Source organism: Shewanella sp. WE21 (assembly GCF_002966515.1).
GTDB classification, from domain to species: domain Bacteria; phylum Pseudomonadota; class Gammaproteobacteria; order Enterobacterales; family Shewanellaceae; genus Shewanella; species Shewanella oncorhynchi.
This window is the reverse complement of record NZ_CP023019.1, coordinates 57,672-288,357: the sequence shown is the minus strand read 5'-3', so window position 1 is coordinate 288,357 and position 230,686 is coordinate 57,672. Positions and strand designations below refer to the sequence as shown.

The window sequence follows — 230,686 nt, the reverse complement described above, 5'->3', positions numbered from 1 at the left end:
TTCTTTCCTATTTGGCCGCAGGGATTATTTTAGGCCCAGGTGGTATGGCGTTGGTTTCTGATCCTGCAGCCGTGTTGCATTTTGCCGAGTTAGGTGTGGTACTTATGCTGTTTGTACTTGGACTCGAATTGAATCCAAGTAAATTATGGGAACTTCGCAGTGCTATCTTTGGTTTAGGCAGTGGTCAGCTGTTGTTGTCATGGGCTGCGATTGGAGGTTTGGCTTGGGGCTTTGGTTTGTCTATTGAGGCGGCTTTAGTGGTTGGTGCCGCGCTATCTTTATCATCGACAGCCTTTGCCGTGCAGTTAATGAGTGAGCATAGGTTGCTCACAACCCCACTTGGACGTGATGCTTTTGGGGTCTTGTTAATGCAAGATCTTGCGGTTATCCCTATGTTGCTGCTGACAGCATATTTGGCGCCCAATTCTGCTCAGATTGAACATCATGCCGTGCCTTGGTACTGGACTTGTCTTGCGCTCGTTGGTTTTGTGTTAGTGGGGAAATATTTACTGCCTAAATTCCTTAAACTAGTGGCAAGCAGTGGGGTGCGTGAAGTGCTGACCGCTTTTGCATTATTACTGGTCATGGGTAGCGCTGAGTTAATGGAGTGGTTGGGACTTTCCGCGGGTATGGGGGCATTTTTGGCGGGTATTATGCTCGCTAACTCAAGTTATCGGCACCAGCTCGAAACTGACATAGAACCTTTTAAAGGCTTATTGCTTGGGCTGTTTTTCATGGCTGTCGGTATGAGTATGGATTTGAAATTATTGATATCTGATCCGTTACTTATTCTGGGTATTTTAATGGCTATGTTGCTGATTAAAACCTTTGTGCTTATGGTGTTGGGTCGCATTCGGCACCACAAATGGCGACCGAGTATTGCATTGGGGTTGATCCTTGCAGAAGGCGGTGAATTTGCCTTTGTGCTTTTATCTCAGGCGCAGCTATCTGGTATTGTCGGCGATAAAATTGCGCAAGTCCTTGTGCTTGCTATTGGTTTGTCTATGGCAGTAACGCCTCTATTGTTTACTTTGTTCCGAGCAACTAAAGCCAAAGTGGTGGATACTCGTCTGCCAGATACGATTAATGTCACCGAATCTGAAGTGGTGATTGCTGGATTTGGTCGAGTAGGCCAGATCACGGGTCGTATTTTGGCCTCATCAGGTATCCCTTTTGTCGCCTTGGATAAGGATGCGAGTCATGTGGATGTTATTCGTAAATACGGTGGTGAAGTGTATTTTGGTGATGCCAGACGCTTAGACATGTTGATGTCGGCGGGGATTGCTCGGTCTAGATTACTATTGCTTGCCGTGGACAGTGTTGAGGATTCCATTGAAATTGCTCAGCAAGTGAAAACACATTTTCCCCATATCAACATAGTCGCGCGGGCGAGGGACCGTAACCATGCTTATCGTTTGATGAGCCTTGGGGTGACGGATGTATTTCGTGAGACCTTTGGTTCGGCGCTATCGGCTAGTGAGAAGATTCTCCAAGGTCTAGGTTTATCGCAGGTACAAGCCAACGAGCGGGTAAAAATCTTTGCTGAGCATGATAAGAAACTGGTGATTGCGAGTGCGGCTCATCAAAATGATTTAGCGACGTTAATCAATCTATCGAATAAGGGTAAGGCAGAGTTGGAATCCCTTATGCGTGGAGATAGGGAGAATGTGAGCTAATGTTGTCACTCTGATTTGGATATAAAAAGAGAGCATAAATGCTCTCTTTTTTATTGGTTTACAACATCAAATTTAACGCTGATGTTTAAGTGTTAAAAGCTATAGCTGTATTGCAGTTTGACGTTGCGTTCTTCACCCGGCATACCACCGAGGAACATGGCTTTACTGTAATAGTCTTTATTGAAAAGGTTATTGATGTTTAACTGGATTTTCCAAGAATCCGCGTTGTAGCTCACCGCCGAGTCAACGACGGTATAGCTAGGCACGTAACCGTCTGGAATACCAAATGAGCTTGAGTGCGTACTGCGATCATCGACAAATTTTGCACCAAGGCTCAGCTCGATTGGGCTTGATAATCTAAACCAATCCGCGCCATAGGTAACCCAAGCACTGGCAGTGACATAAGGCACACCTTTTTGACGGCTGTCGTAATTTGCGACGTCATTCGGGTTTTGCTTATCCCTTGCATCTTGGTACATGCCATTAAGGTTAACGCGCCATTGATCATTCAGGTGGGCATTGAGATCGAGTTCGACCCCCTGAGTATCTTCGCTGCCATCGTAAAAATACACGGGAATATTAGGGGTTAATATGCCATTGGTATAATCAGGGTTGTTATAGGCGACATTAGTACGCGAGCTTTTAAAGAATACCAGTGAGCCAAGCAATTGATCCTCAAATGCTTTAAAGCGCATACCTAGATCATTGCTAATTGATTCTGAATCATCTCGGTCGGTAGCATTATCTTTTACTGCATCAAGTACACTGTAAGCGGTTCGCCCTTTAGAATGGTTGATGAAAAATGATAAATCCTCAATCGGCATGTAGGTTAACCCTAGGTTATAGGTCATACCGTTATCTGTTGTATCAGCTTCTGGTGTCGCTTGGGATTGGCTAGTGCTATAGCGTGGATCAACACCAAAGTGCTCATAGGCTTGTTTAATCTCATTAAAGGCAACACCAATACGCGTGGTAAAGCCGTATGGCAGATAACTGACATGTTGTAAACCTACGCCCCAAGCACTGACTTTTTTGTCATAGTTAGCGGTTTTGAGTGGGTCATAGTCCTCGAATTTACCTGTGCCCCAGTTAGGATTACGGATGTCGTATATATAAGGCAGAGATCCTTGGTAAATGATTTTGCCATCTTTGTTTTTATAGATTTGATCGGCATCGAAGATAGAATATTGCTGGAAACGAATATTACGGTCTTCATAGTTGGCATTGACCAATAATTCATTGTCTATATTGCCAATTTGGAAATCATAACGTAGATCGGCAAAGTACTGCCACGAAGTCTCGTCTGCATCCACTTTACGGTATTCCTGACGTCTTGCAGCAAAAGGATAGAGCACGCCGTTTTCAACTAAAGGCGCGCGGGGATCCGTGTTGATCGGGTTTTTGCCTTGTTTCCAGTAGACGTAGTTATAAGCACCTGTTTGGCGGGCGAAGCCTGAAGTGTAGTCGCGATACTGTAATTGCTGATTAAGAAACAGACTATCGTTGAAGTAAATATTATGGGTTAGTTTAAATCTTAACTCTTCGCCTTCATTGTCCTTCGCCATTGGTGAAATCAGCCCTGCATCACCAAACGAATAGGGCCTTAAGCCGTCAGCGCCCGACAACGAGGCCGCTAACTGCTGACGCTGTGCATCGGTCAGTTGTAGACCCTTACCACTTGGATCGTTGATTAAATCCTGCCAAGTGACCTCTCCCGCGCTCTTACCGCCGACTGAATCGGCATTGTAAATTCGAATCGGGTGGCCAATAGAGTCAACGGCAATAGCATCTTTGATATAAGCACCTGAAAGCATTACATCTTGGCTATCACTTAATACCCATTTTAAGGCGCCATAGATTTCGTCTCTGTCTGTACCTATATCGCGATAGCCATCACTGCGGCCGGATTTGGTCACTAAACGGTAGGCGACATCATCATTCAGGCCGCCCGTGCTATCCAGAGCAAGGGAGTAGGTATCCCATTGCCCAACTTCGGCGGTAAATTTGTTTTTTGACTCGAATTGCGGTTTTTTCTCAATTAAATTGATGACGCCGCCAGCACTCCCCATGCCATAGAGTCCAGTCGCTGGGCCTTTTAATACTTCTACGGATTCAACGTTGGTTAAAGAGCGCGTGGGGTTGAAAGTGTTACCAAGGCCAGCACCGCCATACATACCGTCATAGGTGTAATTTGCGCCTAAACCACGGATGACTATGTTGTCACCGATGCCATAGTTATTACCCGCTTGAGTCACACCACTGATGTTACGGATCAAGTCTTGCAGATTATCTGTACCTTGGGTTTCGATCAGTTCTTGGTCAACAATTACAACTGCAGCGGGTGTTTCCATGAGAGACATGTCGGATTTAGTCGCTAGCCCTGAATTTTTCACCACTGAGTTTTGTCTGCCATAAACCGTGATGCGCTCAACGTTGGCTTCAGTATTTGCTGATACCGAGTTAGCTTCGGCGGATGCAGTTTGCGATAAAACGGAAAGGCAGGCGAGTGCAGTTAGTGACAAACGAAATGATTTCATTAATGGTTCCCCCAAATAAATAGGTCGCGAATAGTAATGATTTGCATTTAAGTTGGCAACATATGTTTCAGATGTCGTGGTTGAAATGTGCAGTGCTGCGAATAAGTGTTACGAAAAGGCATGTATTTGAGGAAGTAAGGTATGGGTTCTCGCAGGATAAAAGCTTCATAAAAAGTCGCGTCTAAGCTCCATCCCGCTGTAATGTCAAATTTGTTTCATTTTTTTTATAAAAAAGTGATTTATTTTTTGAGTTAACCATCACATCCCACCTTGTTGATCGGGAAACGCAACCTGGTACTTAGTTTGAATCGCACACGATACTTGTTTCGTTTACGTAAACGTCAAAATGAAACGGTCGTTTTAATTTGTGGCAATAGCAACAGTCTTTATCATTATGATTTATATGAATTTATCTGACTTACCTCTAGGTTAGTTCAAAACATTGAGCATTTTCTACTTAGGTCTAATAGAGTAAAAATGATGTAATAATAAATTTACTATTGGTTATTTAATTACGTAATTAATTACTTTGCGTATTGATTGGTAAAGTTGTCTGACAAGTTTCATTTAACTGCAATTGCCATATGTGATTAAAATGTTTAATTGCATATTTATCAGTTGTTTGTTGTTTATTTTATTGCTTGGTCAGACCAATTTTAGCATGGCTTTTACTTAGGTTAATGCATGTTTTTGTCAATCTTGGACTGTTGCAAATACAAACGTTTGTCGGTAAGTTTTAGTTCGAAACAAACATTTGATGGTTTTTTGGTGAGTTTATAAGCAGTGGTGATTGGGGATGCTACTGCTTTATATGTCAGCGTTAAGCCTGTGATAGTGGAGCCTCTTGGGAGGGCATCAAGATGACGGAACACACTTTGAGTGAACAGCAATTGAATTCGACACTGGGTAAAGCTACAGCAAACGCCACGCTTAATATTGTGGGTCGTGACATTCCAGGCCAAGAAGTCATATTTACCGAAGGGGCTGTCGCCTTACTCGAATCCCTTTGTCGTGAATTTGCCGACGAAGTACCCGCCTTACTCGCTAAACGTAAAGATAAGCAAGCGCGTATCGATAAAGGGTCATTACCCGACTTTCTGCCTGAAACCCGAGCTATTCGTGATGGTGCATGGCAAATTCGCGGTATTCCCGATGACTTGCTTGACCGCCGCGTAGAAATCACAGGTCCCGTTGAACGTAAGATGGTGATTAACGCACTCAACGCCAATGCCAAAGTGTTTATGGCCGATTTCGAAGATTCTTTAGCACCAAGCTGGGAAAAAGTCGTCGAAGGCCAAATCAATCTACGTGATGCCGTGCGTGGTGATATTGAGTACACAGCACCGGACACGGGTAAGCACTATAAATTAGGACCAAATCCTGCAGTGCTTATTTGCCGCGTTCGTGGTCTGCACCTTAAAGAAAAACACGTGCAGTTTAATGGCAAAGCGATTCCTGGCTCACTGTTTGATTTCGCACTGTATTTCTACCACAACTATCGCCAACTTTTGGCCAAGGGCAGTGGTCCATATTTTTATATTCCTAAGTTAGAAAGTCATATTGAAGCGCGCTGGTGGGCAAAAGTGTTTGCTGTTGTTGAGGAAAGGTTTTGTCTGCAAGCGGGCACGATTAAATGTACTTGTTTGATTGAGACTTTGCCTGCCGTGTTTGAAATGGACGAAATTCTCTATGAACTACGTTCCAATATCGTCGCACTGAACTGTGGTCGTTGGGATTACATCTTCAGCTATATCAAAACATTAAAACGTCATAGCGACCGAGTCTTACCGGATCGCCAAGCCGTCACTATGGATACGCCTTTCTTAAGCGCTTATTCAAGACTCTTGATTAAGACCTGCCACAAACGCGGTGCCTTAGCGATGGGCGGCATGGCAGCCTTTATTCCTGCTAAAGATCCTGCTCAGAACGAAGCGGTATTGCAGCGGGTGCGTAAGGATAAAGAGCTTGAGGCGCGTAACGGTCACGATGGCACTTGGGTCGCGCACCCTGGCCTTGCCGACACCGCTATGGGGATTTTCAACGAATACATAGGCCAAGATCACTGTAATCAATTACATATTACCCGTGATGTAGACGCGCCAATTCTGGCTAGTGAGTTACTTAAAACCTGCGATGGTGAGCGCACTGAACAAGGGATGCGTCTGAACATTCGTATCGCCCTGCAGTATTTAGAGGCGTGGATCAGCGGCAACGGTTGTGTACCTATTTACGGCTTAATGGAAGATGCGGCTACGGCTGAGATTTCTAGAGCCTCAATTTGGCAATGGATCCAACACGGTAAGTCGCTGTCAAACGGCAAATTAGTGACCAAACAACTCTTTAAAGACATGTTGGTTGAAGAGCTGTCGAACGTGAAAAAAGAAGTGGGTAGCGACAGATTCACCCATGGCAAATTCACCCAAGCAGCGGTGTTGCTTGAAGACATTACCACCTCCGACGAGCTGGTCGATTTCTTAACCTTACCCGGTTACGAAATGCTGACAGCTTAGAATGAACTCATTTGCTTGAACCGTTTTAGGTAAACCAGATTTAGCTGTGGCGGGGCTACCGCCAACCAAACCATTTAGCAGAGTGAAACTGGGGGGCAGTTTCATGATAGCTACAACATCAAAGAGAAAGGAGCGACACTATGACTAAGGCAACGACTCAGACTTCACGTCAAGAACAGATTGATGCAATCAAGCGAGATTGGGCTGAAAACCCACGTTGGAAACACGTGCGTCGTCCTTATACCGCAGAAGAAGTGGTTGCACTTCGCGGTTCAATCGTGCCTGAGAATACTATCGCTAAGCGCGGTGCTGCTAAGTTATGGGAATTGGTTAACGGTGGCGCTAAAAAAGGCTATGTGAATTCACTGGGTGCGTTAACGGGTGGTCAAGCGGTACAACAGGCGAAAGCGGGTATCGAAGCGATTTACCTTTCAGGTTGGCAAGTGGCAGCCGATGCTAACTTAGCCGGCACTATGTACCCAGATCAATCTTTATATCCAGCTAACTCAGTGCCAGCTGTGGTGTCACGCATCAATAACTCATTCCGTCGCGCTGACCAAATTCAGTGGGGCAATGGCGTTAATCCAGAAGATGAAAAATTTGTTGATTACTTTCTGCCAATTATTGCTGACGCAGAAGCGGGCTTTGGCGGCGTATTAAATGCCTTCGAACTGATGAAGTCGATGATCGACGCGGGCGCTGCCGGTGTTCACTTTGAAGATCAGTTAGCTTCAGTGAAAAAATGTGGCCATATGGGTGGCAAAGTATTAGTGCCAACCCAAGAAGCGGTACAAAAGCTGGTTGCTGCACGTTTAGCAGCGGACGTGAGCGGTGTCGATACGCTGGTTATCGCCCGTACCGATGCTAACGCGGCCGATTTGTTAACTTCAGATTGCGACCCATACGATCGTGATTTTGTGACTGGCGAGCGTACCAATGAAGGTTTCTACCGTGTTAAAGCCGGTCTTGACCAAGCGATTTCTCGTGGTCTTGCTTATGCCCCTTATGCGGATTTGATTTGGTGTGAAACCGCTAAACCGGATCTTGAAGAAGCGCGTGTTTTTGCTGAAGCGATTCATGCTCAGTACCCAGATCAACTGCTTGCTTATAACTGTTCGCCTTCGTTCAACTGGAAGAAAAATCTGGATGACGCTACTATCGCGCGCTTCCAACAAGCATTGTCAGACATGGGCTACAAGTACCAGTTCATCACTTTAGCCGGCATCCACAACATGTGGTACAACATGTTCGACCTCGCTTACGACTATGCTCGTGGCGAAGGTATGAAGCATTATGTTGAAAAAGTTCAAGAAGTTGAGTTTGCAGCAGCGAAGAAAGGTTACACCTTCGTGGCGCATCAACAGGAAGTGGGCACAGGTTATTTCGACCAAGTGACTACGGTTATTCAAGGTGGCCATTCTTCAGTGACTGCACTGACTGGGTCTACCGAAGAAGAACAGTTTTAAGCAGTAGAAGCGCTTAGGATGATCCATTGTGATTGTGGATTAATCCTTAGCACGCCTTATGCTGATGTATCTGGTGAGGCGTGGTTAAAAACTCGAAATAGAGGTCAAGAGCGGACTGTGATGAGTTACCGAGCTTGCAGCTTAAATCTCGAGTTGAGTATGAAAGAGTGTTACCCGTAAGCCTGTGTTTAGCTGCTTTGCAGCTGTTGTCCCCGTACAGTTCGCCTACATGTGCTGCGCGGGTTTTTAAGTCAAACCTTGTGACTTAACTTCCTACCCTGTAAGTTTTTGCTTGCCTTAGCTTGGCGACTCTATGAGTCGCTATTTTTTTGCTTATTGGTTCACTATTGCGCTGATTAATATGGTGCAACTCTGATACGACTTGGTGCAATAATCGGATTATTTTACAGCAGCTTATTGCTATCTCATTGTTATTTAATGGCTATCAATAGTGGCCTGAAAAATGCTCTGAATAATGTGGAAAGTTATAGCGTATTAAAGCTGATTATTGGCATTCACATTGAGGTCACCGCCATGAAATATTACAGTCGCCGTTTAGTTAAACCTGAACATTTAAATCCAGCAAATACCCTGTTTGGCGGTCAGTTGCTCAGTTGGATAGATGAGGAGGCCGCCATCTTTGCAGCCTGTCAGATGAAGAGCACGAACCATGTGACTAAGCTGATTTCTGAAATCAACTTTATGACGCCAGCGCATCAAGGGGATGTGATTGAGTTTGGTCTGGAGCTCGTGAGTCTCGGCCACAGTTCTATTACCGTAAGCTGCCAAGTACGCAATAAGATGACGCAGGCGCCAGTGGTGAGCATAGATAAGATGGTGTTTGTGCATGTCAATGCCCAAGGATTGCCTGTGCCCCATGGTATTCGGGCGAATGCGGCTTAAGGGGCGTGGCGCTTAAAATGCGTGATGCTTAAATGTATAAGATGCTTAAAATGAGCAGTGACGCCTAGGCGTCACTGTCATTAGTCTTTGGTTAAATCCTCTTTTACCGATTTGACCGCATCCCGTGAAGCATGACCTATGGCTTTTGTCGTGTCTCGAGTCGCGTGGCCTATCTCAGTGGTGACTTCTTTAGTCGTTGTGCCGATGGCACGGCCTGCGTCCTTTAAATCCGCACAGGCGGATGTAGCGAGTAATAAAGGAATAATAATGAGCGTCGCTTTATTCATTGTGATGCCAATCCTCAATTTAAGTTCGTAACTCAATTTACTGGGCCTTGCCATTTTTACTGTGCTAAATGACATTCGGGACAATATAACAGATCTTGAGCTGAATCACGCTATGGTGACATTATCTGCTGAGCCGCTGTTGCAATGCTTCTGGGCGAGTATCAACCGAGTGAGTGAAACTAAGAGCATTAAATGACGTTGTGGATTGAGTTATTGAACTCGACAAATAAAAACGCCAGTGGCGTTTTGCGCACTGGCGTCTAAGGTCGCTAAATAATACTGCAAAGATTATTCGAGTTTGGCTAAGCGTTGTTGATAGTCTTCAATCAGGTGCTGCATGATTTCTTCTGGCGCCGCATCGTCACAGCAATCGTCTAAAAAGATTTTAAAGGTGACTAAGGCATGGCCGTCATTTTTGAGTCTGTCACTCTGCATTGAGAAGTAAGCGTCTTCATTTTCGGCTTTACGAACCACAAACTTATTCGTTTCGAAGGTTTTTTCCCCAGAAAGCTCGTGCCATTTAGTGATGCGATTTAACGCGATCTCACAGGACTGGTTCATTTCAATATGATTTAACCAAGTAACGGGATGTTCAGGATCTTTGTAATGTGGACATCTAACTGTGTAGTTATATACATGGGTGATTGCAGTCATAGCGTACCTACCTGTTCGAGGATATTGTTGCCATCATAGGCATCGTTTTTGAATTCGGTCAATCATTAATTAAGTCTATATAGCCTTGATGTTTTTTGACGGAGAAGGATAGTTACTGCATGAAAATTAACCATTTACTTAATCTGTCATGTCTCTATTTAGCATGAGTTTTATGCCAATAACTTTGTGCTAGATCTCAGTTTTGGGTGAAGTTTCGCTTTTGCTGAATTACTGATTAATAAAGCAACAACTTGGTCGTCAGTAAGTCTTATTGATAAAAAGAGTTAACAGCGGAGTAAATAGGTTATTAGGCTTTGGTGGGCGCAATACGATTAAGTGGCAGTATAAGTTGTTGCAGAGGAAACGCAGAAGGCAGAATGGACAGAGGCCCATTCGTTAGAACGGGCCTCTCAGCTGGCTTCATCTTTTGCAGGGAAAAAGCGAACTGGTGCCATCTTATCGGATCTGTAACAGTCTGTAACCCACAGAGATCACGTTTTTTATATCATTTTGCTATGAATATTTTAGGTTCAGATCCTTTCTTCTTGAATATGCTGATTTGTGAGTGTTTTGTCAGTGCAAAGGTGCATAGACACTGAGTTTTATGTTGGTTTTTGTTACTCAATTTTTAAGATAGTAACTTACCTCACCATCTTGTTGATACAGGTGTAAAAAAGGCCCCAATAGTGCAGCAATAATCTGTGCACTATTGGAGCCTAAAACGAATTCATTGGAGGATGAAGTCGTGTTTACGCACTAGCAGGACAATAAGTCGTTATCCAGCAAGTTAGCGCACGATTGCAGTGCGATAACTTGCGATTGGTAAGGTATGGCGATTACAGCGCACAATTACAACGCATTAGTGAAGATCTGACAGATCTCCGCATGGGTCGCTTGTTTTGGATTGGTGAATCCACAGGCATCTTTTAACGCGTTATCCGCAAGTGTTGGAATATCTTCCGCTTTCACGCCTAATAAGGTCAGGTTTTCAGGGATCTTAACCGCAACAGACAGTTTTTTGATTGCCGCTATCGCTGCACTAGCACCTTGCTCATCTGTCATCGCAGACACATCGACACCCATAGCCTTGGCAATGTCTTTTAAGCGAGCAGGGACGACCTGGGCGTTGTATTCCTGCACATGGGGCAGCAGCAGAGCGTTACACACGCCGTGGGGCAGATCGTAGAAACCGCCTAATTGGTGCGCCATCGCATGCACATAACCTAAGCTGGCATTGTTAAACGCCATACCTGCTAAGAACTGGGCGTAGGCCATTTGTTCACGGGCGTTGATGTCTTGACCGTTTTCAACTGCGTTGACTAAGTTAGCTTGAATCAATTCCATAGCCTTGATCGCACAGGCGTCGGTGATCGGGTTCGCTGCAATAGACACATAGGCTTCAACCGCGTGAGTCAGTGCATCCATACCAGTTGCGGCAGTTAGGCTCGCAGGCTTTTTCAGCATGAGCTCAGGGTCGTTGACCGACAGCAAAGGCGTGGTGTGTTTATCGACAATCGCCATTTTAATGTGGCGGGCTTCGTCGGTAATGATACAGAAGCGCGTCATTTCACTGGCAGTACCTGCCGTCGTATTAATGGCCACTAACGGCAATTGTGGTTTTGCGGATTGATCTAACCCTTCGTAATCCTTAATGCTGCCGCCATTGGTGGCAACAAGGGCGATACCTTTGGCACAATCATGGGGTGAACCGCCGCCGAGTGAAATCACAAAGTCACACTTGTTGGCTTTTAACAGGGCTAAACCCGCTTCGACGTTGGTCACGGTTGGGTTAGGTTGTACGCCATCATAGATGGTGGAGGTAATGCCATTTTGACCGAGTTTTTCGGCCACTTCACCCACTAAGCCAATCTTGACTAAGGGTTTATCTGTCACTATGAGTGCGTGTTTAAAGCCTAAGGTTTTGATGTCACCGATAGCATCATCCACTGCGCCTTGGCCTAATACGTTGACAGAAGGAATAAAAAATTTAGCAGCCATAAAATCCACCTATTTGCTTGTAAAGATTAAGTTGTGTTCTTTTCTGGTGATCAAGCTACCAATTTGGAGGTAGTGAAAGTGTGAGCTTGATCGAGTTCGGCGCTTATCTGAGGGTAATTTCCCACTAAAGTTGGAACTGGGTAACTAAATTTCGGACTTTTATGACGGGTATTAGTGTTGGCGTACGATATGGTTTTTTTAGCGTTGTTAGCGCCCCTGGTGATGCATCATTTCTGTGCATTTTTCGTTTACTTTTTATCCCACTTTCTTATCCAGAGTTTGACGGCTCAATTGTTAAATCTAACAGAGGTTAAACCTCATGAATACTCTCATTTGTAGCATTAACTCCAATTAATTAGTTTGATATCTAATATTAATTTATGCGTGCTGCTGTGGTTGTGGTAGGGCCGTAAGTCAAAGAAATCTATACATTTAAATTGTTTTTACACATTAATTCTTTTTTACACAACTAACTTGTGAGCTTTGTCACTGTGCTATTTTAGGTTGATAGTTACATCACTAATCATTATCATGATTGTTAATTGAACGTTCAATTAACGTCGTTCAGAGTATTGAGAGAGTGGTTATTCCTTGAGTATTTATGCCTAAAGCCGCAATGAAATTGATACGCAGACAGCAGCTTATCGATGCGACATTAGCATCGGTTGCCTTGCATGGATTGCAGCACACGACCATCAACAGCATTAGTCAGTTGGCGGGGATGTCGTCGGGGATCATCAGTCATTATTTCAGTGGTAAGCAGGGCTTAATCCAAGCGACGCTGCGCCACTTGCTCGAGCAGTTAAAGCAGGCGTTGCTCAATCGAATCCAAGGACAAGTGTTGGCGCCAACAGAGCGCTTAATGATGATAGTTGAAGCGAATTTTACCGAGTTACAGCGCTCACGAAATGTCACTCACACTTGGCTGAGTTTTTGGGCACAGGCCGTCCACGATCCCCAGTTAGCCCGTTTGCAGAATATCAATAGTCGCCGCTTATACAGCAACTTACATTTTTCCTTTCGGCACGTGTTGCCCAAAGAGTTTGCCCTGATGGCTGCTGAGCAAACGGCGGCGATGATCGATGGATTTTGGTTACGCAGCGCCTTAAGTGAAACCCCTGAGCAGGATTTTGTTCAGGCCGAAAAATTATGCAAAACCTTTATCCACAATGTGATAAAGCAGCATGGAGTCAATACATGTCAGTTGAAGAACAGTACAACTTTATTGCGGGTCAGTTGCTCGCAAACGATAGCGGCGAAACCTTCGACGTCGTCAATCCTGCCACAGGGCAATTGGCGTATCGAGTGCAAGTGGCCGATGAAAAAATTCAGCAAGCGGCCATCGAAAGCGCCAAAAAAGGCTTTGCGATTTGGTCTGCCATGAGTGCCACTGAACGCAGCCGAATTCTGTTAAAGGCGGTCGCATTATTGCGCGCCCGTAATGATGAACTCGCGGCAATCGAAGTGTGCGATACAGGTAAACCTTGGCAAGAAGCCTCAGTGGTTGATGTGGTCACAGGCGCAGATGCTATCGAGTTTTTCGCCCATATTGCCCCTGGGCTTGAAGGCGCGCAGCAGCAAGTCGGTGGGGATTTTTATTACACCCGCCGTGAGCCTTTAGGCATTTGTGCTGGCATTGGCGCGTGGAATTATCCATTGCAAATCGCCTGTTGGAAGGCCGCACCTGCCTTAGCTAGCGGCAATGTGATGATTTTTAAACCTTCGGAAGAAACGCCGCTTGGCGCACTGAAATTAGCGCAACTCTTAAGTGAGGCGGGTTTACCTGATGGCGTATTTAATGTCGTAATGGGCGATGGCAAGGTTGGCGCTTGGTTAACGGGGCATCCGGATATTGCCAAAGTGTCCTTCACGGGCGAAGTCGGTACTGGCAAGAAAGTCATGGCCGCGGCGGCAAGTTCATTAAAAGACGTCACTATGGAACTCGGCGGTAAATCACCGCTTATCGTATTTGACGATGCCGATATCGATAATGCCGTTTCAGGTGCCATGCTCGGTAACTTCTATACCCAAGGTGAAGTCTGTACCAATGGGACGCGGGTGTTTGTCCATGAGTCGGTTTATGCACGCTTTATCGAAAAACTGCTTATGCGTACTCAAACCAATATTGTGGTGGGCGATCCTATGGCGCCAGAGACTAACTTTGGCGCCTTGATCTCCAAAGATCACCAGCAAAAAGTACTCGATTATATTCAGCAAGGTATCGATGACGGCGCAACTCTGCTCACCGGTGGCACAGCATTAACGCCGGAAAATGCTCCCAATGGTTACTTTGTTGCCCCGACGATTTTCACCCATTGCACCGACGAGATGCGGATCTGTAAAGAGGAAATCTTTGGCCCTGTAATGTCCGTGCTTACCTTTAAAGATGAAGCCGAAGTGATTGCTCGGGCAAACAATACCGCCATGGGCTTAGCCGCTGGGGTGTTTACCCAAGATATCAGCCGTGCTCATAGGGTTATCCACCAGTTACAGGCGGGTATTTGCTGGATCAATGCTTATGGCGCCTCGCCAGCCGAAATGCCTGTGGGTGGCTATAAGTTGTCGGGTATTGGCCGTGAAAACGGTAGTGAGACACTCAAGCATTACACCCAAGTTAAAGCCGTTTATGTGGGTCTGCAGCCCTTAGAAAGCCCATTTTAAGGAGGCATTTTGACTCAGTCATTAGAGCAAAAATATTATAACTACATCATAGTTGGTGCAGGATCAGCGGGTTGTGTGCTTGCCAATCGTTTGTCAAAGGATCCTAAAAACGAAGTGCTGTTATTAGAAACCGGTGGTAGCGATAAGAGCATCTTTATTCAAATGCCGACTGCGTTATCGATTCCGATGAACAGCCCTAAATATGCTTGGCAGTTTGAAACTGAGCCTGAGCCGCATTTAGATAATCGCAAGATGCATTGTCCTCGGGGCAAGGTGCTTGGCGGTTCATCGTCGATCAACGGCATGGTGTATGTCCGTGGTCATGCTAGGGACTTTGATGAGTGGCAGGCGCAAGGGGCGACCGATTGGGATTATAGCCATTGTTTGCCGTACTTTAAAAAGGCGGAAACCTGGGCCTTTGGTGGTGATGAGTATCGCGGTGAGTCAGGGCCGTTAGGGGTGAATAACGGTAATCAGATGCAGAATCCTTTATATCAAGCCTTTGTGGATGCGGGCATTGCGGCGGGGTATTTATCGACCGCCGATTATAATGCGGCGCAGCAAGAAGGTTTTGGCCCTATGCATATGACGGTCAAAAAAGGCGTACGCTGGTCAACCGCCAATGCCTATTTACGCCCAGCGATGGCCAGACGTAACCTCACGGTTGTGACCCACGCTTTAGTGCATAAAGTGTTATTGGAAGGACAAACAGCCGTTGGCGTTCGCATCGAACACAAAGGTAAAGTTGAAGATATTCGTTGCAACAAAGATGTGATTTTAGCCGCGGGCTCAATAGGTTCGCCGCATTTGTTGCAATTATCTGGCATTGGCGATCCCCAAGTATTGGCTGATGCAGGGGTCGAGTTACAACATGAGTTGCCTGGTGTTGGTCAGAATTTACAGGATCATTTAGAGTTTTATTTCCAATTCAAATGCCTTAAACCGATTTCACTCAATGGCAAGCTAGATCCTTTCAGCAAGTTCTTAATCGGTGCTCGGTGGATTTTAGATAGATCCGGTTTAGGGGCTACGAATCACTTCGAGTCCTGTGGTTTTATTCGCTCAAAAGCGGGTCTGGAATGGCCAGATTTACAGTACCACTTTTTACCTGCGGCTATGCGTTACGATGGCAAAGAAGCCTTTGCGGGTCATGGGTTTCAGGTACATGTAGGCCATAACAAGCCTAAGAGTCGTGGTGCCGTGACCTTAGTGTCGGCAGATCCTAAAGCGCCGCCCAAAATTCAGTTCAATTACCTACAGCATCCCGATGATATTGAAGGCTTTAGGGCCTGCGTGCGCTTAACCCGTGAGATCATCAATCAAGCGCCATTCGATGAGTATCGCGGTGAGGAAATTCAACCCGGCATACAAGTGCAAACCGATGCGCAAATCGATGCCTTTGTGCGTCAATCTGTTGAGAGTGCTTATCATCCTTCTTGCTCGTGCAAGATGGGCACGGATGCGATGTCAGTGGTGGATCCCGAAACCCGAGTGCATGGATTGCAGAATTTACGGGTGGTAGATTCTTCTATTTTCCCGACTATCCCGAACGGCAATTTGAACGCGCCGACCATAATGTTGGCTGAGCGCGCCGCGGATCTGATCTTAGGCGCTGAGATGTTAGCGCCAGCAGATTCCGCCGTTGTGCTTGCCGACGCTTGGCAAACCACACAAAGAAGCACTGCAACAAGTTAAAGCCATAAGTTAACAACACGCCTGCTCAGTCCGTCGTATCGACGGACTGGCGGCTTCAATTTTGAAGTGACTCATTAATTGATGACTCAAAACTCATTAATTGATGACTCAAAAGGGTCATTATTCATTTTATCTAAAGGGTCGGTCAGCCCGCAGTGAGTGTGTAAATGACCGCTTTCACGACTGATCATCTATCAGGGTTTAACTATCGCGGAGTGTTTTAAGTAGCGATATTTAAGGCTTGAGGGCAGAGCGCTGCCTTTAAAAATGGTTCAGTTTTTATTATTAAATAAAAACATGGAGTTACATTTTATGGGTTTATATCCAGATGCCGACTTACACCCAGTATCGACTGGGACTGAGTGCTCATTATGACTTGGTTATTATCCGCAGGGATACTGTTCACTTTTACCGCGATTGCGTTTGTGATTTATCGCTGGGGCAATATTCGCTGTATCGGCGTGACGCCTGTGCGTACTTTTACCTTTATCGCGATTCTGTTTACCTCAGGACTTGATGTCGGCTTGATCATGTTTCCGCTCACCGAGTTTGCGGGTTACGCCAATGTGGCGGCGAGTCCTGAATACGGCTTTAGTAATCCACTGGCGATTGAGTTTGGCTTCTGGGCCTTCTTGATTTGGAGCTTCTACTTTTTAACCTGTTTCTATTTTTGTGTCATCGAGCCTAGGGTGAAGTTTTTTGATATTCCTTGGGTTAAGTTCATTAATAATATCGTAATTATTGGCACCTGCGCCTTTACCGCCTATTTGCTATTGAGCAATTTACCTTGGTATTTACCCGAATTAGGCGATGGCGAAACTATAGTCGGTAGCTTCTATTTAATCGTATTTATGGTGATCGCCGCGGCTGTGTATTCCAGCACTAGCATACGTTATGTGCGTATCTTGAGTCTGGCTAGCACTTGGTTGTTTTTAGGCTTGATTGCCATGATGTGGGCCAGTGCATTTTTATCGGCTGACTCGAGTGTGGGCGAGTTCTTTACGACCTTTGCCATGCTGGGTGACTACTTCGGCAATATTCAACATTTTGTGTTACCCATCAACGACTACCATGAGTTTTATCTATTCTGGTGGTTTGCATGGAGCATTATGATAGGCCAATTTACCTCGCGCTTTGTCGGTGGCATGAAAACCTATCAAGTGCTGTTGGCCATGATGGTGTTTCCGTCTATCCCCATCGCGATTTGGTTCACTGTACTTTATTACTACAGCGCCAATGGCTTAGATACTTCGGGTTTCTATAATCTGGCGATGGTGATTGTGGGAGTGACCTTTGTAATCAATTCCCTCGACTCACTGGTGCGCCTGTATACCGATAATCTTAATCTGACCATTGAGCGGTTAGGCAAGCTTAAATATGTCAGCTTTAACTTAGTCTTACTCTGCAGTCTGACATTACTGTTTCAATTAGACTTTCTTCAAATTCAATGGGTTGGTGCAATCGCACTGGGCCTGATCTTTAGCTGTTTTGGTTACATCATGATGACGCAATTGCAAACTGTTCGTGCCATTGAGCGCTCGCCAAAAGAGAACAAAATCGACTTTACTAAAATTGAGCTAGCTAACTAATGGAAAAATTAATAATGAAATCAAAATGTTTTTATCTTGTCGCTGGAGGGTTGTTATTGGTGTCAACAGCGGCCAATGCCGGATTATCGGCCACTGTGACGGCGACGTCGGATTACACTTTTAACGGTGTCAGCCAAACGGACAACGGCCCAGCACTGCAAGGCAATTTGGATTATGGTTTTGATTCGGGATGGTATGTGGGTGGCTTTACCTCGAACGTCGACTTTGGGGGAAACGACAGCACTTGGTTGGAACTCGATGCCTATGCGGGTAAGTTTTATCAGCTCAATGAGCAACTGAGTTTCGATGTCGGACTGGCTTATTACACTTACCACGGCGAGTCGTTTTCCGATGAGTACAACTATCCTGAGCTATATAGCAAGTTAGGATATGATAGTTCACTGGGTCACTCTGAAGCTAAGTTAACCTACACATGGGATTACTTTGGTTTGGGTGGTGAGCATTACACTATGTTGCTTGGCCATACTGTCAGTGTCGCTGAAGGACATGATATTCGCTTTAGTGTCGATCGCTCGACATCACTCGATGAAGATAAATGGTCATGGGATGGTGGCAAATCCTTTAATCATTTCCGTATCGCCTATCTGACCAGCTGGAGTGGCTTTGATTTCAGTCTTGCCGCCGAAGATACCAGCATGAACTTAGATACCAGTGACGAGCGTTTAGTGTTGTCGGTATCGCGTCAATTCATGTTGTAATCTAAGGGACTTTTACCATAAAAGTGCCTCCCGTGGGTGAGTTCAGTCGCGCTTTCTGGTAAGGTGCACTCGTTGCTTAGAATGGGGAGAATGAAAAGAACGATGGAAAAGTACGAACAACTGCTTATTTCGCTGCGCCGAGTGATACGCGCTATCGACATTCATTCTCGCCAGCTGAACAAACACTCAGGTTTAACTGGGCCGCAATTGATGGTGATGCAGAAAATCGCCCAATTGGATGCGCCATTGGCTAAAACCGTGGCGGAAGAAATTACGCTGAGCCCTGCAACTGTGACGACCATTATCGATCGACTCGAGGGCCGTGGTTTAGTGATCCGTCTGCGCAGTGAGACTGATAAACGTAAGGTGCATTTATACCTTAGCGATGCGGGCCGAGCGCTGTTACAGGACTCACCTAAACCGCTACAGGATCATTTTATTAAGCGTTATCAGAATCTTGAAGAATGGGAGCAGAGTCAATTGCTCTCAGCCGTTGAGCGTATTGCGACTATGATGGACGCCGATAAAATTGATGCGGCGCCTATGCTCTTGGTGGGGAAGATCCAAGGGGATGAGTAAGTTTCGTTTTTTCAACGACTAAAGTTATAAGATAAAAAAGCACTGAATTCTCAGTGCTTTTTTGCTTTTAGCCGATTAAGCGTTAGATCAGACAGCAGGGCAGCTTGTTTCTGTTACTGAATTGATGAGGATCTCTTGTACTGGTGTGTCTTGGAAGCCTTCGATATTTTTTGTTGGGACTATGCTGATTTGATCTACCACCTCTATGCCGTCAACCACTTTGCCAAATACTGCATAACCATAACTACTCGCTGACGCGTCTAGATGTGGATTATCTAATACATTGATAAAGAACTGAGAGGCAGCGGTATCAGGTGCATTTGCTCTTGCCATCGCAATAGTGCCACGTTTGTTGCTAATACCGACTGCGGCTTCATTCTTGATTGAGGCACTGGTCGGTTTGCTTTTGAGACCAGTGGTAAAACCGCCGCCTTGGATCATAAAGTTATTGATGGTTCTATGGAATAAGGTGCCGTTATAGAAAGACTTATCAACATACTGCTTAAAGTTTTTACCTGTGATTGGCATGTTAGTTAAGTCAATGGCAAGTGTGATATCGCCTTTCGTCGTTTTCATTAAATAACACACATCCGCAGCTAAGGCTGGCGGCGTGGGATCGGGCGTCGGTGGCGTCGGCGTTAAATCACCATCTGTACTTCCTTCACAACCCGTCAAGGCAATGCAGCCGACAAATAGTAATCCTGATAACTTCTTCATTTCATATCCTTATTCTCAATCATCATTGGGGTGTTTTTGCTTTAGCATTCCATGGGCTTGAGCCACTGGCGTATATGCGAGGGCATATCAGGTTCCATGAATTTAATGTTGTTATTATGTTTCTATGCTGTAGCGAGACGAGATGTTGACAGAGGAGAGATAGGCTGTTCAAGTTATAAAACGCAATTGATACAAAGTGTTGCACTGATATCTGTGGTTAATATGCCACCTGACGTATTTGTTAGTATTAGTCTGAACGCAATGACATAAAAATGACTTACGCTTGTCATGTTATTTCTATCCCTTTGCTCTTCACTTATTGCATGCTTTAGGAGCCATGCTTGCCCTCTTGCTGAACGCATGCCCCAATTTAGTGCATTCCACTCTTTATATCCTGATAGCTACTGAGTGCCAACTTAACTGAGTGCTTCTAGTAAGTTACTGATTTTTTGAAAAAGTTTTTTGTTATTTCTCTGAAATATTTATGTCATCTTCTTGTTACTTTTCGTTGGCATGGTTACTGTATATCTAAAGCTATGGATGAGCGGTCGCGGGGGCGACAAAATATGGGGCTGGAAAAGTTGCTGTATTTGCGGGGAGTTGGAGCAGAATTTACTGATTGTTTTGGCCAAAATATCCATATTTCCGAGGTAGACAGGCAAGGTATCTTGACCTGTATGTTACAGGAAAAAAACAGCGTGGCAGGGACTGCCATTGATGCTCCTGCTACAGAAGCGTTATCGAGTGATGCTGGGCTGACCTGTGTCGATGCGGTATTGACCGAAGCATTGATCGCGTCGCAAATTGACTTGCTGGATGCCCGTCCTTGGACTCAGGTGCTACCTGAATTCCATTGGTGTTTTGTGGATGAACCTTGGATAAGCCTTTGTTTACCAGAAACCTATACCTCAGATCTGAGTGTGGCGATTGAATGCGAACAGGGTGAGTCCATCGTATTCGATGTGCCTTTCTCGGCGCTTAAGTCCATTGGCGATTACCGCATTGAACAAACGCTTTATCTACACTATCGCCTTGATCTTACGCAACTGGGATTCGCACGCCTCGATTTAGCTGAGGCCAAGACCCAAGCTTTCCCTGACAACTTAATGCCCGCCGAGACTGAAGCGGTGAATTTAGCGTCCTATTTCCTGAGCAGCCAAGAGTTCACTAACAACCCTGCATTTACAAAAAACCAAGACTCATTTGCGCAAGTAGCAGACAAAAATGCGAGTGATTTCTCTGTGTTAGGTTTGGGCTTTCATCGCATAGCCTTAAGCTTAAAACATGCCCTATCGACAAGTGCACAAGCGGCAAGCTCTGCGCTAGAGGACTGTGTGACGGCAGAGGCTGATACTCGTACTTTGTTCTCTGGCACCTTAATGGTGGCGCCGCGGGCCGCTTATCAAGGCGTACTCACGGCTGTTGCCCAAGGTAAACGCCATAAACCTTGGGGGATCAGCGTCCAACTTTACAGTTTGCGCAGCGAGAGCCAATGGGGCATTGGCGACTTTGGTGATTTAGAACAACTGATCGGGCTGGTGGCGGCGCAGGGCGCGGATTTTATTCAACTCAATCCCTTGCATGCCCTCGATATCGCGGCGCCAGAGCATCCGAGTCCCTATAGTCCGTGCGATCGCCGCAGACTTAATCCTCTTTATATTCAATTACAAAGCGTTCCTGAATACCAAGCTCTTGCCACTGAATTTTCAAGCGCTTCTTGGGTAGAGGCTATCGCCTTACTGAATCGTGATAATTGGCTCGATTATCCTAAAGTGAGCGAGCTGAAATACCGTGCCTTTGAGCAGTTATATCGCGTTTTTTGTGATACGCATCTGGCGAACGACACGCCCAGAGCGCAAAGATTCCATGAGTTTGTGCGTGAGCAGGGCAGTGCGCTACAAGAGTTTGCTCAAGCGGAATATTTACGTAGTCCTAAAGCGTTTGTGCAAGAGGAAGGTTTCTATCTTTACCTGCAATTTGTGGCTGAAAAGCAGTTACACCTCTGTCAGCTAAAAGCTAAAGAGGTGGGTATGGGGCTGGGATTGATCCGTGATTTGGCCGTTGGTGCAGCGCTGCACGGCAGTGAAGTGCAGGCCAATGCCGAGCAGTTTTGTTTGAATGCCAGCATAGGTGCACCGCCCGATCCCTTTGCACCCCAAGGACAAAATTGGGGTTTAACGCCACTCGATCCGGTGAAGTTAAAACAACATAATTTCAGCCATTTTATCGCCTTGATCCGAGCCAATATGGAAAGCTGTGGTGCCTTGCGTATCGATCATGTGATGGGCTTACTGCGACTCTGGTGGTGGCCACTGGATAAACAACTCGGCCAAGGTGCCTATGTGTATTATCCGGTCGAAACCTTGCTCGCCATCGTTTGCCTTGAGAGCCAACGTGCTCGCTGTGTGGTGATTGGCGAAGATTTAGGACTGGTGCCACCTGACATTATTCATCGTCTCTACACTTCTGGCATTTATTCCAACGAGTTGTTCTATTTCTGCAAAGACCATCAAGGCTTTAAATCACCGGATCAATATAAGTCCCAAAGCTTAATGATGCTGGCGAACCACGATGTGCCGACTTTAGTGGCTTGGTGGTGTGGCAGCGATTTACACCTGCGTCGACAGTTATCCCTGTTTGAAACTGACGAGCAGCTAGGCGAGGCGCTCGCGGGGCGTGAACATGAAAAGCAGCAACTCATTTCACTGTTAGTCGCTCAAGGTCTGTTAGCCGATGTGACGATAGCCGAACTCGATATTCAAACCTTACTCACGGCTTGGATGACCTTAGGAGCTCGCGGCAATAGTGCGCTATACAGCGTGCAACTGTGCGATTTATTAGCCGATCGCCATGCGGTGAACATTCCCGGTACTTGGCTCGAATATCCAAATTGGCAGCGTCGCCTGCCGCTGAATTTAACGCAAGTGTCGACTTCGCCAGAGATACTGCAGCGATTACAAAATATCGCTGTGGCGAGACAGCTACCGAGCTAAATCTAGCACCAGCGAAAGGCTGCCTAAGTCGCACCACATTATGCCATCCCTAAAGATGAGATTATTAGGGGGGATGTGGGTAAAGAGTGCCAATTTGCAAGTTTAATTGACTGATAAACGGAAGAAAAATGATGACTCAAGCCAATGCCTATTTCTACGATGGTGCCGACGTCGCCCTACTTAATGGTCAATACACTGATGTTTTTTCGCTCTTGGGTATGCACAGTGACAACGAGGGTAAGGCATTAATTGTTCGTTGTTTTTTACGCAATGCCCTCAGTGTAGATGTGATCAGCATTAAAGATGGCCGCAAAGTAGCGAGTCTGGACAAAGTCAACGAGCAGGGACTGTTCGCCGGCACTCTGGGACGACGCGTCAAGCCGTTTCTCTACTTGCTACGGGTGGAATATCCCCTGTGTCAGTTAGATATAGTCGACCCTTATCAGTTTGATTCCCTGCTCAATAGTGACGATATTTACCTGTTTGGTGAAGGCAGCGCCGAGCGCGCCTATGAATTTTTGGGGGCCAACTGGCGTCAAACCCAAGGCGTCGAAGGTGTGCATTTTTGTGTGTGGGCACCCAATGCTAAGCGGGTTTCAGTGGTGGGAGATTTTAACCATTGGGACGATACTCGCCATGTGATGCGCCAACATATTGCCAATGGTTTATGGGAGCTATTTTTACCCAATGTGGCTGAAGGTGCACACTATAAGTTTGATTTGGTTTATCAAAATGGTGAGCGCCATACTAAATCCGATCCTATGGCAACCCAAATGGAATGCGCGCCCCACAATGCTTCTATCGTGCCCCAAAAAGCTCACCATAGCTGGAATGATACCGCTTGGATGAGTAAGCGAGCGGCGACTGCTTGGCATAAAGCGCCCATGTCGGCCTACGAAGTGCACTTAGGTTCGTGGCGTCGTAAGGGAGAGCAAGGCGAGCAATATCTTGATTATCAAGACTTGATTGAACAGCTTATTCCCTATGTGAAGGAGCAAGGCTTTACCCACATCGAACTGATGCCGATCAGCGAGTTTCCCTTTGATGGTTCGTGGGGATATCAGCCTGTGGGTCTCTATGCGCCGACCCACAGATTTGGCGATGCCAATGGGTTAAAGGCCTTTGTGGATGCCTGCCATCAGGCGGGGCTTGGTATTATCCTCGATTGGGTGTCGGCGCATTTCCCTAAGGATCCCCACGGCTTAGTGCGTTTCGATGGCACTTGTCTGTATGAGCATGAAGATCCTCGCAAGGGTACACATCCCGATTGGGATACCCTAATTTATAACTATGATCGCGGTGAAGTGCGCAGCTTCTTGTTGAGTAATGCTTGTTATTGGCTGCGGGAGTTTCATTTTGATGGCCTGCGTCTCGATGCCGTGTCTTCTATGTTGTATCTCGATTACAGCCGCGAGCCGGGCCAATGGCTGCCTAATGCCTATGGTGGACGGGAGAATCTCGAGGCCATCAGTTTCTTACAAATTTTGAATCAACGCTTGTACCAAGCTTTCCCCGGCATTTGCATGATTGCCGAAGAGTCCACCGCCTTTGCGGGGGTGACTAAGCCGACGGATCAGCAAGGTCTCGGCTTTGGCTTTAAATGGAATATGGGCTGGATGAACGACAGCTTAAGCTACTTAGGCCGTGATCCGCTTTACCGCCAATTCCACCATCATCAATTGACCTTCAGTTTGATGTACGCTTATACCGAGCAATTTATGTTGTCCGTGAGTCACGATGAAGTGGTCCACGGCAAGGGCTCGTTGCTGCATAAAATTCCCGGTGATGATTGGCAGAAATTTGCAACTCTGCGTGCTTATTATGGTTTTATGTGGGGGCATCCAGGTAAGAAATTACTCTTTATGGGCTGCGAGTTTGGTCAGCGAAATGAGTGGAACCATAACCAGAGTTTAGATTGGCACTTATTGGCTTACGAGCCGCACCAAGGCGTCCAGCGTTGGCTTAAAGATCTCAATCACTTATATCAAAAAATGCCAGCCTTATCGGTTCAGGATTACGAGGGCGCAGGATTTAGTTGGCTAGATTGTGAGAATAGCCGCGACAGCATCTTTACCTTTGTGCGTTACGGTTTAGCAGGTGATGCGCCGTTAGTGTTTGTCATCAACATGACGCCTCAATTGCACACTGGGTTCCGTATTGGTTTGCCTTTGGCGGGGGATTACCGCGAATATCTTAATAGCGATAGCCAGATTTATGGTGGCAGTAATCAAGGTAATGCGGGCACTGTGGTTGCTGAGCCGCTGTCGTGGCAAGGAATGGCGCAGAGCGCGCTGATCACTGTGCCACCCTTGGGTTGCCTAGTGATAGGGCCTGCGTTAACCGGATTGGCTGAGGCGAACTAGCATGCAAAAGCCCACGGCTGATGATATTAAGCTCAACCCTGACGCTAAAAAACACCCATTTCAAAGCGAAAAATGGGCGTTAGGGGTAGGTGAGCCTTTTCCGCTCGGTGCTAATGTTGAGGGCGATGGCGTCAATTTTGCGTTATTTTCAGCTAACGCCACAGCGGTTGAGTTATGTTTATTTGATGACAATGGCGAGCAAGAAGTCGCGCGTATTGCGTTAACTGAACAAACCCAGCAAATCTGGCATGTGTTTGTGCAAGGGCTTAAGGCGGGGCAACTCTACGGTTATCGCGTTTATGGCTCCTATGAGCCTCAGCTTGGTCACAGATTTAACCCCAATAAATTATTGCTCGACCCCTATGCGCGCCAGCTCGTCGGTGAATATCACGACCATGAGTCTAACTATGGTTACGAGCTGAATCACATGGATGAAGACTTATCTTTCAGCAAGTTAGATAACGCTGCCCATGTGCCAAAATGCAAGGTCGTGGACATTCGTCCATTAATCGAGATAGCTGCCAAGCAGTCGATTCAGCCCCTTGCGACGAGGTTTCAGCCCAAACCCCTAGAGCGCAGCATCATTTATGAGATGCACGTTAAAGGCTTTACTGCGGCGCATCCTGAGATTGAACCCCATAAACGTGCCACCTTTGCGGGTTTAGCGACTCAGCCGGCTATCGATTATTTGGCCGAACTTGGGGTGACGTGTGTCGAGTTACTTCCTGTACAGGCCTTTTTCACTGAGCCATTTTTGCTCGAGAAAAAGCTCACTAACTACTGGGGCTACAACAGTATCGGCTTTTTTGCCCCTGAGCCGAGTTATCTATCATCCGACAATATTGGTGAGTTTCGGGCCATGGTGGATGCACTTCACGGCGCAGGTATCGAAGTGATCCTCGATGTGGTCTATAACCACAGCGCCGAGGGGAGTCGACTTGGGCCGACCTTTAGTTTTCGTGGCATAGATAATCTCAGTTATTACCGTCTGCATCCGAATGATAAGCGTTTTTATATTAATGATACGGGTTGCGGAAACACCTTAAATATCAATCATCCACGCATGTTACAGCTCGTACTAGATTCGCTGCGTTATTGGGTAGAAATCATGGGCGTCGATGGGTTTCGCTTCGACTTGGCGGCTTGCTTAGGTCGCGAAGCCTATGGTTTTGATCCCGGCTCAGGTTTCTTCGATGCGCTGTTGCAAGACCCTGTTTTGTGCCGAGTGAAATTAATTGCTGAGCCTTGGGATATTGGCCCCGGTGGTTATCAATTGGGCAATTTCCCCGTGGCTTTTAGCGAATGGAACGACAGATATAGGGACACTATGCGCCGCTTTTGGCGCGGCGATCACAGCATGTTGCCCGAATTTGCTCGGCGTTTTCACGGCTCGGGGGATTTTTTTGAGCACAGTGGCCGTCCACCTGCGACTAGTCTTAATTTTTTAACCAGTCACGACGGTTTTACCCTTAAAGACTTAGTGAGTTATACCCAGCGCCATAACTTGGCAAATGGGGAGGATAACCGCGACGGTCACCAAGAAAACTTCAGCCATCATTATGGGATTGAAGGGGAAACCGAAGATAGCTCAATTCTGGCACTTCGCAGTCGTCAACAACGTAACTTATTGACTACGTTATTTTTATCTCAAGGTGTGCCTATGTTGTTGAGCGGTGATGAGACGGGCCGCACTCAGCAAGGCAACAATAATGCCTATTGCCAAGACAATGAACTGAACTGGTTTGATTGGTCGGCAAAGGGCATGGACACTGAGTTGTTGGCCTTTACTCAACAGCTTATTGCTCTGCGGAAACGTTTCCCGCTGTTATGTGCTAAGCGCTTCATTCACGAACAGTTATTGGCTGAATCCTTAGCCGATATTGGTACTCGATTAGATTGGTTTAGTCGCCAAGGTGAACAAATGACCAAGAGCTTGTGGACCGAATCTATGTGCCGCAGTTTGTCTGTGGTGCTTTCCGGTGATTTAGAAGATCAAGGCAAGCAGCAAGCTTTGCTGTTGATGGTTAATGCCGACGACAATCCTCTCGCTTTTACCCTGCCGACTTTCGAGCACTTGAGTCCGTGGCAATGCCTTATTCATACCCAAACTGAGCCGCTGGATGTTCAGATCTCTGCGACGCGATACTTACTGCAAGATCGTAGTCTCATGCTTTTTCATGCTGATTTGATTTTATAGGAATGAAGGAATTAACTATGAGTGACAAAAGCGAGCTGAGCCCCAATACCAGCGAAAAACCAGTAACACTAGCTCAGTCAAAAGCCGCGAGCAAGAAGGCGCCCGCTAAGCGTCAGACTAAGTCTAAAGCCACTGAGCCCTGCGAACCCTGCGATGCTTTGCCCGCTTCCTTTGAGCGCCATTTACGTTATGGACTCAGCCGTGGCGAAGGCGTGAGCTGCGAATTATTTCAAGCGTTAGCTTACAGCGTGAAAGAACAGATGCTAGATAATTGGCGTCAGACTCGAGTGGATGACAGCCATTTTAAGCGCAAGCAAGTGGCGTATTTATCCCTCGAATTTTTGATGGGCCGAGCACTAGGTAATGCACTACTGAGTTTAGATTTGCAACAAGATAGCCGTGATGCCTTGAGCAACTATGCCGTATCGCTAGAAGAGTTAGAAGAGGCCGAACATGATGCTGGTTTAGGCAACGGCGGCCTAGGTCGATTAGCCGCGTGTTTCCTCGATAGCTGCGCCAGCATGGACTTATCAGTCACAGGCTATGGCATACGTTACGAATATGGCATGTTCGCCCAGAAGATAGTCGACGGTTACCAAGTTGAACGCCCTGACCGTTGGTTGCGCGAAGGTAATCCGTGGGAAGTGCGTGTCCCTACCCACAACGTAATAGTGCCATTTTTTGGTCATACCGAATCCTATGTCGATAAACAAGGCCGTAGGCACATTATTTGGGTTGAAACCCAAGATGTGCTCGCCGTCGCCTATGACATGCCAGTTCCCGGTTATCGCAATGGGCGGGTAAATACCCTGAGATTGTGGAAGGCTGAAGCCACCGATGATTTTGATTTAGCTGAGTTTAACCAAGGCGACTACACGGAAGCGGTGGCCCGTAAAAACTTGGCCGAGCAGATCACTATGGTGCTCTATCCAAATGATGCGAGCGAGAACGGCAAAGAGCTGCGATTACGTCAGCAATACTTTTTATCCTCCGCTAGCTTGCAGGATTTACTCAAACGTTGGGTGAGTCGTCATGGTCATGATTTTACGCAGTTTGCCGCTAAAAATGTCATGCAGTTGAATGACACTCACCCTAGCATTGCCGTGCCTGAGTTGATGCGGTTATTGATCGACGAATACGGTTTGGAATGGGACAGTGCGTGGGCGATTACCAGTCAGACCATGGCTTACACTAACCATACCCTGTTGCCTGAAGCATTAGAGCGTTGGCCCGTGCGTATGATGGCGCAAATGTTGCCACGCATCTTAGAAATTATTTATGAAATCAACGCCCGTTACTTAGATATAGTCGCCCACCATTGGCCAGGAAATAGTGAGAAATTGGCGAGTATGTCAATTATTCAAGATGGTCCACATCCCCATGTGCGCATGGCGTATTTGGCGATTGTGGCGAGTTTCTCGGTCAACGGTGTTGCGGGTTTACACACGCAACTACTCAAATCTGGGTTGTTTAAGGATTTCTATGAGTTGTGGCCGCATAAGTTTAATAACCGCACTAATGGTGTGACGCCAAGGCGTTGGCTTGCCCATTGTAACCCTGCCTTAGCTAAGTTACTGACTGCCCATTTAGGTCAAGAATGGGTGACAGACTTAAGCCAGTTAACGGCGCTCAATGTTCTCACACAGGACAATGCGTTTATCCAAAAATGGCGTGATGTGAAGCAAGCCAACAAGGCTTTGCTGGCTAAGATGATTGTTAAGGAATGTGGGGTTGAGTTCGATCCGGCTATGCTGTTTGACGTGCAAGTGAAGCGTATTCACGAATATAAACGTCAGTTACTCAACATATTGCATGTGATTCATCTCTATCATCAGATCCAGCAAGGCCACACCGAAAACATGGTGCCACGTTGTGTATTGATCGGCGGTAAAGCGGCGCCCGGTTACTTTATGGCTAAGTTGATCATCAAGCTCGCCAGCAATGTTGCTCATATGGTCAATTCCGATCCTATGGTGACGCCTTACCTACGCTTTGCTTTCTTACCAAACTACAACGTCAGCGCCATGGAAAAAATCTGTCCGGGGACTGATTTGTCCGAGCAAATTTCAACCGCGGGCAAAGAGGCATCGGGCACGGGCAATATGAAGTTCATGATGAACGGCGCCCTGACAATCGGCACTATGGATGGCGCCAATATCGAGATGTTAGAGGAAGTGGGCTCTGAGAACTTCTTCCTGTTTGGACTCAATGCGGAGCAGGTCTCGCAGGTACGTAGTCACTATCATCCACGCAGTATTATTGATGATTCACCGGCGTTATCTGAGGTGATGAAGTTACTCAAAAGTGGTCACTTCAATCTGCTGGAGCCGGGGATTTTCGATCCCATTATTGCCGCCATCGAAAGTAGCGACGATCAATGGATGACGGCCGCCGACTTTGACAGTTATCGAGTCGTGCAAGAAGCCGTGGCGCGGGCCTATAAAGATCCGCAGGTGTGGACGCAGATGAGTATTCGCAATACCGCCGCCAGCGGACGTTTTTCGAGTGATGTGACGATCGCGGGTTATCGCGATGAAATTTGGAAACTGTAAGGGCTGGGCTCTTGGTTATAAGTCTCTTGTTATAGCTGACTAGTATAGAAGGTTAAGTGTTTGAAAGGAATGCAGTAATCAATGGAAGGAATGGGGAATGCAAGTGAGAAATACTCAGGGGAGTACGGCAGTGTCTGCCGTATCGATAAGCCATTTATGGGCAATCAGTTTGCCGATTTCGGAGTAAGAGCCTATGTCTAATGTTCGTTATATCAGTAATTTAACTCGTGAAACCTATGCGTTGATTTTAGCTGGTGGGCGCGGGTCTCGCTTGCATGAACTCACGGATTGGCGTGCTAAACCTGCACTGTATTTCGGTGGTAAGTTTCGTATTATCGATTTCCCGCTCTCAAATTGTATCAACTCGGGTATTCGTCGTGTCGGGGTTGTGACTCAGTACAAGTCGCATTCCTTGATCCGCCATGTGATGCGCGGTTGGGGCCATTTTAAGAAGGAGCTGGGCGAGTCGGTGGAGATTTTACCCGCTTCACAACGCTATTCGGAAAACTGGTACCAAGGCACGGCCGATGCGGTATTTCAAAATATCGATATCATTCGCCACGAGCTGCCTAAATACGTGATGGTGTTGTCTGGCGATCACGTGTATCGCATGGATTATGCTGGGTTATTAGCTGCCCATGCCGAGTCGGGTGCAGATATGACTGTCTCTTGCCTTGAAGTGCCGATTGCCGAAGCTGCGGGTTCGTTTGGGGTGATGGAAGTCGATGAAGAGATGCGCATTTTAGGCTTTGAAGAAAAGCCGCTGCAACCTAAGCATTCTCCGGGTAATCCTGAAATGTGTTTAGCATCTATGGGCAACTATGTGTTTAACACAGAGTTTTTGTTTGACCAGCTCAAGAAAGATGCCTTAAACGAAAGCTCAGATCGCGATTTTGGTAAGGATATTATTCCTGCGATCATCGAAAAACATAATGTGTTCGCCTATCCCTTTAAGAGTGCTTTCCCAAATGAGCAAGCCTATTGGCGCGATGTGGGTACGCTAGACTCTTTCTGGCAAGCGAATATGGAACTGTTATCGCCTACGCCAGCACTGAATTTGTACGATGCGAAATGGCCAATTTGGACTTTCCAAGAACAATTACCACCCGCTAAATTTGTGTTTGATGACGATGATAGACGCGGTATGGCGTTGGACTCGATTGTTTCGGGCGGTTGTATTATTTCGGGGGCGACAGTGCGCCGTAGTGTATTGTTTAACGAAGTGCGCGTTTGTTCTTATTCGTTAGTTGAAGATTCAGTAGTGCTACCCGATGTAGTCGTGCTGCGCCATTGCAAAATCAAGAATGCGATACTTGACCGTGGCTGCATTATTCCCGAAGGCATGGTGATAGGTTATAACCATGATCACGACAGAGCTAAAGGCTTTAGGGTGTCCGAAAAAGGCGTGACTTTAGTGACCCGTGACATGCTAGGTTTGCCTGTAGGCTATGAATAGTGCTTTGATCATTAAAGTAAATTGATCATTAAAGTAAAAATGGCTTAGGTATAGGCAGCTTAATAAAAGCTGCACAGTTGAAGTAGCGGGAGTATCCAATTAATTGAAACAACGCATTTTGATGGTCGCGGCTGAAAACGGTGCCCTTGCGGGCGCCAAGGTTGGCGGTATGGCGGATGTCATCCGTGATTTACCTGCCGCTCTGGCAGGTGTTGATTTGTGCGCCGATGTGATCATGCCAAGCTATGGCTTTTTAACTGCGGTAGCGAATCACCCCCAAGATCTGGGTGAGTTAACTGTGGCCTTTGGTGGTCGATTGGAGCGGGTGCATGTGTTTGCCATGCCCCATCCCCATGTGCCAGAGGCGATGATTTATCTGCTCGAACATGCATTATGGCAATCCGTACCTGGGCAGATTTATAGCCAAGGCAGTGCCGAGCGTCCTTTCGCCGACGATGCGACTAAGTTTGCTTTCCTTTGCGCGAGCGTCGCGACAGCATTAGTTACTGGTAGAGTGCCTATGCCGACTGTGCTGCATTTACATGACTGGCATGCGGGCTGCTTAGCCATGTTAAGAGCATTCGTGCCTGAGTTCAGTGTTCTCAAAGAAATTGAGTGTGTGTTCTCTATCCACAATCTTGCACTGCAGGGGATACGTCCCTTAAGCCAAGATTCATCCTCCTTTGCGGCTTGGTTTCCCGAGCTGTTTGCCACTTTGACGCAGGGGCAAAAACAGCTGATCACCGATCCCCGTTATCCCTACTGTGTTAACCCTATGCGCATGGGCATAGTGCTGAGCGACAAAGTGCATTTAGTCTCACCCAGTTATGCCAAGGAAGTGTTGCAGCCCTCCAAACCCGAAGCGGGATTTTTTGGTGGTGAAGGGTTAGAGCAAGACTTACAGGCCAAGGCCAATGACGGCAAAGTGGTGGGGATTTTAAATGGCTGTGTATATTCGTCAGTATCGGATTTACCCGCTAAGCCACCTGCGCGTATTCAAGTACCCGAGTTCAAGCAATTGCTCAGTGCGATTGAAACTGCGTTAGTGCAATGGCAGGGGCATCAAACGCAAGTGAGTGGCGTGGACATGATTGCTTTTGCCCGCACCCTAGCCTATTGGCGTCAAGCAATGGCGGAGCAAGTACCGAGTCTGTTATTGACTTCGGTGGGCCGTTTGACCGATCAAAAAGTATTATTGCTGCGCCATCAATTGCCCTCGGGTTTATCTGTGCTTGAAACCTTACTTAACGCGTTGAAGCATACAAAACCAACGGCACTGCTGATTTTACTCGGCAGTGGCGATGCATCCATTGCTAAGTCTTTCCAAGCGTTAGGGGCTAAATACGATAACCTATTATTTTTGCAAGGATACAACGAGGCGTTATCCGAAGCGCTGTATCAGCATGGCGATCTATTTTTGATGCCAAGCTCCTTTGAGCCCTGTGGCATCAGTCAAATGTTGGCCATGCGCGCGGGACAGCCATGCTTAGTGCATAGTGTAGGCGGTTTAAAGGATACCGTTGAGGATGGCGTTAATGGTTTTGCTTTTAACGGCAATAGCTTAAATGAGCAAGCCGAAGCGTTTTTGCAAAGGTTGACGCAAGCCATTGCTTGTTTCGAGGGGAAAACATGGCCACAAGTGCGTGCTGCGGCCATGGCACAGCGTTTTGACTGGCATTCTATTGCAGAGCAATATCGTCAACAACTCTATTGCAAAATGTAATGTGGTAAGTCCAAAGTGTGATGCGGCAAAAGGAATTAACGCATGATTTCTAAGTGATTCTGCTACACTTGTGGGGGAATGTTAAAATGGTATCAAGCCCCCTCATTTTTGGAGTCGCTCTCTGAGTTATGGATAAAGGTATTCTCTTTCCGTTAGTACAAAATGCGGCTTTATTGCTGGCGTTGGTATTTTTGTACGATGTGATCCCTAAAAAACACCAGCGGCAGTATTTTTTACTGTGGCGCATCATTATTGGGATGCTCATCGGTGGTATTGGTATCACTATTATGAGTACGCCTTGGGTATATTTGCCTGGCGTTTTCTTTGATACCCGTTCGGTTATTCTCTGTATTTCTGGTCTATTTTTCGGTGGTTTACCTACCTTAGTTGCTGTCGTGATGACGGCGCTGTATCGCATCAGTATCGGTGGCGCTGGTATATGGATTGGCGTCGGCGTGATAGTGTCATCCGGGTTAATCGGGGTGATCTGGCGTCAATATCGTAAGTCTCTGTTAGCCAATATTTCAGGTGGAGAAATTTTTCTCTTTGCCTATACAGTTCATATCGTGATGTTGTTGTGGTTCTTATTTTTACCCGATGGCATAGCAATGCCATTGCTCGCCAAAGTGACCCTCCCAGTATTGACCATTTTCCCGATAGCGACTTGGCTATTGAGCCGCTTGTTATCGCGACGTTTTGAATTAGAGCGTGATGAACAAATTCGTCTGCAGGATGATTTTCTTTTTCGGAGCCAATTCAACGCGGGCAATATTGGTATTGCAATAACGGGGATAGATCAAAAGTGGATAAAGGTGAATCCACGGTTATGTCAAATGCTCAAGTATTCAGAAGCTGAATTGTTACGGATGACGTGGGCACAAATTACTCATCCCGATGATTTAGAAGCGGATGCCCTGAAATTTGAGCTTATGCTGCGGGGGGATATCGATAATTACGAGATGGATAAACGTTTTATCGTTAAAGACGGTAGCGTGGTTTACACCCATATGACAGTCGCCTGTAAGCGCGGTGGTAATAATGCCGTGTTGCTTGTTATTGCTGGATATTTAGATATCACCTCACAGGCCATTGCTGACCAAGAGGTGCTCGCTAGCCGTGAGCAACTCGAACTGGTGTTAAGCAGTAGCGATCTTGGGGTGTGGGATTGGGATATTCGCAATGACCGCATTGAACGTAACGCCCGCAGTGCCGATATTCTTGGCTGCGATGTTGATATGCTCAACGCTAATAGTCGCCAATGGATGGATGCGATAGTCGCCGAAGACAGGCCTAAAGTGCTGCATTCGATTGAGGCCCATATTCGTGGCGAAACGGCGCAACATAAGATGGAGTACCGCTTAAATACCGTAAACCGTAAGGTGCGGTGGATCCTTGATACGGGTAAAGTCGTGAGCAGAGATGCAAACAACAATGCTCTGCGTATGTGCGGAACCTATACCGATATTACCGACGCAAAACTTATCGAAGAATCCTTAAAGTTGTCGGCACTGGTTTACGATAACAGTTCAGAAGCCATGAGTGTCCTCGATGAAAAGGGTGTGATTATTACCGTCAACGCCGCCTTTAGTGTGATGACGGGTTATCGCGAATTTGAAGTGCGGGACCAACATATTCGGCTGCTTTATTGTGACCTCAATGGCCGCGATTTTTACACCAAAATGAATAATGATATCCGCGAGAAAGGCCAATGGCAGGGGGAAATGTGGCAGCGGCGCAAAAATGGCGAGGAATATGTCATCTGGTTAACCATCAATACGATTAATGATAAAGAAGGCCATCCCTATCGACGTGTTGCCCTGTTCTCAGACATTACCGATAAGAAGCAAAATGAGCATCTGATTTGGAAACAAGCTAACTACGATACGCTGACGGGGTTGCCTAATCGGCGCATGTTGTTGGAGTATTTAAGCAGTGAAGTGAAAAATGCCGACCGCAATCGCAACCACTTTGCCTTATTGTTCTTGGACTTAGATTTCTTTAAAGAAGTGAATGACACCTTAGGCCATGCCATGGGCGATTTACTGTTGATAGAAACCGCGAGTCGATTGAAATCCTGTGTGCGTGATGCCGACGTCGTAGCGCGTCTTGGCGGCGATGAATTTACTGTGGTGTTAAGTTCGATGGAAGACCATAAGGGGATTGAGCGCGTCGCCGAGAATATTTTGCGAAGAATTGCCGAACCCTATGTGTTAGGGGAAGAAACCGCTTATATCAGCGTCAGTATCGGGATTACTTTATATCCCGATGATTCGACCAGTATTGAAGGGCTTCTCAAGCATGCGGATCAGGCTATGTATGCGGCGAAAGATCAAGGGCGTAATCGCTTCAACTATTTCACCCCATCGATGCAGGAATACGCCAAATACCGCATGCGCTTGATCCAAGACTTACGTCAAGCGGTCGTGAATAAAGAATTTGAACTGCATTATCAGCCGATTGTTGCCTTAGCAACGGGTGAAGTGACCAAGGCTGAAGCCTTGATCCGCTGGCATCATGCGGAGCGTGGTGCTGTGTCGCCTGCTGAGTTTATTCCTGTGGCAGAAGACACCGGCTTGATTGTTGAAATCGGCAATTGGGTGTTCGAGCAAGCCGCTCGCCAGAGTGCGGCGTGGCGTCATGAATTAGGGGTTGAAATCCAAATCAGCGTCAATAAATCCCCAATCCAATTTCGTGATGAAGGCACGCTGCTCAATGATTGGTTGAAGTTATTGCAAGATCTTAATATTACAGGCGCGGGCGTGTGCGTTGAAATTACCGAAGGCCTGTTATTGGATGCCAGTATGGGCGTGACCGAAAAACTACTGGCCTACCGCGATGCGGGTGTGCAAGTGTCGCTGGACGATTTTGGTACGGGCTATTCGTCACTTGCCTATTTGAAAAAGTTTGATATCGATTATCTTAAAATTGATCAATCTTTTACCCGCCATATTGATACCGATTCAAACGATCAAATTCTCTGCGAGGCGATTATCGTGATGGCCCACAAGTTGGGAATGAAGGTGATTGCCGAAGGTGTCGAAACCGATGCGCAGTGCCAAGTGTTGTTGGCTGCTGGTTGTGACTACGGCCAAGGTTACTTGTTCTCAAGACCTGTGCCTGCGGGTGAATTTAGCCGAAAATACTTACAGGATCCGCTTTTAGTCTCCCATGTCTGAGGAGATATTAACTTAGTGGCGATAATTGCCTATAAAAACGCCGCGGATTTTGCTAGACTCCGCGGCCCCGCGTTGGGGCATTGAGTATCACCTCGCATCAAAGTTTTACTACTTAGCTAAAGAGTCCCTATGAAATTTGAAACACTCGGTTTATCTTCTCCTATTTTGAATGCGATAACTGAGTGTGGCTATCAGCAACTCACTCAAGTGCAAGAGAAAGTGATCCCGCTTGCCTTTGAAGGCAAAGACATTATGGCCTGCGCCCAAACGGGGACAGGTAAGACGGCTTCCTTTGCTCTGCCTGTACTTGAAAAGTTGGCGGCTGAGTCTTTAACAAGCGATAGCAATGATAAACCGATTTTACGCGCGTTGGTGATGACGCCAACCCGCGAACTTGCGATTCAAGTCTGCGAAAATATCCAAAAATACAGCCAGTTCCTACCACTGAAAACCTTAGCGGTTTACGGTGGCGCCAACATGAATCCCCAGCGTAAAGGGGTAGAGCAGGGCGTTGATATTTTGGTGGCAACTCCTGGTCGTTTATTCGACATTATTGGCCAATTCCAGTTAGATTTGTCGAGCGTTACCACATTAGTGATCGACGAAGCCGACCGTATGTTAGACATGGGTTTTGTGCGCGACATTGAAAAAGTGAAACGCTTAATTGCGCCGCAGCATCAAACCATGTTGTTTTCAGCCACATATAGCGATGCAGTCAAACAACTCGCCGAGAAAATGCTGAATGAACCTCAGTGGGTGAATGTTGCTGACACGACTACCGCATCCACAGTTGTGCAGGAAGTCTATCGAGTTGATAAACGTCGCAAAGCCGAGCTGTTGTCAGAACTCGTTGGCCGCAACAATTGGCGCCAAGTGCTGGTGTTTGCCAGCACGAAAGAAAGCGCCGAGCATTTATTACAAGAATTAAAGCTGGATGGCATAGCCGCAGGTGTATTCCACGGCGATAAAACACAAGGCGCCCGTAATCGGGTGTTGGAAGAGTTTAAAGCCGGTAAATTGCGGGTGCTGGTGGCGACCGATGTGGCCGCTCGTGGTTTAGACATTCATGCCTTGCCTATGGTGATCAACCTTGAATTACCTTTCCTCGCCGAAGACTATATCCATCGTATTGGTCGTACTGGCCGTGCGGGATTAACGGGTCGCGCGATTTCGTTTGTTTCACCTTCTGACGATGAAATGCTCGCTGAAATTGAAGCTTTGATTGAGCAGAAACTGCCCGTGTCGGTACAACCGGGTTATGAAGAAGGCACGCCTTTGCCTGCCCGTTACCGTGATGCGCCCGCGGCACCGATTAAGCCTATTGGAAAGTGGAGCCATAAGGCGCCGCAGGATCGTACTATTGGTCAGTCTCGTCAGGGCAAGTACGCGAAAGGTAAAGCGCAGGACAGCAAGGCTGGTGGTGAGAAATCCTCTAGCCGTGCTAAGCCAGCTTCTGGCTCAGGTAAGCCGTTTAATGCAACTAAACCTAAGTCGAATTTGGTGAGCAATAAGTCAGGTTTTGGCTCTCGCACAAATAAGTCAAAATAGGCTAAGTCAAAATAAGCTAAGCCCAACAATCAAGGCTAATAAGTGCAAAGTGCCTATTAGCTTAGCCGTTTAACGGTTACCTAGTTTGTTGATTTGACTGTTGATTAGGCTGTTGAATAGTCAGTTGCATATTTTGCTACATAGCCTGTCGCTATTCTAAAAGCGCATCCTCACCGATGCGCTTTTTGTTGAGCTTCGAAGCCAATACTTCTACACTCGAGCGCCAAGCTTTCTATTCGAGCGAGTTTCCTTATGATTATCAAAGCGATTCCCACCAATATCATTACAGGTTTTTTAGGTGTAGGTAAAACCTCTTTGATTAAACAATTGCTGGCGACTAAACCCGCGGATGAAACTTGGGCTGTGCTGGTCAATGAGTTTGGTGAGGTCGGCATTGATGCGGGGTTACTGAATTCCTCCGATAACGGTATACAAATTCGTGAGGTTGCGGGTGGCTGTATGTGCTGCGCCGCGGGCGTACCGACACAAGTGGCCATCAATCAGTTGATTGCGAAAGCGAAACCTGACCGCTTATTGATTGAACCGACTGGGCTTGGGCATCCTAATGAAATCATTAAAGTACTGAGTGCGCACCATTATCAGAATGTGATTTCACTGCGTAGCACCCTATGTTTGGTGGACGCGCGTAAGATCCACGATCCTCGCTATCGTGAACATGCAAATTTTATTCAACAGTTGCAAGTGGCCGATGTGATCATCGCAACTAAGTCTGACTTGTATGATGCTGAAAATACTAAGTTACTCTATGAATTGCAGACTTATTTAAGCCATATTGAACGTACTGATATTCCTGTAGTGAGCCACTCAAATCAACAGCCTTTACCTAGCGCTTTGCTGGACTATCTTAACCAACCAAGGCGCGTGTCACTCAATATAAATGGGCATGCTAGCGCGGGCCTAAAGCTGGGCAGCCTACCGACGACTGCCCCAAGCTTGTTTCGTGCTGGTGGTTCGCGCTTGAGTGAGTTGAGCCTCTTTGCCGAAGGTGCAATCGAAGTCGCACTTGATTTTGATGATCGCGGTATAGTGCGAAAGCAGAATCAAGGTGAAGGTTGTTTTAGCTGCGGCTGGGTGTTTGAACCGAGTCAAGAATTTGATTTTGATAAATTAATGGATTTTATTCAGCGGCAAGCTCAGTCATCCAACGTTGGGCAAGTGTTGCTTAGATTAAAGGCCGTGATGATCACTACTGATGGAATTGCAGGATTTAACTGGATTGACCATGAGTTTACTGTGGTTGAACTCGATGACACCTTAGATTCCAGACTAGAAATGATTACCATGGACGACGTCAATTGGAACGAGATTGAGCAGCAGTTGATTGCTTGTCTTAGCTAACAGAGTTCCCCATCACTCTTTATTACAGGTGTGAGCAAAAATAAGAGGGGCGGATTTGGTGGGAACAGTAAGGCCGGATCAGTAAGGCAAGGTCACGCGGTATTTTTGGCCGAGTGTCGTGAGTGTGCCATTTTGGATCATCTCCTCGAAGAAGCTGTCAAAACGAGTTCTTAGCGGATCAAATTTAGCTTGTTTCGGAAAAGCCATAAAGCCGTCTCGCACATCGATTATCGGCATGATTGGCGTAATTGCTTTAGGGATTTTGATTTGGGCGAGTACTGCATTGGTATTGCGACTATTGGTGGCGAGTAAATCTAAATCACCCCGCGAAAGCCGTTCTATGCCACTTTTAATATCGACAAATTCATTGATATTTAATGATTTAGTTTGTTCAGTAAACCGTGTGCCATAACTCCAGCCCTGCATTTTTCCAATCCGTTGCGTTTTAATACTGGCATAGTCGCCATTCCACACTATTTCATTGTCTGCCCGAGCATAAAACACCATATCATCGCGGTAAAATGCCTTCGCCGCAAAAACCAAGTTGACATTACGCTCTGGGGTATCGTAGGGACCAATAAGAATATCCGCTTGGCCACGTTCAACCATAGAGATAGCGCGGCGCCATGGGGTAATTTGATAGTGAATGTTCACACTTTGCTGCTGGGCGAAGCGATTCAAAATATCGACACCTAAGCCGGTATATTCGCCATTGGCTTGTAGTTCAAAAATTTGACTGAAACTCGAACCCACTGCGAGCAGGTCTTTAGCCTGTGCAGTCAAGCAAAGGCTGCTGAGCGCCAAAAGGACGACTTGTGCAAAGCCTTTGCTGAGTATCATGGCATTCCTTGTGTGGTTTGAATGCGGGAGGTTAGAACACTGTCTCTCGTAAAAGCGGTGATATCGTTATGCAATTCACTAGGGTTAAGGTTAGCAAATTTTACCCAGATTTGATTGCACGTTAACATTTTAATGTTTTGAAATAAATGGAAGATTAATCGTAAGGACATTAAGCCGTTGATCTTTAATCGATACATCATCCTATCCCTCAGCCTGCTTAGTTACGCTTAAAGGTTTCAGTTTGTATCATTCACTGATGGGGTGGAGAAATGTATTTTCGTTATGCGTTTAAATCAGTTAAGGCCGAATAAAGGGGATTGGGGTATGCTCTGCCATTCATTGATTTATACCCCAATGCTGGGCGGTTTATTTGAGCGGGATGTTATGAAGCTGCAGGAAATAGATAAAACCTTGTATCGTAAAAACATGAATTTATTCATTGTTATTCTAGTTGTTAGCTTAGTCGTGTTATCACTGATTTTTGGTACTGGACTCATTGCGCTGTTTGGGGCGACGCCAGTGCCAGGTGAGCCAACAGGTAATTTTCACTTGAATCTCTTAGGCGTGATTTTCAGTTTGAGTCTGTGTAGCGCCGTGATTTACAACTTAAAAGACCGACCTTTTTTCAGTGAAATTTATTATGTGTGGCAATTGAAGCAGCTCCATAATCGTATTTATCGTAAGTTGATAAAGATTAAAGCCGCTGCGGCGCAAAATGATGTGAATGCTTTGATTATACTGCTGTTTTATTACACGAGTTTAAGGCAAGTGTATGAACTCGATGATAATACGCTGACCTTGCCAGCGCTGACTCAAGATCTCAATCGTTTGAATGCACAAATCGAGAGCTTAGGTTTATTGCTGTCGCCCGAACAATTTACGCCTGAGTTGCTGACGCGTCCTTTCTGATACTGATGAGGCAAGATGAGGATCGCTCTTCACCTTGCCATCATCTAGCCCTTGTCTTTTCTTTGTCGTCCTTGCCCAGAATGAGGTCAGCGAGTTTCACTTAGGCGGCTTGCTGGGCTCTTTGTAGTGTGAGTAACCACTTACCATAGATGTAAATTCCTACCGCTGAGATAGTCCCTATGGCGGCGATGATGTACCACGCCATGCCAATGTTATGACTGTGGTATAGCAGTTGGGTGAGATCGTGTGCGTTTTCACCTGTGTAACTCACCAAAGTGGTAAAGGCTTCACCTTGGGGAATGGCGCTGACCTCAGTGCTGTTCATGCCGCGCTCTAGCAATAAATCCCGCGAAAACAATTCCTTTGATGCATAAATCTCGTAGAGTTTAGGGCCAAAGTAGCCTTCTAATCCCCAGCCGATCCCTTGGGGCAACATCACAAATCCCAAGTACATGGCTTTTTTGCCTTCGGGAGCAATATTACCCATAAACTCGTTTTTCTTCGGGCTAATCATCATTTCGCCAATGGAGAACATGGCAATCGCGAATACGATAAACCATGCCGCATGGAAAGCACCGATAAACACAAAAGCTAAAATACTCAGCAAACAACCAATAAACATGGCGGTAGTGATACGGTATTTAGCCGTCAGTGCCGCGACGATAAAACAGCAGGTCATGATCAGGCCCGCATTAAGGTTGAGCATGCCTTCGGGCATCACCTTAGTGCCTTCGTTATTGAGGCCAAGCCAAAATTGCAGAATGCCGTTACTGGTGCCTTCGCTGCCAAAGAGGGAGGTGACGATTACGCTGGTATCGACCCATTCGGAAATATGGATAGGCAGCACATCGAATAGGGCATTGAACAAGAACCAAAATCCTGAAAAAACGAGCATATAGTAGATTACAATCGGCTTTTTCAACTCGCGCCAAGCATCACGCCACAGGGATTCTTGTTCGACTTCACCCGATTTTATTTGCTTATTGCGTTCCAGTCGCTCAGCTTTACCAGGCTCGGTATAGGTGAGTAAGAATAAGAAGTTGAGTGAGATAATTGCGGCGCAGGCGAAAAATACATTGTCCCACGACAATTGGCGCATATGCACGGCAACTAAGGGTCCGAGGAAACCGCCAATGTTTACAACTTGGTAAAAAATGCCCCAAGCCATTGAAGTGTTATTGCGATTAGTGGACAGCACTAAGGTGCCTTGAATGCCCGGTTTAAATATCCCTGTGCCTATGGCAAGGAGTAATGCACCGACAAGGAAGCCCCAAAAGCTGGGGAAGAATGCCATGACGAGATAGCCAAAGATTTTAATGATGGTGGAGCCGAAGATGGTTTCTTTGTAGCCCACTCGGTCAGACATGCCACCGGTGAAAACGGGCACAAAGGTTTGCATGATCGCCCAGAGGGAAATAATAATGCCGTAGTCACTCAGGCTGATCCCAAGGCCGCCCGCAGACTCTGGCGCCTTAGCATACAGTCCTGCACTGGCTTTAACACCGTAGTAGGCGATACGCTCGACTAACTCCATACCGCCAACTAACCAAAACACATAACCTAAGCTAGTAATGGAGGCCCACATGCCGAGCTGTTTGACTTCTCGCAGATCGTTGCCTGCATTTGGACTATTCTGACTCATGTCCTTCCCTTATTATTGTTATTGAATTTATTTCTGTTTAACCCATTAATTATCAAAAACTTAAATTTATAAAGTTAATGATTTCATCTTGCTTAAATACGTTAATGGGCTTGCTTGAACGGATACTTTACCTAATTCGGCCTTAAACACCAAAAAAGTAGCAGAAAATGATGAATTAACCCACATCTGTTATTGAACTGTACTGAGTTTGTCATTTGGCTGAAATTGGACTGTTTATTCTTAAGTCATTGTGATGATTAATCTTTATTGTTAATTATTCACAATGAACATGCTTTGAGTTCTCGCTATTTTTAGGTACAATCCATTGTCGCATTTTTGTTCACCCGATCATTTTTCTAGATAGATACGACTCTAGCCCCCCTTTTTGTGAGAAACGCTAATGACAGCAACAACATCTAATCATGCTCCTGCGGATATGAGCTTGCTCGAGGAGCCGATTGCGAAGCTTTTTTGGCGCTATACCATACCCACCATAGCCTCTATGTTGGTCACGGGCGTATATGTGACAATTGATGGCATCTTTGTTGGCCACTATTTAGGTGAAACAGGGCTTGCGGGGATGATGCTAGCTTACCCTGTAGGCGCGATTTTATACGCTATTGGCGCCATGATAGGTATGGGTAGCGCGGCATTAGTGTCAATCAATCTTGGCCAAGGTAATGTAGTCAAGGCCCGTAAACTACTGGGTAATGCCTTTACGTTATGTTTATTAACGGGATGCTTTTTTGCCCTTGTTGGTGGGATATTCTCGCGAGATATTTTGGTTGCCCTCGGGGCGCAAGGGGAGATGCTCGAAAATGCTAATGAATACTTATTCTGGTATTTTGCACTGTGTCATTTCCCCATAATTTCAATGACCTTCACCACACTGCTGCGTAATGATGGCAGGCCATCCATGGTGACTTGGGTGCTGATTTTGGGTGGTGTATTAAACACTTTCTTAGACTGGCTGTTTATTGTGGTTTTCCCCTTTGGTTTAGCGGGCGCAGCGATTGCGACTATGTTGTCGCAGGCGGTAACGGGGCTTTTGTGTTTGCAGCATTTTTTCAGTCCGCACACTCAGCTTAAAATCACTTTTGAGCAGATGAAGCTCAAGCTCGATAATTGCCTTAATATAGCCCGCGTTGGTTTCCCCAGCTTTTTGATGAATCTCTATTTGTCGATAGTGTTAACCCTGCATAATACGGCTTTTTTGTGGGTTGGCGGCCCATTACATGTGGCCGCCTATGGTGTGGTGAGTTACACCGAAGCATTTTTCTATCTGATTTTTGAGGGCATTGCGCTTGGAACTCAACCTATTTATAGCTTCAACGCGGGAGCTGGGCGTTTCGATAGGGTTAAACAAGCGCGCAATATTGCCTTTGGTATGACGTTACTCACCGCAGCTTTAGGTTTAGCGCTGATTTATTCTCGCCCTGAATGGTTAGTGTATTTGTTTGCCGGTGATAATCCGAATTTAACACCAGTGGCGATTGAAGGTATGCGCTGGTATTTTTGGGGCTTGCCTATGGAAGGCTTAATCTTAGTCGGTGCGAGTTTCTTCCAAGCTATTAACTGTTCGAAACAAGCTTCTATGCTGACGGGCGCTAAGCTTATTCTTATCGCTGCGATCATCTACTGCTTTGCATGGGCGTTCGGCGTGATTGGTGTGTGGGTGTCGCTCGCGACCTGTAGCACTATCTTGACGATATGGATGTTTTACGCCATGAAGCGAGTCGAGGCACGTCTGCATTAATCCTTGCTTTGGTTTGTATTGGTTTCGCCTGATTTATTGACAAGACAAGGGGCGAGGCAAGTAACCTTTAGCCGGGGCATAAGTGTTTAGTTTTACGTAAATTTTACAATTGGGGTGATTAATGGCCCCGATTGTAATTGCCTACATATCTTTCGTCGTTAAACATGACTTAGGGCTAGCGTGGGATGATGGCCTCTGGTACATTTCGCTGGTTTAATCTGCAATCAAAAATGACTTATCCAAGCGTGCTGTTGAGCCGAGGCTATAGCCCTCAATTAACAGACTGAGTTCGCTTAGGCTTTTGGGTCGATTGATTGTTGATATGACTGGGTATTGAGCCGAATGACTCGCTCGTTGATTTTAGTAATTTATGTTTTATGAGGCCCTTATGCGCACCACTGCAGTCATTTCTATGCTGTTGCTTGGCGTGTTAACGACAGTTAATGCCTGTGCCAAAGAGAATGAGTTAGTGTTTGCCAGCGACTTCGAAGGCAATCGTTTATCTCAACCTTGGTCGTGGATCATGGGTTGTCAATTTGAAGGCGCTGAACCTCACACAGGTGAAAGTGCGCTGCTTTGCGTCGAAGGCAATAGCAGTATCGTCAGTAAGTACCCTATTTCTGAAGCGGGTCTATTAGAGTTTTGGGTCAAAACCCAGAATACTCAAACCCAATATCGAATCAATGTATTGACCTCTCCGGTATTAAAGCTCGATGCCCAGTGGCAGCATGTTGCTTTAATCGATATCACCCCTGGGGCTAACGAATATTTAGCACACCGAGTGTCTATTGATGATCCGAGTCGCCAATATATCCGTCTCGATATTGAGGCCATTAATGGCCCTATCAGTTTGGACGATTTGAGCTTAGGCAAAATTCGCCTTGATATGGCCCTGCAAAAAAATGAGCAGAAAATTATCGGCGGGATTTTAGATAAGCTGAAAGCTGATAAGAATTACGAAGTGCAGTCTGAGTCATTTCGTACTTTAGGTAAAAATTATGCCGCCCAGCTCGAGAGCCAAAGACAATACCTCGAGTACTCGAATGCTATTTATTCAAGTATCACCTTTGTGTTGGCGACGTCTGAGCGCAATAAAATGTCTAACCCTATGGGATATAACACCTTTAGGTCGGTTTTAACTGACGCTAAACGTGTGGCATCGCCTCTCCAACAGGCGCGTTTAGGCTCTATGGTGAAACCCTTTGGTGACTTAGCTACTGCCACCTTAAACGTGGTCAGTGCCGGTGCGTATTCCGCCTTTGCCGAACCCTTTAAGTCATTCTTAGCTGCGACTTTTGATCGCTCTAATTATGACAACAGTGACTTAAGCCGTAGTGATAAAAAGTTTGCTGAAGAAAATGGCCTGAAAATTTATCAGCAGGCCGAACGGTTTATGTCTGAAATCGAAAAAGAACTGCAACAAGTCACTGCACTCGACAATGATTTAGTCAGTATGCAGAAGAACTTAGATAATTTCCGTAAGGACCTCGACAAGCATCTGCGCAGTTACTTACAGCATGCCAGTATTGCCCGCACACCTGAAAATTACAGCCGAGTGATGAGTAAAGACGAGCAGGCACGAGCGTTGGTGATTGCCGAGGCGAGTGCCAATATCAGTGCTAAAGCTGAGGCGCTATTGGCTTCGAACAGCAATGCAGAGTTAGTGCAGTACATGATTAAAACCACTGAGAAGATTGATGAATTTCAAGAGTTCAAGGAACGTTTTAATCAGATCACTTCGGCCATGCTGACCTTCTACGACAAATTTGAGCGCTCAATTGCCGCCGAGCAAAACCCCTTTACCGATCCTAGCGATCGCGCCGTGTGGGAGCAGCACGCCAAAAGCGCCCGTAACTACATTCGCCAGTCGAAGGAAGCGTTCACTAAAGCCTTTATGTAAAGGATTGTTGTAAGTAAGTGGTAGTAACGGCCTAAAATTATGGCGATTTTTCTATTTTAGGTTTGGAGTTATCAAGGATAAAACAGGTAGTCAGAATCATTTCTGTTAGTGGGCAAGGATGATGAGTAAACCCTATACAACAACTCGGTTTGACACAGATACCGCCACAATGGCGATATTTGATCCCGCGGCATTAACTCATCGCTGTGAAGATACGGCTGATTGGTGGTCTGTGCCGAGTGACGAAATTTTGGAAATCAATCAAGGTCATGTGCTATTCGTAGGACTTGGCGCCGATGGCTGTTATGAGGTTGAAATTTTCCGTAAGCTAGGTGAGGCTGGGCTCAATTCGAATTATCTCTCTGCAAACTTAACAGTATTGTCAGGGTGCCTGTATATTGGCGCCGCCGAGCAAGTTCCAGCAGGAGATCTTGGGCCTGAAACAACCTATGGCGGCGCTTTAATTTATGCTGTGCGAGGGAATATTGAGGTGAGAGTGTATCGGCTTACACCCCATAAACTGGTGGTTGAATATGAGTCAACCTCAGAAGATGTACTAAACGAGTTTACGTCTAGCCCATTACTTTAAGCGGCTTACTTTATTCGCTACCATTTTTAATCCCTATACGGGCTGTTAAACACCAAAGGTAACTTGTTAATCATCAGGGGTAAAAAAGCAATTTAACATTATGAGTTCTATGATGAATAATACTAAATGGCGCGAATGTATGACGCTGTTAGCTTCTCGTCCTGTGTATTTGCAACTACAGTTGGTCGGTGAAGAGGACTTTCCTCTCGATTATGAAGCCTCAAATCAAGTGTTATCCGAGATCATGGCTATTGATTGTCTTTTTGTGCAAAGGTGTATTCGCTATAAATCCATTAACGCGATTAGAATTGCGAAAACCGTTTTTCCCGCCGGTTTGGCGGATGACAATGTATTTCTGCTTGCTGAATTAAAAATCAGATTACAGCAACTCGGCCAGTTACCACTAATTGAAGACGATCAGTTTATTGTTATTCATGGCTATCATGACCTCATGGTTTGTTGAATCCAGAGCATCTACACTGGCTTACAACACACTCCATATCTTAAGTTCGCTCTGCGATGGAGTTCATAGACTTCACAACCTAACAATGGCTCAGTTCTATTAAGAACTGCGCCAAAACGCTCAAAGTAGTCTTCATTAACTTGTTTTGCACTGATAAGTGGTACTTCAATACTGACATCTACACGACCTTTACGTATCAACGCTGGGTCAAGATTATCAGGATGATTTGTGGTCATTATTACAAGGCAGTCATCAAGAGGAATGATTCCGTCTAACGCGTTTAGAACGCCACCTAAAGTGAGTGGTGGGTTATCTACATTGCTTTCAGCAGTACGTGATACCGTAGCCTTTACACAGTCACAGTCCTCTATTAACAACATAGCTCCGGGTGGTACCTTTCTAATCGCCTTATGAATAGTGGCATCATTTACAGTCGATAGATTCAATATGTATAGATCGCGATGATACTCAACAGCTAAGGCTCTCGCTATACCCGTCTTACCAGTACCCGTTTTTCCATGTAACAGTATGGTTAGCTTACTTACAACCGATTTTCCCCTACTTGCGAAGTTATCAACTTCCCCCATCAACTTCTGCTTAAACCCTTCATCTAGCACTAATTCACTAAAACCCGATGATTTCAATGTGCCATAGCGACACCATTCGGTTTCTTCGAAAATATTCACTTTTGGCTCTGTAGAGATGTCTCCACGAGTATCTTCTAAAAAACTGTATAGTTTATCTTTTGCCCACCATGGTGCACTTACAGTAATAGTATCGTATGCCATCGTACTATCGACCTTAGAGCGGGTAGCCAACATGAAACAACCACCGTATTTAAACAGGTGCATACCGTAGCCGATAGACTTAACACTGACACGCCCGTCGTAACTCACACTATAGTCATAGTACACAGCCTCAGAGATAGAGCGTGAAAAAAACGGAATGGTAGTATTACTGATCAAAAAGGACAGTTTATTGAATACCTCTGTGCGCGCCTGATGGCTATCGTCTATAGTGAGCCGCACAAACAGCAGACTACTGAGCCAACTTAACAGCTTCGCGGGGACATCTTTTAGCATGTAGCCTACGAGTCCAATTAACGTTAATGTTAATACTCCAACAATGACAGCCGTCAATAAAGGATCACCATTGGTGAGCGCCTTTATTTGTAGTAATACCTCGTTCATTTACTCACCTTTACTATAAATGCCTAATGGACATAGTCGAGAATACTATCAACCGAGTCGAGGATACTATCAAGGTATCCTCAGTATGTGCACTATCGCACGCGGTTAAAGCGACTTGATAAAGATCCCCTGCTTATTACTAACGATTACCTTAGGTCGTAGCAATATCACACTGTAAATCAATGTCTTAATATTTAATTGATATTTAAGCGTTCACTAACGTACGCAGATAAATATCAGTGATGGCGCCGTTCATCAAAGAGCAGGACGGGGCGACCCTGCATCCACGGAACAACATCCGTGTTTAACTGCCAGTTCGCCATCTGATAGGCAGGACGCCTGAATGTCGTGCAATGCAGGGATGCATGAGAACGACCATGGCTCTCGTTCATAAGCTTAGAGGCCCTAGGTTTCTATTCACCAAGTCGGCGAACGAATGCCATGGCAAGCCTGTAAACTGCTTGTCAATAAACGTTAATTAGTAAGCTGTGTTAGTGGTTTATCAGCCTACAAATCAAATATCATTCAGCGAAGTCTCAATAAGAAAGCCGCTAATGAAGGCGGCTTTTGTGTTTCGATGATTCCATAACCCTTGAATTTTCTTGGTTACATTAAATCTCGAGGCATTAGAGCAAATACACGTTCAAGCTGCAGGCGCCGTGGGCGCCGACGACGAGGGCTTGTTCGATATCGGCAGTTTTTGATGGACCCGCGATAAACACCCCGAACTCACCTGAGGCTAACGTGATTTCTTTAGCTGCCTGATGTAGGGTCGGCACAATCTTATTCGTTGGCAGGGCTAAGATCAGGTTTTCACAGATAAAAGGTGTCACTCTGTGGCCTAGATTTTTATTGTTAACCCAAATGGCACCGTTTTCGGCAACGCCAATGTCACCTGGGATCACTGCATAATCTATGTTTTTGAGCTCGTGGGCAGTGGGTGGCATTTCACGGTTTGCCGTGACCCCCTCTACAAGTGAGATGACCTGTAACCCTTGGGCGATAAGTTCATCGACTTTGGCTTGCAGGGCTTTGATGCCACCTTCTTTATGCAGCGTACCCGCGACAGTATTGAGGTTGGTCTCGAACTGGCCGACGAGATTTTCGACTCTTGGCGTCACATCTATGCTTGGCATAGGATGATTTGTTAAGGCCGACAGTTTGAGCGCATTGAGAATTTCAAGTTTACTAGACATCTTATAGGCTCCTGTGTTTCTTAAACCAAGCTTCGAAGCTGGAGTTCGGGGCAACGGGCAGTTCACGGTATTTACCCCATGCACCGCTAAAGGGTTTTAACAGACTACCCGGTAGAATGCGCAGCGCAGTTCTCGCCACACTCATAGAGCAGTTAAGCATGGTTTCGCTTGCCATAAATTTACCCACTAATGGCATGTAACTGTTTTTGCCATAGGGGAGTTTTCCGGCTTCAGCCTTAAGGCGTCTGTGGTGGAAAATAATCTTATCGAGCGGTACTTTAGTCGGGCAGATATAGGTACAGCTGCCACACAAGGTACAGGCCCAGGCAATCGAGTTAGTGTCATCAATCTTAGCGCCCACTGCGATACCAATTGGGCCAGGGATAGTGTAGTTGTAGCTGTAACCGCCGGAGCGACGATACACAGGACAGGTATTGAGGCAACCACCACAACGAATACATTTCAATGATTCTGCGAGGATTTTATCCTTGAGCATCTCAGTGCGGCCATTGTCGACGATAATAATGTGCATCTCACCTTCGGGCTGTGGGCCACGGTAAAAGGCGCTATAAGTCGTGACAGGTTGGCCCGTGGCGTTGCGCGCCAGTGTTCGCAGTAAAACGGCGGCGCTATCGATATCGGGCACCACTTTGTCGATGCCCATTGAATGCAACTGCAACTTAGGCAGGTTAGCACCCATGTCGGCGTTGCCTTCGTTCGTGCAGACCACCACGGCGCCTTTATCGGCAATCGCCATGTTCACGCCTGTCATCGCGGCATCGGCGCTAAGGAACTGTTCACGCAAGTGGGCACGGGCGGCGCGGGTTAAATACAAGGGATCGGATCCCCCCGCTTTAGTGCCGAGTTTTTCATGGAAGAGTTCGCCGACTTCTTCCTTTTTCATATGGATAGCAGGCACGACTATGTGTGATGGTGGCATTTTGGCGAGCTGAATAATCCGCTCACCTAAGTCGGTGTCTATGACCTCAATGCCACGTTGTTCTAAGTACGGATTGAGGTGACATTCCTCGGTCAGCATAGACTTAGACTTCACCAACTTTTTGACTTTTTGGCGGGATAAAATGTCATGCACGATACGATTGTGCTCTGCGCCATCTTTCGCCCAATGGACTTGTATGCCGTTGGCGATACAGTTTTGTTCAAAGGTTTCAAGATATTGAGCAAGATGGGTTAGCGTGTGGAGCTTAATTTCTGAGCCAAGCTGGCGCAGTTGTTCCCATTCTGGGATGCTACCCGCGGCGCGGTCGCGTTTTTCTCTGAGCATCCATAGCGCTTTTGAATGCCAGTCGACACGGGTTTCGTCGCGGCAAAAAATATCGGCTTTATGGGCATGGACTTGGGAGCCATTAGCTCCGTGATTATGATTGTAAGCCATGGTGAGTCTCCTAGAGCGCGGCGTTTAGCACTTGCGCTATGTGGCGAATTTCAATCGGCAATTGCTGTCTGCGGATCATGCCATCGAGGTGCAACAGGCATGAAGGATCAAAACCCACCACATACTCAGCACCCGTTGCGGCGTGGGCTTGGGCCTTGTCTTTGCCCATTTTGGCTGACACTGCGCCTTCATCGACGGCGAAGGTGCCACCAAAGCCGCAGCATTCGTCACGGCGGTCTGGATACACTATGTCTATGCCGGCAATATTGGCCAATACAGCTTCGACTTTGTTGAATCTTGGCCCCATTTGCTCACTTGGGGTGGCAAGGCTTAACATGCGAATGCCATGGCAACTCAGTTGCAAGCTTACCTTGTGCGCGAAGGGCTTGGTAAAGGCTGGGATCGGCGCGATATCGTGTAAAAACTCTGTGAGTTCATAGAGTTTGTTGATCACAGCTTGTGCTTCTGGGCTGCTATCAAACTCGTGGAAGTTTTCTTTGGCGGCCACTAAACAAGAGGCGGCAGGGCAAACAATAGCGTCGCATTCCACTCCTTTAAAGGCGTTGAGCAATTTAAGGGTGGTACTGCGTGCTGCATCGAAGCAACCCGAGTTTGTCATCGGCTGGCCACAGCATGTTTGACCCGCGGGTAGAATCACTTGGTGCCCGAGTTTCTCTAATAATTCCAAGGTGGCAATCGCGACCTCTGGCATCATTTGATTGACTAGACACGGGATGAAAAGGGCGATTTTCATTGTGTTTTCTCTTTCTTGTTAGTGAACGACATTGCCTTGCAGTGTGACCCAATATCCACACTAATGCTAAGGTAGTTGATCAAATATAGGCCTATCTTAGCGGAATAAGTAGCCCTAATTTAGTAAATGATCTTGTAGATTTTTTCAAAAATGAGAATATTTTAACTTGATGATTACATTGGTTTTAAAATGTATTTATTCAGGTTTGAAATTCTCAAAAAATACTTAATGATAAATAAATGAGAATAGTTCGCTTATATAAACAAACGGGGCTAAAAATAGCCCCGTTTGTTTACTACTGTCATACCAGATTAGCGGCTGCACTCTTCGAGCAGATAAGCTAAGTGGCGGTAGGAAATGCCGCTGTGTTGGGTCAAACCGACTTCGCACATACGGTTGGCGTAATAGCCTTCCTTAATCTCGACAGGAATGAGCTTTTTAATATTACGCAGTGCGCTGGCGTTGATTTCAGGCTTATACAAGCCTTTTTCACCCGCGTAACCGCAGCAGTCAATTCCCGCAGGTTTGAGCACTTGTGTAGAGCAGGCATCGGCGATTGCTTGCATCTTAGGTTCAAGTTTCATCTTGCGTGCGCTACAACCTAAGTGCAATGCCACATTGACTTTTTTGCTGATGTTGAGCTTAGTCAGTAGCTTGTCGTGCATAAACTCAACTAAGTCGATAATTTGTACTTTTGGATTACCTGACAAAGTGCGGTAGGTGCAAGACAGGGCATCGACGATCACTGGCAGCTTACCACCATTGGTCATCTTGCTCACTGCATCGATAAGTTCTTGGCGTTTGGCATCGGCGTTTTTAAAGTCGCCCTTAGATTCCCACATCTGGCCGCAACATAAATCGCGGGTTTTTTCTGGCGTGATGACGTTATAGCCAGCACGTTCCAGCAGCGTGACGACCACCTCAGGCAAAGTGCGGTTATCGGGATCTTTTGGCGTCGGACCAAAGGTTCTGCCGCCGCAGGCTGGGAAGTAAACCACTGTTTCTTGGCCAACTTTAGCGGGGGATGGTTTTGGCAATTTGCCGCCTTTCGGGAAATCGGGGTTCCAATAAGGCACTTCTTTTGAAATCAAACGGCCGGTTTTCATTAGGGCACTGGTAATGTTATCGCCAGTGATCTTGTGGATCACGCCAAGCATGTCAAAACCTGAACTGATAACTTGGTTAACTGCGCCAAAGTGTTTGGCTTGGAAATCTAAGACTTTTTGTTCAGTAGTGCTGATGTACGGCGTGCGCAGTTTACGCACCAGTTGGCCCATGCTGTTATCCACTGGGCAAGCAATAGTACAAAGCTGGCAGGCGGCACAGGTATCAACTACATCGTATTTAGCTGCGGCGCGCATTTCTGCTGCTGCGGCTTTATCACCGGATTGTTCTAAACGTTCTATTTCACGCAGAGTCGCAATACGTTGACGAGGTGAGAAGTTGAGTGCCGATGTTGGGCAGGTTTTTTCACAGAAACCACATTCGATACATTTATCAACAAAATCATCGACCACAGGGCAGGGCTTGATGTTTTTAACGTGGACATTGCTATCGTCGTTAAGAATAACGCCTGGGTTTAGAATGCCCTGTGGATCAAATACTTGTTTGATGCTCTTCATCAAAGTGTAAGCATCTTGTCCCCATTCTTTTTCGACGAACGGCGCGACAGCACGGCCAGTACCATGCTCGGCTTTCATTGAACCGTCGTACTTGTTAATCACCATGTCGGCAATATCATCCATAAAGGCATGGAAACGATCGATATCGGCTTGAGTCGAGAAGGTGGGGGTAATGATAAAGTGGAAGTTCCCCGCAAGAGCATGGCCATAAATACAGCCTTCAGGGTAACCATGTTTATGGAAAAGCTCAGTGATATCGTGCGCCGCCGCAGCAAGGTGCTCTAGTTCAAAGGCCACGTCTTCGATGATAACTGAGGTTCCCTTTGGACGCTCACCACCTACAATCGGGAACAAGCCTTTGCGCATTGCCCAGTATTTGTCATAAACCGCTGGATTAGTACTAAATTCCATTGGGCGGATAAAGTCAAAGCCGGCGAGTTTCGCGGTGACATCTTGAGTATAATTTTCTAAGGTTTTGTCGTCATCAGCACGGGATTCTATCAGTAGAATAGCGGATAGGGCCGGTAATTCTGATAACCAATCTGGCATGCCAGGCTTGCCCGTTACTGCTTTGATTGATGGCCAATCAAGGAGTTCAGCAGCAGAAACGCTTTCACCGTTTATCAGTGGTATGGCTCGTGCGGCATCTTCCATATTATGGAATACGGCCATAGCTGAGGCTTTAAATTTAGCTTCATTCACTGTGTGATAAGTGACTTCATTAATAAAGGCTAAGGTGCCTTCCATCCCCACCATTAAGTGGTTGATGATGTCAAATGGGTCGGTAAAATCGAGTAACGAATTGATGCCGTAGCCGGTGGTATTTTTAATGGAATACTTTTTACGAATTCTGTCCGCTAACACTGTGTTATGGCGAGTCATGTGCGACAGTTCTGTCAGCGCATCCAGTATTTTTCCATGGGATTTAACAAAGGCAGCTTTTGATTTTTCACAGCCTGTATCGAGTTCAGTACCATCTGCAAAAAGAAGTTTCGCGGAAGCGATAGTTTGGTAACTGTTTTGCGCAGTACCACAGCACATTCCCGAAGCATTGTTTGCCACAATACCACCAATTTTGGCGGAACCTATGGTGGCGGGATCGGGACCAATTTTGCGGTTAAGCGGCGCGAGTACGGCGTTAGCGTCGGAACCAATGACAGCAGCACCTAAGGTGATCTGTTTGGCATCGCTACTGACTTCAATCTTTCTAAAACCATCATGGCCAAGGATCAACAAAATACCTTCACCGATAGCTTGGCCAGATAAACTGGTTCCAGCGGCCCTAAACGTGACGGGTGCATCATGCTTACGGGCAACGGCTAATGTGAGCTTTACCTGTTCTAGGGTTTCTGCATGGACAACCACTTCTGGGACTATCCTGAAGTAGCTTGCATCGGTGGACCAGGCAAAACGGCGAACGGGATCATCCGTCACGGGATGATCACCTAATTGCGTTCTTAGATCATCGATGACCAGTTTATAGTTAATCGACATAGCATCACTCTCTTTATTAATAGATTAAAGCCGAAGTCACTGGGAGTGACTTCGGGCATTCAATAAAATAAAACGGCTTAGAATCCACCCCACAGGGTAGCTATAGTGCCCGCCAGTAAGGCATAACCAATGGCAACAGGCATTGTTTTACGGATAATTTCTGACTCTCTACCTGCCATACCCACTACCGTTGCAGCGGCAACCACGTTCATTACGCACATCATGTTACCGGCGTTTGCACCGATACCTTGTAGTGCCAATACCAGTGTGTGGTTCATGCCAATATTGTCGGCAACGCTGTATTGTAGGCTGGAGAACATCATGTTTGAGAAGGTGGCTGAACCGGATAAGAAGGCACCAAAAATCCCCACGATAGGCGCCATCCAAGCCCACACTGCGCCCATGGAACCTGCCAACATATCCGCTAAAGCGACAGGCATTGAGGCAAGACCTGCACCATTAGCGCCTGAGTTTAAGAAGATTTTCACCATAGGCACTGATGCACCTAATGAAATAATTGTTGGCAACATGGACTTACATGAAACACCGACCGTTTGCTGAATCGCAGGGCTTTTCATTTTGAACAGGAAGAAACCTAGAATACACACGGCAACAAAGAAGGCACCTGGTGCATATAAGGTTGCGAAGCTGGCTTTAAGCTCAGTGCCCATTAGGCCTGTCCAGCTGATGTTAAAGCTTGATAACCATGCTTTTAACGGTGCCACTGTACGCGACAATACCAAAAGCGCAGCCATGATGATGTAAGGTGTCCAAGCGGCAATTTGGGAAAACTTAGCCGTTGTTTCGACTTTTCCGCTTTCTTGACTGTCATTCTCTGCGAAATCATTCCATGGCGTTTTAGGCAGTAAGTAGCCTTTACGCGCAACCGGGATCACTAAGGCCATACCGATCAATGAACCGATAACCGAAGGGAATTCTGGGCCTGCAAGGTAGTTGATGATCCATGCGGGGACGGTAAAGGCAAGACCTGAGAAAATCGCAAATTTCCAAATTGCTAAGCCTTCCTTAAAGGATTTATTGCGACCAAAGAATCCAGTTAGCATGGTCACCATTACGAGAGGAATTAATGAACCTGTGATTAAGTCGATAGTGATCATATGCATGACGATATATCGAGCATAACCAGCATAGTTACCACCATGGGCAGCAAATTGCTCCGCCGCCATGCTCACGCCACCTTGGATCAGACCCTGTTCCATCCCAAAAAGTACGGGTAGACCAATCGCACCGAAGGATACACAGGCCGAGTCAGCAATTAAAGCCACGACAGCTGCGGCAACGGGTGGTACACCAAGCAATACCAGTAGTGGTGCGCCAATGGCTGCGGGAGTTCCAAAACCAGCACTACCTTCAATAAAGGCACCGAATAACCAACAGATGATGATGACTTGTACACGGGCATCGGCACTGATGTTAGTAAACCCAGCACGGATAGTGTCCATGGCACCTGAGTATTTCAGGGTATTGAGTAGGAATACGGCACCAAAAATGATGGTTAACGGTGTGATGGCTGAGAGCAGTCCTTCGAGGACCGATGCCGCCAGTAATGTGGTATCCATTTGCCAAATAAACACGGCGGCGAGCGCTGTGATTATCATGGAGATAGGCATAGCCTTAGATGCAGGCATTCTGAGTAACACTAGAAATAGCATTACACTGAGCACTGGCGTCAAGCTAGCGAGGAGTTGAAGTATTGTCATGCTTGCCTCTTCATAAAGTGGTCTGTCTTATTATTGATATTAGGATTTTTCATCTGCCTTCATGTCGACTTCCCAGACCAATAAATCAGCAGTTAATACTGCAAGTACTTACGGTCTCGACATTCTGTGTTGTGTACTAGACGCTATTGTGAGCTTGACTAATATGATCTAGATCATCTTGGCTGTTATATGAAATGCTAATTTACAGTGCTGCGGGGTGCTTCTCTCGGGGGATTTTCTTATATGTGACAATGATCACTTAGACTGTTGGGTGCATATCTACTTTGGTTATATTAAATTAAATTTTTTGTTTTTCTGGTTATTAAAAGTAGAGCTATCACTCATATTCATCGTCATTATTGCAATTAACTGATCCATTTATTTCATTAATAGTCTGTTATTGGTTTTTTCAGTCATTTTTAAGGTGTGATTAAGGTCGCATAGATTGTTGTGGCTGGATTAACTCATTTACTTCTATTTTCATCAAGCTATTGTAATGTTTGCCTAATATGTCCATTTTGGAATGTTTTTTTATAGTGATCTAGAGCACCTTTTAAAATGGTGCGATTTTATTGTGATGGATATCACTTAATGAATTTTACTTTAATATGAAATTTTATAACCATTATTTAATTTAATTTCAGTTTATTTGAGCGAACAGCCAGCCAAAATATTCAAGTATATTGAGAGAACAGCATAAAAGTTGAAATAAAAAGTGACCGCTTCTAATGGGTTAAGAGGAGAAATTGAGAGAACAGGGTGAAATTGAAGCAGAAATTTTAAGTAACAAAACTAAAAAATACTGTTTGAACTTTTATCAAACTGGTTAGTGTCATTAATGCTTAAACGTCATTAATGCGAATATCAGCCGTTTGTGTGTGGTGCTAAAAAGTTCACCAAAGACTGTGCAGGGGAAAAGATAAGGCTTTAATGGCAATCTATTAGGTTAAATTTACAAAATAAAAAAGAGACGTGATATGTCTCTTTTCTTGGTGATTTAGCCCAAAGATACAGACTTAAAACAATTTGCTGCCCCAGCCTAATTTGGTCCGCAGAACGTGGAAATAGTTGTGTCCTTTAGGATGAATAAGCCGTAAACGTTCAGAGCTGCGGCGCACTATGATTTCATCGCCGGGTAACACTGCTAAATGCACGTGGCCATCACAGCTGACTTCGAGGTTTTCGCCATTTTCAGGTGACACAACCATTTTTATGGTGCTGCACGCATCGACAACAATCGGGCGACACGACAGAGTGTGCGGGAACATAGGTACTAAGATTAGTGCCTGTAAATTAGGCGTCAGGATAGCGCCGCCAGCGGAGAGGGCGTAGGCCGTTGAACCGGTCGGTGTTGACACTATCATGCCGTCGGCACGTTGGCTGTACATGAACTGATCGTCAATATAGACCTCAAACTCAATCATGTGGGCAATTTTACCCGGATGGAGTACGGCTTCGTTGACGGCGGTGTTGCTCGCCTTGAGCATACCGTGGCGATAGACTTCGGCTTCGAGTAAGAATCTATGCTCGGTATCGAACTCTCCATCGAGTACCTTGGCGAGCGCCTCTTCGAAGGCATCGGGCGGCAGATCGGTTAAAAAGCCTAAATTGCCGCGGTTAACCCCAATCACGCCTAAATCAAAGCGGGCTAATACCCTTGCCGCGCCGAGCATGTTACCGTCACCACCGACGACTATGGCTAAGTCGCAACGCGCGCCAATTTCTAGTAAATCGACCGCTATGATATTGGGTCCTAATTCGGTAGCAACACGCTCTTCCACTAAGACTTCAAAGCCCTGCATTGTCAGCCAATAATGCAGACGCTTTAAGGTTTGGTTGGTCCCTTGGTGGTGAGGTTTGCCGATAAGGCCGATAGTATGAAACTTTGTGGTCATATTTATGCTAGATCTGGCCTTAGGCCTTGAAACGTCAAAATTGATCCCCATAATATGCCCAGAGTATTTCAGAAACAAAGCATTTTTAGCTGGAGTGAAAATGAGCAACGAATCGATTAAAGCAGAACAGGATCTGATCCAAGAGGGTGTAGAGTCTGAAGTATCTACCGCAGAAGCAAGTCTGATCGATGAGCTTACCCAGGCCAATTTCCGTATTGAAGAGCTGGAACAGTTACTCGCTGAAGCTTTGGCGAAAGTTGAAGAGCAGAAGGATTCAGTCATCCGCGCCGCAGCCGAGGTCGATAACATTCGTCGTCGTGCCGCAATGGATGTGGAAAAGGCGAACAAGTTTGCCTTGGAAAAGTTCGCCAATGAGCTTTTGCCTGTGCTTGATAACATGGAGCGCGCGCTAATGGGTACAAACCCAGAAGATGAAGCGACGAAAGCGATTTATCAAGGTGTTGAGTTAACTCAAAAAAGCTTACTCACTGCGGTGGCTAAATTTGGTGTTAAGCAAATTGATCCACAAGGTCAGTCATTTAACCCTGATCAACATCAAGCGATTGGCATGCAGCCAAGTGCCGAGTTCCCTGCGAACACTGTGATGTTGGTGATGCAAAAGGGTTATGAGCTGAACAGTCGCTTGCTGCGCCCTGCTATGGTGATGGTGTCACAGGGTGGCCCTAACCAAGAAAGCGCAACGATAGATATCGAAGCTTAAGCTTTATTGGATCAGCCGCTGTTATAAAAGACAGCAACAAAAAAGGACTGCAATTGCAGTCCTTTTTTATGGGCGGAATTTTTTATTGATAACATTTAGCGTCTTAACGAGATAAGCAAGTTCAGCCTATTGCGCTAGATAAGCATTGATTTGCGCCAGTATGCCTTCGGCATCCAGTTGCAAGTCGTGGATGACTTCTTCTGGCGAGCCATGTTTAATGAACTCGTCTGGCAAACCAATTTGGAGTACGGCTTTAGGCATTTTTAGCTTTTGAAGCTGTTCAAGCACTCCGGCACCCGCACCGCCTATAATGGCATTTTCCTCCACAGTGACTAACACTTCATGGGTTAGTGCCATTTCTTTTACCAGATCAACATCAAGTGGTTTCACAAAGCGCATATCGACAACCGTCGCATCTAAGCTTTCGGCAGCGGTTAATGCCGATGCGAGCAAGGTACCAAAGTTAAGTATGGCAATACGCTTACCGATGCGCTTAATGACACCTTTACCAATTGGCAACGCAGTCATGGACTCGACTTGCATCGCTCCCGTGGCACTACCCCTTGGGTAACGCACCGCACTTGGGCCCGCATCATAGCAATAGCCAGTGTAGAGCATTTGACGACATTCGTTTTCATCGGACGGCGCCATGATCACCATATTAGGGATACAACGCATAAAACTTAAATCGAATGCACCTTGGTGGGTTGGACCATCGGCACCGACGATACCGCCACGGTCAATGGCAAATAACACGGGCAATTGTTGTAGTGCGACATCGTGAATAAGCTGATCATAGGCGCGTTGCAGGAAAGTCGAGTAAATCGCGACTACAGGCTTGAAACCTTCGCAGGCAAAACCCGCCGCTAAGGTGACTGCATGCTGCTCGGCAATCGCTGCATCGAAATATTGTTTCGGGAAGCGCTGGGAAAACTCCACCATGCCCGACCCCTCACGCATCGCAGGAGTAATCGCTAACACTTTCTCATCTTGTTCGGCAATGTCGCACAACCATTTACCGAAGACTTGAGAAAAGGTCGGTAAACCGGGTTTGGTGGCCGGTTTTTTAAAGAGTGATGGGTCAAACTTAGGCACAGCATGCCAACCGATAGGATCTTTTTCAGCAGGTTCATAACCACGACCTTTCTTGGTCATGATGTGCAGCACCTGTGGACCTTTCAGATTACGCATATTGCGCATGGTCTCGACCAGAGCGTCTACGTCGTGGCCATCGATAGGACCTATGTAGTTGAAACCTAACTCTTCAAATAGAGTGCCAGGAACGACCATACCTTTGAGGTGTTCCTCAGTGCGCTTGGCCATTTCTTTGATGACTGGCATACCTTTCAACACTTTTTTGCCGCCTTCGCGCAGTGTGGTGTAGAAACGGCCTGACATCAGTTGTGCTAAATGATTGTTGAGGGCGCCGACATTTTCTGAAATCGACATTTCGTTGTCGTTCAGTACCACGAGCATGTCATTGTGCAAGTCGCCCGCGTGGTTCATGGCTTCAAACACCATGCCGCCGGTCATAGCGCCATCGCCGATGACAGCGACCACTTTACGACCTGCTTGTTCTTTTTCTGCAGCTATCGCCATCGCCAGCGCGGCGCTAATCGACGTGCCTGAATGGCCAACACTGAAAGTGTCGTATTCACTTTCTTCACGCCATGGGAAAGGATGTAAGCCATCTTTTTGCCGAATGGTGTGCATCTTGTCACGTCGACCCGTGAGAATTTTATGGGGATAGGCTTGATGGCCTACGTCCCAGATCAGTCGATCAAAAGGGGTATTGTAGACATAGTGCAGTGCCACAGTGAGTTCTACTGTGCCGAGCCCAGAGGCAAAATGTCCGCTGGACATGCCAACAGACTTAAGAAGGAACTCGCGCAGTTCATCGGCTACTTGTGGTAAAAGTGCCTGAGGAAGCTGGCGGAGCTCATTGGGGGTGTTGGCCTGCGCCAACACGGGAAACTGAGAAATGTCCAAACTCATAGCGAGATACTTCGACTCTTATTATATTCTTCGCTCAATGATATAGCGGGCGAAGTCTGCAATTAACTGGCTATTGTATGGCAATTTAGCCAGCGCTGATAGTGCCTCTTGGATCAGTTGTTTGGCGGTGTCTTGTGCACCTTGTAGTCCAAGTAGTTGTGGAAACGTACTCTTATTCGATTCAGTATCAGAGCCTTGCGGTTTACCTAGCTCTTCGGTGGTGGCTACGATGTCAAGAATATCGTCTTGTACTTGGAAGGCGAGTCCGACCGCACGAGCAAAATCCATCATAGCAGCATACTGATCTTTTGGCGCGTTTGCGGCGATCAAAGCTAACTCAACGGCGCAGCTGATAAGGGCGCCGGTTTTCATATTATGTAGCTGAGTTAACGCTTTAAGATCAATATGTTTATCGGTCGATGCTAAGTCTATCGCTTGGCCTCCACACATACCACGATAACCTGAGGCTTTGGCCAATACTCTTACCATAGCAATATGTTGTTCACTGCTGATCCCTGGTACGGCTTCGGTGACAATTTCAAAGGCTAAGGTTTGCAGAGCATCCCCCGCTAAAATGGCCGTCGCTTCATCAAAGGCGATATGCACTGTCGGCTGGCCACGGCGGAGCTCGTCATCGTCCATGGCGGGTAAATCGTCGTGGATTAATGAATAAGCATGGATACATTCAATAGCTGCGGCGCAAGCATCTAACTTTTCAAGTTCGACCCCAAACATGCGCCCTACACTGTATACGAGGAACGGTCGAATGCGTTTCCCTCCCAATAAGGCACCGTAAGTCATAGCGGCTTTTAATTGGGGAGCTGTATCTTCAAGCGTACTAAAACGCTGTTTTAATTGATCATCAACTCGTTGTTGATATTCTTGAATGGTACTGACTAACACGCTTATTCGCCCTCAACGGCATAGGGGGATAGGGGCGCATTTTCGTCTTGTTTCAGTAAAATGGCCACTTTTTGTTGGGCTTGTTCGAGTTTTGCTTGGCTATTTCGAACGAGATTGATGCCACGTTCAAATTGTTTTAACGCGTCATCGAGGGAGATATCGCCTTGTTCTAGATCGGCAACGATGCGTTCAAGTTCGCCAAGGGATTCTTCAAAACTAAGATTTTCGGGTTTCTTCGCCACGTTCAGGTTTCCTTTGATTTAGCGGACACAAGGTATATCAGGGCGGCGTAAGGGTCAAATTCAGACTAAAGATATTTGCTCAATAGCACGCTTTGTTACTGAAATTTTCCAGAAAATATAAATTGTCGCTAAACTTGCTTAGTGTGTGTCCGATAACTGACAATAGTATCATCATTTGTATGGTAATTTTTATCTGGATAAACAAGGCTCGTATGTGTGTCGGTAGGATTATCTTATTCGGTAGAATAACTGAGTGTTCTTGCTTACCCAGAGTAAGTATTATGTCGTTTATTACGAAAATTGAGGAGCCGTTGTGGATTTAGCAACAATAATCGGATTAGTCGGGAGCTTTGGTTTTATCATTTGGTCGATGGTGATCAGTGGTGGCGTAATGATGTTCTACGACTTAGCCTCGGTTGTGATTGTATTCGGCGGGTCTTTCTTCGTCGTAATGATGAAATTCAATCTAAAACAGTTTTTAAATGCGGCTAAAATAGCTGCAAAAGCTTTTGTGTTCAAAATTGATAAACCTGAAGACTTGATTGAACAGTCAGTGACTATGGCGGATGCTGCCCGTAAAGGGGGGTTTTTGGCATTAGAAGAAGCGCAAATTAGCAATACTTTTATGCAAAAAGCTGTTGATATGTTGGTCGATGGTCATGATGGCGAAGTGGTCCGTAACGCCTTAGAGAAGGATATTACGCTGACAGAGGAACGTCATCGCACCGGGATAGCAATTTTTAGAGCTTTTGCTGACGTGGGACCAGCTATGGGGATGATAGGTACACTCGTTGGTCTCGTGGCCATGTTAGCGAATATGTCGGATCCTAAATCTATTGGTCCCTCGATGGCCGTTGCACTTTTAACAACCCTTTATGGGGCGGTGCTGGCTAACATGGTTTGTATTCCTATCGCTGATAAGTTAACGATTAGGATGGGAGAGGAAATGCTTAACCGTAACCTTATTATGGATGCGGTATTGGCGATTCAAGATGGACAAAACCCACGGGTGATTGAAGGCTTTTTGAAAAATTATCTGGCTGAGAAAAATCGTAAAATCGATACAACGGACGGAGAGTAGCCGATGGCTAAGGCTAAGTGCAATTGTCCGCCGCCCGGAGCACCGATGTGGTTGGCAACATTTGCCGACTTGATGTCGCTGTTGATGTGTTTTTTTGTATTATTATTGTCATTTTCTGAAATGGATGTGATGAAGTATAAACAGATTGCGGGCTCAATGAAGTATGCCTTTGGTGTGCAAAATAAGGTGGAAGTTAAAGATATCCCGAAGGGGACTTCTGTCATTGCCTTAGAGTTTAGACCTGGTCGCCCTGAGCCGACTCCGATTGAAATCATTAACCAGCAAACGAATGAAATGACTGAACCTGTATTGGATTTCCAAGCGGGTGAAGACGATAGTGCGGGCGGCGTGCAGCAGCAAAATGGTTCTCAGCGGGGGGCGAAGCGAGTGCTACGGCTCAAGAAGTTGCCGATGCCGTTAAAGCGGAAGCGGCAGCGGCGCAAGAAAAGATCAATCAGCAAGTGAAGAAGATGGCGCAGGAGCTGAATAAAGAGATAACCGATGGATCGATTGAAATTGAGTCATTAGGTCAGCAGATTATTATTCGTATACGTGAGAAGGGGGCATTTGCTTCTGGCTCAGGTTTCCTGCAGCCTCGATTTAAACCTGTGGTACGCTCAGTCGGCGAATTGTTAAAAGATGTGCCAGGTGTCATCACAGTGTCAGGTTACACGGATGATATGCAAATAAGCGATGAGCTCTATAGTTCTAATTGGGATTTATCCAGCAAACGTGCCGTGGCAGTGGCCCATGAGTTAGTACAGGTCAGCGGCTTTGATTCTAATCGAATGAAAGTGGTTGGTATGGCGTCTAACAATCCGATTGTGCCTAACGATTCTCCGGAAAATCGTGCCCGTAACCGCAGGGTTGAAATTGCTATTGAGCAAGGTAAAGCGAAGGAGTCTGAAGAAATTCAGATCGGTAATTCGCCTTAAGTGTTTAGATACTCACCCAATCTAAAGCCGCAATAATCTTGCGGCTTTTTTATTGAGCTAATGTGGGCTTTTCCCTTTTTAGTTAACGTGTTATGCATCAAATCGCTGTGGTTGATTTAAATCCATTTGGGCTTTACGTTAATCACATTGAGTGTGTAATCCCTAAGTTTCCTTAACTATCCCTCAACGACTTATTGTTAATGATTCATCTCAAATCACTTATTTTAAGCAGGGCAATTCAAACTTCTCGAATAGGTTTTAGTGACATTATTTCAGCCTAATTAGCTGCCGTGATTTAGTCATTAATACGCGATGAATACGCCACAAATGTGGCCTGTGTCGCTGTTGGCTATGTGCGCTGAAACTCGCCTTTTTAGGTTGCTTGGGTATATAATCCCCCGATTATTCTTTTAACCAATTTTGCTGTTTTAAAATTGCCCGCGGAAATCCCATGAAGTTTATTGTAAAGCTGTATCCAGAAATCATGATGAAGAGCAAGCCTGTACGCATGCGCTTCACCAAAATGCTCGAAACTAACATCCGTAATGTGCTTAAAAAAGTTGACGAAGATGCAAAAGTGCAGCGTCAATGGGACCGCATTATGGTGATGGTACCAAAGGATAAGCCTGAATTGGCCCAAGCTTTCGGTGAGCGTCTGGCGTGTATTCCTGGCATTGCACACGTAGTGCAAGTGGATGAGTACAGCTTTGAATCTGTTGATGATATTTATCAGCAAGTCTTGCCTGTTTACCGTGACCAACTTGCGGGTAAAACCTTCTGCGTGCGAGTAAAGCGTACTGGCGATCATGATTTTAATTCTATTGAAGTTGAGCGTTATGTCGGTGGTGGCTTAAACCAGTTTACCGATGCGCTGGGCGTACGTTTAAAGAATCCGGACATTACTGTTAATTTAGAGATTGAGCGCGATAATCTTTATATGGTGACTAAGCGTATTGAAGGTCTAGGCGGTTTTCCGATGGCAACACAGGAAGATGTATTGTCCTTGATTTCGGGTGGTTTTGACTCTGGCGTCTCTAGCTATCAATTTATCAAAAAAGGCGCTCGTACCCACTACTGCTTCTTCAATCTGGGCGGCGCACAGCACGAAATTGGTGTTAAACAAGTGGCTTACCATTTGTGGAAAACCTACGGTGAATCCCATAAAGTGAAGTTTATCTCTGTGCCTTTTGAGCCTGTGGTTGCTGAGATTTTAGAGCGTATCGATAACGGTCAAATGGGTGTTGTATTGAAACGCATGATGATGCGTACCGCGGCGCGTATCGCCGAGCGTATGGGCATTCAAGCCTTAGTTACCGGTGAAAGTTTAGGCCAAGTGTCTAGCCAGACCCTGACCAACTTAAACGTCATCGACCGTTGTACTGAGCTATTGATTCTACGTCCCTTAATCGCCATGGATAAGCAAGACATTATCAACGAGAGCCGTAAAATCGGCACCGAAGATTTTGCTAAATCAATGCCTGAATATTGCGGCGTAATTTCGCAAAAGCCGACGGTAAAAGCGGTATTAGCTAAGGTTGAAGCGGAAGAGAAAAAGTTCTCTGAGGATTTGATTGATCAGATCATCGCCCAATCTGTCACTATCGATATCAGGGAGATCGCAGAACAAATGGATACTCGGATTACTGAGACAGAAACGGTTGCCAGTATCGATACCAACCAAGTGGTCATTGATATTCGTGCCCCTGAAGAAGAGGAAAGCAAACCGCTGCAAATTGAAGGTATTGAGATAAAGCGCATCCCATTCTTCAAGTTAGCGACTCAGTTTGCCGATCTCGATAAGCAAAAGACTTATTTGCTCTATTGTGAGCGTGGGGTGATGAGTAAATTGCAGGCATTGTATTTAATCGAGCAAGGTTACACGAACGTGAAAGTGTATCGTCCATAAGTCGGGCGAAAACCTGCCCATTGCCGTATATCGTCAGTGGGATTGATTTGCTATTCAAGTATAAAAAAGCCGCATATTAATGCGGCTTTTTCTTTGCTCTTACTGAGCGCGACCTGAGTTTCAGTGTCGTTTAGGTTATTCGGCTTTAACGACTTGCTGATGAGATGCGACATCGTCTGTGGCAATCAACAGAGTGGCTTCTTGTAGCACTTCTTGGTGCATTTTATTCATTGCAGCGGTTAAATCTGCAGTGATATTGGCTTGCAAGTCGCTTGTGTCAATGACGATTTCGTTAACGAGTACATTTGCACTGGCATTAAAGTTGAGTGCTGAGACTAATATTAACGCAAATGCCGATTTTAAATTGAACATAGTCGCCTCCGGGCTGACAAATTAACGCTGTCAGACATTCCCATCATCAACTTTGAGATTGTCTAACTTAGGTATTTCATAGCTATGGATGTTTCATCGCTATTGGTGTTTCGTTGATAAGCTGTTTCATTGGCGCAAAATTTAACCAAAAACGCTGGCCTTTACAAACGATTAAATGTAACAATACGGATTAGAAAAACTAATTAAAAAACGAGACTGAGATCACTATGTCGAGACGATTACCACCGCTTAATGCGGTTAAGGCTTTTGAGGCAGCCGCGCGGCATTTGAGCTTTACGCGGGCAGCGGAAGAATTGTTTGTTACACAGGCTGCGGTGAGCCATCAAATAAAGGCATTAGAAGATTTCCTCGGATTAAAATTATTTCGTCGAAAGAACCGTTCTTTGCTATTAACCGAAGAAGGGCAAAGCTATTTTCTCGACATCAAAGATATCTTTATTCAGCTTGCCGATGCTACCGACAGATTACTCGCCCGCAGTGCGATTGGTTCGCTGACAGTCAGTATGTCACCCAGTTTTGCGATTCAATGGCTAGTGCCACGCTTGGCTAAATTCAGTGAGAAAAATCCCGATATCGATGTGCGAATTAAGGCCGTTGATACCGAAGCGAGTTCATTAACCGATGATGTGGATGTGGCTATTTATTATGGCTTAGGTAATTGGCCCGGGCTACGTGCAGATAAGCTCAGAAACGAAGTGCTTATTCCCGTATGTTCGCCCATGTTGCTCAACGGTCCTAAACCACTCTCAAAACCGAGCGATTTAAAGTATCACACGTTATTACATGATATGAATCGTCACGATTGGCAGGCGTGGTTTAGGCAATGTGGCATTACCGATATTAATGTGAATCAAGGACCTATTTTCAGTCATTCGTCTTTGGTATTGCAGGCGGCAGCCCACGGTCAAGGGGTTGCCCTGGGTTACAGCGTGCTGGCACGCCCCGATATTAAAGCTGGGCGGCTTGTGTGCCCATTCCAAGAAGTCTTGGTCAGTAAAGATGCTTATTACTTAGTTTGCCAGCAAAACCATGCTGAACTGGGTAAAGTGGTGGCGTTTCGTGAATGGATGTTAGACATGTTTGCCGAGGAGTCTCGCAGTGAGTTGTTGCCCGGATAAGCCGAGTTATGTATTAAAAGGGGAGCCTGCGAGTACTTTGATTTTATTGGCCCACGGTGCGGGTGCTAACATGGATTCTGATTTTATGCAGGCCATGTCGGCGGGATTAGTTGCTCAGGGCTTCCGAGTGATGCGCTTTAATTTTTCTTATATGCAGGCGAATGCAGTCGATGGCAAACGGCGTCCACCGGACCGTGCGCCTAAATTGCTCGCGTGTTTTACACAGATGCTCGATATCGCCCACTCACAACCACAAGTTGAACGTGTGGTGTTAATGGGGAAATCCATGGGCGGTCGTATGGCGGCCCTATTAGCCTGCGATCCTGCATTAGCGGCGCGCATCGATAGGGTGATTTGTTTAGGTTATCCTTTTGTGCCACTCAAAGGCGGCGAGCCTAGATTGGAACCTTTGAATGAATGCCAAGTCCCAGTATTAGTCGTACAGGGGGAGCGGGATAAGTTTGGTGGCAAAGCGCAGATCCCAAGCTGGCCCTTGAAAGCTGAGATAGGATTGGCTTGGATAACCGACGGCGATCATAGTTTTGTCCCAAGAAAGTCGTCAGGCACCAGTGAAGCCGCTAACCTTGCACGTGCTATTGATTTATCAAGTGATTTTATTCGTGAGCTTGATGTTGAGCGAATAAATGTTGAATGAGTTAATCCCATTCCAGCAGGAGCGTTAAATGCGTAAAGGTTTATTGTTACTCGCCGCCGTGAGCGGATTCTTAGCCGTCGCTTTAGGGGCTTTTGGTGCCCATGGTTTAAAAGCGGTCGCGCCACCAAACTTAATTGAAGTCTTTAACTTAGGTGTGCAATATCATTTCTACCATACCTTTGCCCTCATCATGGTTGCCTTCTCGGGCCAATGGTTAACCTCGCGTTTACTGGACTGGTCGGCATATCTCTTTGTCGCAGGCATAGTACTATTTTCGGGCTCACTATATGGACTGGCCTTGTTTGGGACTAAGTGGTTAGGTCCTATTACGCCTATGGGTGGTGGTTGTTTCTTACTCGGTTGGTTATTATTTGCCGCCGCGGTATGGCGTCACAAAGTTATCGACGGCCATGAGTCTTAATCGCTGATGCTTATGTGAGTTAACAGGCTTAGGGCGCACCTAAGCCTTTTTTATTTCTCTAATCGCAATTCAAGGTTCAGCAGTAGGCAAATAGGGCATTTGTGGATTGAAATTGGTATACTGGCGCCCAAATCGATAGTCAGCCAATGCTTTGGCTTGGATTTCTCAGGGATCCCCATGAAAAACCTATTTTTATTCTGCCGCGCAGGCTTTGAAAAAGAATGCGCTGCAGAAATCCAACAGCGAGCCGGTGAGCTCAATGTGGGTGGCTTTGTTAAGGCCAACAATAACGACGCTTATGTTGTATACCAATGTTTTGAAGACGACGCTGCCGATACGTTAGTCAAACAATTACCTTTAGATTCGCTCATTTTCGCCCGCCAGATGTTTGCTGCTAGCGACTTGTTAGTCGACTTGCCTGAAAATGACAGAATAAGCCCAATCGTTGCGGCGCTCAGTGACGTCAGCAAAGCGGGTGAAGTGCGGGTTGAAACACCTGACACTAACGAAGCGAAAGAGCTCTCGGCTTTTTGCCGTAAGTTCACTGTGCCTTTACGCCAGCATTTGAAAAAATCGGGCAGTTTGCTCGCGCAGGAAAATCCCAAACGTCCGATTATCCACGTGTGTTTTATTGGACCCGGCCGTGCCTATGTGGGTTATTCCTACAGTAATAACAGTTCGCCACATTTTATGGGCATTCCACGCCTTAAAATGGCGGCGGATGCACCGAGTCGTTCAAGTCTGAAACTCGACGAAGCCTTTGGCCAATTCGTGCCTAAGGAAGAGCAAGAAGAGCGTATTCGCAGTGGCATGAACTCAGTGGATTTGGGCGCTTGCCCTGGTGGCTGGACTTATCAACTGGTGCGTCGCGGCATGTTTGTGTCGGCAGTTGATAATGGCCCTATGGATGAAAAACTGATGGAAACGGGCCAAGTGAAACATTACCGTGAAGACGGTTTCCGTTTCGAACCGCAACGTAAAAATATCTATTGGCTGGTGTGCGACATGGTTGAGAAACCTGCGCGTGTTGCCGAACTGATTGAAGCTTGGGCGATTAACGGTTGGTTTAAGGAAGCGATTTTTAACCTTAAATTACCGATGAAGAGCCGCTATAAAGAAGTGACTGCTATCCTTGAGACCATGCAGACGATTCTTAAAGAGAATGGTGTGACGGATTTTAAAGTGCAGTGTAAGCATCTTTATCACGACCGTGATGAAGTGACAGTGCATTTATGGCTACGCCCTAATACCGCTTGGAATTAATTCCAGTGCTAACCCTGCGGTGATCTTGTTGTCGCTAGAATGGTAATTGTCACGCGGGTATAAAGCCACGCAGGTTTAAAAGCTAGATAACAAAAAGCCCCAAAGGAAACTTTGGGGCTTTTTCGTGTTTACTCATTTGAGTTTCAAGCGCTTGCTTCTTTTAAGCTTTTACTTGAAAACGCGCGTTATAGGCTTGTCTTAAACGCGCTTAGCATTGAGATCACAGACGCTCAAGCACAGCTTGCGTGAAGTCAGTCGTGCCGTGAGTGCCGCCTAAATCGCGAGTCGTACGGTCGCCTTCTGCGATCACTGCAGATACCGCTTTACGGATTTGCTCAGCTTTGTCAGCCATACCTAAGTATTCCAGCATTTGGATAGACGCTAAAATCACTGAGGTTGGGTTTGCGAGGTTTTTGCCAGCGATATCAGGCGCACTACCGTGAACGGCTTCGAAAATCGCAGCATCACGGCCAATGTTTGCGCCAGGTGCCATACCTAAACCACCCACTAAACCGGCACACAGGTCCGATAAAATGTCACCGAATAGGTTAGTCGTCACGATCACATCGAAGTTTTCTGGGTTCATCACTAACTTCATGCACGTTGCATCGACGATCATTTCTTCTGTCTTGATGTCTGGGTAACGTAGGCTCACTTCGCGGGCCACTTTCAGGAACAGGCCTGACGTTGACTTCATGATGTTAGCTTTGTGTACAATAGTGACTTTCTTACGGTTTTCTTTACGGGCCAGTTCATAGGCGAAAGTGGCGATTTGCTCGGCACCTTGGCGAGTCACGATACTGGTTGCTTCGGCTGTTAAACCATCTTCAGACACTTTTTGACCATGGCCAGAATACATGCCTTCGGTGTTTTCACGTACTGTGATGATATCGATATTTTCGTAACGGGCTTGGGTACCTTTGAAAGACAGTACTGGGCGTACGTTAGCATACAGACCGAATTTCTTACGCAAGGTTACGTTGATAGAAGTAAAGCCTTCACCAACGGGAGTCGTCAGCGGCCCTTTCAGCGTGATACGGTTTTTTTCAATGAGTTCTAAAGTGCGTGCTGGCAGTAACTCGCCTTGCTTTTCAAGTGCAGTCAGGCCGGCATCGGCAAATTCATATTCAAAATCACAGCCCGCTTTATCAAGAATTTTTAAGGCTGAATCAATAATACTTGGGCCAATTCCATCACCTGGAATTACGGTTATCGTTCTTTTTGACATGGAGAAGTCCTTCCACGGTTCGTCGTTACTGCAATTGTCTGCCCCAGTGCTAACTGGATAGCAGGACTATGAATTTGGTATTTTTTCTGCCTATTATTTTAACCATCTTTGGTCAAACTTCACAGGAAATAGTGAGCAATATCACGATTTTTTATGTGGTATAACTTGTAAAAATACTGGGTTCTCACCATGATGGAGAACCAATGGTTAAAAAAGTCTACTTTAGTCTAACAAATATATAAAAGAGGAAGACATTGAAGTTAATCCCTATCACATCTCTGGTTTTGTTATCCCTTGGAGTATTGCCAGCAGTGCAGGCTGAAACCAGCACTAAACCGCTCACCCTAACAGACATTATGCATTTTGAATCCCTTGAAAAGCCGGTTATCTCAGATAAGGGGCAAGTCATCGCGGTCGAGTCTGCGCCCGATCGCGGGGATAGTCACGTCATTGTGAAAAATGTCCTGTCGCAGCAAAGCTATCAAATCGCGGGGGGGTCAGATCCCTTGGTGAACCACGATGGTCGTTATGTAGCTGTGGTGGTTAAACCGAGTTTGCTCACGCGTGAAACGAGTGATGCCAAGGCGAAGAAAAAAATCAAATCCGACATGGTGTTGCTCGATACTCAAACTGGCACGCAAACTCGCTTCGAGCGTGTGAAGGAATTTGTGTTCAGTGATGACGGTAAGCATCTGGCGATTGGATTTGAGGCTGATGAAGAGTCCAAAAAAGATGCTGGGCCTAAAACTACCGAAAAACTCGCTGAAGCAGGCACACAAAGCCCTGCGAATATTGATAAGCCAAAGGTCGATAAGTTTGACCAAGGTCGACGTTTTACGTTGCTCAGTTTAGAAGACCAAACAAAGCGAATTGATGTCGAGCAGGTTACTGGCTATGTTTTTGATAAGGCAAGCCGTAGACTCGCGCTGGCAGTGAACGATATCACCAATAAGCAACATCAATTGCAGTTAGTCGATTTAAACACTCACAAAAAAACCGTTGCCTTTGATTCGCCTAGCCAACAGATTGGTGCGTTAGCGCTGGCTAAAAATGGTCGTTGGCTTGCATTTACGCAGGGCAAAGACAGTGAGTTACCTTATGGCCGCAGCTATCAGTTATCGCTGGTCGATTTGCAGTCGGGCAAAATCAGTAAAATCCCTGAGTCACCCGAGTGGAAACTTAATCGCTACACAAGTTTAAGCTTCTCATTGGACAGCGAACGGTTGTTTTTTGGCCGCGTACCTGAGGTGAGTCAGCAGCTCAGTTTGCAGAAGATCACCGAAGAAAAAGACCTGTTCGATACAAATATTGTCACCGGACAGCGTGGGCTTAAGGTGTGGCATGGGGATGATCCTCGTATTAAGCCTAATGAAATCAAGCAATATGAGGATGAGCAAAAACGCACTTACCTTGCGGTATTGCATTTAGGCTCAAATAACGTGGTGCAGCTTGGCGATAAAACTGTTCCAGATGTGACGATTTCACAACATAAACGTTTTATGTTGGCCAGTTCAGATTTGCCCTATCGCAAGATGGCAACTTGGGCAGGGTTCTACCAAGATTATTATCTGGTCGATATTAATACTGGCAGTAAAGTGCCATTTTTGACACAACAGCCGAGTGATGCCGAGCCTACGCTGTCGGGAAATGGCAAGTATGTGGCTTATTATCAGCAAGGTAATGTGTATCTCTATGATATTGCACAGGACCGTCGCACTAATCTCACAAAATCCCTAAAGGTCAGTTTTGCCGATGAAGACCACGATTATCCATCCAGTGCTCCAGGATATGGTTTTGGACCTTGGCTTAAAAATGATGCGGGTTTCTTGGTTTACGACAAATACGATGTTTGGCAGTTTAATACCGAATCTAAGGCGGGTTTTGCCTTAACCGCAGGTAAAGGGCGCACTCAGAAAATTCAATATCGGCTTGAGGGCTTAGTCGATAATCCCGATGAGCCGACAGAGCTTGCCTATAACGCTACGGTTTTACTCCACGGTTATAGTGATAAAACCAAGGCCGATGGTTTTTATCAAGCCACCTTGGGTGAAGCAGGCGTGAAGACGTTGATGCAAGGTGAGTATAAGCTGACAGTATTGGGACGCAGTAAAGACGCCGATACTATCGTGTTTTCTAAGGAACGTTTTGACTTATTCCCTGACTTGTATACGGCCAGCTATAGCGCACCGCAAAATGCAGTTAAGCAAACCGATTTAGATAAGCAGCGTCAAGCCTTTAACTGGAGCCAATCCGAGTTAGTTCACTGGACAAATGGCGATGGTAAACCGTTAGATGGCGTGCTGATCAAGCCGACGAATTATCAAGCGGGTAAGCGCTATCCTGTACTGGTTTATTACTATCGCTTTATGACGGATAGACTGCATGCCTTCCCGCAGATGAACATTAACCACAGACCTAACTTTGCTTGGTACATCAATAATGGCTATGCGGTGTTCCTACCGGACATTCGCTTTGAAATTGGTTACCCAGGGGCGAGTTCAGTACAAGCGCTCACGTCTGGCGTGCAAAAGCTGATTGAGATAGGCATTGCTGATCCCGATGCTATTGGTTTGCAAGGTCATTCTTGGAGTGGCTATCAAACGGCGTTTGCCATTACTCAAACTAAGATGTTTAAGGCGGCGGTTGCAGGTGCTCCAGTATCGAACATGACCAGTGCCTATAGCGGTATTCGCCACGGCACAGGTATTGCGCGTCAGTTCCAATATGAAACCGGACAGAGTCGTATTGGCGCAAGTTTGTTTGCCGCGCCGCAAAAGTATATTGAAAACTCGCCAGTATTTTATGCTGACCGTATTCAAACGCCTTTGATGATCATGTTTGGTGATAAGGACGATGCAGTGCCTTGGGAACAAGGTGTTGAAATGTACTTAGCCATGCGCCGTGCGGGTAAAGAGGTGGTGTTCTTACAATACGAGGATGAGCCGCATCACTTGAAAAAGTACCCGAACAAGCTCGATTACAGCATTCGCATGATGCAATATTTCGACCATTATCTGAAGGGAAAACCCGCGCCAGAATGGCTCAGCAAAGGTGAAGCCTATGTTGAGTATAAGGCCGATGATGAATAGGCAATTGGTTTAGTTGTTTTACAACTGAGTCAATTCGTTGATTGTCAAAATAAAAACGCCACCGATTCGGTGGCGTTTTTATTTAACTGTCAGTCGTATTTATTTACTGGTTAATGTCTCTTGGGCAGAGCTGAGGGCTGTGTCAGTATCTGCATCGAGATATTGCTTATAGGTATCTTGGCCCCAAGCAATCAATTGATCATTTTCAAAAATAAGTGGGGTACATTCCTCTTTCGTGGTTACACCGTCTGATTTTTCATGGTGAGTGCGATAAAAGAGCACCTGTAGCTTGGTTTCTTTTACGGCTTTGGCCTCTGAAAAGTCAGCTTTACCTAGTAACTGTTTTACTGAAACGATATTTTGCCCTAGCGCTAACTCGTTCATTTTTTGGCTGTTATAGGACTGTCGGTCCTCCCAACTCATGTCATCTGGCGTAGGTTCATAAACGAGTACCACCACAGCGACAAAGGCGACGTAGGCGGCGAAAATGCTACCGATGATTACCGAAACTTTTGATTTCATTTACAGTTATTCCTTTACCTCATTAAATGAGTCACGTTATTACGTCCATAAAATACGCTTTTGTTGTTCTAAGGTAAATGCGTTAATTGCAACTTTATATTAACAGATGTTTAGGCTGGATTGATTGGGTTTTCAGGCAGGCAGTTATTATCAGGTAAGGAGTTCATCACGCGAAAATCTTTTAAATTAATATTGAGTGGCAGGTCTGTTTGTAACTGTGCGAGCTTATAGCTGAGTCTTGCCATCTCCTTACCTTCGGCAAGTTTTTTGGCTTGTTTAGCACCTAAGTTAGATAGCGATGAAAACAAGGTTGGTAAGCTTCTAAAGGTTTTCAATAATTCGGCGGCTGATTTAGGGCCTATGCCTGCAATTCCGGGAATTTTATTACCGCTATCGCCCGCTAATGCCATCAAGTCGAGAAATTGACTGCGTTCGACACCGAGTTTTTGTTCCAATGCAGCGATATCTAAGTACTGCTGATTAAAGTGATCCCACTGGCTGATTTGGCGATGATTGAGCTGACTAAAACCTTTGTCGGTGGACACAATTATGGCTTCACCCTGCGCTTTGGCGGTTTTTATCGCTAGAGTGGCAATCACATCATCGGCTTCAGCCGCCGCATAAATAGAGCCAATGTTCATCATGGTTAAGTGATCTTGCAGCGCAGCAAGGCCTTTTGCCAGCGGCTCCGGCATAGGTTTACGGCCTTTCTTGTAATCGGGGTAAAGCTGTTTACGCCATGAGACTTCATCCCCATCCCACACGATAGCTACATGGGTTGGGCGATGCACACGCAGCAGTTTAGTGCACGCTAAACTGACGCGCTCTGTGAGGCTTTGCATATCGGATTCATCGGGGATCGCCGCATAGATGCGGCGAACCAAGTTGAGACCATCGATGATTAAAAACTTGTTCATGGGGTGTTGTTGCTTCGCTCTCTATTTCACTATTTGATAGCAAGGAATATAGGCGCTTCCTGGAAGCTTCATTCTTTGTTGTTGTACAAATGCACTTAAGAGTTTATCCATCATATCCATGAGCTTGGGATCGCCTTTTAATTGGAAGGGGCCATCACGCTCTATGTGCTTGATTGTTTCCGACTTGACGTTACCCGCCACTATACCTGAAAACGCTTTACGCAGGTTGGCGGCTAATTCGGCTTTGTTGGTTTGGAAGTGTAGATCTAAGTTTGCCATCACTTCGTGGCTTGGGATAAAAGGTAACTGAAACTCAGACTCAATCTTCAGTGCCCACTGATATTGGTAAGCATCACCTGTTGAGCGGCGATAGGCTTTTACTTGCTCCATTCCTTGCTTCATGATGCGTGCCACTTCAGTGGGATTATCTATGATAATTTGGTACTTTTTCTGAGCTTCGGGTCCTAAGGTTGAGGCAATAAACTCATCAATCTTAATGAAGTAATCTGCGCTCTCCGTTGGGCCTGTGAGTATCAGCGGGAAAGGCGTTTGTTGGTTTTCTTCGTTAAGTAAAATACCCAATATATAGAGCAATTCTTCAGCCGTGCCAGCACCGCCAGGGAAGATAATAATGCCGTGGCCTAAGCGCACGAAAGCTTCGAGGCGCTTTTCAATATCGGGTAAAATCACCAGTTCATTGACTATTTGATTCGGTGGCTCGGCGGCAATAATACTTGGTTCAGTTAAACCAATATATCGTGCATTTTTAATCCGTTGCTTGGCATGGCCTATCGCCGCACCTTTCATCGGACCTTCCATCGCACCAGGACCACAGCCTGTACAAATATCTAATTCCCTCAGGCCAAGTTGATAACCTACCTCACGTGTGTACTGGTATTCGATGGCATTAATACTGTGTCCGCCCCAACAGACGACCACATTAGGGTCTTTCATCGGTGCTATCGCCCGCGCATTACGCAGAATATCAAACACTACATTGGTGATATGGTGGGCATTGGTCAGATTAATGTGTTTTAGTGAGTCATATCTATCACTGATATAAAGGATATCGCGTAAGACTGAGAACAGATGCTCTTGAATTCCCGTGATAATTTGACCATCGACAAAGGCTTGTTCGGGGGGATTGATCAGTTCTAATTTTACACCACGCTCCCGTTGTAGAACGTTGATGTCGAAATCATGGTATTGCTCGAATAGGGCTTTAGAGTTGTCGGTTTTTAAACCCGCGGCAAGCACTGCTAAGGAGCAGTTGCGGTACAGTTGGTATAGGGCACTTTTGGCACTATTTTTGAGTCGATCAACTTCAAGTTGCGAAAGCTGATCCATGCTGCCTTTTGGGCTGACTTTTACTATCATTTACCACTCCTTCGTCATGACAGGAGTGATTAGAGGAGGCGTATAGTGGGGCTTAATTATACGTCAATCACAACCCTGTCTCTGCTTTCGTGTTTCGCTTTGTAGAGTGCTGCATCGGCGCGTTCAAAGGTCTCATGTATGAGTTCACTTCCCATAACTTGCGCAGCCCCTATAGATACTGTAACTGTAATTCTCTGATTTTTAAATTTAAATGGAATATTTTTTACTTTCTCGCGCACTCTGTTTAAAAGTTGAGCGATATCAGCAGGGGCCACATCAGGTAATAGCAGTACAAATTCTTCACCGCCATAGCGGGCTACAAATTCTGTATCTCGCAGGGAGTTTTTCAATGCCATTGCTATAACTTGCAAGGTTTTATCACCTGTGCTGTGGCCAAAACTGTCATTGATGGTTTTGAAGTGATCGATATCGGCAACGGCAACCCACAACGGGGACTTATGTCGTTGATAGTTACGGTATTCTAGCTCCATGCGCTCTTCTAATGCAGCACGGTTAGGCAATTGAGTTAAGCTGTCGAGTAAGTTGAGTTTTTGTTGTTCAAACAAACGCTCTTTGTAGGTGTTAGCCTCACTACTTAACTCATTAAGCTCTTTACGCATTGTCTCCATCGACTTGCGCAGCAGAGCTTGCTCTCTTTGCTCTAGGGCTTCTTTACGGGCTAATGCCGAGCGGATAGAGTTAAGTTGCTCTGTTAGTTGAGCTTTAAGGTCAACGACGTCTTCCACATCGATAATGATTTCACCGGCGTTATCGACGCGGGTGTTAATCTCACGATTCAGCTGGGTTTTTAATTGGAAGCTACGTTGATTGTGATTGTAAGACTCGCTCACCACCTCACGTACCGCGGCTAAGGCATCATTGAGCGCAAACAAAAACTCTTGGGATGCCGATTTCTCGCGGGCGATGTTATCAAGCAATAACGCTAAAATGGTTTGGTAGGCTTCGAGCAAGCTATCAACTTCAATCTCAGAAGAGAGTACTTCTTTGATCACTAATACTTGGTCACGTTGATCTTTACGAAACTCGATTTCTGAAATCATCTGCGCCAGCTCATGGGCTAGCTGCCTGTGCTTTGGTAAGACATCAAGTTTTTCAGATTCGCTAAATTGTAGCTGTAATATGGTTTCGTAGAAGCCAATGATTTGCTTAACTTTGGGTATATATTCCCATACAGTATGAAAAGGTTTAGCCAGATCTTGCTTGAAGTAATTGACTTCTTTTTTGAGCTTTTCAGGTGCAGAGTTAACACGTTGGATCTGACGGATCACCTGTGACAAACCAGTACGACTCTCTTCGAGTTGTACCATCACATGGTGATATTGGCCTTTTAGCAGGCGCTCGACATCAACTAATTCTGGCAATGCCTCATCGACTCGCTCAAACGTATTTAAGTTATGGCGAAGTTTGGCGAGTTTATTATCCAGCTCAAGATTTTGCCCTTTACAGGCGAGGCTTAAGTGACCAATAAATTGGAGTAATGTCTGTAACTTTGCATTTCTATCTTCATTAACTTCATCAAGGGCAAGTTTGGCCGAATGGAGTTTCTGTTGCAGCAAGGCAAGTTGTGAAACTGTAGCGCTTGAATCCTTCATCCTGAGTATTGTCCTAACTCTGCAAGGCTAAAAAACATGACAATCCTATGTCCAGATTAGCTGTTAACTCATATGATACTAATGTTATAACACTGGGCGTAGAGTGCAAATGCGATTTACCTGTGACTCTGTGATTAATTACCGATATTGATCAAATATTTTCCAGTAATTGCCTATCTTGGTTATTTTCCCAGCAAGGCCAGCGAACATCCTCTTTATTGCCGTTGGTCTCTAATCTGATTAATCCACGCTCAATGCCTTTTTCAAGGTGTAAAAATAACGGATTTGCAAATAAGCTCAAAGGAACAAAGTCGAGGGCTCTGAGAGCGACATAATAGTCGTTATTGCCACCTAAACTACGGGCACAGGCAAGCGCCATCTGCACTGTTTCAAATTTTAATTTCGCGGCCATTTTAATTTCTGATTTCGCTAAAAGTGGCAAATGCGCAAAGCCAAGACGGAAATGATGTGTGATTTGCTGTTCATCGAGCTTCAGGCGTACTTGGCTGAGTATTTGTGTCGGCTCAATAGGTTGCGTGAACCGAACCGCAAATACCCCTTGGCGTACCACATAAACAGATGCTGCGAGTGCATCCGTTAGATGATTGGCAATTTGCGCTGTTACTGCATCACTAAAATATTGGCCGTAGTCCAGATCCGCCGTAAGTTGGGTGGGGAAGGCGATAATCGCGAGTGCCGTTGTGGATTCCTGACTTTGATTATGGCTTAAGTGCGCTAATAATGCGGCATACCCTAAATTGTGAGTGAAGGGCTCCTGTAGCGTTAATTGAGTTAATGCCGCGTTTTTAGCCGTTATTTTGCGGCGATTTTGTAGCATGAAAATAATCACTAGCAGCAAGAGTCCGGCAATAAGGCTGCAAATGAGCAGTAGCGTGTGAGTGTTGTTGCTTTCTTTCACTGTCTCAACGAGTTTTCCCTGTAGCATGTTGAGCTCAAGTTTAAGCTGTTGCTCTGCAAGGGCAGAGGCCGACACTGGGGAGTCTTTATCTGTCTCCGCAGGCTTTTTACTTAGCTCAATGATACGGGCTTGGGCATCGATGGTTTTTGATAATTCACCTAATTTTTGCGCCGCCGAGGCGATAAGGGTGAGTGCGGATTTTTGTTCATCGACCAGTTTTAAATCGACCGCGAGTGCTAATGCGATATCGGCATGGGCCATCATCAGCGGCCAATCTTGGTTGGTTTGGGCGATTTCACCAATTAAGAGTTCGTTATAAACTTGATAGTGATGGCTTTGTTTTTCTTTGAATATTTGATTGGCCATCAGTAAATATTTTAGGGCGTTAACATTGTCTTTAATATTTGAGTAGGCTTGTCCTAAATTATGAAAATTAAGGCCCTGTGCGATGTAGTTACCGCGTTTTGCATCTAATTGCTGGGCATTTAGGTAGTAATCAATCGCTTTATGCCAATCCCCTTGTTCGCCATAGACCATAGCGATCACTGTCATACAACTTGAAAGATAAGTGTCATTGCCCATTTTTTTAAAGCCAGCCGCGGCTTCATGAGCGTTTTTAAGCGCTTCATCCCACTGTTTTAAATCACGGTATACCTTTGAAAGTTGCAATTGCAGATTGGTTTTCATTGAAGGGTAATTAGAACGATTGGAGATCCGAATCGCTTCACTATAATGCTGTAATGATTTTGTAAGCTGCTGATTAAAGTTGTAATAAAAGCCAAGCCTCGCTTCAGCCGCCGCGATTAAGTAGTCGTTTCTGAGTTTATAGGCAATGTCGCGGTATGTGTGGAAGTGCATCAGTGCTGGCACTTCTTGGCGGATCAATAAATGTAAGCCACCTAGATGTTCATGAATATTGTGTTTAAGAATTAATGCTTCGATGTCATAGCTGTCGTTGATGCGGGTGAGCGCTTCATTATAAAGACCAATCGCTTCTTGATATTTCTGTTCAGTACGGCCAAGGTAACGGCCATTTAACATGGCGATCATGGCAAGTTCATAGGGCGATTGCGCCGCAGTCGATAGGAGTTCAATCAAGCTTTTTGCGTTTTGAAAATCGACCTTGGTTTTAACGTTTGGCTCCATATTGAGGCGGGCCAGTAAATACAAAATCTGTTCAAATTCGAGTGGATTGTAGCCTTGCTCTTGGGCTGCGCGCTCAAATTGGTCACGGTTTTGAAATGCGAGGGGAAAGGAAATCGTTTTGTTGAGTGCATCATACATTTGCTGCGGTGATTCTCTTAACTCAACCTCATCCGCTTCGAGATCTCGGCTTTGGACTGTAAAAGGCAGTGACAGCAACAGAGTAAATAAAATAACCGTGAGTTTTTGCATTTGAACTGTGATTCCTCATTCCTTTAGTCAAGGAACTTATTTTGTTAGCTTTTGTTAGCGCCTAATGAGGATGCTACATCGACTTGTTATACTTGGAAAAATCATAAGAAGCATAATAACAGAAGGAAGCAAGAGTGAAACCCAACAGACTATCAATCTTGATATTGAGCGCATTATTTTCGGGTCAAGTATTGGCCGATGTGAAATACCAAATCGACCTTATTAAACCCGAACACCATATTGCCCAAGTGAGTGTCACTTTTCCTGAAGTGAAGACGAACGATTTTACGGTGAATCTCCCTGTGTGGCGGACGGGCAAATATCAAGTATTGCCTTTGGCCGATGGTGTGCGCTTATTTAGTGCTAAAGATAGTCAAGGTCATGAACTGCGATGGAAGCGCACCGCGAGCGGTGAATGGCAAGTGGCGCTCACGCAGCCAACCCGTGTTACCGTCAGTTATCAATTGTACGCTAATGAATTAGGCCAAAGGGTGCGCCATATTGACGCGAGCCATGCCTATTTGGATGCTAGCGGTGTGTTCATGTACAGTCCGCAATTTCGCTCTGAACCAATATCCGTAGAATTAAAAGTGCCTAAAAATTGGCAAAGTTACTCTGGGATGTCATCGGGTAAGGCCGCTCATTCCTTTATTGCCCCTAATTATGATGTGTTGATCGACTCCCCGATTGAAACTGGTGTGAGTACCCATAAACAATTTAGTGCTAATGGTAAAAACTATGAATTGGTGTTTTGGGGGGAAGGTAACTATGACACGGATAAAATAGTAAAAGATCTTAAAGCCTTAAGCGGTCAAGCCAAGGTGATTTGGGATGATTATCCTTTTGAACGTTACGTGTATATGGTGCATGCAACGAGTGGTGCCAGTGGCGCGACAGAACATTTAAATTCTACTGTTATTCAGCTGCCGCGCTTTAGTTTCCGTGAACGCAAGGACTACCTGCGCTTTATTAGCACGGCATCCCATGAGTTTATCCATACCTGGAACGTGAAGGCTTATCGCCCCGAGGGATTAGTTCCCTACGATTATCAACATGAAAACATGACGGAATTACTGTGGATGGCTGAAGGTTCTACCAGTTATTTTCAAGATCAGTTGCTGCTGCGGGCAGGAGTGATAACAGTTAAAGAGTTCCTCGAAGATTTAGCCAAGCGCGTCGAGAAAAACCAACTCAATCCGGGTCGTGAAACTCAATCTGTGGCAGAGGCGAGTGCAGGGGAGTGGAGCAGCATCGGTGGCGATTATGCTATTAACCACAGTGTAAATATTTACTCAGAGGGCTACTTAACCTCTTTAGCCTTAGATTTTTCATTGCTGCAAGACTCCGAGCTTAAGTATTCATATCGCGATGTGCACCGTCGTTTATATCAAGATCATCGCGTACCAAAAGGCTATGGTGTTAGTGATGTTCAGTACATTCTTAAAGACTTATCTGGCAAAGATTATGCGTCTTGGTGGCAAGCCAATGTGAATAGTCCCATGAGTTTAGATTTCCCAGAATTATTATCACAGGCAGGGTTAAATCTGTCCTATGGTAAAGATTCAAAAGCTGAGGCATTTGCGGGAATGACCTTGAGCAGTACCCATGGCTCTTTAGTGTTAGACCAAGTGTTGCGTAATGGTCCTGCTTGGCAAGCGGGCATAGTTGCGGGGGATGAAGTATTAGCGATTAATGGTCTCAAGGTGACTGCTGCGGGTTTCTATAAGCGCATCAAAGACTTTAAGGTTGGCGATAGTGTAGAGGTGATATTATTTAGCAACGATAAAATCAAGCAAGTACAGCTCATCCTTGGCGAGCAGCAAAGCGGTAAGCTAGTGCTCAAGGGGGATGCAAAAGCGACTAAACAGCAAAAAGCTTTCTTCAAGACTTGGTTAGGCATTGATTGGCCGTTTGACAATAAAGGCGAGTTAGCGATTAAAGCTTAATGTGGTTAGGACTTCATATTTAGCATCTAAATGCCTTTGTCTTAAAGCCACCTAAAGTAAAATCGTCACAAAAAAGGCGCAACCATTATTTTGATGTGGCGCCTTTTCTTATCTTGTACGGCTCAGTCTAACAAGCGAATTGCAGATCTCGTCTGCTTAACGATTTCTGCTTAAACTTGTGCGTCTTCGAGTCCACCAAGGGCGGCCACGAGTGCATGCATTAAGGCGACTAACTCGCTGCCCATTAGGGCAAAGTCTGCATCTAAACGGGCCATAGGATCGTCAGTGCCGACTTCATCGTTCCCTGCTCTAAATTCTTCAGAGAATTTAAGGCGCTTCACGCTAGCATCTGATTGCAATAATAGTGCAATCGATTGGCCGAAATGCAGCGCTAACTTGTGTACTTGCTTACCTGTAGCTAAGTGAGCTAACACTTCGTCTTCTTTCAAATTCTGCTGCTTAAAGCGCACAATTCCGCCTTCATCAGCTTCAGATTTTAGCTCGGCTTCGTCTTGCATTTCAAAGGGTAATGGTGCGCTGCCAAGTTTTAACCATTCAGTTAAATTGGATTCGACTGGCGCTTTAAAGCTCAGTGGGATCACAGGTAAACTGCCGAGAGCTTTACGTAATAACGCTAATAATTCTTCGGCCTTAGTGGCACTTGAACTATCAACGAGGATCATTTCTAGCTCAGGCAAAATCAAGGCGTGGGTTTGGCTTCGGCGCGAGAAAGCACGTGGCAGTAGGCTAGTGATGATTTCATCTTTTAGCGCATCTTTTTCTTTTTTCGCCAGTTTACGATTTTCTTCATCTTCAATGAGAGCCACTTTTTCTTCTAAGGCTTCTTTGATGACTTGGCCTGGCAGAATTTTCTCTTCTTTAGTCACGCAGATCAGATGACGATTGTCAGCGCTATGGACCAAAGAACTGCCTTTTTTGCCTAACGCATTTGAGAAACCAAATTTACTGACATCTTGGCTTGAGCAGGGGGAGAAAGTGAAATCGGCCAACGCAGTTTCTAGCGCTTCGGTTTCGACGGCAAAAGGTTTATTGAAACGATAAAGAGTAAGATTTTTAAACCACATAAGAGGCGCCCATTGAGAATTAAAGTGGCAGTTTACGGCATAGTTTGGACGGGGTAAACCTGTGTTCAATAGCTGATTTTTAACTGAGGGTCAGAATTCATTAAACTGTAACATAATAATTAGCTTAGCTGCAGCCAGCATTTTTACTGGGTTTTATGCCTGGCTTCGCGTCAGCTTTTTTGCACGCCAACGTTAATGGTCACAATTGAAATAAAATTGAAACACATTCATTGCAAACTTTCGGTCGTTCCAAACCAATAACCAAGACGAACATAACGTCGAAAGGATTAAATGATGAACGTTTTTTGTAAAACTCTACTTGCTTCTGCGCTAGCTTCTGCAACTCTGGCTTCAGCTAATGCCGCTGAGCCACTGACTGTTTATGGTAAGTTGAATGTCACTGCTCAATCAAATGATGAGAAAGGTGATGCTACAACAACTATTCAAAGTAATGCTTCTCGTTTTGGTGTGAAGGGTGATTTTGCGCTGTCTAGCTCGCTGGAAGCTTTCTACACAGTGGAATATCAAGTTGATACAGGTGCAGCATCAAGCGATAACTTTACTGCACGTAACCAATTTGTTGGTTTGAAAGGTGCATTTGGTTCGTTCTCTGTAGGTCGTAATGATACCTTGTTGAAAATTTCTCAAGGTGATGTTGATCAGTTTAACGACCTTTCAGGTGACTTAGGTAAGCTGTTCAAGGGTGAAGTTCGCGCTGCTCAAACGGCGACTTACCTTACGCCTTCCTTTGGTGATTTTGTATTTGGTGTTACCTATGTTGCCGAAGGAAATGATGTAAAAGGTCAATTTGCTCAAGATGGTTTTAGCTTAGCGGCCATGTATGGTGATGCGAAACTGAAGAAAACACCCGTTTATGCATCTCTTGCTTATGACTCAGATGTGTCTGGATATGAGATTGTTCGTGCCAGCTTACAAGCTAAGTTAGCCGGTATTAAACTGGGTGGTATGTACCAGCAACAAGAGCAAACCTATAAATTTGATTCTGCAACGTCGATGCCAGTTGAAGTCACTGCAGAAAGTGCTAACGGCTATCTATTAAGCGCTGCCTATGATATCGATGCTGTTACTTTAAAAGCTCAGTTCCAAGATATGGAAGAACTTGGTGATTCATGGTCGGTAGGTGCAGACTACAGTTTAGGTAAGCCAACTAAACTATTCGCTTTCTACACGAACCGCTCGTTAGAAGCGTCTACAGATGATGACAAATACATTGGTGTTGGCTTAGAACACAAATTCTAAATCTAGCATTAAAACTCAATTAAGGAGGCATATAGCCTCCTTTTTTATTGCTATAAACAAACAGTTATATAAACTTATTATGACAAATATTACTACTATATAGCTCAAGCGGCGTGCTTATTCATAAATCTGTAATAAAAATGACTAATAATAGCCGTGTTGACATTCACTGACAGAAAATCACTTATGACTGCAAGGATATTGATAGTAGAAGACGAGTTGGCCATCCGCGAGATGCTGACTTTTGTAATGGAACAGCATGGGTTTACAACCTCTGCGGCGGAAGATTTTGATTCGGCCATTGCGCTGCTAAAGGAGCCTTACCCCGATCTGATTTTATTGGATTGGATGTTTCCTGGCGGAAGTGGTATTCAATTGGCGAAACGCTTAAAGCAAGATGAGTTTACGCGCCAAATTCCGATCATTATGTTAACCGCCCGCGGTGAAGAGGAAGATAAAGTCAAAGGCCTCGAAGTTGGCGCCGATGATTACATCACTAAACCTTTTTCCCCTAAAGAGCTGGTCGCACGTATTAAAGCCGTATTGCGTCGCAGTGCACCGACTCGTTTAGAAGAAACCATTGATGTACAGGGCTTAATGCTCGATCCTGTGAGTCACAGGGTGAGTGTGGGTGAAACTGTATTAGATATGGGCCCAACCGAATTTCGTTTATTACACTTTTTCATGACCCATCCTGAGCGTGTTTACAGCCGTGAACAGCTGCTCGATAATGTGTGGGGCACCAATGTGTATGTTGAAGACAGAACCGTTGACGTGCATATCAGACGCCTTCGTAAAGCCGTTGAAGAGTCTGGTCATGATCGCTTGATCCAAACGGTTCGTGGCGCTGGTTATCGTTTCTCTACACGCATTTAGTGCTGAATAACTGTTAGGCACAAGTTAGCTTTTACGCTATCTTGTGCTCCTCTTATTTAGCCTGATGTTTGGGTTTATTTATGTCTGACTCTTATTCAGGGTATCGGTTGTTTACGCGCTTAGGTTTATATCTACTGCTTTGCGCGCTAATAGGTTTATTGGTAGGGAAACTTCTCTGGATACTCTTTATCGGCACGCTAGGGTTAGTTTGCTGGCATTACCGACAATTATCACGGCTTAACTTTTGGTTATGGCGGGATAGGAAACTCACGCCGCCGCAGGGCAGTGGGAGCTGGGAAGGTGTATTTAACGGTATTTATCGCCTTCAAGGGAAGAATCGTCGACGTGTCGGTCAACTGGCCGCACTGCTGGCACGATTTCGTCAAGGTGCAGAGGCGTTACCCGATGCCGCTGTCGTGCTTGATTCAGAACATAATATTTTATGGTGCAACAAGTTAGCGCAACTCATTCTCGGTTTTGTGTGGCCACAGGATAATGGTCAACGAATCGATAATTTAATCCGTCATCCTGATTTTTCTGCTTACATTAAATCCGCACAATACAAAGAGCCGCTGGAGTTACCTTCGCCGGTATCGGATAGGCGTTTGCTTGAAATCCGTATCATGGCTTACGGTGACAGGCAGCTACTGTTAATTGCGCGGGATATCACTCGTATACGTCAGCTTGAGGGAATGCGTAAAGAGTTTGTCGCCAATGTGTCGCATGAATTAAAAACGCCACTCACTGTGCTACAGGGTTACCTCGAAATGATGCAAAGCATGGCTGAGCCTGATTCGATGAACGTCAAGCCGTTAGCATTGATGCAGCAGCAGACACGACGAATGCAATCTATGGTCGAACAGCTATTGATGTTATCGCGAATTGAAGATGCGGCGGATATTAACCTCGAAAACACTGTGAATATGACGCAGTTGATGGAGGTGCTCAAGGAGGAAGCTAAGGCGCTGGCACAAGATAAGTATGAATTGAGTTTCTATTGTGAGCCTGGACTTGATTCTCACGGCAATGAATTGCAGCTGAGAAGTGCCTGTTCTAACTTGATTTCTAATGCGATTCGTTACACAGAACCTGGCGGGAAAATTACAGTGCAGTGGTGCAGTGTGGCTACGGGTGCCATCTTTAGCGTAACGGATACGGGTGAAGGTATTGCGGCTCAGCATATTGGTCGATTAACGGAACGCTTTTATCGGGTAGACAGTGCGCGCTCAAGGCAAACTGGTGGTAGTGGTTTAGGTTTAGCGATAGTAAAACATGCGCTTAACCACCATCACAGTAAGCTTAAAATCAGCAGTGAAGTCGGTAAAGGCAGTACTTTTAGCTTTATTATCCCTTTGCATCTTATCGAACGTAAGAAATAGTATGTGTGAGTGAAATATTTACAATAAATAATAAAAACAGGCCATTAGGGCCTGTTTTTATTTCTAGGTTTATTGAGTCTTTATTATACCAATAGTATTAAATATCTGTTCATTCAGCGGGGATTCAACACGCTTTAGACAAGGCGAAGGCTTGAAGGCATAGTGGTGCTCTGTCGAAAGCCTTTAACGCAGTATAAAGCGCGTTGCCATGTAGTGAACATCAGCCGCCCTTCGGGAGCCACACAGACACCCCACTCCGGTGTTGCATGAATGACTATTTCTGCGTCAATGCGCCTTGGATTGAAATGCCTGTGAGGCTCTGAACTGATTAGATATTTAATGTGATTGGTATTAATGACAGAAAAAAGCGATAAATAGTGCATTGTCATTTAAGTGTCATATCACGGACATAGAATTGTCATTGTAGCGATTGATACTGGCTGCGTCTGAAGAAACTTAAGTTACAAATTAGTTAGCTTACTACTGGAGCACATAATGAAACTGAAAAAGCTTGTCGGCGCGATTACTCTAACAGCCGCTGGTGTATTCTCTGCCACTGCGATGGCATCGATTGATCCATCTTTGCCTACTTATGAAAAAGCGAGCGGTGTATCTGGCAATTTATCATCTGTAGGGTCAGATACTTTAGCCAACATGATGACACTTTGGGCTGAAGAATTTAAACATATGTACCCTAACGTCAACATTCAGATCCAAGCGGCGGGTTCTTCTACTGCGCCACCAGCGTTGACTGAAGGCACTTCACAGTTCGGTCCTATGAGCCGTAAGATGAAACCTAATGAAGTTGAAGCGTTCGAAAAGCATTTTGGTTATAAACCAACTGCGATTCGTGTAGCTATCGATGCTTTAGCCGTATTCGTACACAAAGATAACCCAATCAAAGGCTTAAACGTTGAGCAAGTTGATGGTATTTTTTCTTCTACTCACAAATGCGGTAGCAGTGACATCCAACGTTGGGGCGATTTAGGCTTAGACGGTAACTGGTCTGCCAAAGACGTTCAACTTTACGGTCGCAACTCAGTATCGGGCACTTACGGTTACTTTAAAGAGCACGCGCTTTGTAAAGGTGACTTTAAAGCTAACGTAAACGAGCAACCTGGTTCAGCTTCTGTTGTGCAATCTGTTTCTCAATCTCTGAATGCGATTGGCTACTCAGGTATCGGTTACAAAACTGCAGGTGTTAAAGCTGTTGCCATCGCTAAGAAAGGCAATGAGTTTATCGAAGCTACAGCTGAAAACGCGGCTAATGGTACTTACCCATTATCACGTTACTTATACGTTTACGTGAACAAGCAACCAAACAAAGACTTAGCACCAATGGAAAAAGAATTCCTGCGTTATGTGTTGTCTAAGCAAGGTCAGCAAGTGGTAGAGAAAGATGGCTATGTGCCAGTGCCTAATAGCGTAGTTGCTAAAGATTTAGAGCAAGTAGGTATTCGCTTGTAAGTCAAACGGCTTGTTAATCAAGGACCTCCTAGGAGGTCCTTTTTGTTTTTGTGGTTTTAAATGTGTGATGATGTCGGATTTAGACCAAATTAAAGACATAAAAAAAGCAACCTAAGTAGGTTGCTGTAAATTCCAATTCGGAATCTTGGGACGGTCGCGCTAGAAACCATCTAAAGGAGAATGATGATGAACGAAGAAACTCATTACAAAGATTCGGTTCATAATATCTGACTTAGCATCATCAAATTAGTTCAGGGAAAGTGCGAAATATTTTAAATAATTTTGCATTTTGTTTTTATAAAAAGAGGCTGACTCGATTTTTGCCAAGTTTGCACGTCTCAATTTTAGCTGCTTCTACTGTGACTACCGATAAATCCAGCAAGCTAGAGATAGCTTATTGCAAACTCGGTACCTACACCCAAAGATGAACTGTTACAAAAAACTTGTTCCTAAGGAGCTCTAGAGCTCAGTTACGATTTGCCTCTGAGTAAATTTGCAGTCGATAATACCTCCCAATGATTAGTGATAAGTTATCAAGCCCGTCACCACAGCAAGGTAACTCATAACTCACTATTTAGAACATACCGCTCAAAACTTGAATATCGAGGCGACAGTGTTGCAACCAACTAAGAGTACATTAGCTGATGTAGCCCCTTGGGATTTAACCCGAGATTACCATTCTTTTGCGAATACCGAACAAGTGCAAGTGACCCATGTCTCTTTGGATGTCATGGTGGATTTTGACGCGCAGCGTCTTTTCGCTAAAGCGACGCTGTCCTTGGATTTTCTTGAGTGTGATGTAACAGAGCTTTGGCTTGATAGTCGAGATCTAACCATACTCGCTGTGACTTGTTTTAATGCTACAGAGGGGGTGAATGCATTAACAGAAATGGATGAAGAACCGCTCGACTTTGTGCTTAATGAAGCTGACCCCATACTCGGACAAAAATTGTGTATCACTTTACCTGCATTTCTTTGCAAGCAGGTTTATATTCACTATCAAACCTCGCCGTCCGCCCAAGGATTACAGTGGCTAGCGCCAGAGCAAACCGCGGGTAAACAGTTACCTTACCTCTTTAGTCAATCGCAACCGATCAATGCCCGCAGTTGGATCCCATTACAAGATACGCCTAAGGCGCGGATCACTTTTGATGCTAAGGTGCAAGTGCCCAAAGGCATGCGCGCCGTGATGAGCGCGATGAATCATCCCGATACGCCACTTAATGGTGTGTTTCACTTTGAGATGGAACAGCCTATTCCGACCCATTTAATGGCGTTGGCTGTGGGTGATATTGCCTTTCAAGCGATAGGTCCAAGATGCGGCGTGTATACCGAGCCGAGCATGTTGTTGGCCGCCGCAAAAGAGTTTGAAGATACTGAACACATGCTCGACGTTGCCGAGTCATTGTTAGGTCCTTACGTATGGGGCCGCTATGACATGATTATCTTGCCGCCGAGTTTTCCATTCGGTGGAATGGAAAATCCGCGTTTAGCCTTTTTAACGCCCACACTCATTGCTGGTGATAAAAGCTTAGTGTCAACCGTTGCCCATGAGTTAGCGCATTCTTGGACGGGCAATTTGGTCAGTAATGCGACTTGGCGTGATCTCTGGTTAAACGAAGGTTTCACGACCTATTTTACTAACCGTATTGTCGAGGCAGTCTACGGCAAAGAACAGGCAGAATTAGAATGGGTAATAGAGTTTGGTCGCTTAAAAGAAGAAATAGCGTCTTTGCCTAAGGGTAAGCAAACTTTACCCGCTAATGTGCAGCAGGACGATCCTAATCTTGCCTTTAATCGTTTTACTTATGATAAGGCTTCGATGTTTGTCCATGATTTAGAGCGCAGGCTAGGGCGAGTAGAGTTTGATAAATTTTTACTCACTTATGTGAATCATTTTGCGTTTAAAGCCATTACCACCGAAGTGTTTGTCGAGTACGCAAAACAAACTTTACTGCAATTACACGCAGATAAAATCACTGAAGCTGAACTATTAACGTGGATTTATGGTGAAGGCTTACCTGAGGGCTATTGCGGACCAACATCCATGAGTTTAGATACAGTTGATGATGCGCTGGCGTGTTTTCTACAGGGAACGGCAGCGGGCCGATTAAGTGTTAAAGATTGGCGAGTGCACCATTGGCAATATTTTCTGACCCAATTACCTGAAGTCGTTAGTCAAGTTCAATTGATGGATCTGGATGAAACCTTCCAATTAACCCAATCGACTAATGCAGAAATTGCCTGTGATTGGTTTCGAGTCGCTATTCGTAATCATTATGATCCTGTGTTGCCGGCATTAAGTGCCTATTTAGTGCGTATTGGACGCGGTAAATTTGTGCGGCCACTCTATGCTGAGTTACAAATTGCGGGATATCACTCTGAATTAAAAGACATCTATACAAAGGCGCGTGCAGGCTATCATCCTTCGATTCAAGTTCAATTGGACAAATCACTCAGCTTATAGAAATTTAGGTAAAAAAATGGCAACCTATTGGTTGCCACAAAGAAATCAGTGCGGGATACAAATAGAATTCAATGCGCTAGCGTGTTTTCTATTGTGTCCCAAAAGGGAGATGATGATGAACGACCAACCAATTCGACTCTATGCGATAAAACAGAAACTGTGTCATTTGAGTGCATGAAACTGCGACTTCACATATTTCATTCTCAAGGTGCATTTAATCTTATCCGTTAATCCTTACCTATACTCAGAGTCGCCATTTTTAATTAAGTTCACTGATATCAGAAAAAAATCCCAAAAGTTTCAAAAATATTTTCTGGGGAATACTGAGTGCTTACACTTAAGTGTTACATTTTTTACATTAAAATCATGGGGATAAAAATTAAATGCGTGCCAGATTTATTAATCTTTGAGCTAGTGTTAGCGCTTGTTGAAATTTGAGCAAAAAAAATGGCAACCTAAGGTTGCCACAAGGAAATCAGTGCGGGATACAAATAGAATTCAGTGCGCTAGCGTGTTTTCTATTGCGTCCCAAAAGGGAGATGATGATGAACGACCAACCAATTCGACTCAATGCGATAAAACAGAAACTGTGTCATTTGAGTGCATGAAACTGCGACTTCACATATTTCATTCTCAAGGTGCATTTAATCTTATCCGTTAATCCTTACCTATACTCAGAGTCGCCATTTTTAATTAAGTTCACCGATATCAGAAAAAAGATAAAAAAAAGTTTTTGAGAGATATTGCGTGCTCATACTTGGTTGTTACATTTGTTTTACATCTAAATTGAAGGGATAAAAAAAGGCAACCTAATGGTTGCCTAATGACCTATTCCTAGGTCAAGGGGACTGCGCTAGAAGCCCCTGGGAGATGATGAACATGAAAAAGACATTCACTGTTCAATACATTTGAGGGGCCTTGTACGGTTAAAGTTCCATAAAAAAATTAAAATAAATCTAAATTTTTATAAACTGCAAGATTTCAAATAGATAGTGATTAAATTATTTTAGCAAAGCAGCAATTTTACTTTCTAATGCTTCGGGTTTTGTCGTTGATGCAAATCTTTCGATTGCTTCGCCTTGGCGATTAACTAAAAATTTAGTGAAATTCCATTTAATACCTTGAGTGCCTAATACGCCGGGAGCGGCTTTCTTAAGGTATTGATAAAGTGGATGGGTATGTTCGCCATTCACTTCTATTTTAGAAAATAGCGGAAACGTCACGCCAAAATTCAATTCACAAAAGGCTTGAATGCCTTGTTCATCGGCTTTTTCTTGGGCGCCAAATTGATTGCAAGGAAAGCCCAAAATCACTAATCCTTTATCTTTGTATTCTTGATATAGCGTTTCTAATCCTTTGTATTGCGGTGTAAATCCACATTCACTGGCGGTGTTGACGATTAAGAGTACTTTGCCCCGATACTGCTCTAAGCTTACCGCGTTGCCTTGAATGTCTGTTGCTGATTGGCTGTATATATTCGTAGTCATGTTCACCTCCGTAGGATCTTAGCCAAACAGCATAAACCTTAAAATAATTTTCAGCAATATAATTGCGCGCAATTTATTTTGTGGGTTTGCTAATTTACTTAATTATCAATATAGTTACAGCAATTTTGTGGCTAAAGAAAAGGGCATCTGTGTGATAGAAAATGACGCAGAATACGAAACAAACATGCAAGCTGATGTGGGGCAAGTAGTTCAACAACTCACTGAAGTTGAAGGCGAAGAACAGGCTGAAGTGTTTAGTGAAATTCTGAATGACTCAGAACCTGGAACCATAGCCTTAGCGCTTGAGTCCTTGCCCTTGGATGAGCGTTATGAGCGTTGGCAGCAAGTTGAATTTGCTGACAGAGTGACTGTGCTGAGCCTAATGCGTGCCGATCCACGTATGGGGATCCTGAAGCGGATGCCTGACAATGAAGTGGATCTGTTATTTGCGCAATTAAGCCCTGAAGATTTAATTGAGTGGAGTGATTATCTTCCTGAAAGTTTTACCGATCGTGCCTTGGCCCAGATGGGCGAGCGTCAGCGACAACGATTCGAACTCTACGATCAATACTCTGAGAATGAAATCGGCCGCTATACCGAACATCAAATGTTGGTGCTCAGTGATAAGGCGACAGTTGCTCAAGCGCAGCGCTTCTTTCGCCGTATAGAGCTCGATTGTAACGACAATTTGTTTATCGTTGATGATCTGGATAAGTATCAAGGCACAGTGCGTCGTTATGATATTTTTAAACATAATCCCGATGAGTTATTGATTTCACTTTTGTCTGAGGACTGCCGTGCGTTATCCGCTGATACGAGTCTTTTGGAAGCGGCCGAAGCGATAGAGCACAGCCGCGAAATTGAATTGCCTGTGATTGATGAGTCCGGAGAGTTAATCGGCCGCGTGACGCTACGAACCGCAACGGCATTAGTGCGTGAGCATTATGAGGCGCAGTTGATGGCAACAGCGGGTATGGATGAATCCGACGACTTGTTCGCCCCTATTATGAAAGGTGCTCAGCGCCGTGCTGTATGGCTTGGGATCAATTTACTGACGGCTTTCCTTGCCTCAGCGACTATTGGTTTATTTGAAAATGTCCTATCGCAAGTGGTTGCATTAGCTGTGTTGATGCCGATTGTCGCTTCTATGGGCGGTATCGCGGGGAGCCAATCTCTAACGCTAATGATCCGCGGTATGGCCATGGGACAGATTTCGGCGGGTAACTTGTTTTCGCTAATGAAAAACGAACTCGGCATTGGCATAGTTAACGGATTTTTGTGGGCGATAGTGATAGGTTTAGTCTCTGGCTGGTGGTTCGGTGAAGCGACGATAGGTATAGTGATTGGCTGTGCGATATTGATTAATATGGCCGTTGCCGCTATTGCTGGGGTGATAGTGCCTATGGTGTTGCAGAAGTTTAATCAAGACGCGGCGTTATCGGGTTCAGTGATCTTAACGACTGTGACCGATGTGGTGGGTTTCTTTACTTTCTTAGGTATGGCGACGTTGTTATATCTTTAGCGTGGGCTCTTGGGTGAGTTTGGAAGATGAATGCACGGCAATTTGGTGTGCATTCACCGTATGTTGGGAACATTAACGGTTTAATCTGGATATGAATAACATTCAGTTTGTTATAGGTAAAAAGCCGGAAGAATTAGCGCTGGCGGCACAATTAATTGATGGGCGTGATGATAATGCTCATCCGTTGGATCATCAGGTCTTTTTCCATTCCCGTGCGGTGATCTTAGCGAAAACTATCGAGGGTGAGATAGTCGGTTGCGCCGCGATAAAAGCTGGTAAAGGCACTGTCGATAAAGGCACTGTCGGTGAACTGGGTTATCTGGTGGTGTCGCCCCATTATCGGCGTCAAGGCATAGCACAAGGGTTAACTCATAAACGGATTGAGGTGGCAAAGGCCCTAGGAATGTCGATTTTGTATGCGACTATTCGCGCCGAGAACACGTCGAGTCGAGCTAATTTATTGAAGGCAGGTTTTCAGTTTTGGCGTAATTATTTGAGTATCCGTGGCACGGGAAATACTGTGGGTTGGTATTACTTAGCTTTAAGCGTTAATGTCGATGCTGAAGCGATAATGCAGTCTTTAGTTGGCGATCGTACCCCTGTGGTCCAATTGTGTTGTAAGTGAAAAGACTTAGTTCTTAATGTGTTCTCATCTTGTTTTACATTTGTATATTCCTCGCAAGTAATTCCTCTTTATACGCAAATAGGCTGATTTTCTTTATTTATTCGGTATGATCCGCGGCTATTACCCACAGTCATTATTGAGGTGTTTTTTTATGGCTAAGTTCAGAGTAGCAAGTGTCTTATTATTGAGTGCAGCAGCGCTGCAAGTGAATGCGTCAGAATTTAATCTTGGGTTGAACAACGATGTGGTTTCAACTGAGTTAGAACTGCAATTGAACAAAGATACTAACGCAGTTTTGGGTTATATCTATGCGGATGAAGGCGGCCATATCGCTCAAGGTGCAATGCACATGACCCATGATGCGGGTGTGCATCACTTTGAGGTTGGTGCTCAGTTAAGCCAGCTTTGGTCTGACTATTCACCCAATGGCAGTGCCGTTTCTGTTGGTGGTCGTTATGCACTATCAATGGGGCCCAATATTTCACTGCACGCTGCGGCTTACTATGCACCGTCTGTATTGTCATTTGGCAATGTTGATGGTCATTATGAATTGGATTCAAAAGTGCAATACCGTATAACGCCAAACATGGCACTTTATGTTGGTTACCGCAAGATTGCCTTCGAATACGATGATGCCCGCAATTTTACTTTCGAAGATGGTGTGTATATTGGCGGTAAATTCCGTTTCTAAGCACAAGGCATATTGATTTAGCTATATTGCGATCGTGATGTCGAATTAAAGAGCCGGCCGAGGTTAACTTCGCCGGCTTTTCCATTTCGCCTTTAGCTCACTGTAGCTTGGTAATATGGATGAGAAAATGACCAATCCAATACCGATTAAAATCACTAGGCTGAGTTCTTCATCGAGTATCCACCAGCCTAACAAGGCTGCAAAAATCAATCCTGTATATTCTACTGGTGCCATTTGGCTCGCATCGGCACGTCGATAGGCATGGATGATGAGATAGGTCATGGCAATGTAAAATAGTCCCAAAGTCAGCCCCACTTGCGCCACTGGTAAACTAAATTCGGCGCCTTCGTATAAGGTCGCAGGTATCAGAAATATCATCGCAAAGGCATTAGACCAAAAGAGCATGGAAAAAGGATGTTCATGGGTCGAATAGGCCTTTAAAATCAAACTATTCAACGCTGATGTCATGGCACCGAAAAAGGCTAAACCTATGTACAGGTTAAATTCTGTTGGTTGGCTGATAAGCAAAATACCGCTAAAGCCGATAAGACCTGCGACCGTGCGTCGATAACCAATACGTTCATTTAAAAAAATGGCCGATAGCACTAGCAGTAACAAGGGTGAGGTATAAATCACGGCTGTTACTGTTGCGAGCGGAAGATGCAAAATAGCGAGCATAAAAATGGCGTTGCCCAGTCCAATCAATAGCGCGCGGGCGAGATGTACTTTGTAAAAAGGACTCAGTTTAAGATTACCTTGTAAGTGCCACACAAAAGGCAGTACAAGCAGAGTGGCAAATAATTGCCTGTAGAGCACCAGTTGAAAAACAGGCGCATTGGTTTCAAGCAACTTAACCAATAGGTTACCGCTGGCAATCAGTAGTTGTGCGGCTAAAATCATTAATAGAGGCTGCATAGGATCCCAGCAAAAATAAGTCAGTATTAAGGTGTATCTTGAATTTCATGCCGCAGTTTGGACTTTGAGACTAAAATAGCATCATAAGGCATGGTATATCCGACTAATTTAGCCTAACTGATTGTAAAAAACTAAATGTAGCCATAAAGTTAACCTACAAATCCAACTATCGACTAAGATTGACAGCATTAGCATTTTCTTCATAGCTGTAAAAATGATCTATGGCCCTTTAACTAAATAAGCCGATGAACAAACTTAAACAAACTCTATTTGGGTGTTTTTTACTTTTCTTGTGGACATTAAGTCCCTCTGTATTAAGCGCTGAAATTGCGTTGGACTCCCCGTATTTGTTCCATGCTAAAGCGGATCAACAGCCTCCTGAGCGGTTTGAAACCGTGCCCCATTGGATGGGACTACTCGACGAAGCTAGTTCGGTCAGCTTAACCGGTGGCGATTATTGGATGATTACACCTGTGATGGTCAATCAACGTCAATCAAACTGGGTAGTGGATGCAAGTAATTCGATTATTGAATCCGTAGATTATTGGATACTCGGCAGTGACGGCAGCGTACAACATGCCCACAGTGGCTACACTGCTCCATACCAGTTTTTATTCGATTATGGCCGTAAGGTCACCTTGAATATGGGCACGGATTATTGGTTGGTGGTGAAGCTGAGTAGCCGTTATTACTCCTCTCCCCCTGAGATAGCATTGCAAAGTGTGGCGGATCATCAACTTATGTCTGACCGTCTCGCAATGGCAGTGCTGCTGTGTTTAGGCGGATTATTGTTTATCGCTTTATATAATATTTTGATTTATATCTCTATTCTTGATAAAGCGTTTCTCTACTATGGTCTTTACGTATTTGCCTATTTTGGTGGCTGGGCACTGACTTTCCATTTGCCTGCACACTTATTTAATTTCCATTACCTCGAGTTGCATCATCTGTTTTTCATCAGTTTGCCCATTTTTAATATCATGTTTTACAAGCACTTCCTGCAGTTACCTAGTTACTCTCCGCGGCTGTGGCGTCTTAGTCAGTATTTAATGTTTGCCTGCATTGTGGCTCTGCCGACCAGTATTTGGTTGTTATCCTATACGGCAATTATTGCTTCTGTACTGATCATGCTATGGATTGCTTTAGCGATTACTTGCGGTAATGTGTGCTTGATGAAAGGCTTTGCTCCTGCGCGTTATTTTATTCTTGCCTTTACTTGCTTGCTGTTGCCTGCGGTGATTATTTTACCCGGAAATATGGGGTTAACCCCTGATTTTATCGAACATGCTGAGCTGGCGACACTGATGGGCGGCACGGCCGATGCGTTGCTGCTGTCCTTAGCGTTAGCGAATAAGCTGAAATTACTTGCTGAGGAACGTAAGGCGCATATTGAAGAGTTAGCGATTGCATGGGAAAAGGCACGTTTAGATGGATTAACGCGAGTCGGTAATCGTTATGCTTTTGACGAATATATGAACTCACAATTAGGATTTGCCGATAAAGTCGTGCAACCGATGGCGTTAGCACTATTGAATATCGATAGTCTGAAAAGTGTCAATGAAACACTCGGCCATCAAGAAGGCGATAGATTATTGCTGTTGATAGTGCAGTTATTGCAAGCAACAGACTTAGCGCACATGAAGGTTTATCGTATTAGTGGTGACGAGTTTGTGATTGTGACGCCTTCTGCTGGTATCCAGTTATTACAGAGTGCTTTGAGTGGCTTAGGTGAAGAATTAGCAAGCCATGGTTTTAAAGATTGCCAGTGTAGTTTTGGGATGTCGTTAAACACTGAGGTCGCAGATCCCCATGAGTGGTTGCGTTCTGCTGACACTCACTTATATCAATCGCGTATGGATAAGCGTCGTCAAGAGTATGCAGATACTCGCGGTGTCGATGTGAGGCTACATTTAAGCTAGCTATTGAAAATTTAAAATAATCGTTTTATACCAATCACATTAAATAGCTAATCAGTTCAGAGCCTCACAGGTATTTCAATCCAAGGCGCATTGACGCAGAAATGGTTATTCCCTTTTAAGTCAATGCAACACTGGAGTGGGATGCCTGTGTGGCTCCCGAAGGGCGGCTGATGTTTACTACATGGCAACGCGCTTTATACTGCGTTTAAGGCTTTCGACAGAGCACCACTATGCCTTCAAGCCTTCGCCTTGTCTAAAGCGCGTTGAACTCCCGCTGAATGAACAGATATTTAATACGATTGGTATTATTAGAACATTAGAAAACATAAACGGCGCAGAATTTATCTGCGCCGTTTATGTTTTTATCTTAGATTTATTAGCTTCATCTTGCTTGGACTGAGCAGTGTCCAAGTTTGCGACTTAGCTAGATTTAAGGACGAGCTTAGAAGTCTTTTTCGCCCTTAATCACCGCAGGATGACCCGATATCGCTTTTGAAGTGTGCATTCCTGCCATCGTCGCCGCTTCGACGCAGCCCGCATTAAGGCCTGTCTTTATCCAATCGCCCGTTATATACAGGTTATCTATCCCTGTGCCATCTGTCGTGATGCGATACTGCGAGCTGTCTTTAACCGATAAGACATAACGCTCGGATGGGTCTACATTTGCGCGCCAATATTGGCTATCGAAGCGGGCAACACCTTGACGGTCTTGTTCATCGTGTAACCATTCCCAAGGGAAGCTATCACCGACATTTTGCCAAAGTTTATGGATTTCGGTATTGAGTTGATGGATAGCACCCGCTTTTGCTTCTAAGGTTTTCCGTTGTTGGAAATCTACATCCGAGCTTGGTGGATAGGCCTCGACAGGCAATGCCGAGCAAAAGTAACTGGCATTTTTAGGTTCTAAGCCGCGCCAATCTTCTTTGTCTAGTAGTTGGTTCATCGATGCCCAAGTATCGAAGGGTTCGGTGAAGCCCGATAATACGGGTTCCTCTCCATCTTCAGAGTAATTAGGCCAGCCTATCCCATTCAGATCTTGGTTCATCCACAGTTGATAGGCTTGAGTGGCGACAGTTTGCACCTTATCAACGCAAAGCTTGAGGGCTGGGCTTTGTGCCATGACTTCACTCGCCACATGGGGCACAGAACCTATGGATAGACCGAAGATCACTTTGTCGAAATCTACGCCTTTGACTAAACGCTTTTTCGGCAGGGCTTTGCCAAAGTGAGTTTCATACACGCTGTCCCAATCGCTCCAGAAGTGTTCAAGATTGATATTATGGGCTTTAAGCAGTGCCGCTTGTTCAGGCTCAAGTTGCTCATAATTGGGCGTACTTGGCCAGCAAGCGAGACCTTTAACATCGACCAAAGGATCATAGTTTGTGACAGTCGGCGCCAGAGCTACTTGCTCAGTGATCTCAATCGCTTGAATACTTTGATTACGGCATTCGAGATTATCAACTCGATTGAAGTAGTGGAAATTGACTCCGCGGCGTTTGAGCACTTCGTAAAAAGGTGTAAACACAACATCACCCATTCCCGCCTGCATTTTCCACATCACGCCACCTTGATAGCACAGGGCAATACGCAGCATAGCGCGGATAATTGTGCCCGCTTCGACATTGGGTTTGTCGAAGTTCCCTTTCTCATAGGCAAACACTAAGTCGTAAAAACCACGCACTGGCGCACTGTCGACAGTGTACTTAAGGCTTGCACCGTGTTTGGTTAACCATTCGCGATAATCATAGCCATTGATGGCATCAAAGCCTTTTTCAAATACATCGTCGGCAAACATGCCCTTGAGGATCGTGAGGCCCAGATCGGCGGCTATATATAAGTGGCGCAGTTCGTCATTATTATCTAAATGTCCGCTAAAACGTTTCACGAGTCTTTGATGCAGGGCATCGACAGCTGATTCTACAAAACCATCGTCACTTTCACTGTGTACATGCTCATCGCACTCGCGGCCAATCATTTGATTAAAATGGCATTCAAGCTTATCACCGAGCGCGTCGAGTGATTCTTTGGCATCTTCGACCGAATCCTCTAACTTATCTTTTAAGCGTTCAAACCAGCTGCTATCGAGCCAGTTTTTAGGTGTTCCCATGGCATTTTCATCTGCATCGAGCAGGTCATCCATGTCTTTGAGCCATTCTTTGATCCACGCAAAGGCGACTTTAACGACTTTCCAGAAGGTGAGGGTTTCGGTGCCATCACCTGGGATGCCTGGTAGCATTGGGAAAGTGATTGGCCAACTCACAGAACGGCCATCAACGTCTTCCTGTAAGACGATGAAGTTATGCGGTTTAAAGGCATCAAAAAAAGTTGCAAGCGGCGCGTTTGCTGGCCTATCCAATTCCTCATATGCTTTACGCATTAAGGCAAACGCGTTTTGATAGAAACCAAACCAAATGTGTAAACCATGTTCTTCGATGCGTTGTCCCATAGCGGCATTGCGGCCACTAGCCCCTTTACCACCGATACGCCAGCCGAGTTGATAGACATCAATCTCATATTGATTCTGCCAGCCGGGTTTGTCGGTTAGATAACAGGCTGCTGTCATTGCCGCGACACCGCCACCGAGAATGGCTATTTTCTGTTTTTTGATTTCGGAGTTATCGACTAATACTTCGCCGGGCGGCACTTCAAAATCGAAGTTCACATGGTAAGGGAGTAAAACGTGCTGCTCACCAATCTCGACCCCGAGCGTATCTTTTAACGGGAAGCTGGCATTATCAAAAATGGTCGCGATAAAATCATTTTTTAGCAGGGCAACACTGTGCACTTTATTCACTTGGGCTGGCGCGGCAACGATGGCTTGATAAATAGCTTTTTGCCCTGACGAGTCGGGGAACTGTTTTAGAAATACTTGATCGATAGCGGGTTTAAATAATAGATGAAATAGCTGCTCTTCGCCAAGCTGGTCAAGTTCTGGAATAAAATCGGTTTGTTCTTTAAAGAGTTGCCAAGTTTGGGTTATCGCTTCAAGGGTTGAAAGCTGTGCCTCGGGTTTGGCATCGCAATTCACTTCAATTAATGGATGCAGGGCAAGTTCGGTTTCGGGTGAGAAATGTAAAAAACTTTTGGTCTCAAGGGATAATCGCGTCAGAGGCTCGCCAACCGCTGGCATAGTGTATTCACATAAATACTTAGGATAACCAAAGAGTTCTCTGCCATTAATTAAGGCCATGGCATCGTTTACCCAAATGTGTAGTGGCTGAAAATACACTTGGCTGATTTGTTTACTGTCGCTGCTATCTTGGCGCCCGACCATGATCCAAGTGATGATGTCTGTTTCTTGGATCCAGCCCTTAGCTCTGTCCTCTGGATAAGCGGAATATGCTTTTTCAATTTGAGTGAAGGTTGTCAGTACGTAGGGAGACAGCACCTTAAAATACATTGCGCTGCCGGCAACTTGATTCAGGGTTTTATCGATAGAGCGTTGCAGGTTTTCCTGTTTCCCCTTAAGAAAAAAACCGTACATATCGGCTTTATTTAGCACTAAGGGCGAGTGCATCAACATACTGCCTTGGGGATAAATAAAGTCGGGGCGCTGTTTTTCCATGGCGTTCATCCTTAAATTTCAGTGTAAGTCCAATAATTTGGGAGTTATAGCCCAAAAAGCATAGGGCAAATAAGCAATTAAGCCCATTGATTTTACACTGGAATGATGAAGTATTTGAGAGGTGATAACGGGGTTGAGTAGCAAGTTGGATATTATCCAACTTGCTCAGATTTGGCAGGTTTAGCACAGAACGAATTTGTAAAACAAACCCGTGAGAGCAAGGGTACTTAGATTTAGTTACTTCGATTTATTTTGGTAGAAATCCACCTCTGTATTATCGTCCGAGTAACGTCGCTTAGTATCTCTGCGGCGCTGTTTCACGCGTTTATTCTTTTGCTTACCTTTGACGTTATCGCCCCATGGCGCATCATCGTCGTCAAATTCATAGGAGTGTGACATGGTCAAAATTCCAAAAATACCTGTGCCATTCGCAGCACCCGATCTTTTTACCCAAAGGAGAGATGAAGCTAAAGCGAAATATTTCATCACTGATGGTGAAAAGTTTTGTCCAAAGGCTATATCTTGCCACTGAAATGGCCGTATCTGAGATTTTAATGGGGGATGAGTGGGTTATCTTTATGATAATTAAAGGATAAGTGTAATTATCATCGGGAATTATATTATATAATTGAAACTGGCGCCCAGAATGAAAGGCGCCAAGTTTTGATACAAAATAATGAGTTAGTGTTACTTGCTGCGCAGCATACGCGCGACAAACATACCATCACTATTCGCTTCAAAGGGCCATACGGTCAACATTTCTGTTTGTTCACCCGTAAAAGGATGGCGTATCGGCGTGAGCGTGAACTCTGGATGTTGCTGTAAAAACGCCGTCACCACGTCTTGGTTCTCGAGCGGCGACAAGGAACATGTGGCGTAAACGAGTACGCCGCCCGCTTTAACTGCGCGGCTACTGCGGCTTAAAATATCGAGCTGTAACGCGGCTTTATCGGCCGCGGCTTCAACACCATCCAACCAACGCATATCAGGATTACGTCGCCAAGTGCCAGTACAACTGCACGGGGCATCGACTAACACACCGTCGAAATGATCCGCTGGCACGGGGAGGGAATCGCTCTTCCACCGGGCCACGCTAATACCGTTAAAGTGGGCTCTTTGGGCACGCTTAGTCAGTTCTTCTAGGGCATTGGAGCGAATATCTGACGATATAATGCTGCCCGTGGAGGGTGTTTGATTATCAGCAGCCTTGGTCAGCATCAAAGACCGCAGCTGCAGGGTTTTGCCGCCAGCACCACTGCAGGCATCCCACCAATGGGCATCGGATTCAGGTGCACACTCAATGGTATCGAAATTTGTCGGCGTTTATTAGCCAGAGTGAATCCCAAGAATCTGACGGGCACGTTAATTGTGGTGCCAATAGTGAATGTGTTTGGTTTTATTCAGCAATCCCGTTATTTACCCGATCGTCGCGATTTAAATCGTTGCTTTCCTGGTTCTAGCAAAGGGGCGCTCGCAAGCCGTTTAGCTAATCTGTTTGCCACTCAGTTATTAGTTCATGCAACCCATGTGATTGATTTACATACTGGGGCCGTCCATAGGGATAATTTGCCGCAAATTCGCTGTGATACGAATGATGAGACTATGCTCGCCATGGCGAATGCCTTTGGTGCACCGCTGATCATGCATTCTAAAGCGCGCAGTGTTTCTATGCGAGGTTATGCTAATCAACAGGGCATTCCTTGCATTTTATATGAGGCTGGAGAGGCGTTACGTTTTAGCGAGTTGTCGATAAAATCTGGCCTCAAAGGTGTGCTCAATGTGATGCGCAGTTTAGATATGCTTAAAGGGCGAGTGAGTAACAAAGGCGCGAGTGTCAGTGCTATTCGCAGTTATTGGGTTCGCAGTGAATCCGATGGTTTAGTGAATATGAAGCTTAAACTCGGCCAGCGGGTGACTAAGGGTTATATCATTGCCCATATCGTCAGCCCCCACGGCGGTGACAGTGTGGCCATTCGCGCGCCAACTGACGGTATTATCATAGGAATAAGTAATATCCCTGTGACTAACGAAGGTGAGGGTATGTTTCATATCGCCCAGTTCGAAGGTGACGAGATTGAAATTGCCAACGAACAGCTCGATGAATTCCTGATGGAATATGCCTAGAATCTAGGTCCCATTACCTCTACAGTTTAAACCGCTCTACTGAGCTGGTGAGTGAATGGGCAAGCAGAGTGACTTCGTTGCTGCGTTTGGCCATGTCCATAGCTTCATTGGCATTTTGGTCTGCAGATTGTGCCGCCTCACTCATGCTCGACTCAATCCGTTGGCTGTAATCTAACTGCTCGTGGGCGGCGTGGGTGATCTCTAGACTCATTTTATTGAGGGTATGTAAGGTGCTTTCTATGTGAGCGATAGCATCCTGCAGGGTTTGGCTTTGTCCGACACACTCATTTGCTTGATTTTGCCCCGTAGTAATTGCATCGGCTGCCGTGGATGTTTCTTTTTGCAGGGCCGTGATCATGGTTTGAATTTCGGCGGTGGCGGCTTGGGTGCGTGAGGCAAGTGATCGCACTTCATCGGCCACAACGGCAAAACCACGACCATGTTCCCCCGCTCTGGCGGCTTCAATGGCGGCGTTCAGTGCCAGCAAATTGGTTTGTTCGGCAATGCTGCTAATAGTGGTTAAAATGCTGCCAATATTATCGCTTTGAATGCTCAAGCGAGACATGACTTCAACTGAGCGACTTAAACGGGCGCTCAGTTCGGCAATTTTATTGCGATTATCATCGGCAATTTGCTTCACTTGATTACCGTATTTCGAGGCTTGACTGATTTGTCTCGCCGACTCACTGGCCTGTTCTGTCACTAGATTTGAGCTAGTAAACATCTGTTCTGTGCTATGCGATAGAAAACTCCCGCTTTTGCTAACTTAGGTTGCACTTTATTGGCGTAAACCGCGGCGAAGGTTTGCCAATCTTGTTTGAGCACTTGCTCGGCTTGGCCATTGAGTTGGCGGGCAAAATGTTGAGTTTGCTGGCTATAGATTTTACCTTGATAATCATAGGCTAATTCCCATGGAGCCTTATGCCATGCCCGTTCGGCGAGGGCGACCATGCGCGGGAATAACATGTATTCTGCTTGCTCGTCCGATTGCACCATTTCGCTCCAAAGATGTCCCTGCAAGCCGTAAAAACGGTGTCTCGGTTTGAGTTGGCTGCGGCTATCGTCCGACACAAATGGCTGATTTAAGCTATTGTGCCAGCGCTCGGCATGTGCGGGCAGATTATCGGGCATAAAGCTAAACACCTTAAAACTGTCTAGTGCCCTCGAGGCCCAATGATTGCCGCGCTCATCTGGATGGCTAGCGTAGGGGAAATCGAAATAGGTGACTTCTGGCGTTGAGATAACGATCTTCCATCCAAGATTTGCTTGCTTATGGGCGATTTGATGGCCGTTGTTTGAAATCTGCGACCAAGCGTTAGATTGCACTTGGGCGGGCATGTTTTCGGGGCGCACTTCACCCATGCCATCATTCCAACCAGCGGCAATAATTCCTTTCTCTGCCAACATGTTCGCAACTCGCTCGATAAAGTAACCATTGAGCGAATGCAGTCCGGCTAACTCATCGGCTTTTTGTTTTTTCATTGCGATACACGCGGGGGATTCTACCCAAGCGCCTGCGGTTTCATCGGCGCCTATGTGGTAATGCACTAAAGGAATGCCTACGGCTTGGTGCATCTTTTTAACTTCATCAATCACAGTATCAATAAAGTGATAGGTGCTCGGCAGACACACATTGAGTGTGTTGTCGTGGTAATACTGAATCGACGAATATTGGGTTTTATCTGCAAATTCAGTCAGTAAAAACTCCTCCGCCTTAGCTTTGTCTCCCTTGGCGAGGTAATGGTGATAACGCGCCTCCATGGATTTTATTGCGGCGCGTGAATGCCCCGGCATGTCCAGTGAAGGGATCACTTCGATATGGTGAGCATCAGCCAGTTGTAATATTGCTTGGTATTGCGCCACGGTTAAGTAGCCATCGACGGGGTTTACGTCCGCTATGCCGCTGCCCAGTTGTGGCAATAAACAGGTTTGCTCGGTTAAATCGAAACAGCGTTTTGCGCCCACATCGGTCAGTTCAGGTAAGCCGGGGATGGCTAAACGCCAACCTTCATCGTCGGCTAAGTGCAAGTGCAGCTTATTGATTTTATAGGCGGCGAGCTGTGGGATAATGCGTTTAATAAAATCGAGCGAGTGAAAGTTACGAGCTAAATCGATATGCAGGCCGCGAAAGGCGTAGCGAGGCTGGTCTTGAATATCGATGGCGACGAGTTGATCTTCACTTAAACTGATTAGCCCAGCTAGGCTTTGTAGGCCATAGAAGAGTCCCGCCTCAGTGCCCGCTCGAATACTGATTTGCTCAGCTGTTATGGTTAACCGATAGGCTTCGCTGCTTTTAATTTCACTATCATGGGCTCCAGTGCTAGCGACTTTAGGAGCTTGAGCATCGAGTTGCAATAATAGCGGCGTGCCTTTGTCCTTGGCCGAAAAGCCTAAATGATCGAGGTAATCAAACGCCGCTTGCCGCCCCTTAAAATCGACAGTCGCAGCCGTGAGTTGATAACCTTTAGCAAGGGATAAAGGCGCTGAGTTTAGGCTTTGGCTATGAAGTGGCGTGGGGATGAGTTTGCCGCTAATGTCAGGTGCTTTGTCTGCGGCTAAGGCTTGATATTGCTCTGCTAAATACTGGCCATCGGCAAAGGGGATTGCATCGTTTTTTGCCAGTAAGAATTGTTTTTCGGCATTAAAAGGCGCCAGGTAGTCTTGCTCGGCTAAACCTGTTTCTTTATCGCGCCTTGTTTGAGTGCTCTTTATGACCTGCGCCTTATCGCCCATAGCGATAAAGAAGTTTGGCATAAACTCGGAACGGGTGATTTGGCTGCCTTTGCTATAAAACTCAATACGATAAACTTGATTGGCGACGAAGCCCTTAAAGCTGGCTTTAGGAGTGATTTTATGTAAATCGCCATTGATATGCTCAATGCTAAAGTCACCCGCATCGACGAAATAAACGGGCGATAATTGGCTGAAATAAATTTGCCAGTCGCCATGATTTAGCTCTTCGTTAGATAACTTGTCGTTGGATAACTGAGTGGGCAGGGTTAGCTCAATGACAGAGCGGTAGCATTGGGCTTCTTTAGCGGGACAGGTTTCAAGATAACTAGCGGTTAGCTGATAATTTAATTGGAGCTTATCGGCCAATTGATTCAGCGCGACATGATTTGCCTCCTGCACGGCGTTGGCTGCCTGTACTGATGGCATAGCAAGTATTGAAAGCACTGGCATCGCGGGAAGCACTGCCATTACGCCGCTGACTAAGGCCGTCTTAATCCCCTGCCACTTTATTTTCCCTTTCGTTAGTCCTTTCACTTAACTGAGTCCTTTTGTTGTAAAAACCACTGCGCCGCGCCTATGAGTGCCGCATTGTGATGTTGGCTGGGTGAAATCGTCAAGTCCGCCAGTTGGGGGCCATAGACTAAGCTTTGCAATTTCTGTTTAAGCGCTTCAATAAAGAAGGGAAAGCTTTGGCTGACTGAGCCGCCAAGGATGATATCTTTAGGATCGTATACCAGTAAGGTTTGGGCGATCATGTGCGCCAAGTGTTCACCAAAATGGGCGAAGGCTTGCAGCGCTTGGCTGTCTCCTTCACAGGCTTTTTGATACAAATGCTCGCCACTCATTTGATGATGAGTGGTGAAGTATTGCCCAGAGCAGTAATGTTCAATAATGCTATCACGATAACTCAAACTGCCGATTTCTCCTGCGGCGCAATGTTTACCCGAATACAACTGGCCATTAAAAATCACCCCAGCGCCCACGCCTGTGCCTAAGGTAATCCCGAGCATGTCTTGATTGCGATTGAGCACAGCTTCGCCAAGGGCAAAGAGGTTAGCGTCGTTATTCACAACCACATCCATTTCAAAGGTATTTTTAAGTTGCTGGGCTAACTGCGTTGCCGTCAACGCAGGGATGTTGAGCACTTCGAGTAAAGTGCCGCTGTGCATATCCACCATGCCGGGTATCCCGATGGAAATACCATAGGTTTCAGGCGTGAGGTGGCTGTGGATACAGGTCACGAGGAAATCGAGTAACTGTTCGAAATTGCCATCGGCGGGAACGGGATACCGCCAAGTGTCGAGTAAGGTTTTACCTTCCACCTGTGCCAACATCAGTTTAGTTCCCCCAAGGTCTAAACATAGGACGCTCATAATAGCTTGTTGCCTCTCGTGTTGTTTGTTGCCATAGGAACGGCGTCCTTTGATGCCGCTTTCGCTGAGAACAGGGTAGTGTTTTTAATCAAGGGGCGAGCCGTTAGCGCGACATAACCTATGTAAGCCATAGGGATTAACAGCACTAACATCCCGAACCGTAACTCGCCGGATAGCTCGCTGATAACACCAATGATCGGCGAGATAAACGCGCCGCCGATAATGCCAGTGCAGAGAATGCCAGCGAATGATCCATGATCTTGGGCGCGAGAATTGAGCGCCAGCGAGAAGATCACCGACCACATGATAGAAATGAAAAAGCCAACCAATGGGAAACAAATTAATGCTAGTTGGCTCGGTCCCCAAATCGCCACTAGAAAACAAACCAGTGAACTAAGGGAAAAACTGAGCAGCAAGATCTGACTGTCGATAAGTTTAAGTAGCAGTAAACCGAGTAGGCAGCCGAGCGTCATGTAAAACCAAAAATCGCTAACCACATTGGCGCCGACACTTAAGGTGTCAAGACCATGATATTGTGACAAAAATACTGAGATACTGTTAGCAAGTCCTTGCTCAAGCGCAACGTAGGCGGCGATAGCGAAGAAGAATTTCAAAACGGTTTTATCTTTGAAAAGACGTAAATGGGTCTCGAGGGCACCTGCCGACTCATCTGCCAATTTATCCACTTTGGGCATCTTCACTAGGCTGGCAAAGAGCACCATGGCGAGTGCGACCACGGCAAATAACCAGTACATGGCGAGCCAACTCATGTTCTCGGGCAATAGCTGTTGCACATAGTTGGCTGATGCTGCACTGGCTTGATCTAAGGCGACAAAATGCTGATACACCAGCGGCGCTAAGGTCGCGGCGCCGCCAAAGGCAAGTTGGGCCAGTACGGAGAAAAAGGCAAAATGCTCTGGCCCCGCAGCTTGTCGCAATAAGGGATTCACTGCTACCTGCAATAAACTCATGCCAGTGCCAATACAAAACAGGCTAAACATGGCGATGCTAAAGGTGGGCAGACACACAAAAGTCACGGCGCCGATAAACGCGAGGCTAAAGGCTAAGATGATCACCCGCTTTTCACCGTACTTGTCTACTAAAATCCCCGCAGGAATCGATGTCACTCCGTAGGCGATAAAAAATGCAAAGGGAAACAACCCCGCCAACGTCAGGCCGATAGCATAACTGTCAATTAATGCAGGGAAAATCGGCCCCATGCTGTTGGTCATCAAGGAAATCACAAAGAAAGTACAGAGGACAAACAGAATGATGAGTTTGTGTTTCATGTGCTTAGCCAATTGAATTAAGTGAAATTCATTGTGGCTTGACGCTCGCCTTGGTGGTGATACGAATGGCACCTCTGTCGATACTATTCTCACATAGTCAAATTGTGTTCGCGCTGATTGGGCTGAATTACATCAGGTGCTGTAAATACTTGCTGTAGATAGTGGGCAGCAGATAGCTGCTGCGGATGAGCATAGAGAAAACCATGTTTTATCCTCTGCTGATAAAGTGTTTACTTGTAAAATAGTTACCTTTAATTAACATTAGATAGAATAGTATCGGAGTAGCAGAGTTGAGTATCACTGTGACGCTGGCTTGCTATAGACAATAGTGCGCGTGGCACAGCTATTTCGCCGCGCTGATAGGCCAAGGCTGGCATTAAAAATAAGGTCTAAGTAATTGAATAATTTAACAGGTTGGCATAACGGCTAGCTTGAGTGAATGGCGTTGAACTATAAGAGCTGATTGAAGCTAAGGTAAAGGAATGAGCAACTGGAGTTTAATGGATGAAACCTCTGTGTGAAAAAGTGATCCCCGATGAAAACAGTTCTTGGCGTTACTTTCGTTATGAATGGGACCACATGGATCTCAACTGGCATTATCACCCCGAGTATGAAATCTGCTTAACCCTCAACAGTTATGGTATGCGTTATGTGGGCGACCATATTGCCCGTTATGGCGATTATGATTTAGTGATCATAGGTCCCGACATGCCCCACGGCTGGCAATCCGAGGCTAACCTTGGTGTTTCAACTGACGAGATATCAAATGTAAAAGACGGCACTTCGAATGCGAGAGTGCAGGAAGTTGTTTATGTGGCACAAATTCCAGCGGTCTGGCTACACCAAATTGTAAATGAGCAACGTGAGTTAGCGTCTTTGCATTCACTTTTGACCCATGCCAAACGGGGTGTGTTGTTTAGTGAAGAAACGGCGCGTAAGGCCCATAGTGTGTTTATCGAAATGGAGACGGCCAATCCTTTTAGACGCTATATTTTGTTATTGGAATTATTAGCGTTATTACAACAGGATAGTCAGCAAGAACTCTTGTCGAGCACCTTGTTTACCCACGGTAGTAAACTCGACTTTACCGTGAAAAAGCTCGATAAAGTGATTGAGCATATTTATGACAATTACACTCAGGCCTTGTCGGCACAGGATTTGGCAAAGTTAGCGCACATGAGCACCAATCATTTCCATCGCTTCTTTAAAAAACGCACCGAGAAAACCTTAACTGAGTTTATCAATCAACTCAGGATCGCTAAGGCGTGCAAGTTACTGCTGTCAAATCAAAGTCCGATATCAACCATCAGCGATCAGTGTGGTTTCAATAACTTATCCAATTTTAATCGGCGCTTTATTCAATTTAAAGGTGTCACGCCGAGTCGTTTTCGTCAGTGCTTTAGCAGTAAACAAAGGGCAATTTAACCATTCTTATCATGGATGCTTAGGCTGAAAATACTGCTCCACTAAGGTTTGGCTGTAGCGTATCGCTTGCGCCGTGATCTCCGCTGAAATCGGCTCAAATGGGCGCTTCAGTTTTGGGTCGCGGTAATCCATTCCCGCTAACAGCGCATACCAAGAAGGGCGAAAGTAGGCGAGTTGCTGATCGTATTGGTAAAGCAGTAAATCAAAGTCTTCCCCTTGATACCAAGCTTGCAATCGTTGCGTCAGCCTTTGGGAAATGGTGACTTTTCTCGCCGCCAACCAATAGGGTTCGCTGCGCTGGCTGGTGACATAATGGGCCTGAATATAATCCTTTATGCCGAGCACTAACTGCATGACCGCCTGATTGAGTGTTTGTCGACTTAAGGTCTCTGCCTGCTTATTCAATTGATAGCGCTCGAATAACGACATAAATTTTTCAAGGGTGAATTGGGTCATCATGATCGACGTGGCTTCGAGCGGTTCGATAAAACTTTGCGCGAGTCCTATCGCCAGTACATTGTTGTGCCAAGCCTTGTCACTGACACCGACCCGCATTTTGAGAAACCGTACTTGGGTTGATTCTGGCAGATTAACACTGTGCAACAATTCCTTGGCCGCGGCATTGGCACTGAGGTGGCGACTGCTATAAACATAGCCATTGCCAAGCCTGTGGGTGAGGGGAATTTGCCATAGCCAGCCCGCACTGAGCGCCGTTGCCCGGGTATGGTACTTGGCTTGCTGTGCTTGGGTTTGCAATGCATGGTTTTGTAGATCATGGGTTTGCTGTGTTTGAGTGGTGTCCATTAATGCAGGAACAGTGACGGCGCTGTCGTTGAGCAGTTCATTGGCGAAGGATTGAAAGGGTACGCCTAGGGTTTTATGAATCAACTTAGCGCTAAAGCCACTGGCATCGATAAAAAAGTCGGCGTTAAGTCGTTCGCCATTCGCCAGCATTAAGGCGTCTATATGTTGGTTTTGGGTTGTTGAAACTTCAATGACATCGCCGATGAGGTGTTTTACGCCGCGTTGGCAAGCGTATTCTTTTAAGTAGTTGGCCAGTTCAGTGGCATCGAAGTGATAGCCGTATTCGTTAGCGTAGGGCAACGCTTTATTCGGCCTTGGGCTGAGATTGCGTTTCGCCAGTACGCCGCTGGAGAAAAACGCATCGGGTTTAACGGCACTGCCATGACCGCGGCGTCTTGCATTGGCGTTGATAAAGAAAACTTCAGCGGGTTTCACATCCATTTGAAAATAGAAGGGATGAAAGTATTGCTGCCCGTCCCCATTCCAGTTGATGAAATCGATGCCGGTTTTATAGCTGGCGTGGCATTGTTCCATCCAATCTTTTTCGCTAATGCCTAAGTTGTCCATAAAGCGTTTTAAGTGTGGCGTTGAACCTTCACCAACGCCTATGGTGCCTATGTTGTCCGATTCCAGTAAACAGAGCTCAATGGCGGCAAATACGGGGTTATTCGCGAGGGCTGCCGCTGCCATCCAACCTGCGGTTCCACCCCCTAAGATAATGATTTTTCTGATTGCTTGCTTCACTTTCATGGTTTATCCCCCTCTGCATTATCAACGCAAAAAGCCGACCCTAAGGTCGGCTATGCTGTGACTCAAGTTTAAAATTTGTAGCTGGCACCGACGAAATAACGTGAACCAAATTCGATGGTGTTTTGGGTTAATCCGTATTTAACATCATAGGACTGCACTACTTCATTGGTTAAGTTAACCCCTTCGAGTGAGATATCTAAGTTCTCCATTGCATGCCAAATAATCGAGGCATCGACTTGTTGATAGCTGTCGTTTAACACGTTTTGAATATTACCCACGCCTAAGTATTCTGAACGCCAGTTATAGGCGATACGGGCGCTGAACAGATCATCTTCGTAGAAGAGTGAGCCGTTGAAGGAGTTCTCTGACACGCCTTCAATCATCTGCTCGGTACCATCTGGGCGAGTGCTTTTACTGTCAACATAGGTGTAGTTGGTCAAGAAGCCAAAACCGCTTTCAAAGTTATGTTGTAACTGGATTTCAAGCCCAGTCACTGAGCCGCTACCGCCGTTGGCTGGGGCTGTGACGCGGCATTTATCCCACTCGGATTCTGACGCGCCGCAACCTTCGATATATTGCGTCGACTCAGTGACAAACACTACGTTATCAATATCTTTGTAGAACAAAGCCGCCGACAACATAGAAGATACAGTGAAGTACCATTCGATGCCAAGATCGGCTTGGTTTGCCTTATAGGGTTTTAAATTGGGATTACCGCCGGTCGCAGTACCAAAGTTTTTCGCTATGGCTAAACCTGGTTTAAGATCGCTGTAGTTGTTACGCGCCATCACGGAAGAGGCCGAGGCACGTAGGATTAAATCTTCTTGCAGATCGAAGGCGACGTTGATACTCGGCAACCAATTATCGTAATTAACGGATTCATTGTAGGGTTTGCCATCGGCAAAACCGGTTGAGGTTTGGTCTGTGTTAACGTAACGCAAACCAAAGTTACCACGATAGAATTCGCCGCTGAAATCCGCTTGGGCGTACAGGGCCAACATATCCTCTTCGACAGTGAAGGTGTTACCGAGATCGGCGACTTCCACTAACTCGCCATTGGCGTATTTCTCGCTGATAAACGCCCACCATTTTTCTTCATCTAACTTGGCATAGGAGTCGAGTACATTGCCGCCACTCTGGGAATGCAGGCCAGACAGTACCCCATCGCTCCAGTTGGCTAGGTTGCCATTGGGCACGAAACCTAAGATTTCTGCGGGGTTACGGTTGAAGGCATTGCGCTCGAAATCACTGGTGTTGTACTTAATCCCGACCGCAATTTTATTAATAAAATCATGATCGAGTTGATATTCGAAGTCAGACTGTGCGTAGGTGACTTTATGATCTTGCACTGTGGTTTCGTAGTTGGCTTCCTGCGCATGCTTGAACTGGCTAGCATCGTTGGCATCTAGACTCGTGAGCACGACTTGATAGGGACCTGTGGCATCGTAACTAAAGCCACCATCGACACTGCCTTGGCCATTAGGGAAGGCGGGATCGCCAATTTTGCCGCCTTGATCCGTCGCAGGGATCCACCAAGAAGATGAGCCGCCTTGGGTGCCGCCATCTGAGGTCGATTGGCCAATGACGCCGCTAAGGGTGAAACTGTTCCCGACGTATTTTCCGGTTAAGTTGAGTACGTCAGACTTCATATTGACCGCGTGGCGTACCACAGGGTTATAAATAATCGACGCATACGCTGGCAGAATCGTTGCCGATGCTGTGCCGCCTTGGGCGTTATTTACTACGTTGGTGGAGCCCGAACCGCGGGCGCCAACGGTTAAGAAGTTATGGTTTACGTGGGGGATATCGAGTTCAAAATTAAAGTAATCTAAGGTGAACTCTGTTTTTTCAGTCGGTGCAAATTGCAGTGTGACTTGGGCACTGGTCCGTTCACGTTCGGCCCTAAATGCTTGTGAGCCAATCCCCCACGCCCCTACAGTTGATTCTTGGTTTTGTGCAGGATCAGCGGAAAAGTACTCATAATAACCGCTGAGAGATTCCAGTACTTGGCGGCCGCTGGTAATTTTCTCTACTGAATAGGCGCCTAAAATACCAAATTTTTCATCATCATTTTTCCAGCTTCCAACGAAAGATCCACTCGGATCTGTTTCATCGTACAGGCTGCTTTGGCTCAACTCACCCGCCACTTGATAAGTGTGAGCATCGAGATCTAAGGGCTTACGGGTTTTGAGATCGACAGTGCCGCCCAGCGCACCTTCTTCAAGGCTAGCGGTTGGCGTTTTGTGGACTTCAACCGCACTGACTTGCTCGGCTGACAATAATTCCATGTTGAAGGTACGAGTGGCAGGACCAAGATCATACCAAGAGGTGCTGGCAACGGTTTGACCGTTCAGCAAAATACGACTCTGTTCTGGCGCTGTACCGCGAATGGTGACCCCACTCACTTCACCGTATTGCCTATCGACCGTTACCCCAGAAATGCGCTGCAGCGCATCACCAATGTTTTTATCGGGAAACTTACCGATATCTTCCGAGGTGATGGCATCGACCGTGGAGTCGGCGAAGCGTTTGGTATTCATAGAAGCTTCAATCGAGCGACGTATGCCGCGTACTTGGATTACCTCAATATTTTCTGCAGTTGCCTCTTGTTGCTCCGCCGCGACTGCGGTTGAGCTCATCCCGAACAAGGCGTTAGCGATACATAATGCGAGCAAAGAGCTCTTAAATAGTTGACCTTCTGACATGTTATTGCATCCCTGTAGTGCTTTTATGTTGTTTTTTTCTCCAGTTAACTTACCTGTTATCGAATTGTTGATGCGGTACTTTTCACACTAGGATTGGTATTTTTCTATTGTCTTTGAAGCCTTGGGTAAGGGGGATAGTAAATACCAATCGTATTAAATATCTGTTCATTCAGCGGGAATTCAACGCGCTTTAGACAAGGCGAAGGCTTGAAGGCATAGTGGTGCTCTGTCGAAAGCCTTAAACGCAGTATAAAGCGCTTTGCCATGTAGTGAACATCAGCCGCCCTTTGGGAGCCACACAGGCATTCCACTCCGGTGTTGCATTGACTTAAAAGGGAATGACCATTTCTGCGTCAATGCGCCTTGGATTGAAATGCCTGTGAGGCTCTGAACTGATTAGATATTTAATGTGATTGGTATAACTGGGGCAAAGGCAGAATTTATCGACTTAGCGTAGAAAAGTATGGCTTGTTGCTAGGATGGTATAACTAATGCCAGCGGGATTACTCACTATAGATAAGCTAAACGGATGAGTGAACTCGCTGTCTACAGGTTATGAATTAACCAGTGCGTAAAGAGAACTAACTTATTCATCTTTAAACATTATTTATAGGATGAAATCATGAAACTGAAATCGATAGCCGTTGCAGTTGGGCTTTGTGTTGCGAGCTTGAGTGCTGGCTTAAGTGCGGCCTACGCCAGCGATAAGACCATTTATCTTACCTTTGATGATGGTCCAATTGATGCGACCTTAGGGCTGTTAGATGCGTTAAAGGATGCCAATATTAAGGCGACGTTCTTTATTAATGCGTTTCATATGTATGGCGAAGGAGATGAAAACGAGGCATTAGCGGCTGTCGCCCTACAACGTTTGCTAGACGATGGTCATATTCTGGCAAACCACAGTTACGATCATATGCTGCATAACTGCACTGATGGCGTGCAATCTGGGGCGGCATATTGTAATCAAGTTGGACTCTGGCCTGTAAAATCCTATCAAGATGCGGCCACCGATTTCACCTATTTTGTGACGAACACGGCCAAAGTGGTTGAACTTATTCCTAATGCCGCCAGTTATCCCAATAACAAGATGACTAAGTTGGCACGTTTGCCTTACACCAATGGTTGGCGAGTGACCAGTAAACTCAAAGGCGACGGCTTGTGTGCGACATCCGATACTGTGCCGCCTTGGGATCCTGCTTTTGCTTGTACCGCAGAAACCTCGACCAACAGTTCGCAAGTTGCGGTGCAAATTCAAAACATGCTCGCCGAGAGTGACTATAAAATATTTGGTTGGGACTTTGATTGGGGCCCAGAGGATTGGGGCGTGACTTTTCCTGCTGAATCCATGACCGATGGGGTTGAGCTGGTGGCAAAAGTCAATCAAGTGATCAACACCTGTGCGGGCACCACAATGAACCCTCTTAACAGTCGCACGCAGAACTTAGACTGTAGCGATGGTTTGCACGACGGTAAAGTGGTGATCTTGACCCACGACTTCCTGTTTGAGAATGCTCACCGTGGTCAGGGTGCGACCATCAACTTGCCTAAAATTAAACGCTTTGTGGAAGAGGCGCAGCGCCAAGGATACCGTTTCGACACGCTAGATAACTATGCCCCCGCTTGGCAGGATCAGCATAATTATCAACTACCTGAGTTTGTGTCCTATCAAGATAAAATCTATTCCTTAGTGCAAGCGCATTTCTCCCAAAGCAATTGGCAACCAAGCCAGACCCCTGCCTTGTGGAAAAACGAAAAGTAGTGATGTATTGGGCTGAGTATTTACTCGGCCCATCATATTGGTCGAGTAAAAGGCATGTTGCTGAACTTAGCCTGACAAAATTCAAAATAGCGGCATTTTTTATACTTTACCCACTTCGCTTTAACTCAGTATCTGTAATACTGCTCCGACATTGATTTGAAGTTTATCGGTGTTAGAAAAGTAGCGCATAACGAGCGCGATTGGGGAGAGAAGATGAGTACGTTTGTAAAATTAACCATAGCGGCAACCTTAGTGGTATTAGCCTTACTTGCTGCGGGTATTTACCGTTTCAACATGACCAATGATGATATTTATATGGTGATGGAAGATGGACAGGTGATGCAATACGATGAAGCCATGGCGCATGAAAAAACTCAGGCTCAGGCGAATGAGATCGAAACTGTGACACCTTTTGAGGTAAAGCCTGTGGCGAATGCATCGGAAGTGATGCTCAAACTCTTTAGCTTAAATACCGCCAATCCTGTTGAAATAACGCTGCCTGAGGGCGGCAAGTCCGTTGCACTGACACATTTTATTAAGATCAAGCAAACAGAGTTTGCTATGGGCGACTACCAAGATGGTGAGGTAAAAGGTCGAGCATTACTCGATTACTTGCGCATTACACCGTTAAATTTCGATCCAGCTCTAGAGCCGGACACCCAAAGTGACGCACCGATTCAAGATGATCCTAAAATGCAAACTATGCCCTTTGTGGCGCCCTTTATTGTGACGACTCAAGGTTCAGGCGTATTTTGGTATCTTGGATTGTTTAATCTGGATTTTAAACACAATAGCTTGAAACACTTAGGCAGTGTCATGCTTGGCGATCGAATCGAAGTTGATAGTATTGAACCTGTTTATCCTTTTGAAGCCCCATTCAAAATTGCTGTGACTTATCGCGATAGAGCGTCTGACCAACCTATGTCTGAAAGCCCTGAAATAGTCAAAACCATAGAGATGGTAGTGAGTGAGACCAGCATACATAAGTAGCGTGTAAATGCCATTATGGATCTACGCAGGCTTATGCTAAGTTGTTTTTCGGTAAGTGGGTGATGTTTGCTTCAATAGCAAGCGTTAGCAGGTAATAGGTCAGCATAAGATTTCGACAAGGAGAGTGTCATGCAAGTTAGCAAAATCACTGGGAAATTTGATGTTAAGCTCACTCCAGATTGCCCCTATGCTACTGGTATTGGTGGTGTGACCCTAGGGCGTATGGGCTTAGATAAAACCTTTTATGGTGAGCTTGAGGGTCGCAGCAAGGGGGAAATGCTCAGTGCTATGACGTCAGTCAAGGGCTCAGCTGGCTATGTGGCCATTGAACAAGTGGTTGGTAATTTGTGCGGTAAGCAGGGCAGTTTTGTATTACAACATTTTGGCATTATGACCGATGGACAAAATCGTCTGATCTTAGAAGTGATACCCCATTCTGGGGCGGGGAGTTGCAGGGGTTAACTGGCACTATGACCATCAATATTGAGAATGGCCAACATTTTTATGCATTCCAGTTTGGCTTTGAAGCTTAGTTTGACTTTGAAGCTTAGTTTGGCTTTGAAGCTTGAATAACACTTGTGTTTTAGCTCAGTTTTCTGTAACTCTTCTCCTTTATGATCATTCGAGTCATCTGAATTCACCCTTCTTAATTTAAGCGAGTAAGTCTTTTCGATTGGGTCTGAAAATGGACATAAAAAAACCAGCTGAGGCTGGTTTTTTTGATTCTTTTTTCATAAAGCACTATCGAACCTTGAGTCTAGATCGGTGTGCTGTTACTTAAAATACGTTTAATTTAAAAAATGCCGTTGTCGCGAGAGTTAAGACACTTTTTTAACAACTTTAATTTTATCAACGACCTTTTTCACATCGTCGGTATTTTCGGCAATTTTCAGTGCTAACTGACGTTCGGCATCGCTGGCAACTTCACCTTTCAATGTGACTATGCCATTGGCAACATCCACATTAATTTGGGTACCGGATACGTCAGTTGAAAACAGTAAACGCGTTTTGATGACTGTGGCAACTTTAGAGTCAGTTAAGGTGGCAACAACTTCACTGGTGCCTTCTTTTTCATTCATCACAGTGAGTTGGTTATCGACATCTTTCACCCCATCTAAGCTCTTGATGAGCTCTGTGGCGAGGGCTTTATCCACACTGCTTTCCACTTTACCTGTTAACGTCACTTTACCATCTTTGACATCTGTAATGATGTCGAAGGAATTGAGATTCGTGTTGAGCAGTAAAGTGGTTTCTGCTTTTCCATCGATCCACGCATCCTTGGTTCCGCCTTTCCAATCTTGGGCGGCGGCCACATTTAAACTGATTGAACCGACAAGTAAAGCCACTAGTACTGATGCTGTTGTAGTTTTCATAATCATATCCTCCGTTGTTTTCTCGAAGCTAGATAATGCGCCAATCGTGCCAATGTTTTTAAGGTAATGATTTTTAATGTTTAAATTGTTTTATCTGGCGTTTTTATACCTTGGCATTTTCCTTTAGGTCGGTCTTTTTTACCGACAAAATGTAATTTTTTCTGGCATGCTGAGCCATCATTCGAGCATAAAAAACCGCACTCATCAGTGCGGTATTATGGCTGTAATAAAAGTGGAGGGGAGTCGGTTAAATATGGCTCACTTAGCGACAGGGAATTAATGGTGATTGAGCGATCCCGTACCGTCGTAACTCATTTGCAGCCAAGCGGCGCCTTCTGCAAGTTGGTTTGCAAGTTGTGGCTGATGCGCTTGCCTTACTGCTTGTTTTATTTGGATTAGCACTTGCTGCTCTATATCGACAAGGGCGATCATAGCCTGCGAAATTTGGCACTGTTGCAGCAATTCTGTTGCTTGAGTATAAGTGACGGGCACGGTGTGACTTAGGCCATTAATTGGCTCGTCAGCCAAACGTCTCAGCTGTTCAAACCGAGTTAACATTCGTTGGTGGATGTTAGCTTTGGCGGAAAAAACACGCTTAAGATTATAGTCTTCGACATACCTCCTCGCTTGGTTGTAAAATGTGAGTCCTTCCTGATTCAGCTTGATGATTTCATCGATCAACATGATATCGGCGCGGATATCAGTCTGATGTTGCACAACATTAGACTTCATTATGGGCCTCCTAATGCCAGTGTTCGACATAGATTGTTTAACTGCTTGGGTAAACTGATTTTGTTTCGTTCAGCTACCATGCATATTCTGTTCTCGTTTTTAATGATATTTTAACAGGCTGATTTTTAGACTGATATTCTCAGTTCATCGAGATATCATCTTAGAACATCGGCAACTATTACCGTTGCTGTTGTTAAAATTTCATGGCTGACATACAGTAGTTTTTCATACAGGGAGTAGATACGCATGGCTCGACTGACACTTTTTTATCACTTGCAGGATGTTGGCGCCGAGCAAGCAATCATCGAACTTGCTGGCGCTGCTGACTTTAATAAGCTACGCAGTGTCGATGACTTGCCTTGGATAGAGCAGCTAGGGGCAAATCACGTCGATGTTGCCATTATTGAGTTATCCAGTCTTAGTCGTGAAGATTACCTTGTGCTGCTAGATAATGCGGCCATGTCAAATATTGAGTTTATTTTTCTCTCCGACGGCCAGCCAAACCCCAATCTTGATCAGTTAATGTCTCATTTTGCGGGTTACCACTTTCGCAAACCTTACGATATGCCGCTAATCAGCGAAATTTTTGCTGATTTTGCACAGTATTTAGCATCATCGCCTAATCGACTGCATCCTTTTGCTAGCGAGCTAGACCAATACGGTTTGCTTGTTGGTTCATCAGCTCCTATGCACAAGCTATATCGCACAATTCGTCGCGTCTCTGCGACAGGTAGTAATGTGCTGATTATTGGGGAAAGTGGGGTCGGGAAAGAACTGGTTGCTAATACCATACATCTTGCCAGCCCTAGGGTGAACGAGCCTTTTATTGCGATTAACTGTGGTGCATTAAGCCCAGAATTGGTCGACAGTGAGCTGTTTGGTCATGTCAAAGGTGCATTTACGGGGGCGAATCGCGACCACAAAGGCGTATTTGAACAGGCTGAAGACGGGACTTTGTTTCTCGATGAAGTCACCGAAATGCCGATTGATCATCAAGTGAAGTTACTCAGAGTGTTGGAAAATAGCGAGTATCGTCCTGTGGGTGGTGACAAAGTGCAACGTGCAAACGTACGTATTGTGGCAGCGACTAACCGTGATCCCATAGTGGCGATAGAGGCAGGGCTATTTCGAGAAGATTTGTACTTTCGTTTGGCTCAGTTTCCCATTCGCGTTCCGCCCTTACGGGAACGTGGCGAAGATATTATTGGGCTTGCGCAGCATTTTCTTGCCTATCGTAACGTGGCCGAAAAGCAGAATAAGAGCTTAGCTGAAGACTGTATTCAGATGATTGCTAAGTACCCTTGGTCTGGTAATGTGCGCGAATTAAAACATGCAATTGAGCGAGCCTATATTCTGGCCGATCAGGATATTTTACCCAGCCATTTACAGCTACCTCAGACGAATGAAGTGGGTTTATGTGGTGGTGAGCAAGTTGTTATCCCCCAAGGCATGCGCTTAGATGATTTAGAGAGAATCGCTATTTATCAAGCACTAGAAACCACTCAAGGTAATAAAACGGATACCGCCGAACAACTGGGGATCAGCGTTAAAACCCTCTACAACAAGCTCAGCAAGTACGAGCAGAAAGTCGAGACCGGTGAAACGACTGCTGAATAAACATTAATTATCAAATTAATATTGAAACAGAGCTACACTTTATACTCTTTTTTTTGTAAATAATAACTCCTATTCTACAGCCCTTAAACAGAAAAAGCGGAGATAGAATATGAAACACTTATTAACAACAGCATTATGGCTTTCTTTGACAGCCAGTAGTTTTGTGAACGCCACCCCAGCAGTAGGAAGTCTTGAAACAGTCGCTGAATTGCCAATACGACCTGGCAATGTCAGCGTCACTGCACAAGGTCGGATTTTTGCCACAGTACATCCATTTGATACACCATCAGGTTTGCAATTGATTGAAGTTAATCGTGAGACCAACGCTTATAAAGCTTGGCCTTCAATGGATTTGCAAAAAACATCGACAGCCAATACTGCTCAATTTGATACCTTATTAGGTATTGCTCAGGACAAGGCTGGACACCTCTGGACCGCAGATATGGGGTTAGAATTAGGCCAGACAAGGATTTGGGGATTCAACATTAAGGACGGCAGTCTATATAAACAAATCGTCCTACCACAAGTTCTCGCGCCTAAAGGCAGCTTTATGCAGGATCTGGTTGTCGATTCTCAAAAAGGCTGGATTTATTTAGCCGATATCGCCAACCCTGGCCTCTTAGCGGTGCGTATCGACGATGGTCATACAATACGTTTTTCAGGTCATAGCTCGCTGCAGGCCGAAACGGATGCAGTAATGAACATAGATAACAAAACAACATTGTTTAATGGCAAAGTTGCCAGTGTCGCGGTCAATCCAATCAGTTTATCTGCCGACGGAAGTACACTTTATTATGGTGCAATGAATGGCACTCACTGGTATCAGTTATCGACTGCGGCTTTACAAACAGGCAATAATGATAAAATTATCGCCACGGTAAAATTAGTCGGAGCCAAGCCTGTATCAGATGGCGCAGCAACGTCCAAACAAGGTAATCATTACTTTACCAATTTGAACCACAATGCCATTTCCATGCTAGATAACAAAGGCACACTAACAACAGCGGTCAGTTCTCCACTACTGGATTTTCCAGATAGTGTGCAATTTGGTGAAACAGGCTGGTTATATATTTCAGTGAATCAATTGCATAAAGCAAAAGCCTTTAATGGAAAAGCCGAAACCGCCAAACCGCCTTATCGTATCATGCGACTCTGGACCGGTGAGGATACTGCTGCGGGTCAATAACACCTTAGCTGCAACTGCAAAGTTGCAGCTTATATTTGCAGTATGAGTTATATCGCAACTGGTATTTACGTTGATGTGAGTCTTTGGTTTAACTCGAAAGTGTCTAGAAATGAGTTAGGTGTTGATTGTGCAAACTATCAATGCCTCTTATTGTTACTGGCACAGATCAATATTAAAGGTAGTGAATTTAATTTCATGCGGGTACTGGTTCTGCTGGTTATATTTATTTTGTTGAATATTTTATATTTTTTGTTCGTTCTATAAATGCTCAGTCATCCAGCCTAAAAAGTTAGGCTGGATGTCCTCCACAACGATCACTCATCTTGCTCAGTGGTTTCCTGATAAGGAACAAACACTTTAAGAGATGCTGGCTGGACTTCAATAGTGAGATCCGCAGGCTCAAATACTTCACCATCAATCACATATTTACACTTAGGCTGGCTGCTGATGGTGACCTTTTTAGCATGGGCATGATGGACTTTACTTGCACTCGCTTGTTGATCTCGCACACTCTTATTGCCTTCTTTTACCCATCCCGCAATCGCTAATTCAGCGAGGCTAAGCAACTGCTCTTTGGGTTCATCGCCAGCATCCAACCAAGTAATGTCGAGCAACCCGTCGGTCATGTTTGGTTCGCCATCGCCCTGCGCCAACACGCTGGTAAACGGTGCGGCATTGGCAACGATTAGGCTATGGGTCGTTAATGTTGTGGGTTTTGCATCATCTAAGCTGAGCTGGATGGTTAAAGTGATATCGGCATTCACTGCGCGCCATAAGCCATCGAGGTAGGCAAACTGGCCGAGAGCATTTTTACGCTCACGGTTCGCGGATTCAATCATTTGTTGCTCAAACCCTATGCCCACAAGCAACAACACTAACTCCTCATTACAACGCGCGGTATCAATGGCTTGGCAATGCCCTTGAATAATATTATCCAACGCCTGAGAGATAGGAATAAGTTTACTGCCTAAACCAAAGAGGGCATGACTGAGAGCATTAGTTGTGCCAAGAGGAATGATGCCTAAGACGATATCCGTATCAACGATTTGAGAGGCCACTTCAGTCACAGTACCATCGCCACCACAGGCGATAATAATATCAGCGCCTGCATTACGGGCTTGCTCGGCGAAGACATTTGCGGTTTCGTCTGCTGTTGTGAGTTTTAAAGTCAGGTCAAAATAGGCTTTGAGTTCATCTTGGATTTGCTCGCTGTATTCTTGCCATTTCCCGCCACCAGAGACTGGGTTGGCGATAATCCACGCCACTTTGTGGATGTTAATTTTCCCTTGACTGAGCATGCGATCTAGCGCGCGTAATTGCCATTTGTTTAAGCCAGCGGTTTTGCGTATTTGCTTTATCTGTTGCAGTACTTCGGCGAAGTGCTGTTGTTTATCTTTACAAACCAAATAAGCGGCGAGTACCAGCACTGAGCGGCCACGACCCATAGCACAGTGGATGAGCACCTGTTTATTGGCGCGTATTTGGCGGTGCAGCCAGTTAACAGCTTGATTGAGTTGGGCACTGGTCGGTACGCTATGGTCGAGGATGGGAATATTTAAATACTCGATATGATCTTCAAATTGCGACCAATCTAAGCCATCAAATTCAGCGGTGACATCCAGAATGGCAGTGATCTTATTGGCTTTAATCGTTTCCAGATCTGCGGAAAAGAGTCTACAGCCGAGATACAGATGTTCATCAATCCTTTGCATGGGCGGTACTGAATCGTATTTTCTGGCCCAGTGGTTATAGAGTCGACTGCCTAATAAAAAGGGAATAAAACCCCAACGAATATACCAAGGAATAGTGCCATCTTGGCGTTTTCTAAAAATACTGGCGAGATTAAACCAATAGGCTGAACCGACTAAAAACAGTGACAGACTTGTCCATGCACAAATGAAAGTGAGCAGGGGAGAAGTGTCTGTTACTGCAAAATAGGCTAACAATACTGCACCTGCAGTGTACAAATATTTGATGTGGATCTTCGTTAGCATGCAAGTCCTCCAATGCCATTGTTCTTGGTTAAAATCGTTGCACTTGAATGGATAGATGTCGAGATGAGAGATGCAGAAATGAGCGAGTCTAAACCAAAAGGGTGGCAGTAGACGAGTCTATTACCACCCTAAAGTCAGGTTTGTTTAGCACTTAGTATCTTTAGCTTTAACACCTTCTTTGACTTCTTCACAGGCATCTTCGATGGCGTTACCTGTATCAGTCATTACTTCATCGATTTTTTCGCCCGCGTCTTCGGCTTTGTTATCACTACAGGCCGTTAAACCTAGGGCGAGTAATAATGCGAATGCTGCACTTGTCATCAGGGTAAATGGTTTCATATCTATCTCCTTTTCTAAAAAAAATTATAGTCGCGGTGATTTGCCCTTAAGGGCATTGATCAGCAGAGAAATCACTAATAACACAATAAATATGAAGAAAATGATTTTCGCTATTCCCGCCGCTGCGCCAGCAATCCCAGCAAATCCTAACAACCCGGCAATCACGGCAACAACTAGAAATACTAATGTCCAACCTAGCATAATAACCTCCTGCCCTTGTATTAATCCTTCTCATGACCGTTTGTGTCACTTGTAAGGTAACGGCTAATGGCTCTTACTTGATTGCGATCTTAATGCCAACTTTAAAAATTTTAAGTAGTTAATTGATTTTAAATATAATTTAAATCATTTTATTTAAAATGGTGTGAGTGAATTAAAAGAGGGGTAGGCAATTTTTACCTAAGCTTCGGTAAGAGTTTCAGCCTAATACGTTGAATCAAAGACTGTGAGCTGATGTCGTTCATAAGTAAAGATAAATAAAAGCCGACACTGTGAGTTTGTGTCGGCTTGAAGATATTATGATCTTATAATACAAGATGATAGGAGCTAAATACGTTTAAAAACGATTTAATGGTTTCCAGCGTTGCAGGCTAACCGGAATGCTCGCGCCTTGGGATAACAGCAGGTTAATGCGGGATTGATACGCCGCGCCCACCATTAAATGTTTGGCTAAATCGACCGCATTACGGGCTTTATAGTCATCTAAATAACTGCCTTTGGCCCACGCATTAAATGCGCCGAGCGCTGGGCCTGCCCAAATTTGGTAATCCATTTCGCGGCCGATTTCACCTGTGTTTGACCAGCGGCTAGACAGACCCAAATACCAGCGGAAAATCAGCGCCATCTTACGTTTGGGGTTATCCAGTGCACGCTCGATTTGTTTAGGATCGCGCTCGTTAAAGTGGGCGACAGTGCCCGCCCAAATATCATCGAGTGATGAGCGGAACACTTGCTCTTCGAGCTTTTTACGCTCGTCCGCAGGGATGGCATCAATCGAATCGTAACGGGTGTAGATCTCATAAAGCTTATTGGCGCGCATCGGGAACAGAGTGCCGCGCTTAACCACTTGTAATTTAACGCCCATTTCGAACATATCGGCGGCAGGCGCCATAGTCACATCGGCCATTTCTGTGGTGGCGAGTAACTTACGGGTGTGTTCGCTGGCGCCCGCTTCGACGCAAGCTTGGTTGATAGAACCTGTGACGATGAATGCCGCACCCATGTTGAAGGTGGCTAATGCTGCATCGGGTGTGCCGACGCCGCCGCCTGCGCCCACACGGATGGGCGTTTTATATTGATACTTAGCTTGGATTTCATCTTTGAGCGCCAAAATCGTCGGTAATAGCGTGACTAACGGGCGATTGTCGGTATGACCACCAGAGTCAGCTTCGGCCGTTATGTCGTCCGCCATCGGCACCAGCAATGCCATCGCCATTTGGTCTTGGCTGATAAGGCCGTCACTTACTAATTGCTGGAGGATTTTGGCCGGCGCCGGCTCCATAAACTTAGTCGCGACTTCGGTGCGGCTGATTTTGGCTATGACTTTGTTGCCAATGACGATGTCGCCATGTTCGTCGCGGCTCAAACCCGCCGCGCGGTAATAGACGATTTGCGGCGTTAACCCTAAAAATGCCGAGGCTTCGACCGTGCGCACTTTATGTTTTAAGAACAACTCAACACTGCCGCGCTCTAATGCGGGCTCGCTTGGGCTGTGAATTAAATTAAAGGCGTAAGGACCATTGGGTAGCGCCGCTTGAATGCGAGTAATGGCCGCTTCAACGCGCGATGGGATTAACCCCGCCGCGCCAAACGAACACAAAATGCCCGCTTGGCCCAGCGCGATAACCAGTTCTTCCGAGGCAATACCGTTGGCCATAGCGCCGGCGTAGTAAGCGTATTTAACCCCGTGTACGCGGCGAAAATTACTGTCGCCTAAACTTTGGGTGCCAAGGGCGGGCGCAAAGGCGCTGACGGGGTGTGAGCCTAGTGGCGCTTGGCTGTCGCTTGTGGTGACTTCGGCTGTTTGCGCTATGCCTAAGCCTTTTTCACTGTGATTCACTAAGTAACAGGCTTGGCTTAAATCTTTGAGTTTTTTGCCTAATGCGTCGATATCAAAGCACAGCTCTGCATCGTTGACTTGCCACGGCCAAGGGCTGAGTTTTTCGTTATTGCTATTGTATTGATCTAGAGTATGGCTAGTCATAGGTGTTCTCATGTTATTTGTGCCGCCTTGGTGATGTGGATAGCCAAGGCGGCGCAACTATTTGTTATTCGTTATTCGTTATTTGTTATTCGAGATTAGCGTCTTTCTAACAGCGTAAACTCGCTAGGCTTCTTCAATACAGATGGCGATATCTTTAACTTCATAAATCCGCAGGCCATCTTTACTCAAGTTGGCATCGCCCATAATGATGCGTTTGCCATTGTCGTCTGTCACGCAGGTAATGTGCACATCTAGCGACATCTGCTTGTTTAATGGGTTAATTTGACCGCGATACTTCCATTTGATATCCGATAAAATCTGCCCGAATTTTGGATTGTTAAAGCCCGCGCCAAGGTCTTGGTCAATCGCATAGGTTTGCATCAGCTCGATAATGGCTTCAACCCCTAATGAGCCTGGCATCACAGGATCTTGATGGAAATGGAATTGGAAGAACCAATCACTCGGGTCAATGGTGCGCTCGGCGTATAAATAGCCAAGGCCCGCTTTACCGCCGGCTTTCACGATTTCAGCCTTGTCGATAAAGTTAAGTTGACCGCCCGCTAAACGGTAATGTGGCTGACCTTGTGGTGCATTAAAGCTGCGATGTTGTTTATCTAACAGATTGATTTGGCTATCGGCGGCTATGCCATTTTGCACATGCCAAGGCTGAGTGATCTTGCCGTTGTCTATGCCTAACTGGTTTTTCAGCGCATCGCCCTTGAAGTAACCAAATACCGCTTTCCCTTGATAGAAAGGCTCGCCATCGCAGCTTAATTCAAAACTAAAATTCTGAATGATGTTACTGCCAGCAATCACAGTCGATAACAAACGTGAGTCGTTCACTATGGTTTTGCCACGTAAATCCACATGGCGCAGCAGCTTACCGTTGCCGTCTAAGTTACGGAAGAACAGCTCTTGGCCGGGGAAGCCCAAGGTAGTGCCCATATAGCCTGAGATAAAGCCGTTTGGCTGCAGTGATATTTCCATTAGCACTGAATAGGGCATCACGGCGTGATGACTGTTTTTATTGTAATACCAAGCATTTGCAGGCACTTCGTATTCGGCGATACACGAAGAAGGCTTTTTCAGCTCGCCGCGTTTGCCGTCAATCGCAATGACGCGAGTCGTGAGCTGCAAATCACCGCAAGGCGTGCGCGGTGGAATTAGGCCGCGATAGATGCTGAAATCGGGGCCGAAGCAGTTTTCGATATCGCCCGTGGCAAATTCGAACATGTGATACGGCGTGAACGGCAGGGTATCGGGCACGCGGTTGGCATACTTTGAATCCGCAGGCGCGACTGGAGCAGGCACATGCTTAAGCGGCACTACGCCTTTATTGGTTGGCGCAGTTAAATCAGGCAACTGTGCCATCAGTGGCGCCGCTAACGATACTGATGTTGTTGAAACCAACGGCGCAGCCGAAACAGCATTTTTAGCTACATTTCTAGTCGTATTGTTAGCTGTGCTGTTGGCATTATCCGCGAGGTAGCGGGTGCATTCGGCTTCTTCTTTGATCATCACTCCAAGGTTTTGGAAATCCACGACCACTTTGCCATTGAGCAAAATATCGATATTCGCCTTAGCATACGGGCGCGGGCTCATACCGATTTCGGTGATTTCCATGCGATAGGTGAGCAGGCCAGATTGCGGCAAAACTTGACCGCGACAGCGCACTTTTTGTGACGCATTTTCTAGCGGTTGGAAACGACCGTCTTTTACACCGAGGTGCATCCCAATATGCAGCATAAAGAATTGCAGTAATTGACCACAGCCTTCGGCCATTAACGATCCCGCCATCACTTGGTCGCCCTTGAAATGACACGGGAAATACCAATGATCAGCTTCGAGCTGCTTATGGCCTTGAACTGAGCCTAAGCCCCACGCGCCGCCATGCACCTCAAGATTGCTGACTTGTTCAATCATCAGGAATTTTTCGGATGCAAAACATAAAGAGGGCTGCAAACCATATTGGGCTTGATTCGCCGCATGGGCGCCGCCAAAACAGCCACCGATATCCGCGCCGAGCAGTTTATGGATTTGGCTGTAATCAAATTGGTTTTGCGCGCAATCAAGCAGCGGATTAAAGCGCGGTTTATTCGGATTATTCAAGGCGAGGTTGCGCGCTTTGATTTCAGCTTCGGTGTGAATAACACCTTTGCCGTCGGCCAGCTCTTTATCGGTGAAGAAGCCGGCACAGCCGCCATCCATTTTCAGGATCAGCTTGTCGCCCACGAAACATTCGTAGGAGAAGAAGAACAATAGGGTATCGCCATTGCGGGCAAAGTGATTGATGGAAATATCGTAGCGCAGGGTGTCGCCACCGCGCGGTAAGTCGCCAAGGAAGGTCAGGGTGCAATCGAGCAGGCGATAAACGCGCTCGCCCTTGTTTTCAAAATCGATACCTAAGTAGCTGATCAGCATCAAGTCGCATTGACCCGATTCGACCGCCACGGCCCAAGGGATTTGGCCATCGACCAAATACGGCGCGTCCACAGGAATATCGTATTCCGTGGTCATAGTGCAAGGCTGATATTGGTTCATCTGGGCGTTTAATTTCGTTACCCGAGATACCAGCAAATAGTCAGTCGTTGGCAGGCGTACACGACGCGAATAGCTGTCGATAATGGCGTAATCTGGGCCAAATACTTTAGCAATATCACCTTCGGCGTACTCGACTAAATCTGCATAATCCCAAATGCAAGGCTTGCTTATCGGTGTTGGCGGCGTGTACTCAGGCACTTTTGCATGATTGGGATAAAGCACTGGATGTGGAAGAACCGCTGTCGCAGATGCCTGAACAATGGCTTGCTGTTGTACTGGCGCAGCTTGGCCATTGACGGCTAACTCGCTGGCAAGCTGGGCTTTCATCAAGGCATCGGCTAGTTTCAAGCCTTCAGCACGGCTTTGTAAAAAGGCTAAATGGGCTTCACGGGCGAGTTGCTGATTGCTTAAAAATGCCGCGTCTTTTAGCTCTGCTTGAGTGGCGTTTTTATTGGTGCTTAGGGCATTAATTGGCATGCTGCTTAATGTCTCTTTTTGTTGAGCCGTGGTTGGGCTGCTTGTTGCAAAGCTATTCGTGTCTTTGCTCGCTATTTGGGCCAAATGTTTGCGTTGGCTGCGCGCTGGCAGTGCTGTCATGGCTTGGGCTTTTTGTTGTATAGCATCAAGGTCTGCGAGCGGCGTATCTAGGATATGCTGATAGATATCGCGGCCACCGAGCGTTACTTGTTTTATTAAGTGTTTTTGCTCAGAAAGCGTTAAATCTTGTTCAAGCCTTTGCTGCAAATTGTATGCTTGCGTGGCACTTTGGCTGAGCAGTAACTGCGAGCATTTACCTTGGCTAAACGTGGCAACGAGCGCGTGCTGCTGAGCTTGAGAAGAATGCTTGTTAAGTTGCGCTTGATTTTTAAGCTGCACCTGATTTTTAAGCTGAAGCAGCGCGCTCAAAATACTCGCCATTCCCGCAGCGGCAAAGTTGTGGCCTAGGGTATCAGCGGCTTGGCTGCGCTGGTTCACACTCGGCAGCAGGGTATTGAGTACCAACTCTGAATCGGCAAGTTGCTCAACCGCAATACTGGTTTCAATCAAGCAAATCTGGCTGCTATTCACCTTGGCTTGGGTTAGCAAGTCATCGCAAATACGCGCAGCGTTGCTGTGACCTTGTGGGTCACACATAGGGCCAAACACTTGGCCGCTGATGTGACCATAACTGTCGCCATAGCTGCTATTGGCATTAGCATTGTCAGCGGCATTACTTGGCTGGGCTGCACTTGATTGCGTTGTCGTGAGCACTAACGCGCCTGCACCTTCACCGACTTTCCAACCAGTGTCAGTTGCATTAAATGCCACTGGCGATACGGCGTTTTTGAGGATCACTTGCTCTAGACTGCCACTTAAATCGACGGCGGCGATCACCACTGCATCTAAGGATTCTTGGGACAAGAGGTTTTCGGCCACATCTATACAGCGGGCGACCGATTGCTCCGCCGCCGAAATGGTAAAGGCAGGGCCGTTAAAGTCCCAAAGGGATGCGATACGTGACGCCATGATGTTGCCAATAAAACTGGTGTATTGGTTCAGTTTGGCGGCATCGAGCACACTGTCCATGGCGATTTTTTCAAGGGCGAGATACTCGGCTTGCGTGAGTGTTATCCCTTGTTTTTTAAGACTGTCTGCCAGTTGGGTGTGTAGATTTACGCGGCCACGGAACTGGTGTAATTCGAGTTCAGTTTCCATCGCCACTAATACGGCCACCTTGCCACCGGGTTTTAGATTGGCATCACGGATCGCTTCATCGGCCACTTTGATCAGCAGCAGTTGCTGGGAGATCAGGCGGTCATCCTCATTGGGCGGCACTTTAAAGCGCAGGAAGTCAAAATCGAACTGGTCGATATATGCGCCTTGCGGTACAGCAGGCAAGCCAAAGTTAGCTAAGATCTCAGGATGTTTATCTAAGCCTTTCCAACGTTTAGCGGGCAGCGGGATAAAGGCATGTTGCCGAGCATGAATCGTGTTATCCAGTGCATTTATGGAGGATAAAGGCCCGAAGTGTGATGCTAAGCCAATGATATTTAATGGTGTATGTTGGTAGCTTACTGTGGCAGCACTCTGCTGACGCTTACTACTGGTATTTGCCGCTGCATAGGATTCCAGCAATAAATGCGCGTTACAGCCGCCAAAACCAAACACGGAAACACCTGCGTGGCGGCGGTCATTACCGACTTTATCGGGCCACGCATGCAGTTCTGTCGGTAGATTTTTAGCGCTAAACAAACCCTTAGGCGAGGATATCGGCGCTGATAAGTTAATACTTGGCGGCAGTCGACCCGAGCGCATGGCAAAAATCATCTTCATGATCCCCGGCATGCCCGCGGCTGTGAGTAAATGGCCTAAGTTGGATTTTGCCGAACCGATCAGCGGCACCGCAGAGCCCGCGAGTTTGTCCTCAAAAAAGCGTTCCATCGAAGCGAGTTCGACCTTATCCCCAAGCGGCGTGCCTGTGGCATGGCATTCAATCACTTCGATATTGGCAGGCAGTGTGTTTGCGGCACTATAGGCGCGCTCGAAGGCTTGCACTTGGCCCTTGCTGTTGGGGCTTAATACAAACTGGCCTTTACCGTCGTTCGACAAACCAATGCCGCTAACGACGGCATAGATGTTATCGCCATCGCGCTCGGCATCTTCTAAGCGTTTTAAGACTAACACCCCAGCGCCTTCTCCAGCGAATAAGCCTTTGCTGTTGCTATCAAAGGGCGCTGAAATACCGTGATCTGGGTAGGCGTGGAAAATTGAGAATCCCATGTTGATAAAAAAGGGATCGGCGCCCGATACTGCGCCCGCAAGCATCATATCGGCCTTGCCAGTTGTTAGGTAATCGCAGGCGAGTTTGAGTGCATAAACCGAGCTGGCGCAGGCGGCGTCCAGACTCAACTGGGTGCCACCCAAACCGAGTGCATCGCTGACTAGCTTTGAGGCTGTGTGAGCAACGGCGCCATTGGCGACGTTTAAGGCTTGGCTATTGGCATTGAGATCGTTAACTGAGTTGCCAAAGTCAGCCAGCTGAAATGCGCTTTGGTTAAGTTTGTTTTGCAGCGCCTTTTCAACAGTTTGATGATACAGAGGCAAAAACAGTTCGTTGGAGCGGGCGGTGGGGAACGACAAGGTTCCCATTACAATACCTGTGCGCGCCAGTACGGCATCGCTTGGTGCAATCCCTGCGTCTTGCAGGGCTTTACGACTGCAATCGAGTGCCCATAAAAAGCTTTCATCTAACCCGTCAAAGGCGGACTCAGGCAGTTGATAACCCTTGGCATCAAACTCAAAGTGTTGGATGTAGCCGCCTTTATCACAGTAAAAACGGTCAGACTGACCCTGCACACCTTGGTAATCGGCGGGATTGGCATTGAGCTTTTCACGGTTAATTTGGGTGCGAGAGTCTTTTTTATCCAGCAGATTTTGCCAGAAGGTTTGGGGATTATCGGCGTCAGGATACTGAGTCGCAAGACCGACAATCGCAATTTTTGACGCACTTTTTGATGCGCGGTTTGACGCAATGGTAGGCACGTTAGTTTTATCAATCGTAGGGGAATGCTGAGAACTCACTGGGGTTCTCCTTTTGGTGATACAGCTGATGATAAAGGGGCTGCATTAGCACTTAATGGCTGAATAAGCGGCGCGAGCGAAAGCGGTACTCTGTGGCTTATCAGCTGAGCTAAACACTTGAGTAAGCTGGTAATCGCATCAGCACCCTTGGCATTGCAAGCAATGGCGGCTGTTGCCTCGTTCGCCGTGCTTTGGCCTGCATGGGCATGGCTGATTTTATCTATGAGTGTGCTGGTTTGCCTATCGGCGCCCACTTCGACAAACAGTCTTGCCCCTTGCTTAGTGGCATTTTGAATGAGCGCACTAAAGTCGAGTGGCGAACAAAAGGTATCGGCAATCGCGCGGCCAATGCTGTGACTATCCACGGTTACTGGCGCAGTTTGCGCTGCGCTGATAAAGCGAATAGGCGAGCCATGTGCTGCCGCTTCCAGCGCCTTAGGTTTCAGTGCCTCAGGTTTCACTGCTTGAGTATAGAAATCTTGTACTTGCCCATGGACTAACATGGCAGGTGCGGTATGCATTGCCGTGACGCGATTGGCGGCAATCCCACGCTTACCTAACTTTGCAAGTAGGGCTTTACAGCTTGTTTCGCAGCCGGCAATAACGCAAGTATCACCTTGAATGATGGCTAAGTAGGCGCGAGGGAACTCTGGCAGTAATGCTTTGATTTCCTTGCTATCGGCGCGCACCACAAAGCTATTCCACACTATGGATTCATTATCCTTAAGCTGCCATGCTCGGCGCACTGCGGTTAGCTCGCCAGAAATGGCATGGTTGAAAATATCGCTATTTTCGGTGGCGTTGATCATAGCATGGGGTGTTTGCCACACATCTAGGCTGGCCCACATGGCTGCTTCGCCCATTGAGTAACCGAGCGCCATTTTAGGCTTAATATTAAAGACTTGGGTCAACAGTTTAGTGAATAGATAACTGGCCCCCACACCACTAATCGCTTGCTGGCTTAAGCTCATGCTTGCTGCGGTTTTAATATTCTCGGCATAAATCTGCGGTGATTGCAGCATGGCGCTTAAATCGCCTTCACGCTCCAGTTGGTGATACAGCGCGGGGAAATACTCATGCAAGTTATTGAACATATTGGCGTAAACAGTGCCAACGCCGGGGTATACAAAGGTAAGTCCTGCATCCCCTAGCGGCTTAGCGGTGAAACAGCTACCCGCTGGCGTTTTAAAGTGTTGACCATGATGACGAACAGCATCACTTTCAAGCGCCGAAAGCATAGCTTTGGCTTCAAGTTTGAGGTCATCAATTGATGCCGCCATCAAGACTAATGCCAGTGGTGCGTTGGCATCATAGCGTTCAAACCAAGGTTTGAGATATTCCGCGTGAAAGCCTACGCCATTTTCCAGAGTGTTAACTAGTTGCAATACTTGCGCGATGAGTGAATCAATATTGTCAGCACTTATCGGCACAAACAGCCGGTTTTCATCAACAAGAGCTTTGGGCGCGATAACTTGTGTGCCTTGGGTCAGCACTAGGCTCTGGCAAATATCTTGGCCTGAATCCAGCAAGGTATCTGCTGGGTTTGATGTTGTTGCCGCTAGATTCTTTGTTACAAGATTTAGACATAAAACCCGCGCTTGATGTTGGTCGCTAAACCAATAGCCAGTTTGATTATTTTCCCCTTCTTTACCATGAAGCGGCGCTTGTGTTCGCGCCGCGAGGGCGGTTACGCCTTGGCGCAGCGCAACAAAGGCCCCGTTGAGAGTGTTGGCGACGAGTTGATGCTGAATGGTTTGTGCAGGGCTGCGCTTTGCCGCTACTAACGCCGCATTTACAACACCTGTAGTTTGATTGCCAGCGGCAAAGCCAGCAATAAACGCGTGGGCGTGAAGACGCAGTTTGGCGGCGCGTAAACCATCAAGCAAATACAGGGACTGAGTCAAAGGCTGGGGCAGATTGCCATCATTGAATTTAAGTTCAACGAGCTTGCCTTGCTCAATGGCTGTTGTTGCTTGGCTTAATAACGCAGTGAGCGACCTTTGCTCATGCACTGACGGTTCATGATCTGTCGATTGGTTGGCATCGGCAGCGCAAATCTGAACTCTTTCACGTTCCGCAAACGTCCCTAATACTTGGGCTGAGTGAGGATCGAGGTTGACCGCGTCGCCAAGCAACACTGCAATACGCAGTGGCTTGGCAAGCTTTTCAGTCATAGCCGTGTCAGCTATCGACGTTTCAGTTTGGCCGCTATGTAGAGTTGCTAAAGTGTGGGCTAAATTCACTCGACTTTTGCCTCCACGCTTTCAATGGCTTTATTAGCAACTTTATTAGCTAAGAATGCACCGTTAAGGTTTTTGCTGATGGTGACTTTGGCGTTGTTCATCTCGCAGCTTAAGCGGCCATCTTGATGATACAGCGCAATATTGGCTTCAAGGGCACGGCCAGAGTGTTTTACCACATCGAGCACTAGATGACCTGTATCGCCAAAGGCAAATGGCGCATGGGAAATAAACTCACCAATGCTTGATGGCAAACTCGCCGCGCCATATTTGAGTCTCGCCCATACCAGCATCGCCTGCAGCAGCAAATCTTCCGCAAAGGCTTGTGAGCCTTTAGGGGCCAGATTGGGCACAAAACTCCCGCAGTCCGCTAACGCAACATGGGGTAGGCTCACCTTGGCGATTAAGCTCGCATCGTCAAACTTCACCACAGACTCAATACCTTGCAGTCTTGGGCCGTGGAAAAGCGTGCCGTCGCTGTAAAGGCTGCTCGCGGTTGTGATGACAGAAAGTCCTGCCAAACTGTGCGCGTCAAAGGCGGTTGCTTTGCTGTTAGTGGCTAAGTAATCGTTAGCCGCGTCATCAGCAGCATCATCAACGACTAGGATAGCTTGATATTGCGGACGACCTTCAAAGCTGATTAATGCACTGAATTGTCCACTCAAGCACTCGTCAGTATCTTTCGCGGCTTTATCCGTTAACGCAATCGGTGCAAGTTCAAGTTCCAGCGTAATAGGGGCTGCACTTTCTAACACTCCATTTTGTAACACGGCAGTGTCAAAAATAATGCCCTTCAACAGCTTGTAGCTTTGCACTTTGACAGGCTGCTTGAGCACATCAAAGGCGGCTTCACGCATCCACTGAATCGCGCACACAGTGGGTAATACGGGATTACCATTAATGCAGTGATCTTCAATAAAGATCATTGCCTTAGGGTCCAGTGTGCGCTTTAGTTTTACAGCTTTAGGCAAAGCATGCGGATCCGACGCGTCAGTGGTCAGATCCGCTTCAGGCTTTTTTAGATTGCTACCTTGAGTTGCTTGCTCGTCACTTGGAACTGTGCCTTGCATATCAGTACCAACCAGCAATTGTGCGCCTGTGTTGCTCAGTAATTGGCTCGCAAATAACTCAGCACCCGCTTTTAACGGGATCACATAAACACCGCGATCCATAAACATCTTTTTCAGCGCAGGATTCACCATGCCGCCGTCCCACGGACCCCAATCGAAGCTCATCACTTTGGCATTTGGCAGTTGCTGCGCCAGTTGCAGTGCGGCTTTGTTGAGTATGTCGTTGGACATGGCGTAATCGCTTTGGCCAGTATTGCCGTAAAAACCCGCCGCCGAAGAGAATAGGGCAATCAGTTTTAATTTATCTAAATCCAGTGCGGCAAGTAGATTGCTTATACCTGTGACCTTAGTGCCATACACCCGTGCTAACTCATCTAAGGTTTTGTCTTGGATGTGTTTATCGGCGAGTACGCCCGCACCATGGATGATGCCAGTAATAGGCGACAACTCGGTGATCGGCACTATCGTGCTGGCAATCGCATCTAGATTGTTAACATCGAGACTTAAGTACTCAGCGCTCGCGCCCACAGCGGTAAAGGCTTCTAGTGCGGCTGCAATTTCTAGGCTGCTTTGAACTGGCCATACTAAGGCATCCACTTGTTTTGGCGTGGGTTTCTCACCCAAGTTTTGAATGTGGGCAATAGCCGCAGCTTTAAGTTCGCTGTTATTTTTACCCTGTGCCCAAGCGGGAATGGCTTGTTGGCTGCTTCTGCCAGCAAGGATAAAGTGCGCCTTGCTGTGTTTGGCTAAACTTAGCGCACATTCAAAGGTCACACCTTTTGCGCCACCGGTCACCAGTATTTTATCTGCACTCGTCAAGTTTGCTGCGCCGTGGCGGGTATCAGCCTTGCCAGCAACTAAGGTTACGCGCTCAAGTGCTTGGGCTGCGCCTTGGCTAACACCGACTTCTAATACGTTATCGGTTGCAAAGAGCTCAGCGATCACTGCATTGGCCAGTTGCTTGGCATCAAGTGCTGGCGCGATATCTAAGGCGCGGCAATGCACGCTTGGCCACTCGTGGCTCAAGGTTTTCGTTAGACCTGCCAATGCTGCTTGGTTTAACTCGCTGCGGGCAATTTGGCTGTGGTTGAGATAACCAAAACCACCGTCGATACGACTGACGCTGATAAAACTACTACCAGTATTGGCGGTCGCTGCTGTTGTTAAAAACGGTTGTAAGTGCTTGGCGAACAAGAATGCTTGCTCGACGGATGCCTTGGCGACATTCGACAGCACTAAACCTTTAGTATCTGCTGAGTTTTTATGTTGTGGTTGCAGATGAATAAAGCCTGCAACCGTACCTAAGCTTTTGATCTCATTAATTACGGCACCAATGCTGGCATCGTCAATCGCCGCCAATGTGAAGCTGGCAATGTGGCTATTGAGCGGTGATGCACTGGCCACAAGGCTTTCAGGCGAGCGCACAACCACAACCGTTAGACCTTGAGCATGCAATTTTTCGGCAAGTACGCCAGCATTGTGGCCATCATCGCTAATGATAATGCAGGCATCTTTAGCGAAAGTTCGTGCCACAGCTTGTTGCGCTGATTGCTTTGACGATAGTTGCGCTAGCTCAGCCGCCGCTGGCAACTTTTTTAGCACCACCTCGCTATGGGGGGGTAAATCATGTGGCGGTAAATCGATAGTAGGTTCAGGCTGAACGACAGCGCTAACTGGCGCGGCATTCTGGCTTACCGCGTTTTGGCCTAGCTTGTTTTGCATATAGCTAACGATTTCACCTAAGGTGCGACACTCGGCCAGATCTTCAGGATTGAGTTCAGGCAAGCCCGGTAGCTCGTCTTGCACTGTGCCTAAAATTTCAACGCGCTTGATGGAATCTATGCCTAAATCGGCTTCCATATCCATGCTGAGTTCCAGCATTTCAGTGGGATAGCCCGTCTTGTCGGCCACTACTGACATCATGGTTTGTTGGACAAGTGCAGCACTTAAGCCGTTATTTATTGTAGCGGTAACAGTGAGTTGCGCTGCTGTTGTAGTTGAAGTCGAGCCAACCGCAGGTAGTTTGCTGTTCATGTAGTCAACGATTTCACCTAAGGTGCGACACTCGGCCAGATCTTCAGGATTCAGCTCAGGTAAGCCCGGCAGTTCGTCTTGCACTGTACCTAAGATTTCAACGCGCTTGATAGAATCGATACCTAGATCAGCTTCCATATCCATGCTGAGCTCCAACATTTCAGTCGGATAGCCTGTCTTGTCAGCCACCACAGCCATCATGGTTTGTTGTACTAACGCAGCGCTTAAACCGCTGGCGGCAGGCACGGCAGTTGTCACATGAGTTGCTACGATAACTGCGCCCGCTGCAGGCAGCTTGTCATTTTGTGTAAGCTTACTTTGCATGTAGTCAACGATTTCACCCAAGGTGCGACACTCGGCCAAATCTTCTGGGCTGAGCTCAGGTAAACCTGGCAGTTCGTCTTGCACTGTGCCTAGGATTTCAACGCGCTTAATTGAATCGATACCGAGATCGGCTTCCATATCCATGCTGAGCTCCAGCATTTCAGTGGGGTAGCCCGTCTTGTCGGCTACCACTGCCATCATCGTTTGTTGCACTAACGCAGCGCTTAAACCGCTGGCTGCAGGAGTTGTTGGCGCTGTTGTAGAAACGACAACTTGGTCAGCCGCTGGCAATTTGCTGTTCATGTAGTTAACGATTTCACCCAAGGTACGGCACTCAGCCAAATCTTCTGGGCTGAGCTCTGGTAAACCCGGCAGTTCGTCTTGTACTGTACCTAAAATTTCAACGCGCTTAATGGAATCGATACCGAGATCGGCTTCCATATCCATGCTGAGCTCCAGCATTTCAGTCGGATAGCCTGTCTTGCCAGCCACCACAGCCATCATGGTTTGTTGTACTAACGTAGTGCTTAAACCGTTAACGGCAGGTGCGGCTGTTGCCACTTGAGTTGCCACATTTGCAGCAGTAATAGGCGCTACGATAATTGAACCCACTGCTGGAAGCTTGTCATTTTGTGTAAGCTTACTTTGCATATAGTCAACGATTTCACCTAAGGTACGACACTCTGCCAGATCTTCTGGGCTGAGTTCAGGTAAGCCCGGCAGTTCGTCTTGTACTGTGCCTAAAATTTCAACGCGCTTGATGGAGTCGATACCTAAATCGGCTTCCATATCCATGCCAAGTTCCAGCATTTCAGTGGGGTAGCCTGTTTTATCGGCAACCACAGCCATCATGGTTTGTTGAACAAGTGCAGCACTTAAGCCGCTCGTTGCTGGTGCCGCAGGTGTCACTTCTGGCATCACTACAGCAGGCATGACTAATGCAGGAGCGGCAGGCGCAACTTGTACAGTCACAGCAGGTGAATAAGCAACGGGAGCGGTTTGCACAACAGGCGTGCTAACCGCTGGTCTCGTTGCAACAGCTTGAGTCACTGGTGCGGCATTGTGTACCACTGACGTTGCAACCGGCGCAGTTGCTCGTGGCTGACTTGCAACCGCTGGGGTAAAGTTAATCGGCGCATTGTTTAGCATGGTCAAGGCCGCTTGGCTGCCACTGCTTTGCAGTTGCATAAATTCGGCGTGGCTTTGCAGGGTTTGTGCTTGATGCTGGTGGAACATTTCCATCGAGCGTTGCAGGCTTTCAGGGATTGCAATGCCAAGGCTTGCCATCTTGGCTTGTTCTGTCATCAGTGTCGTGAAAGTATCGCCGTATTGCTGTGGGATAGCTAAAAACTGCTGATGTAACTGAGCCGCTTGAGATTGTGCGCTGAAAAATGCCGTTAACGCATCGCTGCTGACGCTTGCTGTACTTGGATTCAATTGCGCCGTCGCTTGTTGCTGGTGATTGCTTAAGCCTTGCGTCACGCTTGGGGATGTTTGTTTCATTTCAACAGTTGCCACTTGATTCGCTTCCACTTCTATTATTTTTTCAACAACTTTTTCGACGATGACTTCTTTCTCAACGATTTTTTCGACTTCTCTTTCGACAACCGTTTCAACGATGCGATCCACATATTGCACTTGGCTAGTCACGCTGCCTGTGGCGAGGGATTTAGCCATCTTAGCTTTGGTTGCAGCACTAATATGGTTAGTGGCAGTGAGTTTGATGTTCATCGCTGATGGCGCTTCACGTTCGGCAATTTCTTGTGACGTGACGGCTTGATAGGGGTCAACCTTAGTTAACGCCACACCGGCTACCGCGAGTTGCACTGCGGCTAAGCGTAATTGACTGTCACTGTCGCCCTTAGGATTCGGGTTCATGCTGACAAGGCAAAGCTCATTTAAGTGTTCGCCTAAGGTATTTTCAACTAACTTTTGCAGTATGTTCTTAGGGCCAAACTCAACAAACACACGGGCGCCAGCGTCATACATGGCCTGCAGTTGTTCGCTAAAGCGAACTGATTGCAGCATGTGTTGTTTGAATTCTGCTTTAATCGCTTTGCCATCGCTTGGGTGCAATTGACCTGTGCTGTTGGCATAAAGCATTACTTTTGGTGCGCTAAATTTTGCTTTATCAATGGCTTTGGCAAAGGGTTTTTGTGCGTGTCCAACCAATGGGGTATGGAACGCGCCTGAGACAGACAGGGCAATTGCTTTAAAGCCCAGTTCGCTAATGGCTTTCGCGGCCAGCTGAGTTTGCTCTGTGCCACCTGCGATGACTAATTGCGTCGGCGCGTTGTAGTTGGCAATTTTAACGCCATCAAACTGGGCTAAACAGCTATTGATCGCATCGATATCATTCTTTTGCTTAAGAATAATCGCGAACATGGTTCCTAAATCAACTTGAGTCCCAGTATCGCTCGGCACTTGCGCCATGGCATGCCCACGGGCGAAGGCCAGTTCGACGTAATCTTCATTGGAAATCACGCCTGCCGCGCAAAGGGCTGACAATTCACCAAAGCTATGACCCGCCACCATATCGGGTGCAAAACCCGCTTGCGTTAATAGCGAATATTGCGCCATTGAAACCGCGCCTATGGCGCTTTGGGCGAACAGGGTATTGGTCAGCGCCGCTTCTTGGGCTTTAACTGCATCGGCATCGAATGCCGGAATAGGGTAAAGGATGTTCGATAACGGCGTTTGGCCGTGGTGAGCAAATACCTTATCGCTGGCCGTCACTTGTTGGCGCATTTCCGGGAAATGGCAGGCGAGTTCGCGGCCCATGTTCAGGTACTGTGAACCTTGACCGGCAAACAGGGCAGCCACTTTATTGGAGTCATTCTTGCTATTGGTTTCAGTGACTAAAGCTTTTGCGCGGTAGCTGATGCCAGAAGGTAATTGCCACGCCTCGCTTGCACTGGTTTCTAGGTGCCCGCTTTCTAAATGCGCAATCGATTGATTTAACTGAGCTTGCAGCTGAGCGATATCCTTAGCCACAAAACCTAAACGGGCATCTGTGCTTGCCAGTGCGCGCAACGGATATTGTTGAGCGATAGCGTTTAGGCTCGCAGCGCTGCTCTTATTCGCGTTTGCACTCGTGTTCACGCTTTGGCTCAGCGCAGCTTTTAACTCGCTAAGCAGCGCGTTTTTATTGGCGGCGGCAAATAATAGTGTCTGCGGCACACTGCGCTGACGATATTGCTCGTCACGGCTGTGCTCAGGTTTGTATTCTTCTAATACAAGATGGAAGTTCGTGCCGCCAAAACCAAAGGAGCTTACACCTGCACGGCGCGGCGTTGCATCAGCGCGCTGGAACCATGGGCGAGTTTCGGTATTTAAATAGAATGGCGAACTTTCGATATTCAGTTTTGGATTAGGCTTGCTAACGTTAATGGTCGCAGGCAATACCTTGTGGTGCAGCGCTAGCGCGGCTTTGATCACCCCCGCAGTGCCCGCAGTGGATTTAGTGTGGCCCACTTGGGATTTCACTGAACCTAACGCGATATGTTGATTTGTGTCGTTGCCTTGGGCAAATACCGATTTTAAGCCATTGAATTCAGCCACATCACCTGCGGCAGTACCCGTGCCATGGGCTTCAACTAAGCCAATGCTGTGCGGGGCAAAACCTGCATCGTCGTAAGCGCGTTCGAGAGCTTTAGCTTGGCCTTCAGGGCGCGGCGCATAAATACTCTTAAACTTACCGTCCGATGAGGCGCCAACGCCTTTGATGACGGCATAAATTCGGTCGCCATCGCGCTCGGCATCTTCAAGGCGTTTAAGCGCGACCATGCCGATCCCTTCGCCGATCATCATGCCTTTTGAATCGATATCAAAGGGTTGAATGGTTTCGTTAGTGGTGAAGGCTGGCGTTTTTGAGAAGCTCATGTACATGGACGGCGAGTTATCGGTACAGACACCGCCGGTTAACATCATGTCGCTGCGACCTTCGGTCAGTTCAGTTAACGCCATACGCATAGCGGCAAGCGAGCCCGCACAGGCAGCATCGACCACACAGTTCATTCCGCCAAAATCAAAACGGTTGGCGATACGGCCTGCAATCACGTTGCCTAAGGACCCAGGGAAAGAGTTCTCTTCCCAGTGGATATATTGGTCTTGGAACTTTTTGATCAGCATTTCGCTGTCTTCATCGCTCAGGCCGCTGCTTTTAAATACTTTTTTCAATACTGGATATTGCAGGCGCGAGTTCAAGCTCTGACTGATTTTTTGACCACCGCCCACGCCTAGGGTGATGCCGATACGGTCACGGTCGTAATCGGTGGGCAGATTGGCGTCGGCAAGCACTTCTTTGGCGACAATCAGCGACAGCAGTTGCGAGGTATCTGTTAGCTCAAGAATATTGGGTGGCAGACCAAATTCCATTGGATTGAAGTCGACTTCTGGTAAAAAACCACCGCGTTTACAGTAGCTTTTATCGGCTTTGCTTTTGTCGGCATCGTAGTAATCCTCGGCGCGCCAATGGGTGTCTGGGATGTCAGTAATGGCATCGATTTTTTCGCTGATCAAATCCCAAAATTTATTTAAATAACGCGAGTTAGCGAAGATGCTGGCCATGCCGACGATGGCAACGGGCATATCTTTTAAACGTTTGTTGAGTCGTTTATCTTTTTTTGACTCAGTCGCAGAATTAGGTACAGAAGGGGTATGGCTCATAAAGAGTCTCCACGGGTCGACCTAGATACGGTGACCTTGTTTTGGGATTTAGCCGCGCTTGTCTTTGGCGTGCCATGGGCACCGGGAAAACGGGCTAAGAAGGTGTGATAGTTGCGAACGAGCAACTTTCGTAAATGAAACGGCCCATGTTTGAGGACATAGGCGATATATCTATTGGTCGCTTGGGTATTGCTGTCTTGATAAATATCGAGGTAAATCCAATCACTTGCTGTGTCTACGCCTAATAGTACTGAGCTTGGAGCTTGCTCAGTGAGCTGCGGCGGTATGGTGAGTGACACCACTTGCACCACAGTATTGCCGTCGGTACTCGGCAATGCGAGCGCCTTAGCCAAGGTTTCTGGATTGACCGTATAGGTTTGGATATCGCTGCCTTGCGTCACAGGCAATTGATTAAAATAGCGTTCGGGGACTTGCGGTGCTTCAAATTCATCGAGCCGCGATATGCCGTAGCGCTTTAAGCAACGGGCAAGGCCGGAGCGCGACACATTGGGATTAATAAAGGTTTGGGTGACGTTGAGCAATCTATCTAAGGTGAGTCTGAGTTGATAGCGTAATCCCACCACCACATATTCTTCCATCGGCGTGAGCGTGGTATTGAGGTGATGGGGCGTGTTCGAACTGTTACTAATGGACTCACGCTTCCGCCATTTACGGACTGTTGCCTCGGTAATATTTAAAATTTTTGCCAGCTGGCTGACGCTCAGATCCGATTGCTGGATAAAGAGTCGCATTTCAGGCGTAGTGGTGGCGTTTCGATGCCGAGGTGCGCTGTCTTTTTTCGCCGCTTGAGTCGTGCTCTTGGGGGCGTAAGACGGCGCTTTAGATTGAGAGTCGCGAGCTGCCATTAATAATAATTATCATCCGACATAATCTATTGGGACTGAGAAGCCATTTTGGCTGAGTCAGCTGTGGCACTCTTGACGAACATAGTGACACTTATCGTAAAACCTGTACTTATCATCTGCATCACTTAATGGGGATGCAGATTACCTGAGGTTTCGGGTCGATACAATCATCTGGGACTGGAATTTATTGGCTTTCGTTGAGTAATGGTATTTTCTGTGCGTTATGTTGGGTTTTCGCTGACCGCTTGGGCTTTTTAATACTTTGATAGTGGAAGAGTTAAATTTTTAGGGGCGATAAAGGCCGCTTTTTTGAGTTCGCGGGGTAAAATAGCCCAATATTGGCTTACGTCCCTTTCGTCATGAATGAGACTGTGCGGCTAAACCTGTTAATTTGGGCGCAAAACCTTGGCGCAATTGCAGCAAAAATTTGCGCTTAGGATGGCGTTCAGAGTCGTTCTAAGAATTGCTCTAATTAGAGTGCTGCTAAGAATTGAACTCGGGCTTAGTTGAAACTATTTAAGATGCATAATGAACTCAGATAACGATGAACCTAGACAATACCGAGATAAGAATGTTGCTAAGTGCTCTCCAAAAAGCCAGACAATGATAACTATCAGCCGCAAGGCTTTGTCCTGCAAGGCCCTCAAATGACCTACTCCAGAACATCTAGCAAAAACGGCGTGAATGTGGATCTATTTTTTATTCCACTGAGCGATATTTCATTGCCGCAAACATCACTCGCTCAGTCTTGGTTAAGTGATGATGAACTCGCCAAGGTCGCGCGTTATCGCGATCCCAAGGCGCAAATAAAGGGATTACAGGTCAGGGCAGCGTTGCGGGCCGTGTTATCTCGCTATGCGGATTTATTGCCACACGAGTGGTGTTTTGAATATGGCGCTAAGGGTAAGCCGAGTTTAACGGCAAAATTGCAACAGCAAACGGGGCTTGAGTTTAACTTAAGCCATAGCGGCGATTGGTTATTGATTGGTGTGACTCAGTTTCATGGTGTTGAGTCTGGTTTATTTGGGGTCGATATTGAAAGATCGCGGCCGAAGACGGATATCTATCCAATCCTAAATCATTATTTTTCTCCCCAAGAAACGTCAGCCTTGCTCGCTCTCGCCGATGAAGCGAGTCAGCGGCAGCGCTTTTTCGATTTATGGGCGTTAAAGGAATCCTATATTAAGGCGACTGGCCTAGGTTTAGCGCAGTCGCTTAAATCCTTCGGCTTTGATCTAAAGCCATTCGAGCAATTGGTGGCCGGATCGGTTGAGCTTAGATGCCAAGATGCAGCGTTGATGCCGTTCTATGGTGTGGCGCCTTTGCTGAGTGTCTATCCTAATATCCCGCTGCAAACCATTGATGCAAGTTCATTGTATTGGCAAACCTATTTTGGGCGTTTGACCGAGGAGTACCGTTTTGCCGTGAGCTTAGGGCATGCAGGTAACACCGAGATTTCCATAATGCTAACGGCGCAATTGAGCAGCATAGAAGCCTTACTTGCCGATTATGGTTAACTGGTCTTATTCATCTTCGGTTAAACATTGCTGGGTATAGTCACGCCCATAATATTTTGAATTTGAATGAAATAAATGAGGTTTAACAATGAAACGGATTAAGTGCCTAATACCTGCCACTATGATGGTGTTGCTATCTGGTTGTGGTTATTTTGGTGGCGATGAAAAGCAGCAATTGGAGCAGGCTTGGTTAGCCCAAGATCCACAGTTGCAGCAAGTGGTTGAGCAAATTCGTGCCAATGGCTTAGATGTTGTGGCTCAAAGCGCGGCAGCAGGCACAGTTTCGGCCTGTGTGGCTGAAAAACTCAGCCAAGATCCGCTGGGTAAGTTAGTCAATGTTGAAGGCTCGCTGGTGGAGTCTGCTAAAGTGGCAGAGCTGCTGGGGGACTTACAGAAAGTAATGGAGCAAGACATCAGTTTTGATCAGGTCGCGAGCTTGCTACAAAAGGGCGCCGATGCGGCGGCCTATGCTAAAAGTCTTATCGAGCAACAAGGTTTAGATCAAGCCTTACAAAGCCTTAAGCAAATGGTGACCGCGAGTGAGCAATTTGCCCAGCAAGACTTAGGCGCGCATTTTCAGCAGTTATTGCTTGAGTGCAAAACTTCAGTCCCAACGCCAGAGTCTGCGAATTAATTCTCTTACTTTAATCTAGCCTTTAAAGATTGCACGAGAGAACATGCCGTGCAAATGACTATCCGTACTTCAGTCTTTTGCTTACAGAACACGACTCGCCAAGTGTCAGAATGGTTAGTGCTAGTGTAATTTTTCCATAAAACGCCCTGAAGATTCAGGGCGTTGATTTGGTTATTTCGCGCTTGGTAGTGGGACGATTTCAAAGCTTTCATCGAACTTTACTAAGGTCGACGCTATCTTACCGAAGGCATCTTTATCACCCTCTAACTTGGCAGTACCCTTAGCCAGTAACTCTTTAAGTGTGACTTTTCCGAGTAAAATCCCCGTAATATAGCGTTTATCAATATAAAGATTGGCATCGGCCTCCATCGGTTTATCAACCTTAATATTGCTTAAATTACCGTTACTTAGTTCAACATAGAGCGTTTCTTGGGTGTCGGGGTTAATCACATTAAGCCTGATTAGCCCAAGTTCAGCAGCTTTGAGGCTATCGACTTTTACGGCGAGGAAGTCAAACAGGGTCGATATGTCCATTTCTCCTAAAATATCTGCAGAGGCCGATTTAGGCGCGCCGGGTTGAATGCCTACGCGTAACTCTTGGGCGCCAGTGAGGTAAATGTTGCGCCAGCCAGCACCTTCGGCTTGATAACCCAGTTGCTCATAGGTATCGGCAAGTAATTGTCTTGCCTCTTTGTTATTAGGTTCTGCCATCACGACTTTATTGAGTGCGGTGGCCACAAAACGGTACTCGCCTTGGGCATAGTCGGCTTTGGCATGTTTCACTACGGCTTTGGCACCACCCATATACTCCACAAATTTCGTCGCTTCATCTTTTGTCGGTAGTGGGTTTAAGTTGGCGGGATTCATATCGAAATAGCCAAGGTACATGTTGTACACGGCTTTGGCATTATGGCTGTAGGTGCCATGGTAACCATTGGTGTACCAAGTATCGCGCACAGCCTTAGGGATAGTGGTTTGAATCGCATCGCCAATATCTTGAATACCCACGCCATTATTGGCTAAACGCAGGGTTTGATTATGCACTAGGCCATAGTTATCCCTTTGCATTCTTAAGTATTGGTTTATATCAGTATTGCCAAATACGGGGGCTGAGTGGGCAGTGAATATAACCTGTGCATCATTACCAAAATGAGTCAGTAATTCGTTGATATCCTTAGACCATTTTATCGCATCTCGGACTTTTGCCCCGCGTAAGGTATAAATGTTGTGCATGCCGTGGTAGGTGAGCTCTGCGGTCCACAATGCTTTCATTGAGGGAATATAGGTGGCCATTTCCGAGGCGGCTTCTGTGCCTGAGGCATCCATAAACACCATGTCGATACCATCAATGGTGAGTGTTTCCCACTTGTCTTTGGCATTTAAGGTGACATCGGGTTTAACGTAGGTCACTTCGCCTTTGGATAATCCCTTAGCAAGTGCGGCATCGACAATGCCTTGATCGTTTCGCTCTAATGTTGCGCCGTATTGATAGGCGGCGCGGCGGCTCATGGCATTACCAGCGAGGACGTTTTCGTCGACAATTTCTTTGGTGATGTTATTGGAACCATAGACTTTGACGTTTGGGAACATGTCTTTGATGGCGCGGGATCCGCCAAAATGATCTCCATGACTGTGGGAATAAATCATTGCGACTACGGGTAAGTCATTGCCCTCGGGCAAGTGTTTAAGCGCAAACTCAAGGGATTGCTTTGCTGACTCTTTGGTCAGCAGTACGTCATAAAGGATCCAGCCTGTTTTACCGCGGATAAGGGTTAAGTTCGATAAGTCAGTGCCACGCACTTGATAAATGCCATCTGTGACCTTGTATAAGCCGTTAGACACCATATTCAATTGGGCTTGGCGATAAAGTGAAGGGGTTACTGTGTCTGGGGTTTTGTCGCCAATAAAGCTGAAATCGGCACGTAAAATGGCTGCTGTTGGTTCATCTAGTTCAGCAATAAGATTTTTAGAAAACTCTTCAAAGGCTTTTTTATCGGCAAAATTAAGGCTTGCTGCCGTGGCTTTGTTTACCGCAATGGTTTGCTCGGTGGCAGGCTTTCCCTGATAGTGCAGGCTAATATGTTCATGCTCGTGTTCCGCGGCCACGGCGCTTAAAGAGAAGCTGGCGATAATACTCATTGTCATCAAAGATTTTTGCATTATTTTACCTACCAAAAAGTGGGATAGTGTCGTTGATGGTTTGAGTATAGCCAGCTTGTGTATTTAGATAACTCGAGTTAGCTTGGGTTGTAATATTCATATAGTGAATGAGTGCGCTCCCTTATGCCGACACGAAAGCCATTAGATTTAAATTTATTACGCGTGTTTATGGTGGTTTACCGTACTCGTTCATTCACCCAAGCGGCACAGGAGTTAGATTTAACTCAGTCTTCCGTGAGCAATGCGATAAGCCGGTTCAGGGCTTGGGTCGGGGAGTCGCTGTTTAATCGAGTTGGACGGGGAATTGAGCCTACATCGGTGGCAAGGGAGATGTACCGTAAATTTGAGCAGCCCATGGCGGATATTGAAACCGTATTACTGGGGTTTGAGCATTTTGATCCCAACTCGAGCCAGCGGCGCTTTTATGTATATGCTAATGAGTCGGTTATCGAAGCGCTGCAATCAGGCGTGCAGGCTTTGTTACAGAATGCGGATATTGAAGTCATTTTCCGCGAGTCACCGCCGCAGGAGGATGAGCTATATCGCGATATTTTGCTTGAGCGGGTCGCCGTTGCCATAGACATTAAGCCCGCCCAGCAAAGTTTGCTCTCGAGTAAACTACTCTTCACCGAAACCCTCGTTTGTATCGTCAGTTTGCAGCATCCTCGTATTCAAGGTGCTATCACCCATGGGCAGTATTTTGAGGAGAAACACGTCTTTTTAAATATGCGGCGTTTTAATTTGACTGCAGGGGATTTGTTTACCGAAGGCGTGTTACCAAGGCGCAAGATGTACAGTGAGCAATCATCTTTATTGAGTATGTTTGCAACTGTTGGCAAAAGTGAGGCGATAGGCATAGCGCCTTTGCGGTACGCCAGTCAGTACGCTGAGATGTTCGGCTTACAGATTTTACCTATGCCCCTGAAAACAAGGCCAATTGATTTGTATATGGTGTGGAGCAGTAAATATACCCAAAACCCGAGCCATCAATGGCTACGGCGTTTATTGCTCAATGCGAGTGCAAATACTGTGAATAAAAAAGCTCTGAATCTAGCGAGCAGCTAGGGCTAGCGATTCAGAGCTTTGTTGCAGTTTTTAAATTTTATTTTCTATCTCAGATTGTTAATCTAATAGCCTAAGAAGGTCTTTACTGTCTTGCGAGTCTGTGGCTTTCGCCAGGTTGCTCGAAGTCACTGCGATAAGGGTTGATATCTAAACCACCGCGACGCGTGTAGCGGGCGTAAACTGTCAATTTAGTGCAATGGCAAAAACGTTTTAAATCGACGAAAATTCGCTCGACACATTGCTCGTGGAATTCGTTATGTTGGCGGAAAGAAATCAAATAGCGCAGCAGTTTCTCGCGATCGATTTTAGGGCCTTGATAACGGATCATCACGCTGCCCCAATCGGGTTGCGAAGTGATCAAACAGTTGGATTTCAGCAGGTTTGAATTAAGCGTTTCCGCGACCGTTTGCTTATCGTCTGTACTGTTAACTAAGTAATCAGGATTAAAACTATAATCGCTGACTTCAATATCGAGATCGTCAATACAAGTGCCTGGTAACTCAATAATACGCTGAATACCAAAGCTTTTTGGCTCGATAATCTTAACGCTAACATCACCTTGAGCACACTGACTTAAGTCTTGCACTAAGGTTTTTTGCAGTGAATCTAGGCTATCAAACTTGGTTTGATTAAAGCTATTGAGATACAGTTTGAACGATTTCGACTCAATCAGATTCAGGCTTTCATAGCTTAAATGAAATTCAGCTATGGCCACCATAGGCTTACCTTTGGCATTTAACCAAGACAGCTCATAACCCGTCCAGATATCGGCACCATGAAACGGTAACGTCCCTGTGAGTGCAATAGCATTACGGTTTAGTGAGCGTGGAACCCCTTGCAGCAGCGACGCATCATACTCGGCTTGGTAGTCTGTGGCTTTACCTAAAGTTAGGCCAACAAGCGCTTGCGCATCACTATAGGGATCGTGATTCTGTGTCATCAATACTGTTTCCATGTCAAAATAGGCGCACATTATACCTGAAATTGGATTGTGCTTAAGTGTCTTGTCTGCCCGCACTCGATAAATTTTTGCAAAACTATCATCAAGCTTACTTAACGAGTTTAGGTGAACTACCGCGTTATTACCCACAGGGTGAGCCTTCTGTGTGTATTCAAGGCGAATTTCAACCGGATCTTGAACAGGCCGTTTCTTGGCAGCCAGTGAAACGCAAAGTTGAAGGCAGTTTCGCCAATGTAGAGCATGCACTGGAGTTAACTTTATGGCCAGAGATCAATGATTTTTACGGTCATTATTTCTCCGCCCCAGTATTATTTGACTCTAAGTGGGGCACCGGGGAGTTACTGCAAGTCTGGAATGATGACGATTTTAACTGCCTGCAACAAAACTTGATTGGTCATCTGATGATGAAGAAAAAACTGAAGCAGTCACCGACTTGGTTTATCGGTCTGTTAGATGAGGGAGATAAAATGCTCACCATCAATAACAGTGATGGTAGCGTATGGATTGAAATCCCTGGTGAAGTGCAATCTGAGCAATTGTCCTCGAGTTTGACTGCGTTTATTGAAGCATTATCGCCACGGATAGCACCACCCGTTAAACATGAAGAATTACCTATGCCAGCATTAGAACATCCTGGTATTTTCGCCAGTTTTAAACGTATGTGGCAAAACCTTTTAGGTAAACGTTAACTTTTGTGAGCGAAATTTTTATTATCAACCTAAGTATTAACTCAACCTAAGCGTGGCTTATCTTAGGTTGAGTTCTGCAAGGGGATAAACAGATGTTATTGATGATCCCAAGACAGATTCGACACTATGCGGCAAGGCTCGCAGCGAAAATGGAACATATCCAATAAAGGTTCATCGAGTTTCCAATCATGACTGCCACAACGTGGGCAAGGTCGCGTTTTTTCTGTGGCTAAATCTTGGCCGCCAACGCGATATAAGTAGTAATAGGTCGGGATCTGAGTGAGATATTCTATACGACCGCGCAAATCCCAACCTCTGCGAAATAAATCACTGTCAGGACTCGATAATTCCTCTAGTGCGGCAAATTCTGCCTTAGTGGCCGCCGCCATTTGCAGCTCGTCGCAGGCTTGCCATTCGCTCTGCCAACGGATAATACGTTTATGATCGCCATTAAAGGTTGCGGGTATACGGTACAGGGGAATGGGCAATAAATTGTCGCCGCTGCGTAGGGGCGAGCACATATGCACAAAACTGGTGTATAGCAGTTGCCAGCTGGGTGTTTCGGTATTACTTACTTCAGAATTGATATCCTGACCAATAAACTTTTCCCGCGGCGCGAGTAGTTTAGCGTCGGTTAATTCTACTAAGGCTTTTTTGACCCAAGGGCTGTGATATTTGTGCGCTAAACTGCTTTTCTCTGGCATCAATAAACGCACTCTAAATTCACCGTCATTAAAGGCGACCGCAAATTCTCGCCCTAAGATTTGGCCATTAGCTCGATAGGCTTCAAGGAGCTGATTAATGGCCTTCTCGGCGGCAGATATCGTGGTGTCGGCGAAGCATTCGAAGCGCAGTTCAGTGACAAACATTAAGCTGTTTTTCCTTGGATTTCTAATAAGTTGATGCGTTGTTTAAGTTCAAGCAGTTCGTTTTTTAATTGCATTATTTCTGTTTTTTGCTGCTCAGCATGACGTTCAAAATACGCCTGTTGCATCTGCATGCGCTCGGCGAGCACAGTAAGGGTTAAGGTATCGTTAGTTGCGGGAACGTCAGTTGTAGGGCTGATCGTTTGCAACTCAGCTAAACGCTCGCGATCCGCCTTAGGCATAGATTTAAATTGCTGTAAGCCTTGGATCAATATAGGTAAAGGTAGGCTACTACCTAAACGGGTTTTAATTAAGGCAAGGCTCGGTACTTTACCGCAGGCTTCGAGCGAACGTGCGGCCGCTAATACTTGGTCAAGGGGACTCATAATTAGCAAAATTCCTTACTTTGTTGAATTGTTTAAACCAATTATTAAAATAATAATTAAGTTTTTCATTTAAAAACAGTGTGTTGTCTTGTGGCATTTATTTTGCTTATTGTCCAGCCGAAATACCATTTTTAAGCTTCAATAATAATTACACAGGATGTCACATGATGAACCATAAATTGAATAACAAACTTATCGCCATCACTTTTTTAGGGCTCGCAAGCTTAGGTCTTAGCGGCTGCGTGGTCAATGTCGGTGATGGAGAATCGGGCTGGGATAGCAGCGAATCTTGGGAGAAAGTGCAGGATAAAAATCGCACTAACTTAACCAAACTGAGCTTAGGTATGCCTAAAGACCAAGTGATAATCTTAATGGGCACTGCTGATTTTAGTGAAGCCTATATTCAACAAAGTGCTCAACAAGGTGAAGCCAATAAAGAAGTCTTAGTGTTGTTTTATCGTACCCAGCGTAATAATGGCGATGGAAAAACCACTAAGGATGAATGCACGCCTATCGTGCTGAGCAACAATGCCTTAGTGGGTTGGGGTGAAACGGCTTACGGTAAAATCTGAACCAACGAGTCTTATCGTTTACGTAGCTGAGTGTCTAATTGCTCAATGGGCTCAGTCCAGAGGGCATCGGCTTCTAAACCTTCAATGATAAAGCTCTTTTGGGCAGGGGTCCAAAAGGGCGCTTGGCTTAAATGGATGTGATGGTCGATATCATGGGTTGCAATAAACTGCGCTATGGCCTCGTCGCTACTGTCTAAACCGAGTTGCTCAAACAAGTGGCTTAAGTCTACTGGAGTTGTATCCATCATTATTTCCTTTTCAGTATAGTGCCTTCGTTTAGAGTAAGCGCCTGATTGAAAAATGCAATCTATGATTAAAATTTGCACTTTTTAGTTTCCTTGGTAGATTAACAGTTACGCATAAAAAAGTGTGAGCTAAGTCAAGGAATGCTAACGATGGACAATGAAATTCTGGAGGACTGCCGCGCAGTCTATTTGACCGCGGAAGACTTACGCATTGCCGCTTCTATTCTCTATAACGCTTACCATGATGATCCTTTTTTTGTCGATTCACTCTTTACCTCAGACAAAGCCGCTTATGAGCAAAAATTGCGCGCCGCAATCAGGGAAGAACTCAATACGTTATGGCAACAAAAACAAGCCCTCATTGGTTTATTCGACCATGAAAGACTCTTTGGGTTAGCCTGTGTAGTTACTCAAGAAGTGCCTTTAGGGGAAGGGCGTTATTGGCATTGGCGCTTAAAGATGTTGTTAGGTACAGGTTGGCAATCGACTCAAGCACTAATGAACAAAGAGTCCAGTATTATTGAACTTTTACCCAGTAAGCACTGCGGTATTTTGCAGTTTATTGCTCTTGCACCAAATGAACAGCACAAAGGACTTGGACATAAGTTAGTGCAAGCTGTGGTGAGTTGGTGTGATGAACAGCCTGATTTGGATGGCATTGGTGTGTTTATCGCTCAGGAGAACCACTTGCAACTGTTTACTCAGCATGACTTTGTATCCATCGGCGAGCTGAGTATCGGCAGTGTCCATGGCCAGCTTTTATTCTATTCGGTTCAACAAGATGACTAACTCTTATAAACGTTTCGCCGATTTTTATCCTTTCTATTTATCCCAACACCAGCACCCGACTTGTCGGCAATTACACTTTGTTGGCAGTTGTTTAGTTCTGCTGCTGATTGGCATTGCCTTGGTTTCACAAGCCTGGTGGCTATGCTGGTTTATTCCTATTGTTGGTTATGGTTTTGCATGGGTGGGACACTTCGTATTTGAGAAGAATCGACCCGCGACATTTCAGTATCCTTTTTACAGTTTGATGGCAGATTGGGTGATGTTTGCTCAGATGATCCGCCGCTTTTTTAAACGTTAAAAAAATTGCCCGAGTGAGATGCCCATGCCCGTGTGAGAGATCGCTTACAAACGTTGTAGGACATAATGTTTTCTTTTTGATTGTTTTTTGTCCTGCAGCATTTAATTTTAAATAGAATCATTGGGTTGTATTTATTTTCCTTTGGTTGGTCCGTAATTAATTTTGTAGTCCGTTCTTTGAGCCGAACAAAAAAGTTAGGGTTAACGTAAAATTCACTCATGGCCAAAGCAAATGGATAGCAAGGAAAGCGAAACAGGCCAAAGGGACGCAAGAAGCAACGAATTAAGATTTCAAGGTTGAAATCGCTGACGGTAGGAAAACTGTCATTCGCCTGGGATAGGCTAAGGAAAAGCAGGATTGCTTTTCAAGGATGATTAGGGACAGTGAGTTGTATCGTCAGGATGATGAATTTCAGGAAGAATACAGGACACGCTTAAGGATTAAGCATGAACTCGAAACAGGATGTGTCGAGATAAGGATAAAGTATAAGGGTGAACAGCTTGTACTAATCTATGGAAAAGAAATTTTGCAGGATGCAATAGGAATACGTCATAGGAAGTGACAGGCTCTGTAAAAAGGATTTACAGGTCAAGGGACTGAGTGTTATCTCACGTAAGTTTGATACACAGGGACAAAAAGGGATTACAGGGACAAAAAGGGATTACAGGGACAAAAAGGGATTACAGGGACGATGCAGGACGCAAGCAGACGCATGGATGGTGCAGGGAGCACAAATCGAGCAGGACGGCTTACGAAGGATAAATGGGGCGCACTTTAGTTGCGCCCTTTTCTTTGGTTCATTTTCAGCATTAATCTGGCTTTGCCAAGCTATAACGCTATTCACATAGACTTTATCTTAACTCTGCTTAAAGACATCTTGCCGTAAAGCATGTTTACCAGTCTTACTTCTCTTATTGCCCAATGATTTACTCTGTGTTGTCTGTGTTGTCTGTGTTCTGGTCATGTGCCGAATGCTTGTCGAATTTTGAGCGATAGCGGTTTATGCATAAGTCCTTCAGGGGAGAACATCTAGCGCTTTGCTTACTTTTGATTCGAATTGCCATCCTCCGTGTAAGAGATCTCTCACAAGTATGTAAGTAATTTGTAAGTCCAAAGGGTGGTTATGTCTTGGGGCTGGTTATTATTTTTATTTATATCAGTAAGTTAGTCTATTTTTTGTCAGTTGTACTCACCATCTTCGTTAACATTTCAAATAATCCACAATGAGTACTTTTGTTGGTTGGCGTAGAATTCATCTTGTAGAAGGAGTTACGGGCAACAGGATGTTGGCGATCAGGATGATCGAACAGTGACTAAGGAATGTGACTTAAGGAAAGATAGGGATATAGGTCTTTCAGGATGAAAGAGAGCCAATACCAAGGAAAGGAGACTATCAAGGATTGATAGACTCATTGCATAGGATGGCCAATGGCACAGGGAGTGCAATTGAATGGATGCAATACCCGTTTCATGGATGATGATGGAACCGCTCAGGAAAGAGCAAGCTTGGGACTGGATGACCAAGAGATAGGGAAGTACATGAGTACAAGGACCTCAAGGATTGAGCAGGGATGAAGCAGGACGCAGATTGACGCATGGATGGTGCAGGGAGCACAAAAATAGCGGGATAGCTTAACAGAGAATAGGAGGGCGTGGCTTTAGGGCCGCGCCCTTTCTTTTTTAACTTTTACAGTGAGTTATTTTTTAGCCGTATTTACGATAAAAAAGAATGATGTCTTGCTCTCTATGTTGGCTCACATTTTATTTGAGCCAACATTGTCGATAAAAGCTTAATGGCATTTGCCTGAGTTGCAACCACTTTGCGTACCACACCCGCCAAACTTACCCTGTGACGTTGGGGCTTCATGCCATTCAGGCTCAGGGAAGATAGGCCATTCAATCTTTTGAATTTTCTTGCCTTGCATCCAAATATGGCCACGGTATTGGTTAATGCCGTCGGTGCTGAATTCAAATAAATATTTCGCCTTCCAGCAGATCCCCGTCGTGCCGCCAATGCTAGGGCGGGCAGTTTCCATGGCAATGGCTAACAGTTGAACTTTTTGTCGCCAACATTCTTTTTCGGCAAAAATACGGCTCAACTCTGCCATTTGGCGTAGTTGCCAAAAGAATGCGGCAATCACGACGAGGCCAATAATTAACAGTAAATCTGACATCATTTGCTAGCTGCCTTAAACAAACCACCTATGGCTTGTGATAGTTGAACACTTCGATTGGGATTTCTTAATTCGCCTAGTAGTTGATTGCGCAAACTAGGAATAGCCACAATATCAGCAAAGACCTGATTAAAAAAGGCTTGGGGCTGCAGTGCTAAAGCTTCTAAGTAAAGACTGCGACTTGAATCTTGTTTTAATACCGACCAGTTACGTCCGGCAATGCTGATGAGGGCATTGGTATCTAAAGAGGATTGGCCGTGTAGATGCGCAAACGCTTTTTGGCTGTGTTTGGCGCTAGAAGCCAAAGCGCGAAGGAAATAGGCTTGGTGTTCTGGCGCTGCGTCTTGAAGTTTCGCGAGAATCTTATCGGCGAGAGTGTCGCTAATCAGTAAGTGTTCAAGACATTGGCATAGGGCGATTTGCACTTCAATGGCGGCCGTATCAAAACTCGATACCAAGTGCTGCTCATGATCAAATTCTTTTGCGCGTACACACACATCAGCTATGCCTTGCATTCCAATATGTTGCCATTGTGATGGGGCAATTTGGCCTGACAGATATTGCACGGCAAACTCGTATTGTGATGAAGCGCGCTGGCCAAGTTGTTTACGAACGAGTGCGTTAAATACGGCAAGTTTTTCCTGGCTTGGCTTGAAATTAAACGGATTATTCGCGAGTCGTTCTTGCTGCTCATCACTGAGTGGCTGAGTGGGATCTTGCCCTAATGCCGCTAATATCATTTCGATAAATTGTGAGCGAGGCGCGGGCGACAGTAATCCTTGCTCATCTAACGCCAGCTTTAGAAACCAAATAAAGTGCTGCTGGCTAGCATCCCAAAAGACAATAGCAAATTGCGCATGCCCTTGAATAGGGTAAGGATAAGGCGTAGCGAGAGATTCGATTTGGTGAAATGCGAGCATATCAATATGTTGCACCCTACGGCCAAGATCATACACTTGGAACTGGGTTTTGGCTGTGGTTAAAAACTGGCTTAAAGTTGTAATTTCAGTCATTTGGCTGCCATATCAATCAAAGAGGCTCAATAAATTGGCGCCATTATAGGGGGAAGTGCGTCTGGATGGTATGATTGCGGCACTTTAATCGACCTATTCGGCCAGTGAATTGTGGGAAGTTTTCGAATCACACAGGGCTAATATGAGAATGGATCTGAAAGCTATGTTATACAGTCAAACCCAAGCTAAATTGGCTCAGATTACCCACGCGCTGCAAGCGGCCGAGTTGTGGTCTGAGCAAGCGCCTTCTGCCGCTGCAATGGCAAGCACAGCACCTTTTGCCTGTGATCTTATGCCCCTTGAGCAGTGGCTGCAGTTTATTTTGCTGCCTAGAATGCAGACTTTAATCGAAACGGGGGCGCCATTGCCGACTCAAATTGCGATTGCCCCTATGGCTGAACATGTTTGGCTGGATATGCCCCCGCGCCAAACTTTAATTAGCCTATTGAATGAATTGGATATGTTGTTAAATGAATCAAGATGATATCTGGCTTGAAACGCCTGAAAATGCAGTGAATGTATCCCAAGAGGATGATTCAGAAGAGCAGGCGCCTGAGATTGAAATTCTTTATGAAGATGAGCACTTAGTGGCAATTCATAAACCCGCAGGCTTATTGGTCCACCGCAGTTATTTAGCGCGTCGGGAGCGATTTTTTGCCATGCAGCTGACACGTGACTTAGTGGGCTGTCATGTGTTTCCTGTACATCGTCTCGACAGGCCGACATCCGGCGTGCTCTTGTTTGCCAAGAGTAGTGAAGTGGCTAATGCTCTGTGTGAGCAATTTGCCTCCCATACGGTTGAAAAACAATATCTGGCTTTAGTGCGCGGTAATATGCATGAGAGCGGTATTTTAGACTATGCGCTTAAGGTTGAGTTGGATGAATTAGGCGATAAGAATGCCGATCCTAATAAAGCGGCGCAGGAGGCTGTGACGGCGTATGAGCCGTTACTCAATACTGAAATTCCGTATCAGTCAGGCCGATATCCCACTAGCCGATTCGCACTGGTACGCTTGAGTCCTAAAACGGGGCGTAAGCATCAGCTTAGAAGGCATATGGCACATTTACGCCACCCCATCGTCGGTGATACCACCCATGGCGACGGTAAGCAAAATGCGTTTTTTCGTGAGCATTTCGGTATTAATCGCCTGTGGCTTATCGCAAAAAAACTCACCTTTACACACCCAATAACTCAAACTCGGCTCAGCATAGAAACCGAGCTCGAGTCTGAGTGGGAAACTGTGTTTGCCGAGTTAGGTTGGGACGAGGCGACCTTGAGTCAACAAGCTGAGTTATTCATCGCCCAAGAGGCGTGAACAGTTAGCGGCCAATGCTTGATATGGTGATATCAACTTAGCCGCGTGAATAAAATTAAGTGCATTCACTTTGCTTTGTTATTGAAACTAAAGTCATCGAATTTAAAACGAGGTGGATTGCTTAATCGAGGAGTTGTGGCGTTTGTGCTGTTTGTGGCCGCAGCTCTTGCATCATAACGGCTAAGGTTGAGAATCCAGACGTGAGTGCAAGTGGCGATATGAGATTTTGCTGGGCGGAGTGGAAGTAGTTTTTACGTCGAATATGGGTTGTTTTGTGGTGCTGCTTGAGGTGTTTTTGGCGGGTGGACTGTCGCATTAGATATTTTCTCACGCTCAATGGCTTGATTTATAAAAAATTTGCGCCTTAGCTTGCTCATACGCTGAACAATAAAGTAAGGTCAGCCTAATAAGGTTTGCAACGCGATGTGGAGTGTATCATGAAAAAGGTGAATCTGGTGTTTGGCACTGTATATGGTAGTGCACAATTTGCCGCTGAAACCCTAGAGAAAGAAATGCAAGTTTTAGGTTATGATGTCACATTGTGGCAACCTAATGAGGCAGCAAGCTTTATTCCTCCTCAGGATGAATTGTTAGTGGTGGTGACTTCGACGACCGGACAAGGGGACTTACCCGATGATATTCAGTCTTGGTATCATAATCTTAAACATCTAGCACCCTACTTACCTGAGCTTAGATACAGTGTGATAGCTCTAGGTGATTCAAGTTATGAGACTTTCTGCGGTGCAGGTAAGTCTGTAGATGCACTCTTGAGTGAACTTGGCGCTAAGCCGCTAGTGGAATTACTCGAAATTGATGCCTGTGAAACCATGGAACCTGAGGTTGAAGCGATAAAATGGCTAGAACGCTGGAATCAAGTCGTCAAAACCGAGCTCGTCGCTTAGGTAGTTTCGTCAATCTACAGTGGTTTAAATTTGCCCAGCGCTTAAGCCAAGCGCTGCTTATTCCTATTGCCATTTTACCCGCCGCTGGGGTTATGCTCGGCTTAACCGTTAGTCCAATTCCTTTTATGCCCGAAGAGCTGACAGTGCTGATGCTGGCGGTAGGCAAACTCATTTTCGCCATTATGCCGATGTTATTTGCCGTGGCTGTCGCTATTGGTTTTTGTCGCGATCAAGGCATTGCCGCCTTTTCGGCAGTGTTTGGTTATGGGGTGATGACGGCGACGTTAGCCGCACTGGCCGATTTGTATCGACTTCCAACCCAACCTTTATTAGGAATGGATACCTTAGATACTGGAATTGCAGGTGGCATGATGCTCGGTGGTATCACTTGCCTCGCAGTCCGTTGGAGTCAATATATTCGCTTGCCTGCGATTTTCTCTTTCTTCGAGGGACGTCGCAGTGCATCTTTACTTATTATTCCCCTAGCAATGAGCCTAGGTTATTTACTCGCCCATGTGTGGCCGCCATTAGCTTTATTAATTGAGCGGGTATCTGACTGGGCGGTTTATCAAAAACCGGCCATCGCCTTTGGCGTTTATGGCGCATTAGAGCGGTTACTTATTCCCCTTGGCTTACATCATATTTGGAATGCGCCTTTTTACTTAGAGGTGGGCCAATATCAGTTATTGGGGCATGAAGTCGTTCGTGGTGAGGTGGCGCGCTATTTAGCGGGCGATCCGCAGGCGGGAAACCTTGCCGGTGGTTATCTGATTAAAATGTGGGGATTACCGGCGGCTGCACTGGCAATGTGGCGCTGTGCTGATCCCTCTGAGCGGAATCGCGTGGCGGGCATTATGCTCTCGGCGGGGGCGGCCAGTTGGTTAACTGGGGTGACAGAACCTATCGAATTTGCTTTTATGTTTGTGGCGCCGATTCTATTTATTATTCACGCCTTACTCACTGGGCTCGCTTATTTTGTTTGTATTATGCTGGATATTCACCACAGCATAGTATTCTCCCAAGGGCTGGTGGACTTTACGCTGCTATTTCCATTGTCCCGTAATGCCAGCTGGTTTATTTTCCTTGGGCCTTTAACCGCCATAATATATTACCTGTTGTTTAGACTGAGTATTTTAGCCTTTAATTTGAAAACTCCCGGTAGGCTTGAGCATAACGACAGTAAAGGACCCAAAGAAAGTTTACGGGCGATTATTGCGGCGCTCGGCGGGCGTGAAAATATCGTTGAACTTAATGCTTGTTTGACACGGTTACGCTTGAGCGTACACAAGCCCGAGTTAGTCAATAAGGTGCGTTTGAGTCAGTTGGGCGCTAAGGGCGTGATCGTTATGGGCAAAGGTGTGCAGGTGGTTTACGGGACTAAGGCCGAAACCTTACGTAAAGTATTGCAGCGTTACTTAGATACTCGGCGCTAGGATTGTGTTTTTACAAAATTAACTGCTTAATTTTTACATTTTATTGATTCAAGCCTCTGAAATATCATTTTTATTTTCGCATTATAGGGTTTTCATACTGTTCAGCATGATTTGCTATGGCAAACTCGATGTAGGGACTATATAGGAGAGCCAACTTTGCAACAAATGACTGAAACTCGCGGTAATACTTCGCCATCCATAGAACGTAAAATCTTACTGACGGATTGCGCTGATGCCCAAGGCCTCATCGCTAAAATCACCAGTGTTTGTTTTACTCATAAACTGAATATCATCAAAAACAGTGAGTTTGTGGATAATGCCCAAGGGCGTTTCTTTATGCGAACTGAGTTAGAGGGCATTTTTAACAGCGAACAGTTATTGCAAGATCTGCGTGACGTACTGCCTACGCAAAATCATATGACGTTAGTTAGCGCGGGTAAAAAACGCATTGTGGTGTTAGTTACAAAGGAAGCGCACTGTTTAGGCGATTTGTTAATGAAAGCCTATTATGGTGGTTTAAGTGTCGAGATTGCCGCTGTGGTGGGTAACCATGATGCACTACGTGAATTGGCAGAGAAGTTTAACATCCCTTTTCATCTGGTGAGTCACGAAGGCTTAGACCGAATTCAACACGAGCAAGCACTGTTGGCCGCAGTATCACAATATGAGCCAGATTATCTGGTGTTGGCTAAGTACATGCGGGTGCTAACTCCAGATTTTGTGGCGCAATATCCTAATCGCATCATCAACATCCATCATTCTTTTTTACCTGCTTTTATCGGCGCAGCACCCTATCGCCAAGCCTGGGAGCGCGGGGTGAAAATTATCGGTGCGACGGCGCATTTTGTGAATAATTGCCTCGATGAAGGGCCGATCATCAAGCAAGACGTGATTCCCGTCGACCACAGTTATAGTGCCTTAGAAATGGCGCGAGCTGGGCGCGATGTTGAAAAGAGTGTATTGAGTAAAGCGCTGCAATTAGTGCTCAACGAACAAGTGGTCGTGTACGGCAATAAAACGATCGTTTTCTAAGATGTAGGTGAGTCGTGGCAATGGCATGACATTCAGCGGCGTTTATTTTAACCCGTGTCTGTCATGAAATCAGCTATCATTATGTTTATTGGAGATTTTATAGTGCTCACATTGGGGTGAACATAGCGGTATAGTGTATTACCCATGCTCGAATTACAGGTCGGAGTGCTGGATGTCAACTCGTCAAAGCCTTATCGTTGGAATGAAAGACTTGCCCGATAGTTTGAATTTATCTTGGGCACAGCTAGATGAGCAGTTTTGTGTGCTACGGATGAGCCAAGCCTTTTATAGCCGTTGCAAACGCTCTGCGGCGCAAATCATTAATCAACCGATTAGCCAATTGTTTAGTGCTTTTAATGCTGAACTATGCGCCGATATCGTGAGGCGACGCGGCCAAGAAATAGGTTTTCAATTACAAGATCATCGCGGCATACGTGTGCATCTCGCGCTGCATTCTTTGCCTGAAATGGGATGGTACTTGATTCTATCCGACATCAATTTTGAAGATCCGCAGATGAAGGAGTTGCACTCGGATTATCGTCGAGCGATTCAAGCCAGCGATGCTTGGCTGCAACACATTGAAGATGTGATTAAATCCTCCCAAGAAGAAGTATTTAAAGTCGCAGTTTCTAAGGCGATGTCGCTCACTGGCAGTCGATATGGCTTTATTCTGTTGCATAACGAAAAGTTAAAAACACTCACACTCGCCGCGCGTTCTGAGTATCCCCACGCAGAGGCTAATCAAGCCGATTTTGTTGAAGATAATACCCAAGTGTCAGAACTTGAAAGCCGCGTATGGCTCGAATGTGTGCGAGATTATAAGCCGATCATCCAAAATCAAACCGACTCCCAAAGGCGCTTAGGGGATTTGCCCTTAGATAAACTGCTACTTGGAGGGCGTTACTTGGCGGTGCCGATTTTATTTCGCAGTCGCTTAGTGGGCATGCTGTGCGTGGTCGACCGTAACGAGCCTTATAGTCGTAATGATGCGAGATCATTACTGACTTTTGCCAGCATTTTATGGCACAGCATTGAACTACCACGCACATTACGCGCAGTATCCCGCCAGTCCAAAATCATTAAAGCGCAAAAAGAGCAATTATCTCAATCGTTAACCCAGCTTATTAGTGCTATTTCTGAGGCATTAGAACTGAAAGATGCCTATACCGCAGGGCATCAAAAGTCGGTGGCGCAATTAAGTTATTTGATTGGTGAGAAATTAGGTTTAGACCCGCTGCGTTTAGAAGGGCTGAAGATTGGTGCCTTAGTTCATGATATTGGTAAGTTAGCGATTCCATCACAGATTTTGACAAAACCGTCAAAACTTTCAAAAGAAGAATACGCATTAATACAGACCCATCCGCTCCATGGTGCTGAAATTATTGAAGATGTGGAGTTTCCTTGGCCCATTAAAGAGATGATTTTACAGCATCATGAGCGGCTCGATGGCTCAGGTTATCCCGCGGGCTTAAAGGATAAGGCCATTTTATATGAAGCGAAAATTATTGCCGTCGCCGATGTTGCCGATTCGATATTGTCCCACAGGCCTTATCGCCCATCGTTAGGGCTGGAGAAAATGACTGAAGTGCTGCGTGCGGGTAAAGGGACACTTTTTGACCCTGAGATAGTCGAAACTTGTTTAGCGATTTTGATTAATCGAGAGTTGAGTATTAGCGATCATATTGGTGCTGCGCCGCTTGAACCTTTAGTCACGATTTCACTCGACCATGAGTTAGTTGATATTAAGCGTTTACTTACGACTGCCCATGCTAAGGTGGCCGTGGTATTGGATGAGCAACATAAGATACTTGGGGTGATCACCAGCCGCTTACTGGAACATTGGTTTAGCCCATTACTTGGCACTGCGGCTGAGCGTGAACAGGATAGGGCATCTTTACATAAAAAAGCCCATCAGATCATGCAGCATTCAGTGCCTATTATCAGTGAGGTGGCCACATCGGAGGATGCCTTATTGCAGTTGAATCTTTTGGATTCAGAATATCTTGTGGTGGTGAACAAAGCGCAGCAGCCATTGGGGATTATCGGCTGGCGGGCCATTGCCATGACGAGAAATGCATTTCGTGAAGTAGAGCGTTTGATTTAATTGCTTTATTAGATAGTTATTATAAAGCTGGGCAGTAATCGCTTAATCGTAGGTTAAATAGTTCTGATAATAAAAAAGATGCCCTTAGGCATCTTTTTATGGAACTCATGTTATCGAACAAATGCAGTGACTGTTAATCAACAATACGCAGTAATTCGTTGATACCCACTTTACTGCGGGTTTTTGCATCGACTTTCTTAACGATAATAGCGGCATAGAGGCTGTATTTGCCACAGGCTGATGGCAGGTTGCCAGAAACAACAACAGAGCCTGCTGGTACACGACCGTAATGCACTTCGCCAGTTTCGCGATCGTAAATTCGAGTGCTTTGGCCGATATACACGCCCATGGAAATCACTGAGCCTTCTTCAACCACAACGCCTTCAACAATCTCAGAACGTGCACCGATAAAGCAGTTATCTTCGATGATGGTCGGGCCCGCTTGCAATGGCTCAAGTACGCCACCAATACCTACGCCGCCAGATAAATGCACGTTTTTACCGATTTGTGCGCATGAGCCAACCGTTGCCCAAGTGTCAACCATAGTGCCTTCATCAACATAGGCACCTAAGTTCACATAGGATGGCATCAACACGGTATTTTTACCGATAAATGAGCCTTTACGTACTGTAGCCGAAGGTACTACACGAATGGCTTCCGCTTTAAAGCGGGCTTCATCATATTCGGCAAATTTTAACGGCACTTTGTCGAAGTATTTGGTTTCGGCGCCATCGATAACCACGTTATCGAAAATACGGAAGGACAGTAATACCGCCTTTTTCAGCCATTGGTGCACATGCCATTGTCCGTCGATTTTCTCGGCGACACGGACTTCACCTTTATCGAGCATATTGATGACATTTTGCACATCGCTGCGCACACCGGCGTCAACTGTGCTTGGTGTGATGTCTGCGCGCGCTTCAAAAGCCGCCTCAATACGTTGGCGTAAAGCCTCCATTTACTTCTCCCACTGGTCTCGTTAATTAACTGATTCGATATTCTTTGCACTCAGGGCACTGATTAAAGCGTCCCTGAGGGTATTCTCTTGGGTTTCGTTAAGTTGCAAGCCGTCATTGGTCTGCAGCATAAAAAAGTCTTCGGCTCGCTCACCAATGGTGGTGATTTTGGCCGCAAGTAATGTTGTGTTGCAACGGTAAAAGATATCCCCGACTTTTGCCAGTAATCCTGGAGAATCTAAGGCGATAAGCTCCATCATACTTGTACCATGACGACTGCTTTCGAGGAAACTCACTTGTGTCGGCACATTAAAAGGTTTCATCTTGCGCGATAGTTTTCTAAAGCGCGGCAGTTTTGGACTGTCGCTCGACAGGGCTTTCTCAAGCGCCTTACGGATACTTTGGATGCGTGAAAGCTGGCTAACGGGCTCACCATCCTGCTCTAAGATCACAAAGGTATCGAGGGCATAATTATCTTTTGACGTCATGATGTTGGCATCATGGACGTTGATATTTTTATTGTCGAGTACCGCCATCACAGTTGCGAACAATTTAGGTCTGTCTTGGCAATAGACAAATAGCTCAGTACCACCACGGGTGGTGTGTTTGGACACTAAGACTAAAGGCTCATCCTGTTGTTTGTGCTTTAAAATCGCTTCGGCGTGCCACGCGACTTGATTTGGCTGGTGGCGTAAAAAGTAATCTGCCTTAAAACGTTGCCACAGGGCATCGAGATCTTTCTCTTTCAATCCGCGGCGCAGCAGCTCTTTTTTTGCCTTGGCTTGGTATTCACGCACTCTGGCACGAATATCGACGGGTTTTTCTTTACCGCGGGCGAGCACTCTTTGGGTCGAAAAGTACAAATCGCGCAGCAGTGAGCCTTTCCAGTTGTTCCAGGTTTTTTCGTTGGTGGCGCAGATATCAGCGACCGTTAAGCAATACAGATAACTTAAATGCACGGCATCGCGGACTTTATTGGCAAAGTCGGCCACCACATCGGGATCGGAAATATCACGGCGCTGTGCGGTGACAGACATCACCAAGTGATTCTCAACCAGCCAAGCGACTAAACGACCATCGTGATCATTTAATCCATGCAGCTTACAAAAGGCGAGGGCATCGCTTGAGCCTAGTTTACTGTGATCGCCACCGCGGCCTTTGGCGATATCGTGGAAGATAGCGCCTAATACGAGTAAACCTTTTTTAGGCAGTTGGTTGATGAGAATCGAGCCTAAGGGAAATTCTTCCTTTTGTTCGGCTTGGGAAAAACGCTCGATATTGAGCAGTAATCTGTGGGTGTGTTCATCGACCGTATAGGCGTGGAACAGGTCGAACTGCATCTGGCCTTCAATATTTCGCCATGCGGGTAAATAGGCCGATAACACACCGTGTTTATGCATTAAAGACAAAGCAACAATGCCGCGAGGGTGGCGCAGAATTTCCATAAAGGCTTGGCGACAAAGCGGGTTTTCTTGCAAGGCTTGCGGTTGGGCGCGTCTTGCTCGGCGCAGCGAACGCAGCGTTGGTGCGTAAATACCTTTGATGTTGGAGTTTTTAGCGACTAACAAAAACAGCCGGACAATTTCTTCGCCGCTATCGAACAGATCATCGCTTAGCGCTTCAATAAAAGTGCCGCGGCGCTGGTAGTGTTTATCTATCGATTGAATTTCTAAAGCTTTTGTGTGGCCCAGTGTTGCCCGTTTAAACAGCTGCAGCAACATTTCGTTTAGCTCCATCACTCGGCGTACCGTGCGATAGTAACGTTTCATCATTTGCTCAACAGCAAGCTGGGTGGCGTCTTCATACCCCATAAGTTCGGCAACTTGGCGTTGTACATCAAAGAGTAAGCGATTTTCATCGCGACCGACCACCATGTGCAGGGCAAAGCGTATCTTCCACAAAAAGTGCTGGCATTCGAGCAGCTCTTCTAGTTCACCAGGCTCTAAAAAGTCGTATTGGACTAATTCTTCGAGGCGAGCGGCGCCAAAGTGACGCATGGCTACCCAAGCAATGGTTTGAATATCCCTAAGACCACCGGGACAACTCTTGATATTGGGTTCTAAATCGAAGGCACTGGCTCTGGCATGGCGAGCATTTTGCTCATCCCGTTTTGCGATAAAAAAATCGCTTGAAGTCCAAAAGTCACTCTGACGAATCGCATCATAAAGTTGATCGAATAAAAATTCGGGTCCTTCAAGTAATCGTGCCTCTAACAGGTTAGTGGCTATGGTGATGTCTTCACGGCCGAGGATAATCGTGTCGTTTAACGTACGGACACTGTGGCCGATTTCCAGATTGGCATCCCACAGAAAGGCAATAAACTGACTGAGTGCCGCTTCGGCGGCGGGTGACAAGATATCATTAAACAGGAACAGCAAGTCGACATCTGAGTGGGGATGCAGCTCCCCACGGCCATAGCCCCCCACGGCAATCAGGGCAATATCATATTCCCTTAGACCGTGCTGTTCCCAAGCTTGCTTGACAAGGGCATCGACAAATTGACAGCGCTGCGTGACGAGCTCTTCAATCGGGGTTTTAGCCTTAAAACTGGCCAAAAGAATCTGATTCTGTTCGATTAATGATTGTTTAGCGAGCAGAGCTATATTCATCGAGTCCCTTGTTTTTATGCTTGTTAGTGTGGCCTATCGCTCGTGATTGATGATACGTGGGAAATCCTCATCCTCACGCAGGGTAAGTACTTCAACCCCTTTTTCAGTCACCAGTAAGGTATGTTCCCACTGGGCTGAATTTTTACCATCGGAGGTCGTTACCGTCCACTTATCATCGCGATCGAGTATGGTCGTGTGGCGACCGGCATTGATCATAGGTTCAATGGTGAAACACATGCCTGGGCGTAATACTGTGTTATCGCCGTTACGGTAATGCATAACCTGAGGTTCTTCATGGAAACCCGAGCCAATACCGTGGCCACAATAATCTTGCACGATGGAATATTTCTCAAGGCCTGTTTTACTTGCTTTGATGAATTTTTCGATAGTATTGCCGATTTCACCCAGTTTTAAACCTGGACGCACCTTACGAATAGCTAAATACAGGCTTTCTTGCGCGATGCGGCACAGACGTTTGTCCTTCGCGCTCACTTCACCGATTAAAAACATCATCGAGGTATCGCCGTGATAACCGTCTTTAATCACTGTGATGTCGATATTGAGGATATCGCCTTCTTTCAATGGTGGGTTGTCGTTTGGAATGCCGTGGCAAATCACATGGTTTACAGAAGTACAAATGGATTTAGGAAAACCATGGTAGTTAAGCGGCGCCGAAATCGCACCTTGCTCTTCGGTATATTTGGCGCAGAGGTCATTGAGCTCATTGGTGGTCACGCCCGGTTTAACATGCGGCGCGATCATTTCTAATACCTGTGCGGCTAGTTTGCCCGCAGCACGCATTTTTTCAATTTCTTCAGCGGTCTTGATGACTATACTCATTGCGTTTTCTCTTGTGTCTTTAATGTCTGTTGGCCACGCAACCTAATGCAAAAATTTGTGCTTTAGGGCTATTTATGGTATAAAGCGCGCCGTTATGTTTAAGTCTTGATGAATTGTCTAAGCCAGCTTTTACGCTGCTTTGATACTTGCAAGACTAAAGATGGCGGCCATTATACATGGCTATTTGTCTAAATACTAAATCACACACGTGTCGACACATTCTTCGGGGTGCCCTAAGTTGTTATATAAGGGGTCGAAGACATGGGATACGTGGAGGTCTAACCCCCTAAATTTTAAGGTAATAGAAATGACTACAGTTTCAATGCGCGATATGCTTCAGGCCGGTGTCCACTTCGGTCACCAAACCCGTTACTGGAACCCAAAAATGAAGCCATTCATTTTCGGTGCTCGCAACGGTGTTCACATCATCAACCTTGAGCATACTGTGCCAATGTTCAATGAAGCGCTAGCTTTCATCAGCAACGTAGCTTCAAAGAAAGGTAAAGTATTATTCGTTGGTACTAAACGTGCTGCTGGCGAAGCGATCAAAGAAGCTGCTCTGTCTTGTGACCAGTACTATGTTGATCACCGCTGGTTAGGCGGTATGCTGACTAACTGGAAAACAGTTCGCCAGTCAATCAAACGTCTGAAAGAACTGGAAAGCCAATCAGTAGACGGTACTTTCGACAAGCTGACCAAGAAAGAAGCGCTGATGCGTACTCGTGAGCTTGAAAAGCTGGAAAAATCTTTAGGTGGTATTAAAAACATGGGCGGCCTGCCAGACGTATTATTCGTCATTGGTGCTGACCATGAGCATATCGCTATTAAAGAAGCTAACAACCTGGGTATCCCTGTTGTTGCAGTTGTTGATACTAACTCTGCGCCAGATGGTGTTAACTACATCGTTCCTGGTAACGACGACGCTATGCGTGCTATCCGCCTGTACACTTCTTCTGTTGCTGCTGCTGCAAAAGCTGGCCGTGGTCAAGATTTGGCTGTTCAAGCTGAGCAAGACGGTTTCGTAGAAGCCGAATAATAATAAGGCGGGATGATTATCATCACCCTTATTAACCAAGATTTTTGATTGGTTAACAGGGGCCATTCGGCCCCTGTTTTATATCTGCAAATTAGTCGATTTTTTATAGAGGATTTAACAATGGCAATTACTGCTGCCCAAGTTAAAGAACTGCGCGACCGTACTGGCGCAGGCATGATGGATTGTAAAAACGCTCTGACAGAAGCTAACGGCGATATGGAGTTAGCAATTGACAACATGCGTAAGTCTGGCGCTGCTAAAGCGGCTAAAAAAGCAGGTAACATCGCTGCTGACGGTACAATTCTGATCAAGAATGGCGAAGGTTTCGCTGCGCTATTAGAAGTTAACTGTCAAACTGACTTCGTTGCTAAAGATTCAAACTTCTTAGCATTCGCGAACGCAGTATTAGATGCCGCTGCTGCATCTAAAGTGACTCTTGAAGATTTAAAAGCACAGTTCGAAGATGCACGCGTTGCATTGGTAACTAAAATCGGTGAAAACATCAACATTCGTCGTGTTGAGTACATCGATGGTGCAAACCTATCTTCATACCGTCACGGTGAGCGCATTGGCGTTGTTGTTGCCGGTGAAGCTGACGAAGAAACCTTAAAGCACATCGCAATGCACGTTGCTGCTTCTAAGCCTGAATACGTGAACCCAGAAGATGTTCCTGCAGAAATCGTTGCAAGAGAACAAGCTCTGCAAATCGAAATGTCAATGAACGAAGGCAAATCGGCAGAGATCGCTGAGAAGATGGTTCTTGGTCGTATGAAGAAGTTCACCGGTGAGATCTCTCTGACTGGTCAAGCTTACATCATGGAACCAAAGAAAACTGTTGGCGAAATTCTGAAAGAGAAAGGCGCTAAAGTCACTAACTTCATTCGTTTAGAAGTGGGTGAAGGTATTGAGAAGAAAGAAGAAGATTTCGCGGCTGAAGTTGCTGCTCAAATCGCTGCTTCTAAAAAGGCTTAATCGCCAACGCTAAATACCCCCAAGACCGCGGCAATAGCTGCGGTCTTGTTATGACCAGGATAAAAATTATGAGCACCAATCCAAAACCCGCATTTAGACGCATTCTTCTTAAATTAAGTGGCGAAGCACTGATGGGCGACGAAGGCTTCGGCATCGACCCTAAAGTATTAGATCGCATGGCTCAGGAAGTGAAAGAGCTGGTTGAGCTGGGTATTCAGGTGGGTGTGGTTATTGGTGGTGGTAATCTGTTTCGCGGTGAAGGCCTAGCAAAAGCAGGCATGAACCGTGTGGTGGGCGATCACATGGGTATGCTGGCAACGGTTATGAACGGCTTGGCAATGCGAGACGCCCTGCACCGTGCCTATGTTAATGCTCGTCTGATGTCAGCTATCCCGTTAAAGGGTGTGTGTGATGATTACAATTGGGCTGAAGCGATCAGCTTGCTAAAATCTGGCCGAGTGGTTATTTTTGCTGCCGGTACAGGTAATCCTTTCTGCACGACCGATTCTGCGGCCTGTTTACGCGGCATTGAAATCGAAGCTGAAGTCGTATTGAAAGGCACTAAAGTCGACGGTGTATACTCCGAAGACCCAATGAAGAACCCTGATGCCGTTAAGTATGATGAAGTGACTTATGCGGAAATTCTGGAAAAAGAATTAAAAGTAATGGACTTAGCCGCCTTTACTATGGCGCGTGATCACGACATGCCTATTTTAGTCTTCAACATGAATAAACCTGGCGCTCTACGCCGCGTTATCATGGGTGAAGAAGAAGGCACGCTGATCAGAGCGAAAAAAGTTATTTAATGACCAAGAAGGACATTTAACGTGATTGAGAACATTAAGAAAGATGCGCAAGAGCGTATGGGTAAATGCGTTGACGCGACTAAAAACCAAATGGCAAAAGTGCGTACCGGTCGTGCCCACCCAAGCCTGCTGGATTCCATTCAAGTCTCTTACTACGGCACTATGACGCCACTAAACCAAGTGGCTAACGTGGGCGTTGAAGATTCACGCACTCTGTCTGTGACTGTGTTTGACCGTAGTGCTATCCAAGCCGTTGAAAAGGCTATTATGAGCTCTGATCTAGGTCTGAACCCTATGTCAGCTGGCGCGACATTACGTATTCCATTACCCGCGCTGACTGAAGAACGTCGTAAAGACTTCATCAAAGTGGTGCGTAACGAAGCTGAAAACGGTCGTATTGCTATCCGTAACGTGCGTCGTGATGCTATTTCTGAAGTGAAAAAGCTTGAAAAAGCTAAAGCTTGTACTGAAGATGATGTGCGTCGCAGTGAAGAAGAAGTGCAAAAGTTCACCGATGCTCACATTAAAAAGGTCGATGAGATTTTAGCGGCCAAAGAAATTGAGTTGATGGAAGTCTAATCTCAGTTCGATAAGCTAGAGTTGATGCGCCGTGTAGGGGTATACTACACGGCGTTTGTCTATTTTAAAGGGCTGTATTAGATGTCATCCACAGTGGAACTTGATCCGCACCCTAGGACGAGTGAGAGTGATTTATACACTCAAACGACCTTGCCGGGACAATTACCCGAACTCGTGAAACAGTCGTTACCTAAGCATGTTGCTATTATCATGGATGGCAATGGGCGTTGGGCACAAACCCAAGGTAAACCTCGAGTGATGGGACATAAGGCTGGTGTTAAGGCCGTTAGAAGAGCCGTAAGCACGGCAAGCCAATTAGGCATTGAATCGCTAACCTTATTCGCATTTTCTAGCGAGAATTGGCGTAGACCCGATAAAGAAGTCAGCTTGCTGATGGAGTTGTTTTTTACCGTATTACAGCGCGAAATTAAATTGCTGGATAAGAATCAGGTTAAGCTCAACATTATTGGCGATATCAGCCGCTTTTCGGCGCGATTACAGAAGCAAATTGCTGCTGCCCAAGAGAAGACATCTCGCAATACTGGCTTGGTTCTGAATGTTGCGGCTAACTATGGTGGCCGTTGGGACATACTTCAAGCAGCACAAAAATTAGCGGAAAAGGTCGAAACTGGCGAAATGACCAGCAGTCAGTTCACCGAAGAAGCCTTAAGTGCACATTTGTGCATGCAAAATCAGAGTGAAGTTGATTTAATGATCCGCACGGGCGGGGACTGTCGCATCAGCAATTTTGTGCTGTGGCAGGCGGCCTATGCAGAATTGGTGTTTACCGACACCCTTTGGCCTGATTTCGATGAACAGGCTTTTCATGAAGCGATAGCCATTTTTGCAAGTCGCCAGCGCCGTTTTGGTCTGACTGGAAGTCAGATTGATGAGATGCGTGCATTGTAAAACCTCATGAGGGATTTTTTTTGCTAAAACAACGAATAATAACAGCAACTTGGTTAGTTCCATTAGTTTTAGGGGCGATATTTTTGCTCCCTGCCAGCTACTTCGCCTGGGCCTTAGTTGCCGTCTTCCTTATTGCAGCAAAGGAATGGGGAAGAATTATCGATAATCAGTGTGATGTCACCCAGTGGAGCTTTACGTTCACAGTAGGCATCCTATTGGTGGCAATTAATCTGATTGTGCCAATTGATGCAGTTTGGTTAAGCCATCAGTTACATCCTATTTATTTGGCCATTCTTTATATAGGCGCATTCTGGTGGTTAGCATCACTATTATTAGTGGTAACTTATCCTAAAAGCGCTAAGTTCTGGCAAAAGAATCCTATGTTTAAGTCCATGTTTGGACAGTTAACCTTAGTGCCTTGCTTTGTTGCTCTTATCGCGCTCAAATCCATTAGCTCACAAACTTCACCCTATTACGGCCCAGTGTTAGTACTGTTAGTGATGTTGATTGTGTGGGCCGCGGATTCTGGGGCTTACTTCGTCGGTAAAGCGATAGGTAAAACGAAACTGATGCCTGCAGTGAGCCCTGCTAAAACCTTGGAAGGCCTAGTTGGTGGTTTAGTGACGACTATGCTCGTGGTTGCAGGTGTTATGTATTATTCGCCAGAGCAAGAACTGGGTTTAGTTGTGGCAGTGACCTTATTTGTTGCTTTAGTGTCGGCGCTGGGCGATTTATCTGAGAGTATGTTTAAGCGTGCGGCCTGTATTAAAGATTCTGGCACTATTTTGCCCGGTCACGGCGGCGTGCTCGACCGCATCGACAGCCTGACTGCAGCCTTGCCGGTGTTTACCCTGATCTACATTGCATTCTGGATGTAACGCTATGCAAAATATGGTGATTTTGGGTGCTACCGGTTCAATTGGTGCTAGTACCTTAAGCGTGATTTCGGCTAATCCATTGGCTTATAGCATCTATGGATTGGTGGCCAATGCGAGCGTTGATAAGATGCTGGCTTTGTGTGTAGCCCATAAACCGAAAGTCGCGCATATGGTGGATGAAGAGGCTGCGAAACAGTTACGCGCCGTTTTACCCGCTGCGCTCAATATCCAAGTCACTACTGGCATGAACGATTTACTCGGTTTAGTGACGGCTGCCGAAGTGGATACGGTAATGGCAGCGATTGTCGGGGCGGCAGGGCTAGTACCAACCCTTGAAGCCGTGAAGGCGGGAAAGCGAGTATTACTGGCCAATAAAGAAGCTTTAGTCATGTCGGGTGAGTTGTTTATTGAGGCGACTAAGCGCTCTGGTGCTGTGCTCTTGCCCGTGGACAGTGAGCATAATGCTATCTTTCAATGTTTACCCCTAGAAGTGCAGGCTAACCTCGGCCGTTGCGATTTAGCTGCGTCGGGTATATCCCATATTTTGTTAACCGGTTCTGGCGGACCTTTCCTGCGGTCGGATCTTGCGACACTTGCGGCCATGACGCCTGCCCAAGCCTGTAAACACCCTAATTGGTCCATGGGACCTAAAATCTCTGTCGACTCCGCCACTATGATGAATAAGGGGTTAGAGTTCATTGAGGCGCGGTGGTTGTTTAACACTCAGGCTGAGCAACTTAAAGTGGTTATTCATCCGCAAAGCGTGATCCACTCTATGGTGCAGTACCTTGATGGTTCGGTTATCGCCCAAATGGGTAACCCAGATATGCGTACGCCTATTGCCCATTGCATGGCTTATCCGCAAAGAATTCATTCGGGCGTTGAACCTTTAGATTTTTTCAAAGTCGGACAGTTAAGCTTTTATGAACCTGATTTTGAACGTTTCCCCTGTTTGGCTTTGGCTATGGAGGCGTGTGCCCAAGGCCAAGAGGCAACAACCGTATTAAACGCTGCCAATGAGGTCGCTGTTGAAGCATTCTTGCAGGGGCAAATTGGTTTTACGCAAATTGCAAAAGTGAATGAGGCTTGTTTAGTCACTGTGCCTAAACGTCCTATGGGCAGCATAGAAGATATTTTAGCCTTAGATGCGCAAACCCGCGTCTATGCGCGTGAGACATTAGCAAGCATCGCTTAGCAATAGCTGAGTGATTAAATTTATAACGTAAGGAGTGGGATGTTAGATTTTTTATGGAACTTAGGTTCTTTCATCGTTGCACTGGGTCTGTTAATTACTGCCCACGAATACGGCCATTTCTATATCGCGCGACGTTGTGGCGTGAAAGTCGAACGTTTCTCCATTGGTTTTGGTAAGGCTATTTGGCGCCGTGTTGGTAAAGACGGCACTGAATATGTATTAGCCATGATCCCCCTTGGCGGCTATGTCAAAATGCTCGATGAGCGTGTTGAAGACGTTCCCGATGAATTAAAAGATCAAGCGTTCAATCGTAAAACCGTATGGCAACGTATTGCGATTGTGGCCGCAGGTCCAATTGCTAACTTTATTTTTGCCATCGTTGCCCTGTATTTTATGTATCTGATTGGTGTGCCATCACTTAAGCCTGTGATCACCTCGACGACACCCGGGACTGCTGCTGCGCAAATTCAAATCACAGAGCCAATGCAAATAACGGCCATTTCCGGTCAGGCTGTGCGTAACTGGGAAGAAGTGAATTTAGCTTTAGTCGGCCACATAGGTGATGAAAGTCTGAGTGTATCGCTAACGCCATTGAATGGTTTGCAAGGTTTGGATTCTAGTGCGCGGTCTTACACCTTAGATACGCGTAATTGGCATTTTGATCCTGAAAAAGAATCCCCGATTACGGCATTAGGGTTAGGGATTTATCGTCCCGAAATCGTCCCCATCATTGCTGCGATTAGTCCTGACAGTGCCGCTGCGAATAGTGAGCTAAAAGTCGGTGACACCTTAGTCGCAATAAATGGTAAAAATTATACCGATTGGCAGGCTTTTGTTGACATTATTCAACATTCTGCCAATGTGCCTGTGAGTTTAACTGTGCGTCGCAATGGCGAACAGTTTAATGTGGCAGTGACACCCTTAAGCAGTAAAAATGCCGATGGCCAAGAGATAGGTATGCTCGGAGTGAGCCCGACCCAAGCACAATGGCCAGACAATATGCGTTTACAACTTGAATATGGACCAATCGATTCTTTCGGTATAGCAGCGGATAAAACATGGCAACTTGTTGCTGTGAGCTTTAAGATGATTGGCAAATTATTTACCGGCGATGTGTCGGTGAAAAACCTGAGTGGACCCATTTCGATCGCACAGGGTGCGGGCAGTAGTGCAAACTATGGCTTGGTCTATTTTCTCGGGTTCCTCGCGCTCATCAGCGTCAATTTAGGCATCATTAACTTGCTGCCTTTACCTGTGCTCGATGGGGGACACCTGCTGTATTACTTTATTGAAGTAATAACTGGTAAACCTGTACCTGAAAAGGTGCAGGAAATAGGATTCAGATTTGGGGCAGCAATACTGCTGATGTTGATGAGCGTTGCGCTTTTCAATGATTTTGCCCGACTCTGAGCAAGGACAGACTAATAATTAGAAGTGCTCTATGAGATTGAATAAACTTTTTGCCTCGATGTTATTCGTCGGTGCGTCGTTTTCAGGGACTGTGTTGGCAGATACTTTCCAACCGTTTGAAGTGACCGACATCCAAGTTGAAGGTTTGCAACGAGTTGCACTCGGTGCTGCCTTGTTAAGCTTACCAGTAAAAGTAGGTGACACTGTTGACCAGTTAAGAATCCAGCAAGCGATTAAAAGCTTGTATGCATCGACTAACTTTGAAAATGTCTCCGTGAGCCGAGATGGCGGTGTATTAGTGGTGAAAGTCACTGAACGTCCAACTATTAGTGCCGTGACATTCGATGGCAACAAAGACATTAAAGACGAACAGTTACAGGAAAGTCTGGACGGTTCTGGCGTTAAAGTCGGTGAGTCGCTCGATCGCACTATGTTGACCGGTATTGAAAAGGGTCTGCAGGATTTCTACTACGGCGTGGGTAAATACGGCGCGAAAGTGGAAGCCCAAGTGATTAACTTACCCCGTAATCGGGTTGAGCTGAAATTTAAGTTTACCGAAGGTTTAGCGGCCGAAATCCGCCAAATTAACGTGGTCGGTAATCATGAGTTCACCGATGCTGAGTTGATTGGCATGCTGGAACTTAAAGATTATGTAGCTTGGTGGGATCTGTTCGGCGAACGCCGTTATCAGAAGCAAAAGCTGCAGGCCGATCTCGAGACCATCAAAACCTATTATCACAATAAAGGTTATATCCGCTTCGAAGTCACCTCGACTCAAGTGGCTATGACGCCTGACCGTAAAGGTTTATATATCACCATCAACGTAGATGAAGGTGAGAAATATAAAGTTAAAGAAGTAAACCTGACGGGGGATTTGATGGGCCGTGAAGAGTTGATGAAATCAATTCTGCCAATCAAAGCGGGTGATATGTACAACGGCGGTGATGTGACTTTCACCGAAGAAATGTACAGCAAGTATCTAGGCCGCTTCGGTTATGCTTACCCTGAAGTGAAAACCTACCCTGAAATTGATGATAAGACTAAAGAAGTCACCTTAAACATCAATGTTAAACCGGGTAAACGTGTTTACGTACGGGCGATTAACTTCACTGGTAACACAGTGACTAAAGATGAAGTGATGCGCCGTGAGCTGCGTCAGATGGAAGGGGCTTGGTTAAACTCTGCGCAAGTTGAGCAATCTAAAGCGCGTCTTAACCGTTTGGGCTTCTTCGAAACCGTTGACACTGAAACCATTCAAGTGCCAGGTACCGATGATTTAGTCGATGTTGCGGTTAAAGTGAAAGAGCAGCCGTCGGGCTCATTCAACGCGGGTGTTGGTTATGGTACTGAATCAGGCCTGAGCTTGCAGTTTGGTGTGCAGCAAAATAACTTCTTAGGCACAGGTAACCAAGCGGGTATCAGCTTGAGCACCAACAAGTACTCTAAAAACGTTAACTTATCCTATACCGATCCGTACTGGACAAAAGACGGTGTGAGTTTAGGCGGGAGCGTTTATTGGAGTGAGTTTGACGCCAATGAAGCTAACTTAGAACGCTATAAAAACAGTTCGTATGGTGTGGCGCTTAACTCGGGTTTCCCGATTAACGAATACAACCGTATCAATGGTGGTATTGGCTATCGTCACAACACGATTTCTGAGATCTCAGCTTATGAGCAGGCGCTGCGTTTCTATAACATCTATCGTGATGACGATCCAAACGCGGACTTAAGTTTCGATAACTTTGAACTCAGCCTGGGCTGGTATCGTAGCACCTTGAACCGTGGCACTTTCCCAACAGACGGATCTTCTCAGCGTCTGAACGGCAAAATGACTTCGCCAGGGTCTGATTTACAGTATTTTAAGACAGACTTTGACACTAACTACTATTTCCCTGTTAACCGCAGTCAGAGCGTTGTGCTCTTGGCCCGTGGTCGATTAGGTTATGGTAACGGTTATGGTCAATTTAATGATAATGACCAAATTTTACCTTTCTGGGAAAACTATTACTCAGGTGGTAGTAGTTCGCTACGTGGCTTTAAGTCGAACTCTGTAGGTCCACGTTCATTCTATCTCTATCGAGGTAGTGAGCCGTGTGCACCGGATCCATCGGGCGATGGCTGTAGCTTGCCTGGCGATCCTAATAGTATCCAAGTCAGTTCTGGCCGCTCTATCGGTGGTAATGCCCTTGCAACGGCAAGTATGGAGTTGATTGTACCAACCCCATTTTTGGATGAGGCTTACACTAACTCAGTTCGTACTAGCTTCTTCGTCGATGCGGGTAACGTCTGGGATACTGAGTTTGATTACGAGTCATATCAAACACTTCCGGCGGACGAGTTTGCTAAGTTACAAGACTATAGTGATCCAGCACGCCTGCGCGCCTCTTGGGGCCTGAGTGTGCAATGGTTATCACCTATGGGACCTATGGTGTTTAGCTTGGCGTGGCCGCTTAAAGAATATGAAGGTGACCAAACGGAGATCTTCTCTTTCAATATTGGCAAAACTTTTTAAAAGGCATACACTCGGCAAGTTTTGCTGACAATAACAAGGTAACAAGGAGTTTATTTTGAACAAGATGGTAAATTGCGCGCTGATGACGTTAGTTTTGTTAGGCGCGCCGTTAGTGGCACATGCTGAGAAAATTGCCGTAGTGGATATGGGCGCTGTGTTTGAACAGCTCCCACAACGTGAACAGATCTCTCAATCTCTGAAGAAAGAGTTTGGTGATCGCGTAGCTGATGTCCAAAAAATGCAAGAAGAAATGCGTTCTCTGATGGAGAAGCAGCAACGTGACGGTGCGTTAATGAACGATGCACAAAAAACAGAGCTGGTTCGTAAAATGGAATCGCTAAAATCTGAATATCAGTTAAAAGGCAAAGCATTGGATGAAGACCTACGTCGTCGCCAAGGTGAAGAGCAAAATAAACTGTTAGTTAAAGTGCAAAAAGCCATCAACACTATCGCTGAAAAAGACCAATATGATTTGGTATTACAACGTGGTGCTGTCATTTATGTTAAGCCTAACGCTGACATCAGTGGCAAAGTGGTTGAAGCCTTAAGCAAAGGCAAGTAATAGATGAATAGTGTGACTTTAAAAGAGCTATGCCTGTTATTAGACGGTGATATCCAAGGCGACGAAACGCTAATTATTAATAGTGTGGCGACCTTAGAAAATGCCAAGGCGGGTCAGATCTCTTTTTTAGCCAACAGTAAATATCGCTCTCAGCTTGAGGCAACTCAAGCGAGTGCGGTGTTATTGTCAGCTAAAGATGCGCAGGATTATCAAGGTACTGCGTTAATTGTAAAAGATCCATATGTCGGTTTTGCTCGTGTTGCTCAGTATTTGGACACGACACCCAAAGCGGCGGTGGGTATCCATCCTTCGGCACAAATTGATCCTTCAGCCCATTTAGGGGAAGGTGTCGCTATTGGCGCGAATGCTGTGATTGGTGCGAACGTCATTTTAGGTGAAAATGTGCAGATCGGTGCCGGTGTTGTGCTGGGACAAGATGTGGTTATTGGCTCAAAAACACGTTTGTGGGCTAATGTCACCGTCTATCACGATGTGCATTTAGGACAGGATTGTATTATCCATTCGGGTGCCGTATTAGGCTCAGATGGTTTTGGTTATGCTAACGAACGTGGTCAGTGGATTAAAATTCCGCAGACAGGTGGCGTGCGTATTGGCGATCGGGTTGAGATTGGTGCTAATTCAACGGTAGATCGTGGGGCATTAGGCCATACAGAGATCCACGACGGTGTGATTATTGATAACCAAGTACAAATTGCCCATAACGATATAATCGGCGAAAATACTGCTATTGCAGGCAGTACTACTGTCGCAGGCAGTGTCACTATTGGTAAATACTGTATTATTGGCGGTAGCTGTGCCATCGCAGGTCATTTGAGCATAGCCGATGGTGTGCATGTGTCTGGTGCTACCAATATCACCACTAATATGCGTGAGCCTGGTTTATACTCTTCTGCCACCGTGGCAATGGACAATAAACTTTGGCGTAAAAATACAGTTCGTTTCCGTCAGTTAGATGAACTGTTCCAGCGTGTTAAAACGTTGGAAAAAAATTTAAAAACACCAGATTAATTGCCCCAAGGCAATTTGAGGAACTCGGTTCGTGTCTAATCAAATGAACACTATGGATATTAAAGAAATACTTAAATATCTACCCCATAGATATCCATTCCTATTGATCGATCGTGTGCTTGATTACACTCCTGGTGTTAGTCTGCAGGCGATCAAAAACGTTTCAATAAATGAGCCATTTTTTCAGGGACATTTCCCGATACAACCTGTGATGCCAGGTGTGCTTATTTTAGAAGCGATGGCACAGGCAACTGGCCTGTTAGCCTTTAAAACGATGAGTAGTGATGTACCACCACCGGGTGTGTTGTATTACTTTGCTGGTATCGATAATGCGCGTTTTAGACGTGTGGTTGAGCCAGGAGATCAAATTCATTTTGATGTCAAAATGATTAAAGAGCGCCGCGGGATTGGCGTTTTCTACGGTGAGGCCAAAGTGGATGGTGAAGTGGTTTGTTCCGCTGAAATCATGTGTGCCCGCAGAGAGATTAGTCAGTGATAGATACATTAGCGTTTGTGCATCCCGATGCAAAAATTGGCAATAACGTCACTATTGGCCCTTGGACCTATATCGGTGCGGGCGTCGAAATTGGTGATGATTGTTGGTTGAGTTCCCATGTGGTGGTCAAAGGCCCAACGATTATCGGCAAAGGGAATCGTATTTTTCAATTCGCCTCCGTTGGTGAAGAATGCCAAGACAAAAAGTACGCTGGCGAGCCGACACGACTGATCATTGGCGACAATAACGTCATCCGTGAAAACGTGACCATTCACCGTGGTACAGTTCAAGATAACAGTGAAACCCGTATTGGGTCGAATAACCTGTTTATGAACTATGTGCATATCGCCCATGACTGTGTGGTCGGCGATAATGTCATCATGGCGAATAACGCATCTATTGCAGGTCACGTGCACGTCGGTGACTGGGCGATTTTAGGCGGTATGACAGGTGTGCATCAGTTTGTGCATATTGGTGCCCATGCATTTACTGCTGGTTGTTCTTTAGTACTGCAGGATGTGCCTCCCTTTGTGATGGCAGCGGGTCAACCGACAGTGCCTCGCGGCTTAAATAGCGAGGGTATGAAGCGTCGCGGTTTTTCTAAAGAAAGCCAGTTAGCCGTGCGTCGTGCTTATAAGACCTTATACCGTAGCAGTTTAACGGTAGAAGAAGCGATTGAAGCATTAGCTGAAGATGCGCAGAACGATGAGCAAGTCAAATTACTGCTTGAGTTTGTAAAGTCATCGAGTCGCGGCATTATTCGCTAATTTGATGACCACATGACAACAAAAGGGCATTTTTATGCCCTTTTGTATTATTGGTTTAAGCCTTTTTTGTGGTAGACGTAGCCGTTAAAAATGTGTTTATTCATCAATGCATTCGACCATAAATGAGCTTAGTCATTAATTGAATCATTAACTTAACATAAGTGTAGGCTTGGAACGATGCATTTTAGGTGCGGTTTACCTCTTCATCCAATGCCATTAATTCATGAGACGTGATTGGTTTATGAGCAATAAAACTCCATTAGTGTTTGCCATGGTTGCCGGAGAACTCTCAGGCGATATTTTAGGTGCAGGTTTAATGGCTGCGCTGCAAAAGACCCATCCCGATGCGCGCTTTGTCGGTATCGGTGGACCCCGCATGGAAGCCCTAGGCTTCAAATCCCTGTTTGCGATGGAAGAACTCGCAGTGATGGGAATCGTTGAAGTGTTATCCCGTCTACCTCGCTTATTAAAAGTGCGGTCATCCTTGATTAAAGAGATCACCGCGCTTAAGCCCGATTGTTTTATTGGTATAGATGCACCGGATTTTAATATAGGCCTCGAGCTTAAACTTAAAGCGTGCGGTATTAAAACCGTTCATTATGTGAGCCCATCCGTGTGGGCATGGCGCCCAAAACGTATATTCAAAATCGCGAAGGCGACCCATATGGTGTTGTCGCTATTGCCATTTGAGAAAGCTTTTTATGACAAGCATCAAGTACCTTGTACCTTTGTGGGTCATACCTTAGCGGATGATATTCCGTTGCGAAGCGATAAAGCGGCGGCGCGCCAGTTACTTGAACTCGATGCCGATGCAGAATATTTAGCGATTCTACCGGGATCCCGTGGTGGCGAGTTAAAGCAATTGGCCGAGCCTTTCGTAAAGGCGGCTTTACTGATTAAACAGAACTTCCCTGATATACGTTTTGTGACGCCACTGGTCAATCAAAAACGCCGTGAGCAATTTGAGCAAGCGCTGAAGGATTTTGCACCGGATCTCGAAATTCATATGGTCGAAGGTCAGTCGCGCGAAGTCATGGCGGCTGCCGATGGCATTTTATTAGCATCAGGCACCGCGACGTTAGAAGCCATGTTGGTTAAGCGTCCAATGGTGGTGGCTTATCGTGTTAGCCCTATGACCTATTGGATTGCTAAGCGCATGATGCAGGTCGAGCGTTTTTCTTTACCGAATCTACTGGCTGGAAAAGATCTCGTCCCTGAGCTTATTCAAGAAGATTGTACGCCAGAGAAAATAGCTGCGGCGGTCACAGTCGAGTTAAATCGAGATTTTACGCCGCTCAAAGCTGAGTTTGATGCCCTGCACCAAGTGTTACGCCGTGATGCGAGCTTAAAAGCCGCTGAAGCGGTAATGGCACTGGTTGAGCCTAAACCAAGTCATGCTAAATCGCTGGAGGTTAACTAGTGGCAACTTTTAAAAGTTTAACCGACGCCGATTTGCTGGCCTTTTCGACGGGATTAATTGCTGGTGTGGATGAAGTCGGCCGTGGGCCTTTAGTCGGCGATGTAGTGACTGCGGCTGTGATTTTAGATCCAAACAAGCCCATCAGTGGTCTGAATGATTCCAAGAAACTCAGTGAGAAGCGCCGCGAAGCTTTGTTTGATGAGATTTGTGAAAAAGCCCTGTGTTATCACGTGGGCCGCGCAAGTCCTGCTGAAATCGATACGCTTAATATCTTGCATGCCACTATGTTGGCAATGCAGCGCGCGGTTGCAGGGCTTAAGATTGCGCCTGCGTTGGTGTTAGTCGATGGCAATCGCAGTACGGCATTTGTTGCCCATAATGGCGTCTCGCTTACCAGTCACAGCATCATTAAAGGTGATGGTTTAATTGCCAGTATTAGTGCCGCATCGATTATCGCCAAAGTGACGCGGGATCGTGAGATGGATGTGCTCGATGCTGCTTATCCGCAATACGGTTTTGCTAAGCATAAGGGCTATCCGACTAAGGCGCATTTTGAGGCCATCGCCGAACATGGGGTATTTGACCAATATCGTAAAAGTTTCAAACCCGTCAAGGCATTACTGGGACTGTAAGCTGTGCTCCCAAGCTACCTGAAGATACGAGTTTCAGGTTGTTTGGGTATAAGTTCCCGTTATCCAGCAAAGTCACTGGCTCTGGCTGCGTGACTTTGTTAGTCTGCTTTCTAGTTATTGTTAACCTGCTATTCAAAGATAATCCTAATTATGTCCGATCCTCGTTTTGTGCATCTTCGTGTCCACAGTGACTTCTCTATGACCGATGGCGTGGCCAAGGTCAAGCCTATTTTGGCGCAGGTGGAAGCGCAGGGAATGGCCGCGGTCGCCTTGACTGACCAAAATAACTTTTGTGGTTTGGTGAAGTTTTACAGTGGTTGCCATGGTGCGGGGATCAAGCCGATTATTGGTGCCGATTTTTGGATGCAAGTGCCTGGATTTGAAGGTGAATTATGCGCCTTAACCATCATTGCGATGAACAATGTCGGTTATCAGAATCTGACCCAAATCATCAGTCAAGCCTATTTGCGTGGCCAAGTGGCCGGCCGTGTAGTGATAGACCAAGAGTGGTTACTCACTTATAACGAAGGCATTTTGCTGTTATCGGGCGCCAAAGAAGGCGATCTGGGTAAGGCACTGCTCAAGGGCAATGGCACACAAGTCGAATCTTTATGCGACTTTTATCAGACCCATTTCACTGACCGTTATTTCCTCGAACTTATCCGCACAGGTCGCCCCGATGAAGAGCGTTATCTGCATATGGCTGTGGCCTTAGCGCAGGAGAAGGGCATCCCTGTGGTGGCCACTAATCAGGTGGTGTTTCTTAAACCCGAAGATTTTGATGCCCATGAAATTCGGGTGGCAATTCACGATGGCTTTACCCTTGCCGATCCTCGTCGACCTAAAAAATACAGTGAACAGCAGTATTTGCGTAGCGAAGAGGAAATGTGTGAACTATTCGCCGACATTCCTGCGGCGTTGTCGAACAGTGTCGAAATCGCTAAACGCTGTAATGTAACGATTCGTTTATACGAATATTTCCTGCCTAACTTCCCGACGGGCGATATGTCCATCGAAGACTTTCTGGTTGATTGTTCGAAGAAGGGCCTCGAAGAGCGGCTCGAGTTTTTGTTCCCTGATCCTGAGGTGCGCGCCGAGAAACGCGGCGAATACGATGAGCGCCTCGACATTGAACTTAAAGTGATCAACCAGATGGGGTTCCCCGGTTACTTCTTGATCGTGATGGAGTTCATCCAATGGGGTAAAGATAACGGTATTCCAGTAGGGCCTGGTCGTGGCTCGGGCGCGGGTTCACTCGTGGCCTATGCGCTTAAGATTACCGACTTAGACCCATTAGAATTTGACTTACTGTTCGAGCGATTCCTCAACCCAGAGCGGGTTTCTATGCCCGACTTTGACGTCGACTTTTGCATGGATAGACGTGATGAAGTGATCGACCATGTGGCCGAATTGTACGGCCGCGAAGCGGTATCGCAAATCATCACCTTCGGAACTATGGCGGCAAAAGCGGTTATTCGTGACGTTGGCCGTGTGCTCGGTCATCCCTACGGTTTCGTTGACCGAATTTCTAAACTCATTCCTCCTGAACCAGGAATGACACTGGCGAAAGCCTTTGAAGTCGAGCCAGCACTGCAAGAATCCTATGATGCCGATGAAGACGTAAAAGATCTGATCGACATGTGTCGCAAGCTCGAGGGTGTGACGCGTAACGCGGGTAAACACGCGGGTGGTGTGGTGATTGCACCGACAAAAATTACCGATTTTGCGCCGCTCTATTGCGATGCTGAAGGTAAAAACCCAGTAACACAATTCGATAAAAATGACGTCGAAACCGCAGGTTTAGTTAAATTCGACTTTTTGGGTTTACGTACTTTGACAATCATCGACTGGGCACTGGAGATGGTGAACAAGGTCGAGGTCAAAAATGGTCGCCCACCTGTGCGTATCGAAGCGATTCCGTTAACGGATGCGGCATCTTTCCGCTTGTTGCAAAAATATGAAACCACGGCGGTATTCCAGTTGGAATCCCGCGGTATGAAGGATTTGATTAAACGTCTGCAGCCCGACTGTTTTGAAGACATGATCGCACTGGTGGCATTGTTCCGTCCTGGGCCTTTGCAATCGGGCATGGTAGATAACTTTATCGAGCGTAAGCATGGGCGCGAAGAAGTCTCGTACCCCGATTCTCAGTACCAGCATGAATCCCTAAAAGAACTGCTATCGCCGACCTACGGCATTATTCTGTATCAAGAGCAAGTGATGCAGATTGCACAGGTGTTGTCGGGTTACACCCTTGGTGGCGCCGACATGTTGCGCCGTGCTATGGGTAAGAAAAAGCCCGAAGAGATGGCCAAGCAGCGCAGTATCTTTAAAGAGGGCGCAATCAATAACGGCGTCGACGGCGACTTGTCGATGAAGATCTTCGACTTAGTGGAAAAGTTCGCCGGCTACGGTTTTAACAAATCCCACTCCGCCGCCTATGCGCTTGTGTCTTATCAGACCCTATGGCTGAAAACCCATTATCCTTCGCAGTTTATGGCGGCGGTAATGTCAGCTGATATGGACAACACAGATAAAATTGTGACTTTGGTCGATGAATGCGAGCGTATGGGGCTACCGCTCATTCCTCCGGATGTGAACAAAGGTTTGTTCAAATTTACCGTCGATGATGATTTGCGCATTGTTTATGGCATTGGTGCCATTAAAGGTGTGGGTGAAGGTCCAGTTGAATCAATTTTAGAGGCGCGTAAAGATGGCCCCTTCGTGGATTTATTCGATTTCTGTGCCCGCATCGATTTGAAAAAACTCAACAAGCGCGTGATTGAAAAGCTGATCTGCGCGGGTGCACTCGATACTCTTGGGCCGCATCGTGCGTCTATGATGGCAACCTTGCCCGAAGCGATTCGCGCTGCTGATCAACATGCAAAAGCCGAGGCGATTGGCCAACACGATATGTTTGGTTTGCTCAACAGTGAACCCGAAGACAGTAAGCAGCAGTTTGTCGAATGTACCCCATGGCCAGATAAAATTTGGCTCGAAGGCGAGCGCGAAACCTTAGGCTTGTATTTGACCGGTCATCCGATCAATCAATATTTAAAAGAGCTGAAGCATTACACGTCCGGTCGTTTGAAAGATGTACATCCCACCGAACGCGGTAAAACCGCTAAGGCTGCGGGGTTAGTGGTGGCAACGCGAGTGATGCTGACCAAGCGCGGCTCGAAAATGGGCCTGTTGACGCTCGATGATAAGAGCGCACGTCTCGAAATCATGTTGTTTACCGAAGCCTTTGAAAAGTTTAATCATCTGCTGGAGAAAGACCGCATCCTCATTTGTGAAGGTGAGGTGAGTTACGATGATTTTGCCGGCGGCAACCGTATGACGGCGCGTAACATCATCGATATCAGTGAGGCGCGCAGCCACTTTGCCAAAGCGCTGGAAATTGATATGGATGGCAGCGAGTTAACGCCATCGGCGTTAGACACTTTTGAGCAAGCCCTAAGCCCGTGGCGTAACGGCGCAGTGCCTGTGGTGATCAATTACACTCAAGCTCAAGCCAAAGGTCAGTTTAGGTTAGCCGATGCTTGGCGAGTGAATCCGACCGATGACTTGATGCTCTCGCTCGAATCGCTCCTCGGGCCAAACAAGGTGAGAATTTTATTCTAATGTTGGCGAATGTCTTAGGTGCAAACAGATGAAGTTAACTTATGTCGGTTAAGCTTGACGAAGCGTCGACTGCTGGCGATCTCAGCGCGCATATCTGTGATTTTTTGGCTGCGCAATCCTTAGCGCCTGACAGCAAGTTAGTACTGGCTTACAGTGGTGGGGTTGATTCCGAAGTCTTGGCCTTTGGTTTAAGCCAGTTTGCACGGCAACATCCGGAGTTTAATTATCAGCTAGTGTATGTACACCATGGCCTAAGCGATAACGCTGAGGCTTGGGCACAGCATTGCCTTGAGCGGGGCCAGTATTACGACCTGCCCGTGACGGTTGAGCGAGTCGCGGTTAATCGTGGACCAAGATTGAGCCTTGAAGCCGAAGCTCGAAAAGTCCGTTATCAAGCGATTGAACGGCATTTAAGCGAAAATGATGTGTTATTGACAGCTCACCATGAAGACGATCAGCTCGAAACTATTCTGCTGGCGCTCAAACGTGGTCAAGGCCCGAAAGGGCTGGCGGCCATGGGGCAAGTACAAGCATTAGCACAAGGCAAACAATTGCGGCCGTTATTGGATATCAGCCGTGAGCAGATTGAAGCCTACGCAAAACAGCAGGGCTTAGTGCATATTGAAGATGAAAGTAATCAAGACGATAAGTACGATCGAAATTTTTTACGCTTAGAAATCATTCCCCGCTTAAAAGCGCGTTGGCCGAGTATTGCGACAACTGCGAGTCGAAGTGCGGCATTGTGCGCCGAGCAACAGGCGACGCTGGATTTACAGGTGAGTGAACGTTTACCTTTATGGTTAACCCAAGCGCCTTACCATACTCAAAGTGTATTCAAGCTCGATGGTTTTGCCGAACAGTCAGCCGACTGGCAAGCGTTACTCTTGCGGGGTTTTATTGAATCCCAAGGTTTTGCTTTGCCCTCAAAGGTGCAGCTTAAGCAAATCATCACTCAGCTTCTTAACGCGAAAGACGATGCTAAAGTGCATATTCGAGTGGGTGAGTGTGAAATCCGCCGCTTTGCTAATCAAGTCTATTTATTCCAGTATCAAACTCATAAATGTTACACTCAGTCTGTGAGTTGGACGTTACCACAGCATGACTTTATTTCTTTATTACAGGGAAATAGTACCGAATTAGTCGTGTCGCCTGAGGGCTTAGCGAATGGTGAGCAGATTAGGCTGATAGTGACAGAACAAGGTCCCAGAGTCCGCTTACCTTGGCCTGATGAAGTGGTCAGTGTGCGTTATCAACTAGCGGGACAATTTCGCTGCCACCCGCATTCTCGGGGTAAGGGGCGAGAATTAAAGAAACTGTGGCAAGAGTTTGCCATTCCGCCTTGGGTACGCGAAAAGGTGGGGTTTGTGTTTTATGGCGAGCAACTGGTGATGGCAATTGGACTGTGGGTTGAAAAGGGCTTTATTGTTGAGTCGAATGGACTTGGTTTACAGGTGTTTGTTGAGGAAGCAAAGGAATTCTAGTCGAGAGTTAATCTTGGAATATTGGTGTGTTCTAGGAAAGCGAGAGGAGAGTGGAACGCAGCGCGTCAGTTTGATTTAGACCTTTATGGGGTACGCGCTGCGAGTGAGTTATCGCATTTCATTTGGCATCCCTGCGCGTGTTAAACTAATTGATTTTGGCTGAGTTTATAGCAGTTACGTCCGGCGGCTTTGGCTTGATAAAGCGCCTTATCGGCAAGTTCATAAAGTTGTTCGGCTTCAATGGTATCGTGTGATTCTGCCGCCCCTAAACTACAGCTCACCCCAAATTGATTGAAACTACTGTGCTGATTGATTACCGAGACAATCCGTTCACATAACAAGCCAGCCGCATGAATATTGCCTTGGACAATAATGACGAATTCATCACCACCAATCCGGAAGGCTTGATCTGTGTTGCGTATGGTTGCACGAATGATGTCACCAAATTCCTTCAGAATATAGTCACCACATTTATGGCCGAATTTATCATTAAGTTGTTTAAAGTTATCAAGATCGAGCACTATGAGAGCGACTGCTCCTTGTTTTCGATGGGCTCTGGCGGTCGCATTACTGAGACTCTGACTGTAATAATGGCGATTGCCTAAGCCAGTGAGCGAGTCAAACATAGCTTGCATCGACATTTCTTGATATTGCAACGCATTTAATAAAGGTTGCAATAACAGCGGTTCAATATCCTGTAAGTTTGAGGTTTGTGATGGCGTAAATGGCGTCACCAGTTGGTACTGTATCGTTAATGGCATTCCTGCACACATGAGCTGTCGTTTGACGCTGATACCATAACGTTTGCCCCAGCTGAATTTGTGCTCGCCATAGGTTAAGCGCACGCCTTGGATCGGCAAGTGTTGTCCCAGCACTTTGCCATAGCAGGCAAAGACTGTCCTAGGATCTAAACTGGCGTGCAGTTGTTGGATCACTTGTATTAAGTCCAATGGATTATCATTGGGACTGTAATGTTCTGTTTGATAGCGATATTCGTCGGGATACAGTTCGGTCGCTAGGCCAAAGTCCATAATCATCACTCCAGCAAATGTTAGTGCGATACATCTCTAACCTAGTCTAAGCAAATACCGTGCCGCAATATTTGTTAATAAAATTTGTCTTTGTTAGTCATTCAGTTAAGCTTAAAACTGAGAGTTAGATTTTTTGACACGTCAGCATTTTGACAGGAGTCATAGCGCCCAATGGAACATAGCTTTTTAATCCAAGTATTACTTATGCTCGTGATTGCCATTGTGGCCATTGCTGTGCTGCGCCGTTTGGGCCTACCCGCAATTCTGGCTTATTTACTCACAGGGGTCGTGAGTGGCCCGAGTGGTTTTCACTGGTTTACCCAGCATCAAATGCAATCTGTCGCCGAACTTGGCGTTGTGCTGCTGATGTTTACCTTAGGCTTAGAGTTCTCTGTGCCGCGGCTGTGGGCCATGCGCCGGACTGTATTTGGCTTAGGCAGTGCGCAGATGGTGATCACTACCCTGTTGGCCATGGGCGTGGCCCTATTGTGCGGCCTGAATTGGGTTGAAGCCTTGGTTATCGGTGCTGCCATCGCGTTGTCATCTACTGCTATTGTCCTCAAATTACTCAATGAGCAAGGATGGCTGAGGCGCCGCCACGGCGAACTCTCCGTCAGCGTGCTTTTGTTCCAAGATTTAGCGGTTGTGCCGCTGTTGATCCTATTGCCATTACTGGCCAATGGCGGCGAACCTTTGATGGTCGCGGATATCGCCTTTGCCTTGCTCAAAGGCATATTGGCTTTTTTCCTCTTAATGGCGTTTGGTAAGTGGGCACTGCCGCGGATATTTGATGAGGTTGCGCGTTCTCGCTCCAATGAGCTGTTTGTATTATCGACCTTAGTCGTTGCGCTTGTCACTGGGGCTTTTACTCAGTGGCTAGGATTATCTATGGCGCTGGGGGCATTTATGGCGGGTATGCTGCTGGGAGAAAGCCAGTACCGCCGCCAACTTGAGGCGGATATACGGCCTTTTCGTGATCTATTGATGGGGCTGTTTTTCATCTCCATTGGCATGATGCTGGACTTTACCTTAGTGATGCGTTTCTGGTGGCAGATACTGCTGATCTTAGTGGCGGTTGTGCTAGGTAAGGCGCTGATCATTCATGGCATTTTAAGATTAGTAGGCGAGCCTTTTCGAATTGCGATGAGTACGGCTATGAGCTTAGCTCAAGTGGGGGAGTTCAGTTTTGTGGTATTGGCTTTAGCGGTCAACTATCAACTTTTAAATAATGAGATCAGTACCATATTAGTCATGGTCGCCGTGCTTTCCATGGCAATAGCTCCTTGGTTAGTTCGTCATAGTGTGGATATTGCTAAGTGGGCGCTGGGGATCCGTCAGGCAAAGCATGTGGATGAAGCTGTGCCATTGATGATGGATGATCATGAGCTGGTGGTGATTTTTGGTTACGGCCGAGTAGGACAAACCATTGCCCGTTTTTTAAAAACTGAAGCTGTACCTTATCTGGTATTGGATCTCGATCCAACGCGCGTCACTGAAGCGCGTCGTGCTGGCGAACCTATTTATTTCGGTGATGTGTGTAAACGGGCAATTTTAAAACAAATGGGCGTTAAACAGGCCAAGATGATCGTTATCACTTTTTGTGAGTCACGTAGTTTAGAAGAAGTCTTACCTTTATGTAAATTATTGGCACCAGAGGCTAAAATTTTAGTTAGAACCAAAGACGACAGTGATCTAGACTTGCTTAAAAAGGCGGGAGCTAATCAAGTGATCCCTGAGTCTTTAGAGGGGAGCTTGATGTTAGTATCGCAGGTACTACACCAATGTGGTGTGCCATTGGCACGGATCCTAAAACGGCTAGAATCTGAGCGGCGCAATCATTATCAATTTTTACACGGCTTCTTTTCCGGCACAGAAACTGATTTTACTTTAGAGTCATTGCATGCGGTGGCATTACCGCGTGGGGCTGATGCGATTGGTAAAACCGTTGCCGATATCCTGTGGGAAACACTGAAAGTAGAGTTAAGGGCGATTCGTCGCAATGGCGCCGAAGTGGAACATCCTGAGCAGGACTGGGTTTTTCGTGCAGGGGATATCTTAATGATAGTGGGTAAACCACGGCGACTTGAGAAAGCTGAGGCTAAGCTCCTACATGGCTAAAGGCCTGAGGTTCACTCTTTTGAGATGGATGAAAATGCAGATATAAAAATGCCGACATAGTGTCGGCATTTTTGTCTGGAACTTGTTAACTTAAATTAGACAAAGTCTAATTACAGAATAACTACGTTCGCAGCTTGAGGACCTTTTTGGCCTTGTTCGATGTCAAAAGAAACCTTTTGACCTTCAGCAAGAGTTTTAAAGCCTTCTGAAACGATTGCGCGGAAATGAACGAATGCGTCAGCGCCACCATTGTCAGGAGAAATAAAACCAAAACCTTTATCTTCGTTAAACCATTTAACTACACCAGTAGTTTTAGACATGAATGTCTCCAAAATTTTCAAACAAATAATTCGCAATTATGCGGTATGTTAGCCAGAAATAGAATTATTTACATTGATGATAAGTTATGAGTGGAAAGCTTCATGACAGCAAAAAAAATATTACAGGCGTAGCGAAGGTTTTCAAATACATAATATTGCTTATAAATAGGTCTGAATCACAGGCCGGAGTGCAGATTAACATACTCTAGGGGTTTGTATAGTTTTATTTTTAAATGTCTCTCATATTGAAACTGCTTTTTTGCGATTTATTGAGTGAGAAATTAGATATAGCTCTTAATATTCAATTTCTTATATTGGCTTTTGATTGTTGTCTAGTGTGAAAATATTTTTTATGTTTGCCACGAGTGACTTGCGATTAACCTTTTAATCCGTTCCATTAGGCTTAAATGCGGCTTGTATGCTTAGGTAAGGATTCTGTCATGATTCGTTACGTTATTGAATTGTTGCTTATTTGTGGTTAATGGTATTCTCGTCATCCAATAAAAACGTGCTTGAGCTATGGATTCAGGGCGATAACTTTAGATTGAATATAATAAGAATGGAGAATGACGTTGAAAACAGTACTAAAACGGATTGGACTTGGCAGCTTAGTCTTAGTGCTGTTATTAGTGGCGCTGGCCGCCCATGAATGGTTAGCGAAAAAGCCGTTTTTCTTTCGCGCGTTTTTAGATCGAAGTGTGGTCAAGATGGCTTTCGAAAGCCCTGAGACCTTAACCTCATTGGGTTTCTTAGAATCGGTAGGGATTACAGGCCATAACGCCGAGTTGGATGATGATAGTCCAGAGGCGATGGATAAGACTTTCGCGCAAGTGCGAGATCTGCGTGAAACCCTATTGAGCTATTCCGATGCGGATTTAGATGAAAATCAACGTATCTCCAAGGATATTGCCCTATATCTTGCCGATTTCGCGCTGATCTCTGAGCCCTATCGTTACCATAACTATCCGCTGAATCAGTTGTTTGGCGTGCAAAATGGTTATCCAAGCTTTATGCAAGCGCAGCACCAAGTGCATTCTGTGGGCGATGCTGAAAACTATCTGTCGCGTTTACAAAAGGTGAAACTTAAGTTTGCGCAAACTCTCGAAGGCTTAAAAATTCGTGAGGCTAAGGGGATTATCCCGCCAAAGTTTGTGATTGAGCGTGTTCTGACCGAGATGAATGAGTTTGTCGCGATGCCAGTGCAAGACAATATTCTCTACAGTTCCTTCAAAACTAAATTGGCTGACACGGATATCAGTGCCGATGAGCAAGCACGGTTATTGGCAGCGGCGGAAGCGGACATTAAAGGTTACGTGCATCCAGCGTATCAATTATTTATCGACTACCTTACCCAGCTACAAGCCAAAGCTGGGACGGATGATGGTTATTGGGCGCTGCCAAATGGCAACCTTGCCTATGAGCAATTGCTGAAGTTCTTCACGACCACCAATTACACTGCTGATGAAATCCATGCCAAAGGGGTCGCTGAGGTGGATCGCATTCAAAGTGAAATCATGACTATCTTCGCCGCGGAAGGTTACGATGTGAGCCAAGGTTTCTCGGTCGCGATTGAAGCATTAGCCGCCGATCCTAAATTTTACTACGAGGATAGCGATGCGGGTAGGGCGCAAATCTTGGTTGATTATCAACATATTCTTGATGAAGTGAATGCGGGACTCGGTGATGCCTTCCGTATTCGACCCGAAGCGGGCATGGAAGTGGTGCGTATTCCTGAGTTTAAAGAGAAAACAGCGCCAGGTGCCTATTATCAGCAGCCCGCGATTGACGGTAGCCGTCCAGGGCGTTTCTATGCCAATTTATATGACATCAAGGCCACGCCTAAATACGGTATGCGCACTTTAGCCTACCACGAGGGGATCCCTGGGCATCATTTCCAAATTGCAGTGGCGATGGAGTTAGAAGGTATGCCACTTATTCGTAAGATGGCGCCTTTTACGGCGTACATTGAAGGTTGGGCTTTATATAGCGAACGTTTGGCTTGGGAGCTTGGTTTTCAAAAGGATCCCTTTGATAATATCGGTCGTTTGCAGGCAGAGTTGTTCCGCGCTGTGCGTCTAGTGGTAGATACAGGTATTCATCATAGCCGTTGGACTCGCGAGCAAGCGATTGACTATATGAAGAAAAATACTGGCATGTCCGATCGTGATGTCACGGCTGAGATTGAGCGTTATATCGTTATGCCAGGTCAAGCGACAGCTTATAAAGTCGGTATGATGAAAATTCTCGAACTGCGCGAAAAAGCCAAGTTGGCCTTAGGTGATAAGTTCGATCTCAGGGATTTCCACGATGTAGTTCTGAAGAATGGTGCAGTTCCTTTGGATATCTTAGAAACATTAGTCGATCGCTACATTGCTGATAAAAAAAGTGCTGATACAAAAAACACTGAGGCCAAAGCCACAGACGCTAAAGCGCAAGTTTAGCATTTGGTTGTAGCAGTTAACGCTCACTCATTGATAATAAAGTATTATTTATCAATTGCTTTGCTCTTGGTAAAGCCCATACCCTGTCTGCGAATAAGTGTGTTCTCTTATCTTGCAGGCAGGGTGGGTTTATCGATAGAGGCTATCATTCTGGCTTTCGGCCAAGGCTTTCAATACAATCCCACACAACTTATTGATAAATGTCGCGCGGCAATGGCTTACTATTGCTCGGAGTTGATATTTTTAGTTTCAAGGTTTTTACATGAATCGCTTGTCCCCCCAAGATCCTATCCAATTGACTCGAACCACGATTGAGTCATTATTCACGCCGCCAACCTTAATGCGCGCCCGTGATTATGTGATGAAAGGACGGGTGTTGAGCGCCAAAGCGAACGCCGATTTTCGTCATATTGAAGGTCGTGTCATGGGGACGGAATCCCAGCCCTATCGGCAGGATATTCGCCTTGTCAGCATGAACCATAAGTTGATCATGAATGGCTTCTGTTCATGTCCCGCCACTGGGCATTGCAAACATATTGCTGCCGTACTTTACAGTTTACTGAGTGATAGAACCGTTGAAGATCAACGTATTGCTCAGTGGTTACATCTGCTAGACGAAAGTGATGATCTCACGGTTTCAAATGTTGATTTACTCTACGACGATCGCGTGCTGTACGTGTTATCTAAAGATGATAACGGTGTGTTTCTTGAGCTAAGAAAAGGCAAGTTGGCAAAGAATGGCGGCTATAACAAAGGCTCGAAAATCGCTTTATCCGACGTGCAATATTACATGCCCGCTTGGATTGGTGCTGAAGACGTGCTCATCATCAATCTCATCATGTCAACCCGTCGCCATGGTGCCTCGCGTCTGTATCTTAAAGCTCAGTTAGGTGCCATGGCACTGGAAAAAATGCTCGTCACTGGGCGGTGTTTTTGGGAGGAGAGTCGTTTACCGCTCACCCGAGGTGAAGCGAGCAAGCCTGAATTCATTTGGCTAGATAAGGATGCCGAGCATAAACAAATGCAGTTAATGCTGCCCAATAAAGACAATTGGGAGCTTATCCCCTGTGAGCCACCGACTTATATCGATTTAGATTATTTTAAAGTGGGCGCATTGGACACTGAGATCAGTGTTGAAAAGCTGTTATTACTCAGTCAGATGCCGCCAGTGCCTAGCTCACAGATTGAACTGGTGAGCCACAAACTGATTAAGCATTTTTCGGCGAAAACGGTACCTACGCCTGCTTTGATTGATTTTGTCGAGCTGCAAGTGCCGCTTCAAGTTAGGTTGACCTTAACCTCGCAGGATTTACCTGAGTTTGCTATGGCGCAGCCATTAGTGCTGCTGGAGTTTGTCTATCAAGACGTGGTGCTCGGCGGCCAATATCCCGACGAGCCCTTGTCCTTAGTCACTCATCAAGGCAAAACCTATCAAGTCGTGCGTCAACTCGATGCGGAAATGGATGCGATTAATCGTCTGATGGCATTGGAACTGGTGGAGCTGGCGCCTTCTTTTATCCCTAACAGTGGCAGGTATGTCAGTATTTGGGGGTTAGGTTCACTGCCTGAAACGATTGATGCTTGGTTGCACTTTATTCAACAGGAAATCCCGGCGCTAGAGGCTTTAGGTTACCAAGTGCATTTTGCCGACAATTTCAGCTTAAATGTCATTGAGACTCCGCTGGCGATTGAGCTGGATGATACGCAAGAGGGTTGGTTTTCTCTGTCACTGAATGCTGACATCGATGGTAAAATAGTGCCTATGCTGCCCTTAATTGCCACTTGGCTTAAGCAGTACGGTGAGCCCGCCGATGATGCAGAACTGCTGTTACCAAGCCCAAATGGTGATTGGTTAAAAGTCAAAGCCAGCGTGATTAAGCCGCTGATCAGCATTATTTTAGAACTGTTCGATAGCCACAAAGGCAACAGCGTGTCTTTGCCTAAATACCGTGCCCACTTATTAAATGATTTTGCCGACAGTGATATTCGTTTGCTTAATGGTGAACGAGTGCGCAGTTTAGCGACTAAGCTCGAAAATTTTAACGGTGTGTTAGAGGTCACAGTCCCAGACAACTTAAATGCTGAGTTACGCCAGTATCAACAGCAAGGCTTAAATTGGCTCTGTTTCTTAAAGGAATATCAGCTTGGCGGTATTTTGGCCGATGATATGGGGCTGGGTAAAACCATTCAAACCTTGGCTTTTTTACTTAAGCAGCAAGAACTAAAATCCACGGTGGCAAGTTGTTCACCGAGTTTAATTATTTGCCCAACGAGCTTGGTGGGTAATTGGGCGAAAGAAGCCGCGAAATTTGCGCCATCGTTAAAGCTAGTCGTTATTCATGGTGCTTTACGCAAGCCTTTGCTCGAACGCTTAAATGAGTTTGATATTGTGGTGACGACCTATCCGCTGATCGTGCGCGACAGTGACTATTATCAACGGCAGGTGTTTGAACATATCGTGCTGGATGAAGCGCAGCAGATAAAAAATGCGCAGGCGAAAGTGACTCAAGTGATTAAAGATCTTAAAGCGCCGTTTAGATTGTGCCTGTCGGGTACGCCGCTTGAAAATCACTTAGGCGAACTTAAGTCCTTGATGGATTTTAGTTTGCCAGGATTACTCGGTACTAATGCTTTTTTTAACAAATCCTTTAGGTACAAAATCGAACGTTATGGGGATATGGAACAAGCGCAAATCTTGAGTCAACGGATTGCGCCTTTTGTGCTGCGTCGAACCAAAGATGAAGTGGTCGGTGAATTACCCCCTAAAACCGAAATTTACCAGAGTTTAGAGTTAGAAAAAGATCAGCGTAATCTCTACGAGAGTATTCGACTGGTGATGGAGAAAAAACTGCGGGATTTATTTGCCACTCAAGGCGTTGGTAGCAGTCATATCGAGTTTCTCGATGCCTTACTTAAGTTACGCCAAGCCTGCTGTGATCCGCGCTTGGTGAAGTTAGAGCAAGCGCAGAAAGTGAAGAATAATGCTAAGTTAGACTGGCTAAAACAGAACTTGCCCGAGATGGTGCAAGAGGGACGTAAGATATTGATTTTCAGTCAGTTCACTAGCATGCTCAGCCTGATTGAAGCTGAGCTGGTGGACTTGGGGCTCGATTACAGTAAGCTCACCGGACAAACTCGCCTGCGTCAAGCGCAGATAGATAAGTTCCAAGAGGGTGATACGCCTGTGTTCTTAATCAGCTTAAAAGCGGGCGGCACTGGGCTCAATCTCACCGCGGCGGATACTGTGATCCACTATGATCCCTGGTGGAATCCTGCGGCGGAAAAACAGGCTACGGATAGAGCCCATCGTATCGGCCAAGATAAGCCAGTGTTTATCTATAAGCTGATTGCAGAAGGTACAGTAGAAGAAAAAATCCAAGAAATGCAGCAGCATAAGCAAAGTCTGGCGGACAGTATTCTCGAAGGTAAAGGCAAGGGCACATGGCAAGGAAGTGCCGATGAACTGTTATCGCTTTTTAGCTAAATAGTGGCCAGTTTTTCTAAATTGATTGAATCATTTGACTGAGGTGAACCATGCAGTACCAAGTCGACACTCATACCCATACTGTGGCTTCGAGCCATGCTTATAGCACGATTCATGACTACTTAGCGGTGGCAAAGCAGAAGGGGATTCGCCTATTTGCCACCACAGATCATGGGCCTGCGATGGCCGATGCGCCGCATTTTTGGCACTTTGTGAATTTAAGAGTTTTGCCACGTATGGTTGATGGCGTCGGGATTTTGCGGGGTATCGAAGCTAATATCAAAAATATCGACGGCGAGATTGATTTCTTTGGTGATTATTTAAAGCAGCTCGATATTGTGCTCGCAGGATTTCATGAGCCCGTCTATCCTCCGTCAGATAAAGCGACTCACACAGAGGCCATGATTAATGCGATTAAGAGCGGCAAGGTTGATATCATTACTCATCCGGGAAACCCCGCCTATCCAATTGATATTGAAGCCGTTGCCCGCGCCGCTGCTGAATACGGTGTGGCGCTCGAAATTAACAATTCCTCCTTTGAAGTGTCCCGTAAGGGCAGCGAAGCCAATTGCACTGCGATTGCCAAAGCGGCCAAGGAATTTGGCACGATTTTAGTTATGGGCTCTGATTCCCATGTGGCTTTTAGCTTAGGCGGTTTTGCGCGGGCGCAAGCGATTATCGATGAAGTGGCTTATCCGCCATCACGATTACTCAATCGTAGTCCTTCAGCACTCTTAGCCTTTTTAGCCGCCCGTGGCCATGAAACCGTTGCTGATTTGATCCCCTTATTCAGTGACGATGAGCCATGCTGTTGATTAGTGATGAAAATAGTGGCAACTAAAGTGACGCCACTTCAATGCGGGGCGGCGAGTGCCACAGACGCTAACACTCCTCAAGTGGTGTTAATCACTGGTGCGAAGAGTCAGCTCGCTCAGGCCTTGCTGAGAGTCGCTGCCGATATTGGTGAGCTAGCCCCAAATACCAGCACAAGTACAAGTACAAGTGCAAACTCAGTCGTACCACTTAAGCTTTATGCGCTAAGTCGTAGTCAGTTAGACATTACCGATGCCGCCAATATTGCTGCCGTGTTTATTCAATATCGACCAAGCTGGGTGATCAATTGTGCGGCCTATAATGCAGTGGATGCTGCTGAGCATGATGCAATCGAAGCGAATGGCGTGAATGCACTCGGCCCTGAGTTATTGGCGCAGCAATGTTGGCTGTCGGGGGCGCGCCTACTGCATGTGTCGAGCGATTATGTGTTTGGTGGTCATGCTGTTTGTGATGTTAGAGAAACTGGCGCTGAGCAGTATCAAAATCTAGACTCAGCTCCAAATCATTTACCAAGGCCATTTGTTGAACTTGATGCTCCCGAGCCGTTGTCTGCTTACGGTATGAGTAAGTTGCTTGGTGAACAGAAGGTATTAGCCATCTTGGGGGAGCAGCGCGCAACGATTGTGCGTACCTCATGGCTCTACGGTCAAGATGGGCATAATTTTGTCCAAACCATGCTGAACTTGATGTGCACTCAACCAAGCTTGCAGGTGATAGTCGATCAAATCGGCTGTCCGACGTGGAGTGATGCACTCGCTAAGGTGATTTGGCAATTAGTCATGCAACAGTGCTCGGGCGTATTTCATTACAGCGCTCAAGGCCAATGCAGTTGGTATGAATTTGCCTGTGAAATCCAGCGACAAGCCCTAGCGCTAAATCTGTTAAGTCTGCCAGTAGTTATCCAGCCGATTACCAGCGCTCACTATGCTAAACAAGCATTAAATCGCGGCGTGAGTTTGGCAAAAAGACCGAGTTATAGCGTGTTGAATAGTGCCAAAGTGCAGTCCACTTTGGCTGTCAATACCTTACTGACCATGCCTGATAACGTCGTATGGCAAGATTGGCGTCAGCAACTGAATTGCATGTTGCGACGCTATCATGACGACAATTAACGTGACTCACATTTGGGTTTAGGCAGTTTTAATCAGGCGTTAAGCGTTTACGTCATCGCAGTGATTAACGCTTTCGAAAACAATAAGCCCGCCAATAATCAGATTTAAGCGACAAATGTAGACTATCAATATGAAACATAGGCTGTGAATACGAATGCAGCTGGACTTAAGCCTCTTCTCAGCGCCAATGGCTTGCCTTAGTATCGTAATCACTTTGTGTATCTGTGGTTTTGTGCACCGCGGTTTAAGCCGTGAGTCTTAGTCTATTTTGCTTGATGTATGATGAATTTGTTCTAAATTCCCCTTGGATGACAATGGCATAATGCCAAGATATTTAATGCATTAAGGAAGTTTCAGTGACAGACAAGACGACAATAGCGCAGACATTGACCAAACAAGATCTACTGCAAGTGGTCGCGATTGCCAAAGCGGCGGGCGATGCCATCATGACGGTTTATGGTCAAGATGACTTTTTGGTGAGCCATAAGGGGGACGATAGCCCTGTGACGGCCGCCGATTTAGCCGCGCACCACGTGATAGTGGCGGCATTGGCAAAGCAGTTTGTCGGTATTCCTATTATGTCTGAAGAAGCGGCGGATATCGCGTGGGACGTGCGTCGTCAATGGCAAACCTATTGGTTGATTGATCCTTTAGATGGCACTAAGGAATTTATTAAGCGCAATGGCGAGTTTACCGTCAATATTGCACTTATCCATCAAGGAGTTGCTATCGCAGGTGTGGTATATGCGCCTGTGCTCGATACGTATTATTACGGCGCTAAACATTTAGGTGCGTGGCGCCAACAAGCGGGTCAAGAGAGCCCCTTATTGGGCGCCAACACGCCACGCGAAATGCCGATGATTGTCGGCAGTCGCTCGCACTTGAGCCCAGGCTTAGCGCAATATTTACAACAGTTTGGTGAGCATGACATCTTAAGCGTGGGTAGCTCGCTTAAGTTTTGTATGTTGGCTGAAGGCTGTGCCGATCTGTATCCCAGACTTGGCCCTACCAGTGAGTGGGATACTGCGGCGGCGCAAGCTGTGCTCGAAAGTGCAGGCGGCACAGTTGTCTGTTATGACTCAGGTGAACCATTAACTTATAATCAAAAACCTGACATTTTAAACCCTTACTTTATTGCCACAGCTCCTGGCTGGGTAAAATAACGATTGCCTTGCATCAATCTCACTTGATGAAAGGGCAAGCTAAACACTGGAGTAGTAATTCATGATGCGCATGGGCGTCGATTTAGGCGGAACAAAAATAGAATTAGTCGCACTGAGTGATGAGGGCAATGAGCTATTTCGCAAACGTGTGACGACGCCACGTGACTATCAGGGCACGCTTGCTGCGGTGGTTGATTTAGTTAAGGAAGCGGAAGCGACTCTTGGCGAGAAAGGCACTGTCGGCGTGGGTATTCCAGGTGTGGTATCGCCCTATTCAGGTTTAGTCAAAAATGCTAACTCGACGTGGATCAATGGTCAGCCCCTCGATGTACATTTAGGGGAATTGTTGCAGCGTGAAGTGCGGGTTGCCAATGATGCAAACTGTTTTGCGGTATCAGAGGCGGTCGATGGGGCAGCCGCTGGCGCTTCTGTGGTGTTTGGCGTGATTATTGGTACTGGTTGTGGCGCGGGTGTGGCAATTAACGGCAAAGTTCACGGTGGTGGTAATGGTATCGGCGGTGAATGGGGTCATAATCCTTTGCCTTGGATGACCAAGGAAGAGTTCAATACCACCCGATGTTTCTGTGGCAATCCCGATTGTATCGAGACCTTTATCTCTGGCACTGGCTTTGTGCGTGATTATAATGCGGCTTTGACGGCAGCAGGTACAGTGCGTGCTCCTGCCAAATCAGGTGCCGATATTATGTTGTTAGTCGATGGAGGTGACGCCATTGCGGTTGCTGCGTTTGATCATTATATGGATAGACTCGCACGTTCACTCGCCCATGTAATCAATATGCTCGATCCCGATGCCATAGTGTTGGGCGGCGGAATGTCGAATGTCGCGGCGATTTACCCAAGATTACCGGCATTGCTGGCCCATTATGTGGTGGGGCGTGAGTGTCATACGCCTGTGGTGCAGAATCTATACGGTTGTTCATCGGGTGTGCGCGGTGCCGCTTGGTTGTGGGAAAAGTGATCCATTATTGAAGATATAAACTCAACCAGTGAACTCATTACGCTATGAAATCAACGTCTAGTGATATCGGAGTCTTGTAAATAATAGCCCAGTAAAACGCTGGGCTAGCTTTATGTGCGATGTATTCCCCCCGTATTTTGATGCTATGATTGCGCTCCTTTGGATTGCTTGGCATGGACATCATGTTTTGGGTTAAGAAAGTTGTTTCACAGGGGATGATGCCGATTCCCTTTATCCTATTGTTATTACTGATTTCTTTTCTAGTATGGCGCCGTCGCAGTATGGCGAAATACTTAGTATCCTGCGCTTTTTTTCTCTTACTGTTTTTAAGCAGTCAACTGAGTGTGAATACCTTAGTGCGGCCATTAGAATCAGCTTACCCGATTAATTCCTCGCCCATCACAGGCGCTTGTTTTGTGATGGTATTAGGTTCAGGGCATGCTGATATAGCGGGAGCGACGGCGGTGCAATCCTTATCGGACGTCGCCCTTACAAGGTTAACTGAAGGAATTCGGCAACTTAAGTTGGGTCAAGAGTGTATGTTGATCGTCAGCGGCTGGGGCGGTGAACTCACTCAATTTTCCCATGCTGAAATGATGGCTAAAGCCGCGGTAGAGCTAGGTGTTGATAAAAGCCGAATTATTCAATTTCCACTGGCGCGCGATACGATTGAAGAAGCGCAATACTTAAAGTGGGAGTTAGGGGAGGAGCCCTTTCGCTTAGTCACATCGGCCACTCATATGCCAAGGGCGATGGCTATTTTCGCCGCTAAAGGCTTACAGCCATATGCTGCCCCAACGGATTTTATTGGCCGAGATGATTTTGGGTGGCGGTTAACCGCCGATAATTTAGTGGCTTCTCAACGGGCGATTCACGAATACATTGGCCGTTTGTGGTTATGGATAAAGGCAGTAAGTTAAAGGTGTGGTTTGCCGAGTTCAGTCTAAAGATAGTGAGTTTTAACAGGAATATGAACAATGACAATTGAGTCAGAAATAGTATCAGTGCGTCCTTTATCGAAACGAAATGGGTTAACCTTAACTTGGCTGGGAGGCTTAAGTCTGGTGCTGGGTTTGGGACTGTTTCTGACGTGGTCGGCCTTGTTTGCTGTTGGTTTGATGTTTTTTAGTTTGGGAGCGATTTCATTAATTCTCGGTTTAGCCAAGGTATATGAACCGGAAACGACTCTAGCATTAGATGACAAGGGGCTGACCTATTTTCATCGCCGCGGCAAAGTGTCTATCGATTGGGATAATATTCAGCGGGTCGATATTCCGCGGGTGACTAATGGTTTAGATACTATAGAGTTATCTTATTTAGGCATTAAACTGAAACATTTAAATCCCATTCTCGATAATATTTCCCTGCGTCTAGCAACAGGATTATTAACTGAACAGCGACCTTTGCTGGTGACAGCCGCCTCTCAAGATGCAGACTTAGCGACTTTAGAAACTTATCTCGGCGCTGAGTTTGGCCCTTTAGTGATTGAAGGGGATCGTTATCGTGGCGTATTGGCTATGTTTGGGCATCGCTGCGTGATGTTAGATACGCGTTTAGGGTATCACTTGTATATTCCCCATGACAGTTTAGATAGGGAACCTAAGGACTTTATTAAGTTACTTAGACAACGTATTGCACAATGTAGCCGCTCAGCTGGTTAAGTCTACAATCTCAATTGAAGATCATCAGCAATAAAAAAGGGGACCCTAGGGTCCCCAATGAGTTGCAGAGATTAAAGTTTGGGTTGTGCAGGGGCAACCCAAAGGTACTAGTGTGCTACCTCTGCGTGTACCTTATCTACACCGTAGGTTTTACCTTCAGCATGACAAGTTGCGCAAGATTCTACTGGTAAGTTAGGATCTGTCATTGCGTCAGCTTCAACCACAGCACCGTTACTTCTAAAGTGAGCGACAGCCGCTGCATCAGAGTGAGCGTGACAGCTACGGCATGATTCAGCTACTGGGCTAATGTAGTTGCTACCCACTTTGATTGAACGTTTCTCAGAGGCTAAACCACCGTCAGTCGCAAACAGTTTTGCATCATCTTTGTGACATGCAGAACATGCAGTTTCTGGTGATGGATAACCGACTAATTCACCATTGGCATCGCGGAAGATCCCTGCGATAACATCAAAGTTACCACTGTGGAAGCGGTGGGCGACGGTGAATAAGTCTTTGTTATTGAAAGTGACTTCTGGATTAATGACTTTGCTACCGTCTTCACCTTTAGAAACCACTGTTTTATGGCCTGATGCACCCGTTGTATCGTTGTGACAGTTCATACATTGATCAAAAGTGTAAGTTCCGTGTCTGGTGCCCTTGATATAATCTAAGGTGCCGTGACAGGCGTTACATTTTGCTTCTTCTACGGTAATTCGAGCAGGATCTGTCATTCGAGCTTTAACTACTGCAGAAGCATCTAAGCTATAGAATTTAACAGGAGCAGTGTTACCAATTGGATTTGTTGGGCCAAATTCAAGTCCTGTGGCATTACAGCTACTCACTTTACCTGCTTTGATACAGACGTTGGCTTCTGAACTGACGTAGATAGTACCTACAGCTTGGGCATCGGGAATATCTTTTACGAAGGTTAATACACCATCGGCCAGCGTACCATTTTCAAGCTTAAGAGCGATTGCTGTTGGTTTGACATCTCTCCAAGCATAAACAGTACCATCAGTAGTTACGTTACCCAGTAATAAGCCGTTAGCCACAAACATACCTGTAGGGTTAGTTGTCGCGTTATACACTTTTAAATCGGTTCCGTTAGGAATTGCAGCGCCATTCATGGTCACATTGGCTTTTAATGTCAATGTTTTCATTCCAAGTGTTGCTGAAGTCACCACTGCAGCACTGGTAAAGTCAACTTTGAATAGGCTTGCATACTCAGCGCGTTTACCGACACTGTGTACAGCTTCAGGTGTTAAGCTACCGCTGCCATGGCAAGATTTACATTGAGTATCATCAGCTTGGGCTAAACCAAATTCTGAATGGTTTTCGCCAGTGGTGAAGTTCACATTGATATGACAACCCACACAAGCTTGTGCATAAATATTGGTGTTATAACTTGGGGCACCATCATGACAAGATTTACATTCTTTCAAATCAGATGGGAAACCAACTTCACCGAAATATTCTTTTGCTTCGCCACTTAAGCTGTCACTGATGTGATGACCTGCGTGGATCCTGTGGATCATGGGAGCAAAATCAAATACCCAACCTTCGGCCAGTTGTGCGTCACTTGGAACGAGATCAGGGTTATGGCAAGTTACGCAGTTTTTAACATCTTGGTAGTTATGGTGGGCTTCAATCTTCGCGATATGGCCGTCTACTTCACCGTGACAGTTTTTACATGCCGCACTAGATACTGTGTCTTTACCCGATACACCTAATTCATCTGTTGCAGGGATAAAATCAACGGGTACAGACAAAATCTTGTCAGATAGGACGACACCTGTACTATCGGCGATGTTGTAAGCACGTAAAAAGACTCTGTGTACTGCGTTTGGATTATCATTTGGATTGATGATTGGCGCTGCGCCACCATAAGTCCAAGTTGCTGTGTAAGTGCCTGGCGTCGCTGTATCTTCGGTTAAAGTACAAGCGTTTTTAGTTCCGTTCAGGCCGTTTAGAGTACAAGTTAACGAAGTGCCAGCGGCATTTGCCGTGGCATTATTTTGCCACTCAATCGGTGCGCCAGTACCTGAGGTGTTTTCATTTGCTGTTAAAGAATAAATTGCAATTTTATCCAGTCCTTTGAAAGGGACTACTTTGCCTGCATTTTTACCCGTAACAGTAAATTTAACACTGAAGCCTTCACTGCTGGTTACTTTAATGTCAGCAGGACTTAACGTGAATGCCAGATCTGTAATGGATTGAGCTGTCGTTGCGAAGGAACCCGCAGGGGCTCCGGGTGTACCTGGTGTTCCGGGAGTGCCTGGTGTTCCGGGTGTACCTGGTGTGCCAGGTGCCCCATCTTGACCATCGCTTCCGTCCCCGCAGGCGGTAAGACTTAAGGTACTGACGAGAGCCAGTGCCAGTAGAGATTTATTGTAGTTTTTCATCATCGCGTCCCTTTTTCTATCTATAAGACTGCGTGTGCAGTGCCTCTAATATAGGAGGATTCATCTACTTATAAAGTGGTATTTGCAAATTTGTATCTGATATGTGAACGATGATTTAACACCAGTGAATGGTAATTCTAAACTTTGCATTTTGATATTTTAAATAGTGAAATTAAGCCGCTAGCCTATGATGTGTATCACAATTTCAATCTTTAAACTTAGGTCGAAATGATGAATTCATTTTCGGTTAAGCAAAATGAACGATGTTAAGAGAGCCTAAATCTTAAGTCGTTATCTTAAGGTTTTGAGCACAAAAGCAATGGGATAAGAGGGCGAGGATTTGGGGAAGATATGGCATTTTAAAGTGATTGAATTGTGCCTTGGATAAATAGAAGCCATAGCCCAGTAAACCCACTTAACCCACTTAACATCCATGACGTAAGCTAGGTTGATGAACTTAGTGTGTAATCTATTTTTGTATTAGTGTGTTGGTTCGAGTGCGGCAAGTAAGGAGCGCACGACGAGATCACACTGGCTTTGGCTGTAACGCCGATGAATTGCAGGTTTCTCAATCAGATAATAATGTGGCGCCATCATCGTTTCGTGGAGTCTATTAAGCTCTGTGTCGCTAAGGCGCTTGAGATGTAATCCGGGCATATGTTTAACTGTGTGCATATCAATGCTAGAACAAAAAGCCACACTCTTCATGGTTAATAGATGGGCATACCATTCCTCCCTGTCTATCACTTTCTCTACGGTAGGCAGTAAGATACCTTGGCGCTGGCAAAATAATTCTAAGGGATCGATTTTACTGTTAAAGCCCTTGAGTTCTTGAAATAGAAACGGATGGCGACAAATTTGCTCTAAGGTAATATTCGTCTCAACGTCCCAAAGCGGATGTTGCTTGGCTGCAACGATATAAATGCCATTGATTGAGCCAAGTTTGGTGTAACTTAATTCTTTATTTTCAGCACTTTCAAACGTAATTCCAAAATCAAGTGCACCTGCGTGGATTAACTCAGCGCTATTTTCCTGCCATTTATGTAAGCGTATTTGTCCTAGCTTTTGGGCAAGTTCAGGAGTGCTTAACTGAGGCGCTAAAAAGCTTAGCAGGCCATTACAAGCAGCGATATGCAGCGGTAAGTCGGTATTGATGGCCGCATTTTGTATCTGGATTGCAGATTGTTCGAGGTGATAAACCGATTCAGTAAACTGGCAAATAGCAACGTAGAGACTTTCTGCTAAAGGCGTCGGTTTAAGCCCCTGTTGACGACGATAAAATAGTTCATCGTTAAAGGTTAGGCGTAATGCATTGAGGCAGCGGCTTATTTTGGGGGCAGAAACATCTAGCGCTTTGGCCGCGCTATTTGCGTGTCCAGTGTCGAAAATACTTTTAAATACAAGCAAGGTAAAAACATCGAGTTCACAGATCTGTTTTAGTAATAAGTTGCTCATTTTGTATTTTGCCCTGTATGAGTCTTAAATGTTTTTGCGGCGCTATTAGGGGAGTTCTGTGTCCTTGCGATTACCCGAACCACCGCGATCAAATATCATGATTACTAACTGCCAAGATTAACATTCAGCATGCGGATTAACTGTGATCCCTCTCGGCAAAATAACAATTATTTAACTATTGTAAAGAGGAGAGTTGGGGAGAGCTAGATGAGTAGGCGCTATGTTTAACGTCGAGCGATAAGGAATGATTGAGCTAAAAGAGTGAGTCAAAGTCTGCTCACCTAAGGCGGCGAGCAAACGATTGTGATGCATTTAGGATTAGCGAGATTCTATGACGTCGTTTTGCACGGACGGTAAGTTGAGTGGATCTGCTGTTGTGGTATGGCCTATTGCATGGGAGTAAATGGTTGGTGCATCTTCTTTAATCCGCATCCCGATAAATTGGCCACCCTCAAGGATTTGCATTGAGGTACTTGCCACTTCGCCGTCGACAACACCATTACGTTGGATCACTAAACGCTCACAAATGAGTCTGCCTTTGAAGTGCCCATCGACGATAAATTCATGGCATTTTACTTCACCTTGAATTATACCGCCTTGTTCTATGGTGATATTGGCCTCAGAAAGCAGCTGACCTTGGATATCACCGCCAACAAGCACGTCGCCTGTTAATTCGATATTTCCCGTGAGTTTAGTGCCTCGAGCAATAAAGCTAAAAGAGGTACTTTTTTTAGGCGGGAAAAACAGTTTTTTTACAAACATCATCATAAATTAACTTAATTCGAGAAGGGATTAACTGAGTTCAACAGAGGCGCGATACTAGCTTAAAATCCATGAGAAGCACAGCTCTGCATGTGTTAATGCAATTACAGTGTTCTATCAAGTTGGTCGTTTTATCTCAATGGCTTTGCTAGGGCAAGGAGCTACGCAGGCACCACATCCAGTACAAAGATCAAGGTCTATTTTGGGGCTCGGAGCCTGACCAATACTGAGCACAAAACTGATGGCTCTTGGTTCGCAGGCATCCTTACAACTTTGGCACCAGATCCCTTGAAAGGTTAAGCAGCTTTCTTGAATATGCGCTTGGTATTGCCAAGGTGCTTGAGTCAAATCGAAAATATTTTCAGGGCAAGCCTTAGCACACAGGGTACAAAATGTGCACTCATTGTCCTTAAAGGAGACTTCAGGAAATCCGCCATCACCTTTGATGATAATGTGAGTTTCACAAACCTCAAGACAGGCGGAACAACGAGTACACACATCGGTGAATTCGATATCATCACGCACCCAAGGCGGCCTTATCGCATTATCTTTACGCCGGCTAAAGAGGCTGCGACGGCTGTGATTAATACTTTGAGTCATGTTGCTCCTCGGGTGGTTAATGCTGTAAAGCGATGGTATTTAGAGGGATAAAGAAAAATGGCTTGGGAGATTTCCACAAGCCATTCAAGTTATTAGCCGTTATAACCATTCGGATTGGTTGATTGCCAATGCCAGCTACTGTTGGCCATATCTTCTAGGGTATGAGTCGCTTGCCAGCCAAGATCTTCCCTTGCGTGGGTTGGATCGGCGTAGCAGGCGGCAATATCCCCTGGGCGACGTGGCGCAATTTGGTAGGCAATAGTGTTACCACAGGCTTTTTCAAAGGCCTTAACCATGTCTAATACACTATATCCTTGGCCTGTGCCTAAGTTATAGGTCACTAGACCAGGTTTAGTGGCCAATTTTGCAAGCGCTTTTAAATGACCATTGGCTAAATCCACAACATGGATATAGTCACGCACGCCGGTACCGTCGTGAGTCGGATAATCATTACCAAACACGCTTAAGGCGGTGCGTTTACCCACGGCAACCTGCGCAATAAAGGGCATCAAGTTGTTAGGGATATCGTTAGGATCTTCGCCGATTAAGCCACTGGCATGGGCGCCAACCGGATTAAAATAGCGCAGACGGGCGATATTCCAGCTAGGATCGGCATTGTGTACATCTGCCAGTATATGTTCAACCATCAACTTAGACTGACCATAAGGGTTTGTTGCCCCTGTGGGGAAGTCTTCGGTGATCGGTAAACTTGCGGGATCGCCATACACGGTTGCCGATGAGCTGAATACGAGATTTTTTACCTTAAATTCTGCCATGACTTGGCAAAGGATAAGCGTACCCGTAACGTTATTCTCATAATACTTCAGGGGTTTTGCGACGGATTCTCCCACCGCTTTTAATCCTGCAAAGTGGATAACTGAATCAATAGCATGATCGTTAAACACTTTCTGCAATAACGCTTTATTGAGAATATCGCCTTGATAGAAAGTAACCGATTTACCAGTGATCCGCTCGACTCGGTTTAAGGCTTCTATGCTTGAATTAGACAAGTTGTCCAATACAATCACATCATTACCAGCATTGAGCAGTTCTACTACTGTGTGGGTGCCAATATAGCCAGCACCACCGGTCACTAAAATCGTCATTACTTAATTCCTTTTACTACGGTTTTTAAATAGTGCGCAAAATCTTCACCGATTTCGCTGTGGCGCAGGGCATATTCAACGTTAGCACGCATATAACCTTGCTTGTTACCACAGTCATGGCTCTTACCTTCCATGTAGTAAGCATTTACGGTTTCTTGCTTCATTAACATCGCAATCGCATCCGTTAATTGAATTTCATCGCCTGCGCCCGCAGGGGTTTTAGCCAGTAGCGGCCAAATGCTGGCTGGTAACACATAACGGCCTACAACGGCTAAGTTAGATGGCGCTTCATCCACGGCTGGCTTCTCAACCAGTTCGACTAATGGCTCAGATTCACCCGGTTGTAAATCATGCCCATTCACATCGGCAATACCGTATTGGTTGACGACGTTATGTGGCACGCCTTCCACCATGATTTGACCGACTTGGGTTTCATCAAACAGGGCAACCATAGCGGCTAAGTTATCGCTACGAAGGTCACAGCTGGCTTCATCTATGATCACATCCGGTAGCAATACGGCAAATGGTGCATCGCCGACGACAGATTTAGCACACAAAATCGCATGACCTAAGCCTTTAGCTTGAGATTGGCGCACGCTGATCACTGTTACATCTTTAGGACAAATAGATTGTACGGCTTCAAGTAACTGACGTTTAACGCGGCGTTCTAATTGGGCTTCTAATTCGAAACTGGTATCGAAATGGTTTTCGATAGAGTTTTTACTGGCGTGGGTCACGAGTACAATTTCTTTGATCCCAGCTGCGATAGCTTCACTGACTACATATTGAATCAATGGCTTATCGACAACAGGTAACATTTCCTTTGGAATTGCTTTGGTCGCTGGAAGCATACGAGTGCCTAGGCCTGCGACAGGAATAACGGCTTTACGAATTTGATGTTGTTTCATTGCGAACCTTTTAGGTCAAGGAGATGCGGTTAATGGCCAATATTGTAAATGACCTGCACAGAAAAGCTATTTAGAAACGCTGAAAACTTAGGATATTTAAGTATTTTTACAGCGAAGTCGACGTAAGTTTTAGCAAAGGTAGCACAGAGCATCTAATCCAGCATGGGTGATGTGCACTTGCATGGCGTTTTTAATACCCTTGTAATATTTGCTTTACGTTTACGTCACAGTGGTGGTGCAAGAATAAAGTGTGAGGGAGTTAACAAATTTAAAGGCTTAGATCACTATGGTTCCATGAGCGCTAGCCACTAAGTGAAGACTATGACGAAAGGAACAGAATACATCGCTCACAGAGCTGATGACACAGGGTTTATCAACTACCCGCAAGAAGAACATGAGATTTGGAGCCAGCTTTATGCCCGTCAAGCGATAAACCTGCCTGGCCGTGCTTGTAAGGAGTATTTGCAAGGGCTAGATGCCTTGGTTATGCCAAAGGATCGTATTCCGCAACTTACTGAAATTGATACTGTATTGCAAGCGACCACCGGCTGGAAAACGGCAGCCGTACCTGCGCTTATTTCCTTCGGCCGTTTCTTTGAACTGCTGGCCAATAAAGAGTTTCCTGTGGCGACATTCATTCGCCGTAAGGAAGAGTTTGATTACCTGCAAGAGCCTGATATTTTTCATGAAATCTTTGGTCACTGCCCTTTGCTCACCAACCCTTCATTTGCCAATTTTTCACATATGTATGGCCAATTAGGTTTACATGCCAGCAAAGAAGAAAGGGTGTTTTTAGCGCGTTTATACTGGTTTACGGTTGAGTTTGGCTTGCTACAGCCTAAAGATGGCCCCTTGTGTATCTATGGTGGCGGTATTTTAAGCTCACCTGGTGAAACTTTATATGCAATGGAAAGTGACGTGCCAGAACGTCAGCCCTTTGATTTATTGAATGTGCTACGAACCCCATATCGCATTGATATTATGCAGCCGATTTATTATGTGATTGAGCACATTGATATGCTTGATGAAATTGCCAAAATGGACATCATGAGTTATGTCACTAAGGCACGTCAGTTAGGTTTATTTGCTCCTAAATATCCTCCCAAAGCCAAGGCGAGCTAGTCTCGATTCGATGGATAGTTTGATGTGTCATTTGAGTCGCCATCTAATTTAGTCATGTGATTTAAGTAATTAATAAGTAATGAGTAAAGTGCAACTGAATATCCCTATCAATGTTGCCAACAGGAGTATGTATGACTGCGTTATCGAATATGAAATGTGAAGCGTGCCAAGCCGATGCACCAAAAGTGACCGATGAAGAATTGGCAGAACTTATTCGTATGATCCCTGACTGGGGCGTGCAAGTGCGTGACGGCGTAATGCAGCTTGAGCGCGTCTACAAGTTTAAAAACTTTAAACTGGCGATGGTATTCACGAATAAGCTGGCGGATTTAGCGGAAGAAGAATTCCACCATCCAGGCATTTTCACTGAATGGGGCAAAGTGACTGTCACTTGGTGGTCGCACTCCATTAAGGGGCTACATAAGAATGACTTCATCATGGCCGCCAAGACAGACCAGTTACTAGGTTAATTATTTAATCAATTTAATCAGCATCTTAATGTTTTTTATGATGCTGATTTTTTCTTCCTGTTACAATTCAACTGTAAACTAGGCTTGCCACTTTCAGTTTAACCTTCTAACGTATACGGGCTCTGCTATTTCCCCTCATCGCTGACGTTTTCGTCAAAGGTAACGATTTGCCTAGCAAGCGTTATTTTTGTTGTAAAGCCTAAGGCGAAAAATAGCTCTGCACGGTTTATCCCCAAAATTCAAATCAAAAAAGGGAATATCAGTCATTATGCGCTTGGAAGTCAGCTGTCAGGATCGTGTTGGTTTAGCCAAAGATATCTTAGTCGTGTTAGAGCGTTATGGCATTAATTTAATTGCCATTGATGCCAGTAACCAAGGATTCCTGTACTTACAATTTGCCGAAATCAGTTTTGAAACCTTGAGTGCCTTGATGCCGCAGATCCGCAAAGTGGAAAGCGTGCACGATGTGCGTACGGTGTCATTTATGCCCTCAGAGCAAGAACATTACGCCCTTAAAACCCTGCTCAAAACCTTACCCGACTCCGTTTTTTCTATCGATGCCAAGGCACGTATCCGTATCGTTAATGAGTCCGCCTTGCTCAATATCGGCATGGGTGAGCACGAAGTGCTTGAAGAGTCGCTTAATCATTGGGTGCAAGGTTTTAACTTCAGCCGTTGGCTGAGTGAAAGCCAAGTATTGGCCCAAGCGGCGCGGGTGCAAATTGGTCCGAATGAGTATCTTGCCGAAATGCTGCCGATTTACCTACCCGATGAGGATGAAAAAACCATCTTGGTTGGTGCTGTGGTGTCGCTGAAATCCCCTGCGCGCGTTGGAAAACAGTTTAACGCGCTGCAGAACCAAACCACTGGCTTTGAAAATGTATTAGCCAGCAGTGACAAGATGAAGGAAGTACTTAAGCAAGCGCGGCGTATGGCCCAGCTCGATGCACCTTTGTTGATCACGGGTGAAACGGGTACTGGCAAAGAATTAATGGCCAGAGCTAGCCATGATGCGGGGATGCGCCGTGAAAAACCTTTTATCGCCATCAACTGCGCCGCTCTACCCGACAGCGCTGCCGAAGAAGAATTATTCGGTTACGTCAGTCAGGGCAAAGTTGTCAAACGGGGCTTTTTTGAAGAAGCTAAGGGGGGCACAGTATTTCTCGATGAAGTGGCGGAAATGTCTAGGGCGGCTCAAGTTAAGCTGCTACGGCTATTGCAAGATGGCACTTTTAGACGCATAGGGGGCGATGAAGAAGTGCGTGCTGATGTACGAATTATTTGCTCGACCCAGAAAAATTTAGCTGAACTATGCCAAACCGGCGAGTTTAGGGAAGATTTGTACTATCGCATCCATGTGCTGAGTTATCACATCCCGTCCTTACGCGAGCGTAAAGTCGATATTATTCCACTGACGGAAATGTTCCTCGAACATTACAGTCAACAGTTGTCTAGCCCTGTTCGGCGGATTTCGGCCCAGTGCCGCGATCATTTGCTCACCTACGCTTGGCCAGGTAACGTACGCCAATTAAAAAACGCGGTCTTTAGAGCCGTATCTATGTGGGATGGCTCGGCCGAGTTGACGGTAGAACAGCTGAAATTGCCGTCATATGCTGAAGGTTTTGGTTACTTTGATAATGAGTTTGAGGGCAATCTGGACGATGCAATGAAGCAGTTTGAAGCGAGTTTGTTGCGTCGATTATATCCGGCCTACCCGAGCACTCGCCAGTTGGCGAAAAAGCTAGGTGTATCACACACAGCTATTGCTAATAAACTGCGTGAATACAAGATAGCCAAGCGCCGTTAGCCAGAGTCTCGTTGGGTTGACACAGTCAATGTAACAGTATCGTTCCACTTAGTTGCCGACTTTTCAAGCATATTGCTTACCGAGATATTGATAAGCGGTAACTAGGTTATAAACGTAATGATTAGTTTACAAAATGTGAAATAATTGACCTAAGTGTGATTTTGGTCACGCTATAGGAATCTTGAGCTGCATCGGGTATTTCTACGCGCAACAAATACGTTAAAGCAAGTAACAGAGCATGCCTCGTTGGCGCGGACTGCGTAACGTGTATGCCCTTAATGAGTCAAAAAGTCCGATTTAAATCGCCGAATATAAGCTGGGTGACGTCACGCGTTTTCCAGCACAATAAAATTGTACACCTAGCCGAAGAGCACTGGAGCCAATATGAAACTTGCAAGTTATAACAATGGTCGTCGTGATGGTCAGTTGATGTTAGTCAGCCGCGATCTCACTAAAACGGTTGCTGTTCCTGCCATTGCCCACACTATGCAGCAATTACTCGATGGTTGGGATTTACTGAGACCGCAATTGCAAGAATTGTACGATGCGCTAAATGAAGGCATGTTAGATAACGCGCAAGCGTTCGACGAAGCTAAGTGTTTGTCGCCATTACCGCGTGCTTACCAATGGGCCGATGGTAGCGCTTATGTGAATCACGTTGAGTTAGTCCGTAAAGCCCGTGGCGCAGAAATGCCAGAAACCTTCTGGACAGATCCGTTGTTTTATCAAGGTGGCTCAGACAGCTTTATTGCCCCTAAAGCGGATATCCCATTGGCGAGCGAAGACTGGGGTATCGATTTCGAATCTGAAATTGCGGTTATTACCGATGATGTGCCTATGGGCGTGAGCACTGACAATGCAGCTAAGCACATTAAATTGTTGATGCTAGTTAACGATGTGTCATTGCGTAACTTGATCCCTGGCGAGTTGGCGAAAGGCTTTGGTTTTTTCCAATCTAAACCATCGAGCAGTTTTTCGCCTGTGGCTGTGACACCGGATGAATTGGGTGTCCGTTGGGAAGATTCGAAAGTGCATTTACCGCTGATCACCTATTTAAATGGTGAATTATTTGGTCGTCCGAATGCAGGCGTTGATATGACCTTTAATTTCAGTCAGTTAGTTTCGCATGTTGCAAAAACCCGTCCATTGGGCGCAGGCGCGATTATAGGCTCTGGTACTATTTCTAACTATGACCGTAGCGCAGGTTCGAGCTGTTTAGCGGAAAAACGTATGTTAGAAGTGATTGCCGAAGGCAAAGCCACTACGCCATTTATGCGTTTTGGTGACACGGTGCGCATCGAAATGCTCGATGATAATGATGTAACCATTTTTGGTTCTATCGATCAAAAAGTGGTTGAATACAAAGCCTAAGGCTTTCCCTTAAAGGGCGACACCGACTCAAACTAACGGGGCTTAATTGCCCCGTTTTTATACTGACTTTTATAAGGACATGAAAATATGAAACTTTACGGTTATTGGCGTTCCAGTGCAGCCTATCGGGTTCGTATTGCCCTTAATCTCAAGGGGATTTCAGCCGAACAGTTTTCAGTGCATCTCGTACGTGATGGCGGCGAGCAACATAAAGCGGCCTACATTGCGCTTAATCCTTTAGAGTTAGTGCCAACCTTAGTGGTGGATGATGAGCTGGATGTGGATGCCTTGTCGCAATCTTTAGCGATTATCGAATATCTTGATGAGATACATCCACAGTCGCCATTATTGCCTGCATCGGCTCTTGAACGTGCTCACGTGCGCGCTATGGCACTTACGGTCGCCTGTGAGATCCATCCATTAAACAACTTGCGGGTATTGCAGTATTTAACGCAAACCTTAGGTGCTGATGACACCGCCAAAAATACTTGGTATCACTATTGGGTCGCAAGTGGTTTTACGGCCTTAGAAACCTTGTTAACACGGCATAGCGGTCGTTATTGCTTTGGGAATGCCGTGACATTAGCCGATCTGTGTTTAGTACCGCAGGTGTATAACGCCCAGCGTTTTAATGTGGATTTAACGCCTTATCCCAATATCATGCGCGTGTGGGCCGAATGTAACCAGCTTGAAGCCTTTGCCAATGCTGCGCCAGAGCGCCAAGCGGATGCGGTGTAACGAATTGTGCGGATACGGTTTTTACGAATAGAAAGAATGGATGATGAGACTTGCTTTACAAGTCTTATCTCAGCGATGGAGTTTAAATGCTTTTCAGTAAAAAATGTCCGTATTGCAAAGGTAAACTCGGCGCTAAGGAAGTGCCGATTAAGGAAGGACGCTGCTGTCATTGTGATAAGCCGATACTGTACAAATTCAATATAATAAAATGGATGGTCCTGTTCGTGCCTATCTATATTGTTAGCGTTAATCTGCTAGACAAAGATGTACATGGGTTTTGGATTTGTTTTGCGGTAATGGCACCGATTTATAGTCTCGTTTATTTACTCTGTCATGAGGTCGTAAAGTGCTCAGAAACCGATGGCGAAGTGGAGTAAGCCTAATGTCTTTCCCGTGTTTTTATCTGATATTGAAGCGGGCGATACTGTTATGAGTGGTGCTAGGGGTAATGTCATGAGTGTTGCTACGAATAATGTTATGAATGATGCAATGAGTGAAGCAGCGCTAGAGCATCAATTACTCGAATGGATAGCTCAAGACTGCGAGCGGGTGAGGGCGCTTGAACTCGCGCTTCAATGTGCCAAAGTACACTCAATGCCGCAGTGGTGTCTGGCGGCGGGATTTGTCCGTAATTTAGTCTGGGATCGCTTGCACGAATTTGAGTTGAGTCCACTGAACGATATCGATCTGATCTATTTTTGCTCTTTAGATATTAGCCCTGAGCGGGATCTGGCGATTGAAACCTATCTTCATCAGCTTGCCCCTGAGTTACCTTGGTCGGTTAAGAATCAGGCGCGCATGCATAGTCGCAATCAAGACATGGCTTACACATCTTGTATTGATGCTATGGCTCATTGGCCAGAGTTAGAAACCGCGGTTGGGGTGGGTTTAAAATCTCATGTTGAGACAGATACTCAGGTAGATGCAGAGACTGATCATCATTGCACGCATTACGGTATTGAGCTGGTGGTTCCCTTTGGGCTGAACTCTCTGTTTGCCCTCAAATTGAGCGCCAATCCAAAGCGATCATTACCAGTGTTTGAGTACAGAGTTGCGACTAAGGGCTGGCTAACTCGCTATCCTTTGCTTACGTGTTGTTACTCAAGCTAATCTTCTCACTTTCTTATTCGTTCAGTCTAAAACTGACTTAACCGCTTCACACTGTCATTCCATGCAATCTAGTTATCTAACATGATAGGTATCATCCTCAAGCCGTTTTTATTTGTCCATTTTCTGTTTTTAGCCTTATTCAACCCGTCTCTATAATTTGAAATTAATGTTCAAATAACCTCTTAGTTAAGTGCTTTTTATTGTTACTAAAATGTTTATGGTGTTATTGGTCACTACCTCTTGCGGTAGTTATTAGTGATGGCTAATACAACACTTAGCTCACAGAAAACAAAGGGGTATTGTCAATAAATGTTTGAATTTCGTGATTCAGCTCCCATGTGTAGTACCTATAAGTGAGTATTGCTCACTCACTTTGATTTGGATCAATAAATCAGCCGCATATCTCTGGCAGTGTAGGTGTCAATTGTTAAGGATGTAATACAAAACAAAAACCTATGTTGTACATATGGAGTATGATGATGAATAAAAACACTGTTTCTACACTGGTCGCTGCCACCCTTTTAGCCGCTGGTTTTTCTGCCTCTGTATCGGCTCACCAAGCGGGTGACATTATTGTTCGTGCGGGGGCTGTGGTTGTTGCGCCAAATGAATCAAGTGATGATGTTGCGGGTAAAGGCGAGTTCCAAATCAGCAACAACACACAAGTGGGTTTAAACTTTGGCTACATGCTGACAGATAACTTTGGGGTTGAGTTATTAGCAGCGACACCTTTTAGCCATGACGTTTCTTTGGGTGGCACTAAGATTGCCGAAACTAAACATTTGCCACCCACTTTAGTGGCGCAGTACTACTTTGGTGATGCGCAGTCTAAATTACGTCCATACGTGGGTGTCGGTGTTAACTATACTAATTTCTTCGACAATGAGTTCACCAACGATTTAAATGGTGCGTTAACTGACTTGAGCATGAGCACTTCGTGGGGCTTAGCGGCACAAGCAGGTGTTGATTATCAAGTTAACAAAAACTGGTTAGTGAACGCTTCAGTGTGGTACGCGCAAATTAGCAGTGACGTGAAGTTTAAATTAGCGGGTGACACAAAGGTTATCGACACTGATATTAACCCATGGGTTTATATGGTCAGCGTAGGTTACACTTTCTAATCCACTGATTAGATAAGCGTAAAAAAGGAGCCTTAGGCTCCTTTTTCGTTTCTGCACTTTTTATCGCGCTATGTTCTGTTCCACTTAGGCTAAGCTGATTTAGCGCTTTGGCTTTTTTGCTTTCCAGTGGCGAGTGTTATAGATAAATTCGGGTAATAACACAGTAAGCCAAGCGACGAGGCGCCAGCGTTTGGTCACATAGACGCGGCGTTTGCCTTGTTTCATCGCCTTGATGATTTGCGCTGCGACTTGTGGCAATGGTGCAAGCCACATCGCACTTTGCTGCATAGCGGCTTTATCGAGCAAACCAAGTTGGATATCGGTAATCGTAATCGGTAGCTTAAGGCGCTGAGCATGCATACTTAAGCCCTCAAGGTAATTCTGCCCAAAGGCTTTTGAGGCGTGATAGGCCACACTCGGCCCGCCGCGCAGGCCCGCAATCGAGTTGATTGCCGCCAGTTGTCCATAACCTTGCTCGCGAAATAGTCTAAATGCCGTATTGCAGATGGCAGCAAAACCTCGCACATTGACATCGATAATGTCTTGCTCCGGTAGCCAAGGCAACTCGGGGTCATAGCTATTGAGGCCTGTATTAACTAAGACTAAGTGCGCGCCGCCAAGAGTTTGCCAGACTGATTCAAGTTGGTTGATGATGGCTTGAGGTTGTTCAATTTGAAGTGCAAAAACTTGTACTTTTGTTGGCAAGGATAAGGCAAAATCGCGCAGTGATTCTGGATCTTGGGCGAATAAGACTAATTCAACCTGTTGATCTGCCAATTGCTTTGCAAGTTCACGACTTAATTGTGAGCTAGCTCCCACAATGATTGCAGTTGCTTGGGTCATAGATTTTTCGGCAACGAAATGGTGGCTTATGATAGAAAGTTATGTTCACCAAGACAAGATTTATAGCTTGGGCGTATGGATATCTAGAAGTCTTTATGTATGATTAGGAGAAACAAAATGAACAAATGGTTGCGTTTAAGCGCGTTGAGATTAACAGCCTTAGCATTAATGGCCGTAATGGGGGTGTTATCGGGTTGTGCGACACCTAATGCTATCGTTGAGATAAAAGGCGAGACCTTATATCGCGAACGGATAGCCTTACCTGCCGATGCTAAGGTCATAGTGCAACTGCTTGATGTCTCAAAAATGGATGTGCCAGCCATAGTGATGGCGGAGCGCGTCCAACAAGGTGCTGTGACACCCGCGCCATTCAGTTTTGCGATTGGTAGCGATCAGTTCCAACCCGGTCACACTTATGCCATAGGTGCCCGGATTATGTTGGGTGATAAGTTATTGTTTATTAATACTCAAGCCTATCACATTGATCTCAATTCCACTGAGCCAATGACGATACTGCTAGAGAAAGTCGGTGGCTAGTTAGCTCGCTCAGAAGTGAGCTGACATACGCGCCGAATCCGTTAGTATTTACGAACAGAAGAGGCGCGGTATGCCGGTTAGAATTCCAGATCATCTGCCCGCAGCAGGGGTGTTAGAGTCAGAAAATATTTTCGTTATGTCCGAGACGCGGGCGGCGAATCAAGATATCAGGCCGATGAAGGTGCTGATTTTGAACTTGATGCCGAACAAAATCGAGACAGAAACCCAGTTACTGCGCTTACTGGGCAACACGCCTTTACAAGTCGATGTGGATTTACTGCGCATTCACGACAAAGAGTCCAAGCATACTTCCATCGACCATATGAATACTTTTTACCGTGATTTTGAAGCCGTGCGCCATAAAAATTACGACGGTCTTATCATCACTGGCGCGCCGCTTGGGCAAATCGATTTCGAAGATGTGGTTTATTGGGACCATATCCGTGAAATCATCGACTGGTCCCAAGAGCATGTCACCTCAGTGTTGTTTTTATGCTGGGCAGCCCATGCGGGCTTGTATCATCTCTATGGTTTAAATCGAAAAATATTGCAACAGAAGCGTTCTGGCGTATTTGTACATAGGCGCACTTGTCAGCATTTCCCACTACTACGTGGTTTTGATGATGAGTTCTTTGCACCCCATTCGCGTTTTGCCGAGATGGATGTGGAAGAAATTAGGCAACACCCGCAGTTGCAAGTGTTAGCGCAGTCCGATGAAGCCGGGGCCTATTTGGTATTAAGTCGCAATAACCGTAACTTGTTTGTAATGGGGCACCCTGAATATCAAAAATCGACCTTAAACGATGAATACCATAGGGATTTAGCCCAAGGCTTTGCGCCAAATGTGCCACAAAACTATTATCGAAATAATAATCCAGAAGCCGAAGCCATTGCCCGCTGGCACAGCCACGGTAGTTTGTTGGTCAGTAATTGGCTCAATTATTACGTTTACCAGTTAACGCCTTATGACTTAAGTGATATGACGGCGATGACGCCGTGGGAATCGCGCTAAGGTTTTTTTTAGCCTTTTATGGTGATGTGGTCACATGGATGTGACCTAAGCTGATACCCAAAAGCCCTTAATTTATCTCTCCCTTAGATTCTGTTGTCCACACTTGACTGTGCTTAATCCCTGCCTCGCTGTAAATCCTTACTGACAATTTTCATCCGATAAAATCGACACATTAGACCAAGGAATACTTGCTTTACGTTCGCGTAAACGTCAGAGTGGTTTTATTGTCGATTTTATTAAACGTCCCGAGGCTGGTACTAGGCTTCGTGGTCAATTTAGGTTGGAGCCTGCATGAGTACTGAAGCGTTAAATCAAGATATCGTTATCGTTGCCGCTAAACGCACCCCTATGGGCGGGTTTCAAGGCAACTTGTCATCCGTAGCATCACCCATACTAGCCGCGACGGCCATTAAAGGCTTGTTAGCGGAAACACAATTGGCGGGTGAACATGTCTATGAAGTCTTGATGGGCTGCGTATTACCCGCAGGCTTAGGTCAAGCGCCTGCGCGTCAGGCAACCTTAGGTGCGGGATTACCCTTATCCGTTGGTGCGACCACAGTGAACAAGGTCTGTGGCTCAGGCATGAAGACGGTAATGTTAGCCCACGATTTGATTAAAGCGGGCAGTGCAAAAGTGGTGATCGCAGGCGGCATGGAAAGCATGAGCCAAGCGCCGTATTTATTAGATAAAGCCCGCGGCGGCATGCGTATGGGCCATGGCAAAGTGCTCGATCATATGTTTTTAGATGGTCTTGAGGATGCTTATACTGGCGGCGCCATGGGAACATTTGCCCAGAAAACAGCCGATGAATTTGGTATCACTCGTGAGCAGATGGACGCTTTCGCCCTAAGCTCGCTCGAAAAAGCCAATGCCGCGATTAACTCGGGTGCCTTTAAAGCTGAAATTACCCCTGTCATTGTTAGTAATCGTCGCGGTGATGTGACTATCGATACCGACGAGCAACCCGGTAATGCTCGCCCTGAAAAAATTCCTACGCTGCGCCCCGCTTTTGCCAAAGATGGCACTATCACAGCGGCTAACTCTAGCTCTATTTCCGATGGTGCAGCGGCATTAATGCTGACCTCGCGTGGCGAAGCTGAGCGTTTAGGCTTAACGGTATTAGCCACCATTAAAGGCCACACGACCCACGCCCAAGAGCCTTCACTCTTTACCACTGCACCGGTTGGCGCTATGGCGAAATTACTGGCCAATGTCGGTTGGTCAACGGATGAAGTTGATTTATTCGAAATCAACGAAGCCTTCGCCATGGTGACTATGCTTGCCGTGTCTGAGCTCGGTTTAGATATAGCTAAGGTTAACGTCAATGGCGGTGCCTGCGCCTTAGGTCATCCTATTGGCTGCTCGGGTTCACGTTTACTAGTGACCTTAATCCATGCTTTAAAAGCCCGCGGCCTTAAACGCGGTGTCGCCTCGCTGTGTATCGGCGGTGGTGAAGCAACAGCGATGGCCATTGAGGTCTAATTGCAAAGGTTTTAGTTAAATCAACAAGACGGGGCTGGCAAGGGCAATCACTTCCCTTGAGGATAATCATAATATCGCACCGCCAGCCCATCACTCTACAAGGAAAGGATTGCAACATGACCACACAAGTAAAGCATTACATTGACGGCGAGTTTATTCAAGGTACGGGCACATCACAGATTATTGTCACCAATCCCGCGAATAACTCGCCGATTGCTGTGATTAATGCTGCCACTAGCGAAGAAGTTCACGCTGCGATTGCTAGCGCCAAAGCGGCCTTTAAAACCTGGAAAGAAGTGCCAGTGTCTGAACGCGCGCGCGTCATGTTGCGTTATCAACATCTGCTAAAAGAACATCACGACGAACTGGCGACCATTCTTGCAAAGGAAACCGGTAAAACCTTTGAAGATGCCAAGGGCGATGTATGGCGCGGTATCGAAGTCGCTGAACACGCCTGTAACGTAGCGTCATTATTGATGGGTGAAACCGTCGAGAACGTCGCGCGTTCAATTGACACTTACAGCTACACTCAACCGCTCGGTGTGTGTGCCGGTATTACGCCATTTAACTTCCCTGCGATGATCCCGTTATGGATGTTCCCACTGTCGATTGCCTGCGGTAACACTTTCATTTTAAAGCCTTCAGAACAAGATCCTATGACGCCGCAGCGCCTGGTTGAGCTGTTTGTTGAGGCGGGCGCACCTAAAGGCGTATTGCAATTAGTGCACGGTGATAAAACAGCCGTAGATATCCTGCTGGCAGACCCTGCGATTAAAGCCATTTCCTTTGTCGGTTCTGTGGCTGTGGGTCAATATATTTATAAAACAGGTACCGATAACTTAAAACGCGTGCAAGCCTTTGCGGGCGCGAAAAACCACTGCGTGATTATGCCTGATGCAAACAAACAGCAAGTGATCAACAACTTAGTCGGCGCTTCTGTTGGCGCGGCGGGTCAGCGTTGTATGGCGATTTCGGTTGCCGTGTTTGTTGGTGCCGCTAAAGAGTGGATCCCAGAATTAAAAGAAGCGTTAGCCAAAGTTCGCCCAGGTTTATGGGACGATAAAGAAGCGGGTTATGGTCCAGTTATCAGCCCTGCCGCTAAGGCGCGGGTGCTTAAACTTATCGCCCAAGGTAAAGCCGAAGGCGCCGAGTGTTTACTCGATGGCAGCGATTTTACCGTGGAAGGTTATGAATCCGGTAATTGGATTGGCCCAACCATGTTCGATAAAGTCACCACTGAGATGAGCATTTACAAGGAAGAAATCTTTGGCCCTGTACTGTGTTGTATGGAATCAGACTCCTTAGAAGCCGCCATCGAATTAGTTAACGCCAGCCCTTATGGCAACGGCACGTCTATCTTTACCGCTAGCGGTGCCGCTGCCCGTAAATATCAACATGAAATCGAAGTCGGCCAAGTGGGGATTAACGTGCCTATTCCTGTGCCATTACCTTTCTTCTCATTTACCGGTTGGAAGGGCAGTTTCTATGGCGATCAACATGCCTACGGTAAGCAAGCGGTGCGTTTCTATACCGAGACCAAGACCATCACTTCCCGCTGGTTTGAGTCCGATATCGCCGTAGCTTCAACGCCAAATATGAGCATTAACTTACGCTAAGCTCGGTGATTAATCGATAAACCACGGCGTCTTTACGGCGCCCAATTTATTCAATAAAAAAGTGACCACAGAGTCATAGGAGAGCCAAATGGATTTTAATTTCAACGATGACCAACGTCAGTTTGCCGATCTTGCGCGCCAGTTTGCCGCGGAAGAATTAACCCCGTTCGCCGCCAAGTGGGATGAAGAACATCATTTCCCCAAAGACGTGATCCAAAAAGCCGGTGAGCTAGGTTTTTGCTCTCTGTATTCGCCAGAATCCGAAGGTGGCATGGGTTTATCGCGCCTCGATGCCTCGATTATTTTTGAAGAACTTGCCAAGGGCTGCACCGCGACCACGGCCATGCTGACCATTCACAATATGGCGACTTGGATGGTGACGACTTGGGGCACTGAAACCCTGCGTCAGACTTGGTCCGAGCCGTTAACCACAGGGCAGATGTTAGCGTCATATTGTTTAACTGAGCCGGGTGCGGGTTCGGACGCCGCATCTTTGCAAACCAAAGCGGTGCGCGACGGCTATGAGTATGTGATTTCTGGCTCGAAAATGTTTATCTCAGGTGCGGGTGCCACTGAATTATTAATCGTGATGTGCCGTACGGGTCAAGCTGGGCCTAAGGGAATTTCTGCCATTGCCATTCCGGCGGATGCTGCAGGCGTTATCTATGGTAAAGCTGAAGATAAAATGGGCTGGAATGCCCAGCCGACCCGTCAAATCACCTTTGAAAACGTGCGCGTGCCAGTGGCGAATTTGCTCGGTGAAGAAGGCCAAGGTTTTGCTTTCGCTATGAAAGGCTTAGACGGTGGTCGCATCAATATCGCCACCTGTTCTGTGGGGACGGCGCAGTCGGCTTTAGAGCGCGCAACTCAGTATATGAATGAGCGTCAGCAATTTGGTAAACCTTTGGCGGCTTTCCAAGCGCTGCAATTTAAACTTGCCGATATGGCAACCGAGTTAGTGGCTGCCCGCCAAATGGTGCGTCTTGCGGCATTTAAACTCGATAGTGGTGATCCTGAAGCCACGGCTTATTGCGCTATGGCGAAACGCTTTGCCACTGATGTGGGTTTTCAAGTCTGCGATGCGGCGCTGCAAATTCATGGTGGATATGGTTATATAAGGGAGTACCCGCTGGAACGTCATTTCCGTGATGTGCGTGTGCACCAGATTTTAGAAGGCACTAACGAAATTATGCGCTTAATTATCGCCCGTCGTTTACTCGATGAAAATGCAGGACAAATCCTGTAATTCAACTCGCAATATGCGTGACTTACAGGTCGGCGATAACTGAAAAGGAGTCTATAAAGATGGAATATTTAGTTGAACGTATCGAAGGCCACACGGCGATTCTGACCATGAACAATCCGCCAGCCAATACTTGGACTGCCGAGAGTTTACAGGCGCTTAAAGCCAAAGTGCTTGAGCTGAATGCCAATAAAGAGATTTACGCCTTAGTGTTAACGGGCCAAGGGCAAAAGTTCTTCTCCGCTGGCGCCGATTTAAAACTGTTTAGCGATGGTGACAAAGGTAATGCGGCAACGATGGCCAAGCATTTTGGTGAAGCCTTTGAAACCTTAAGCCAATTCCGCGGTGTGTCGATTGCCGCGATTAATGGCTATGCCATGGGCGGCGGCTTAGAAGTCGCGTTGGCCTGCGATATTCGTATCGCCGAAATTCAAGCTGTAATGGCATTACCCGAAGCGACGGTCGGTTTATTACCCTGTGCGGGTGGCACTCAAAATCTGACCGCATTAGTCGGTGAAGGGTGGGCTAAACGGATGATTTTATGCGGCGAGCGTATCGATGCGACTCAAGCATTGAATCTACGTTTAGTGGAAGAAGTGGTCGACACTGGCGAAGCGCTTAATGCGGCAATCGCCTTAGCCGTCAAAGTGGCGAATCAAAGCCCAAGCAGCGTGACTGCATGTAAGACACTTATTCAAGCGGGGCGCACTATGGCGCGTAGCCAAGCGCTACCGATTGAGCGTGAGTTATTTGTCGGATTATTTGATACTGAAGATCAGGCCGAAGGCGTGAATGCGTTTTTAGGGAAACGTAAAGCTGAGTGGAGAAACCGCTAATGACGAATGTAGTAGATAATGACGTGGTCGAGCATGTCGAAAATCAGGTCACGACCACACAAAATGTGGTTTTTCAAACCTTAGCCACTGCTTCTGGCAAATTGGTTGGGGTGGTCACACTCAATGTGGAAAAAGCCCTCAACGCCTTAGATTTAGTCATGGTGCGCGCTATGACGGCGCAGCTTAATCTGTGGAAGAAAGATCCCCTTATTGCTTGCATCGTATTAGATGGTAGCGGTGAGAAGGCATTTTGTGCCGGGGGTGATGTGCGCGCTTTATACCATGCTTCCATTGCCGCTAATGGGCAAGTGACTGAGGAAGCAAAGGTTTTCTTCGAAGAAGAATATCGCCTCGATTATCTACTGCATACCTTTGGCAAACCTGTGTTGGTGTGGGGCGATGGCATAGTCATGGGCGGCGGCCTCGGTTTGATGGCGGGCGCGAGCCACAGAGTCGTTACCGAAACTTCTCGTATCGCTATGCCTGAGGTGACTATCGGCCTGTATCCCGATGTGGGCGGCAGTTATTTCCTTAATCGTATGCAGGGCAAGATGGGATTGTTTTTGGGATTGACCGCCTATCAACTCAATGCCGCCGATGCCTGTTATGTGGGCCTTGCGGATCATTACCTGAACCGCGACGACAAAGAGCTGATGTTTGATGGCATGGCAACCTTAGATTGGAGTGATACGCCAGCTCTTAATCATCAACGTTTAGATAGCATGATTAACGAGCTGTCTAATCAAGTGGATATTCCTAAGGGCGACAGTGTATTAGCCGAAAGCCAAGACATAATCGACAGGCTTATGGCGGGCAGTCTGCAGGATATTGCAGCACGCATGTCAACTCTGGTATCGGAAGAAAAGTGGTTAATGAAAGCGCGGGACACCTTCCTTGCGGGTAGCCCTATCAGCTGGCACTTGGTCTATATCCAAGGGCAGTTAGGGACTAAGCTTAGCTTAGCTCAATGTTTCAAATGGGAGTTAACCGCAAGTGTTAACGTGTGTGCCCACGGTGATTTCTGCGAAGGCGTTCGTGCACTCTTGATTGATAAAGACAAGAAACCGCAATGGCGTTTTAAGGATGTTAACTCAGTACCCACAGCGGTACTTGAGCAAATATTGGCTTCCCCATGGGGCGAGGCGCATCCCTTTAACCAACTGAGTTAAGCGTTTAAGGGCCGAGTTGGCTAAGCGCTGTATTTATCGGCTTAGCTAAGCTCGCTTTACTCTGTGATAATGACAACATAATCAATTTGATAGCATTATCACAACACTAAAAAGAACAACACAGGAGTGATGGCATGAGTACAGTAGCCTTTATCGGTTTAGGTAATATGGGCGGCCCAATGGCGGCCAATTTATTAAAAGCAGGCATGACGGTTCGCGTCTTTGATTTAGTCCCCGAAGCTATGCAGCAATTGGCCGAAAAAGGCGCCTTAGTATCAAGTACCGCCTGCGGCGCTGCAGCGGGTGCAAGTGTGGTGATTACTATGCTGCCTGCGGGCAAGCATGTAAAAAACTTATATTTAGGCAATGGAACAAACAAAGGCCTACTTGAAGTGGTTGCGGGTGATACCTTGCTCATCGATTGTTCAACCATCGATGCGCAAAGCGCACAATTAGTGGCGGCCGAAGCGGCTAAAAGCGGCATCGAATTTATGGATGCACCAGTTTCTGGCGGCACGGCAGGCGCGGCAGCGGGCACCTTAACTTTTATTTGTGGTGGCTCGGATAACGCTTTTGAACGTGCGCAGCCCGTACTTAAGGCTATGGGTGTGAATATCTTCCACGCAGGCGGTCCAGGTGCGGGGCAAGTCGCAAAAATCTGCAATAACATGCTGTTATCTGTGTTGATGGTCGGTACTTCCGAAGCGCTGCAAATGGGCGTCGATCATGGTCTCGATCCCAAAGTGTTATCCGACATTATGAAGGTCAGCAGTGGCGGAAACTGGACGCTAGAGAAGTACAATCCCTGCCCAGGCGTGATGGAAACAGTGCCTTCTTCTAAGGGCTATCAGGGTGGCTTTATGGTAGATTTGATGGTCAAAGATCTCGGTCTGTCACAAGAAGCGGCATTATTGAGCAACTCTAGCACGCCAATGGGCGCTTTAGCCCGCAGCTTGTATGTCAATCATGCAAGACAAGGCAATGGTCGCCGAGATTTTTCCAGTATATTTGAACAATTTGCACCACTTAAAAAATAGACACAGATAACAAGGGATCACCAGATGGATTTAAAAGATAAGGTTGTCGTCATTACTGGCGGCGCGGGTGGCTTAGGCTTAGCAATGGCGCAAAATTTTGCGCAGGCGGGTGCTAAGATAGCGCTTATCGATGTGGACCAAGAAAAACTCGAGCGAGCCTGCGCAGAGCTTGGATCGGACACTGAAGTCCAAGGTTATGCCTTAGACATTACCGACGAAGAAGACGTCGTCGCGGGTTTTGCCTATATTCTCGAAGATTTTGGTCAAGTGAACGTGTTAGTGAACAACGCCGGTATTCTGCGTGATGGCATGTTAGTCAAAGCCAAAGACGGCAAAGTCACTGATCGTATGTCTTACGAGCAATTCCAATCGGTGATCAATGTGAACCTGACCGGCAGTTTCCTTTGTGGCCGTGAGGCCGCAGCGGCCATGATTGAATCGGGTCAAGCGGGGGTGATTGTTAACATCTCTAGCCTTGCTAAGGCGGGTAATATGGGTCAATCAAATTACGCGGCCTCAAAAGCGGGTGTTGCGGCTATGTCTGTTGGCTGGGCGAAGGAGTTAGCGCGCTACAATATCCGTAGTGCAGCCGTAGCACCTGG

Annotated in this window: 167 protein-coding genes and 6 pseudogenes (2 of these 173 only partly in view); 107 read left to right on the top strand and 66 right to left on the bottom strand. The window is 46.1% G+C overall.

The genetic code is table 11. The features are described from left to right. A protein-coding gene (locus CKQ84_RS01125; RefSeq protein ID WP_105249794.1) for a monovalent cation:proton antiporter-2 (CPA2) family protein crosses the window boundary here: on the top strand, positions 1–1,676 show its 3' portion. 94 nt of this gene lie to the left of the window's left edge; only the last 1,676 of its 1,770 coding nucleotides appear in the window; its start codon lies off the left edge, out of view; its stop codon occupies positions 1,674–1,676. 92 nt (positions 1,677–1,768) lie between these two features. Here the strand turns inward: CKQ84_RS01125 and CKQ84_RS01120 are convergent, their stop codons facing one another. Continuing rightward, on the bottom strand, positions 1,769–4,213 hold the full coding sequence (locus CKQ84_RS01120) for a TonB-dependent siderophore receptor (protein WP_173913134.1): 2,445 nt from the start codon (positions 4,211–4,213) through the stop codon (positions 1,769–1,771). A gap of 860 nt (positions 4,214–5,073) precedes the next feature. Between CKQ84_RS01120 and aceB the strand changes: the two genes are divergently transcribed. The 3 genes from aceB to CKQ84_RS01105 all read left to right on the top strand — a co-directional run bounded on the left by aceB (position 5,074) and on the right by CKQ84_RS01105 (position 9,092). After that, positions 5,074–6,723 carry a malate synthase A gene (gene aceB, locus CKQ84_RS01115; RefSeq protein ID WP_105249792.1) on the top strand — a complete coding sequence of 550 codons (1,650 nt, stop codon included), beginning with the start codon at positions 5,074–5,076 and terminating at the stop codon, positions 6,721–6,723. Positions 6,724–6,863: 140 nt separating this feature from the next. After that, on the top strand, positions 6,864–8,189 hold the full coding sequence (gene aceA / locus CKQ84_RS01110; RefSeq protein ID WP_028760720.1) for an isocitrate lyase: 1,326 nt from the start codon (positions 6,864–6,866) through the stop codon (positions 8,187–8,189). 534 nt (positions 8,190–8,723) lie between these two features. Continuing rightward, the gene (locus tag CKQ84_RS01105; protein WP_105252971.1) at positions 8,724–9,092 is read left to right on the top strand and encodes an acyl-CoA thioesterase; all 369 of its coding nucleotides are present in this window, start codon (positions 8,724–8,726) and stop codon (positions 9,090–9,092) included. An 80-nt stretch (positions 9,093–9,172) separates the two neighbouring features. On the opposite strand, the gene CKQ84_RS01100 is transcribed toward CKQ84_RS01105, so the two are convergent. The 3 genes from CKQ84_RS01100 to yiaY all read right to left on the bottom strand — a co-directional run bounded on the left by CKQ84_RS01100 (position 9,173) and on the right by yiaY (position 12,031). Beyond that, complete coding sequence (locus tag CKQ84_RS01100) at positions 9,173–9,379, bottom strand: hypothetical protein (protein WP_028760719.1); 207 nt, start codon at positions 9,377–9,379, stop codon at positions 9,173–9,175. A gap of 288 nt (positions 9,380–9,667) precedes the next feature. After that, a complete protein-coding gene (locus tag CKQ84_RS01095; RefSeq protein WP_028760718.1) occupies positions 9,668–10,033 on the bottom strand; it encodes a hypothetical protein in 366 nt (121 codons plus the stop codon). A gap of 849 nt (positions 10,034–10,882) precedes the next feature. Next, entirely contained in the window at positions 10,883–12,031 is a 1,149-nt protein-coding gene (gene yiaY, locus CKQ84_RS01090) for an L-threonine dehydrogenase (protein ID WP_028760717.1), read from the bottom strand. A gap of 601 nt (positions 12,032–12,632) precedes the next feature. On the opposite strand from yiaY, the pseudogene betI reads away from it, so the two are divergent. The 6 genes and pseudogenes from betI to CKQ84_RS01060 all read left to right on the top strand — a co-directional run. After that, positions 12,633–13,235 (top strand): annotated as a pseudogene (gene betI, locus CKQ84_RS01085) (transcriptional regulator BetI); the annotation flags it as partial. Further along, the gene (gene betB / locus CKQ84_RS01080; RefSeq protein ID WP_105249791.1) at positions 13,229–14,692 is read left to right on the top strand and encodes a betaine-aldehyde dehydrogenase; all 1,464 of its coding nucleotides are present in this window, start codon (positions 13,229–13,231) and stop codon (positions 14,690–14,692) included. The pseudogene betI and the gene betB, both read left to right, overlap by 7 nt. A gap of 9 nt (positions 14,693–14,701) precedes the next feature. Then, a complete protein-coding gene (gene betA / locus CKQ84_RS01075; protein WP_105249790.1) occupies positions 14,702–16,387 on the top strand; it encodes a choline dehydrogenase in 1,686 nt (561 codons plus the stop codon). Positions 16,388–16,758: 371 nt separating this feature from the next. Beyond that, on the top strand, positions 16,759–17,976 hold the full coding sequence (locus CKQ84_RS01070; protein WP_105249789.1) for a choline transporter: 1,218 nt from the start codon (positions 16,759–16,761) through the stop codon (positions 17,974–17,976). A gap of 14 nt (positions 17,977–17,990) precedes the next feature. Beyond that, positions 17,991–18,695 (top strand): TorF family putative porin, encoded by a 705-nt coding sequence (locus CKQ84_RS01065; protein ID WP_105249788.1) that lies wholly within the window; start codon positions 17,991–17,993, stop codon positions 18,693–18,695. Positions 18,696–18,797: 102 nt separating this feature from the next. Beyond that, complete coding sequence (locus CKQ84_RS01060) at positions 18,798–19,274, top strand: MarR family winged helix-turn-helix transcriptional regulator (RefSeq protein WP_006080852.1); 477 nt, start codon at positions 18,798–18,800, stop codon at positions 19,272–19,274. An 87-nt stretch (positions 19,275–19,361) separates the two neighbouring features. On the opposite strand, the gene CKQ84_RS01055 is transcribed toward CKQ84_RS01060, so the two are convergent. Then, positions 19,362–19,991 (bottom strand): peptidylprolyl isomerase, encoded by a 630-nt coding sequence (locus tag CKQ84_RS01055; RefSeq protein WP_105249787.1) that lies wholly within the window; start codon positions 19,989–19,991, stop codon positions 19,362–19,364. A gap of 566 nt (positions 19,992–20,557) precedes the next feature. Here CKQ84_RS01055 and malQ point away from each other — a divergent pair. The 9 genes from malQ to CKQ84_RS01010 all read left to right on the top strand — a co-directional run bounded on the left by malQ (position 20,558) and on the right by CKQ84_RS01010 (position 39,358). Continuing rightward, complete coding sequence (malQ, locus tag CKQ84_RS01050) at positions 20,558–22,984, top strand: 4-alpha-glucanotransferase (RefSeq protein WP_105249786.1); 2,427 nt, start codon at positions 20,558–20,560, stop codon at positions 22,982–22,984. A gap of 128 nt (positions 22,985–23,112) precedes the next feature. Continuing rightward, the gene (gene glgB / locus CKQ84_RS01045; protein ID WP_173913133.1) at positions 23,113–25,347 is read left to right on the top strand and encodes a 1,4-alpha-glucan branching protein GlgB; all 2,235 of its coding nucleotides are present in this window, start codon (positions 23,113–23,115) and stop codon (positions 25,345–25,347) included. Position 25,348: 1 nt separating this feature from the next. Continuing rightward, the gene (glgX, locus tag CKQ84_RS01040) at positions 25,349–27,544 is read left to right on the top strand and encodes a glycogen debranching protein GlgX (RefSeq protein ID WP_173913132.1); all 2,196 of its coding nucleotides are present in this window, start codon (positions 25,349–25,351) and stop codon (positions 27,542–27,544) included. A 17-nt stretch (positions 27,545–27,561) separates the two neighbouring features. Then, a complete protein-coding gene (locus CKQ84_RS01035; protein WP_105249785.1) occupies positions 27,562–30,096 on the top strand; it encodes a glycogen/starch/alpha-glucan phosphorylase in 2,535 nt (844 codons plus the stop codon). A gap of 193 nt (positions 30,097–30,289) precedes the next feature. Further along, positions 30,290–31,552, top strand: coding sequence for a glucose-1-phosphate adenylyltransferase (gene glgC, locus CKQ84_RS01030; protein ID WP_006085131.1), 1,263 nt, complete (start codon positions 30,290–30,292; stop codon positions 31,550–31,552). A gap of 103 nt (positions 31,553–31,655) precedes the next feature. Next, positions 31,656–33,275 (top strand): glycogen synthase, encoded by a 1,620-nt coding sequence (locus CKQ84_RS01025; protein WP_105249784.1) that lies wholly within the window; start codon positions 31,656–31,658, stop codon positions 33,273–33,275. 128 nt (positions 33,276–33,403) lie between these two features. After that, entirely contained in the window at positions 33,404–36,451 is a 3,048-nt protein-coding gene (locus CKQ84_RS01020) for an EAL domain-containing protein (protein WP_105249783.1), read from the top strand. Positions 36,452–36,580: 129 nt separating this feature from the next. Then, positions 36,581–37,999 carry a DEAD/DEAH box helicase gene (locus tag CKQ84_RS01015; protein ID WP_105249782.1) on the top strand — a complete coding sequence of 473 codons (1,419 nt, stop codon included), beginning with the start codon at positions 36,581–36,583 and terminating at the stop codon, positions 37,997–37,999. Between the two features lie 252 nt (positions 38,000–38,251). Next, positions 38,252–39,358 (top strand): GTP-binding protein, encoded by a 1,107-nt coding sequence (locus CKQ84_RS01010; RefSeq protein ID WP_105249781.1) that lies wholly within the window; start codon positions 38,252–38,254, stop codon positions 39,356–39,358. 78 nt (positions 39,359–39,436) lie between these two features. On the opposite strand, the gene CKQ84_RS01005 is transcribed toward CKQ84_RS01010, so the two are convergent. Continuing rightward, positions 39,437–40,198, bottom strand: coding sequence for an ABC transporter substrate-binding protein (locus tag CKQ84_RS01005; RefSeq protein ID WP_105249780.1), 762 nt, complete (start codon positions 40,196–40,198; stop codon positions 39,437–39,439). Positions 40,199–40,582: 384 nt separating this feature from the next. Here CKQ84_RS01005 and CKQ84_RS00995 point away from each other — a divergent pair, with 384 nt between their 5' ends. Continuing rightward, complete coding sequence (locus CKQ84_RS00995) at positions 40,583–41,107, top strand: DUF3087 domain-containing protein (RefSeq protein ID WP_105252968.1); 525 nt, start codon at positions 40,583–40,585, stop codon at positions 41,105–41,107. Positions 41,108–41,207: 100 nt separating this feature from the next. Here the strand turns inward: CKQ84_RS00995 and CKQ84_RS00990 are convergent, their stop codons facing one another. Continuing rightward, entirely contained in the window at positions 41,208–42,749 is a 1,542-nt protein-coding gene (locus CKQ84_RS00990; protein ID WP_028760700.1) for an MFS transporter, read from the bottom strand. A 400-nt stretch (positions 42,750–43,149) separates the two neighbouring features. Here CKQ84_RS00990 and CKQ84_RS00985 point away from each other — a divergent pair, with 400 nt between their 5' ends. From CKQ84_RS00985 to CKQ84_RS00970, 4 genes are all read left to right on the top strand, one after another. Then, positions 43,150–44,505, top strand: a complete 1,356-nt coding sequence (locus tag CKQ84_RS00985; protein WP_105249778.1) for an MATE family efflux transporter — start codon at positions 43,150–43,152, stop codon at positions 44,503–44,505. Positions 44,506–44,893: 388 nt separating this feature from the next. Continuing rightward, the gene (locus CKQ84_RS00980) at positions 44,894–46,405 is read left to right on the top strand and encodes a hypothetical protein (RefSeq protein WP_105249777.1); all 1,512 of its coding nucleotides are present in this window, start codon (positions 44,894–44,896) and stop codon (positions 46,403–46,405) included. A gap of 121 nt (positions 46,406–46,526) precedes the next feature. Beyond that, positions 46,527–46,994: a DUF6386 family protein gene (locus CKQ84_RS00975; RefSeq protein WP_251071031.1), complete on the top strand. Its 468-nt coding sequence runs from the start codon at positions 46,527–46,529 to the stop codon at positions 46,992–46,994. A 112-nt stretch (positions 46,995–47,106) separates the two neighbouring features. Next, positions 47,107–47,457, top strand: a complete 351-nt coding sequence (locus CKQ84_RS00970; protein ID WP_254053158.1) for a hypothetical protein — start codon at positions 47,107–47,109, stop codon at positions 47,455–47,457. Positions 47,458–47,468: 11 nt separating this feature from the next. Here CKQ84_RS00970 and CKQ84_RS00965 read toward each other — a convergent pair whose 3' ends face one another. From CKQ84_RS00965 to nadK, 7 genes are all read right to left on the bottom strand, one after another. Next, positions 47,469–48,647 carry an AAA family ATPase gene (locus tag CKQ84_RS00965; RefSeq protein ID WP_105249774.1) on the bottom strand — a complete coding sequence of 393 codons (1,179 nt, stop codon included), beginning with the start codon at positions 48,645–48,647 and terminating at the stop codon, positions 47,469–47,471. Positions 48,648–49,273: 626 nt separating this feature from the next. Beyond that, a complete protein-coding gene (locus tag CKQ84_RS00960; RefSeq protein ID WP_028760696.1) occupies positions 49,274–49,843 on the bottom strand; it encodes an LUD domain-containing protein in 570 nt (189 codons plus the stop codon). A 1-nt stretch (position 49,844) separates the two neighbouring features. Further along, a complete protein-coding gene (locus CKQ84_RS00955; protein WP_105249773.1) occupies positions 49,845–51,239 on the bottom strand; it encodes a lactate utilization protein B in 1,395 nt (464 codons plus the stop codon). Positions 51,240–51,249: 10 nt separating this feature from the next. Then, on the bottom strand, positions 51,250–51,993 hold the full coding sequence (locus CKQ84_RS00950; protein WP_006085148.1) for a (Fe-S)-binding protein: 744 nt from the start codon (positions 51,991–51,993) through the stop codon (positions 51,250–51,252). Positions 51,994–52,304: 311 nt separating this feature from the next. After that, complete coding sequence (locus tag CKQ84_RS00945; protein WP_105249772.1) at positions 52,305–55,109, bottom strand: FAD-binding and (Fe-S)-binding domain-containing protein; 2,805 nt, start codon at positions 55,107–55,109, stop codon at positions 52,305–52,307. A gap of 77 nt (positions 55,110–55,186) precedes the next feature. Further along, complete coding sequence (locus CKQ84_RS00940; protein WP_049821741.1) at positions 55,187–56,830, bottom strand: L-lactate permease; 1,644 nt, start codon at positions 56,828–56,830, stop codon at positions 55,187–55,189. Between the two features lie 1,016 nt (positions 56,831–57,846). After that, a complete protein-coding gene (nadK, locus tag CKQ84_RS00935; RefSeq protein ID WP_081729057.1) occupies positions 57,847–58,725 on the bottom strand; it encodes an NAD(+) kinase in 879 nt (292 codons plus the stop codon). Between the two features lie 100 nt (positions 58,726–58,825). On the opposite strand from nadK, the gene grpE reads away from it, so the two are divergent. Then, positions 58,826–59,446 (top strand): nucleotide exchange factor GrpE, encoded by a 621-nt coding sequence (gene grpE, locus CKQ84_RS00930; protein WP_028760692.1) that lies wholly within the window; start codon positions 58,826–58,828, stop codon positions 59,444–59,446. A 126-nt stretch (positions 59,447–59,572) separates the two neighbouring features. Here grpE and dxs read toward each other — a convergent pair whose 3' ends face one another. The 3 genes from dxs to xseB are packed head-to-tail and all read right to left on the bottom strand — an operon-like array spanning position 59,573 to position 62,586. Then, the gene (gene dxs / locus CKQ84_RS00925; protein WP_105249771.1) at positions 59,573–61,441 is read right to left on the bottom strand and encodes a 1-deoxy-D-xylulose-5-phosphate synthase; all 1,869 of its coding nucleotides are present in this window, start codon (positions 61,439–61,441) and stop codon (positions 59,573–59,575) included. A 21-nt stretch (positions 61,442–61,462) separates the two neighbouring features. Further along, positions 61,463–62,344 carry a (2E,6E)-farnesyl diphosphate synthase gene (ispA, locus tag CKQ84_RS00920; RefSeq protein WP_028760690.1) on the bottom strand — a complete coding sequence of 294 codons (882 nt, stop codon included), beginning with the start codon at positions 62,342–62,344 and terminating at the stop codon, positions 61,463–61,465. A 2-nt stretch (positions 62,345–62,346) separates the two neighbouring features. Further along, positions 62,347–62,586, bottom strand: a complete 240-nt coding sequence (gene xseB, locus CKQ84_RS00915) for an exodeoxyribonuclease VII small subunit (protein WP_006080884.1) — start codon at positions 62,584–62,586, stop codon at positions 62,347–62,349. Between the two features lie 313 nt (positions 62,587–62,899). Between xseB and pomA the strand changes: the two genes are divergently transcribed. The 3 genes and pseudogenes from pomA (at position 62,900) to thiI (ending at position 66,508) form a co-directional block, all read left to right on the top strand. Next, positions 62,900–63,667: a flagellar motor protein PomA gene (gene pomA / locus CKQ84_RS00910; RefSeq protein ID WP_028760689.1), complete on the top strand. Its 768-nt coding sequence runs from the start codon at positions 62,900–62,902 to the stop codon at positions 63,665–63,667. 3 nt (positions 63,668–63,670) lie between these two features. After that, a pseudogene (locus tag CKQ84_RS00905) lies at positions 63,671–64,602 on the top strand (flagellar motor protein MotB). Between the two features lie 451 nt (positions 64,603–65,053). Next, the gene (thiI, locus tag CKQ84_RS00900; protein ID WP_028760687.1) at positions 65,054–66,508 is read left to right on the top strand and encodes a tRNA uracil 4-sulfurtransferase ThiI; all 1,455 of its coding nucleotides are present in this window, start codon (positions 65,054–65,056) and stop codon (positions 66,506–66,508) included. Positions 66,509–66,643: 135 nt separating this feature from the next. On the opposite strand, the gene CKQ84_RS00895 is transcribed toward thiI, so the two are convergent. Further along, positions 66,644–66,880: a hypothetical protein gene (locus CKQ84_RS00895; protein ID WP_105249770.1), complete on the bottom strand. Its 237-nt coding sequence runs from the start codon at positions 66,878–66,880 to the stop codon at positions 66,644–66,646. A 227-nt stretch (positions 66,881–67,107) separates the two neighbouring features. Here CKQ84_RS00895 and CKQ84_RS00890 point away from each other — a divergent pair, with 227 nt between their 5' ends. The 4 genes from CKQ84_RS00890 (at position 67,108) to rlmM (ending at position 70,358) form a co-directional block, all read left to right on the top strand. Continuing rightward, positions 67,108–68,019, top strand: a complete 912-nt coding sequence (locus tag CKQ84_RS00890; RefSeq protein ID WP_105249769.1) for a transcriptional regulator GcvA — start codon at positions 67,108–67,110, stop codon at positions 68,017–68,019. After that, positions 68,000–68,674 (top strand): alpha/beta family hydrolase, encoded by a 675-nt coding sequence (locus CKQ84_RS00885; protein ID WP_105249768.1) that lies wholly within the window; start codon positions 68,000–68,002, stop codon positions 68,672–68,674. Before CKQ84_RS00890 ends, CKQ84_RS00885 begins: the two co-directional genes overlap by 20 nt. A gap of 28 nt (positions 68,675–68,702) precedes the next feature. Continuing rightward, the gene (locus CKQ84_RS00880; RefSeq protein WP_011918954.1) at positions 68,703–69,095 is read left to right on the top strand and encodes a DUF423 domain-containing protein; all 393 of its coding nucleotides are present in this window, start codon (positions 68,703–68,705) and stop codon (positions 69,093–69,095) included. A 177-nt stretch (positions 69,096–69,272) separates the two neighbouring features. Then, on the top strand, positions 69,273–70,358 hold the full coding sequence (rlmM, locus tag CKQ84_RS00875; protein ID WP_011846285.1) for a 23S rRNA (cytidine(2498)-2'-O)-methyltransferase RlmM: 1,086 nt from the start codon (positions 69,273–69,275) through the stop codon (positions 70,356–70,358). 220 nt (positions 70,359–70,578) lie between these two features. Here the strand turns inward: rlmM and CKQ84_RS00870 are convergent, their stop codons facing one another. Beyond that, positions 70,579–71,586, bottom strand: a complete 1,008-nt coding sequence (locus tag CKQ84_RS00870; protein WP_028760682.1) for an isocitrate dehydrogenase — start codon at positions 71,584–71,586, stop codon at positions 70,579–70,581. A 254-nt stretch (positions 71,587–71,840) separates the two neighbouring features. On the opposite strand from CKQ84_RS00870, the gene CKQ84_RS00865 reads away from it, so the two are divergent. Next, positions 71,841–74,675 carry a prolyl oligopeptidase family serine peptidase gene (locus tag CKQ84_RS00865; RefSeq protein WP_028760681.1) on the top strand — a complete coding sequence of 945 codons (2,835 nt, stop codon included), beginning with the start codon at positions 71,841–71,843 and terminating at the stop codon, positions 74,673–74,675. 99 nt (positions 74,676–74,774) lie between these two features. Here the strand turns inward: CKQ84_RS00865 and CKQ84_RS00860 are convergent, their stop codons facing one another. The 5 genes from CKQ84_RS00860 to CKQ84_RS00840 all read right to left on the bottom strand — a co-directional run bounded on the left by CKQ84_RS00860 (position 74,775) and on the right by CKQ84_RS00840 (position 81,418). Continuing rightward, positions 74,775–75,197 carry a DUF3192 domain-containing protein gene (locus CKQ84_RS00860; RefSeq protein ID WP_028760680.1) on the bottom strand — a complete coding sequence of 141 codons (423 nt, stop codon included), beginning with the start codon at positions 75,195–75,197 and terminating at the stop codon, positions 74,775–74,777. Between the two features lie 110 nt (positions 75,198–75,307). Further along, positions 75,308–76,114, bottom strand: coding sequence for a flap endonuclease Xni (gene xni, locus CKQ84_RS00855; protein WP_049821740.1), 807 nt, complete (start codon positions 76,112–76,114; stop codon positions 75,308–75,310). A gap of 21 nt (positions 76,115–76,135) precedes the next feature. After that, complete coding sequence (gene ppnN / locus CKQ84_RS00850; RefSeq protein WP_028760679.1) at positions 76,136–77,491, bottom strand: nucleotide 5'-monophosphate nucleosidase PpnN; 1,356 nt, start codon at positions 77,489–77,491, stop codon at positions 76,136–76,138. Positions 77,492–77,547: 56 nt separating this feature from the next. Beyond that, complete coding sequence (locus CKQ84_RS00845; RefSeq protein ID WP_105249767.1) at positions 77,548–79,104, bottom strand: GGDEF domain-containing protein; 1,557 nt, start codon at positions 79,102–79,104, stop codon at positions 77,548–77,550. A gap of 151 nt (positions 79,105–79,255) precedes the next feature. Beyond that, the gene (locus CKQ84_RS00840; protein WP_105249766.1) at positions 79,256–81,418 is read right to left on the bottom strand and encodes a lipopolysaccharide assembly protein LapB; all 2,163 of its coding nucleotides are present in this window, start codon (positions 81,416–81,418) and stop codon (positions 79,256–79,258) included. 134 nt (positions 81,419–81,552) lie between these two features. Between CKQ84_RS00840 and CKQ84_RS00835 the strand changes: the two genes are divergently transcribed. Then, positions 81,553–83,364, top strand: coding sequence for a M61 family metallopeptidase (locus CKQ84_RS00835; protein ID WP_105249765.1), 1,812 nt, complete (start codon positions 81,553–81,555; stop codon positions 83,362–83,364). A gap of 170 nt (positions 83,365–83,534) precedes the next feature. Here CKQ84_RS00835 and rdgC read toward each other — a convergent pair whose 3' ends face one another. Further along, positions 83,535–84,449, bottom strand: a complete 915-nt coding sequence (gene rdgC, locus CKQ84_RS00830; RefSeq protein WP_105249764.1) for a recombination-associated protein RdgC — start codon at positions 84,447–84,449, stop codon at positions 83,535–83,537. Between the two features lie 291 nt (positions 84,450–84,740). On the opposite strand from rdgC, the gene CKQ84_RS00825 reads away from it, so the two are divergent. The 5 genes from CKQ84_RS00825 to CKQ84_RS00805 all read left to right on the top strand — a co-directional run bounded on the left by CKQ84_RS00825 (position 84,741) and on the right by CKQ84_RS00805 (position 91,898). Continuing rightward, positions 84,741–85,709, top strand: coding sequence for a porin (locus CKQ84_RS00825; RefSeq protein ID WP_168823290.1), 969 nt, complete (start codon positions 84,741–84,743; stop codon positions 85,707–85,709). A 186-nt stretch (positions 85,710–85,895) separates the two neighbouring features. Then, on the top strand, positions 85,896–86,585 hold the full coding sequence (gene phoB, locus CKQ84_RS00820) for a phosphate regulon transcriptional regulator PhoB (protein WP_006085167.1): 690 nt from the start codon (positions 85,896–85,898) through the stop codon (positions 86,583–86,585). A gap of 80 nt (positions 86,586–86,665) precedes the next feature. Continuing rightward, the gene (gene phoR / locus CKQ84_RS00815) at positions 86,666–87,964 is read left to right on the top strand and encodes a phosphate regulon sensor histidine kinase PhoR (RefSeq protein ID WP_105249762.1); all 1,299 of its coding nucleotides are present in this window, start codon (positions 86,666–86,668) and stop codon (positions 87,962–87,964) included. A 495-nt stretch (positions 87,965–88,459) separates the two neighbouring features. Further along, the gene (locus tag CKQ84_RS00810; RefSeq protein ID WP_028760675.1) at positions 88,460–89,431 is read left to right on the top strand and encodes a PstS family phosphate ABC transporter substrate-binding protein; all 972 of its coding nucleotides are present in this window, start codon (positions 88,460–88,462) and stop codon (positions 89,429–89,431) included. 613 nt (positions 89,432–90,044) lie between these two features. Continuing rightward, positions 90,045–91,898, top strand: a complete 1,854-nt coding sequence (locus CKQ84_RS00805; protein ID WP_105249761.1) for a M1 family metallopeptidase — start codon at positions 90,045–90,047, stop codon at positions 91,896–91,898. A gap of 1,001 nt (positions 91,899–92,899) precedes the next feature. On the opposite strand, the gene CKQ84_RS00800 is transcribed toward CKQ84_RS00805, so the two are convergent. After that, positions 92,900–93,385 carry a glutathione peroxidase gene (locus tag CKQ84_RS00800; RefSeq protein WP_028760673.1) on the bottom strand — a complete coding sequence of 162 codons (486 nt, stop codon included), beginning with the start codon at positions 93,383–93,385 and terminating at the stop codon, positions 92,900–92,902. A gap of 151 nt (positions 93,386–93,536) precedes the next feature. Between CKQ84_RS00800 and CKQ84_RS00795 the strand changes: the two genes are divergently transcribed. The 3 genes from CKQ84_RS00795 (at position 93,537) to CKQ84_RS00785 (ending at position 96,223) form a co-directional block, all read left to right on the top strand. Further along, entirely contained in the window at positions 93,537–94,907 is a 1,371-nt protein-coding gene (locus CKQ84_RS00795) for a magnesium transporter (protein ID WP_105249760.1), read from the top strand. Between the two features lie 91 nt (positions 94,908–94,998). Beyond that, complete coding sequence (locus tag CKQ84_RS00790; protein ID WP_105249759.1) at positions 94,999–95,532, top strand: GNAT family N-acetyltransferase; 534 nt, start codon at positions 94,999–95,001, stop codon at positions 95,530–95,532. Positions 95,533–95,683: 151 nt separating this feature from the next. Next, the gene (locus CKQ84_RS00785; protein WP_028760670.1) at positions 95,684–96,223 is read left to right on the top strand and encodes a YfaZ family outer membrane protein; all 540 of its coding nucleotides are present in this window, start codon (positions 95,684–95,686) and stop codon (positions 96,221–96,223) included. A gap of 63 nt (positions 96,224–96,286) precedes the next feature. Here the strand turns inward: CKQ84_RS00785 and CKQ84_RS00780 are convergent, their stop codons facing one another. Then, positions 96,287–97,138 (bottom strand): DMT family transporter, encoded by an 852-nt coding sequence (locus CKQ84_RS00780; RefSeq protein ID WP_105249758.1) that lies wholly within the window; start codon positions 97,136–97,138, stop codon positions 96,287–96,289. A 245-nt stretch (positions 97,139–97,383) separates the two neighbouring features. Here CKQ84_RS00780 and CKQ84_RS00775 point away from each other — a divergent pair, with 245 nt between their 5' ends. Further along, positions 97,384–99,057, top strand: coding sequence for a diguanylate cyclase (locus CKQ84_RS00775; protein ID WP_105249757.1), 1,674 nt, complete (start codon positions 97,384–97,386; stop codon positions 99,055–99,057). Positions 99,058–99,238: 181 nt separating this feature from the next. After that, positions 99,239–99,457 (top strand): hypothetical protein, encoded by a 219-nt coding sequence (locus CKQ84_RS23955; protein WP_105249756.1) that lies wholly within the window; start codon positions 99,239–99,241, stop codon positions 99,455–99,457. Between the two features lie 42 nt (positions 99,458–99,499). On the opposite strand, the gene CKQ84_RS00765 is transcribed toward CKQ84_RS23955, so the two are convergent. Continuing rightward, on the bottom strand, positions 99,500–102,622 hold the full coding sequence (locus CKQ84_RS00765; protein ID WP_105249755.1) for an NAD(P)-binding protein: 3,123 nt from the start codon (positions 102,620–102,622) through the stop codon (positions 99,500–99,502). 237 nt (positions 102,623–102,859) lie between these two features. Next, positions 102,860–103,021, bottom strand: a complete 162-nt coding sequence (locus CKQ84_RS00760; protein ID WP_006080915.1) for a hypothetical protein — start codon at positions 103,019–103,021, stop codon at positions 102,860–102,862. Here CKQ84_RS00760 and CKQ84_RS24130 point away from each other — a divergent pair. Continuing rightward, complete coding sequence (locus tag CKQ84_RS24130; protein WP_263180925.1) at positions 103,020–103,154, top strand: hypothetical protein; 135 nt, start codon at positions 103,020–103,022, stop codon at positions 103,152–103,154. The two genes, CKQ84_RS00760 and CKQ84_RS24130, sit on opposite strands and share 2 nt — an antisense overlap. A 155-nt stretch (positions 103,155–103,309) precedes the next feature. On the opposite strand, the pseudogene CKQ84_RS00755 reads toward CKQ84_RS24130, so the two are convergent. Beyond that, positions 103,310–103,918, bottom strand: a pseudogene (locus tag CKQ84_RS00755) (RsmB/NOP family class I SAM-dependent RNA methyltransferase); the annotation flags it as partial. Here CKQ84_RS00755 and CKQ84_RS00750 point away from each other — a divergent pair. Beyond that, positions 103,919–104,746: pseudogene (locus tag CKQ84_RS00750) on the top strand (succinylglutamate desuccinylase/aspartoacylase family protein); the annotation flags it as partial. Between the two features lie 19 nt (positions 104,747–104,765). Here CKQ84_RS00750 and CKQ84_RS00745 read toward each other — a convergent pair. The 4 genes and pseudogenes from CKQ84_RS00745 to CKQ84_RS00730 form a co-directional block, all read right to left on the bottom strand. After that, positions 104,766–105,476, bottom strand: a pseudogene (locus CKQ84_RS00745) (methyl-accepting chemotaxis protein); the annotation flags it as partial. Then, the gene (locus CKQ84_RS00740) at positions 105,449–108,013 is read right to left on the bottom strand and encodes a family 20 glycosylhydrolase (RefSeq protein ID WP_254053157.1); all 2,565 of its coding nucleotides are present in this window, start codon (positions 108,011–108,013) and stop codon (positions 105,449–105,451) included. The gene CKQ84_RS00740 and the pseudogene CKQ84_RS00745, both read right to left, overlap by 28 nt. After that, positions 108,010–108,852, bottom strand: a complete 843-nt coding sequence (locus CKQ84_RS00735) for an ROK family protein (protein ID WP_105249754.1) — start codon at positions 108,850–108,852, stop codon at positions 108,010–108,012. Before CKQ84_RS00735 ends, CKQ84_RS00740 begins: the two co-directional genes overlap by 4 nt. Continuing rightward, complete coding sequence (locus tag CKQ84_RS00730) at positions 108,849–110,141, bottom strand: MFS transporter (RefSeq protein ID WP_105249753.1); 1,293 nt, start codon at positions 110,139–110,141, stop codon at positions 108,849–108,851. Before CKQ84_RS00730 ends, CKQ84_RS00735 begins: the two co-directional genes overlap by 4 nt. 504 nt (positions 110,142–110,645) lie before the next feature. On the opposite strand from CKQ84_RS00730, the gene CKQ84_RS00725 reads away from it, so the two are divergent. Beyond that, positions 110,646–111,566 (top strand): AraC family transcriptional regulator, encoded by a 921-nt coding sequence (locus CKQ84_RS00725; protein ID WP_105249752.1) that lies wholly within the window; start codon positions 110,646–110,648, stop codon positions 111,564–111,566. Positions 111,567–111,575: 9 nt separating this feature from the next. On the opposite strand, the gene CKQ84_RS00720 is transcribed toward CKQ84_RS00725, so the two are convergent. Both CKQ84_RS00720 and CKQ84_RS00715 read right to left on the bottom strand, forming a co-directional pair. Then, positions 111,576–113,120 carry a tryptophan halogenase family protein gene (locus tag CKQ84_RS00720; protein ID WP_105249751.1) on the bottom strand — a complete coding sequence of 515 codons (1,545 nt, stop codon included), beginning with the start codon at positions 113,118–113,120 and terminating at the stop codon, positions 111,576–111,578. A gap of 68 nt (positions 113,121–113,188) precedes the next feature. Next, positions 113,189–115,825: a TonB-dependent receptor gene (locus tag CKQ84_RS00715; protein WP_105249750.1), complete on the bottom strand. Its 2,637-nt coding sequence runs from the start codon at positions 115,823–115,825 to the stop codon at positions 113,189–113,191. A 622-nt stretch (positions 115,826–116,447) separates the two neighbouring features. Here CKQ84_RS00715 and CKQ84_RS00710 point away from each other — a divergent pair. From CKQ84_RS00710 to CKQ84_RS00700, 3 genes and pseudogenes are all read left to right on the top strand, one after another. Beyond that, positions 116,448–117,587 (top strand): polysaccharide deacetylase family protein, encoded by a 1,140-nt coding sequence (locus tag CKQ84_RS00710; protein ID WP_105249749.1) that lies wholly within the window; start codon positions 116,448–116,450, stop codon positions 117,585–117,587. Between the two features lie 213 nt (positions 117,588–117,800). Further along, on the top strand, positions 117,801–118,577 hold the full coding sequence (locus CKQ84_RS00705) for a hypothetical protein (RefSeq protein WP_105249748.1): 777 nt from the start codon (positions 117,801–117,803) through the stop codon (positions 118,575–118,577). Positions 118,578–118,706: 129 nt separating this feature from the next. Next, a pseudogene (locus CKQ84_RS00700) lies at positions 118,707–119,110 on the top strand (DUF3224 domain-containing protein). 285 nt (positions 119,111–119,395) lie between these two features. Here CKQ84_RS00700 and CKQ84_RS00695 read toward each other — a convergent pair. Continuing rightward, the gene (locus CKQ84_RS00695; RefSeq protein ID WP_105249747.1) at positions 119,396–119,950 is read right to left on the bottom strand and encodes a BON domain-containing protein; all 555 of its coding nucleotides are present in this window, start codon (positions 119,948–119,950) and stop codon (positions 119,396–119,398) included. Positions 119,951–120,226: 276 nt separating this feature from the next. Next, positions 120,227–120,682: a glutamyl-tRNA reductase gene (locus CKQ84_RS00690; RefSeq protein WP_105249746.1), complete on the bottom strand. Its 456-nt coding sequence runs from the start codon at positions 120,680–120,682 to the stop codon at positions 120,227–120,229. Between the two features lie 246 nt (positions 120,683–120,928). Between CKQ84_RS00690 and CKQ84_RS00685 the strand changes: the two genes are divergently transcribed. Beyond that, positions 120,929–122,299: a sigma-54-dependent Fis family transcriptional regulator gene (locus CKQ84_RS00685; RefSeq protein ID WP_105249745.1), complete on the top strand. Its 1,371-nt coding sequence runs from the start codon at positions 120,929–120,931 to the stop codon at positions 122,297–122,299. A 109-nt stretch (positions 122,300–122,408) separates the two neighbouring features. After that, positions 122,409–123,485 (top strand): L-dopachrome tautomerase-related protein, encoded by a 1,077-nt coding sequence (locus CKQ84_RS00680; RefSeq protein ID WP_105249744.1) that lies wholly within the window; start codon positions 122,409–122,411, stop codon positions 123,483–123,485. A 314-nt stretch (positions 123,486–123,799) separates the two neighbouring features. On the opposite strand, the gene CKQ84_RS00675 is transcribed toward CKQ84_RS00680, so the two are convergent. The 8 genes from CKQ84_RS00675 to CKQ84_RS00640 form a co-directional block, all read right to left on the bottom strand. Continuing rightward, positions 123,800–125,479, bottom strand: a complete 1,680-nt coding sequence (locus tag CKQ84_RS00675; RefSeq protein WP_105249743.1) for a diacylglycerol kinase family protein — start codon at positions 125,477–125,479, stop codon at positions 123,800–123,802. Positions 125,480–125,623: 144 nt separating this feature from the next. Then, positions 125,624–125,818 (bottom strand): hypothetical protein, encoded by a 195-nt coding sequence (locus CKQ84_RS00670; RefSeq protein ID WP_028760637.1) that lies wholly within the window; start codon positions 125,816–125,818, stop codon positions 125,624–125,626. A gap of 24 nt (positions 125,819–125,842) precedes the next feature. Further along, positions 125,843–126,019 (bottom strand): DUF1328 family protein, encoded by a 177-nt coding sequence (locus CKQ84_RS00665; protein WP_028760636.1) that lies wholly within the window; start codon positions 126,017–126,019, stop codon positions 125,843–125,845. Positions 126,020–126,374: 355 nt separating this feature from the next. After that, positions 126,375–128,021 (bottom strand): eicosapentaenoate synthase subunit PfaD, encoded by a 1,647-nt coding sequence (gene pfaD, locus CKQ84_RS00660; RefSeq protein ID WP_105249742.1) that lies wholly within the window; start codon positions 128,019–128,021, stop codon positions 126,375–126,377. A gap of 123 nt (positions 128,022–128,144) precedes the next feature. After that, entirely contained in the window at positions 128,145–134,123 is a 5,979-nt protein-coding gene (locus CKQ84_RS00655; protein ID WP_105249741.1) for a beta-ketoacyl synthase N-terminal-like domain-containing protein, read from the bottom strand. After that, positions 134,120–136,366 carry a PfaB family protein gene (locus tag CKQ84_RS00650; protein ID WP_105249740.1) on the bottom strand — a complete coding sequence of 749 codons (2,247 nt, stop codon included), beginning with the start codon at positions 136,364–136,366 and terminating at the stop codon, positions 134,120–134,122. Before CKQ84_RS00650 ends, CKQ84_RS00655 begins: the two co-directional genes overlap by 4 nt. Beyond that, positions 136,363–144,459: a type I polyketide synthase gene (locus tag CKQ84_RS00645; protein ID WP_105249739.1), complete on the bottom strand. Its 8,097-nt coding sequence runs from the start codon at positions 144,457–144,459 to the stop codon at positions 136,363–136,365. The genes CKQ84_RS00650 and CKQ84_RS00645 overlap by 4 nt, the downstream gene beginning before the upstream one ends. Further along, on the bottom strand, positions 144,456–145,325 hold the full coding sequence (locus tag CKQ84_RS00640) for a helix-turn-helix domain-containing protein (protein ID WP_105249738.1): 870 nt from the start codon (positions 145,323–145,325) through the stop codon (positions 144,456–144,458). Before CKQ84_RS00640 ends, CKQ84_RS00645 begins: the two co-directional genes overlap by 4 nt. A 647-nt stretch (positions 145,326–145,972) precedes the next feature. On the opposite strand from CKQ84_RS00640, the gene CKQ84_RS00635 reads away from it, so the two are divergent. Together CKQ84_RS00635 and CKQ84_RS00630 are read left to right on the top strand one after the other, a co-directional pair. Then, complete coding sequence (locus CKQ84_RS00635; protein ID WP_105252967.1) at positions 145,973–146,842, top strand: 4'-phosphopantetheinyl transferase superfamily protein; 870 nt, start codon at positions 145,973–145,975, stop codon at positions 146,840–146,842. Between the two features lie 88 nt (positions 146,843–146,930). Beyond that, on the top strand, positions 146,931–147,476 hold the full coding sequence (locus CKQ84_RS00630) for a hypothetical protein (protein WP_105249737.1): 546 nt from the start codon (positions 146,931–146,933) through the stop codon (positions 147,474–147,476). Between the two features lie 171 nt (positions 147,477–147,647). Here the strand turns inward: CKQ84_RS00630 and CKQ84_RS00625 are convergent, their stop codons facing one another. Then, entirely contained in the window at positions 147,648–149,636 is a 1,989-nt protein-coding gene (locus tag CKQ84_RS00625) for an alkyl/aryl-sulfatase (RefSeq protein WP_105249736.1), read from the bottom strand. A 123-nt stretch (positions 149,637–149,759) separates the two neighbouring features. On the opposite strand from CKQ84_RS00625, the gene CKQ84_RS00620 reads away from it, so the two are divergent. After that, positions 149,760–150,701 carry a LysR family transcriptional regulator gene (locus CKQ84_RS00620; RefSeq protein ID WP_105249735.1) on the top strand — a complete coding sequence of 314 codons (942 nt, stop codon included), beginning with the start codon at positions 149,760–149,762 and terminating at the stop codon, positions 150,699–150,701. Positions 150,702–150,783: 82 nt separating this feature from the next. Here CKQ84_RS00620 and queF read toward each other — a convergent pair whose 3' ends face one another. Next, on the bottom strand, positions 150,784–151,641 hold the full coding sequence (queF, locus tag CKQ84_RS00615) for an NADPH-dependent 7-cyano-7-deazaguanine reductase QueF (protein WP_105249734.1): 858 nt from the start codon (positions 151,639–151,641) through the stop codon (positions 150,784–150,786). Between the two features lie 59 nt (positions 151,642–151,700). Between queF and syd the strand changes: the two genes are divergently transcribed. After that, positions 151,701–152,351, top strand: a complete 651-nt coding sequence (gene syd / locus CKQ84_RS00610) for a SecY-interacting protein (RefSeq protein ID WP_105249733.1) — start codon at positions 151,701–151,703, stop codon at positions 152,349–152,351. A gap of 95 nt (positions 152,352–152,446) precedes the next feature. Here the strand turns inward: syd and CKQ84_RS00605 are convergent, their stop codons facing one another. Together CKQ84_RS00605 and CKQ84_RS00600 are read right to left on the bottom strand one after the other, a co-directional pair. Next, a complete protein-coding gene (locus CKQ84_RS00605) occupies positions 152,447–153,220 on the bottom strand; it encodes a Zn-ribbon-containing protein (protein ID WP_105249732.1) in 774 nt (257 codons plus the stop codon). Next, positions 153,220–153,603 (bottom strand): hypothetical protein, encoded by a 384-nt coding sequence (locus CKQ84_RS00600; RefSeq protein WP_105249731.1) that lies wholly within the window; start codon positions 153,601–153,603, stop codon positions 153,220–153,222. The genes CKQ84_RS00605 and CKQ84_RS00600 overlap by 1 nt, the downstream gene beginning before the upstream one ends. Positions 153,604–153,767: 164 nt before the next feature. Here CKQ84_RS00600 and CKQ84_RS00595 point away from each other — a divergent pair, with 164 nt between their 5' ends. Next, complete coding sequence (locus tag CKQ84_RS00595; RefSeq protein ID WP_173913131.1) at positions 153,768–154,175, top strand: DUF3192 domain-containing protein; 408 nt, start codon at positions 153,768–153,770, stop codon at positions 154,173–154,175. A gap of 11 nt (positions 154,176–154,186) precedes the next feature. Here the strand turns inward: CKQ84_RS00595 and CKQ84_RS00590 are convergent, their stop codons facing one another. Continuing rightward, a complete protein-coding gene (locus CKQ84_RS00590; protein ID WP_028760620.1) occupies positions 154,187–154,420 on the bottom strand; it encodes a DUF2789 domain-containing protein in 234 nt (77 codons plus the stop codon). 150 nt (positions 154,421–154,570) lie between these two features. Between CKQ84_RS00590 and CKQ84_RS00585 the strand changes: the two genes are divergently transcribed. Together CKQ84_RS00585 and CKQ84_RS00580 are read left to right on the top strand one after the other, a co-directional pair. Further along, complete coding sequence (locus CKQ84_RS00585) at positions 154,571–155,209, top strand: GNAT family N-acetyltransferase (RefSeq protein WP_028760619.1); 639 nt, start codon at positions 154,571–154,573, stop codon at positions 155,207–155,209. Continuing rightward, the gene (locus CKQ84_RS00580; RefSeq protein ID WP_105249730.1) at positions 155,202–155,507 is read left to right on the top strand and encodes a DUF962 domain-containing protein; all 306 of its coding nucleotides are present in this window, start codon (positions 155,202–155,204) and stop codon (positions 155,505–155,507) included. Before CKQ84_RS00585 ends, CKQ84_RS00580 begins: the two co-directional genes overlap by 8 nt. 1,790 nt (positions 155,508–157,297) lie before the next feature. Here CKQ84_RS00580 and CKQ84_RS00570 read toward each other — a convergent pair. After that, positions 157,298–157,684: a DUF3301 domain-containing protein gene (locus CKQ84_RS00570; protein ID WP_105249728.1), complete on the bottom strand. Its 387-nt coding sequence runs from the start codon at positions 157,682–157,684 to the stop codon at positions 157,298–157,300. Continuing rightward, positions 157,681–158,694: a DUF3549 family protein gene (locus tag CKQ84_RS00565; protein ID WP_105249727.1), complete on the bottom strand. Its 1,014-nt coding sequence runs from the start codon at positions 158,692–158,694 to the stop codon at positions 157,681–157,683. Before CKQ84_RS00565 ends, CKQ84_RS00570 begins: the two co-directional genes overlap by 4 nt. A 163-nt stretch (positions 158,695–158,857) precedes the next feature. Here CKQ84_RS00565 and CKQ84_RS00560 point away from each other — a divergent pair, with 163 nt between their 5' ends. After that, on the top strand, positions 158,858–159,178 hold the full coding sequence (locus CKQ84_RS00560) for a YqcC family protein (protein ID WP_028760615.1): 321 nt from the start codon (positions 158,858–158,860) through the stop codon (positions 159,176–159,178). Continuing rightward, positions 159,165–160,010 (top strand): tRNA pseudouridine(65) synthase TruC, encoded by an 846-nt coding sequence (gene truC / locus CKQ84_RS00555; protein WP_105249726.1) that lies wholly within the window; start codon positions 159,165–159,167, stop codon positions 160,008–160,010. The genes CKQ84_RS00560 and truC overlap by 14 nt, the downstream gene beginning before the upstream one ends. A 121-nt stretch (positions 160,011–160,131) precedes the next feature. Here the strand turns inward: truC and CKQ84_RS00550 are convergent, their stop codons facing one another. Further along, complete coding sequence (locus tag CKQ84_RS00550; protein WP_105249725.1) at positions 160,132–160,326, bottom strand: hypothetical protein; 195 nt, start codon at positions 160,324–160,326, stop codon at positions 160,132–160,134. A gap of 121 nt (positions 160,327–160,447) precedes the next feature. On the opposite strand from CKQ84_RS00550, the gene CKQ84_RS00545 reads away from it, so the two are divergent. The 4 genes from CKQ84_RS00545 (at position 160,448) to CKQ84_RS00530 (ending at position 165,481) form a co-directional block, all read left to right on the top strand. Beyond that, entirely contained in the window at positions 160,448–160,912 is a 465-nt protein-coding gene (locus CKQ84_RS00545) for a flavodoxin (RefSeq protein WP_105249724.1), read from the top strand. Then, positions 160,864–162,345, top strand: coding sequence for a PTS transporter subunit EIIC (locus CKQ84_RS00540; RefSeq protein ID WP_105249723.1), 1,482 nt, complete (start codon positions 160,864–160,866; stop codon positions 162,343–162,345). Before CKQ84_RS00545 ends, CKQ84_RS00540 begins: the two co-directional genes overlap by 49 nt. A 165-nt stretch (positions 162,346–162,510) precedes the next feature. Continuing rightward, the gene (gene purU / locus CKQ84_RS00535; RefSeq protein WP_105252965.1) at positions 162,511–163,377 is read left to right on the top strand and encodes a formyltetrahydrofolate deformylase; all 867 of its coding nucleotides are present in this window, start codon (positions 162,511–162,513) and stop codon (positions 163,375–163,377) included. 172 nt (positions 163,378–163,549) lie between these two features. After that, positions 163,550–165,481, top strand: a complete 1,932-nt coding sequence (locus CKQ84_RS00530; RefSeq protein ID WP_105249722.1) for an HD domain-containing phosphohydrolase — start codon at positions 163,550–163,552, stop codon at positions 165,479–165,481. A 133-nt stretch (positions 165,482–165,614) separates the two neighbouring features. On the opposite strand, the gene dapD is transcribed toward CKQ84_RS00530, so the two are convergent. Genes dapD through map form a run of 3 tightly spaced genes read right to left on the bottom strand, consistent with a single transcriptional unit; the run spans position 165,615 to position 169,886 of the window. After that, positions 165,615–166,439: a 2,3,4,5-tetrahydropyridine-2,6-dicarboxylate N-succinyltransferase gene (gene dapD / locus CKQ84_RS00525; protein ID WP_028760609.1), complete on the bottom strand. Its 825-nt coding sequence runs from the start codon at positions 166,437–166,439 to the stop codon at positions 165,615–165,617. A 21-nt stretch (positions 166,440–166,460) separates the two neighbouring features. Continuing rightward, the gene (gene glnD, locus CKQ84_RS00520; protein WP_105249721.1) at positions 166,461–169,046 is read right to left on the bottom strand and encodes a bifunctional uridylyltransferase/uridylyl-removing protein GlnD; all 2,586 of its coding nucleotides are present in this window, start codon (positions 169,044–169,046) and stop codon (positions 166,461–166,463) included. A 33-nt stretch (positions 169,047–169,079) separates the two neighbouring features. Then, positions 169,080–169,886 (bottom strand): type I methionyl aminopeptidase, encoded by an 807-nt coding sequence (gene map, locus CKQ84_RS00515; RefSeq protein WP_006080978.1) that lies wholly within the window; start codon positions 169,884–169,886, stop codon positions 169,080–169,082. A gap of 307 nt (positions 169,887–170,193) precedes the next feature. Between map and rpsB the strand changes: the two genes are divergently transcribed. From rpsB to tilS, 17 genes are all read left to right on the top strand, one after another. Continuing rightward, positions 170,194–170,922 (top strand): 30S ribosomal protein S2, encoded by a 729-nt coding sequence (gene rpsB / locus CKQ84_RS00510; protein WP_028760607.1) that lies wholly within the window; start codon positions 170,194–170,196, stop codon positions 170,920–170,922. Positions 170,923–171,042: 120 nt separating this feature from the next. After that, positions 171,043–171,894: a translation elongation factor Ts gene (gene tsf / locus CKQ84_RS00505; protein WP_028760606.1), complete on the top strand. Its 852-nt coding sequence runs from the start codon at positions 171,043–171,045 to the stop codon at positions 171,892–171,894. 68 nt (positions 171,895–171,962) lie between these two features. After that, complete coding sequence (pyrH, locus tag CKQ84_RS00500; protein WP_006080981.1) at positions 171,963–172,700, top strand: UMP kinase; 738 nt, start codon at positions 171,963–171,965, stop codon at positions 172,698–172,700. A gap of 21 nt (positions 172,701–172,721) precedes the next feature. Then, positions 172,722–173,279 carry a ribosome recycling factor gene (gene frr, locus CKQ84_RS00495; RefSeq protein ID WP_012088724.1) on the top strand — a complete coding sequence of 186 codons (558 nt, stop codon included), beginning with the start codon at positions 172,722–172,724 and terminating at the stop codon, positions 173,277–173,279. A gap of 81 nt (positions 173,280–173,360) precedes the next feature. Then, entirely contained in the window at positions 173,361–174,188 is an 828-nt protein-coding gene (locus CKQ84_RS00490) for an isoprenyl transferase (protein ID WP_028760605.1), read from the top strand. A gap of 20 nt (positions 174,189–174,208) precedes the next feature. Then, positions 174,209–175,066 carry a phosphatidate cytidylyltransferase gene (locus CKQ84_RS00485; protein ID WP_105249720.1) on the top strand — a complete coding sequence of 286 codons (858 nt, stop codon included), beginning with the start codon at positions 174,209–174,211 and terminating at the stop codon, positions 175,064–175,066. 4 nt (positions 175,067–175,070) lie between these two features. Next, on the top strand, positions 175,071–176,261 hold the full coding sequence (ispC, locus tag CKQ84_RS00480; RefSeq protein ID WP_105249719.1) for a 1-deoxy-D-xylulose-5-phosphate reductoisomerase: 1,191 nt from the start codon (positions 175,071–175,073) through the stop codon (positions 176,259–176,261). 39 nt (positions 176,262–176,300) lie between these two features. After that, on the top strand, positions 176,301–177,671 hold the full coding sequence (rseP, locus tag CKQ84_RS00475; RefSeq protein WP_105249718.1) for a sigma E protease regulator RseP: 1,371 nt from the start codon (positions 176,301–176,303) through the stop codon (positions 177,669–177,671). A 31-nt stretch (positions 177,672–177,702) separates the two neighbouring features. Beyond that, positions 177,703–180,183, top strand: a complete 2,481-nt coding sequence (gene bamA / locus CKQ84_RS00470; RefSeq protein WP_028760601.1) for an outer membrane protein assembly factor BamA — start codon at positions 177,703–177,705, stop codon at positions 180,181–180,183. A gap of 64 nt (positions 180,184–180,247) precedes the next feature. Continuing rightward, a complete protein-coding gene (locus CKQ84_RS00465) occupies positions 180,248–180,745 on the top strand; it encodes an OmpH family outer membrane protein (protein WP_028760600.1) in 498 nt (165 codons plus the stop codon). Between the two features lie 3 nt (positions 180,746–180,748). Then, a complete protein-coding gene (gene lpxD, locus CKQ84_RS00460) occupies positions 180,749–181,774 on the top strand; it encodes a UDP-3-O-(3-hydroxymyristoyl)glucosamine N-acyltransferase (protein ID WP_105249717.1) in 1,026 nt (341 codons plus the stop codon). A gap of 31 nt (positions 181,775–181,805) precedes the next feature. Next, complete coding sequence (fabZ, locus tag CKQ84_RS00455; RefSeq protein ID WP_006080990.1) at positions 181,806–182,270, top strand: 3-hydroxyacyl-ACP dehydratase FabZ; 465 nt, start codon at positions 181,806–181,808, stop codon at positions 182,268–182,270. Continuing rightward, positions 182,267–183,037, top strand: a complete 771-nt coding sequence (lpxA, locus tag CKQ84_RS00450) for an acyl-ACP--UDP-N-acetylglucosamine O-acyltransferase (RefSeq protein WP_028760598.1) — start codon at positions 182,267–182,269, stop codon at positions 183,035–183,037. The genes fabZ and lpxA overlap by 4 nt, the downstream gene beginning before the upstream one ends. Before the next feature lie 241 nt (positions 183,038–183,278). Continuing rightward, positions 183,279–184,457 carry a lipid-A-disaccharide synthase gene (gene lpxB / locus CKQ84_RS00445; RefSeq protein WP_105252964.1) on the top strand — a complete coding sequence of 393 codons (1,179 nt, stop codon included), beginning with the start codon at positions 183,279–183,281 and terminating at the stop codon, positions 184,455–184,457. Beyond that, positions 184,457–185,089 carry a ribonuclease HII gene (gene rnhB / locus CKQ84_RS00440; protein WP_105249716.1) on the top strand — a complete coding sequence of 211 codons (633 nt, stop codon included), beginning with the start codon at positions 184,457–184,459 and terminating at the stop codon, positions 185,087–185,089. The genes lpxB and rnhB overlap by 1 nt, the downstream gene beginning before the upstream one ends. A gap of 150 nt (positions 185,090–185,239) precedes the next feature. Then, on the top strand, positions 185,240–188,713 hold the full coding sequence (dnaE, locus tag CKQ84_RS00435; RefSeq protein WP_028760595.1) for a DNA polymerase III subunit alpha: 3,474 nt from the start codon (positions 185,240–185,242) through the stop codon (positions 188,711–188,713). A gap of 41 nt (positions 188,714–188,754) precedes the next feature. Further along, positions 188,755–190,194, top strand: a complete 1,440-nt coding sequence (gene tilS, locus CKQ84_RS00430) for a tRNA lysidine(34) synthetase TilS (RefSeq protein ID WP_105249715.1) — start codon at positions 188,755–188,757, stop codon at positions 190,192–190,194. Positions 190,195–190,334: 140 nt separating this feature from the next. Here the strand turns inward: tilS and CKQ84_RS00425 are convergent, their stop codons facing one another. Then, positions 190,335–191,225, bottom strand: a complete 891-nt coding sequence (locus tag CKQ84_RS00425; protein ID WP_105249714.1) for a GGDEF domain-containing protein — start codon at positions 191,223–191,225, stop codon at positions 190,335–190,337. A 171-nt stretch (positions 191,226–191,396) separates the two neighbouring features. Here CKQ84_RS00425 and CKQ84_RS00420 point away from each other — a divergent pair, with 171 nt between their 5' ends. Continuing rightward, a complete protein-coding gene (locus tag CKQ84_RS00420; RefSeq protein ID WP_105249713.1) occupies positions 191,397–193,343 on the top strand; it encodes a monovalent cation:proton antiporter family protein in 1,947 nt (648 codons plus the stop codon). Positions 193,344–193,453: 110 nt separating this feature from the next. On the opposite strand, the gene CKQ84_RS00415 is transcribed toward CKQ84_RS00420, so the two are convergent. Beyond that, complete coding sequence (locus CKQ84_RS00415; protein ID WP_006080998.1) at positions 193,454–193,663, bottom strand: cold-shock protein; 210 nt, start codon at positions 193,661–193,663, stop codon at positions 193,454–193,456. 566 nt (positions 193,664–194,229) lie between these two features. Here CKQ84_RS00415 and CKQ84_RS00410 point away from each other — a divergent pair. The 8 genes from CKQ84_RS00410 to CKQ84_RS00375 all read left to right on the top strand — a co-directional run bounded on the left by CKQ84_RS00410 (position 194,230) and on the right by CKQ84_RS00375 (position 205,337). After that, the gene (locus tag CKQ84_RS00410; protein ID WP_049821732.1) at positions 194,230–196,104 is read left to right on the top strand and encodes a DUF885 family protein; all 1,875 of its coding nucleotides are present in this window, start codon (positions 194,230–194,232) and stop codon (positions 196,102–196,104) included. A 262-nt stretch (positions 196,105–196,366) separates the two neighbouring features. Further along, a complete protein-coding gene (locus CKQ84_RS00405) occupies positions 196,367–199,588 on the top strand; it encodes a DEAD/DEAH box helicase (protein WP_105249712.1) in 3,222 nt (1,073 codons plus the stop codon). Between the two features lie 50 nt (positions 199,589–199,638). After that, complete coding sequence (locus CKQ84_RS00400) at positions 199,639–200,403, top strand: phosphatase (RefSeq protein WP_028760589.1); 765 nt, start codon at positions 199,639–199,641, stop codon at positions 200,401–200,403. Between the two features lie 6 nt (positions 200,404–200,409). After that, the gene (rfbD, locus tag CKQ84_RS00395) at positions 200,410–201,534 is read left to right on the top strand and encodes a dTDP-4-dehydrorhamnose reductase (protein ID WP_105249711.1); all 1,125 of its coding nucleotides are present in this window, start codon (positions 200,410–200,412) and stop codon (positions 201,532–201,534) included. 356 nt (positions 201,535–201,890) lie between these two features. Continuing rightward, positions 201,891–202,697 carry a 3'(2'),5'-bisphosphate nucleotidase CysQ gene (gene cysQ, locus CKQ84_RS00390; protein ID WP_028760587.1) on the top strand — a complete coding sequence of 269 codons (807 nt, stop codon included), beginning with the start codon at positions 201,891–201,893 and terminating at the stop codon, positions 202,695–202,697. A 61-nt stretch (positions 202,698–202,758) separates the two neighbouring features. Further along, positions 202,759–203,676: a fructokinase gene (gene mak / locus CKQ84_RS00385; protein ID WP_028760586.1), complete on the top strand. Its 918-nt coding sequence runs from the start codon at positions 202,759–202,761 to the stop codon at positions 203,674–203,676. Positions 203,677–203,894: 218 nt separating this feature from the next. Then, positions 203,895–204,596, top strand: coding sequence for a YdcF family protein (locus CKQ84_RS00380; RefSeq protein ID WP_028760585.1), 702 nt, complete (start codon positions 203,895–203,897; stop codon positions 204,594–204,596). Between the two features lie 57 nt (positions 204,597–204,653). Beyond that, positions 204,654–205,337 carry a DUF2982 domain-containing protein gene (locus CKQ84_RS00375; protein ID WP_028760584.1) on the top strand — a complete coding sequence of 228 codons (684 nt, stop codon included), beginning with the start codon at positions 204,654–204,656 and terminating at the stop codon, positions 205,335–205,337. A gap of 107 nt (positions 205,338–205,444) precedes the next feature. Here CKQ84_RS00375 and CKQ84_RS00370 read toward each other — a convergent pair whose 3' ends face one another. The 6 genes from CKQ84_RS00370 to galU all read right to left on the bottom strand — a co-directional run bounded on the left by CKQ84_RS00370 (position 205,445) and on the right by galU (position 212,570). Then, complete coding sequence (locus CKQ84_RS00370; RefSeq protein ID WP_028760583.1) at positions 205,445–207,742, bottom strand: OmcA/MtrC family decaheme c-type cytochrome; 2,298 nt, start codon at positions 207,740–207,742, stop codon at positions 205,445–205,447. Positions 207,743–208,219: 477 nt separating this feature from the next. Then, entirely contained in the window at positions 208,220–209,194 is a 975-nt protein-coding gene (locus tag CKQ84_RS00365; RefSeq protein WP_105249710.1) for a LysR family transcriptional regulator, read from the bottom strand. Positions 209,195–209,512: 318 nt separating this feature from the next. Beyond that, the gene (locus CKQ84_RS00360) at positions 209,513–209,962 is read right to left on the bottom strand and encodes a polymer-forming cytoskeletal protein (protein ID WP_049821731.1); all 450 of its coding nucleotides are present in this window, start codon (positions 209,960–209,962) and stop codon (positions 209,513–209,515) included. 111 nt (positions 209,963–210,073) lie between these two features. After that, the gene (napF, locus tag CKQ84_RS00355; protein WP_028760580.1) at positions 210,074–210,556 is read right to left on the bottom strand and encodes a ferredoxin-type protein NapF; all 483 of its coding nucleotides are present in this window, start codon (positions 210,554–210,556) and stop codon (positions 210,074–210,076) included. 92 nt (positions 210,557–210,648) lie between these two features. Beyond that, the gene (gene galE / locus CKQ84_RS00350; RefSeq protein WP_028760579.1) at positions 210,649–211,662 is read right to left on the bottom strand and encodes a UDP-glucose 4-epimerase GalE; all 1,014 of its coding nucleotides are present in this window, start codon (positions 211,660–211,662) and stop codon (positions 210,649–210,651) included. Further along, on the bottom strand, positions 211,662–212,570 hold the full coding sequence (gene galU, locus CKQ84_RS00345; protein WP_028760578.1) for a UTP--glucose-1-phosphate uridylyltransferase GalU: 909 nt from the start codon (positions 212,568–212,570) through the stop codon (positions 211,662–211,664). Before galU ends, galE begins: the two co-directional genes overlap by 1 nt. Positions 212,571–212,891: 321 nt before the next feature. On the opposite strand from galU, the gene phhA reads away from it, so the two are divergent. The 7 genes from phhA to ompW all read left to right on the top strand — a co-directional run bounded on the left by phhA (position 212,892) and on the right by ompW (position 220,309). Further along, positions 212,892–213,692, top strand: coding sequence for a phenylalanine 4-monooxygenase (gene phhA / locus CKQ84_RS00340; RefSeq protein ID WP_105249709.1), 801 nt, complete (start codon positions 212,892–212,894; stop codon positions 213,690–213,692). 131 nt (positions 213,693–213,823) lie between these two features. Further along, the gene (locus CKQ84_RS00335) at positions 213,824–214,162 is read left to right on the top strand and encodes a 4a-hydroxytetrahydrobiopterin dehydratase (RefSeq protein WP_028760576.1); all 339 of its coding nucleotides are present in this window, start codon (positions 213,824–213,826) and stop codon (positions 214,160–214,162) included. Between the two features lie 268 nt (positions 214,163–214,430). Then, positions 214,431–215,969 carry a transcriptional regulator TyrR gene (gene tyrR, locus CKQ84_RS00330; protein ID WP_028760575.1) on the top strand — a complete coding sequence of 513 codons (1,539 nt, stop codon included), beginning with the start codon at positions 214,431–214,433 and terminating at the stop codon, positions 215,967–215,969. Positions 215,970–216,353: 384 nt separating this feature from the next. Next, entirely contained in the window at positions 216,354–217,340 is a 987-nt protein-coding gene (locus CKQ84_RS00325; RefSeq protein ID WP_028760574.1) for a fumarylacetoacetate hydrolase family protein, read from the top strand. Positions 217,341–217,427: 87 nt separating this feature from the next. Further along, complete coding sequence (maiA, locus tag CKQ84_RS00320; protein WP_105249708.1) at positions 217,428–218,078, top strand: maleylacetoacetate isomerase; 651 nt, start codon at positions 217,428–217,430, stop codon at positions 218,076–218,078. Positions 218,079–218,507: 429 nt separating this feature from the next. Continuing rightward, a complete protein-coding gene (locus tag CKQ84_RS00310; protein ID WP_254053193.1) occupies positions 218,508–219,188 on the top strand; it encodes a nucleotidyltransferase family protein in 681 nt (226 codons plus the stop codon). Positions 219,189–219,664: 476 nt separating this feature from the next. After that, positions 219,665–220,309, top strand: a complete 645-nt coding sequence (ompW, locus tag CKQ84_RS00305; RefSeq protein ID WP_173913130.1) for an outer membrane protein OmpW — start codon at positions 219,665–219,667, stop codon at positions 220,307–220,309. Between the two features lie 99 nt (positions 220,310–220,408). Here ompW and CKQ84_RS00300 read toward each other — a convergent pair whose 3' ends face one another. Then, positions 220,409–221,152: an SDR family oxidoreductase gene (locus CKQ84_RS00300; RefSeq protein ID WP_028760569.1), complete on the bottom strand. Its 744-nt coding sequence runs from the start codon at positions 221,150–221,152 to the stop codon at positions 220,409–220,411. Between the two features lie 117 nt (positions 221,153–221,269). Between CKQ84_RS00300 and CKQ84_RS00295 the strand changes: the two genes are divergently transcribed. The 9 genes from CKQ84_RS00295 to CKQ84_RS00255 form a co-directional block, all read left to right on the top strand. Then, a complete protein-coding gene (locus CKQ84_RS00295) occupies positions 221,270–221,689 on the top strand; it encodes a YbaY family lipoprotein (RefSeq protein ID WP_105249705.1) in 420 nt (139 codons plus the stop codon). Between the two features lie 70 nt (positions 221,690–221,759). Beyond that, entirely contained in the window at positions 221,760–222,701 is a 942-nt protein-coding gene (gene metA, locus CKQ84_RS00290) for a homoserine O-succinyltransferase (protein ID WP_105249704.1), read from the top strand. Between the two features lie 291 nt (positions 222,702–222,992). Next, a complete protein-coding gene (locus CKQ84_RS00285) occupies positions 222,993–224,183 on the top strand; it encodes an acetyl-CoA C-acyltransferase (RefSeq protein ID WP_105249703.1) in 1,191 nt (396 codons plus the stop codon). Between the two features lie 116 nt (positions 224,184–224,299). Next, a complete protein-coding gene (locus CKQ84_RS00280) occupies positions 224,300–225,799 on the top strand; it encodes a CoA-acylating methylmalonate-semialdehyde dehydrogenase (protein ID WP_105249702.1) in 1,500 nt (499 codons plus the stop codon). Positions 225,800–225,887: 88 nt separating this feature from the next. Continuing rightward, complete coding sequence (locus CKQ84_RS00275; protein ID WP_105249701.1) at positions 225,888–227,045, top strand: acyl-CoA dehydrogenase family protein; 1,158 nt, start codon at positions 225,888–225,890, stop codon at positions 227,043–227,045. A gap of 59 nt (positions 227,046–227,104) precedes the next feature. Further along, the gene (locus CKQ84_RS00270; RefSeq protein WP_011789976.1) at positions 227,105–227,878 is read left to right on the top strand and encodes an enoyl-CoA hydratase; all 774 of its coding nucleotides are present in this window, start codon (positions 227,105–227,107) and stop codon (positions 227,876–227,878) included. After that, positions 227,878–229,047: an enoyl-CoA hydratase/isomerase family protein gene (locus CKQ84_RS00265; RefSeq protein WP_105249700.1), complete on the top strand. Its 1,170-nt coding sequence runs from the start codon at positions 227,878–227,880 to the stop codon at positions 229,045–229,047. The genes CKQ84_RS00270 and CKQ84_RS00265 overlap by 1 nt, the downstream gene beginning before the upstream one ends. A gap of 134 nt (positions 229,048–229,181) precedes the next feature. Then, positions 229,182–230,084, top strand: coding sequence for a 3-hydroxyisobutyrate dehydrogenase (mmsB, locus tag CKQ84_RS00260; RefSeq protein WP_105249699.1), 903 nt, complete (start codon positions 229,182–229,184; stop codon positions 230,082–230,084). A gap of 24 nt (positions 230,085–230,108) precedes the next feature. Next, positions 230,109–230,686 carry the 5' portion of an SDR family oxidoreductase gene (locus CKQ84_RS00255; protein WP_011846385.1) on the top strand. It continues 181 nt past the right edge of the window, so 578 of the gene's 759 nt are visible here — the first part of the coding sequence; the start codon lies at positions 230,109–230,111; the stop codon falls past the right edge of the window.

Coding starts and splice junctions, on each gene's coding strand:
- CKQ84_RS00970 (WP_254053158.1), top strand. CDS start 47,107: ATGAATAATACTAAATGGCGCGAATGTATGACGCTGTTAGCTTCTCGT.
- CKQ84_RS00620 (WP_105249735.1), top strand. CDS start 149,760: ATGCCGACACGAAAGCCATTAGATTTAAATTTATTACGCGTGTTTATG.
- CKQ84_RS00630 (WP_105249737.1), top strand. CDS start 146,931: ATGAAACGGATTAAGTGCCTAATACCTGCCACTATGATGGTGTTGCTA.
- CKQ84_RS00295 (WP_105249705.1), top strand. CDS start 221,270: ATGAACAAATGGTTGCGTTTAAGCGCGTTGAGATTAACAGCCTTAGCA.
- phoB (WP_006085167.1), top strand. CDS start 85,896: ATGACTGCAAGGATATTGATAGTAGAAGACGAGTTGGCCATCCGCGAG.
- CKQ84_RS00760 (WP_006080915.1), bottom strand. CDS start 103,021: ATGTCACACTCCTATGAATTTGACGACGATGATGCGCCATGGGGCGAT.
- CKQ84_RS00400 (WP_028760589.1), top strand. CDS start 199,639: ATGCAGTACCAAGTCGACACTCATACCCATACTGTGGCTTCGAGCCAT.
- CKQ84_RS00265 (WP_105249700.1), top strand. CDS start 227,878: ATGACGAATGTAGTAGATAATGACGTGGTCGAGCATGTCGAAAATCAG.
- CKQ84_RS24130 (WP_263180925.1), top strand. CDS start 103,020: ATGGTCAAAATTCCAAAAATACCTGTGCCATTCGCAGCACCCGATCTT.
- rpsB (WP_028760607.1), top strand. CDS start 170,194: ATGACTACAGTTTCAATGCGCGATATGCTTCAGGCCGGTGTCCACTTC.
- CKQ84_RS00780 (WP_105249758.1), bottom strand. CDS start 97,138: ATGCAGCCTCTATTAATGATTTTAGCCGCACAACTACTGATTGCCAGC.
- CKQ84_RS00990 (WP_028760700.1), bottom strand. CDS start 42,749: ATGAGTCAGAATAGTCCAAATGCAGGCAACGATCTGCGAGAAGTCAAA.
- CKQ84_RS00840 (WP_105249766.1), bottom strand. CDS start 81,418: ATGCAAAAACTCACGGTTATTTTATTTACTCTGTTGCTGTCACTGCCT.
- CKQ84_RS00765 (WP_105249755.1), bottom strand. CDS start 102,622: ATGGAAAAACAGCGCCCCGACTTTATTTATCCCCAAGGCAGTATGTTG.
- CKQ84_RS00965 (WP_105249774.1), bottom strand. CDS start 48,647: ATGAACGAGGTATTACTACAAATAAAGGCGCTCACCAATGGTGATCCT.
- CKQ84_RS00680 (WP_105249744.1), top strand. CDS start 122,409: ATGAAACACTTATTAACAACAGCATTATGGCTTTCTTTGACAGCCAGT.
- yiaY (WP_028760717.1), bottom strand. CDS start 12,031: ATGGCTGCTAAATTTTTTATTCCTTCTGTCAACGTATTAGGCCAAGGC.
- CKQ84_RS00670 (WP_028760637.1), bottom strand. CDS start 125,818: ATGAAACCATTTACCCTGATGACAAGTGCAGCATTCGCATTATTACTC.
- malQ (WP_105249786.1), top strand. CDS start 20,558: ATGGGGCTGGAAAAGTTGCTGTATTTGCGGGGAGTTGGAGCAGAATTT.
- CKQ84_RS00635 (WP_105252967.1), top strand. CDS start 145,973: ATGACCTACTCCAGAACATCTAGCAAAAACGGCGTGAATGTGGATCTA.
- CKQ84_RS00420 (WP_105249713.1), top strand. CDS start 191,397: ATGGAACATAGCTTTTTAATCCAAGTATTACTTATGCTCGTGATTGCC.
- CKQ84_RS00645 (WP_105249739.1), bottom strand. CDS start 144,459: ATGAGCCATACCCCTTCTGTACCTAATTCTGCGACTGAGTCAAAAAAA.
- glgC (WP_006085131.1), top strand. CDS start 30,290: ATGTCTAATGTTCGTTATATCAGTAATTTAACTCGTGAAACCTATGCG.
- mak (WP_028760586.1), top strand. CDS start 202,759: ATGATGCGCATGGGCGTCGATTTAGGCGGAACAAAAATAGAATTAGTC.
- phhA (WP_105249709.1), top strand. CDS start 212,892: ATGACGAAAGGAACAGAATACATCGCTCACAGAGCTGATGACACAGGG.
- CKQ84_RS00365 (WP_105249710.1), bottom strand. CDS start 209,194: ATGAGCAACTTATTACTAAAACAGATCTGTGAACTCGATGTTTTTACC.
- pfaD (WP_105249742.1), bottom strand. CDS start 128,021: ATGACTAGCCATACTCTAGATCAATACAATAGCAATAACGAAAAACTC.
- purU (WP_105252965.1), top strand. CDS start 162,511: ATGACTGAAACTCGCGGTAATACTTCGCCATCCATAGAACGTAAAATC.
- CKQ84_RS00410 (WP_049821732.1), top strand. CDS start 194,230: ATGACGTTGAAAACAGTACTAAAACGGATTGGACTTGGCAGCTTAGTC.
- grpE (WP_028760692.1), top strand. CDS start 58,826: ATGAGCAACGAATCGATTAAAGCAGAACAGGATCTGATCCAAGAGGGT.
- phoR (WP_105249762.1), top strand. CDS start 86,666: ATGTCTGACTCTTATTCAGGGTATCGGTTGTTTACGCGCTTAGGTTTA.
- CKQ84_RS00985 (WP_105249778.1), top strand. CDS start 43,150: ATGACAGCAACAACATCTAATCATGCTCCTGCGGATATGAGCTTGCTC.
- CKQ84_RS00960 (WP_028760696.1), bottom strand. CDS start 49,843: ATGTCTAGTAAACTTGAAATTCTCAATGCGCTCAAACTGTCGGCCTTA.
- ppnN (WP_028760679.1), bottom strand. CDS start 77,491: ATGATAGTAAAAGTCAGCCCAAAAGGCAGCATGGATCAGCTTTCGCAA.
- CKQ84_RS00370 (WP_028760583.1), bottom strand. CDS start 207,742: ATGATGAAAAACTACAATAAATCTCTACTGGCACTGGCTCTCGTCAGT.
- CKQ84_RS00980 (WP_105249777.1), top strand. CDS start 44,894: ATGCGCACCACTGCAGTCATTTCTATGCTGTTGCTTGGCGTGTTAACG.
- CKQ84_RS00325 (WP_028760574.1), top strand. CDS start 216,354: ATGAAACTTGCAAGTTATAACAATGGTCGTCGTGATGGTCAGTTGATG.
- CKQ84_RS00720 (WP_105249751.1), bottom strand. CDS start 113,120: ATGAAAGTGAAGCAAGCAATCAGAAAAATCATTATCTTAGGGGGTGGA.
- CKQ84_RS00595 (WP_173913131.1), top strand. CDS start 153,768: ATGATGAACCATAAATTGAATAACAAACTTATCGCCATCACTTTTTTA.
- CKQ84_RS00640 (WP_105249738.1), bottom strand. CDS start 145,325: ATGGCAGCTCGCGACTCTCAATCTAAAGCGCCGTCTTACGCCCCCAAG.
- aceA (WP_028760720.1), top strand. CDS start 6,864: ATGACTAAGGCAACGACTCAGACTTCACGTCAAGAACAGATTGATGCA.
- CKQ84_RS01015 (WP_105249782.1), top strand. CDS start 36,581: ATGAAATTTGAAACACTCGGTTTATCTTCTCCTATTTTGAATGCGATA.
- aceB (WP_105249792.1), top strand. CDS start 5,074: ATGACGGAACACACTTTGAGTGAACAGCAATTGAATTCGACACTGGGT.
- CKQ84_RS00380 (WP_028760585.1), top strand. CDS start 203,895: ATGCCGATTCCCTTTATCCTATTGTTATTACTGATTTCTTTTCTAGTA.
- CKQ84_RS00800 (WP_028760673.1), bottom strand. CDS start 93,385: ATGACTACGAATATATACAGCCAATCAGCAACAGACATTCAAGGCAAC.
- CKQ84_RS00590 (WP_028760620.1), bottom strand. CDS start 154,420: ATGGATACAACTCCAGTAGACTTAAGCCACTTGTTTGAGCAACTCGGT.
- CKQ84_RS00665 (WP_028760636.1), bottom strand. CDS start 126,019: ATGCTAGGTTGGACATTAGTATTTCTAGTTGTTGCCGTGATTGCCGGG.
- CKQ84_RS01095 (WP_028760718.1), bottom strand. CDS start 10,033: ATGACTGCAATCACCCATGTATATAACTACACAGTTAGATGTCCACAT.
- CKQ84_RS01020 (WP_105249783.1), top strand. CDS start 33,404: ATGGATAAAGGTATTCTCTTTCCGTTAGTACAAAATGCGGCTTTATTG.
- CKQ84_RS00540 (WP_105249723.1), top strand. CDS start 160,864: ATGGCTAGAACGCTGGAATCAAGTCGTCAAAACCGAGCTCGTCGCTTA.
- CKQ84_RS00600 (WP_105249731.1), bottom strand. CDS start 153,603: ATGAGTCCCCTTGACCAAGTATTAGCGGCCGCACGTTCGCTCGAAGCC.
- lpxD (WP_105249717.1), top strand. CDS start 180,749: ATGAATAGTGTGACTTTAAAAGAGCTATGCCTGTTATTAGACGGTGAT.
- rfbD (WP_105249711.1), top strand. CDS start 200,410: ATGAAAATAGTGGCAACTAAAGTGACGCCACTTCAATGCGGGGCGGCG.
- CKQ84_RS00530 (WP_105249722.1), top strand. CDS start 163,550: ATGTCAACTCGTCAAAGCCTTATCGTTGGAATGAAAGACTTGCCCGAT.
- tilS (WP_105249715.1), top strand. CDS start 188,755: ATGTCGGTTAAGCTTGACGAAGCGTCGACTGCTGGCGATCTCAGCGCG.
- dapD (WP_028760609.1), bottom strand. CDS start 166,439: ATGGAGGCTTTACGCCAACGTATTGAGGCGGCTTTTGAAGCGCGCGCA.
- rlmM (WP_011846285.1), top strand. CDS start 69,273: ATGAAAAACCTATTTTTATTCTGCCGCGCAGGCTTTGAAAAAGAATGC.
- truC (WP_105249726.1), top strand. CDS start 159,165: ATGAATCAAGATGATATCTGGCTTGAAACGCCTGAAAATGCAGTGAAT.
- xni (WP_049821740.1), bottom strand. CDS start 76,114: ATGAACAAGTTTTTAATCATCGATGGTCTCAACTTGGTTCGCCGCATC.
- CKQ84_RS00690 (WP_105249746.1), bottom strand. CDS start 120,682: ATGAAGTCTAATGTTGTGCAACATCAGACTGATATCCGCGCCGATATC.
- CKQ84_RS00695 (WP_105249747.1), bottom strand. CDS start 119,950: ATGAAAACTACAACAGCATCAGTACTAGTGGCTTTACTTGTCGGTTCA.
- betB (WP_105249791.1), top strand. CDS start 13,229: ATGTCAGTTGAAGAACAGTACAACTTTATTGCGGGTCAGTTGCTCGCA.
- CKQ84_RS00560 (WP_028760615.1), top strand. CDS start 158,858: ATGTTATACAGTCAAACCCAAGCTAAATTGGCTCAGATTACCCACGCG.
- CKQ84_RS00565 (WP_105249727.1), bottom strand. CDS start 158,694: ATGACTGAAATTACAACTTTAAGCCAGTTTTTAACCACAGCCAAAACC.
- CKQ84_RS00285 (WP_105249703.1), top strand. CDS start 222,993: ATGAGTACTGAAGCGTTAAATCAAGATATCGTTATCGTTGCCGCTAAA.
- thiI (WP_028760687.1), top strand. CDS start 65,054: ATGAAGTTTATTGTAAAGCTGTATCCAGAAATCATGATGAAGAGCAAG.
- CKQ84_RS00375 (WP_028760584.1), top strand. CDS start 204,654: ATGACAATTGAGTCAGAAATAGTATCAGTGCGTCCTTTATCGAAACGA.
- CKQ84_RS00425 (WP_105249714.1), bottom strand. CDS start 191,225: ATGGACTTTGGCCTAGCGACCGAACTGTATCCCGACGAATATCGCTAT.
- CKQ84_RS01010 (WP_105249781.1), top strand. CDS start 38,252: ATGATTATCAAAGCGATTCCCACCAATATCATTACAGGTTTTTTAGGT.
- CKQ84_RS00955 (WP_105249773.1), bottom strand. CDS start 51,239: ATGGCTTACAATCATAATCACGGAGCTAATGGCTCCCAAGTCCATGCC.
- CKQ84_RS00310 (WP_254053193.1), top strand. CDS start 218,508: ATGAGTGGTGCTAGGGGTAATGTCATGAGTGTTGCTACGAATAATGTT.
- CKQ84_RS00545 (WP_105249724.1), top strand. CDS start 160,448: ATGAAAAAGGTGAATCTGGTGTTTGGCACTGTATATGGTAGTGCACAA.
- CKQ84_RS00730 (WP_105249753.1), bottom strand. CDS start 110,141: ATGAAACACAAACTCATCATTCTGTTTGTCCTCTGTACTTTCTTTGTG.
- tsf (WP_028760606.1), top strand. CDS start 171,043: ATGGCAATTACTGCTGCCCAAGTTAAAGAACTGCGCGACCGTACTGGC.
- bamA (WP_028760601.1), top strand. CDS start 177,703: ATGAGATTGAATAAACTTTTTGCCTCGATGTTATTCGTCGGTGCGTCG.
- CKQ84_RS00790 (WP_105249759.1), top strand. CDS start 94,999: ATGAATAACATTCAGTTTGTTATAGGTAAAAAGCCGGAAGAATTAGCG.
- CKQ84_RS00995 (WP_105252968.1), top strand. CDS start 40,583: ATGAAGCTGCAGGAAATAGATAAAACCTTGTATCGTAAAAACATGAAT.
- CKQ84_RS00360 (WP_049821731.1), bottom strand. CDS start 209,962: ATGATGATGTTTGTAAAAAAACTGTTTTTCCCGCCTAAAAAAAGTACC.
- map (WP_006080978.1), bottom strand. CDS start 169,886: ATGAGTATAGTCATCAAGACCGCTGAAGAAATTGAAAAAATGCGTGCT.
- CKQ84_RS00275 (WP_105249701.1), top strand. CDS start 225,888: ATGGATTTTAATTTCAACGATGACCAACGTCAGTTTGCCGATCTTGCG.
- CKQ84_RS01035 (WP_105249785.1), top strand. CDS start 27,562: ATGAGTGACAAAAGCGAGCTGAGCCCCAATACCAGCGAAAAACCAGTA.
- rdgC (WP_105249764.1), bottom strand. CDS start 84,449: ATGTGGTTTAAAAATCTTACTCTTTATCGTTTCAATAAACCTTTTGCC.
- nadK (WP_081729057.1), bottom strand. CDS start 58,725: ATGACCACAAAGTTTCATACTATCGGCCTTATCGGCAAACCTCACCAC.
- CKQ84_RS00860 (WP_028760680.1), bottom strand. CDS start 75,197: ATGAAATCAAAAGTTTCGGTAATCATCGGTAGCATTTTCGCCGCCTAC.
- queF (WP_105249734.1), bottom strand. CDS start 151,641: ATGACACAGAATCACGATCCCTATAGTGATGCGCAAGCGCTTGTTGGC.
- CKQ84_RS01105 (WP_105252971.1), top strand. CDS start 8,724: ATGAAATATTACAGTCGCCGTTTAGTTAAACCTGAACATTTAAATCCA.
- CKQ84_RS01005 (WP_105249780.1), bottom strand. CDS start 40,198: ATGATACTCAGCAAAGGCTTTGCACAAGTCGTCCTTTTGGCGCTCAGC.
- CKQ84_RS00685 (WP_105249745.1), top strand. CDS start 120,929: ATGGCTCGACTGACACTTTTTTATCACTTGCAGGATGTTGGCGCCGAG.
- CKQ84_RS00270 (WP_011789976.1), top strand. CDS start 227,105: ATGGAATATTTAGTTGAACGTATCGAAGGCCACACGGCGATTCTGACC.
- dxs (WP_105249771.1), bottom strand. CDS start 61,441: ATGAGTTTGGACATTTCTCAGTTTCCCGTGTTGGCGCAGGCCAACACC.
- pyrH (WP_006080981.1), top strand. CDS start 171,963: ATGAGCACCAATCCAAAACCCGCATTTAGACGCATTCTTCTTAAATTA.
- maiA (WP_105249708.1), top strand. CDS start 217,428: ATGAAACTTTACGGTTATTGGCGTTCCAGTGCAGCCTATCGGGTTCGT.
- CKQ84_RS00465 (WP_028760600.1), top strand. CDS start 180,248: ATGGTAAATTGCGCGCTGATGACGTTAGTTTTGTTAGGCGCGCCGTTA.
- glnD (WP_105249721.1), bottom strand. CDS start 169,046: ATGAATATAGCTCTGCTCGCTAAACAATCATTAATCGAACAGAATCAG.
- CKQ84_RS01100 (WP_028760719.1), bottom strand. CDS start 9,379: ATGAATAAAGCGACGCTCATTATTATTCCTTTATTACTCGCTACATCC.
- CKQ84_RS00945 (WP_105249772.1), bottom strand. CDS start 55,109: ATGTCGATTAACTATAAACTGGTCATCGATGATCTAAGAACGCAATTA.
- tyrR (WP_028760575.1), top strand. CDS start 214,431: ATGCGCTTGGAAGTCAGCTGTCAGGATCGTGTTGGTTTAGCCAAAGAT.
- CKQ84_RS00775 (WP_105249757.1), top strand. CDS start 97,384: ATGAACAAACTTAAACAAACTCTATTTGGGTGTTTTTTACTTTTCTTG.
- mmsB (WP_105249699.1), top strand. CDS start 229,182: ATGAGTACAGTAGCCTTTATCGGTTTAGGTAATATGGGCGGCCCAATG.
- CKQ84_RS00975 (WP_251071031.1), top strand. CDS start 46,527: ATGAGTAAACCCTATACAACAACTCGGTTTGACACAGATACCGCCACA.
- galU (WP_028760578.1), bottom strand. CDS start 212,570: ATGAAACAACATCAAATTCGTAAAGCCGTTATTCCTGTCGCAGGCCTA.
- glgX (WP_173913132.1), top strand. CDS start 25,349: ATGCAAAAGCCCACGGCTGATGATATTAAGCTCAACCCTGACGCTAAA.
- CKQ84_RS00825 (WP_168823290.1), top strand. CDS start 84,741: ATGATGAACGTTTTTTGTAAAACTCTACTTGCTTCTGCGCTAGCTTCT.
- CKQ84_RS00605 (WP_105249732.1), bottom strand. CDS start 153,220: ATGTTTGTCACTGAACTGCGCTTCGAATGCTTCGCCGACACCACGATA.
- CKQ84_RS00715 (WP_105249750.1), bottom strand. CDS start 115,825: ATGTCAGAAGGTCAACTATTTAAGAGCTCTTTGCTCGCATTATGTATC.
- CKQ84_RS01070 (WP_105249789.1), top strand. CDS start 16,759: ATGACTTGGTTATTATCCGCAGGGATACTGTTCACTTTTACCGCGATT.
- CKQ84_RS00585 (WP_028760619.1), top strand. CDS start 154,571: ATGGACAATGAAATTCTGGAGGACTGCCGCGCAGTCTATTTGACCGCG.
- CKQ84_RS00785 (WP_028760670.1), top strand. CDS start 95,684: ATGGCTAAGTTCAGAGTAGCAAGTGTCTTATTATTGAGTGCAGCAGCG.
- CKQ84_RS00940 (WP_049821741.1), bottom strand. CDS start 56,830: ATGACAATACTTCAACTCCTCGCTAGCTTGACGCCAGTGCTCAGTGTA.
- CKQ84_RS00625 (WP_105249736.1), bottom strand. CDS start 149,636: ATGCAAAAATCTTTGATGACAATGAGTATTATCGCCAGCTTCTCTTTA.
- CKQ84_RS00405 (WP_105249712.1), top strand. CDS start 196,367: ATGAATCGCTTGTCCCCCCAAGATCCTATCCAATTGACTCGAACCACG.
- glgB (WP_173913133.1), top strand. CDS start 23,113: ATGATGACTCAAGCCAATGCCTATTTCTACGATGGTGCCGACGTCGCC.
- CKQ84_RS01065 (WP_105249788.1), top strand. CDS start 17,991: ATGAAATCAAAATGTTTTTATCTTGTCGCTGGAGGGTTGTTATTGGTG.
- dnaE (WP_028760595.1), top strand. CDS start 185,240: ATGTCCGATCCTCGTTTTGTGCATCTTCGTGTCCACAGTGACTTCTCT.
- CKQ84_RS00280 (WP_105249702.1), top strand. CDS start 224,300: ATGACCACACAAGTAAAGCATTACATTGACGGCGAGTTTATTCAAGGT.
- CKQ84_RS00490 (WP_028760605.1), top strand. CDS start 173,361: ATGTCATCCACAGTGGAACTTGATCCGCACCCTAGGACGAGTGAGAGT.
- CKQ84_RS00870 (WP_028760682.1), bottom strand. CDS start 71,586: ATGTCAAAAAGAACGATAACCGTAATTCCAGGTGATGGAATTGGCCCA.
- CKQ84_RS00710 (WP_105249749.1), top strand. CDS start 116,448: ATGAAACTGAAATCGATAGCCGTTGCAGTTGGGCTTTGTGTTGCGAGC.
- ompW (WP_173913130.1), top strand. CDS start 219,665: ATGATGAATAAAAACACTGTTTCTACACTGGTCGCTGCCACCCTTTTA.
- CKQ84_RS00725 (WP_105249752.1), top strand. CDS start 110,646: ATGAAACCTCTGTGTGAAAAAGTGATCCCCGATGAAAACAGTTCTTGG.
- CKQ84_RS00880 (WP_011918954.1), top strand. CDS start 68,703: ATGCGTAAAGGTTTATTGTTACTCGCCGCCGTGAGCGGATTCTTAGCC.
- CKQ84_RS01055 (WP_105249787.1), bottom strand. CDS start 19,991: ATGAAGAAGTTATCAGGATTACTATTTGTCGGCTGCATTGCCTTGACG.
- galE (WP_028760579.1), bottom strand. CDS start 211,662: ATGACGATTTTAGTGACCGGTGGTGCTGGCTATATTGGCACCCACACA.
- ispC (WP_105249719.1), top strand. CDS start 175,071: ATGCAAAATATGGTGATTTTGGGTGCTACCGGTTCAATTGGTGCTAGT.
- napF (WP_028760580.1), bottom strand. CDS start 210,556: ATGACTCAAAGTATTAATCACAGCCGTCGCAGCCTCTTTAGCCGGCGT.
- CKQ84_RS00890 (WP_105249769.1), top strand. CDS start 67,108: ATGTCGAGACGATTACCACCGCTTAATGCGGTTAAGGCTTTTGAGGCA.
- CKQ84_RS00895 (WP_105249770.1), bottom strand. CDS start 66,880: ATGTTCAATTTAAAATCGGCATTTGCGTTAATATTAGTCTCAGCACTC.
- CKQ84_RS00415 (WP_006080998.1), bottom strand. CDS start 193,663: ATGTCTAAAACTACTGGTGTAGTTAAATGGTTTAACGAAGATAAAGGT.
- CKQ84_RS00735 (WP_105249754.1), bottom strand. CDS start 108,852: ATGAGCGTCCTATGTTTAGACCTTGGGGGAACTAAACTGATGTTGGCA.
- CKQ84_RS00845 (WP_105249767.1), bottom strand. CDS start 79,104: ATGAAGGATTCAAGCGCTACAGTTTCACAACTTGCCTTGCTGCAACAG.
- CKQ84_RS00335 (WP_028760576.1), top strand. CDS start 213,824: ATGACTGCGTTATCGAATATGAAATGTGAAGCGTGCCAAGCCGATGCA.
- CKQ84_RS23955 (WP_105249756.1), top strand. CDS start 99,239: ATGGCAACGCGCTTTATACTGCGTTTAAGGCTTTCGACAGAGCACCAC.
- CKQ84_RS00570 (WP_105249728.1), bottom strand. CDS start 157,684: ATGATGTCAGATTTACTGTTAATTATTGGCCTCGTCGTGATTGCCGCA.
- CKQ84_RS00675 (WP_105249743.1), bottom strand. CDS start 125,479: ATGCTAACGAAGATCCACATCAAATATTTGTACACTGCAGGTGCAGTA.
- CKQ84_RS00950 (WP_006085148.1), bottom strand. CDS start 51,993: ATGAAAATCGCCCTTTTCATCCCGTGTCTAGTCAATCAAATGATGCCA.
- lpxB (WP_105252964.1), top strand. CDS start 183,279: ATGAGCAATAAAACTCCATTAGTGTTTGCCATGGTTGCCGGAGAACTC.
- CKQ84_RS00300 (WP_028760569.1), bottom strand. CDS start 221,152: ATGACCCAAGCAACTGCAATCATTGTGGGAGCTAGCTCACAATTAAGT.
- metA (WP_105249704.1), top strand. CDS start 221,760: ATGCCGGTTAGAATTCCAGATCATCTGCCCGCAGCAGGGGTGTTAGAG.
- rseP (WP_105249718.1), top strand. CDS start 176,301: ATGTTAGATTTTTTATGGAACTTAGGTTCTTTCATCGTTGCACTGGGT.
- CKQ84_RS01060 (WP_006080852.1), top strand. CDS start 18,798: ATGGAAAAGTACGAACAACTGCTTATTTCGCTGCGCCGAGTGATACGC.
- CKQ84_RS00580 (WP_105249730.1), top strand. CDS start 155,202: ATGACTAACTCTTATAAACGTTTCGCCGATTTTTATCCTTTCTATTTA.
- CKQ84_RS01120 (WP_173913134.1), bottom strand. CDS start 4,213: ATGAAATCATTTCGTTTGTCACTAACTGCACTCGCCTGCCTTTCCGTT.
- CKQ84_RS00705 (WP_105249748.1), top strand. CDS start 117,801: ATGAGTACGTTTGTAAAATTAACCATAGCGGCAACCTTAGTGGTATTA.
- CKQ84_RS00810 (WP_028760675.1), top strand. CDS start 88,460: ATGAAACTGAAAAAGCTTGTCGGCGCGATTACTCTAACAGCCGCTGGT.
- CKQ84_RS00550 (WP_105249725.1), bottom strand. CDS start 160,326: ATGCGACAGTCCACCCGCCAAAAACACCTCAAGCAGCACCACAAAACA.